Here is a 226,816-nt window from a genome sequence, read left to right as displayed (position 1 = left end):
ATGTATGACTGGTCATCCGTCAACAGGCTCGCAGTAAACCTGCGGTAATCTCAATTTCGAGAGGAGAAATATGAATAAACTTTCAAAGCTCGCGTTCATTGCAGCTACCGCAGTTATGGCTGCATCCGCCATGGCGCAGTCGGTGCCGGCGTCGCGACAAGCTACCAACGACAACTGGGTGAATGGTACTGGCGAATACGTGTGGATGAACGGCACGAACGAGCTTTGCTGGCGCGATGCATTCTGGACGCCCGCAACGGCTAACGCCAAGTGCGACGGCGCTCTGGTTGCTCAGGCTCCGACCCCGCCGGCACCGGTCGCTCCGGCCCCGGCTATCTCCAGCGAAAAGATTACGTATCAAGCTGATGCGCTGTTCGACTTCGACAAGGCAATCCTGAAGCCGGCTGGCAAGGAACGTCTGAGCGAACTGGCATCGAAGATCCAGGGCATCAACCTCGAAGTCGTCGTCGCTACGGGCCACACCGACCGCATCGGTTCGGACGCTTACAACGACCGTCTGTCGCTGCGTCGTGCTCAAGCTGTGAAGGCCTTCCTGGTCAGCAAGGGCGTCGAAGCCAACCGTATCTACACGGAAGGCAAGGGCCGCCGCAACCCGGTTACCACCGGTTGCAACCAGAAGAACCGCAAGCAACTCATCGCCTGCCTCGCACCGGACCGCCGCGTGGAAGTCGAAGTTGTCGGTACGCCGAAGCAGTAAGCTGGAAATTACCGCAGTATCGAAAGCCCCGCTTCGGCGGGGCTTTTTTTATGTGCGGGTGCCGCGACGTGGTCTGATGCGCGACGGAGGAACACCCCGCTCCGCTACGAGCGGCTCGAAGCTCGAATTGGCAGCCGCTCGCTGGTGCGCTTTTGCCGCTCTTTCTCTTGCCCTATATACTCAGAGTTTATCCTCGAGCGTCCGCTCACCGCTTTCATCGAGGCAGCCTTCGCCATGACCAACGCCGATCCCCACGAACTACAGAAATTCAGCGACCTCGCGCATCGTTGGTGGGACCCGAACGCCGAATTCAAACCACTGCACGAACTGAATCCGATTCGCCTGCGCTGGATCGACGCGCACGCGCATCTCGCCGGCAAAAAGGTGCTCGATATCGGTTGCGGCGGCGGCATCCTGTCGGAATCGATGGCAGGCTTGGGCGCGCATGTGAAGGGCATCGACCTGTCGACTCAGGCACTCGGCGTCGCCGATCTTCACAGTCTTGAAAGCGGTGTAACCGTCGATTACGAAGAAATCGCCGCCGAGGCACTGGCCGCGCGCGAACCGGGCACCTATGACGTGGTCACCTGCATGGAAATGCTCGAGCACGTCCCCAAGCCGGCCGCGATCGTCGAGGCCTGCAAGAATCTCGTGAAGCCGGGCGGCTGGGTGTTTTTCTCCACACTGAACCGCAACGTGAAGTCGTACCTGTTCGCGGTGATCGGCGCCGAATACATCGCGCGCATGCTGCCGAAGGGCACGCACGACTACGCGCGCTTCATCCGCCCGTCGGAACTCGCCGGCTTCGTGCGCGCCGCCGATCTGCGTACGGCCGACATCAAGGGCATCGTGTACAACCCGCTCAGCAAGCACTTCGCGCTGTCGTCCGACACGAGCGTCAACTATATGCTCGCCTGTCGCCGCGACGCCTGACCTGCCAGAACCGCCCCGATCCGCCGTATCCGAAACGAACAATGAGCGACCCGACTCCCCTGCCGCAACGCGAAGACAACGACGACACGCTCGGCTTTTGCCTCGCCGTGCTTTTCGACCTCGACGGCACGCTTGCCGACACGGCGCCCGACCTCGCGGCCGCCGTCAACAAGATGCGCCACGACCGGGGACTCGAGATGGTGCCGCTCGAGAAGCTGCGCCCGCTCGCTTCGGCCGGGGCGCGCGGACTGATCTGCGGCGCGTTTGGCATCGGGCCCGATCATCACGAATTCGCATCGATGCGCGAGGAGTTTCTCGCGAACTACGAAGCGGACCTGTGCATCGAGACGACGCTCTTTCCGGGCATCGCGGAAGTGCTCGATGAACTCGACGCGCGCGGCGTGCGCTGGGGCATCGTCACGAACAAGGTCGCGCGGCTCACCGAGCCCCTCGTCGCGCAACTCGGGCTCGAGGAGCGCGCCGGCTGCGTGGTGAGCGGCGACACGACTCCGCATTCGAAACCGCACCCCGCGCCGCTGCTGCACGCGGCGCGTGAGCTGGACATCGCGCCGGAGCGCGTCGTCTATATCGGCGACGATCTGCGCGACGTGCAGGCCGGTTTTGCCGCCGGCATGAAGACCGTCGCCGCGGCTTACGGCTATTGCGGCAATGACATTCCGCCGACACGGTGGCATGCGCAACACGTGGTGGAGTCGACGGCCGAGTTGCAGACGCTGCTGCGCGACATTGGCTGAGAAAGTCCTGCCACCCAATGCGTGCCACGCGTGCCGTCGATCTATTGTAAAATCCCGTTTGGCTCATATATGTGAGCAACGAACCGCGGGGGCGACCTGGTTTCGACAGGGGTTGCGAAGCGGCTAGGGCATGTCGAGGACCCGTCACCTCGTTAATCAATGGGAAAAACGTAACTGCAAACGACGATACGTTCGCACTGGCAGCCTAAGGGCCGCCGTCCTCTGCCTAGTTCACTGACGGGCTAGTGTCGCAAGACCGGTAGCAATACCGACAGAGGTCATATACGTCAGTTAAGCCTTGGCGGCGTCACGACGTTCGGGTCGAAAATCTAGTGAATCGCCGTAGCGCAGCGTGTTCGTCCGCGTCGCTGCGGTTAAATCAAAAGACAGAACTAAACATGTAGAACTGGTCGTAGAGGACTTCTGGACGCGGGTTCGATTCCCGCCGCCTCCACCAAACACAAGGGCACGTTCGCAACGAACGGCCCCGAAAAACCCCGGTAGCTTGACGCTGCCGGGGTTTTTTATTTTAGGCACCGTGCGCGACCCACAACAGGACCCGGCAGATCCACAGCCGCTGCCTATACTCGTAGCGCGAGGCGCGTCGTCGCCCGTCAACCGCGTCGCCAGAACAGGAGCCCGCGTCATGTGCAAGACCATCGCATTGCTTGCCCCGCTCGGACTCGCCGTGCTGCACGCCAGCGCCCTCGCCGACCCGCCAAAACTGTCCGACGGCCGCTTCGTCACTGCCGACGGCATGACGCTCTACACGTTCGACAAGGACACCACCCATGGCGTCAGCGCCTGCACCGGCGGCTGCATGAGCAACTGGCCGGCGGCCACCGCGACGCCGACCGACAAGCCGTCGGGCGACTGGTCACTAATCCCGAGCGCGGACGGCAAGCAGCAATGGGCGTACAAGGGCCATCCGCTGTATCACTACTCGGCTGACAAGCAGGCAGGCGATGTAAAGGGGGACGGTTTCAAGGACATCTGGCACATCGCCAGGCCATAACAATGCGGTCCGCCCGGCAACTGCGCGACCATCGCATCCGCCACAAAGCACAACGCCGGCCCAAGGGCCGGCGCTGTGTCAAACCTCGAAGCTCGAGCGAAGCCCGAGCCGATCCTCATTCGTCCTTCGGGCACTGCAGATTGCAGCCATTTGGATCGCCCATGTCACCGCGCTTGCGCGCTGCCGATCGTTTGCCGTGCTGATACTTGTCCGACGGCGCGGACGCGGCGAACGGCATCTGCGGATGCTCGTTGAGGCGGAATTCATCGTTCAGGATGCCGCCCGGCACGCCAGGCGAGTTTTGCGCGTAAGCGACGGAGACGGTGGCACAGAGCACACCAGCCGCGACAGCGGCGGCACATGCGTGGAAAAGAGCTTTCATGTTGGTTCGGCGCGGCTTGCCGCGGGGTTAGAGCGGATACGAAGCCAAGAGAGTAGCCGAAACCGGCTTGCCGCGCAGCAGCGGGCGCCGAGCGCCATCGCGTTTCTGATTACGGGCTCTTACGCCCACCATTAAGCTAGCGCGCCGCCGAGTCCCTCGTCCAGATCGACGAGCCTGCCGCAGTCGCACGGATCGTAGCCGGCGAGCTGCTCGACACGATGGTGAAACGCGCTGCCGCGCAACAGATTGATCACCGTCGCGAGCGGTGCGCGTGACAGGTGCGCGCGGTCGCATGCGAAGTAATAGTCCTCGTCGACGATCGGAATGAAGTCGAGCCCGAAATGATGCGCGGCGGGCTGCACGCCGAAGCCTATGTCGGCCATGCCGCTCGCGACGAACGCCGCGATCGCGGAGTGCGTCAGCTCGGTCGACGCATAGCCGTTCACGCGGTCCGGGTCCACCCCGATCTGTCGCAACGAAAGATCGAGCAGCATCCGCGTACCCGAGCCCGGTTGGCGGTTGACGAAACGGATGTCGTCGCGCGCCAGATCGCCGAGCCCGCCGATTCCCTTGGGATTGCCCTTGCCGATGAAGAGTCCTTGCTTGCGCCGGGTCAGATGCACGAGCACGTGGCGTTGCGGATCGAGCCAGCGCCGGTAGGTATCGGCGCACACCGCGCGAAACTCGCCGAGCGGCAGGTGAAAGCCCGCCAGATCGCACTCGCCGCGCGCGAGCGCGCTGACCGCGTCGGCGCCGTCGCGGTACTTGATCTCGACCGGCAGATCGTTGGCGACCAGTGCCGTCACGAGCGCGGCCACCGCATAACCGTGCGACGCGTGGATGCGCACGTTATCGGTGGGGGGCGCGAGCCAGCGGTTCAGATCGCTCGCCACTTCGCTCGCGAGCGCCTGCAGATTGCCGTCGAGCCGCTCACCGCAGAGCCGTTGTCCACGCAGCACCGCGTGTCCGAGGTCGGACAAAACCGAGCCGCGCCCACGCTCTTTTGCGATCAGCGGACCGCCAAGCCGCTCCTCGATGCTGCGCAGCAAACCCCACGCGTGCCGGTAGGACAAACCCTTAAGCGCCGCGGCCTGGGCAATGCTGCCAGATTCATCGACAAGCGCGAGTAACGGCACCACGTCGGACAGGCTGGCCTCGCGGCCGTCCGCACCCTTCACGACCAGCTCGACCTGACATTCGATCCTGACCATATATGTTTGACTGTTTCCTATTGCGCGCGCCGGTTGGCCCGCCTATCTTTCGGCTATACCACATCGAATAAGCGAAGCATACGTGCACGTATTATGAATAACAAGTGCATATATCGCTTTGGAGGAGCCCCCACTTTGGACGATTCTCTCGCCACGGCGCCGGATCAGCTCGTGCAACGACACGCGCAACCGGGCCGCACACTGATGACGATCCTGCACGCGATCCAGGACGAACTCGGCTTTGTGCCACCCGCCGCAGTCGGACCGCTCGCCCGCGCGTTGAACCTGTCGCGCGCGGAAGTGCACGGCGTCATCACCTACTACCATCACTTTCGCACCACGCCGGCCGCGCCCGTCACGGTACAGCTGTGCCGCGCCGAAGCATGCCGCAGCATGGGCACCGAGGCGCTCGCCCAGCACATCGAGGCGCACACGGGTTGCCGCTTCGACGCGGGTCACCATGACGGCGCAACGGTAGAGCTCGAATCGGTGTACTGCCTCGGCCAATGCGCGCTGTCGCCGGCGATGATGCTCAACGGCACGCTGCACGCACGCGTTACGCCACAGAAATTCGACGCGCTGCTCGCCGCAGCCAGCAAACGCGTGGAGATGCCGGCATGACGCGCATCTATGTTCCGCGAGATTCGTCGGCGCTCGCGCTCGGCGCCGATGCGCTGGCCGAAGCCATCGCCAGCGAAGCCGCGCGCCGCGGCATCGCGATCGAACTGATCCGCAACGGTTCACGCGGGTTGCTGTGGCTCGAACCGCTGGTCGAAGTCGCGACGCCCGAAGGCCGCATCGGCTATGCGAATGTCGACGTGGAAGACGTCGCTGCGTTGTTCGACGCGGGCTTCGTCGATGGCGGCGAGCATGCGCGACGCGTCGGCGTGGTCGACGAGATTCCGTATCTGAAGAAGCAGCAGCGGCTGACCTTCGCGCGGATCGGCATCACCGACCCGCTGTCCATCGACGACTACATCGCGCACGGCGGCCTCGAAGGCCTACGCAACGCGCTGCAAACCGACGGCGATGCCGCCTGCGAAGAGTTGATCCAATCCGGCCTGCGCGGCCGCGGCGGCGCGGCCTTCCCCGCAGGCATCAAGTGGCGCACGGTGCGCGGCGCAAAGGCTGCGCAGAAGTACGTGGTCTGCAATGCCGACGAAGGTGACTCGGGCACCTTCTCCGATCGTCTGGTGATGGAAAGCGATCCGTACGGGCTGATCGAAGGCATGATCATCGCGGGTGTCGTGACTGGCGCGACCGTCGGCTATATCTACGTGCGCAGCGAATACCCGCACTCGATCGCGACGCTCGAAGCGGCCATCGCCCGCGCGCGCACAGCCGGCTGGCTCGGCGACAGCGTGCTTTCGAGCGGGCAGCGCTTCGAGCTGTTCGTTGCGAAAGGCGCGGGCTCGTATGTGTGCGGCGAAGAAACCGCGATGCTGGAATCGCTCGAAGGCAAGCGCGGCATCGTCCGCGCGAAGCCACCGGTGCCCGCCCTCGTGGGTCTCTACGGCCAGCCCACCGTGATCAACAACGTGATCACGCTCGCCACGGTGCCGATCATCTTCGCGCGCGGCGCGGCGTTCTATAAGGACTTCGGCATGGGCCGCTCGCGCGGCACACTGCCGTTCCAACTGGCCGGCAACATCAAGCGAGGCGGCCTCGTCGAACTCGCGTTCGGCGTGACATTGCGCCAACTGCTCGACGACTTCGGCGGCGGCACCGCGAGTGGCCGGCCGGCGCGCGCGGTGCAGGTCGGCGGTCCGCTCGGCACCTATTTGCCGGAAAGCCAGTGGGACATCCCGATGGACTACGAAGCGTACGCGGCAGTCGGCGCGGTGATCGGCCACGGCGGTCTCGTCGTGCATGACGACACGTCGAACCTTGCCGAGCTCGCGCAATACGCGATGCACTTCTGCGCGCTCGAATCGTGCGGCAAATGCACACCGTGCCGCATCGGCTCGACGCGCGGCGTCGAGGTGATCGCGCGGATCCGTAACGGCGATACGTCGACGCGTCAGGTGCAATTGCTGCGCGATCTGTGCGATACGATGGTGTCCGGTTCGCTGTGCGCGATGGGCGGCATGACGCCGTTCCCGGTGCTGTCCGCGCTCGATCATTTCCCAGAAGACTTCGGTCTCGCCGCCGATCCCACTGCCGACCACGCCACCAAAGCGGCCGCGGCCTGACACCAGGAGTTCACTATGTCCGATCAGTTCAACTCCCGCTCCCTGAAGGAACTCCCCGAGGGGGGCGGCTGCGGCTCAGGCAACTGCGCGTGCAAGTCGCAAGCCATGGCACGCGCCGCCAACCCATTCGCCGACGACACCGACTACGGCACCCCCGCCCGTCACTCGGACGTCGACGTGACGCTCGAAATCGACGGCCAGGCGGTGACCGTACCCGCCGGCACGTCGGTGATGCGCGCGGCGGCCGAAGCCGGCGTCAACGTGCCGAAGCTGTGCGCGACCGATTCGCTCGAGCCGTTCGGCTCATGCCGTCTGTGTCTGGTCGAAATCGAAGGACGGCGCGGCTATCCGGCCTCGTGCACGACGCCGGTCGAAGCCGGCATGAAGGTGCGCACGCAGACCGACCGTCTGCAGACGCTGCGTCGCAACGTGATGGAACTGTACATCTCCGACCATCCGCTCGATTGCCTGACCTGCCCCGCCAACGGCGACTGCGAACTGCAGGACATGGCGGGCGTGACCGGCCTGCGCGAAGTGCGCTACGGCTTCGACGGCGAGAATCACCTGAAGGACAAGAAGGACGAATCGAATCCGTACTTCACGTACGACCCGTCGAAGTGCATCGTCTGCAATCGCTGCGTGCGCGCGTGCGAGGAAACCCAGGGCACGTTCGCGCTGACGATCACCGGACGCGGCTTCGAATCGCGCGTCGCGGCGAGCGAGAACCAGCCGTTCATGGAATCGGAGTGCGTGTCGTGCGGCGCGTGCGTGGCCGCGTGCCCGACCGCGACCCTTCAGGAAAAGACCGTCGTGATGCTCGGCCAGCCTGAGCACTCGGTCGTCACCACCTGCGCGTATTGCGGCGTCGGCTGCTCGTTCAAGGCCGAGATGAAAGGCAACCAGGTCGTGCGGATGGTGCCGCACAAGAACGGCCAGGCCAACGAAGGCCATGCGTGCGTGAAGGGCCGCTTCGCGTGGGGCTACGCGACGCACAAGGACCGCATCACCAAGCCGATGATCCGCGCGAAGATCACCGACCCGTGGCGCGAAGTCAGCTGGGACGAAGCGATCTCGTACGCGGCATCGGAGTTCCGCCGTATCCAGGCGAAGCATGGGCGCGATTCGATCGGCGGCATCACGTCGTCGCGCTGCACGAACGAAGAAACGTACCTCGTGCAGAAGCTCGTGCGCGCCGCATTCGGCAACAACAACGTCGACACCTGCGCGCGCGTCTGCCATTCGCCGACCGGCTACGGCCTGAAGACGACGATCGGCGAATCGGCCGGCACGCAGACGTTCGCATCGGTCGATAAGGCCGACGTCATCATGGTGATCGGCGCAAATCCGACCGACGGCCACCCGGTGTTCGGCTCGCGGCTGAAGCGCCGCGTGCGCGAGGGCGCAAAGCTGATCGTCGTCGATCCGCGCCGCATCGATATCGTCGATACGCCGCACGTGAAGGCGTCGCACCATCTGCAATTGCGGCCCGGCACCAACGTCGCGATCGTCAACGCGCTCGCGCATGTGATCGTCACCGAAGGCCTGCTCGACGAAGCGTTCATCGCCGAGCGCTGCGAAACGCGCGCGTTCGAGCAGTGGCGCGATTTCGTCGCGCTGCCTGAGAACTCGCCCGAAGCGACCGAAGCGGCAACCGGCGTGCCCGCACAACAAGTACGCGAAGCCGCCCGCATTTACGCGACCGGCGGCAACGCCGCGATCTACTACGGCCTGGGCGTCACCGAACACGCGCAAGGCTCGACGATGGTGATCGGCATCGCGAACCTCGCGATGGCGACCGGCAACATCGGCCGCGAAGGTGTCGGCGTGAATCCGCTGCGCGGCCAGAACAACGTGCAGGGCTCTTGCGACATGGGCTCGTTCCCGCACGAGCTGCCCGGCTATCGGCACATCGGCGATCCGCTCGTGCGCACGCAGTTCGAAAACGCCTGGAACGTCACGCTGCAACCGGAACCGGGCCTGCGCATTCCGAACATGTTCGACGCCGCGCTGCACGGCACCTTCAAGGGCCTGTACTGCCAGGGCGAGGACATCGTGCAGTCGGACCCGAACACGCATCATGTGGCGGCGGCGCTGTCGTCGATGGAATGCATCGTGGTGCAGGACATCTTCCTGAACGAGACCGCCAAGTACGCCCACGTGCTGCTGCCGGGCTCGTCGTTCCTCGAAAAGGACGGCACGTTCACCAACGCCGAGCGCCGCATCTCGCGCGTGCGCAAGGTGATGCCGCCGCTCGGCGGTTACGCGGACTGGGAAGTCACGCAGCTGCTGTCGCGCGCGCTCGGCTACGAGATGGACTACACGCATCCGTCCGAGATCATGGACGAAATCGCACGGCTCACGCCGACCTTCCACGGCGTGTCGTTCCAGAAGATCGACGAAATGGGCAGCATCCAGTGGCCGTGCAACGAGGACGCGCCCGACGGCACGCCGACGATGCACGTCGGTACCTTCGTGCGCGGCAAGGGCAGGTTCGTGATCACGAAGTTCATCGCATCGCCGGAGAAGGTCACGCGCAAGTATCCGCTGCTGCTGACGACCGGGCGCATCCTGACGCAGTACAACGTCGGCGCGCAGACGCGCCGCACCGACAACTCGCTCTGGCATGACGAAGACCGGCTCGAACTGCATCCGGACGATGCGGAGGAACGCGGGATCAAGACCGGCGACTGGGTCGGCATCGAATCGCGCGCGGGGCAGACCGTGTTGCGCGCGAAGGTGACGGAGCGGATGCAGCCGGGCGTCGTCTATACGACGTTCCACTTCCCCGAATCGGGCGCGAACGTGATCACGACCGACAGCTCCGACTGGGCGACCAACTGCCCCGAATACAAAGTGACCGCGGTGCAGGTGATGCCGGTCGAGCAGCCGTCGCAATGGCAGAAGGACTATTCGCGCTTCAGTAGCGAACAGCTCGAACTGCTCAAGCGGCGCGAGCAGGCCGATTCGGCCGCGGCCGTTACCGCGGGCAAGTGAGGCGAGCGATGGACAATCGGAATCTGATCGACATGGCGAACCGGATCGGCGACTTCTTCGAGTCGATGCCCGACCATGAGGAAGCGCTGAGCGGCGTCGCCGAACACATCCGCCGCTTCTGGGAGCCGCGCATGCGGCGCGCGCTGCTCGCAACGCTCGGCGAAGCGCCGGACACCTATGACATCGCGCTAACGAACTTCACGCGCGAGGCGATCGTCAGGTATCGCGAGAAGTTGACGCCGGCCCAGGCGTCGGCGGCTTAGGCTCAGGCCATTTCCTCAACCACCCCACCGTGGCGCGGCGGCGCGATCCGCTGCCGCGCCCGCGCCGCGCAACAGGCGACCCTGATCACAGCGTCGCCTGCTCGTGGATCTCTCCCCCCACCGCAAACCACGCCTCGCAGTGCCGTACGAGACCGTGCAGGTCCGAGCCGGTGCGTCCGCGCGCGCTGATATAGCCGTCGGGCCGCACCAGATAAAACGACGGCCGCGTGCGCCCATACGATTCGGACAGCGCCGGGCCGCGGTCGCCGGTCGTATCGGTGACGCGCCAGATCCGCACCGCGTTCGGCAGCAGCCGCTCGACCTCGGCGGCGAGCTTTTCCAGCTCCGGGTCCGGCGGCGCCGCATGCTTCGCAGCCGGATCGAGCGGCGTGCCGTCGACGGGCAGCGGCGGCACCAGCAGAAACAGCGAGAAGAACGCCGGATCGTGCAGATCGAAAATGCAGCCGACGCCCGGCGCGCGCCCGAGCGGACCGTCGACGACATGCACCAGCGCATCCGGCGCGCGCTCGCCCGCGCGCGGGCCGCCGTCGAGCACGCGTTCGAGCGTGAGCGGACTGCGCCGGTACTGGATCGACAGCTCGCTGATCGTCGCGCGCGCGGCATCGCGCAGCGGGCCGAGCGCGGCCAGTACCGGCATCACGCGCTCGCGCAGCAGCTTCAGCGGACCGTGATCGGCCTCGGCCATCTGCGTGATGAACCCGGTCTGGCGCAGCACCTCGCGCTCGATCGGATGCCGTTCCGCGTGGTACGTGTCGAGCAGGCGATCCGGCGCCGCGCCGCCGACCACGCGCGCGAGCTTCCAGCCGAGATTGAGCGCTTCCTGGATGCCGGTGTTCATGCCTTGCGCGGCCGCGGGGCTGTGCACGTGCGCGGCATCGCCGGCGAGGAAGATGCGGCCTACGCGTAGCCGATCGACCATCCGGCTGTTCACGTGGAAATACGCCGACCACGCGAGATCCGACACGTCGACGCGCTCGCGCACGCGCCGCGCGATCAGCGCCTTGCATTGTTCTAGCGACGGCGCTGCGGGTGTGGCCGGCGGCGCGGCGCTGCCGGACGGCTCGACCGCGTGATCGGCGATCAGTCGATGACGGCCGTGGCCCATCGGGAACAGCGCGACGAGACCGTCGCCCGACGCGAAGATATGGAATTCGTCGTCGGGCCAGTCGGTTTCCGCGTGCAGGTCGGCGAGCAGGAAGGTCTGCTCGAAGGTCTTGCCCTCGAAATTCAGCCCGAGGCGATGGCGAATCGAACTATGCGCGCCGTCGGCCGCGATCATATATGACGGGCGCATGCCTTCCGTCCGGCCGTCCGCGCGGCGCAAGGTCGCCTGAATGCTCGCTGAGCCCTGCATGAACGCCATCAGTTCGACGCCGCGCTCGACCTTCACGCCGAGCGTCGCAAGATGCTCGGTCAGAAGCCGCTCGGTCACCGACTGGTCGAGAAACAGCAGATAGGGATAGCGCGTGTGCAGCGCGTCAAAATCGAGCTGCGCAAGCCGCATGCCGTTCGAAAACAGATTCGCGACGCGCGCGCGATGGCCGAGTTCGAGAAACGGCTCGATCAGCCGATGCTGCTCGAGCAGCTCGAGCGTGCGTGCCTGAATGCCGATCGCGCGCGAATAAGGGTTCGGCTGCGGCGCCTTGTCGATCAGACGCACGGGGATGTGAGCACGCGCGAGACTCATCGCTGCGGCAAGTCCGGTGGGACCGGCCCCGACGATCAGCACCGGCGACGCGTCGTAGGCGGCAGCGTCCATGCGGAACTCCGGAGGCAACATTGCGTTCTAGTGTACGCCGCCGCTCTCGCGCACAGCGGTGCGCTGCATCAATCGCGGAGGGGACGCCCCGTCGCTCCAGAGGCGCCCGCGAGCCGCGCAAATCGGGGCCCCTTGCGCAAGTATGGGAAAATGCGGCCCAGTCTGATTGATCCGAATGCCCTCCCCGTCATGCAACCTGTATTTGACCGCGCGTTCGCGGCGCATCGTGACGGCCGCCTCGACGACGCCGAACGCGGCTACCGCGCCACGCTCGACCACGACCCCAGCCATGTCGATGCGCTGCATCTGCTCGGCGTGCTGCGCCACCAGCAGGGCCAGCACGCCGAAGCCGCGGCGCTCGTGAGGCGCGCGGTCGACCTGCGCCCCGAAGACGCGGCGCTGCAGCTGAACCTCGGCAATGCGCTGAAGGCGCTCGGCCAGATCGACGCCGCGATCGAGCAGTTCCGCAACGCGCTGACGCTCGCACCGACGTTCCCGATGGCGCACTACAACCTCGGCAACGCCTACGCGTCGCTGGGCCGTCACGAAGACGCCGCCGATGCGTTCGAACGCTCGCTGCGCCTGCAGCCGGACGACGCGTCGTCGCACAACAATCTCGGCAATGCGCTGCACGCGCTCGGGCGTCACGCGGACGCGATCGCGTCGTTCCGGCGCGCGCTCGAACTGCGCCCCGGTCACGCGGGCGCGCTGAACAACATGGGCATGTCGCTGAACGCGCTCGATCGGCCGGACGAGGCGGTGCCCTGCTTCGAGGCCGCGCTGGCCGCCGAGCCGCGCTTCGTCGCCGCGCACTTCAACCTCGCGAACACGTTCGATGCGACCGGCCGACATGCGCAGGCAGTCGCGTCATTCGAAGCGGCGCTGCGGCTGCAGCCGAACCTGCCGCCCGCGATCTACGGCATGGGCAACGCACTCGCGGCGCTCGGCCGGGCCGAACAGGCGTTGCCGTATCTGGAGCGCGCGGTCGGGCTCGATCCGCAATTCGCGCTCGCGTGGCTCGCGCTCGGCACCGCGCACCAGGCGCTCGGCGCGCACGCTGCCGCGGTGCGCGCGCTCGATCAGGCGTTGCGGCTGCGCCCCGACCTCCCGTCCGCGCATATGAACCGTGCGCTCGCGTGGCTCGCGATGCGCGACTTCGAGCGCGGTCTGCCCGAATACGAATGGCGGCTGCAAACCGTCGCGCAACCGGCGATCCAGACGCTGCCGCGCTGGCACGGCGAGCCGATCGACGAGTACACGCTGCTGATCCATGCCGAACAGGGTTTCGGCGACACGCTGCAGTTCGTGCGCTTCGTGCCGCTCGCCACACAACGCGCCGCGCGCGTCGTGCTCGAAGTGCAGCCGCAGCTGGTGCCGCTGCTCGCGCCCGTCGCGCAGGCATGGCGCGTCTCGCTGATCGCGCAGGGCCAGCCGCGTCCCGCCGCCGATCTGCAAATTCCGCTGCTGAGCCTGCCGCTCGCGCTCGGCACGCGCTACGACACGATCGAAGCACGCACGCCCTATCTGAGCGTGCCGCCGGCCTATCGCCGCAAATGGCGCGGCTCGCTCGGCGGTCAGGCGAAGCGCAAGATCGGGCTCGCCTGGTCTGGGCGCATCCAGCGCAACGAAACCCGCACGATGCCGCTCGCCGCGCTGGAGCCGCTGTTCGCGCTCCACGGCATCGACTGGATCGTGCTGCAGCCCGATCTGTCCGACGACGAACGCGCCGCGCTCGATGCGCATCCGCGCGCGGCCGCGATCCATCGCTTCGACCAACGCATCGGCGACTTTGCGGATACCGCGGCGATCGTCGAGCGGCTCGACGCGGTGGTGTCGATCGACACGTCGATCGCGCACCTCGCCGGCGCGCTGCGCAAGCCGCTGTGGCTGATGCTGCCGTTCGCCGCCGACTGGCGCTGGTTCGACGGCGACACGCGCAGCCCGTGGTATCCGGGCGCGACGCTGGTGCGTCAGCCGCGGCCGGGCGCGTGGGATCAAGTCGTCGAGGCGGTCGCCAAGGAATTGCGGCACGGCTAGCGACGGACCACGCGCCGCCAGCAAAAACAGAAAACCCCGCTTTCGCGGGGTTTTCTGTTCTCAGAACACGAAGCGAACCCGTCAGGCCGCCCGATACTGATTCCGCGACTCCGGCGTGCGATACAGGAACAGCGTCGCGAGCAGACCGCAGATCGCCGCCACGCCTAGAACCAGGCCCGGCGCCGCCTTGTTGTTGGTCACGTGGATCAGCAGCGTGGCGATGGCCGGCGTGAAGCCGCCGATCGTCGTCGCGAGACTGTACGCGAGCGAGAAGCCGGCGGTCCGCACTTCGACCGGCATCACTTCGGTCAGCGCGACGACCATCGCGCCGTTGTAGCAGCCGTACAGGAACGACAGCCACAGCTGCACGACCAACAGACGCGCGAACGACGGTTCGGCGACGAGCCATTGCAGCGCCGGATACGCGGTGAGGATCGTCAGGATCGTGAACGCAAGCAGCACCGGACGGCGGCCGATGCGATCCGACAACGCGCCGGACACCGGCAGCCAGATCAGATTCGAGATACCGACGCAGACGGTGACGACCAGCGCGTCGATGGCCGTCAGCTTCAGCACCTCCTTGCCAAAGGTCGGCGTGTAAGCCGTGATCATGTAAAACGACACGGTCGTCATGACGACCATGCCCATGCCGCCCAGCACTACGGAATAGTTCGCGGCCATCGACTTCAGGATCTCGCCCATGCCCGGACGATGCTTGCGCGCCGCGAACTCCTCGGTCTCCTGCAGCGAGCGGCGGATGATGAACAGGAACGGCACGATCAGACAGCCGATCAGGAACGGCACGCGCCAGCCCCACGCGAACATCTGGTCGGCGGGCAGAATCTTGTTGAGCATCACGCCGATCAGCGCGGCGAATACCACCGCGACCTGCTGGCTGCCCGACTGCCACGAGCAATAAAAGCCCTTGTTGCCCTTCGTCGCGATCTCCGACAGATACACCGACACGCCGCCGAGCTCGGCGCCAGCCGAGAAACCTTGAAGCAGTCGCCCGAACAGCACGAGCACGGGCGCCACGAGCCCGATGGTCGCGTAGCCCGGTATCGTCGCGACCGTCAGCGTGCCGAGCGCCATCAGGCTCAGCGTGAGGATCAGGCCTTTGCGACGGCCGTGATGGTCGATGTAGGCGCCGAGCACGATCGCACCGAGTGGACGCATCAGGAAGCCCGCGCCGAACACGGACAGCGACAGCATCAGCGACGCGAAATCGCTGCCGCTCGGGAAGTAGGTCTTGGCGATCGCGGAAGCGTAATAGCCGTAGACCATGAAGTCGTACATCTCAAGAAAGTTGCCGCTGACGACGCGGAACACTGTCTTGACCTTGGATTCTTCGGTTTTGGAAGCGGCGTGGGTCGCGGTAGACATGACGGTCTCGGAGAGGCCCGCCGCCCAGTCGCACGGATCGACGTGGACGGTGACGAGCGGGCAGTTGGAACGATCCACTGCGATTGGCAAGCGGATCCCACAGGCGGACACGCGGTTATCGATTTGCGAAGCGCGCCCGGGGGCGCCGCATTCTGCTGCCCACGGCGTTCATCCGGGGTGAGGGTAAACGCTGAGCTTGATGCGGGGCCGATGCCACGTAATGTTACTGCTGATAAGGTCGACGCGAAACGCATACAGTTTGCTTACGCGCGACTCCGGCGGGCGGCGGTAGACTGTCCGCGCGAGGCCATTCAGTTGACTACTCCGATGCAAACCACCCCTGCTCTTTCCCTGCGCCCCGCCACGCTCGAGGACGCCGCGCTGATCGCGTCGATCCACAGCGCCAGCTGGCAGGCGACCTATCGCGGTCTGTTGCCCGACGCGTTCCTCGATGGCGAAGTCACGCGCGAGCGCGCCGCCTATTGGGAAGCGCGTCTCGGCGCGCCGGGCAGCGAGCGCCGCATCGTGCTGATCGCCGAATTGGCCGGCGAGCCGATCGGCTTCGTGTGTGTCGAGCGACAGCCCGAGTCCGCATGGGGCGTGCTGCTCGACAACCTGCATGCACTGCCCGGTTATCAGGGCATTGGCGTCGGCAAAACGCTGATGCACGCAGCCGTTGACTGGACCCGCGCGCAAGGCGAGGCCCAGCTATATCTGTACGTGCTCGAAGGCAATACGGCGGCGATCGGCTTTTACGAGCGGCACGGCTGGCAGTTGGTCGGCGCAGAGCCCGACCATATGGGCGGCGTCGATATCACCGCGCTGCGCTACGTGTACCGGTTGAAGCCCTGAACATAGAAGTCGAGTGTGCGTGCAGCCTGTGATGTCCCCGTTTTCGGAGTCATCTGAAGGTTGGACAAGGTAGTTTCGAGGCACGATTTTCTGTCGCCGATGGCTTCATCGGTCCCATACAGATTCCGTCACTGCCTCACCGGTCGTCCTTGTCACGAGGCACCGGAAGAAACCGATGACCAGCACGCCGCTCACCTCGATCGAAGGCGCATTCGCCCTTCCCCCTCTCCGTCCGCTCAATCAACTGTCCGAACCGTTCGGCCGCGATTGGGCGTTGCTGCCGGACACTCAGTGCTGGCGAGCCGGATTCGATTCGCTGTATGCCGCGCTGCTGCGCACCGTCTGCATCAGGGATCAGCCGTTGCTGTCGTATGGGCAGAGGGTGTCGATCGACGGCGCGCTGAGCGGCGTGAAACGTCCGGCCGAGGCGCCTGTCGCGGACGCCACGCAGCACGCCGCGGAAGCGGCGCATACGGCGACGGTGGCGCGTCCCGCTATGCAACGGAAGGTGCCTCAGGGTCCAATGCGTATTGCGCTCAAGGCCCGCTCGCCGCGAATCGCGCAGCGGCGCTCAGTGTGGAATCGACGTACGGTCGCGGCGAGTGCCGGGGTAATCGGCTGTGTCGCGGCGCTAGTGTGGTGGATCGTCGATCAGCCTCTGCCGCCGCAGCACATCGCATCTGGCATGCTGAAGTCGGCGCAAGCTTTGATGCCGCGTCGTGATGCGCCGGTGATTGCCGAGGCCGTCACAGCGGCGCCTTTGCTTCCACCATTACCTGTCGACGTGGCCGCCGCCCCCGCGCGCATAGCGGCATTGCCTGAGCGCACCACCACGCGACATGTGCGCACGCCGCGTGATGCGATTCACTCGTCACCTGCGCATCGTGCGCGTCGTGCGCTTCACGCGCAAACGCATCCGCTTTCGGTAAATCGCCGTGCCGCGAATGAGTCATCGCATGAAGCGCGCGTTCGAACCCGGTTCGGCGAGGACGAATACGCTGATGTGACGACCTTCGCGATGATGTCTTCACGCGACGCCGCGACCCTGCCGCGCTCCACCGTGTCGAACAATCGGCCGGCGGACAGCACCGAGTGGATGAATCACATATCGCAGAGACGCGTCACCGAAATCCCGGAACAATTCGCGCAATGATCGCCGCCTGCCATATAGCGTGGCAGTGCGTCAGATGGATGGGATGGCCCCGTCGGGCCAACGCGAACCCGCCCTGCTTAAAACCGCGTCTCCCGCGCGACCCGCAGGAACGTATCGAGCAGCGGCGTGCAATCGAGCAGCTCCGGCCCGCCCGCGCGATGAAACTCCGGATGCCACTGCACGCCCATCACGAACGGCGCGCGCCGATAGCGCACGGCCTCGATGATGCCGTCCGACGCCGACACCGCCTCGATATTCAGATCGCGGCCCAGCGTCTTCACCGCCTGATGGTGGATCGAGTTGACGATCGCGTCGCGGCGGCCGGGGAACATGTTCAGCAGCGTCGAGCCATCGGGAAAATGCACGCCGTGCCGGTGCTGATCGTAGTTCTCGTTGACGTGGGCGTTCGCGGTAGGCACATCGGTCGCGATGTCCTGGTACAGCGTGCCGCCGAACGCGACGTTGATCAGTTGGCAACCGCGGCACACGCCGAGCACCGGCTTGCCCGATTCGACGAACTCGTGCAGCAGTTCGAGCTCGTACATGTCGCGCACGCGGTCACCGGGCCATTCGTGGCTCGTCGCAGTTTCCGCATAGGTCTGCGGCGACACGTCGGCGCCGCCTTGCAGCAGCAGGCCGTCGAGATGCTTCGCGTAGTCGCGCAGACGGATGTTGCTCGGGTGCAGCATGCCCTGATGACCGACGGTCGGGATCATGAACACCAGCACGTCGCGCGACATCACCCAGTGCGCGATCGACTCCTCCAGATACTGCAGCGTCTTGCCGCGCAAGCCCTTCGCGCCCGGTTCCGGGTGGAAGATGCGCGCCGACACGCCGATGCGCAGCGTGCGCTGCGTGATCCGCTGTCCCGCGCGATCGAACAGCTGCCGCGCGCGCGCCGCGATGATACGGCCGAACACACTCCACGCCGAATCGCTCTGCTTCAGATAACGCGGCGGCGACGGCGGAAGCGCATTGGGCGGCGGCGGATTGGTGGCGCTGAAATCGGGTGCCGCGCCGAATCCGGGCGGCGGCGAGCCGGGCGCCCGCGCCGCGGGCGCGGCGGCTTCCTCGGTGGCGATTTCGCCGTCGGTGGCGACGTCCGCGGCGCTGAGGCCGCCACCCACTTGGGGCGCGCCGGCGGCTGGCGTCGGTTTGACGGCTGGCTCGGGTTTCACCGGGGTCGCGCCGCCGGCATGCTTACCGGCGCGCCGCGCTTCGCGCTCGTGCACCGCGGCTTCCTGGCGCGCGGTCGATTCGGCGGCGGCGCTGCGTGCCTCCACCGCGTCGCGCAGCCGCGCCGTGCGCGGATCTTCGCGAGTGACTGACGATGCGCTGATCGGATCGTCGGTCGACGACCGCGCGGTCGCCTCCTCGGCGGCCGGACTCGTATCTTTGGCGGCCGACTGGGTGGCATCTTCATGCGACGGAGGAAGCGAGGGGGCCGGTGCCGCCGGCGTGCCGCTCGGCGCGGGCGAGCTCGGCTGTGGACTGCCGGTCGTGCCGGCGTTTTCGGGTTTGTCGCTCATGACTGTCGGACGGGCGCCTTCCGCGCGAACGAATGAATATGCCCTGATTATCCGTCAGTGCAGCAGGCCCGGCAAACCCGCAAACAATTACTCACATTGTTGCGAGGCCTTACACAAACCCTCTGAATCAAGGGTCTGGCCGCTCGTCGAAAGTCTCCCGCAACGCGATCTGCATCGACGCGTGAATCTTCACGCACCATCGCCACACGAGCGTGAGCAGCAGCGCGGCGCACACGAGCACCGCGACGAGCAGGCCCGTCGGCGGCAGGATGCTGCCAGACAACGCCGCCACCAGCAGAAACACGCCGATCATCGACACAATCGGCACGAGATCGGCGATCGCGTGACGCAACGCGCTGGTGAAGCGCCCTGCGGTAGTCTGCTGCACGCTGACTTCGGCGAGCAGCAGCGCGAGCGACTTGGTCTTGCGATACACGGCCACGAGGAACGGCAGCGACACCAGCAGCGCGACACTCCACTGCACGACGCGTTGCAAGGGCTCCTCGTCGAGCCAGTGCGCGAGCAGCCGGCCGCTATGCGGCGCGCTATACGACACGACGAGGAAAATCGCCGCGACGAGCGCGAGATTCACCGCGATCTGCAATACGATGCGCCGCGTCATGCTGATCAGCGTCGGCTCGCCGCGCGCCGCGATCAAACTGCGCAGCCATTGCCCGTACATGCCGAACGCGTTGGATAAGGTGGCGGGCATCGCGTTGGCGATGCGACGCGTCAGCGGATCGGCGACGCGGATCAGATAGGGTGTCGTCAGCGTGGTCAACGCCGACACGGCGACCGCGATCGGATACAGAAACCCGCTCGTCACCTTCAACGTCAAGCCGAGCGTCGCGATGATGAACGAGAACTCGCCGATCTGCGACACGGTCATGCCGACGCGCATCGACGTGCGCCCGTCCTGCCCCGACAGAAACGCGCCGAGCCCGCACGACACGATCTTGCCGACGATCACCGCGAGCGTGATCACGGCGATCGGCCATCCATAGTCGAGTATCACGGCCGGGTTCAGCATCAGTCCGATCGTCACGAAGAAGATCGCGGAAAACGCGTCGCGCAGCGGCGCGATCAGATGCTCGATCCGATGCAGATGGCGCGACTCCGCCATGATCGCGCCGATCAGAAACGCGCCGAGCGCGATGCTGTAATCGAGCTTGACGACCAGCAGACAGAAGCCGAAGCAGAAGCCGAGCACGGACACGAGCATCATCTCGCTGCTGCCGGTGCGCGCGACGTAGTTCAGCGCGCGCGGCACGAGCAGCACGCCGACCAGCAGCGACACCGTCATGAACAGCAGCAGCTTGCCGAGCGTGACGGCCGCGAGCCCGGCCGACAACTGCCCGGTCTGCGCGATGCCGGTCAGCAGCACGAGCATCGCGATGCCGAGAATGTCCTCGACGATCAGAATGCCGAACACGAGTTGCGCGAAGCTTTCGCGTTTAAGTCCGAGGTCGGACAGTGCCTTCACGATGATCGTCGTCGACGAGATCGCGAGGATTGCGCCGAGGAACAGCGAATCCATCGGGCTCCAGCCGAATGCATTGCCGATCGCGTAGCCGATCCACAGCATCAGCACGATCTCGGACAGCGCGGCGACGATCGCGGTCGCGCCGACCTTGAACAGCTTGCGCAGGCTGAATTCGAGGCCCAGCGAAAACATCAGGAACACGACGCCCAGCTCGCCGAGCGTCTGAATCGTCTGTTCGTCATGGATCAGCTGGAACGGCGGCGTGTACGGTCCGATGATCACGCCGGCCACGATATAGCCGAGCACCACCGGCTGCTTCAGGCGATGGAACAGCACGGTGACGACGCCCGCCAGCGCCATCACGACGGCCAGATCCTGGATGAAGCCAATGCCATGGTGCATGAGCGCTTTCCTTACAAACGGTAATCTCGGAAGGCGCAGTGTAACAAACGGGCCGGCGATGTTTTTGGCGAATTCGCGCGCCGCGCCGGCCCTAGCAGGCCGCTCGGCCGCAAAACCTTGCTCTACAATGCGGACGGACCTTTCCGTTGGCTCGACACCGCCCCGCTCACGCGCCCGAGCCGCGCTCAACCGGATCTCTACCGACATCATGGCCACTGACTTCCCCCCGTTCCCGCCGCTTGCCCAGCTCGCCGCCGATCTCGCCGCCGGCCGCACCACCAGCCGTGCGCTCGTCGAAACCGCGCTCGAGCGAATCGCCGATCCTGCCGGCCAGGGCGCCGCCGTCTTCATGCACGTCGACGCCGATGCCGCGCGCGCCGCCGCCGACGCGCACGACCGCCTGCGCGCGGCCGGCACCGTGCTGTCGCCGCTCGCCGGGATTCCGGTATCGGTCAAGGACCTGTTCGACATCGAAGGCCAGCGGACCCGCGCGGGTTCGGTCGTGCTCGCCGATGCGCCACCCGCGAAAGCCGACGCGGTCGCGGTTGCGCGGCTGAAGCGGGCCGGCGCGGTGATCGTCGGGCGCACCAACATGAGCGAGTTCGCGTTTTCCGGGCTCGGACTGAATCCGCACTACGGCCATCCGTTGTCGCCGTACCGGCGCGGGGTGAAGGGCGACGAGCGGGTTTCGGGCGGCTCGTCGTCGGGCGCGGCGGCGTCGGTCGCCGACGGGATGGCCGCGGTCGCGCTCGGCACCGACACCGGCGGCTCGATCCGCATTCCGGCCGCGCTATGCGGGCTGACCGGCTTCAAGCCGACCGCCGCGCGCATCCCGAAGCAAGGCGGCGTGCCGCTGTCGTCGACGCTCGATTCGTTCGGGCCGATCGGCGTATCGGTCGCCTGCTGCGCGCTGGTCGACCGGATGCTCGCCGGGCTCGAGCCACGCATCCCGGCCGCGCGGCCGCTCGAAGGCGTGCGCCTCGGCGTGCTGACCAATTTCGTGACCGACGGCGTCGAGCCCGAAGTCGCGCGCGCGATCGACACCGCGCTCAAACACCTGGAGGCGGCTGGCGCGATCGTCAGCGAGGTGCGCTTCGCCCCGCTCGACCGCCTGCCGGAAATCAACCGCTTCGGCTTTTCGCCGATCGAGGCATATGCGTGGCATCGCCCGCTGCTCGACAGGCATCGCGAGCAGTACGACCCGCGCGTGCTCGTGCGCATCATGAAAGGACAGCCGGCCACCGCGGTCGACTACCTGGACTTGCTCGCCGAGCGCGCCGCGATGCTCGATGAAGCCGCGCGCACGCTGTGGCAGCGTTTCGACGCGGTCGTCGCGCCGACGGCGCCGGTCGTGCCGCCGCGCCTCGCCGACCTGCTGCACGACGACGACACGTTCGGCCACACTAACGCGCTGATCCTGCGCAACCCGAGCGCGTTCAACTTCCTCGATAGCTGCGCGCTGTCGCTGCCGTGCCATCTGCGCGGCGACGCGCCGGTCGGCCTGATGCTGGCGGGCGCGCCGCACGCCGACGACGCGCTGCTTGCAATCGGCCGCGCGGCCGAGGCGGTGTTGAACGCGATCCGTTAAAGCGCGGCAATCGTCAGGCGATAAGCGGCGCGAAAGGCGTTCGCGCTAGAATCGCCGGCACCCGCTCTATCGTCTCCAGACCAATCGAAGATCCATGACTAACGACTCCGCGATGCTGCGCCGCGAGCGCACCCTGCTGAATCTGCTCGGCCTGATCTGTCTCGCCCTCGTAGGCGGTGCGCTGTACCTGCAGTTCGGCCTGCGCGAAGACCCGTGCCCGCTGTGCATCATCCAGCGCTATTTCTTTCTGCTGATCGCGATCTTCGCGTTCCTCGGCGCGCGCTTCAAGAACTGGCGCGGCGTGCGCCTGCTCGAAGTGATGGCTGCGCTGTCGGCGCTCGCCGGCATCGCCACCGCCGCGCGCCATGTGTATATCCAGGCGAATCCTGGCTTCAGCTGCGGCTTCGACGCGCTGCAGCCGATCGTCGACAGCCTGCCGCCCGCCCACTGGCTGCCGAGCGTGTTCAAGGTGGCGGGCCTGTGCGAAACCGCGTATCCGCCGATTCTCGGGCTCACGCTGCCGATGTGGTCGGGGGTCGCGTTTATCGTCGCGTTCGCCGCGCTGATGCTGAGCCTGGTACGCAATCGCCATCGGGTGTCCTGACGACCGATCCGCTTTGCCTATGACGCCGGACTTCGTGTCGCCCATGCTCGGGCCACCGAAGTCCGGCGTTTTTTTCTGCGTGATGTTCACCGATCGCGCACCATTGTGGTCGCCCGCCGCCCCGCGCGCGCAACTTCTCGCTGCCGCGCGAATCGTACCAGGATCATGATCGCCGCCGCATGAGCTTCATGCGACGCGGGAAATATTTTCGAGCCGGCGTAGTGCTATCTTCGGGTATGGATGGCGATCTACGTGCGCGAGGCCGGCTTTTGCGACCCCATGCGTAACGCGCGCCCGGTCCGCACTGTCTTCCGATTCGCCATGACAACGCAAACCATCCGCTTCTATCACCAGGGGTCCGTCCGCGAGGTCGCGGGCGTTCCGGCGACGCGCACCGTGCTGCAGCACCTGCGCGAGGACTTACGCTGCACCGGCACCAAGGAAGGCTGCGCGGAAGGCGACTGCGGCGCGTGCACGGTCGTGATCGGCGAACTCGACGCGCGCGGCGAACTCGCGCTGAAGGCGATCAACGCCTGCATCCAGTTCCTGCCGACGCTCGACGGCCGCGCCCTCTTCACCGTCGAAGACCTGCGCGCCGCGAACGGCGCGCTGCATCCGGTGCAGCAGGCGCTAGTCGACTGTCACGGTTCGCAATGCGGCTTCTGCACGCCCGGCTTCGTGATGTCGATGTGGGCGCTCTACGAAAACCAGCCCGCCAGCGCCGGCCTGCCGACCCGCGACGAAATCGACGCCGCGCTGTCCGGCAATCTGTGCCGCTGCACCGGCTACCGGCCGATCATCGATGCCGCGCAGAAGATGTTCGACTACGCGCAGCATCCGCGCGTCTCGCTCGATCGCGATGCGATCGCCGCCACGCTGCGCACGCTGCAACGCAAAGACACGTTCGAATACAGCGCGCCCGACAGCCGTGGCGCCACATTCGGCTCACCCACCTTCCACGCCCCGCTCACGCCCGACGCGTTCGCGACGCTGCGCGCGCAGCATCCGGACGCGCGCATCGTCGCGGGCAGCACCGACGTCGGCTTGTGGGTCACCAAGCAGTTTCGCGATCTCGGCGACCTGCTGTACATCGGCAACGTCGCCGAGTTGAAAACGATCGCGCGCGACGCGCAAACGCTGACCATCGGCGCGGCGGTCTCGCTCGAAGACGCGTACGCGGCGCTCACCGCCGACTATCCCGAGCTCGCCGAACTATGGACCCGCTTCGCATCGCTGCCGATCCGCAATGCGGGCACGCTCGGTGGCAACGTCGCGAACGGCTCGCCGATCGGCGATTCGATGCCGGCACTGCTCGCGCTCGGCGCCGAGGTCGAGCTGCGCCGCGATCGCACGACCCGCACGCTGCCGCTCGATGCGTTCTACCTCGGCTATCAGAAGACCGCGCTCGCGGCCGGTGAATTCGTCAGCGCGCTGCGCGTGCCGCGTCCGGCCGGCGCACTGCGGTTTCGCACCTATAAGGTGGCGAAGCGTTACGACCAGGACATCTCGGCGGTGTGCGCGGCGTTTGCGTTGCACGTCGCGCAAGACGGCACGATCCGCGCGGCCCGCGTCGCGTTCGGCGGCATGGCGGCGACACCGAAGCGCGCCGCGCATGCCGAAGCCGTGCTCGACGGCGCGGCGTGGAACGATGAGACGGCCCGCCGCGCGATGGACGCGCTCGCCGCCGATTACCAGCCGCTCACCGACATGCGCGCGTCGAGCGCGTATCGGCTGAAGGTCGCGCGCAATCTGCTGTGGCGCTTCTACCTCGAAACGCGCGACGACGCGCCGCTCGCGCTGTGCGACGTCAACGCGTTCGCGTTCGAGCCCGACGCAACCGTCGCGAAGGAGTCGCCGTGATGAACCGCACCGATGCCTTTATCGAACGCGCGGGTGAGCGTGCCGAGCATCGCGACGACGCGTCGATCGGCGTGCCGCTACCGCACGAATCCGCCGCGCTGCACGTGAGCGGCGAAGCGACTTACACCGACGATATCGCCGAGCTACACGGCACGCTGCACGCGGCGCTCGGCCTGTCGCGCCATGCGCATGCGCGGATCGTGTCGATGGATCTCGACGCGGTCAGAAACGCGCCCGGCGTGATCGCGGTGCTGAGCGCCGACGACATCCCCGGCGAAAATAATTGCGGCCCGGTGCTGCACGACGACCCGATCCTCGCCGACGGCGAAGTGCTGTACCTCGGCCAGCCCGTCTTCGCGGTGATCGCCGAAACTCACGAACTCGCCCGCCGCGCGGCCGCGCTCGCGAAAAGCGACGACGTGATCCGCTACGAGCCGCTCGACGCGATCCTCACCGCCGCCGATGCCAAAGCCGCGAAGCAGTTCGTGCTGCCGCCGCTGCATCTGCGGCGCGGCGATCCGGACGCGAAGATCGCCGCCGCGCCGCATCGGCTCGCCGGCACGTTCGAGGTCGGCGGCCAGGAGCAGTTCTATCTCGAAGGCCAGATCGCCTATGCGGTGCCCAAGGAGATGGACGGCTTGCTCGTCTACAGTTCGACGCAGCATCCGAGCGAAATGCAGCAAGTGGTCGCGCATATGCTCGACTGGCCCGCGCATAACGTCGTGTGCGAATGCCGGCGCATGGGCGGCGGTTTCGGCGGCAAGGAATCGCAATCGGCGCTATTCGCGTGCGTGGCCGCGCTCGCGGCGCAACGCTTGCGTCGGCCGGTCAAGCTGCGCGCCGATCGCGACGACGACTTCCTGATCACCGGCAAGCGCCACGACGCGGTCTACGAATACGACGCGGGTTTCGACGATCAAGGCCGCCTGCTTGGCGTACGCGTCGAAATCGCGCTGCGCGCCGGCTATTCGGCGGATCTGTCCGGCGCGGTCGCGACGCGCGCGGTATGCCACTTCGACAACGCGTACTCCCTGCCCGACGTCGATATCGTCGCACTGTGCTGCAAGACCAATACGCAGTCGAACACCGCGTTTCGCGGCTTCGGCGGACCACAGGGCGCGCTCGTGATGGAGGTGCTGCTCGACGGCATCGCGCGCGAGTTGCGGCTAGATCCGCTCGACGTGCGGCTCGCGAATTACTACGGCGTCGGCGAACGCGATACGACGCCATACGGACAGCGCGTCGAAGACAACATCATCGCGCCGCTGACCGACGCGCTGCTCGATTCGAGCGACTACCGCGCGCGGCGCGCGGCGCTCGCCGAATTCAATGCGAAGAGTCCCGTACTCAAACGCGGCCTCGCGTTTTCGCCGGTCAAGTTCGGCATCTCGTTCAACGTGCCGTTCCTGAATCAGGCCGGCGCGCTCGTGCACGTGTACAAGGACGGCTCCGTGCTCGTCAATCACGGCGGCACTGAGATGGGCCAGGGGCTCAACACGAAAGTCGCGCAAGTGGTCGCGAATCAGTTCGGCTTGCCGCTATCGCGCGTCCGGGTGACCGCGACGGATACGTCGAAAATCGCCAACACCTCCGCGACCGCGGCTTCCACCGGCAGCGATCTGAACGGCATGGCAGCCGTTGCCGCCGCGCAGACGATCCGCGCCCGCCTCGCCGAAGTCGCAGCGCGCCAGCTCGGCGGCGACGCAAACGACGTGCAGTTCGCGCGCGGCAGCGTAGCGGTGAACGGCGGTGCACTGCCGTTCGAACAGCTCGTCAACGCCGCGTATCTCGCGCGCGTGCAGTTGTGGTCGGACGGCTTCTATGCGACCCCGAAAGTGCATTGGGATGCGAAGACGCTGACCGGTCATCCGTTCTATTACTTTGCGTATGGCGCGGCGGTATCGGAGGTCGTCGTCGATACGCTGACCGGCGAATGGAAGCTCGTGCGCGCCGACGTGTTGCACGACGCGGGCCAATCGATCAATCCGGCGATCGATCTCGGCCAGATCGAAGGCGGCTTCATTCAGGGCATGGGCTGGCTCACCACCGAAGAGCTGTGGTGGAACCGCGACGGCCGCCTGATGACGCACGCGCCGTCGACGTACAAGATTCCCGCGGTCAGCGATACGCCCGCCGCATTCCACGTGCGGCTCTACGACAACAGCAATGCCGAGCCGACCGTATTCCGCTCGAAGGCCGTCGGCGAGCCGCCGTTGCTGCTGCCGTTCTCGGTGTTTCTTGCGATTCGCGACGCGATCGCAGCCGCGGTGCCGGGCGCACGACATGCTCCGCCATTGCGTGCGCCGGCGACGCCCGAGGCGATACTCGACGCGCTGGATGCGTTGAGTGCGTCGAACGCTTCGCAGCACGCAGATCCGACCGCAGCCGCCGCGCATCCCGACGGCGCCGACACCCCCACGCCACCCGCCGCGCCGACACCCGACGCGGCCCCGCAAGGAGAATCGCCGGATGCAAGCCTGGCTCACTGACCTGCAACATCTGCTCGCACATGGCGACGCCGCCGTGCTGGTGACGGTCGCGCGCGTCGAAGGTTCGGCGCCGCGCGAAGCCGGCACGAAGATGATCGTCACGCGCGACGCGGCCAAGCATACGATCGGCGGCGGCCACCTCGAATGGAAGGCGATCGAGACCGCGCGCCAGGTGCTGCGCGACGGCATGCGCGCACCGCACATGCGGCGGCTCGAACGCTTCGCGCTGGGGCCGAGCCTCGGGCAGTGCTGCGGCGGCGCGGTGATCCTCGCATTCGAGCGGCTCGACGTCGGCGATCTCGGCTGGCTCGCGTCGCTCGCCAAGCGCCTCGCGGCGGGGCAATCGACGGTGCGTAGCGTATCATTCGGCCCCGCGCCGGATGCGGTGATGCTGTCCGAGCCCGAGCCCGGCATCGACGCCGCCGACTGCCTGCTGTGGGACGGCGCCGGTTTCGACGACAGCAGCGCGCTCTTGACCGAAACCATCGCGCCGGGCGAATTCGCAGTCGTGCTGTTCGGCGCCGGCCACGTCGGCGCGGCGCTCGTGCGCGTGCTCGCGACGCTGCCCTGCTCGGTGCGCTGGGTCGACGAGCGCGACGCGCAGTTTCCGCCGCTCGATACTCTGCACGCGCCGAACGTGACGATCGACGCGAACGACGCCCCCGACGAAGCGATCGATCAGGCCGCGCCGAACACGTACTTCATCGTGATGACGCACAACCACGCGCGCGATCTCGACCTCGCCCAGCGCATCCTGCGGCGCGGCGACTTCGCGTTCTTCGGCATGATCGGCTCGCACACCAAGCGCAAGCAGTTCGAGCACCGGCTAGCGGCGCACGGCATCGATCCGGCGCGGATCGCGCGGATGAAGTGTCCGCTCGGCGTCGACGGCATCGTCGACAAGTCGCCCGAGGTCATCGCGATCTCGGCGGCCGCGCAGGTGTTGCAGGCGGTCGAGGCGAACGCGGGCGCGCGCCACGCGACGCAGGCGGTCTGATTCGCGAGCCGCGCCGCTCACTACCCCATTACACAATTCCAAATCACCATGAATACGACAACCGCTACCCCCGCTTCCGTCGTTGCGCTCGCCGACAAAACCGCGCGCGCACCGAAGGCCGAGCTGCATATCCACATCGAAGGCTCGCTCGAACCCGAGCTGATTTTCGCGCTCGCGCAGCGCAACGGCGTGAAGCTCGCGTACGACTCGGTGGAAGCCTTGCGCGCCGCCTATGCGTTCACCGATCTGCAATCGTTCCTCGACATCTACTACGCGGGCGCGAGCGTGCTGCTGCACGAGCAGGACTTCTACGACATGACGATGGCCTACGTCGAGCGCTGCGTCGCCGACAACGTCGTGCATAGCGAAATCTTCTTCGACCCGCAGACGCACACCGAGCGCGGCGTGCGGATCGCAACGGTGGTGGCCGGCATCGAACGCGCGCTCGCCGACGCGGAGAAGCGCGGCATCACGAGCAAGCTGATCCTGTGTTTCCTGCGCCATCTGTCCGAGGACGATGCGCTCGCCACCTTCGACGAAGCGCTGCCCCTGTTCGAACAGTACAAGCATCGGCTGATCGGCGTGGGCCTCGATTCGTCGGAGCGCGGTCATCCGCCGTCGAAGTTCGAGCGCGTGTTCGCGAAGGCGCGCGCGCTCGGTCTGAAGCTCGTCGCGCATGCGGGCGAGGAAGGCCCGCCGTCCTACATCTACGAAGCGCTCGACGTGCTGAAGGTCGATCGCGTCGATCACGGCGTGCGCAGCATCGAGGACCCGGCGCTCGTCACGCGCCTCGCCGACACGCGCGTCGCGCTCACCGTGTGCCCGCTGTCTAATCTGAAGCTGTGCGTGTTCGACGACCTGACCAAGCACACGCTGAAGGACCTGCTCGATCGCGGCGTCGCGGTGACCGTCAATTCCGACGATCCGGCCTATTTCGGCGGCTACGTGAACGCGAACTATCTGGCGACGATCGACGCGCTGAAGCTCGACGACGCCGAGGTCTACACGATCATCCGCAACGGCTTCGAGGCGTCGTTCGTGACGCCCGAGGAACGCGCGATGCTGATCGCTAAGCTAGACGCGCACTGGCGGCAGTAAGCCGCGCGTCAATGGATTTCAACTGACCGGCCTCGACTGACGTCGGCGGCCAGCGGATTCGCTTCGTTCGGGGATCGGTAAGACCCCGAACGGGGCAACCGCTGCCTGCGCCGCCCAGCTTTCAACATTCGGAGACAGCTTTTCCATGACTGAATCGGCTCATACCACGCAAGCGGCACAAACTGCATTCCGTGCGCCGCTGTTGACCTTCAACGGCGATCCGGCGCACGCGCCGAACGCCGCTGTCTTTCACGAGGACGGTCTGTTGATCGTCGAAGACGGCCGCGTCGTCGCAGCGGACGCGTACGCGGCGCTCGCGTCGCGGCTCGCGCCCGGCACGCAGATCGTGGAGCGGCGCGACAAGCTGATCGTGCCGGGCTTCATCGATACGCACATCCACTATCCGCAGACCGACATGATCGCGTCGCCGGCGCCGGGTCTGCTGCCGTGGCTCGATACGTACACGTTCCCGACCGAGCGCCGCTTCGCCGACATCGACCACGCGCGCGACACCGCGAGCTTTTTCGTCGACGAACTGCTCGCCTGCGGCACGACGACCGCGCTCGTGTACTGCACGGTGCACAAGGAATCCGCCGATGCCCTGTTCGCCGAGAGCGAAGCACGCAATCTGCGCATGGTCGCGGGCAAGGTGCTGATGGACCGCCACTGCCCGGAGTTCCTGCGCGACACCGCGCAATCGGGCTACGACGACAGCGCCGAGCTGATCGGCCGCTGGCACAACCGCGGCCGTCAGATGTACGCGCTGACGCCGCGCTTCGCGCCGACCTCGACCGAAGCGCAGCTCGAAGCCTGCGGCGCGCTCGCGCGACTGCATCCGGACGTATTCATCCAGAGCCACGTCGCGGAAAACACCGACGAAGTGAAATGGGTCGCCGAGCTGTTCCCCGGCCACCGCAGCTATCTCGACATTTACGATCACTACGGGCTGTTGCGCCGTCGCGCGGTGTACGGCCATTGCATCTACCTCGACGACGAGGACCGCAAACGCATGGCGCAAACCGGCGCGCTGGCGTCGCACTGCCCGACGTCGAACCTGTTCCTCGGCAGCGGGCTGTTCGACTTCGAGAAGGCCGACTCGGCCGGCATGCCGATCGCGCTCGCGACCGACGTCGGCGGCGGTACGTCGTTCTCGATGCTGCAGACGATGAACGAAGCGCACAAGGTTGCGCGCCTCGGCGGCCATCATCTGACCGCGACGCGGATGTTCTATCTGGCGACCGCCGGCGCGGCAGATGCGCTCGATCTCGGCGACAAGGTTGGCACGCTGCGGGACGGCTCAGAAGCGGACTTCGTCGTGCTCGACCCGCAAGCGACGCCGCTGCTCGCGCGCCGCACCGCGCGGCGCGAATCGCTCGAGGAGTTGTTGTTCGCGTTCGCGCTGCTCGGCGACGATCGCGCGGTGTACGAAACGTATGCGGCCGGCAAGCGCGTGCATCGCCGCGACGACGCGCGCCAGCACGTACCGGGGCGCGCGAAGATCGCGGCTTGAGCATTTGACCTAGGCGGCTCGGATCGCTGCGCGCCTCAGCCCGCCTTGCACACCTCGTGCAACGCGTTGAGCCGCCGCACCGGGTCGGCGACATACGGATTCGACTCGTCCCACGCATAACCGGCGAGCACCGCGCAGATCGTCCGACGGATCGGCGTCACCTGCTCCGGGTAGTAGATGATGTCCTGCAGCTCGCCCGTGTACCAGCGCTCGACGAACGCGCGGAAGGTGTCGATGCCCTTGCGCAACGGCACGTCGTAAGCGGCTGACCAGTCCACCGTCTCGCCGTCGAGCTGCCGGTTCAGCGCGCGCGCCGCCAGATGCGCGGAGCGCAGCGCGATCGTCACCCCCGACGAAAACACTGGATCGAGAAACTCGCCCGCATTGCCGAGCAGCGCATAGCCCGGCCCGTGCAGACTCGCGACGTTCGCCGCGTAGCCGCCGATTCTCCGTACCGGCATCAGGAACGACGCCTGCCCGATCAGCCGGTTCAGCGTCGGCTCCTGCTGGATCAGCGCGCGCAGCGCCACCTCGCGCTCTCCTTCCGGCACGTCGAGAAAACTCGCCTCGGCCACACATCCCACCGACGAACGGCCGCCCGCGAGCGGAATCATCCAGAACCACACGTCGCGACGCTCGGGATGCGTCGCGATGCAGATCTTGTTGCGATCGATGTCGTCGAGCGCAAGGCCGTCGCACACGTGTGTGAACAATGCGGCGCGCGTCGGCATGCGCGTCGGGGTCTCCAGCTTCAGCAGGCGCGGCAGCACGCGCCCGAAGCCGCTCGCATCGAGCACGAAACGCGCTTCGATCTGATACGTGTGCCCCGCTTCATCGACGACGTCGAGCAGAGGCGCCGCGCCAGTCTGCACTGCGCTCACCGTGTGGCCGAAGCGCACGTCGGCGCCCTGCGCGGCCGCGCAGCGAATCAGCACGTCGTCGAACAGCGCGCGTTCGACCTGGTACGTGGTGCCCCAGCCAGGCGAATGCTTGTCGCGGAAGTCGAACGACGAGGTCTGGTCGCGATATACAAAGTGCGCGCCGTTCTTGTACTGGAAACCCGCCTCGACGACGGCCTGCAGCATGCCGGCCTCTTCGAGGTACGCCATGCTTTGCGGCAACAGGCTCTCGCCGATCGAGAAGCGCGGAAAATGCTGCCGCTCCAGCACCAGCACCGAGCGGCCCGTCTTGCGCAATAGCGCCGCAGCTACCGCGCCGGCCGGACCCGCGCCGATGATCGCAACGTCGACCACGGTCGGCTTTGAAGAATCGCTGTTCAAATCACTCCTCCAACGGTTTGCATGGGCGGCCGCGCCGTATGCGCGCCGCGCCATGCTTCGAACATCAGGCTCGCGCAACTGCCGCCGAACCCGAATGAAACCGACATCGCCGTGTCGATGCGCGCGTCGCGCGTGACGCGCACGAGCGGCATGTCGCGCACTTGCGGCTCGGGCGTATCGACCAGCGCGGTGCCGGTGATAAAGCCGTCGCGCATCATCAGCAGCGTATAGATCGCTTCGTGCGCGCCGCACGCGCCGATCGAATGTCCTGTCATGCCCTTGGTCGACGAAAACGCGGGCACCCCTTGCGCCGATGCATCGAACACGTCGCGCAACGCGTGCAGTTCTTCGACATCGCCGAGCGGCGTCGACGGCGCATGCGTGTTCACGTAGTCGGGACGCCGCCCCGCCTGCGCGAGCGCGCCGCGCATCGCACGCGCGATGCCGGCCGCACGCGGCGCGACCATGCCCGCGCGATCGGTGCAATCGCCGAAGCCCGTCAGCTCCGCGTAGATGCGCGCGCCGCGTGCAAGCGCATGATCGAGCGCTTCGAGCACCAGCACGCCGCCGCCCGATGCGATCACGAAGCCGTCGCGCTGCGTGTCGTACGGACGCGATGCGCTCAGCGGCGTGTCGTTGAAGCGGCGCGACAACGCCCCCATCGCGTCGAACATCAGCGTCGTGTTGTCGTGCAGCGCTTCGCTGCCGCCTGCGAGCACGATCTGCTGGCGGCCGGTCTGGATCAGTTGCATCGCCTGACCGATCGCGAGCGCCGACGTCGTGCATGCCGACGACGGCGAATAGCTGACGCCTTCGAGCCCGAACATCTGCGCGACGTTCGCCGACGCGGTGCTGCTCATTGCGTGCGGCACCGTGTACGGCGGCGCCTTGTCGACGCCGCGCGTTTGCGCGATCGCGAGTGCCGCGTCGTAGCTCGCGAGCGTGCCGACGCCCGAGCCGATCACGACTCCAGCACGCGGCGACTGCAACGAAGCGAGGTCGAGCCCCGCATCGTCGATCGCGCGCCGCGCCGCGTGGCACGCGAAACGCGCGGTGTCGCCCATGAAGCGATCGAGCTTGCGCTCGAACGGCGTCTCCTGCGCGACCGACGCGACGCCGGCAACCTGCGATGCAAATCCGCGCTCGCGCCACGCGTCGATACGCTCGATGCGCGAGCGACCCGCGCGCAACGCCGCGCAGACCTCGTCGAGCGTATTGCCGAGACACGACACGATGCCCATGCCGGTCACGACCACACGTTGCAAGCCGCCGCTCATCGAACGCGCCGGAAAATCAGCGACGTGTTGATGCCGCCGAACGCGAAGTTGTTGCTCATCACATACTCGGCGTCGATCTCGCGCGCGCCGCCGACGATGTAATCGAGCGGCGCGCAAGCCGGATCGACGTGGTCGAGATTTAGCGTCGGCACGTACCAGTTGCGCTTCATCATCTCGATCGTCCACCACGCCTCGATCGCGCCGCACGCGCCGAGCGTATGGCCGACATAGCTTTTCAGCGAGCTGATCGGCATGCGCGCGCCGAAGGTCTGCGCGGTCGCGTGGCTTTCGGCGATGTCGCCGCGATCGGTCGACGTACCGTGCGCGTTCACATAGGCAATCGCCTCGGGCGGCAATCGCGCGTCGCGCAGCGCGAGCCGCATCGCGAGCGCCATCGTGTCGGCGGTCGGTTGCGTCATGTGCGCGCCGTCCGAGTTGCAGCCGAAGCCGACAACCTCGGCATGAATCCGCGCGCCGCGCGCCACTGCGTGCTCGTACTCTTCCAGCACCAGCGTCGCCGCGCCCTCGCCGACCACGAGACCATCGCGCGCGGCATCGAACGGACGCGGCGTCAGATGCGGCTCGTCGTTACGCGTGCTGGTCGCGTACAGCGTGTCGAACACGGCGACTGCCGGACCCGACAACTCTTCCGCGCCGCCCGCGAGCATCAGCGTCTGCTTGCCGGACTGGATCGCCTCGTACGCATAGCCGATCGCCTGGCTGCCCGACGCGCACGCGCACGAAGTCGGGATGATGCGGCCTTTGAGGTCCCAGAACAGGCTCACGTTGACGGCCGTCGTGTGCGGCATCATCTGCACGTAGCTGTTCGACGTGACGTTGTTCATCGAGCCGGTTTCGAGCATCGTGCCGAACGCGCGGATCGGCTGCACCGAGCCCGACGACGAACCGTACGCGACGCCCATGCGGCCGTCGGCGATGGTCGTGTCATCGGCGAGGCCTGCATCGGCGAGCGCGAGTTCGCTCGCGCGCACCGAGTACAGCGACACCGGGCCCATCGAGCGCACCTTCTTGCGCGGGTAATGCGCGGGGGTCGTGAACCCGGGCAGCGGACACGCGAGGCGCGTATGCAGCGACTCGAAGTAGTCCCACTCGGGCATGCGGCGCACCGCGTTCTCGCCGCGCTTCAGGCGCGCTTCGACCGCGTCCCAGTTATCGCCGAACGCGGTCACGCCACCCATGCCGGTGATGACGACGCGCTTCATCAGACCATCCCGCCGTTCACGCCGATCACCTGGCGCGTCACGTACGACGCGCCATCCGACATCAGAAAGCTCACCACCGACGCGACCTCCGCCGGCTGGCCGACGCGGTTCATCGGTACGGTCTTCAGCGCGTGGTCGACCGTAACCTGTTCGAGCATGCCGGTTTCGATCAGCCCCGGCGCGACGCAATTGACGGTGATATTGCGCGACGCCAGTTCGACCGCGAGCGCCTTGGTCGCGCCGATCAGCCCCGCCTTCGCCGCGCTGTAGTTGACCTGGCCGCGATTGCCCATCACGCCCGACACCGACGCGATCGTGACGATGCGGCCGCCTTGGCGCGCGCGCACCATCGGCATCGTCAGCGGATGCACGACGTTGTAGAACGCATCGAGGCCGGTTTCGATCACGACGTCCCAGTCTTCCTCGGTGAGCGCCGGAAACGCCGCGTCGCGCGTGACCCCCGCGCTGCACACGATGCCGTAGTACGGACCGTGCGCGGCGACGTCGGCTTCGAGCGCCTCGCGGCACGCGGCGCGCTCGCGCACGTCGAATTGCAGCACGCGCGCCGTGCCGCCCTGCGCGGCGATGCCCGTCGCGACCGCGTCGGCTTCGCTGCGTCCGGTGCGGCAATGCACGGTCACGGCGAAACCGTCGGCGGCCAACTTGTACGCAATCGCCCGGCCGATGCCGCGGCTTGCGCCGGTAACGAGAACTCGCCGGCTCATGTACTGATACTCCCTTCGATGAATGACTGGAAATCGGGCGGTTGATACACCTTGATCGCGGCTTCGGCGCAGCGCGCGTCGCCGTCGTCGATCGTGCATTCGTAGGCGCTGTGACCTGCGTCGCTGCGCAGTAGTTCGCTCACGTGAACGTGCAAGCGCGCGCCGCTTCGGAACACCGGCTGCAACGCCTGATAGCTGCGCGAACCGAGCAGCACACCGTGACGCGCATGGCCGCCGCCGCGCATCGCGACGAGCGCGATGTGCGCGGCGATCGCCTGCGCCATCAGCTCGATGCCGATCCACGCGGGCATCGCGCCGGCGGCGTCGGCATACCATGCGTGCGGATCGACGCGGGCGAACGCGCTCAACGTGGTGTCGGCGAACGTGTCGATCGCATCGAGCAGCAGCATGCTGCCGCGATGCGGGATGATCGCCTCGATCGGCTGACGCACGAGTTGCTCGACGGTGAGTGGCGGAGTGGTCATGCGCTTTACCGGGCGAGGATCAGGCTGACATTGCTGCCGCCGAACGCGAACGAATTGCTCATCGCGTACTGCGTGCCCGTGCCGCGCGGCAGATGGCGCGCGCCGGCGACGAGATCGAGCGCGGGCAGCGCGGGATCGGCTTCGCCGTCCCACAGATGCGGCGGCAGCGTCGCGTTCTCATGCGCGAGCGTGAGCCACGCGAAGCCGAGTTCGGTCGCGCCGGCCGCGCCGAGCTGATGGCCGGTCAGCGGCTTGGTGCCGCTCGCGGCGACCCCGTCCGGAAAGACCCGCGCCATCAGATGCGCTTCCATTTCGTCGTTCTTCTGCGTGGCGGTCGCGTGCAGATTCACATAGCCGACCGCCGACGGCGCGACGCCCGCGTCCGCGAGCGCGTCGCGAAGCGCGAGTTCGCCGCCGACGCCCTGCGGGTCCGGCGCCGAAATATGATGCGCGTCGCTCGATTCGCCGACGCCCGCGAGCCGCACCGCCGCTTCGTCGCGGCTCATCAGGAACACGGCCGCGCCCTCGCCGACGTTGATGCCGCGGCGATTACGGCTCATCGGATTGGTGCGCGCGCTGCTGGTCGATTCGAGCGACGCAAAGCCCTGCACCGTCAATTCGCATAGCGAATCGACACCACCGACGACGACCGCATCGCACAGCCGCAATTGCAGCAGCCGACGCGCCGACGCGAACGCCTTCGCGCTTGACGTGCACGCGGTCGAAATCGTAAACGCCGGTCCCTGCACGCCGAGCGCGGCGGCCGCGAATGGCGCGGCCGTGCCGATTTCCATCTGCCGGTAGTTGAAGCTCTCTGGCAGCTCGCCGGCCCGGGCGTGATAGACGAACGCGGTTTCGGCCGCTTCGATGCCCGACGTGCTGGTGCCGAGCACGACGCCGATGCGCTCCGGGCCGTAGCGCTCGCGCGCGGCTTCGATCGCGGGCGCGATCTGCGCGAGCGCCGTGAGCAGCAGCCGGTTGTTGCGGCAGTCGTAGCGCGCGAGATCGGCCCGCGGCGCGAGTTCGAGCGGCGCGAGCACACTGCCGACGAACGCGTCGCCGATGCCGGTATGCACGTTGCCCATGCCGGGCGAATTCGCGGCAGCGAGCGCCGGCACGATCTGTTCGACGTCGCCACCGAGCGCGTTGATCATGCCGAGCGCGTGCAAATAGACTGTTGGCGCTTTCATCCCGCCCTCCGTGATTCCGATGACTTGCCCGATGACTTATTCGATGACTGCGCCGATGACTGCGCCGATGGCATGCCGATAGGCGCGAGCAACACGGCAACCGCGATGCCGAGCGCGAGCGTGGTGCCGAAACTCCGGAGCGCGGGCATCGCACTGACGCCGAGCATGCCGAACGACAACAACGTGGTCGCCGCCGACAGCAGCACGCCGGTCCACACCGCGCCGAGATCCGCGTCCGCGCGCGCGCAGCCTTCGCGCAGGAACACCGCATAGTTTGCGCCGACGCCGAGCACCAGCATCAGCGCGAGCCAGTTGAACAGATTGAGCGGCACGCCCGCATAGCCGAACACCGCCAGTGCGACGCCGACCGCGAACAACACGGGCAAGGTCGTGGCGATACCGCCGCGCGCCCCGTAGCGCAGCATCAGCAGCGCGCACACGAGCACGAGCGCGCCGCCGAGCCACCAGCCGCTATCCACGCGATACGCGCCGAACAGCTTCGATACGCTCGCGGCCTTGTCGACGAACACGACGCCGGGCAGGCCTTGAGCGAGCGCGATCAGCGCGGGCTCGTTGCGCGGCGTCACGCCTTGCGGGATCACGACGGCCGCATAGCTTGTTTCATGCGCCTGGTTCGCGTCGTTCGATCCCACCGCGCCGAGCCACAAATGCCGATACGGCTGCGACCAAGGCGCCGCGAGCCAGCGCTCGACGGTCAGCGGCGCGGGCGGCTGAGCGAAGCCGGCGAGCCACGCCTCGGCGACTTCGTCCTTGAAGCCCGCTTGCAGCAGCGTCGCGCGCAACGCGGCCGTGTCGTCGAACACATGCTGTGCAAGCAGCGCGCGATCTTCGTTCTGACGTTGCGCGGACGGCACGAACTGCGCGATCGACTGATAGCCGCCGACGCTATCCGCGGTGCCGTTCAGCGCATCGAGCTTCGCGCCGAGCGCTTCGGCGCGTTGCAGCACCGCTTCCTGGGTCGCGCCGCGTACGACGAAAAACTGCGCGCTGTTATCGACGCCGACCGCTGCGCGCACCGTATCTTCCTGCGCGGCCAGCGACGCATCGCGTTGGATCAGCAGATGGATGTCGTCGTCGCTGGTCAGACGCAGCCAGCCGGGCGCCGACGCGATCAGCAGCAGCGCGGCGACCAGCGGCGCACGCTTGCCGCCGAGCGCATGCTGCCAGCGCGCAAGCAGCCGCGCCGCGCCCGCGAACACGCGTCGCGGGCTGCGCTTCGGCGCGCGCGCGAGCAGCGCGGGCAGCAGCCACAGCACCGACGCGAACGCGGTCGTGATGCCCACCATCGCGAAGCACGCGATCTGCTTCAACGCGGGGAACGGCACCCACATCAGGATCGCGTAGCCGAGCAGGCTCGTCGCCAGCGCCACGCTCAGCGCGGGCCGCACGCTGCGCGCGCCGCGCCGCGCATCCCAGTCGCGGCCCGCGCCGAGATAAACGACGAAATACTGGATCGAATAGTCGACGGCCTCGCCGATCAGGCTCGCGCCGAACACGAGCGTCAACAGATGCAGCTTGCCGAAGATCAGCAGCGTCGCCGCGAGCGCGCAGACGATGCCGAGCGCGGTCGAGACGAAGCCGAGCAGCAACAGACGCGGCGAGCGAAAAACCCACATCATCAGCAGCGCGATGCCGCATAGCGACGCGATGCCGATCACGTGCACCTCGCGTTCGGCAGCGCTGCGCGCGGCCTCGGCGTAGAACACGGCGCCGGTGCGCGCGACCGATACATCGGGGAACGCCCGGCGCAACGTATTTTCCGCGTCGGCGAGCGCCGCGTGCACCGCGCGCTGCGTCTTCGTTTCATAAGCGGAGCCCGGCAGCGTCGCGATGATCAGCACGCCGGTGGTGTCGCCTTGCGCGTCGTGACGATGCGACACCAGCAGGTTGTCCTCGACTTCGAGATTCGTGGTCGCGAGCGGCAAATCGCCGAGCCAGCGTTCGAGCCAGCCGAACGGATCGTCGGCGAGTTGCGTGCTGAGGCCGCCTTGCAATGGGCTGTAGATGCGCTGCGCGAGCATGTCGTGCAGCGTCGTCGCGCTGGCGCTCGCGAGTGCGGTGCGATCGGCCGGCGCGAGCAGGCCGAAGCGGTACGGCAGATACAGCGCCGCGATCTGCGACAGGTCGAACGGCGGCAGTTCGGCCGTCACCGACGCAAATGCGCCGCTCTTTCGCAACGACGCACCCAGTTGCTTCGCGGCCGCTTTCGCGTGCGCATCGTCGCGGCTCGTGACGAGCAGCACGGTGCGATCGCCGAGCGCGCTCGCGAGCGTGTCGACCGCTTTTTCGGCGACCGGGTCCGCTTCGGTCGCGGGCAGCAGCGCGAGCAGATTGGTTTCGAGCGGTGACGGTCCGGCGAAGCGCCAGCCGCAATACAGCGCCGCCAGCAGCGCGAGCACGAGCCAAGCGGTGCGCACGCCCCATGCGCGTTTCGCGGCTCGCTGCTGCGGCATCTCCATCACGGCGCTCCGAACAGGCTGCGCTCGTCCGGCGTCGGCTCGGCGACGGCCGTGCTGTTCGCGAACTCGAGCTTCGTCACGTCGCCGTTCGCGAGCGTGATGCGCAGGCTTTGCAGATAATCGCCGCCGCTCATGTCGAGGCCTTTGATCGATTGCGCGAGCTGCGGTTGATTCGGCGTGAGGCGCATGCGCCATTGCGCGACGCTGCCTTCGGCGCTGACGTCGAACTGCGAGTACAGCGCCGACAGATCGCCGCCGAGCATCGCACGCATCATCTTCGACACCTGCGCGACGCCGCGCGTGCCCTGTGCGCCATGTGTGCTCACACGTCGGCCGCTGGCGTCGACCTGCGCGACACCGGCGTCGGTGATCACGTAGGTGGCCTTGTACGGCGTGTCGATTTGCCAGATCACGCCGCGCTCGCGGAAGAACAGCAACGTGCCGTTGCTGACGAGCGGCTGCTTCATCGCGGCGAGCGTCTGCGTCTGCGTGAATTGCGAGCGCACGCCCTTGGGCTGCGCGAGATGCGCGGCGATCTGTGAGACGAGCGCGGCGTTGGCCGGCGCAGTGTTAGCCGTTGCCGCATGCGCCGGTGCTGCCCATCCGGGCACGCACAGCGCGCCGATCATGCCGATCACGCCCGCGATCCGCGACACGGACGCACGTCGGTTCATCGTCCCCATACGCGCTCCAGCTTGTCGAATACGACCTGCGGCGACACGAACTGCAATTCCTCGGTGGCGGCATCGACGGCGACCTGGATCGTATAGCCCTTCGTGAGCCGCGCACCCGATTCGCAATCGACGATTTCATAGCCTATTTTCAGGCGGTTTTCGTATTCGAGCAGTTGCGCGCGCACTTCGAGCTTCTGTCCGTACACGGCGGCCCGCACGTACTTCAGATGCGCCTCGACGATCGGCCACAGATAGCCGGACGCCCGCATCTGGCGATAGTCGTAGTCGAACGCGCGCAACAGCGCCGCGCGGCCCAACTCGAAGTACTTCAGATAATTGCCGTGCCAGCACACGTTCATCGCGTCGACGTCGTGAAACGGCACTTCGACGGTCGCGCTCGCGGCGAGCACGTGCTGCGTTTTCGCGGGCTCGCTCATAGCTTGACTCCTTCCTGATCGTCGATCATGTCCAGCAGTTCGCACGCGGCAATGCGCGCGGTCAGCGCGCGCAGCTCGCCTTCGAGCGCGCGGTCCTCGTCGACGAAGGGCGAATGCGCGCCTATCTCGTCGATGAATGCGCGCAGCGGCGCGGGCAGCGGCGTCGCGCTATCGATGCGCAAGCGCAAACGCACGGCCTGCACCGTCGCGAGCGTGTGCGCGGCGGCGACCTGCTCGCTCAATTCGAGCACGCGCAGGCAGTCGCGCGCGGCGATCGTGCCCATGCTGACCTTGTCCTGATTGTGCGCTTCGGTCGAGCGCGAGAACACGCTCGCGGGCATCGTGTTCTTCAGCGCCTCGGCGCTCCAGGCGGACGATGAAATCTGCACGGCCTTGAAACCGTGATTGATCGCCGCGCGTTCGGGCGCCGCGCCCGACAGATTGCGCGGCAAGCCATTGTTGAAGTTGACATCGACCAGCAGCGCGAGCTGCCGGTCCATCAGATCCGCCAGATTGGCGACGGCGACCTTCAGCGCATCCATCGCGAACGCGATATGGCCGCCATAGAAGTTGCCGCCGTGCAAGATGCGTTCGTTGTCGGGATCGATGAGCGGATTGTCGTTCGCACTGTTCAGCTCGTTTTCGACGTCGCGGCGCACCCAGCCGAGCGCATCGCGCGCGACGCCGATCACATGCGGCGCGCAGCGAATCGAATAGCGGTCCTGCAGACGATGCCCGGGCGTGTCGGCGCGGCCGGCCAGATCGGCGCGGATCCACGCGGCCGCTTCGGCCTGGCCCGCGTGCGGCTTCACATCGAATAGCGTCGCGTCGAAGTGCGCGGCGCGGCCGTCGAGCGCGACGGTCGCCAGCGCGGTCAGACGGGCGACCAGCCGCGTCAGGTGCTCCGCGCGCGCTACCGCGAGACACGCGAGACCCGTCATCACGGCGGTGCCGTTCATCAGCGCGAGGCCTTCCTTCGGCGCGAGCGTCAGCGGCTCGACACCCAGCTCGGCCCACACGTCGCGCGCCGCGCGCAACGCGCCGGCGTACTGCACGTCGCGCTCGCCCGCGAGCGCCGCCGCCACGTACGACAGCGGCGTCAGATCGCCGCTCGCGCCGACCGAGCCCTCGGACGGAATGCGCGGCAACACGCGATGATTGATCAACGCCGCGAGGCGTTCGAGCAGCGCCGTGCGCACGCCCGAAAAGCCATACGCGAGCGAATTCAGACGTGCGGCGATCACGGCGAGGGTTTGCGCATCGTCGAGATACGCGCCCATGCCGCAGCCGTGATAACGCGTCAGTTGCAGCGGCAATGCCTCGACGAGCGCCATCGGCACGTCGACCACGCAGGCGTCGCCATAACCGGTGTTGACGCCGTACACGGTCGCGCCGGCGGCCAACTGGCGACGCAGGAACGCCGCGCCGCGCTCGATGCGCGCACGCCATGCGGGGTCGTCGCTCAGCGCGACGCACGCGCGCTGCCGCGCAATCGCGACGACCTCTTCGATCGTCAGTCGGCGCGCACCGACGACGACCGGCGCGCAGTCGCCAGCGCAAGCGGCATTCGCTACAACGGGTGCGGATCGCACATCGTTCAGATCATGATCGGCCATTCGCGCCTCGCTCGGAGCCGGCCCAGAAATCGAAGAAGTTGAACCATTGATATGGGGCCTTGCGGCAATAGTGTTCGAGGCGCAGCGCGTAGCGTTGCGCCCACGCGGCCAGATGCTGCGCGCGTTCGCGGCGCGGCAGCTCGATGCGCTCGGCGAACGGTTCGAAGTACATGCGATAGCCGTCGCGTTCCTTCAGGCAGAAGAACAGGTAGACCGGACAGCCGAGCGCATGCGCGAGCACGTAGGGCCCTTGCGCGAACGGCGCGCTCGCGCCGAGAAATTGCGCGTCGGTGGTGCGCCCCGCCTCGCGCGCCGGCACCCGGTCGCCGACGATCACCAGCAGCTCGCCCGCATCGATGCGCTGCTGCATCAGCACCGCGGTCTCGGGACCGAAGTCGCCGACTTCGAGCAGATGCCGCGCGAACTCGCGATTCGACGCCGCCAGCACCTCGTTGAAGCGCCGCGCATGTTCGGTGTAGACGACCGCCGTGACCTTCGCGTGATCGCCGCGGATTGCGAGCGCACGCATCATCTCCAGATTGCCGAGGTGTGCGCCGATTACGAGCGCGCCCTTGCCGCTCGCGATCAAGGCTTCGAATGCCGCGGCATCGTCGAACGTGACGTCGGTGTCGTCGACGCGGCCGGTCCATGCGGCGAGCTTGTCGAAGCCCGATTGCGCGAACGCGAGCATATGGCGATACGCGGAGAGCCACCCCGGGCGCGGCGTATTCGCCGACGGCGCGACCGCGTTCAGATGCGCGAAGTAGTTGGCCGATGCGGCGCGCGCGGCGCGGCCGGTCAGCAGAAAATACGCGACGACCGGATGCAGCCACAGTGCGGTGAAGCGGCGGCCGAACAGCTTGCAGCTCAGCGCGAGCAGGCTCATGCCGAGGCGGCTGCCGCGTTCGGCGATGCGCCACCACGCTTCGGGCCGGGGATCGCCGGCGGGTTCGTCCGCTGTGTCGGCGAGCGCGCCGCGGCGCGGCATCAGCTTGTGCGCGAGCAGCAGCGGCAGACGACACAGCATGCCGAACACGAGCCGCGTATGGCTGCGGCTGATGCGCACGTTGTCCCACAGCACGTCGAAATGCGACACGCCGTCGGCCGCGTAGGTCACGCGCGTCGGGATCGAGCGGAACGCGGCGCGCCGCCAGTGCAGTCGCACGAGGATCTCGATGTCGAAGTCCATGCGTGTCGGCAGCCGGACGCTGTCGATCAGCTCGCATGCGAGCGCGAGCGGATACAGACGAAAGCCGCACATCGAATCGCGGATCGTCAGCGACAGCGTCTCGATCCACACCCATACGTGGGTCAGATAGCGGCCGTACAGACGTGCCTTCGGCACGCTGTCGTCGTACACGGGACGGCCGAGAATCACCGCGTCGGGTTCGGCGCGCGCGGCATCGAGAAAGCGCGGCACGTCGGTCGCGTCGTGCTGGCCGTCGGCGTCGATCTGCAGCGCGTGCGTGTAGCCCGCGGCGCGCGCCGCGCGCAGGCCCGCCATCACCGCCGCGCCCTTGCCGCCGTTTTCGGGCAGACGCAGCAGCGTCATCTGCTGCGCGTATCGCAGCGCGAGCGCGGCGAGTACCTGCTGGGTCGGCTCGTCGCTGCCGTCATCGACGACGAAGATCGGCAAGCCGTGCACCGCGAGATTGGCGACGGTCGCGCCGATCGCGTCCTTGTGGTTGTAGATCGGAATGACGATGCAGGGCGCGAACTTCATCACGCGTCCTCCCGATGCACGAGCACGCCCGACGCGCATTCGCGACCGTCGAGCCGGTACGCGAACTGCACGCGCCGGCGCGCGGCATCGTAGGCGAGCGTGAGCTCGAGCACCGCACCGGGCAACACCGGCGCCATGAACTTCAGCCGATCGACCGACGCCACCGCGCGCACCCGCGGCCAATGCCCGGCCGCGAGCCGCGCCGCCCAGTCCACCTGCACGACGCCCGGCAGAATCGGCAGGCCCGGGAAGTGGCCGCTGAGATGCTGGAGCGACGGCGGCACTCGCAGCACAAAGTGCAGCGTGTTGCCGACGCGCGTTTCGGCCAGCACTTCCATACCCTCGGCGAGCGGCGCGAACGCGGCCGCGACCGCGCTCCCAGGCAGCTTGCCGCGCGCGTCGAATGGCAGGCTCACTCGAAAACGCCAGTGACGCGGCAGCACGACCGCATCGAAGTAATCGGCCAGATGCCGGCGCAGTGTTTTCGCGAGCGCGACGCGGCCTTCATCACGCAATGTCGCGCCGCCCGCTTCGGTCAGCGCGACCACTGCGCCGACCCGTTCGCGCGTCGCGCCTTGGAGCGGCACCAGCGCCGCCTGCGCGACATAGGGATGCAACGCGAGACGCGCCTCCAGCTCCGGCAGCGACACGCGCTTGCCGCCGAGCTTCAGCACGCGGTCGAGGCGCCCTTGCAAGCGGAAGCGCCCATCGGCGTCGAACGCGATGCGATCGCCCGTACGATGCCAGCCGTCGTGATCGAGATGCGGCGAGCGCACGCACAGCGCGCCGTCGTCGTCGCGGCGCACCTCGGCGCCGGCGACCGGCTGCCACGCGTCGCCCTGATCCTGACGCCGCCACGCGATTCCGCCGGTTTCCGTGCTGCCGTAGATTTCGAGCGGCGCCGCGCCGTAGCTCGCCGCATAGGCCTGCGCGGCGTCGGCCGCGAGCGGGCCGCCCGACGAAAAGAACGCGCGCGGCGCGGGCGCGAGCGCGGCGAAGCCCGGCAACGCGGGCCAGCGCGACAGTTGCGCGGGCGTCGACACGACCGCCGTCGCGCCGCATTGCGCGATGCGCGCCTGCAGCTGCAGCGGCTCCGTGCCGATTGCGCGATCGAACGCGCGGCCCGCCGCGAGCGGCCACAACACGCGAAACAGCAGACCGTAGATGTGGTGATGCGGCACGCTCGCGAGCATCGTCGCGTCGCCGAGCAATGCGCCCCACTGCTGTTCGAGCGTGTGGACTTCGGCGTTGAATTGCGCGAGCGCCTTGCGGATCGGCTTCGGCGCGCCGCTGCTGCCGGATGTGTAGAGCGTCAGCGGCGCGCGGGGGTCGATCGGTAGCGCGGTGTTGGCCGTGACGGCATGCGTCTCTGCGACGAACGGCGGCAGATCCGCATCCGTCAGCAGGAGGTCGTACGCGTCAGCGAGATCGGCAAGGTAGCCCGGCGTTGCACTGGCAGGAATCACCGGCTCCTTGCCGCACGCGAACAGCGCGAACAACGCGCACGCGAACTCGAACGGATCGTCGATACAAAGCGCACAGCGCCGCGAGTCGTGCGTTTGCACGAGTTCGATCAAGCCAGCGACGCGCGCGCGAAACGCCGCGCGATCGAGCAGCACGGCGCCGTCGCGGCACACCGGTGCGGCGGGCGTTGCGAGCGCGGCATCGGCCGACAACAGATCATGCAACGCGATCATCAGGCCGACTCCGAATCCGCGCGCGCGGCGCGCGGCAGCACGAACAGGCGTCGCCACACGTATTCGCCCGCCAGCAGCACGCCGATCAGTACATAGGCGATCGCGCCGTTGTACAGCGACCAGGCCGCGCGGCTCCAATAGAGCGCGGTATAGGCGGAGAACGCGCCGTTCAGCACGAAGAACGCGCACCACACCTGGGTCACGCGCCGCGTATAGTGCACCGCACCGGGCGGCAGATCGGGACTGCCGAGGCGCGCGAATTTTTCGATCATCGACGGCCCGCGCACGAGCGTCGCGCCGAACGCGATCAGCAAACCGAGATTGACGAGCAACGGATAGAAGCGCAGCAGCAGTTCGCTATCGGTGACGACGATCGTCGCCGACGCGCAACTCAGCATCGCCACCACGCTCCAGTCGAGTCTGGAAAGCTGCCGCAGCGGAATCGCGAGCGGACCGCCGCCGGCCCAGCGCTGCAGCCACAAGGTCACGAGCAGCATGCCGCCGACCAGACGCGGCGCATCCCAGCGCCAGGCACACAGGATCAGCACGGGGTAAGCGAGTTTCAGCAGCACCAGCACGACGGTCCTGCTCCAGCGAGGCCGCGCGCCGGACCCGCTTGCGGCGTGAGGTGGCTCCGGCATCTGCATGCGCGAGTGCGCGGCCCGCATCAGCCTTGCGCCGCGAGCAGCGATTCGACCGCGCCGATCACGTCGCCGACCGTGCGCACGGATTTGAAGTTCTCCGGCTTGATGCGGCGGCCGGTCATCTCCTGCAGCTTGATCGCGAGATCGACCGCGTCGATGCTGTCGAGATCGAGGTCTTCGAACAGATGAGCGTCGGGCGTCACGCGCTGCGGCTCGATCGCGAAGTTTTCCTGAAAGATCGCGCGGATGCGCTCGAGAATCTCAGTCTCGGTCACGATTCAATCCCCTTCCTTGCGGTTTCGTTCGCAGCGTGCGCCGCTTCGCGCTGGCTCGCGACCAGCGCGGCGAGCGTATTGATCGAGCGAAAGTGCTCGCGGGTACGTTCGTCGTTCGCCGCGATGGTCAGTTGGTATTGTTTGCGCAGCACGATGCCGATTTCGAGCGCGTCGATCGAATCGAGACCGATGCCGTCGGAACCGAACAACGGGGCATCGTCGTCGATATCGGCGGGGCTCAGGTCTTCGAGATCGAGGGCTTCGATCAGAAGCTTTTTAATTTCCAGTTTTAAAGAATCCATAATCGAACAGGTGCTGGGTAATGTGGGCTTCTACGGCATTCGTCACGCTGCGCGCCGCGATGGCCGCGGTGGTGTCGTGCGCGGCCAGCTCGGCGACGCCAAGCGGCGCGAGCACGTTCACGCGCATCCGGAAAGCGCGCGCCGGCACGTGGTACCAGCGCATCTGCCGCGTGAACGCGGGCGGATCGCAATCCATCAACACCGGCACGATCGGCGCACCGGCCTTCAGCGCCATGTGCGCGAAACCGCGCGAAAACGCGTGAAGCCGGTTCGGCGCGGGGCTGCGCGTGCCTTCGGGAAAAATGATCATCGTGTAACCGGCCGCGAGCTGCCTGGCTCCCGCCTCGACGAGCGCAATCGCGTCCGCGTTGCTCACGTATTCGGCCGCGCGCACGATGCCCCAGAAACACGGGTTTTGCCAATGCGCGTGCTTGACGACACAGCATGCGCGCGGCGTCAGCGACAGCAGGACCATCACGTCGAGGTAAGTCGGGTGATTCGCGACGACGATCGCCGGTCCGCCCGCGCGCAACGCCTCGGCCCCGGATACTTCGAGTTCCATCACGCCGAGGCCCCGCAGCACCGCGACGAGCGCGCGGAAAAACCGGTGAATCACGACGGTCACGACACGCTGCCGGGACGCGCGATGCGGCCACAACCACGCGAGCGGAAACACGAGCACCGAAAACAGCACGCCGCACACGCCGAACGCGACGAAGGCGAGGCCGGTCGCGCAAAAACGCCACGCGTAATCAAGCCGCGCGCTCATCCCACCTCCAGTGCCACAGCGCGCCGGCGCGCTGCCAGCGTGCGGGCTGGCCGGTTTCGAGGCAGTGCAGCAGCGCCTGGCTCTGGGTCGGAAAGCTCGTGGCGCCGCTCGGTGCGGTTCGCCGCTCGCCGGGTTGCCCGGCCACCGCTTCGTCGGTGCGGGTCAGGGAGCAAACAACGTGCCCTGCAGCCGCATCCTTGTCGAGCAACACCGCGATCGCGCCGCCGTGCACTTCGTCTTCGATCGTGCCGTACGCGAGATCGGCCGGTTCGTCGGCATAGACGAGCAGCACCGGCACGTCCGGTTGTGCCGCGAATTGCGCGTACGCTTCGAGCAGCGCATAGCCGAGCGTCTGCGCACCAGCCGATACCGCGCTCGCGGCCGAGCGGTCGCCGCGCGCGATCCCGAACACGCCGGTCATCGCGTTCAGCACCGACAGACTGAAAGCAGTCGGCGACACCGGTTCGCCCGCGCTGATGCTGCGCAGGATGTCGGTGGTGCGCCGCAATTCCCCGTGCCGCGACGCGAAAACCACGCGCGCGGGTTCCTGCGCGACGCAGTCGTGCGCGACCTTGAGCGCGACCTTGGACAGCGTGCTGAGACGCCGCCGCACGATCGGCTCGATAAAGCCGACATCGGGTGCGGCAGGCGAGGTAGCCGGCCAGCTAGACCAGCGACCGACCGGAATGGTCCAGTGCAGATCGGGCATATGGTGTTCGCGCGTAGAAACGGGAAAGGGGCTCGAGCGCCTGACGGAATACAGAGCCGTCACAGCGAGCGGCGCCGCGCGGATCGGGGGGTTCCAGCCGGGATCGACCGGTCTGCTGGCATGGGAATGCAGCACCGGCGATCGGGCCTGATTTGTCAGGCGCCCCTGACAATCGGTGCGGTGGATGGCGGATCGAGCTCCTTTTGTGGCCGAATAGTGCCGGGTATTTTGAAGCAAATCGTCGAGGAAAGACGTATCCATCTGTATCCGCGCCTGCCGCGCAACACATTGTTAGACGATTTGACGCAGCCGGCCGCGGCGACGCACCGGAAGGCCGTTTTCGCGCGTCGGCGCTGGCGTGCCAACGCCGACAGAAGCGAGCAAAAAACCTTTCATTGGTCTTTCGCGCAATACGTCGTAGAGCGAAAACACCCCCGCCGCGTCGTCGGCGCCCGAATAACATTCGTCACAACGATGCTGCGGCGCCTGCTATACTCCGCCCCTCATTGGGGAGTAGCCGCCCCGCGGCACGTCCGCACCGCTTCGCCGGTGCGTCGCACGTGTGGCTCGCGGGGGCGCCTGTCAACACACTTGGCCAGCACGGCCATGGCAGTCGCAGCCTCTGGCCTGGCGAGACCGATGATCCACACGCGCCGCAACAGGGCCCGGCGTGTCGTGGGTCGTCGCTCGTTCATCTTCGGCCCGAGGAATCCATTCAACGTGAATCAAGCTTTTCTCATTTCGACCGGCGCGGTCGCGCTCGCCGAAATCGGCGACAAGACTCAACTGCTGTCGCTCGTGCTCGCCGCGCGCTATCGCAAGCCGATGCCGATTATTCTCGGCGTGCTCGCGGCGACGCTGATCAATCACGCAGGCGCCGGCGCGCTCGGCGCGTGGCTCGGCTCGATGCTGACGCCGACCGTCATGCGCTGGGCGCTGGCGGCGTCGTTCATCGGCATGGGGCTGTGGATTCTGGTGCCAGACAAGCTCGAAGATGAGGAAGCCAACACGAACCGCACGCACTTCGGCGTGTTCGGCGCCACGGTCGTCACGTTCTTCCTTGCCGAGATGGGCGACAAGACGCAGATCGCGACGGTCGCCCTCGCCGCGCGCTTTCACGATTTCTTCGGCGTGGTGGCCGGCACGACGCTCGGCATGATGATCGCGAACGTGCCGGCGATCCTGCTCGGCGACCGCTTCGCGCATCGTCTGCCGACCAAGCTCGTGCACGGCATCGCCGCGGTGATGTTCGTCGTGCTGGGCGCAATGGCCTTGTTCGGGGTCGGGGTCTGAGCTACTGCGCCGGCTTCGGCGCCGGCGCCGGACCTGCGGGCGGCGGCGCCGCTGGCAGAGACACTTCGTTCGCAGCCGCGCCGCCGCCGAGCGGGATCTTCACGGTATGCACGGCGCCGTTGGCCAGCGGGAAGTCCGCCAGCGCGCTACGCGCCAGATAAGGCATCGCCCGCACCAGCGACGACTCCTCGCCGAAATTGCGCGCCGTCACGTTGTAGACCTCCCGGCCGCTCGCACGCTCGGTGATCCGGATGCCGAGCAGATGCGTGTACACCGGGTAGCTCTGGTTCACGTATGTCGCCGGGAACGGCCCCCACGGACCCCACGGATCGAACGGCCGGCCCCAGTAAGGGCCGGGCCACGGGTTGTAGTAGACCGGCTGCGCGACGGTCACGACATCCGAGCGGATGCCATAGGCGAGCTCCACGAGATAACGCGCGTCGTCGTGAGGGACTTCGCGGAACGCGTGCACGGCGAGCTCGTTTGCGACGATCCGCTCGTAGGCGCTCAGTTCGAGATTGTTCTTCTGATCCTCGTGGCGCGTGAACGCATAGGTGCGGGTTGAGTCGCTGCCGGTCCAGTCGGAGAACGCCGTGACCTGTGTCGTCACGTAGGTCGTGCAGCCGGACAGCAGCACGCTCAGCGCGACGAACAGCAACGCGACGCGGCGGGTCCATCGATCGAAATTCATGGTCTGCCTCGTGATGCCTCTGATTGCATCTATTCTGCTTCGGTTAAAACTCTGCTTCAGCCGCGATTATTCCGTCGCGCGAAGCGCTCGCCGGCTGACGCTGCCGGGTCTCCGCCACGCGCGGCGCCCGATATTACGCTGACCTCGGCAGCCAGCAAAAGGTTCTTGCCCTGCCCGTCGAAACCGGACGCGCTGCCCGGCGCCGAAACTGGGCCCCCTTCCCCTCCGCACGATTGCCCGAGGCTTTGTACAATGAGTCGACCAAGCCCGGCTCGCGCGCCGTTTGCGCGCTCGACCGCTCGAGTACACCACCAAAGAACACCATGGCCGATACCGCAACGCCCAATGTGATCCGCCGCGCCGATTACGCGCCGCCCGCCTTCCTGATCGACACCGTCGCGCTCGAGTTCGATCTGGTCCCCGAACGCACGGTCGTCAGGAACACGATGCGCGTGCGCCGCAACCCGGATGCGTCGCGTGCCGCGCATCTCGAACTGATGGGTGAGCAGCTGGAGTTCGTCAGCGCCGAAATCGACGGCAAGCCGTTTGCGAACGCGCATCCGCACGAGCACGGCCTGCTGCTCGACAACGTGCCGGACAGCTTCGAGCTGACTCTCACGAGCATCTGCAATCCCGCGGAAAACACCACGCTGTCGGGGCTGTACGTGTCGAGCGGCAACTTCTTCACGCAGTGCGAAGCCGAAGGCTTTCGCCGCATCACCTACTTCCTCGACCGCCCTGACGTAATGGCGAGCTTCACGGTCACGCTGCGCGCGAGCAAGGCGGACTATCCGGTGCTGCTGTCGAACGGCAATCTGCTCGAAGAAGGCGAGCTGCCCGACGGCCGTCATTTCGCGCGCTGGGAAGATCCGTTCAAGAAGCCGAGCTATCTGTTCGCGCTCGTCGCGGGCAAGCTCGTCGCGCTCGAAGAACGCGTGAAGACCGGCTCGGGCAAGGAAAAGCTGCTGCAAGTGTGGGTCGAGCCGCATGATCTCGACAAGACCCGTCACGCGATGGATTCGCTGATCCACTCGATCCGCTGGGACGAAGAGCGCTTCGGGCTCGAACTCGATCTGGACCGCTTCATGATCGTCGCGGTCAGCGACTTCAACATGGGCGCGATGGAGAACAAGGGGCTCAACATCTTCAACACGAAGTACGTGCTCGCGAATCCCGAAACGGCCACCGATACCGACTTCGCGAACATCGAGGCGGTGGTCGGCCACGAGTACTTCCACAACTGGACCGGCAACCGCGTGACCTGCCGCGACTGGTTCCAGCTGAGCCTGAAGGAAGGCCTGACCGTGTTCCGCGACCAGGAGTTTTCGGCCGACATGGCAGGCGGCGCCAGCGACGAAGCCGCGCGCGCGACCAAGCGCATCGAGGACGTGCGGGTGCTGCGCCAGATGCAGTTCGCCGAGGACGCGGGTCCGATGGCGCATCCGGTGCGCCCGGAGAGCTACGTCGAGATCAACAACTTCTACACGATGACCGTATACGAGAAAGGCTCGGAAGTCGTGCGGATGTATCAGACGCTGTTCGGCCGCGACGGCTTTCGCAAGGGCATGGACCTGTACTTCAAGCGTCACGACGGCCAGGCCGTGACCTGCGACGACTTCCGTCACGCGCTCGCCGACGCGAACGGCCGCGACCTCGCGCAATTCGAGCGCTGGTATAGCCAGGCCGGCACGCCGCGCGTGTCGGTGCGCACGCGCTACGACGACGCGCAGCAGCGCTACAGCGTGACGCTGCGCCAAGGCTACGGCGACGCGGTGCCCGCCGCGCGCGAAACGCAGAAGGGTCCGCTGCTGATTCCGTTCGCGATCGGTCTGATCGGCAACGACGGCCGCGATCTGCCGCTGCAGCTCGACGGCGAGGCAAAGGCGTCGGATTCGACCACGCGCGTGCTGGAATTCGCGCAGACCGAGCAGACCTTCACGTTCGTCAACGTCGGGCAGGAACCGCTGCCGTCGCTGCTGCGCAATTTCTCGGCACCTGTGATCGTCGAATACGACTACACGGCCGAACAGCTCGCGTTCCTGCTCGCGCACGACAGCGATCCGTTCAACCGCTGGGAGGCCGGCCAGCGGCTCGCCACCCGCGAGCTGCTCGCGCTGGCCACGCGCGCGGCCACGGGCGCGGCGCTGCAGCTCGACGACTCGGTGGTCGCCGCGTTCGCGCGCGTTCTGACCGACGAGACGCTGTCGCCGGCATTCCGTGAACTCGCGCTGATGCTGCCGTCCGAAGCGTATCTGGCCGAGCAGATGGCCGAGTCGAACCCGGCCGCGGTGCACGCGGCACGGCAGTTCGTGCGCAAGCGCCTCGCCAATGCGCTGCGTGACGACTGGCTCAAGGTCTACGAGCAGCATCGCACGCCGGGCGTCTATGAGGCGACGCCGGAGGCCGCCGGTCATCGCGCGCTGAAGAATCTCGCGCTGTCGTATCTGACCGAGCTCGACGATTCCGCGGACGCCGTACGCCTTGCCTCCGCGCAATATGAAACCGCGAACAACATGACCGACCGCGCGGCCGCGCTGTCGGCGCTGCTCAACGCGGCCGCGCCGCAAGGCGGCAGCCCCGAGGCGCAGCACGCGCTCGACGACTTCTATCGACGCTTCGAGAAAGAGCCGCTCGTCATCGACAAATGGTTCGCGTTGCAGGCCACGCAGCGCGGCGGCGCACAGCATCCGGTGATCGATACGGTGCGCAAGCTGATGACGCATCCGGCCTTCAACCTGAAGAACCCGAACCGGGCACGTTCGCTGATTTTCAGCTTCTGCGCGGCGAACCCCGCGCAGTTCCACGCGGCAGATGGCTCCGGCTACGCATTCTGGGCCGAGCAGGTGATCGCGCTCGACGCGCTCAATCCGCAGGTGGCCGCGCGCCTCGCGCGTTCGCTCGAGCTGTGGCGACGCTTCACGCCAGCGCTGCGCGACAGCATGCGTGCGGCGCTCGAGAAAGTGGCCGCGCAGGTCAAGTCGCGCGACGTGCGCGAAATCGTCGAGAAGGCGTTGGCGTGATGCCTCGCTGAGTTCTCGAGTCGCATCGGAAAGCCGGCACGCGTTGCCGGCTTTTTTTCGCGCAGCTTTTTCGTTGATGGGCTGCGCTCACCCGGTCGTGGCACGCCGTTAGCCATTTGGCCGACTGTTCATCGGACCTCGGCGGGGAGAAAGTATACGCACACGTTTAATGGTTTACATTTAACGCAATGCGTTATACGCTTCGATGATCACGACATTCGCAGACAAGGCCACCGCAAGAATTTTCCAGGGCAGGTTCGTGCATACGTTGCCGCGCTCGATCCAGGCGCTAGCGCATCGCAAGCTGCTGATAATCGACGCCGCGAGCTCGATCGCAAATTTGCACGCGCCGCCCGGAAACCGGCTCGAAGCCTTGCAGGGCCAGCGCTGTGGGCAGTGGAGCATCCGCATCAATGCGCAGTGGCGCATCTGTTTTCATTTCGTCGGCGAGGACGCGCTGAATGTCGAGATCGTCGACTATCACTGACTACTGGAGACCGACATGGTCATCAAACGCTCCGCGCTGAAGAACATCGATTTCTCCGACATCGATATGGGCGCGGCCATTGACGAGATCCATCCTGGCGAAATTCTGCGCAGCGAGTTCCTCGAGCCGCTCGGCATGTCCGTCAATGCGCTCGCGCTTGCATTGCGGGTGCCGGCGCCACGCATCAACGACGTCGTGCGCGGCCGCCGCGCCATTTCCGCCGATACCGCGCTGCGGCTCGAGCGCTACTTCGGCGCGAGCGCGCAGTTCTGGCTCAATCTGCAAATCGCCTACGATCTGCGCGTCGCCACCGCCGCCGCCGGCGAGCAGATCGAACGGGAAATCGAACCGATGCCGCGCGCCGAGCGCCCGAAGCTGCCCAGCGTGCCCGCCGGGCACGCGCGGGCCGCGGCGCTCGCGGCCAGCGTCAGCGGCAACATCTCGGCCAGGACGCGCCGCAAGACCTGAAGGCGGCCGTGCGGCCAAAAGCACGGAGCCGACACACACGAGCGGTTAAAATCCCATCATTCTTCTAGCCTTCCCGGAGTACAGCAATGTCTTTGCAACGTCGTACCACTCTCACGAAGTACCTGATCGAGCAGCAGCGTGAAACCAACAACCTGCCCGCCGATCTGCGCCTGTTGATCGAAGTCGTTGCGCGCGCGTGCAAGGCGATCAGCTACCACGTCAGCAAAGGCGCGCTCGGCGATGCCCTCGGCTCGGCGGGCAGCGAAAACGTTCAGGGCGAAGTGCAGAAGAAGCTCGACATCCTGTCGAACGAAATTCTGCTCGAGGCGAACGAATGGGGCGGCAACCTCGCGGGCATGGCCTCCGAGGAAATGGAACAGTTCTTCCCGATTCCGGCCAACTATCCGAAGGGCGAATATCTGCTCGTGTTCGATCCGCTCGACGGCTCGTCGAACATCGACGTCAACGTGTCGATCGGCACGATCTTCTCGGTGCTACGCTGCCCGGACGGCCACCAGGCCACCGAGCAATCGTTTCTGCAGCCGGGCACGGAGCAGGTCGCCGCGGGCTATGCGGTGTACGGCCCGCAAACGGTGCTCGTGCTGACCACCGGTAACGGTGTGAACTGCTTTACGCTCGATCGCGAGCTCGGCTCGTGGGTGCTCACGCAAAGCGACATGCGTATTCCCGTCGAAACCCGCGAGTACGCGATCAACGCCTCGAACGAACGCCACTGGTATCCGCCGGTTCAGCAATACATCGGCGAACTGAAAGCGGGCAAGGAAGGTTCGCGGCAGGCTGACTTCAACATGCGCTGGATCGCATCGATGGTCGCCGACGTGCATCGCATCCTGAATCGCGGCGGCATCTTCATGTACCCGGCCGACAAGCGCACGCCGGACAAGCCGGGCAAGCTGCGTCTGATGTACGAAGCCAATCCGATGGCGTTCATCGTCGAGCAGGCGGGCGGCGCCGCAACCAACGGCGAGAAGCGTATTCTCGACGTCCAGCCAAAGAGCCTGCACGAGCGCGTCGCGGTGTTCCTCGGCTCGAAGAATGAGGTCGATCGCGTGACTCGCTATCACCTCGAAGCGAAGAAGTGATCTCGAAAGAAAAAATGCATCAAGGGGCTTGCCAAGTCACTGAAGTAGTCCCTATAATCTCGTTTCTCCTGATGCCGGAATAGCTCAGACGGTAGAGCAGCGCATTCGTAATGCGAAGGTCGGGGGTTCGATTCCTCTTTCCGGCACCATCAAGTTTCAAGCAAAAAGCCCAGTCCTCATGACTGGGCTTTTTGTTTTGCCGTCGCGCGAAACATTGCCGGTCTGCCGCCTTGACGAGCCGAAACAGCCTGTAGCAAGCAATGCCGTTCGGCACTGATCGACTACGACACGAAGAGCCAGTTCAGCGCGTTCTCGAGATCCATTGGACGAGCAGCACGTTCTCGCGTGCGGTGTGCGCGTTCCAGCCTAGTCTGGAACGCGGAGCGGGTCGTACGACCGTTGCATCGCAAGGTTGCGCGCAACGACGGCATCGGCCCGTGGGGTCGGCTGCTCGGACGCGCCGTATGCGGCTATCGCTTGCGCGGGTGCCGACGCAAACCACAAGATCCTGCCGGCGCACTCGATGCCAACCTGACGTCCGTCCCAGTACACAGCGTTTTCCATTGCGACCTCTCTCCCAAACATGCAGAACGTCATGATCCGCTCGGCGCGTCGCGCGTCCGTCTGCCAACGCACGTCGATTCATCGGTAGTCGCTTCCATCATAGGAGGCGCGACGGGCTCCGTTCGACTTGTCGCCAAATGCAGTCCTTTTGTCACAGCAATCCGGGAATGGGTTTGCCAACCCACTGTCAGCATTTAATTAACGACAAATTCCTTAAACAGTGTTTTGTCCGGTCAACGCGGCGCGGAATGTGCCGTTTACTAGGTATTAGGCAGACAGTTACGCAATCCGCAAATTACGAACGTCCAGTTCACAAACGCGAAAATCCTGCCAATGCGGCAACGCACAAATTTGTCACGTGTTATTCACAAAGAACGTCAAATCCAGTGCACGGAAATATCGATCGGTCGTGCTCAAACGCAGGTGGGGCAAGGCGCGAAAGGGAATGGCGGAGGGAGCCGGGATTGGGACGATTTGGCGCTGGCAATTAAGCGGATCAAGCAGATCGCGAAACCCAACCGATAGTTAGACGATAAATTTTATTCAATCCCTCTGCTGATGTGTCGGCTTGTGCCGTTAAAGCAACAGAGTATGTATGACGCGCATCGGACACTGGTGCGATGCGGGGAACGAGGCCGATAATCGGTTCGCAAAGGAGAAAGATCATGGATGCCAAACCACCGAAGATTCCGACCCCGGACAAAGTTTTTTACCCGGATCCGGAACCTGTGGCCGTCGAGTTTTTGGGAGCCGAACTTCCCGAGCATGTTCGCGCTTTCTTCGACGAACAACGCAAGTCGTGCGATCCGAAGTAACGGACCACTGGCGCGGCGCAGCATTCGCGCCCGTTGATTTCATGCGCGGCGAATTTTCGCGCCGTCATTACGCGTCCGACGCCTCCGTCAGGACGCTGGGTTTGCTCGCCTGATCAGAGCAGCTACGCTGGGCCGCACGGCTCGAGCGTACGAATACGCGCGCCCTTCCCGCGCCCAATTACCTCTCCGTCAACTTGTGTAAAGCGGCCCGACGTGCGCCGTTTGCCGGGCATCATTTATTCTTTTGGTTTTTCCGTCAACGGCCGCCCGGCCACGTCCACCTCATGAATCGTTTGCATCGCTTCGGCGCGTCATGCGCGCTCGCCATCGCCGCCACCGTCGCTTTCTCGCCCGCCCCTGCCCTCGCCGATGGTGACGACACCGCGCTCACGAACCTGATCGCACTGGTTTCGCAGCGTCTCGCGCTCGCGGAGCCGGTCGCGCGCTGGAAGTGGGCGAACCATCAGCCGATCACCGATACGCCGCGCGAAAACGCGCTGCTCGCCGAAGTCGAAAAGCGCGCCGCGGCGGCAAACGTCGATCCGGCGTTCGCCCGCGCGTTCTTCCGGGATCAGATCGATGCGAGCAAAGACGTGCAGAACGCGCTCTTCGCGAAATGGCGCAGCACCCAGCCGCCGCAAGGTCCCGCGCCCGATCTCGCAACCAGCACGCGACCGCAACTCGACAAGCTGACGCAATCGTTGATGGCGAGCCTGGCGCGCGTGCAGCCGCTGCGCGCCGCGGACGATTGTCCGTCGCGCGTCGCGCAATCGCTGGCTAACTGGAAAACGCTGACGCGCTATGACTCCGCGCATTCCAGCGCGATGACGCGCGCGCTAGGTCACGTGTGCGAGACCGGTGGAGTCGGCGCGACCGGCTGATTCCGGCAACGCTGCGGCGAGCGCACACTGCATAGGCGTCACAGGACGATGCTCGACTCGGGCGCGTCACGCGGCACACTCAACGGCATCACGCGCAGACCACGCGCCAGGTGGCTTTGCAGGATACGGTACGTCGACAATTCGAACGCCCCCGCCAGCGTCGACGCATGCAGTTGCCCCGCCTGCACGAGCGACGGCGCGTGCCCGAGGTAACGCCAGCGATCGACCACGTGAAAGACGCGCTGTGCGTCCTCACGCTCCTCGAACACGATCGGCCCGTCGAACGGCCAGGGAGCGCTCGCGGGATCGCTCTTCGTCACGCGCGGCAAACGGTTGTGGCCCGGCCGCAGCGTCGCGATCCACTGCGCCTCCGCGAGCATCGCGCCGAGTTCGCCGCCCGTCGCGCGCCATTCGACGCGCCGCACCAGCTGCGCAAGCCGCATATCCTTCGACGAACGCCGCTCGCCGGTGAGATGCGAGCGCAGCCGCTGACGCACGCGCACGCTGCGGCCGACATACAGCGGCGCATCGCCTTCGCCATAGAACGCATACACGCCACAGCCTGCCGGCGCGGTGTCGAGCAGGTCTTCGGTGATGTCGCCGGCGAGCCGGTAGCGACGCGTGGTGCGCTCGATCTGCGCACGCAGCGCGTCGAGCGGTACGAGCGTCGGTAGACGCTGCCAGAACTGCCAGATCAGATCGGCGTCGGCGAGCGCGCGGTGACGGTCGGACGGCACCAGCGCATGACGTTCGACGAGCGCGTCGAGACCATGGCGCTTTTCGCCGGGAAACAGCGCGCGCGACAGCCGTACCGTGCAAAGCACGTCCGGATCGAACGCAATTCCGGCGCGACGAAATTCGCCGCGTAAAAATCCGCGATCGAAACTCGCGTTGTGCGCGACGAACAGCTTGCCGTTCAGGCGCTCGAACAGCGCAGGCGCGATCGACTCGAACGTAGGTGCGCCGCGCACCATATCGTTCGTGATGCCGGTCAGTTGCTGGATGAACGACGGAATGGGCTGCTGCGGGTTGATCAGGCTGCTCCACCGCGATACGCCGGCCGGCCCGACTTCGACGACGCCAACCTCGGTAATGCGGTGCTCGCTCGTCGAGCCGCCGGTCGTCTCGAGGTCGACGAAAACGATGGGTGCATCGAGTGCCGGTTCCGGCGAAAGCAGTTCAGACATGGGGCAAGAGATTCGGATGCGTGAATTTGCGGCAAGTATGCACCAGCTGGACGGTGCGCATCCACACTGTGCGCCGTCCGCAGGCAGAAACTGCGTCGACAGGGACCCTCAATTTGCGCAGATATTCCGCGGACGCTTAAACCAATAATCCGGGAGTAGCCAATCCGTTTCAATTAATATCTTCCGACAATAATACGTATCGTTGAACCACGCAGATACCGAAGATCCTGGCTCGATAAAATAAAAAACCCTCGCGCGACGGCGAGGGTTTTTGGCTCCCGACTGCGCGGGCGGCGCGCCCGGCGCAGCGCATTCACAGCGGCTGAATGTTGGCCGCCTGCTTGCCCTTCGGGCTGGTCTTGACTTCAAAAGACACCCGCTGGTTTTCCTTCAACGACTTGAAGCCCTCGCTGCGGATCTCCGAAAAGTGCGCAAAAAGATCCTCGCCACCCGCGTCCGACGTGATAAAGCCAAAACCCTTAGCATCGTTGAACCATTTGACGACACCAGTTTCCATTTCCTGTTTTCCCTCGGTGATTTATGCAAAGCGGGCATTGCCCTTGAATCGATCCCACCCCGATTCAGTTGCCCATATCTGATCAAGACAAAAATCAGAAACAGCAATCAAATTCGGCTTTGCCGTTATACGGGGAACAGAGAATCGCCGTCAAGTAAACTTTTCATACGCGTTTAGCGTATAAAGAGATATCACTTCAAATCGCATGGATATACGCACACTGTCAAAGTTACCTGGAATGATTTAACCAGCCAAGAAACGGAAAAACTTGCAAAAAATATGCAATGGGAATGTAACAAAATCCAAGTTTGCGTAAGTGTTTGTCCGACTTGTTGCTGCGCAGTCCGACTCGCATGATGCATATCAGTGGTAGCGATGTGCTTCAGGAGGTTGTCATGTTCCAGGAAATTCGCCGTCTCTTCGCCTGGCTCACTCATTCGCCTGCAAAGGCCATACCAGACCAACCTGCAACCATGGACTCATCCACGGTTTTCGACTTCGATCCAATGTGGCACGGGGACCATTGGCAGAATTTGCTCTCCTCGCCGATGGATGCGCGCCGTTATGTGATCGAAGACTGGAGCGTGTCCGCGCAGGATGATTGGGGCGACGCGGAAGGCACCGCACCCGCTCACTAGAGCAGCTCGCGAAGATCGTTCGCAAAAAAAAAAGCGCGACTGGAAGGTCGCGCTGACAAAGGTTGGAGATCTTTTTCGTCAACGAAAAAGTCTGCTTCGAAAAGCAGAAATTAAAGTATAGCGGTCGTATTCGATTTCGATTATTCACACAATTAACAATCATCTATTGCCGGAGTAACAACAATCGTTTTTCCGTATTTCTTGCCGTTGTTTTTCCGCATCGTTCGGTGTCGCGAATCAGCAACGCGCTTTAGGAAAGAACAGACGCCGAATGCCGCCGAGTCGGCGCAAAGCCTTTATCCATAAGGCTCAAATGGCGAACCATGATCGTTTCTCGTTGCGTAATACTTTATTGCGCGAATCGGAACATCAACTCCCGGAAGTGTCTCTCTACACTCTGCGTAATCGGAAACCGGCGCGGATCTGGTCAACGCGCTTCTCACGCGGATTCCGCTTCTCGCAGCGCTCGCGTGAAGGTCTCCTAAGCCAGGGTTTTATACCTCTCTCGCTCTTGGAGTTATATCAATGAAGAAGACACTCATGGTCGCTGCCCTGTCGGGCGTTTTCGTCACGGCAGCGCACGCGCAAAGTAGCGTCACCCTGTATGGCCTGATCGACGCCGGGATTACTTATACGAACAACCAGCGCGTCAGTGCTACTCAGCACGGCGCCAACGTTGCGATGACGAGCGGTTCGGTGAACGGTAGCCGGTGGGGCCTGCGTGGCGCTGAAGATCTTGGCGGTGGTCTGAAGGCCATCTTCACGTTGGAAAACGGCTTTGGCATCAACGACGGCACGCTCAAGCAGCAAAGCCGTATGTTCGGCCGGCAGGCGTTCGTTGGTCTGTCGAGCGACCAGTTCGGCGCTGTCACGCTCGGCCGTCAATATGACAGCATGGTCGACTTCGTCGGCCCGCTGGCGCTCACCGGCACGCAATACGGCGGCACCCAGTTCGCCCACCCGTTCGACAACGACAACCTGAACAACTCGTTCCGTATCAACAACTCGGCCAAGTACACGAGCGCGAACTACGGCGGCTTCAAGTTCGGCGCGTTGTACGGCTTTTCGAACCAGGCTAGCGGCTTCGCGAACAACCGCGCATACAGCGCGGGCGCATCGTACAACTGGGGCGGCCTGAACGTCGCAGCCGCTTACTTGCAACTGAACGCCAACGGCGCAACCAGCGCAGCCGCAGCGTTCAATTCGGGTGGCGCAGTGTCGGGCGACAACACGTTCTTCGCGCAACGTCAGCAAACATGGGGCGCAGGCGCCAACTATGCGTTCGGCCCGGCAACCGTTGGCATCGTGTACTCGCAGACGAACCTGCATGGCCTCGTCGGCATCAGCCAGGGTTCATCGGGTGTCTCGGGCGGTATCGGCTTCCCGTCCAACAGCGCCCAGTTCCAGAATTTCGAGGGCAACGCTCGTTACGCTCTGACACCTGCGATCAGCATTGCCGCCGCGTACACGTACACCCGCGCTAACCTGTCCAGCACGCACGTGCACTGGAACCAGGTCGATCTGCAAACCGCATACGCGTTGTCCAAGCGTACCGACGTGTACCTGCAAGGCGTGTATCAGGCAGCAAACGAAGGCTCGATCGTCCCCGCCTTCATCAATGGCGTGGGTAACGCTTCGGGCAACAACAAGCAAGTCGCTGTGACGGCTGGTCTGCGTCACCGCTTCTAAGCACCGCGCAAGGACTGGCAGTAGAGAAGGCGCCGTTCGCGGCGCCTTTTTTATGTTCGCGCCGAAGTGGTCTTTCGCCAGACTTTGCCTGCGCCTCCGCCAGCGCCCTAGCGGCCGGCATCGGGTGGCGGGTACTTGACGTCGAGAATGTCGATCGGTTGCGGCCCGGCCGGCGTGAACAGCGTGACCGTATCGCCGATTTTGGCCTTCAGCAACGCACGCGCAATGGGCGAAATCCAGCTTACGTGCCCAATGTCCAAGTCGACCTCGTCGACACCGACGATCGTCACCTTATGCTCTTCGCCGTCCTCGGTCGCGTAATCGACCGTCGCGCCGAAGAACACCTGATCGACGTTTTCCTGCCGGCTGCTATCGACGACCTCGGCCAGATCAAGCCGCTTGGTCAGGAAACGGATGCGACGGTCAATTTCGCGCAAACGTCGTTTGCCGTAGATGTAGTCGCCGTTCTCCGAACGGTCGCCGTTCGACGCCGCCCACGACACCAGCTTGACGACCTCGGGCCGCTCGACATCGATCAGATGCAGCAACTCATCGCGCATACGCCGATGACCGGCGGGAGTCATGTAGTTTTTGGTGCCTGCGGGCACGTCGGGCTGGGTGACGTCGAGATCGTCGTCGTTGTCCTCACTCGACTCTTTGACAAAGGCCTTGTTCATAATCATCCGTTAACAGCAGCTAGCATCAACCTGATAAGAGGTTACACGATCGGGCCCGCGACACAAATCGCCGTGACGGGCTTCCATTTTTCAAATCTGTTGGCTATAATCTCGTTTCTGTGTGCGGCTGTAGCTCAGTTGGATAGAGTACTTGGCTACGAACCAAGGGGTCGTGGGTTCGAATCCTGCCAGCCGCGCCACCTTATTCGAGAACTGCCTTGCTGAGAGTTCTCAGGTTTCACCGGTTTTTGCAGTAAGCATCACCGTTTGCGTGCGGCTGTAGCTCAGTTGGATAGAGTACTTGGCTACGAACCAAGGGGTCGTGGGTTCGAATCCTGCCAGCCGCGCCACCTATGAAGGGCCTTCCAATCGGAAGGCCCTTTGTTTTTCTGGCGCACCGTGCGCCAGCTCAACGTGGCGGCGACTGGATATCCCCAATCTGCCCGTCCGGGTGCGGCAAGTCCTCGACGACCCCGCCTACCGTCTGCTCGCTGATCGTCTCGGCCCGCATGCCGGTCAGTGCTTGGCGCTCGCGCAGCACGTCGTCGACGGTATCGCCGAAATGGCTCGCGACGAACGCCCGCAGCAAAGCAATGCGCAGCGACTCGCCGCTCCCCTCCGAGGCCCGCTGTCCGCCCTTGAACTCCGCGACGCACAACGCACCCTTTTCGTTCTGCTCGCGCACATCGAGCCGCATCGCGCGCTCGAGCACAACGGCAGCCGTCTCCCATGACGCGCAAGGCGTGAAACGCCCATCCCACGGACGACCTCGATCGTTGCCGCGGATCGCAACAGTCTCGCCACTATCGGTAAAGTAGATTTCACGCACGAAGTCGTGCAGGCTGCGCGCCACCCAGTAATCGAGCGCCACGCCAGCGAGGTCGGATACGTTCATCTGCGTTCTCCCCGGGGTTCAGGTGAGACCTGCCTTCAGTTGTATCCTGAGCCGCACGAAAGATGCCTGACTTGCGTGACGCGCCAGTCCGGGCCGCGCCGACGCCCAGTCCGAAGCCGCTCAGTAATCCGCGCGCTCGCGGTCGATACGCATGCCGCCGTCGTGGCGGTGATGCCCTTCTTCGCTCGGCCGCTCACGCGTGATGCGCATCACGTCAGGATTGGTGCGCACGCGCCGCATCACATTGGCCAGGTGCACACGGTCGCTGACCTGAATCACGAAGCGCAGAATCGTGGATTCCTGCGACAGATCTTCGTCCATCGCGATATGGACGATGTTCGCGTCCGCCGACGTGATGTCGGCCGCTACGCGGGCGAACACGCCCTTGGTATTCTTAACCAGCACCTTGACCGCGACATCGAACAGACGCCCCGGCTGCGGCGCCCACGCAACGTCGATCCAGCGCCCCGGGTCGCGGCGGTGGATACGCTGCGCGACGCGGCAGTCGGTGGTATGGATCGCCATGCCAAGGCCGATGCCGATATAGCCCATGATGTCATCACCCGGAATCGGACGGCAACACGCGGACAGTTGCACCGACATGCCCTCCGTACCGGTGATGACGACCGGGGGCGCATGCGGCGTCGAACCGGACTCGGAGCGCGAGCCGTCATCGTCGGCGTCGCGCCCGCTCATCAGCACTTCGATGCGCTTGGCCATCACCGCCGCGACGCGCCGGCCGAGACCGATGTCCGCGAAAATTTCCTGACGGTTCTTGTTGCCCGTCCACTGCACGAGCTTTTCCCACGCTTCCGGCGTCACGTCCGACAGCGCGAGGCCGTAGCCCTTCAACGCCTGATCGACGAGACGCTCGCCGAGTTGCACCGACTCGTTCAGGCGCATCGTCTTCAGATAATGACGGATCGCCGAGCGCGCCTTGCCGCTGCGCACGAAGCCTAGCCATGCGGGGTTCGGCTTCGAATAGGGCGCCGTGATGACTTCGACGATGTCGCCGCTCTTCAGCTCGGTACGCAACGGCAACAGCTCGTTGTTGATCTTCACCGCGACGCATTGGTTGCCGAGGTCGCTGTGGATCGAATACGCGAAGTCGAGCGCGGTGGCGCCGCGCGGCAGCGCCATGATCTTCGACTTCGGCGTGAACACGTAGACCGCGTCCGGGAACAGGTCGATCTTTACGTGCTCGAGGAATTCGCTCGAATCGCCCGCTTCGCTCTGAATATCGAGCAGCGACTTCAGCCACTGGTGCGCGCGCTTTTGCACGTCGTTCAGGTCGGCGCTGCCGTTCTTGTACAGCCAATGCGCGGCAACGCCCGCTTCGGCGATCTCGTGCATCTTGCGTGTGCGCACCTGAAACTCGATCGGCGCGCCGAACGGGCCGACGAGCGTGGTATGCAGCGACTGATAGCCGTTCACCTTCGGGATCGCGATGTAATCCTTGAACTTGCCCGGAACGGGCTTGAACAGCGCATGCAGCGCACCGATGCAGGTATAGCACTCGAGCGCGCTGTCGACGACCACGCGAAAACCATACACGTCGAGCACCTGCGAGAACGACAGCTGCTTGTCGCGCATCTTCTTGTAGATGCTGAAGATGGTTTTCTCGCGACCGGTGACTTCGGCGTCGATCTTTGCGTCGGCAATCGCGCGCTGCACCGATTCGAGAATCTTGCCGACCACCTCGCGACGATTACCGCGCGCCGCCTTCACGGCTTTTTCGAGCGTCGCGTAACGGTGCGGGTTGAAATTCGCGAAGCTCAGGTCCTGCAGCTCGCGATAGGTATTGTTCAGACCGAGCCGGTGAGCGATCGGCGCGTAAATGTCGAGCGTTTCGCGTGCCACGCGGCGACGTTTCTCCGGCGGCACCGCGCCGAGCGTGCGCATGTTGTGCAGCCGGTCGGCGAGCTTCACGAGGATCACGCGCACGTCGCGCGCCATCGCGAGCAGCATCTTGCGGAAGTTCTCCGCCTGCGCTTCCTCGCGATTGCGAAACTCCATCTTGTCCAGCTTGGACAACCCGTCGACCAGTTCCGCAACCTTCGCGCCGAAGCGCTCGGCGAGCTCCGCCTTGGTTACGCCCTGGTCTTCCATCACGTCGTGCAAGAGCGCCGCCATGATCGACTGGGCGTCGAGATTCCAGCCCGCGCAGATTTCCGCGACTGCGACCGGATGCGTGATGTAGGGTTCGCCGCTCTGGCGATACTGGCCGAGGTGGGCTTCGTCGCTGAAGTGGAACGCCGCCTTGACGTCCTTGATTTCTTCCGGCGGCAGATAGCCGGACAGCGCGGACGTCAGATTGGCGATGGAGACGACGTCGTGCCGGCGCGGCTGCTCCGGCGTGGCGGTCGGCCCGAACAGATGACGAAACGATTGCTCGAGGACCGCGTCGATGTACTTGCGTGCAGACGACGGCGCGTCGGTGTCGTGTTCCGCTTCCATGGCGGTGGGCGGGGTAGCACTCATGGTCGCCTCCGGTAGCGGTCAGGGTTGGACACAGTTCTGCACGTTGAGCAATCCGGTGTGGCGAATACCGGGCGAGTCGAAAACGAAAATCCGTGCGCCTTAGACCGGCACCTTCTTCAGCATTTCGACGCCGACCTGACCCGATGCGATTTCACGCAGCGCGAGGACGGTGGGCTTGTCGCGGCTTTCGATCTTCGGCGTGTGGCCTTGAGCGAGCTGACGCGCGCGATAGGTTGCGGCAAGCGCGAGTTCGAAACGGTTCGGGATCTGTTTGAGGCAGTCTTCGACGGTAATGCGGGCCATGTTGGGTTCCTTCTCAGTATGTTGCTTATTCTACCTTATGTGCCTGACGGCACGCCGCGCTCACGCGTGCGGCAGGTGGATGCCGAGCTGCATGAAAAGCTGCGTGTGACGCGCGTACTGCGACGCGAAGCGCGAGCGCGTCGCGCCGACGAGGCACTGCAACTCAGCCAGCGCACGATCGAAGTTTTCGTTGATCACGACGTACTCCGCTTCGGCCGCGTGCGCGATCTCGCCGCCCGCCGCGAGCAGGCGTCGCGTGATCACGTTCGGCTCGTCCTGGCCGCGCTTTTTCAGACGCTCTTCGAGCGCTTCGAGCGACGGCGGCAGAATGAAAATTTCCACCGCGTTGTGGAACTGCTTCTTCACCTGCTGCGCGCCCTGCCAGTCGATTTCGAGCAGCACGTCATGGCCGTTTTTCATCTGCTCCTCGATCCACACGCGCGACGTGCCGTAGTAGTTGCCGTGCACTTCCGCGCTTTCGAGAAACTCGCCCGCGTCGTGACGCCGCATGAAGTCTTCGACGGTCGTGAAGTGATAGTGCTCGCCGTCCTGCTCCTTCGGACGCGGCGGGCGCGTCGTGTACGAGATCGACAGACGGATCGCGTCGTCGCCCGCGAGCAGCGCGTTGACGAGCGTCGACTTGCCCGCGCCCGACGGCGCGACGACCATGAACAGATTGCCGGGATAGGCGCCGGCGTACGGATGGCGCGGCGCGCCGGCTTCGCGAGAATGGTGGTCGGTCATGATGTGTAGTGCTCCAGCCTTATTCGAGATTCTGTACCTGCTCGCGCATCTGTTCGATCAGTAGTTTCAGCGTCATCGACGAATCCGCGAGTTCCTTCGCCGCCGCCTTCGAACCGAGCGTGTTCGCTTCGCGGTTCAGTTCCTGCATCATGAAGTCGAGCCGCTTGCCGACCTTGCCGCCCTTCTCGATCACGTGACGCGTTTCGTTCAGGTGCGCGGTGAGGCGCGACAGCTCTTCGGCGATGTCGATGCGAATGCCGTACATCGTCACTTCCTGGCGAATCCGCTCGTTGATCTCTTCGCGCGACACGATCGTCGCGGCCCCATCCGGCGCCGCGATGCCGAGCGCTTCCTGCAGACGTTCGACGATCTTCTGCTGATGCCGCGCAATCAGCTCGGGCACGAGCGGCGTGATCTTCGTGACGATCGTTTCCATTTCGGTGACGTTGCCGAGCAGCATCGTCGCGAGTTGCGCGCCTTCGCGTGCACGCACGTCGATCAGGTCCGCGATTGCCTGCTTGCCGCACGCGAGCACCGTGTCGCGCAACGTCTCGGGCGCGATACCGCTTTCGGCGAGCACGCCCGGCCAGCGCAGAATTTCGCCAGTCCGCAGACGGCCGGCTTCCGGAAACGTGTCCAGCACCGTGCGTTCCAGCTGCGCGAGCTGCGCGAGCGCGTCGCGGTTGATCGCACCCGCGTTCGCCGACTGCTCGCTGCGCTGCAGATTCACGCGAATGTCGACCTTGCCGCGCGACAGCTTGTTCATCAGCATTTCGCGCAGCGTCGGTTCGACGACGCGCACGTCTTCCGGCATGCGGAAGTTCAAATCGAGAAAGCGCGAGTTCACCGTGCGCAATTCGACCGACACGCTGACGCCACCAGTGCCCGATGCCGCCACGAGTTCGCGCGTAGCGCTCGCATAGCCAGTCATGCTGTAGATCATCGTATTTCTCGCGATTGCGGCCATGCGTTCGACGATGGCCTGAGAAGCGGATCGCCCGGCGTGTACGAGACGCGGGGCGGGGAATCGGCATTATCCCATTTTTGGCCGCGCGATCCGCTCGCGAGCGGGCACGGATGCGGCCCGGCACGTGGCTGCTTTCACTGCATGGATTGCCGCTCGTCGTAACGATGACCCTCGCGTGCTCGGGCGGCACTCATCATCCGCAACCTTGTGTTCCATGCGTATGGGCAACCGCCCTATTCGATCGGCGGTAAAATTAGGGTTTTTCCTCCGCCCCTCTTCCGGCCTTTCGGCACACAACGCGACCCATTCCGACATGAGCAACGACACCCAACGCCCCAGCGGCCGCCAGCCCAACCAGTTGCGCGACGTGCGCATCACGCGTCACTACACGAAGCACGCGGAGGGCTCGGTGCTGGTCGAGTTCGGCGACACCAAGGTGATCTGCACCGCGAGCGTGAGCGAGAGCGTGCCGCCGTTCCTGCGCGATCGCGGCCAGGGCTGGCTCACCGCCGAATACGGCATGCTGCCGCGCGCCACGCATACGCGCAGCGACCGCGAAGCCGCGCGCGGCAAACAGACCGGCCGCACCCAGGAAATTCAGCGGCTGATCGGCCGCGCGCTGCGCTCGGTGTTCGATCTTGAAAAGCTCGGCGCGCGCACGATCAATCTCGATTGCGACGTGATCCAGGCCGACGGCGGCACGCGCACCGCGAGCATCACCGGCGCGTTCGTCGCCGCGCATGATGCGGTCGCCAGAATGCTCGCCACGGGCCGCATCGAAAGCTCGCCGATCACGGATTACGTCGCGGCGATTTCGGTCGGCGTCTACGACGGCGTGCCGGTGCTCGATCTCGACTACGACGAAGACTCGCAGTGCGACACCGACATGAACGTCGTGATGACGGGCGCGGGCGGTTTCGTCGAAATTCAGGGCACCGCGGAAGGCGTGCCGTTCTCGCGCGAAGAAATGAATGCGCTGCTCGATCTCGCGAGCGACGGCATCAGCACGCTGATCGCGAAGCAGAAAGAAGCGCTGGGAGTGCAGCAGTGAATGAGGTTCGTCAGGACAGCGGCGGGAACGATGCTCACGGCATAACGTCGGGCATGCCGTTGAAGAAAGTGGTGCTCGCGTCGAACAACGCGGGCAAGCTGCGCGAATTCGCGGCGCTGCTCGGCGCGGCCGGCATCGAGTTGATCCCGCAAGGTGCGCTCAATGTGCCGGAAGCCGAAGAGCCACACCCCACCTTCGTCGAAAACGCGCTGGCCAAGGCGCGTCACGCGGCGAAGCTGACCGGCCTGCCTGCGCTCGCCGACGACTCGGGCCTGTGCGTGCGCGCTTTGCGCGGCGCGCCGGGCGTCTACTCGGCCCGCTTCGCGCAACTCGCCGGCGGCGAGAAAAGCGACGCGGCGAACAACGCGCGGCTCGTCGAAGAACTGCGGAGCGCGAGCGACCGGCGCGGCTATTACTATTGCGTGCTCGCCCTCGTGCGTCATGCGGACGATCCCGAACCGCTGATCGCCGACGGCCGCTGGCACGGCGAAATCCTCGACGCGCCGCGCGGCGAGCACGGCTTCGGTTACGACCCGTACTTCTATCTGCCGTCGCTTAACGCGAGCGCCGCTGAGCTCGAGCCGGCGGTCAAGAACGCCAGCAGTCATCGCGCGATCGCGCTGCGGCAACTGCTCGCACGTTTGCCGGAGGAAGCGTGATTCCGATCCGATCGACGCCGGCGGAAATCGGCAACGGTGTCGTCAAGGCATTCACATCGCCGGGCGGCATCCGTTTGACGTCGCTGCCGCCACTTGCACTGTACGTGCATTTTCCGTGGTGCGTGCGCAAGTGCCCGTACTGCGACTTCAATTCGCACGAATGGAAAGGCGAGACGTTCCCGGAGAACGACTACCTCGACGCGCTGCGCGCCGATCTGGAAATGGCGTTGCCACTGATCTGGGGCCGCCAGGTGCATACGGTGTTCATCGGCGGGGGCACGCCTAGTTTGCTGTCGGCGGCGGGGCTCGATCGCATGCTGTCGGATATCCGCGCGCTGCTGCCGCTCGACGCCGACGCCGAGATCACGCTCGAAGCGAACCCCGGCACGTTCGAAGCCGACAAGTTCGCGCAGTTTCGCGCGAGCGGCGTGAACCGGCTGTCGGTGGGCATCCAGAGTTTCAACGAAACGCATCTGAAGGCGCTCGGCCGCATCCATGACGCGGCGCAGGCGCGCCACGCGGTCGAAGTCGCCGCGACCACGTTCGACAACTTCAACCTCGACCTGATGTTCGCGCTGCCCAAGCAAACGCTCGCCGAATGCCAGGCCGATGTGGAAACGGCGCTGTCGTTTGCACCGCCGCATCTGTCGCTGTATCACCTGACGCTCGAACCGAACACGCTGTTCGCCAAATTCCCGCCCGCGCTGCCCGACGACGACGCGTCCGCGGACATGCAGGACTGGATTCATCAACGCACCGCCGCGGCCGGCTATGAGCGCTACGAGGTGTCCGCGTATGCGCGGCCGCATCGGCAGAGCAAACACAATCTGAACTACTGGCGTTTCGGCGACTATCTCGGCATCGGCGCGGGCGCGCATACGAAGCTGTCGTTTCCGAATCGGATCGTGCGTCAGGCGCGCTATAAACATCCGACCACGTTCATCGAGCAGGCCAAGGCCGGGGCAAGCGTGCAGGAAGAGCACGAGGTCGGGCCGCGCGATCTGCCGTTCGAGTTCATGCTGAACGCGCTGCGCCTGGTGGAAGGGTTTCCGGTGCATCGGTTTATCGAACGCACGGGTCTGTCGATTACGACGATCGAACCCGCGTTGCAGGAAGCGGAACGGCGCAAGCTGATTACGCGCGACCACGAACGAATTGCGCCGACGCCGCTTGGGCAGGCGTTCCTGAACGATCTGCAAGCGCTATTCCTGAAAGACCCGCAGTGATGCCGGGTCGCTTGGACTCGGCAGCGAAGTCTTTCCAGGTTACAATTCGCGGTTTGGAGGTGTGGCCGAGTGGTTTAAGGCACCGGTCTTGAAAACCGGCGAAGGAGCAATCCTTCCGTGAGTTCGAATCTCACCGCCTCCGCCAGATCATCCGTCCCCGTTTATCCGAATCAGTCCGATTCAATCGAGCAAAGCCTTACCAGCTAAGGCTCTCAGCGCAAAACCCCAAAAGTAGTTGTCTGGTTTCGTTGCAATTAATCGCGTTCAGTCGTAAATTTTATGGTGGACTGGATGGTGGACTAGCGTTGGTGGGCCAGCTGGTGGACTGCCGGCGCGTCGACGACGAGCGACGATGCCAAAGAAAGCGCAGGTACTCGGCCCATTGGCCGTGAAGCGATTGACGACGCCGGGGAAGCATCCCGTCGGCGGCGTGGAAGGCCTTTATCTGAAGGTGACGGACACTGGCTCACGGTCGTGGGTATTGCGTGTCACCGTTGCCGGAAAACGGCGCGAGATCGGTTTGGGTGCCTACAACGAGTCAGGCATGGGCGTAGCTGTGGCGCGCGCCAAGGCGCTGTCGGTGCGCGAAGACATCGCCCGCGGCGTCGATCCGGTCATGCAAAAGAAGGAGGCCGCAAGCCGACTGCGCGCGAGCCAAGCGCTTGAAATGACGTTCGAGCAGGCGGCGAAGCGTTTCATCACAGCAAAAGAGCCGGAATGGCGCAACTCGAAGCACGGTGCGCAGTGGACGTACACGCTCGAGGAGTTCGCCTATCCCCTCATCGGGAAGATGATGATCCGGCACGTCACGCGCGCGCACGTGACAGAGATTCTTGAGCCAATCTGGACGACCAAGACAGAGACCGCTTCGCGCCTGCGAGGGCGCATCGAAGCGATTCTCGATTGGGCCCGAGTGAAAGGCTTCCGCGATGAAGGCGTCAACCCCGCGGCGTGGCGCGGCAACCTCGACAAGCTGCTGTCCGCACCGAAGAAAACCAAGCGCGTGCGCAATCACCCCGCCCTGCCGATCGACCAGATGGGCGCCTTTATGGTGACGCTGCGTGCAACTGAGGGCGTTAGCGCCCGTTGTCTCGAATTCTCAATATTGACTGCGTCCCGATCGGGCGAGGCGCGCTTTGCCGAGTGGACCGAAATCGACCTTGAGAAGAAAGTATGGTCCGTGCCGGCTGAGAAGATGAAGGCAAAGAAGGAGCACCGTGTTCCGCTCTCGCCGGCCGCCGTGCGCCTGTTGCAGTCCATCGAGCGGAAGCAAGGCGTTGACCTGGTATTCCCGAGCCCTCGCTCAGCCCGAGTTCTTTCCGATATGTCGCTGCTCGAACTGATGCGCAGACAGAATCTGGAAGCGACGCCGCATGGGTTCCGCTCGACGTTCCGGGACTGGGCGAGCGAATACACGAACTATCCGCGCGAGCTGGCCGAGGTGGCGCTGGCGCACATCAAGGGTGACGCCACCGAGGCAGCGTACTGGCGTGGCGACGTGCTGGAAAAGCGTCGTCGGATGATGACCGATTGGGCCGAGTTTTGCACCACGCCGATCGAGCCAAGCGAAGTGATACCGATTAACAGAACCGCATGACAGGTTTGCCGCGCCTAGCCCGACGGGGCGAAAGCCGGGTGCCCTACCCGGTTGGCGCGGCTCCCATATAGGGTTTGCTACAGGGCTAGCAATGCGGGAGCTTGGCTCATTCAAGCGGTGGTTTAGCATTCAGCAAGCAGCCGCTTTGCTACAGGGTGCGTTCGGCGAACATGTCACTGAGAGCGATGTGCTAGAGCATGTGAAGGCGGGGCATATTCCGGTTTGGTGGGATGCTACCGAGCGGTATGCGGTGCCGGTCGCCCGCGGATGCCACTGCTTTGGCATGCGCGGAGATCAACCGACCATCGGAACCCGTCGCGAGATCGCACCGGAACAGCGAGAGCAGTGGTACCGCCAATCGGATATGGTCGGGCTACTGGATGGAATCTACCGAATCGCATTCGATGCCCGCCGGGACCGCGAGGAAATATTCGACGGCGAGCAGGCGGGCAAGATCATATTCAAAGACGGCATCCTGCTGCGGGATGCAGACGGGGAATCGCTGCTGCAGGTGCTCAGACGGATGCCGGGACGTTCCGGCGGGTCTAACCAAGCGAGAGATTTTATCGTCGACTTGGATTTCCCAACGGCGGAGTCATTTCGCATCGCTAGCGGCGATCTTCGCGCGCTTCTAAACGGCGATGCCGCCGATGTTGGCAGCGACCAGCCGGCGGTATCAAGCGGACAGAAAGAGCGTGAAACGCTACTGAAACAGATCGGCGCGCTGGCGACGCTAGTGGCGTCGCACGCCAACATGTACCGAAACGGCGACAAGCCGAATGGAAACCAGATCGCCATCGCGGTCGGTGATCTAGTGACTCAGATGCCGGATTCAAACACTCACGGCCTGAGTCAATCGAACGTGCGAGCCAATATCAAAGAAGGGGTATCGTTGCTTCGGCGATAAAGATTGCCAGCTGGCATTTGATTTTGCTGGCTGGCAAAGCGGTTGATACCCCTCCCATACAGTCCACTGAACCGTACAACCCCGTACGCCTTTCGAGTGGACAAAGATGAAAGCAGACAACACCCTTAAGAAGGTCGGCGACCTGCCAAACGAGGCAGGTATCGACGTCAAAACCGTGGCAGCTTTGTGCGGCTGCAGTGTGTCGACAGTATGGGAGCGCGCAAAACGGGGCGCCCTTCCGAAGCCTATCAAGATCGGCGGATCAGCACGCTGGAACCTCGGCCAACTCCGCAAATGCCTGATGCCGGAGGCCGTGTAATGCAAAAGAAAAACGCCCGCCCCCCCGAAGGAAAGACGAGCGCCCTAGACTGCGCTAATTCTAGCAGCGACACGGAATATCTTGTTCGCTTTTTGGATGCAGTGAAGAACGCGAGCGAGCGGCTGCGCGTCGACGCCAAAACCTACCGCGGCAACACCTACATCGACATTCGCGTCTGGTACGTGACCGACGACGGCGATTACCGGCCGTCGGGCAAAGGCATCATGATCAAGCCGACTATGGCGCCAGAGCTGCTGCGTAGTGTCGCTCTGGCGGCGCAATCCTTCGATCCGAAGGAGGCGAACTGATGACGCATCAAAATTCAAAGATGGCCACCCGGGGCACTGACAGAACTGACAGAAGCCCCCTGCGTTTTTTGGAAACAGCCCGGCGCCCCACTGACAAAACTGCCAAAAGCCCCTTCCGTCAGTTTTGTCAGTGCCCCCCGGGGCTCTTTTCGAAAAAAAGCACTTGTAAACCCGCGAAGCTTCGCTATACTCCATATGTGCCCGAGACAACGGGCAACTTGGATTGGCGTCCAGAACAGATCAAGGCGGACAACCGCCGCCGCGCGGTTTTTTTACGTCCGCACATCAAGCGCCTTCAATGGTCGGGCCTTGGTGAGGGAGCGCTTGCGCTCGCCGGTATCCTTGATCGCCGGTACGCCAACCTTGCCATGTGCCCGGCCACCCCGATTGGCGTCGGGGGTCGGGTTATTAGACTCGATCAAGGGGGTCGCACCATGCCGAGCAATATCCACGCTCATCCCGAGCAGACGTCTTTCCCGAATTCCCTCACCTCTCTCGTTCGCGAAGCGCCGCACTCCGGCGCGATCGCTGGCGCCTACCAAGACGGCCTCGCCATTACTGGCGATACCCTGCGCCGCATGGCTGACCTCAAGAATTGGGAGGTCAACGACGGCACGGGCAAGCGAATCGATAAGCGCGTAGTTGATCTATCCGAGTACCGCGCGAGACGTACCCGTGCACCGCTCCATGTCCGGGAAGATGCCCCGGCGCCGATGGATCCTGAAGAAGCCCTCGCCGAAATCGCCCATCACCTCATGATGGCGGTACGCGTCATCACGGGCCGCAAGATCTAACCCAGGTGACGAAATGAACACGAAACTCAATATCGGCATCGATAAGGACTCCTCAGTGGGTGCGCCACAGGCGCCCGAGGCATCCGCACGTCCGCTCGACATCGGCGAACTCACCATCATCATGCAGGCCGGCAGCTTGCCGCACTGCAATTACATCGGCACGCGGATGCAGCTCGAAGCCGAAGGCATCCTTCCCGCAGACACCCGGTGGCCCGATGGCTTCGCCTATGGCAACAAATGGGAAGCCAACGGACTTTGTTTCTCGCTCTGTCGCCAGCGCCCCGAGGGCGCCAAAGGCCCGCGTCGCGCGTTCCTCGACTGTGACAACTGGTGCCTGCGCATTGAGCCGGCGGACGGCTGGTCGCATGACTATGTGCTCGAGGCAAAGGCCAAAGAGATGAAGGCCCTGCTCTATCGCCGAACCCCAGAGTGGAGCAAAGAGCAGAGCGAGCGCTGCAAGCGGTACTACGCCGCGGAGAAAGACGAGAAGTTTCAGGCCTTCAAGGCATTGATTCCGGGCCTCATCCCGGCACCCGGCAAGCGCAGGCGTCCGCCAAAGGCTGCTGCTACCCAATCTCAGGGGGTATGACATGAAATTCAATCCCAAACTGATCAAGTTCGTGGACGGCGAGCCCTACGTCAATGGCGCAGGCCTTTTGCTGATGGCGGCAGAGGCGGCGCATGGAAGCGACCCTGTATCGGCGGACGGCCGTCAGCGGGCTCGGCACACGATTAACGCGTTGCTATCTGCAGCGCGCGCGGGTGGTTTCACTCAGTCCGATTTGCTCGAAACGCTGCTGTCGACCGATCGCGACGCTGACCGCACGATCGATCTGGCAATCATTGCGGTCGACTGCATCGGCGGCACGGAAGCGCTCACTGACGCGCTGAAACGCGCCGGCTTTCATCCGGAGGGCGCATGAGCGACGTTATCAACATCGAGAACCAGTTCGCTGATGCGCTCGCCACGGCAGGCTTCCCGTCAACAGAGATCATCGCGGACGGCAAGATCCGTCGATTCCGAGGTCCCGACGACAAACCCGGCAAGAAAAACGCCTGGTACGTGCTGCATGCAGGCCAATTCGGCGCGGGCGCTTTTGGCGACTGGAAGACCGGCTACAAGGCCAACTGGTCGAGTCGACCGGAATCCAGCCTCACGACCATTGAGCGCGAACAGTGGCGCAAGCAGCAGCAGGAGATCCGCAACTCCGTCGAGCAGGCAACACGGGCGCGTCGAGCCGAGGCGGCAGTGACCGCTAAGGGCATCTGGTCGGACGCGCGTGACGCAACCGCAGACAACCCGTATTGCGAACGCAAGGGCATCAAGCCGTATGGCCTGAAGGAATTCAAGGACAGGCGAACGCTCATCGTTCCGGTGCGCAATGCCAGTGGTGAGCTGGTAAGTGTCCAGTTCATCTATGCGGACGGCTCGAAGAAATTCTTGAGCGGCGGAGCCAAGGCTGGCTGCTATTACTCCTTCGGTCCGAAGCCTAAGGATCGCATCTTGATCGCGGAAGGTTTCGCGACCGCCGCGAGCCTGCACGAAGCAACCGGGCTGCCCGTCGCCGTAGCATTCGACTGCGGCAATCTCAAGGGCGTAGCGGATGCCGTTTCTGCCAATCTTCCCCGCGCGTGCAAGATCATCATTGCGGCGGACGATGACGCGGGCACCGAAGGTAATCCAGGCGTAAAAGCGGCCACTGACGCGGCGCGCCATGTGCGCGGCCTCGTCGCGTTGCCCGACTTTGGTGACGAACGCCCGGCGGGCGCGACAGACTTCAATGACCTCGCTGCATACCTCGGGCTTGAGGCCGTTCGGGCCTGTATCGACGCGGCCAGCCATTCAAGCGATGCAGCCACGGGAAACCCGAGCCGCGATGGCTGGGGAGAAATCGAGCCGCTGCCCGATTCGCTCAGGCCCGTCGAGCCGTTCGATATGGCGATGTTGCCTGAGAGCCTGCGGCCGTGGGCGCAAGACATCGCCAACCGCGTGCAGTGCCCGCCGGATTTCATCGGCGCCACCATCATTGGCGCGCTCGGTATTGCCATTGGTCGCCGTGTGGGTGTACGCCCGAAGCAGTGTGACGACTGGACCGAGTACGCCAATCAATGGGTGTGCATCGTGGGCAGGCCGGGCGTCATGAAGTCGCCGGCAATGAGCGCCGTGCTCGCGCCGGTAAAGCGGCTCGACATGGAAGCATGCCAACGATATGAGGATGAATTGGCGCTGCACGAATCCGAGGCGAAGCTTTGCAAAATGCGTCAGGACGCCGCAGAGAAGAAGGCGATGGCGGCGCTCAAGAAGAACCCGGATGCGGCAGTCAGCCTGCACGAGTCCGAGCCGCTGGAACCGCCAAAGCTGACTCGATACATCGTCAACGACGCGACGGTTGAGAAGCTTGGCGAGATCTGCGCGGACAACCCGCAGGGTGTTGGCGTGTTTCGTGACGAGCTCGTGAGCCTGCTCAAGGGCCTCGATCGCGACGGGCAGGAAAGCGCACGCGGCTTCTATCTGACAGGCTGGAATGGCAACGACGGCTATGTCGTGGACCGCATCATGCGCGGACACCAACGCATCGAGGCGGTCTGCCTGTCGCTCATTGGATCTACGCAGCCTGGGCGCATATCGGAGTATCTGCGCAGTGCGATCGGCGGCGGGGCGGCAGACGACGGCCTCGTGCAACGTTTCGGCGTGCTTGTCTGGCCTGACGTGCCGCGGGAGACGTGGGAGAACGTCGATTGCTGGCCGGATGCCGAGGCGAAGCGCACGGCGCACGCAGTATTCAAGCGCCTCATTGACGGCGATCCGGTCGAAACGTGGCTGGCGGAGATCCCGGTAGGCCCTGACGGCGAACCCGACGGCAGTCCACCCTTTCTTCGGCTGTCGCCCGAAGCCCTTGAGGTGTTCGTTGAGTGGCGAACCGAATACGAAAACGCCCAGCGCGGCGGAGGCCTGCATCCGGCGATGGAGTCTCACCTCGGCAAGTATCGGAAGCTGGTGCCGTCCCTCGCGCTCGTGTTGCACCTTGCCAACGGGGGCGTCGGCCCGATAACCGACTACGCCATGAATCAGGCGCTCGCCTGGGCCGCATACTTGCGTAGTCATGCCGAGCGCGCCTATGGCTCTGTGTTGGTGGCGGAGGTCAGCGGCGCGAAAGCCCTGTTGCGAAGGATCAAGGCGGGCGAGCTGCAAGATGGATTTACGGCTCGCGATGTGTATCGCAATCAATGGTCGGAGCTTGAAAACCGTGAAGCAACGATGAAAGCAATCGGCGTGCTGATCGAGTACGGCACAAGGGCTATCTTGCGTCCGAGTCGGCAGAGACCGGCGGCCGTGCAAAGTCGGTCTATCGCATTCACCCGGAGGTGCGGAAATGACGAACAAATACCTTGCTCGATTGAAGCCCAAGGGGGAACTGACAGAACTGCCAAAAGACCCTTCTGTCAGTTTTGTCAGTGACCCCGGGGGGGCTTTAGAAAAAATCGAGTCATCACCGTTGCCTGAAGACTGTGTCGGTGCCCTGATATATACCGAGAGCGGCGCACCCTACCTGCCATGGGGACCATACATAAACCCCGAGAAATTGAGCCGGTGGCAGCGCGAACTGTTCGAAATCGTCGACGAGCTGGCGAAGCTCGAAGGCTGGAAGCCAGACGACTACGACCATACGGTGATGTGTATCGAGCGCCAGCCGATATCGACACTGAAGCCCGATCTGGCGTACTTCACGGCGCGGCTGTCGGCGGCGCGAGACGAGGCGGCGTCGCGCGAAGCCATCAACAAACGCTCATGGAGGTTTGACCGATGACCGGCGACCAGATGTTCGACGTGGCGCGCTCATTCCGTTCGTGCTGCGATTGCAAAGACGAGTTTGAGCGGGTGTTGGTCGAGACTGCCGCCCTGGAGGCGGCATATCGCATCTTCTACGGGGAGCCCGGATCTGACGAGTCCGCGATTGAAGTCGGCATGTCGAAGCTCATCACGCTTGGTGCCGTCGATTCTTTCACGAAGCGTATGACGCGGCTCTATCGGAGTGCCTTTCTGACGATGACGGCACTCGCGCGCGCAGGGCTCACCCGGGCCAGGAGGATCTAATGGTCATCGAACGAGCGTCACACATCCCCAATGCCGAGACGGAGCGCCTTGTACCGCTCGAGCTCTGGCTTCACGAAAACGCGCGAGCAGGTTCCATCTGGCGCTCCGGAAGCCCGCGTTTGCTTTCGCCTGAGGACATGGGTAAGTGGCTCAGGCGTCATGAAAAACGCCTAACCGACGCTGGCGGCGTGCTGCGCCTCGGAAAGGCTTGGCGGATCATCGAGCCGACTTTCCAGCGGGTTCTGCTCCAGATCCTCGCGGAGGAGCGTGAGGCGGCTGCGCGCAGGGGGTATCGATGACCGAACGAGCATCACACATAAACGCATCACTCCGCAGCGATACATTAGTGAGGCACCATGCGAGACACCAAACGAAAACGCGCCATCCTTCAGATGCTCGAGGAACACGGCGAATGGGAGTACCTGGAATACGGCCCACCGCCTTACACGGCGACAAAGATCGCCGAACGGATCGGCGGGAGCGTGCAGAGCGTGGCGCGTACCCTGCGCGGCATGGCAAAGGACGAGCTACTCATTGCGGTCCGGGACAGGCAGGAGGTGTGGAACGCCATCGCCCGTGGCCATATCGACATGACCGTGACCGCCTACTTCAGCGCCCGGACGGTGGACCGGGACATAGCCGCTGGCAAGGCGTGGGAGGATGGGTTTGCCGATCGCTCACGCGAAGCGGGCCGCAGCATCCTTGCCGCATTTTCCCGGCAGTGATCGCCTGACAGGAGGCCAAGGTGAGCGATGCCAACCTGTTCGGTAACGTGGAGGAACTGCGGGCGGCGATGTTGCGCCTTGAATGCAGATGCGATGAGACCGCAAGCGAGCTGAGAAGCCGGATCGCTGCGCAGGAGCGTGCCATTCCGACGCTCGGCAGGTTTGCCAGCGGGATCGAGGGTCGGCGCTACAGGGAAGCGAGCGAGATGGTCGTCGCCGTGACGGCTGGATCGATGACCGCGGACCGGCTGGAACTGTTACTCCTGCGCCTCGAATGTGAGTTCGTGAAACGCAAGGCCAGTGCGAATCGGTCGCGCTCCAATGCCCGCTTCGATCCGTTCTATGAGGTATTTGACGGCCTTGTGAAGGGGCGCCGGTGCCGAGACGCGAAAGACGCGCACCAGAAAGCCGCTGCGGTCGCGCCGCCACCCCACCCCATGCCAAGTGTCTCGCGAAGGCGCTACGGAACGCTACGCAAGAAAATGGCTGTGTGTTAGACCGTCGAAATCAGGAGTGCGAAGGGGCTGTCGTCCTACTATGGGATGGCAGCCCCTTTACTTTTTATGGAGCCTGATTCATGCGACTCAACATTTTCAACCGCGCCAACTTTTCGGCTGAAGACGAGAAGAAGGTGCGCGACCTGCTTAGCTCGCCCGAGATGGAGCGCATTCTCGACCGCGTTGAGCAGACCCAGGTCGACGAGCGCACCATCCTGCGCAAGCAACTCGACAGCCTCGACAAGCGGCACGATCCGGTGGTGGCGAAGGCGACGGCATCCCTCATCGAGGCGCGCGTGAAGCTGGACGAAGCCCGCGCCATGTTCGATGCGGCAAAGGAAGCCGAAAAGGAATCTGCCCAAGCCGTCTATACGCTCGAATGTCTGAAGCGCGACGAAGACTATCGGCTGCGCAAGGAGCTGATCGAGTCACGCGACACGCGTCTCGACGGTTTCCGTGTGCACGTCGACAACGCCTGGCAGCAGATGCGACACCTGATCTCAATTTCGTCTGTCACGCACAAGAACTGGGCCGGCGCCACGAGCGTCGAGTACGAATCGAACGCCGAAAAGGTGGACGCCTGTATGGGCTTGCTCAAGCAAGCGAGCGCCGACACGCACGCAATGGCCCTGCTCCCGCTCACGCGCGCCGAGGTAAGCGAGCGCCTGACGGCGTGGACGCACAAGCTCGAGCCGGATCTCGACTCGTTCGGCATTGCATGCCCGCGCCTCGACGAAAAGGGCGAAGTGACAACGCACCGGCCGCCACGCAAGTTGCATGAGGTATTGCAGGAGAAAGGCCTCGCAGAAAAAGCCGACATTCCGGGCGAGCGCCCAAAGCTCGAGCGAGCCCGCTCGAAGATCATTGACGTCTAACCTGACTCACAATCCGACAGGAGCAAAAAATGTCAGCAACAACTCCAATCACCTGGAATGATCCGACGACCGCCAGGGCCTCTCTCGCTGGCCTACTTGACGCCGCCGGCGGCATCACGGTGCTTGTCCGCATCGACACAAACAATCCGCACGCCAAAAGCAACGGTCCGAAGTACCGCTCTGCCCGCTTTGCGCCAGCCGTCACCACCGAGGGGGATCACTGGCTTGATGCCAACACCGGCCTCGACCTTCACACGGCCGTGACGGGCTGGGCAGTCCCGGAATAAGGGGTATCTGATGAGCGATGAGATCCTGGCAATCATGCCCGAGCACATCGGTTCGTACGCGGGCCTGATCAATCCGCCCGAACTGCTGGCGCTCGCACCGTCGGCGCGTCGCAGTGGCGGCCCGGCCCCAGCCGCAGCCGCAGCCGCCGGCGGCGTCGCCGTCATGGGGCTGGTCGGCATCATCCGGCAGCACCCGGCAACCGGCCTTTTCGGCGGAGGCGCTGGCCTCACGCAGTTCCTGCAGGCTTTCAAGGCCGCGCTTGCAGACGATTCGTGCACATCGATCCTGATCGATGTTGATTCCCCCGGCGGCAGCGTCTACGGCGTCGAGGAGCTGGCGAGCGAGATCTACGCGGCCCGCGGCAAGAAGCGCATTGCCGCTGTAGCGAATTCACTGGCGGCGAGCGCCGCCTACTGGATTGCCAGTGCGGCCGGCGAGTTCTACGTGACGCCCGGGGGCGAGGTCGGATCAATCGGCGTCTACGTGGCGCACATGGACCGATCCAAGCAACTGCGCAAGGCTGGCGTTGATACAAAGCTCGTTTCCGCCGGCAAGTACAAGGTCGAGGGCAATCCATACCAGCCCCTCGCCCCCGAGGCGCGCAAGTTCCTGCAAAGCCGGGTCGACGACTACTACTCGAAATTCACTCGCGCCGTGGCTCGAAACCGCGGCGTGAGCGCTCTCACAGTACGCAACGGTATGGGCCAGGGGCGAATACTCGGCGCCGACGCGGCAAAGGCGGCCGGCATGGTTGACGGCATCGCCACATTCGACGACGTGGCCCGCCGGCTTCTATCGTCGCGGCGGTGATGGTTATGCACTGCCGGGTGCATCACTCCGGTGCGAACGAACCGTACATATAAACGCATCGCTCCGCAGCGATACATCAGCATCAGCAACTTCGGGGATCTCAACATGAGGGTGCATCTGTTCCGCGTCGGCAAGGTCTGGCACTACCGATTTCAGATCAACGGCGCACGCGTGCAGCGCAGCACGCGCGAAACCATCAAGCACAAGGCCGAGACGATCGCAAACCGGGCCTACACGAAAGCACGGATGTGGGCGCGCGGCGACGAGCCCGTCCCGACCCTGCGCGAGCTCGTCGTGCAATGGCTCTCGGCTCACGCTTCGATCGTCAGCCCCGCGTATATCAAAATCGTTTCAACGTTCGGCCGCCTGCATCTGTACCAGCTCGCCGATGTCATGGTTGACGAACTGACCACGCCGCTCGTCGAAACAGCCATGATCGAGCATAGATGCACCCATGCGCCCGCTTCCGTCAATCACTGGCTCACGGTGCTCAAGGTCATATGCAAATGGGCCGTGAGACGCCGCGTGATGCCGGACATTCCATGGTCAGTCAAGCTACTGAAGGTCCAGAAGCGACCGCGCGCGACACTGCCGGTCTCCCGTGCAGCCGAGTGGCTCGCCGCCGTCGATGCGTATGCGAGCAACCGGCCGGCACTGTGCATCGCCGTGCGGCTCGCGTTTGCACTGGGACTGCGCGAGTCAGAAGTGATCACCGCGCGCTGGGAGTGGATCGACTGGGATCGCCGCACCTATACCCCAGGCGTGACCAAGGGCCGGGAAGCCGACCCCGTGCCGATGCCTGACTGGCTGATCGACTACCTTCTCCCGACGCACCAGCATACCGGGCTGATCGTGCACAACGAGCGCGGCGCGGCCTATGCCCCCGGCTTCCTCAGGCAGGCGATGCGGGCCGCCAACGCCACCTGCCAGATTGAAGGGCTGACGCCGCACCGGCTGCGTGGCACGTTCGCCACCCTGCTCAGCGAGCGCGGCCTGCCGATCCAAACGATACAGCGCATCATGCGACACAAAGACCCGATGACGACAATGCGCTATCTCGAAGCCAATCTGTCCGCCGCCGCCGATGCACAGACCTCGATCGCACACCTCGCCGGTCTGCAAGGCAAACCGGAATACGGTGGCGAAAAAGTGGCGAACGACACCAGCGCACGCCGCGTGGAATAAGCCACCAAGGATAATCCTAACTTGTCGGTATGCAACCGCGCGCACCAGACCCTCGTCGAAGCCCCCATATTGGCCGCAACAGCGCATCGATCGGCGCGAATCTGAGGGCGATCAAAGGCGCTGCGCGCCGCTCGCAAAGCCACGCCCATCAAGGCATTGGCGCGGACCAGCGAGATCCGTGGCGGCCTGCTGAGGGGCCGCCAGCGGGATGCGGCGGGGGGTAGGGGGGTCAAATCTCTGCGATCGAGCCGGGCCGGACACCAACCGTTCTCTAATGCGGACAAAAAATCCCCCGTTAAACCCCTCCCGGAAATCAAACAGAACAATCTAAAAGCCCTATCTAGCAAAGGTTTCGGCTGTTTTTTCTTAAAGCGGATGCGTTAAATCGGAGGTCGAAAATCAAACATGCAGGAAATCAAACAGGAGCGAAATCAGATGACCGAGAAACGCAATACACACGGGGGTGCGCGCCCGGGAGCGGGTCGAAAACCCAAGGCAAAGCCCACAGAAACCGAAAGTGGTGGAAACAAAACGACAAGCGCGCCAAATCGGCGAGGTGGCGCACGCCCCGGTGCCGGGCGCAAGCCAATGGACCAGAGGCATCTGGCAGCCTGGCGCGCGGTCGCGCCTGCCGATGACCCGAAAGCGTTCCTGCTGTCCGTGATGAACAACGCCGAGCTCGATCCGGCATCACGGATTGAGGCGGCGCAGGCGCTGATGCCGTACTATCATCCGCCACTCGCCGCCGAAGAGCCGAATGACGAGTAGCCCAAGCCACAGCGTCCGCGCTCGAGCTATAGCCGGTGGTGAATTGAACTCACGCCCTTTTCGTCGGTGTCGCGAGCTCGACCTCGAGTCGAGAGCTAAACTTGACCTATCGCTTGTACCGCCTGGACATGACATGTTCGATAGACAGACGCACCGAGGCTTCAGCATCACGGTGACAGCGCGCGACGACCTACGCGGGGGCTCCAACGTCACGCTGCTTGTCGAGCGCATCTTTTCCCACCGGGACGACGTGCGCACCGGCGCGCCGATCGCAAAACCGGAGCACTACCACTCGTTGCACCCCGCAACTGCGGCCGTCGGCCAAGCCATGCAACGAGCCAGGCGGCTAATTGACGAGGCGCTGGGTGAACGCGATCCGCTGGAAGGCGAGTAATTTTCAATTCGCAACTCTCCAACCCGCGGCCTGCAGCGCGCCTTGCCTGGATTTCAAATCTGACCAAGCCAGCCGACTGGACCGCCTTTTCGGCAAGCCGGACATAATCGAGCGCCGCGAGGCGTGAAACGTTTACCGGCACTGGGGCAGGCTGAGAAGGTCGTCCGCAGTGGTCACGTCGTGCCCGGTCCTGAGGAATTTGTGGCCTTCCGGCGTTTTCCAGACGAGCACATCATCAGCAGGCTGGCCATCTACGCCGACATAGAAGCTCCACCTACCCGTCTCAATCCCGTTAATCGCGTCTTTCGCGCTGATCTTCCACCGGCTCCCGTCGGGGTTCTTTCCGCCGATATGCGAAATGGCTTGGTGCCTTCTCTGCTTTCTTGTCTTCCTGATGCAGAGAACCTGAATACGCTGCGCCATAAAACCTCCGCTCTTTATGATGGAGTTTGATATTGCACGATCCATCATGCGAGGGAATTGAAGGTTTACCCGTGACTTATGCGAGATGTATTGGCGCACATCAAAAGAGCTGGATTCCCGAAAACAAAAGTGATTTTCAATGCATCCGGGGAAATCAGATTTTAAATACGGAATAATCCGCACGATGCTGATGAGGCGGCGCTGACCGATACGGGAATTTCCCGAATCGATTGAAGCCCAAAGGGGAACTGACAGAAGTGCCCAAAGACCCTTCTGTCAGTTTTGTCAGTGCCCCGGGGGGGCGAAGGTATCCATCGCGACTGATACCGCTTCGATGGCGTAATAGGCAATTTGGGCGTTTTGTTCTCGGCTCATGACCGTGCTTTCGGCACGGCAGACGGCAACTTGAGCGTTGGGACAGATTGGCATGCGACACGCGGTGCGCAGTCCGCCTCAAGCGGGGCCGGCGGATGGACTAGTCCGAGGAACTATTGCGAAAATGAAAAACCGCGCACTATGGCGGGCTTGGGTATCATCATCACCTGACGCAATACGCGCGTCACGGTTTTATCGCACCGTACGATATACCGGCGTAGTAGTCTGTTGGACGGTCGTATTGGTCGACGGGACGAGACGATAGGTAGTCGAATTCCTGACAACATCTGACAAATTCCCATTCGCCGCCGTTCCGCACTGATCAGTAGGGCCGGCGGCAGACGTTGGACGATAAACGCCGCTAGCGTCGGTTGTAACGCGAAAATTATTCATTAGACTTTCCTCCACCCTTCGAAACGTCGGTTGTCGTTGACAGATTCCTGTTGCACCATGCCGGTCATAGTCTGCTGCTGCACGATCGTCTTCGTCAGTACGCCCTCAGACACAAAGCGATGACTTCCTACCGGACTGCTTTCAATCATTGCCCGTGGAAGCGAATAGGTCACCGACTGCGAGCTAGCCAGTAATCCAAACGGATCATACGGCTCCAGCAACTGCATTTCCGCTACGTAACTCTGATGCACCTGACGTAACAGAACGTACAAGTCCTGAGACGGATTCTCGACATTTAGTCCTAACTCGCGAGCCTCGCGCCTGTTGATAGTGTAGTCATGGCTACCAGATTCAGCGCAGAGAAAATCGATGATTTCCTTGCTCTTTTCCTCGTTTTGAACTTGGCGAACTAGCAGTTTCTTCGCCAAGAACCGGATCTGCGACCGTGAGCGGAAGATCTGCCCGAGCACTAGCGGATGGATTTTCTCCGACAACGCCAGCAATAACTGCGCCCGATGAGCGCCATCATCGATGCCAAAATCTTTGGCTGCATCCAGATAGCCACGAACCGCCTCAACACTTACTGGAACACGAACATGTGGAGCGTTCGGCAGCGTAGGATTTAGTGCGTGGTTAACGCTAGGGTCGATCGGACCTAACGCGGCCTGCTTAGTCATCACGAGCTGGTTAGCGCCCAGCGAAATGAGGGTGCCAGCGCTCAATGCCTTGGCCGGAACAATGACCTCGAGCTCTTCGCAAAACGTGTGCAGTAGATTGACCAAACGCCATGCTGCGGCCGTGTCACCGCCGTTTGTATGCAAAATCAATGAAAGCTTTTGAACCGGACCGATTTCATCCAGGTGATCAACGAAGATATCAATGATCTCGCTGGATATTTGCGCCTCCAGTTCCCTACGGTCGCCAGTGATATAAGAAATCACTCGCGAGTTCCGCAGCTGCCCTATTTGGTCAAAAAGGGCGCTGCGGTTTTGAAAGCTAGTCACAGAAATCCTCGGAATTATTTGAATTTATTGGCGATTCTGGTTCACTCGCATGACTTCGAACATATCTCAGACTGAGATCCGGCCAAGCCGCTGTTACAAACTCTGAGCGAAGTTCCGCAAATTAGCAGCGAAGCTGCCAACAGCAACGTGACCAGCCTCTCCGACCGCAAACCCTAAAGCCTGCACCGTTGAAATGACGGGTCAGGTGAGGCATGGGAATGATGGCGTAAACCAATCATCTGTGGCTTAAGGGTAAACCATTAAGGCAAGATGCGGTCTTCGACAGATCGCCAACGGTGGACTGGATGGTGGACTGGCTCATAGATATGCCATTAAAGCATTGTCGCATCGGCATCGTTGGCGGACACCGCCTCCGCCAGAAAAAGAGGAAACCCCGTAATTTCAAACGAAATACGGGGTTTCTTCTTTTATCGCCCCACAAAATGACCCATTTGACGAGCAGTGTCTGCAGCCCCCGGCCGCGCTAGAAGGTCCACGGGCGGATTGCGGGTTGAACAGTCCACCGCTTCTCCGGAATCACTGCCGGGAACAATCAACGGCAGGCGTAGGTTATTGCTGCCGATCTAGGACGGCATGCTTCGGCGCGTAGACCTCGCCTTCTACAGGTTTCTTAATGATGTGCCACACTAGACGGCCGTCATCGATTTTTAATTGAGCCTTACCGCTTTTTGCGCCAAAGAACGACGAAAACCTGACCACAGCAGATTGTCCTGCGGCGTCGACATGCCCCTCGATATTTGCGTTTTGCTCGTCATCACAATCAATTTTGTTGCCATTTTGTGCTACCGCGCAATATTGTCCGCGAAGGACGCGCCCCTGCTCTTTGAGTTTAATCGAAAAGGTACTTGGACCCGGGGCATCGTTCCAGTCCCACAAACCAGAAAAGGAATCGGCGAAAGCACACGCGTTACAAATCAAGACAATAAAACCAAGCGTCACCTTCTTCAATTTTTTCATATTCATCTACCTTAATTTTCATTAGCCACCATAATTCAAACACCGATCCACCCTGCTTAACCAGCCCACCAAGAATCTATGGTTCTTTGTCGGTTTGCCCTTATCGTCATATGCCAGCGACGTATAATATTGCTTGCGCGCTGCGCCGACTTTTTGCACGAACTCCTCCTGATCCTCGATAGCGTTTATGTTATCGACAAGCGCCTTTGTAAGATGATTATCAATCGCAATATTTTTTGAATAAATCGAAACCAGTAGCTCCTGAATTTTCTTGGGCGCCTTGTATGAAGTTATTGTCCAATCGTAGACGTTCAAGGCCGTTTTTTCATTGACAAACTCGCAGAATCCGCGCGGCTCCCAATAGCGTTTCAGATAGATTATCTTAGCTTGCGCATCAGTTAACGCCTTAAGATTATCCAGTGTCGGCTCCACGCCTACATCTTCCTCGGCGTATGCCTTCCACGTATCCCACGCAATTCCTTTGTTAGTCGCGCCACCGGAGTCATTAGGATCGTCCACGAATCCTCCCTCATTGAGCAGAACGATTTTTGATATCTTTTCAAAACGGGCTTTGCAGTCGCAATTTTGGAGAAAATTCCCCACCAGCCCGATCGGATTGATGTGATACACATCCGATCCGGGGAAGCCAGGGACGCCCGCCGCCACCTCGTCCCACCACACCAGCTTCGCGATGCGCTTCTTCTCCTCTTCATGCTCAGGCCTGTGTCCGGTGCGCTCTTCGATGGCACTGACCAGCGCCTGCCACTTCGCCGGATTGGCCCATTCACTTTCGTGTTTCGCGATGAGGCGCGATGCGCGAAACGCGGCCCACGGAAATCCGGAACGCTGAGGGCTTTGTCCCCCGCTGCACAGCTCGTCCGCCGCGTAAAGACCGTCACCGCCCGGATACAGGACGCGGTAGATTGCGGCCATCAGTGGGCTTAGCTCGCCAAGTGAACCCGCACCGGATGCTTCAGTGCGAAGCGCATAGTCCACATAGTCGCCCGTGGTTGCAAAAATGGTATGCGTCGGATCGTGGTCTTCGTCGTGACACTCGAAGTCGATCCAGCTTTGTGAAAACTCCCGCGTCACGCGACCGCCCTCGAAGCTCTGCTCACGTACCCATCCGCGAATAGGGTTGCCTCGCACATCCGCGCTGTCCACCTTCCACCAGCGCCGTTTCGTCCCGTCGCTGCCTGGGTCTTGTTCCATGAACACGTGACCGTCATCCTGCGGCAGCGCGGCAAATCGATAAGCCTGGACCACATCGGTCTGTTTCGGGTCCTTGCCGGATCGCCCATTGGCATGGTCATGGTAGAGGGTCGTTCCACGCGCCACGCGCAGAATGGTGGGCTCCGGTGACAGGCCCAGCTCGCTCCACCGGTCCTCGTGCGCACAGTTGGCCCGAACCCAGTCGCGTCCGGACTTGATGAACTGCCTGATGCCCCCGTCGCAGAACACCTCGATGTGCGCCAGCCGCGTTCCGCTCGTACATGCGTTGAGCGAGTCATAGCGGCCAGGGTGGCCGATCAGGTCACCGGCCTTGACGGGAAATCCACCGGCTGTCCCCTGCGGATCGCCCGCGCTGCACGTCCGGTTGGTCGTGACAATCACCCGGTCGAACATCGAATCCGGCATGCGCTCTTTCGCGACCGGCCCGCCATTCTGCGCGCCCAGGCAAATCCATCCGCCCACCGCCGCGGAAGCTGCGACGTAGCCGCCCGCCTCGGGCGCATACAGCGTTGCTCCGTTCAGGTCCGTTAGCTGGCCCCACGTTGCACCATGCACCGTGTCAGTCTTGCCGATGCTGACACTTGCCCCCTGCGGCACGATGCCAACGATGGGGCCATTCGGCGTCCTGCGCACAGGCAGACCCACCTGCGACGGATCCGCAACCTGCCCACTGCGACCCGGCCGCGGCCTGTCCTGCGCAAACTGCGTCACCTGCCACTGCCGCGACCAGTACGCCGGTTTCTGCCGCTTCGGGAAGTTGTCATAGTCTGCGTTGGACATCAGGTGCATGTACAGGCTGTAGAACGTCAGCCTCGTGCCGCGCGGAAACTCCATCTCGTGCCGCACCAGGGCAAAGCCCGTGCCGTACGGAGCCTGAAGCGGCACGTTACTGCCGTCCACGCTTGCTTCGCTGACCGGATAGTCCTGGTTGGCGCGATACGCGATCAGCACACCGTCCGCGATGCAGCGTAGTCCCGCGTCGAGGTCGAGCGCCTGCCCCGCGCCCGCCTCCGTGATGTGGATGCCACCGTGCCACATGCCCTTGCGGCTGACGAGATACGAGCCGGACGGCTCGTTCGTGGCAAGAAGGCGGTAAATGTCATGCTCGTCGGTGAAACGGGTGGATGCACTGGCATTGCCTTGCGCCTTGCGCAGAAACGGAAAGGCAAAGGCCAGTTGTTTGAGGACGGGAGGTTGCGGCGTCTGCGGGCGGTGAGGTGCCGGTTTGCTCGTCATGGATTCGGTGCTCTCCCGTTTAGCTGAGGTCGCACCACCTTATGACGAGCCCAAACTCAGCCTCAATACGGCGCGCTCCGAATTTATGCAAACAATTGTCAGAAAGAAAAATTCGCGAATTGGATCGGGCCCAACTTCATCAATGTCGCTCTCTTCGGGCGGAACGTACAAGGTAACCGCAATCAGGCGGCTGTATAGGCAAGGCACTGTCCCAGCTAGTACGTGATATCGGCAAGTACGATCAACCGCAGGTCAGTGAGGATGACGGGGTTGCTTTCGCGCCTCTGAAAATGCGAGCTTGTACGGCACACGGCGAACTGAAAACCGGCTACCTGCTCAACACGCGCTTGGTTCATCAAGAAACGATTGAGTCGTATAGCCGTGCAACAAAATTGAAATCCCTCGTTCGAAGAACGATTCAACGGCGCTCGCAACTGTTGTCGATGCGCGAAGCTCCATTCCTCTATTTCCGCAACGGCACCCAGGCGCATCTCCTCATCGAGATCGGCAAGGTAGACGCGCAAGACGTCCGCGATAGTTTCCCCAAGCAGATCGTAGTCCCAGTTCAGATAGGCATCGACAAGCATTTGGAAATTGGGGAATTCCGCTTCCACCGTCAACCGCTAAACCACCCCCACCGCCTCAACCTCGATCTTGAACCCATAGTGCAACTGCGGCACCGGCACGACCGCGCGAGCCGGTTTTGCCTCACCGGCCCAGCGCGCGTAGATCTGATTGAAGCTAGCCCAATGTTCGACATCGACGACATACACGCGCATCTGCACCAGTTGCGCGACGCTGCTGCCGACGCTTTCGAGCGCCGCCTTCAAGTTGACCAGAACCTGTTCGGCCTGCGCGTCGAATGACGCATCGGCGAGCTTCTCGCCTTGCGCATTGATCGGCAATTGCCCGGACACGAAGACGAAGCCATTCGCGACCGCCACATGACTGTAGTGACCGCCGGGTTTCGCCAGCGCGGCGGGATTGTGGGTGTGAGGCAAACGTGGGGCGTGCGTGCTATCGGTCATCAACCACTCCAGAAGTGAAATTGCCGGAGCGGTTCATCGCCGTGCTTCATTCAGCGCAAACCCGCACACTGCGCGTCATGCATCCGCCATCTCGAGCTTCTCGCGCGCATCGGCACAACGACGATTCAGATCGCGATGCATCAGCTGGCTATCGAGCAAAGCCGATACATCAGTCAACCCCTGATCAAAGCGCAAGACATATTCGATGTCGGTGTAATCGTAGTAAGCGCCGCTGTCGGCCAGCCGTTGCGCCTCGGCGAATGCGGCAAATTGCCGTTCGCCGTTCATCAGGTCTTTGATCGCCATGATTGCCGCTCCGAGGAACAGTGACTTCATCATAGCAATGCAAACCGCGACGCACGGTGGTGCGCGCGCAACACCAGGTGTTTTCCGGAGACCCGCCCGGTGAACTCACGCGTCGGTCAATGCCCGCGGCCCGTGCAGCACGAGCGTCATACGGCTTTCACGCCGTTTTCACAGCGCCCGTGCAGTGCTCGACCTCAATACCCAAACAGAACACGCTACACAGCCGCAACCGGCGACGTCCCGTTCCAGCGCATCACGAGCCTGCGTCCGACAAAGCACAGGCAGCCCGCCACGCCGACGACGATACCCATGCCCTTCGGCGTGCCGTCCTGCCACAGCCCGACTGCGAGGCTCGACAACGCGCCCAGCGCGAGCTGCACCGCGCCGAACACGGCCGCCGCGGCACCTGCGTTGACCGGATAGCGATGCATCAGATCGGTCGTGCAGTTGGCGGACAACACGCCCACCACGCTGACGACGAAGAAGAGGCCAAACACGATCGACCACAAGCCGCCCCACCCCGTCAGCGATACGACGGACACGAACAGCGACGCGACGAAGCTCACGGTCGCCGCGAACGAGATGATCGGCACCGGCCCGAGCCGGCCGACGAACCGCGTGTTCAGGTAATTGCCGAACATGATGCCGACGATATTCAGCGCGAACAGGAAGCCATAGTGCTGCGCGGACACGTGGAAATGCTCGATGTACACGAACGGCGTCGCCGTGATGTACGCGAACATCGACGCGAACGCCATGCCGCCGCACAGCATATGCCCCCACGCGACCGGATCGCGGAGCAGCGTGCCATACGCGCCGAACGACTTCAGCAGCGCCGACTGCGCGCGCATCTCGCGCGGCCACGTCTCCGGCACCTTCAGGAATGCGGTCACCGCGCACACGGCCCCGAACAGCGTCAGCGCGACGAATACGGCGCGCCAGCCGCCCAGCAGCAGCAACTGTCCGCCGATCAGCGGCGCGAGCAGCGGACCGATCGCCGTGACGATCGCGATCATCGACAGTACGCGCGCCGCATCGCCGGGCTCGTGCGCGTCGCGCGCGATCGCACGAGCCAGCACCGACGCCGCCCCCGCGCCCAACGCCTGCACGAAGCGAAAGCCGACCAGCGAGCCGATCGAGATCGACAGCGCGCAGGCGATGCTCGCGAGCGCATACATGACGATGCCGCCGAGCAGGATCGGCCGGCGACCATACGTATCCGACAGTGGACCGTATAACAGCATGCCGATCGAAAAGCCGAACATGAAGCTCGTCAGCGTCGATTGCGCGGCGCCCGTGCCGACGGCGAAGGCCTGCGCGATGGTCGGCAGGCTCGGCAGATACATGTCGATGGAAATCGGCCCGCACGCGGCCAGCGCGCCGAGCAACAAAATCAGCCGGCCATCGGGCCGGCGTTTGACGACGTGAGACATGGGAGATCCGGATGGAACGCCGCGCCGGCATCGGCAGCGGAACAGGTGAAGCGGGAACGGCCATCAGTTGACCGGCTCGATTGTACGCGACGGTTAACCCGTTGACTGTGCGCGAAGCAGCGCCGCGCGGCGCAAACAGCGTCAATCGGTTAAGCTGCCGCCTGCATATCCATCCCCTTCCCCCGATCCCGTTCGAACCCGCGATGACCGCCTTCCTGCTGATCTGGAGCCCCAAAAAATGGCCGTGGCCCGAGCTGCCCGACATCGCGAAACGGGTGGCGGCCGGCGAAGCGGTGACCGACGCATGGGGCTGCGGCTTCGCGCGCGGCATCCTGCCCGGCGATCGCGTGTTCCTGCATCGCGTCGCGCAGGAGCCGAAGGGCATCTTCGGCTCGGGCTACGTGACGCGCGCGCCGTACGAAGTCCCCGACGCGTCGACCAAACGCGGCTACCGGCTGTGCATCGACTTCGTCTACGACTGGCTCGTCGATGCGCATCACGCGCCGGTCATCCCGCGCGATCAGCTGCGCGTGCATCCGTTCTCGGTGCAGACGTGGGATGCGCAAAGCTCGGGCACGATCATCAAGCCGATCGCCGAAGGCGCGCTGGAGAAGCGCTGGGCCGAATTGACCGCCAAGCGCAAGCCGCCGGCGTTGCCCGCGCCAGGCAGCCGGGCCTGAAAACACCCGCCGCCGCGGCCGCCCGCCCGCACAGCCCGCCCGCACAGCCCGCCGGCGCCGAGTCCGGTACAATTTCTCGATCCATCCCAGCATTGCGCGAAGTGTCCGCGGGAATCGTCCGAGGCCCTTTACGCCGCTGCGCAACCCTTGCTCCCTATTCCAGCCATCGCCATGTCCAGAAACGAAACCCTCTTCGAACGCGCGCAACGCACGATCCCCGGCGGCGTGAATTCGCCGGTGCGCGCTTTCCGTTCCGTCGGCGGCACGCCGCGCTTCATCGAGCGCGCGCAAGGCCCCTACTTCTGGGATGCGGACGGCCAGCGCTATACCGACTACATCGGCTCGTGGGGTCCCATGATCCTCGGCCACGTTCACCCCGAAGTGCTCGAAGCCGTGCAGCGCGTGCTCGTGAATGGCTTCTCGTTCGGCGCGCCGACCGAGTCGGAGGTCCAGATCGCCGAGGAAATCTGCAAGCTGGTGCCGTCGATCGAACAGGTGCGCATGGTGTCGAGCGGCACCGAGGCGACGATGAGCGCGCTGCGTCTCGCGCGCGGCTTCACGAACCGCAGCCGCATCGTCAAGTTCGAAGGCTGCTATCACGGCCATGCGGACAGCCTGCTCGTAAAGGCTGGCTCGGGCCTCCTGACTTTCGGCAATCCGACCTCGGCGGGCGTGCCGGTTGATATCGCGAAGCACACCACCGTGCTCGAATACAACAACGTCGCCGAACTCGAAGAAGCGTTCAAGGCGTTCGGCAATGAGATCGCCTCGGTGATCGTCGAGCCGGTTGCGGGCAACATGAACCTCGTGCGCGCGACCCCCGAATTCCTGCAGGCGCTGCGCCGCCTCTGTACCGAGTACGGCTCGGTGCTGATTTTCGACGAAGTGATGTGCGGCTTCCGCGTCGCGCTCGGCGGCGCGCAGCAGCTCTACGGCATCACGCCGGACCTCACGTGTCTGGGCAAGGTGATCGGCGGCGGCATGCCGGCGGCGGCGTTCGGCGGACGGCGCGACATCATGGCTCACCTCGCGCCGCTCGGCGGCGTCTATCAGGCGGGTACGCTGTCGGGCAATCCGATCGCGGTCGCGGCCGGCCTGAAAACGCTGCAGCTGATCCAGGCGCCCGGCTTCTACGACACGCTCGCCGCACGCACCACGCGTCTCGCGCAAGGGCTCGCGCAGGTCGCCCGCGAAGCAAACGTGCCGTTCGCCGCGGATGCGCTCGGCGGCATGTTCGGCATCTACTTCCGCGAGTCGATCCCGACGAGCTTCGCCGAGGTCACGAAGAGCGACGTGCCGCGCTTCAACGCGTTCTTCCACAAGATGCTCGACGCCGGCGTGTACTTCGCGCCGTCCGCGTATGAGGCGGGCTTCGTGTCGAGCGCGCACGACGACGCAGTGATCGACGCGACGATCGACGCCGCGCGCGGCGCGTTCGCAGCGTTGAAGGGCTGAAGCCGGACCTCACGCAAAAGCCGCAACCCGCACGACCCAGACACCGCACCACAACGGACACCGATGTTCTCGCAAACCGATTTCGTCCATATGGAACGCGCGCTCGCGCTCGCGAAGCGCGGCATGTACACGACCGACCCGAATCCGCGCGTCGGTTGCGTGCTCGTCAGAAACGGCGAGGTGATCGGCGAAGGCTACACGCAGCCTGCCGGCCAGGATCACGCGGAAATTCGCGCGCTGAAGGACGCACGCTCGCGCGGCCACGACCTGCGCGGCGCGACCGCCTACGTGACGCTCGAACCGTGCAGCCATTTCGGCCGCACGCCGCCGTGCGCGAACGCGCTGATCGAAGCGCAGATCGGCCGCGTGATCGCGGCGATGGAAGATCCCAATCCGCAGGTCTCCGGCCGCGGACTCGCGATGCTGCGCGAAGCCGGTATCGAAGTGCGCTGCGGGCTGCTCGCGAACGAAGCGCGCGAGCTGAACATCGGCTTCGTGTCGCGGATGACGCGCGGCCGTCCGTGGGTGCGCATGAAAGTGGCGGCATCGCTCGATGGCCGCACCGGCTTGCCGTCAGGTGAGAGCCAGTGGATCACGAGCGCGGCCGCGCGCGCCGACGGTCATGCGTGGCGTGCGCGCGCATCGGCGATCCTGACCGGCATCGGCACCGTGCGCGAAGACAATCCGCGCATGACCGTGCGCGCGGTCGATACGCCGCGCCAGCCGCACCGCGTGCTGATCGACAGCCAGCTCGACGTGCCGCTCGACGCGCAGATCCTGGCCGGCGCGCCGACGCTGATCTTCTGCGGCGAACTCGATGCGCGTCTTGAAGAACGCGCGGTTGCGCTGCGCGAGCGCGGCGCCGAGATCGTGCCGCTGCCGAACGCGTTCGGCAAGGTGGATCTGCCGCGCATGCTGAGCGTGCTCGGCGAGCGCAACGTGAACGAATTGCACGTCGAAGCCGGCTACAAGCTGAACGGCTCGCTGCTGCGCGAAGGCTGCGTCGACGAACTGCTCGTCTATCTCGCACCGAGCCTGCTCGGCATGGACTCGATGAGCATGTTCAATCTGGACTCGCCCGACCTGCTCGAAGACCGCGTGAAGCTCAATTTCCACACGGTCGAGCGGATCGGCGACGATCTGCGAATTCTCGCGCGCTTCGCACAGGCAGCCGTACCCGGGACCGACGCCGTGTCCCCCACCGTTTCGCAATGATCAAGGATTAGCACGATGTTTACAGGAATCGTCGCGGCAGTGGGCCGCATCGAATCAGTCAAGCCGCTCGGTACGGGCGGCGACGCGGGTGTACGCCTGAACGTCGAAGCCGGCGGGCTCGACCTCGCCGACGTGCAGCTCGGCGACAGCATCACGATCCAGGGCGCCTGCATGACGGTGGTCGCAAAGACTGCTCATTCGTTCGAAGTCGACGTATCGCGCGAAAGCCTGAACCGCACCGCCGGTCTCGGCGAAACCGGCGAGGTCAACCTCGAGAAAGCGCTGCGCGCGCATGACCGGCTCGGCGGACATATCGTCTCCGGACACGTCGACGGGCTCGGTACCGTCACGCGTTTCGCGCCGGTCGGCGAATCGCACGAGCTGCGCATTCTCGCGCCGCGCGACATCGGCCGCTATCTCGCGTACAAAGGTTCGATTACGGTCAATGGCGTGAGCCTGACCGTGAACTCCGTCGCTGATCGCGACGACGGCTGCGAGTTTTCGATCAATCTGATTCCGCATACCGTGCAGGTGACGGCGCTCAAGCATCTGCGCGATGGCGTGAAAGTGAATCTGGAGATCGATCTGATTGCGCGCTATGTCGAGCGCATGCTCAATGCGCCGCGCGATGGCGATCAACCGTTGAAATAATCACGTTCGGGGCGAATCGCTCCGCTGAGCGAATCCAGAGCCGTGGCGCAGCGCGCGCACGATCCGAATCCGATCAGGACCATGAAAATGCCGCGCCTGCACGGTTGCTGGAATTCTCGGCCTGTCCGCCTGGTGAAAGCGTCGCTGATCGTCACCTGCATCGTCGGCATGAGCGGCGCCGGTGCCGCGGTCGCGTCGAACCTCGTTTTTAGTTCGCCGCGCGCCGATGCCGCGACGCCAGCGAGCAACGCGAGCGCCACCCGTCTGCCGTCTTTTGCGTCGGGCGCGAGCGCTCCCTCGATGCTGTCGAGCGCGTTGTCATTTCTGCCCGGCAAACCGCTCGATGCGGCGGAACTGGCCAACCACTTAGGCATCACGGCCGACTCGTCCAAAGCGAAGCTGCTCGCGGACTGGGCGCAGAAACTGACAGCCGATCCGGACATTCAACGCTATTACTTTTCGTCCGACAGCAATCCGGCCACGGCGGGCCCCGCCCCGCTCGCTCGCGCGCTAGGCGTGCTTGACGGCATGGCGCGCATCTCGCAGCAGGACCGTGAACAGTTGATGGGCCTAACGACGCACGCGCTGAACAACGCGCCGCCCGATTGCGGCGGCCTGAAGAATCTGCAGCTGATCACGTCGCGCTATCTGTCGATGGACAAGGAAACCGACGCGGAACTGCAGGCGCAGCTGCAAGCGCTGTTCAACCTCATCAAACAGTCGACGCAAACCACGCCGCTGCCGCAAGTCACGCCCGGACAACGGCTGCGCGGGCAACTGGCGCTGTCGGCGTCGCTCGCGGACGCGCTGAATCGCAACCCTGACGATGCGGATGATCTGGGGCTATTGACGAGTGGCCGCCAAGGCGAGCTTTCGCCTGAAGCGTGGTGCAAGGCGATGCGCCTTTACCGCCAGGCGTTCGATAAGACGCCGCAACAAGCGCGCGAATGGATCACGCTGGCCGAACTCGACAGCAGCAGACGTTCGGCGGTGTTACTGATCACCGCGCTGAAAAACTTCGCTTCGGGCGCGCCTCGCCAACCGGCCTCCGCGCCGAAAGTATTCGACTACGCGGAGCTGGTCCGGCAGCGCGTGCAGCCCAACATCGTCTGGAATGGCAAGCCGGGGCATCGGGAAACCGTGGTCGAAGTGCACTGCACGTCGTCAGGCAGTCTCGAGTCGGTCAAGATCGTTCGATCGAGTGGCGACCGGGCGTGGGACAAGGCCGCCGTCGAGGCGGTCAAGCGTTCCGATCCGATGCCGCGCGATGAAAACGGTGAGACCCCGCGATCGTTCACGATCACGCTGACGCCGGGCGTTTGAACGGCGCGTCAGACAGATTCCGACCGCACCTGCGACTTCAGATCGAGCAAGCCTTCCTCATGCGTCGCTAACGACGCTTCAAGACGCCGCGCGAGCTTGGTCAACCGAGTGATCGACGCGCGGCACCGTTGCGCGGCATGGCCTGACAGACTCAGCACGCACTCGCGAATCGCGCGGCTTAGCGCGGCGTGAAGGCGGCCATAGTCGATACCCGCGACTTCGCGCACCGGTCCATCTGCACTCGTTCGCTCGACGACGATATCGTCGAAACCGGCATCGGCAGCCAGCTCGATGCGTGCGAGCGAAGCGTCGGGCTCGATCACATAATCGCCCAGCAGCCTGTCTGCCTCGCGTCGATACAGCTCGAATATCGATTGCGACAGCGCATTGCACAGCCCGATCACGTCATGCGTCGTAGTATGTGCATCGAGCAACGCGGGCAGCGTCGGCACGATGCCGCGCCACACCGCGTTGGCAAGCTGCTCCTGCTGTTGCTCGAGCCGCTCGAGCGCCGCCTGCGACGACTCGCCAAGTTCGGCAAGCAACGGTAGCACCTCGCTTTGCAGCTTGCCGAGCACGTTCTCTTCCAGATGATGCAGCAGCACCTCGGCCCGCTTGCGCCGTTTATACGCAAGCGCCGGTCCGGTGATGTCGAGCAACGCGGCATACAGCCGCTCGAAGCCCGCGTCACTCATGGCCGCCGCGGTCTGCCCCGCCTCGCGCGCCACATGCGCTGAGACCGACACCGGCGGTTTCAGCAGCGCCGTGTCGACGCCCATCGCCACGAGCTTGTCTGCCGCCCGCACCCTGACATCGTGCTCCTGCAGCGCGCGACGCGGCGCGCTCTTGTTGCACAGACACTTGACGAGTTCGCCGTCGACTTCGTCTTCCTCGTACTCGTCGCTACGAGTCACGACCGGCAGCAGCGGCTTGTTCCGATGCAATTCGCGGCCGAGCTCGTCGAGCTCCTGCACCTGGCCCGGCGAGGTGGAGCTGGTCAGCCACAACACACCGTCGGCGCTATCGATGAAGCACTGCGTCAATGCGGCGTTTTCCGGCGTCACCGAATGCAATCCCGGCGTGTCGAGCAATACCAGCTTTGCGCCGAGGCGCACCCCTTGCAGCCGCGAGGTCGTTTCGGTCGCGCCTTCGCTAAAGGGCTCCGACGTTTCGACGACGCGGCCCCCATCCACATGGAAATAATGCACGCTGCGCCCGTGCGCGGCGAAGCGCTCGGCGAGGAAATTGCAGAACGAACTCTTGCCCGCGTTGAACTTGCCGAACACGAGCAGCAACGCCTGATCCTCGAAATGATCGGCGAGGTGCTGGGCCGCTTCGAGGCTCGACCACTGTTGCATCGACGTTTGCACGCTGTCGCGCAGCAGCGTGCTGATCGTGTCGGCCTGAATGGCCAGTGCGCTGTTTGCGTGCAAGCCGTCGCACTTCAAACAGTCGTTTTGCAGATCGGCGCTCAGCTTCGCGAGCCAGTCGTTCAGCGCATGCAGCAGCGCGTCGGTTTCCTCGGCGATGAAGTCGAACGCATCGACCTCAGCGATAAAACGTTGCTCGTGGCTCGCGTCGGCTTTCATGCGCGCGCCACCAGTATCCGCATCGCGGCCGCCGCGTCGTCCGATGCGACGAGCGCCGCTTGCGTATCGACGATCTGCGCGGCCAGCGCCTTGCGGTCGGCGGACAGCTCGTAGTAGTGCGTGAATTCGCGCTGCATGCGCTCACGCCCCGCCGCTTCGCAGAACATGCGGCGCAGATCCTTGCGGAACTTCACCGACACGCCCATCACCGCGATCATCACCGAGTTCAGGCTTTTCGCCGCGGTGTGCTGCTCCGCCGGCAGACCGATGACACCGTGCCCGGCCAGCATCGCATCGATCTCGATGCACGCGCGCGAGTACGCGATCTGGATATGCGCGCGCTCCAGTTTGCCCGCGGTGATCGCGTAGGCGTCTTTCGCGGTATCGGGCACGCTCGCGTGATCGGTGCCGAGCGCATTCAACATCGCGTCGATGTCGCCGCCGACCTTGTCGATGACGGCCGCGAGGCTCCGATCGAAGGCCTGCTTTTGTTGTTGCTGCGTGGTGCGCAGAATGTCCAGCGACGTCTGCCGTGCCGCGCGCAGCCGTTGCAGTTCGTCGCGGATTTCGCCGATCAGCAGCGTGGTTTCGTGAGCGCGCGCATCCGGCACACGCTCGAGTTCCGCGCGCAACGCGGCATGCAGCGCGGGGATGCCGCTCTTTTCAAGCAGCAGTTTCTTGCCGCCGTCGAGCCCCTTGCGATGGCGCATCGACGACACCGCGTTCAACGCGATGCCGGGCATCTGCCGGTCGATCGCTGCGCCGACGTTCTGCACCGCGGCGTCGTCGGGGAGCTGGTCGACTTGCGACAGCACGAACAGCGTCTGCCGGCCGGTCCTGACGCGGTCGGCGTCGAGCTCGGTCAGCAGCGTCAGTTCCTTCGCGTCGAGCTCGCCCTCTTTCGCGGCGTGCACGAACAGGCGAATGTCGGATTTCAGCCACGCGGCGCGCAACGCTTCGCGGTCGTCTTCACTGCCGACGTCGGCGTCGAGTCCCGGCGCGTCGAGCCAGCGCACACCCTGATGCACGCTGTCGGACAGGCGCACCGTTTCGCGCCGGTCCGACACCGCGAACGCATCGCGGCTCAACAGCTCGTTGAGCAGGCTGCTCTTGCCGTGGTTGTATTTGCCGACGACGGTGACGACCGGTTCACTGTCGTCGATCAGAATCAGCAGGCGCGCCAGATCGTGGGCCCGCTCGGGCAGCACGGACGCGACATCGTGCGCTGCGCGCTCACGAAGTTTGCTCGACACCGTCAACTCCTCGACGCTTCAGGGGATTGATCCGGCCGGCAGGACTGCCGGCCGTTGGCAACGAAAGGCGGCGGCCGTGTCGCCACGGCGCCGCCTCGTGCGATCACGCTTCGGCCGAAGCGCGCAGACGATAGACGAGCTGGTTGTCCTTACCCTGGACCAGCGGCGTGATCGTGAAGTTGAACTCGATGTCCTTGTACGCATCGGCCTTCAGGCCCAGCGCCGCGCCGCCGGTTTTCTCGACGACCGGAGGAATCAGCTCTTCGCGCGTTGCATACGCGAAGTCGTCCCAAATGAGCGGATCGCCTTCGATGTTGAACTGCGTGGTCAGCTTGCGATGACCGTCGCTGCTCACGAAGAAGTGCACGTGCGCCGGACGGTTGCCGTGACGGCCCAGCACGTTCAGCAGCTGCTGCGTCGCGCCGTGCGGCGGGCAGCCATAGCCCACCGGCATCAGCGTGCGGAACTCGTACTTGCCGTCGGCGCCGGTCTTCACCGCGCCGCGCAGGTTGAACTCGGTCTGTGCACCGGTCGGATCGAAGTGCGAATAGAAGCCCTTCGAGTTCGCGTGCCAGCACTCGACGAGCGCGCCGGCGACCGGCTTGCCGTCCAGATCCTTGATCGTGCCGCGGATCACGAGCGGGCCCGCGTCTTCGTCGGCGTTGATATCGATCTTCGACACGCCGTCGCGCACCGGCGCGCCGGCCACATACAGCGGGCCTTCGATCGTGCGCGGCGTGCCGCCTTCGAGACCGATCTTCTTGTCCTCGGCATCCATGCGGATGTCGAGGTACTTCTCGAGACCGAGGCCGGCTGCGAGCAGCGCCGCTTCGCCGTCCTGGCCGAGCTTGTTCAGATAGTTGACTCCGGCCCAGACTTCGTCGGGCGTGATGTCGAGGTCATCGATTGCCTTGAACAGGTCGCCCAACAGACGGAAGACGATCTGCTGGAAACGTGCGTTGCCGTTACCGGCATCGACGTTGGAAGCGGCTTTCAGCAGATCCTGCACTTCTTTGGTTTCAAATACTTTGACGCTCACGATGACTGTCTCCAGTTGGTATAGGGGGAAAAGATGGCTTTGGATGCGCTCGCCTTGAAATGCGCCTGGCCCCTGGGCTCAGATGTCGTCGTCCCGAATCGACGACGGGTGACGACACAGAGGCGTCACCGAAATCTTCATGTACGGGAACAGAGGCAAACCGGACAGAATGTCGTGAAGTTCGGCATTGCTCTCTACATCGAAGATGCTGTAATTTGCGTACTCGCCAACGAGGCGCCAGATATGACGCCACTTGCCGCTACGCTGGAGTTCCTGCGAGTAAGCCTTCTCGCGGGTCTTGATTTCGTTCGCCACTTCGGCCGGCATGTCGACCGGCAGGTTCACGTCCATTCGCACATGGAAAAGCATCGTTGACTCCTCTTGATCTGAATCGGTTTAGCGGGTCACCTTCATCAGCCCGTCTCGAGTGAATCGCTTGACCTTCGCCTCGTCGAGTTCGATGCCGAGACCCGGGCCGTTCGGCACGGTCAGTTCGAAGTCGCTGTAATCGAGCGACGTGGTCAGAATTTCTTCGGTGATCAGCAGCGGGCCGAACAGCTCGGTGCCCCATTGCAGATTCGCGAAGCTCGCGAACAGATGCGCCGACGCCACCGTGCTGAACGCGCCTTCGAGCATCGTGCCGCCGTACAGCTCGATGCCGGCGGCATCGGCGATCGCGGCCACGCGCTGCGCGGCGAACAGGCCGCCGCTCTGTTCGATCTTGATCGCGAACACATCGGCGCCGCCGTTCTTCGCGATCTCGAACGCGCTGTCCGGACCTTGCAGGACTTCGTCGGCCATCAGCGCGACCGGGAAGCGGCGCATCAGGCGCGCGAGCGCGGCGGCGGATGCAACCGGCTGCTCGACCAGATCGCAGCCCGCGTCCGCCAGCGCCGGAATCGCCCAGGCGGCCTGGGTCTCGCTCCACGCCATGTTCACGTCGACGCGCACCGCGGCGCGCTCGCCGACCGCTTTCTTGATGTCGGCGACGTGTTTGATGTCGGTCTTCAGTTCCTTCGCGCCGATCTTCAGCTTGAAGACCTTGTGGCGGCGTACGTCGAGCATGTGCTCGGCTTCGGCGATGTCCTTCGCGGTATCGCCCGACGCGAGCGTCCACGCAACCGGCAGGCGCTCACGGCGACGGCCGCCGAGCAACTCGCTCACCGGCACGCCGAGGCGCTTGCCATGCGCGTCGAGCAGCGCGGTTTCGAGCGCGCTCTTCGAGAAATGATTGACCTTGACCAGCTTGCCGAGGTGCGCCATCAGCGCCTGGATCTGCGTCGCGTCCTTGCCGATCATCGCCGGGGCGAAGTAGGCGTCGATCGCGAGCTTCATCGCCTCGGGGCTTTCCGGGCCGTAGGCCATGCCGGCGATCGTGGTGCCTTCGCCGATCCCGACGATGCCGTCGCTGCAGTACACCTTGACCAGCATCAGCGTCTGCCCGTACATCGTGGCGACCGACAGCTTGTGAGGGCGGATCGTCGGCAGATCGACGAGGCGGGTTTCGATACGTTCGATGGTCGCGTGGGTCATGGCGGCTACGGCGAGAAGTGAGTTCATTGGATGTTTTTATACCCCTCGCCCTTTTGGGCCGTCCAATACTTTTCCTGTCCTTTTTCATACCTTCAAGGTATGGTGACCCGCACAACCCCGGCCTTTCTATGGATTTTGCATCGCACCATGCATGTCGCGCATTGAAAAAGAGCCCGTTTTCTCGCCGCGAACATGACCTGCGTCAAGCTTCGATGCTCGTAGAGCATGTTGTGCGCGGTAGGTGTGACTGGCGATAAGGCCTCACACCGCGGACAGCGCGCTGACCATCACGTAGTACGTCGTGAGCGGGCGGCGTCGGCGGCTGACCGAATAGCTGCTGATACCAGCCGAAGCTGCGAGCCACGTCATCGACACCGATGACCGTCCAGGTACGCTTCATTCAGGCCTCCATCCGGCGAACGACGCGAAAGCTATAGCTCGCCGCGCGCGGCGAGCGCCGCGATACGGTCAGCAGTGCGGCACGCGATCGCCTGGATCGTCAGCGAAGGATTCACGCCGCCGACGGTCGGAAACACCGAGCCGTCGCACACCCACAGGTTGCGGATGTCCCAGCTGCGGCAGTCCGCATCGACGACGCTCGTCGCCGGATCGTCGCCCATGCGCGCGGTGCCGTTCAGGTGGCAGGTGTCGTCGGTCTCGCGCCAGATCTCCTTGCCGCCGGCCGCCGCGAGCGCCTGCTCCATGAAGTCCAGCGAATGCGCGATGAGCCGCTTGTCGTTCTCGCACCAGGAATAGGTGACGCGCGCGATCGGCAGCCCATACTGGTCCTTCTCGTTGGCAAGCGTCACGCGGTTGCGCTGCTGCGGCAGCATTTCGCCGACGATCTTCAGCCCCGCCTGGTGGTTGTACTTGAGCATCTCCGCGCCGAGCGCGTCGCCCCACAAGCCACGGCCGTTCTGCACCGCGACCCAGCCGTTCGGCAGCGGCCCCTGGCTCATGTAGCAGTAGCCGCCGAAAAAATCCTTGCCCTTGTCTTCGTAGTTCCAGTGCTCGGTGAGCGCGAGCGACGGCGGTCCCTTGTACCAGCGGATGTCTTCGTCGAAGGTGCCGTAGACGGCCTGGTTCGACTGCGCCATCAGGTTCTTGCCGACGAGTCCCGAGCTGTTCGCAAGTCCGTCCGGAAAGCGGCTGTTGGCCGACATGAGCAACAGGCGCGGCGTTTCGATCGCGTAGCCGGCCACCACCACGTGCTTCGCGCGCTGGAATCGCCATTGCCCTTCGCGCAGATATTCGACGCCGGTGGCGAGCCCCGCGTCGTTGGTGACGACGCGGCCGACCATCGCCAGATCGCGTACTTCGGCGCCGGCACGCAGCGCACGCGGAATCCACGTGACGAGCGCGCTTTGCTTCGCGTTGGTCGCGCAGCCCGACACGCAAAAGCCGCGGTACACGCACGGATGCGCGTGGCCGCGCGGCGCGGAGATGGTTGCGAGCGGCGTCGGGCACCAGTCGATGCCGAGCGCTTCGGCGCCGCGCGCAAGCACCAGCGCCGCCGCGTTCAGCTCATGCGCGCGATACGGATAGCGCGGCCGCTTCGGGCCCCAAGGATAGTTGACCGGTCCGGAGATTTTCAGCGCCTCCTCGACCTCGCCGTAGTAGCGCCACATCTCGCGCCAGTCGAGCGGCCAGTCGGCGCCATAGCCGAGCACGCTGCGCGACTTGAACCACTCGGGCCGAAAACGCAGCGACACCATCGCGAAATGGACCGTGCTGCCGCCGACCGCCTTGCCGCTGTTGTTGTGGCCGAGCTTCAGCGGATTGTCGCCGTCGCAGATGCGCTCGTCGGTCCAGAACAGCTTTTCCTGATGCGCCTCGTCCGACGCGAACTCCTCGAGCGGACGCCACCATGCGCCGGCATCGAACGCGACGACCTTGAAGCCCTTTTCCGCCAACCGGCACGCGAGCGTGCCACCTCCGGCGCCGGTGCCGACGATCGCGAAATCGACCTCCTCGCCGTCGGGGTACGTGCGCATCGGCACCCAGCCGCCACGCTGGAACACATCCGGGGCGCGGCCGTCCTTGCCGCGCGGCCGTTGCTGCGCATCATCGGACACGGCGGTTCTCCCTGGCGGCCTCTTCGTGCGTGTCGGGCGTTGCTTCGACCGCCTCCCACGGATCGCGCCGGTTCAGGTACATGCGCACGTAGCCGCGCGGATTCGCCGGGCCGCCGAAACCGATCTCGCTCCACGCGTGCGGATGCGAGTAGTAGAGCCCACAGATATCGTGCAGCACGCGCTCGCTGAAAAACAGCTTCGACGGCATGCCGCGCCACGCGGGGTTCGTCAGTTCGCCGCGCTGCATGTCGCCGAGCAGCGCGATCTGCGCGTCCTGCGCGAGACTCGCGAACGGCAGGCCGCCGCGCTCGCGGGATTCGGCATCGAGCGCGGCGAGGCCGATGCGCCAGGCGTCGCGCATCGGCGGCAAACGGGCGTCGCGGTAGCCGTCATTGCTGTTGCCGGCGAGGCGCGCGTCGAGCAGCGCGGCGAGCGGCACCACCGGTTGCGCGTTCGCTTGCGGCACGATGCGCGCGCACAGCGACGTGACCGCGAGCCATTCGACGGCGCTGAAAAAGCGCGGCTCGAGCGGTGTCGCGAGGCGTTCGGCGATCACCGCGCGGGTGTGAGCGTCCCACGACGGCGTCGTGCGTTTGTCGAGCACGTCGTAGCCGGGATAGCGGGTGGCTCGGGTCGAGCGTGGTTCGTGAGTCATTTTTCAGTCTCCCGCAGACGCAGCGCGGCGAGTCCGGCGAGCGCCAGCGCGGAAAAGCCCGGCGGCGCAGGCAGCGGCGGCCCGTCGAACAGGTTCTGGCTCCAGTTGCGCCAGCCGCCCTGGCGACGCGCGATCCCGCGCGCGTGAAAACCCGCGCCGACAAAGCCGAGCGCGGTCGTGATGCGCAACCACAGCCGCGTGTACCAGCGCTCACGCGGAGCAGCCAGCGCGGCATGCGCGAGCAGCGCCGCGGTGATGGGCGGAATGCTGACCGGCGCGTACATCGCGCGATGCTGGAACGCGCCGCGAAAATGCAGCAGCGCGGCCTCCCCCACGGTGCCGACGAGACCGGCCGCGACCAGCAGACCGAGCGCCTGACCGGCCGGCATGCCGAGCAGTCGCGGGTCGGCGGCGGGCTGGTCGCGCAGCCGTTCGGCGACGGCACCGAACGCGCCCGACAGCAGCAACGCGATCGGCGCGCCGAGCGGCGCCGCGTGAAACAGGTTGTTCCAGCTCCAGCCGCCCGGGCGCTTCATCACGTTGTAGAGATGGAAACCGGTGCCGGCGATGCCGGTCGCCGCCGCGCCCAGATAGATCGCATGGCGCGCGCGATGCGTTTGGCCGCGACGATCCGCGCCACCATGCAGACCCGCGGCGAGCGACAGACTCGCGCTGACGAGCGGCGCGAACATCGCGGGGTTGTCGAACGAGCCGCGGTAGTGCTCCATCGCGCTGTCGGCGAGCACCGACAGCGCGAGCAGCGCGGAGCTATGGTTGAAGGTGCGGGCCGCTTCGACGTGTGCCTGGACCTCGCCAGCGGGTTTTCTCGTGTGTACACGCGCCCGGAACGTCACGGGGGCTCGACGCTCGCGCTGTCGCAGGCCGCTGCCGCGTGGTTCGCGATGCGGCTCGGGTCCTCGCGCGCCGCGCGCGGCCAACGTCGCGACGGCCGCGACCGCCGCCGCCGTGTACAGCAATCCGGGTACGCTTGAAGAGCTCATCGATATAGCTTCCCTGTTCCGGCCTGCTTTATTTGATGAGGTAGCGCGCGGCGTCGCCCTGCTTGAATTCGAGCCCGCAACCGGGCCGCGACAGGTCCGGCTCCATCTCGCCATCGCGCAAACGCGGCGCGCCGTCGAACAGCATCGCTTCGATCCGGGCGTGGTCGTGGAACCACTCCTGATGGCGCAAGCGCGGCGCGGCGCACGCGACGTGCAGATGCAGCGCCGGCGCGCAGTGGGCGGACAGCGGCACGTGATACGCGTCGCACAGCGCGGCGGCCTGCAGAAAGCCGGTGATGCCGCCGCAACGGCTCGCGTCGGCTTGCAGCACGTCGACGGCACCGGTCGCGAGCAGGTGGCGGAAATCGTCGAGCGTGTAGCCGTATTCGCCGGCGGCGATCTCCATGCCGGCCGGCACGTGCTCACGTACGTTGCGCAGGCCCGCTTCGTCGTCCGAAGACACGGGCTCCTCGAACCAGCTCACCTCGTGCTCGGCGAAGCGTTGCGCGTAGTACAGCGCCCGCTGTGGCGTGAACGCGCCGTTGGCGTCGACGAACAGGCCCGCGCCGCCGATCGCCTCGCGCGCCGCCGCGACGCGCGCCGGGTCCTTGTCGGGCTCGCTGCCGATTTTCATCTTGACCCACCGGCAGCCGTCCTGCGCGACCCAGCCGGCGAACTGCTGCTGCAGGCGCTGGTTCGTGTACGTGGTGAAGCCGCCGCTGCCGTAGACGGGCACGGTCGGGCGCAGCGCGCCGAGCACGCCGACGAGCGGCACGCCGAGCAGCTTCGCCTTCAGGTCCCACAGCGCGCAGTCGATCGCGGAAATGGCGGTGGCGGCCAGTCCGGCGCGGCCGAGATTGCGCACCTGGCGTTGAAGCCGTTGCCAATGGGCGCCGACGTCCAGGCCGTCGTGATTCAGCACGCAGGTGGCGAGCGCGCCCTGAATCAGCGCGACGATGCAGGCGTCGCTGTACGTGTAACCGATGCCGGTGCCGCCGCCCGCGTCGACCTCGACGACGACCAGCGTGGTCGCGTCCCACGCGAACGTGCCGTCGGCTTCCGGCGCGTCGGTCGGAATCCGGTACGCGCTCGCGCGCAGCGCGGTGACGGGCGCCTGCGACGAGCCCCCATTGGTGACGCCGCGCTTCATGGCCGCGCTCCTTGCGCGTGCGCGTGACGCCTTGCAGCGATGCAATAGCCGACGGTCCCCGACATCGCAGTCTCCGGATCGTAGTGAGACGAAGCTGCCTGCTGCGCCGCAAGTACCGTTCCGCACTATTGCAATCCGTAAAGCGGGGCGGCGATGGCGAGCACGCCCAGCTCTTCGTCAATCGGCCAAACCGCCTATGTCGTCTGGCGGAGGCGACTTGGGCCCGCGCGTGGCGTAAAATACGCGCTTTCCCGAAAAACTCGCCAACATGACGCTCGCCTCCACCCAAGAGATCATCGCCGAACTGAAAGCCGGTCGGATGGTGATCCTCGTCGACGAAGAAGACCGCGAAAACGAGGGCGACCTCGTGATCGCCGCCGAGTTTGTCACTCCGGAAGCGATCAATTTCATGGCTCGCTACGGCCGCGGCCTGATCTGCCTGACGCTGACCCAGGACCGCTGCAAACAGCTGAACCTGCCGCTGATGACCTACCGCAACGGCACGCAGTACGGCACGGCGTTCACGGTCAGCATCGAAGCGGCCGAAGGCGTGACGACCGGCATCTCGGCAGCCGACCGGGCCCGCACGATCGCCGCCGCGGTCGCGCCGGACGCAAAAGCCGAACACATCGTGCAGCCCGGCCATATCTTCCCGATCATGGCCCAGCCGGGCGGCGTGCTGGTGCGCGCCGGCCATACCGAGGCCGGCTGCGACTTCACGAGGCTCGCGGGCCTCACGCCGGCCGCGGTGATCTGCGAAGTGATCAAGGACGACGGCACGATGGCGCGTCTGCCGGACCTGCTCGAGTTCGGCAAGGAGCACGGCCTGAAGACCGGCACGATCGCCGATCTGATCCACTATCGCAGCCGCACGGAATCGATCGTCGAGCGTATTTGCGAACGCACGATGCAAACCGCGCACGGCGCGTTTCGCGCGGTCATGTATCTCGACCAGCCGAGCGGCCAGCCGCATATCGCGCTGGTGCGCGGCACGCCGTCGCCCGATCGCGACACGCCGGTGCGCGTGCACGAACCGCTGTCGGTGCTGGATCTGCTCGAAGTCGGCGAATCCACGCACTCGTGGACGCTGGATGCGGCCATGAAAGAAATCGCGGAACGCGATCTCGGCGTGGTCGTGCTGCTGAACTGCGGCGACTCGAAAGACCATCTGATCGACGTCTTCAAGGCGTTCGACTCGAAGGAAAAAGCGGAGGCGCTGAAGCGCCGCCCGGTCGACTTTAAGACTTACGGCGTCGGCGCACAGATTCTGCGCGAACTCGGCGTCGGCAAGATGCAGGTGCTGTCGAACCCACGCAAGCTCGGCAGCATGTCGGGTTATGGTCTCGAAGTGACGGGCTTCATTCCGATGCCCGGCAGCAAAACGCAAGCCCCGCAAGTCTGATCCGGCCACTCACGCGCCTCGCGCCCACTCAAACACTACGGAATTCACATGGAAATCGGACAATACCAACCGAATCTCGACGGCGACGGACTGCGCATCGGCATCGTCCAGGCGCGCTTTAACGAACCCGTCTGCAACGGCCTCGCCGACTCCTGCATCGAAGAACTCGAACGCCTCGGCGTGACCGGCGAAGACGTGCTGCTCGTCACGGTGCCAGGCGCGCTGGAAATCCCGCTCGCACTGCAAAAGCTCGCGGAAAGCGCGCAATTCGACGCGCTGATCGCGCTCGGCGCGGTGATCCGCGGCGAGACGTACCACTTCGAACTCGTGTCGAACGAAAGCGGCGCGGGCATCACGCGCATCGGCCTCGACTTCGGCATTCCGGTCGCGAACGCGGTGCTGACCACCGAGAACGACGAGCAGGCCGTCGCACGCATGACCGAGAAGGGTCGCGACGCCGCGCGCGTGGCTGTCGAAATGGCGAACCTCGCGGTCGCGCTCGAACAGCTCGGCGGCGATGACGACGAAGATGATGACGAAGACGACGAGGAAGAGGCATGAAGAGCGCACGCCGACGCTCCCGCGAACTGGCCACGCAGGGGCTTTACCAGTGGCTGCTGTCGGGCTCGCCCGGCGGTGAGATCGACGCGCAACTGCGCGGCGCGCAAGGTTACGACAAGGCCGACCACGAGCATCTGGACGCAATCCTGCATGGCGTGATGCGCGATTCCGAGGAATTGTCCGCCGCGATCGCGCCGTGCCTCGATCGTCCGATCGATCAGCTGTCGCCGGTCGAGCGCGCGGTGCTGCTGGTCGCCGCGTTCGAACTGAAGAATCACGTCGACATTCCGTATCGCGTGGTCATCAACGAAGCGGTCGAGCTGACCAAGACGTTCGGCGGCTCGGATGGCTACAAGTACGTGAACGGCGTACTCGACAAGCTCTCGGCGCAACTGCGCGCCGCCGAAACGCAGGCGGCTCGCAAGGGCTGAGCGCTGTGCGGGCGGGGCTATGCCGCGCATCGGTTCCCGCCACGCCGCACTGCACAGGGCGAAGCACCTCGAGCGCCCGCAAGGACACCGCCCCGCGCTTCGATGAGCGCATCATTTGATGCGTGGGCGCCGTCCCCTGCTTCTGAATTGGATCTGACCGTATGAACTCCGTGACCGAACCTCTCGTGCGGCTCGCCGCGCGCGTCGATGCCATCCAGCCTTTCTACGTGATGGAACTGGCCAAGGAGGCCGCGCTGCTCGAACGAGCCGGGCGCGACATCATTCACATGGGCATCGGGGAGCCGGATTTCACCGCGCCCGAGCCGGTCATCGAGGCGGCCGCGAGCGCGCTGCGCCGCGGCGTCACGCAATACACGAACGCGCTCGGCGTGCACGAGCTGCGCGACGCGATTTCCGCGCATTACGCCGAGTTCTACGGCATCGACGTCGATCCGGCGCGGATCGTGGTCACGGCGGGCGCGTCGGCGGCGCTGCTGCTCGCGTGCGCGGCGCTCGTCGATCGCGACGACGAAGTGCTGATGCCCGACCCGTGCTATCCGTGCAACCGACATTTCGTGATCGCCGCCGAAGGCAAGCCGGTGATGGTGCCGAGCGGGCCGGCCGAGCGCTTCCAGCTGACCGCCGACGACGTCGAACGCCTGTGGGGCGAGCGCACCCGCGGCGTGCTGCTCGCATCGCCGTCGAATCCGACCGGCACGTCGATCGAGCCGGCCGAACTCGAGCGGATCGTCAAGGCCGTGCGTGCGCGCGCCGGCTTCACGATCGTCGACGAGATCTACCAGGGCCTCAGCTACGACGCGAAGCCCGTGTCGGCGCTGTCGTTCGGCGACGACGTGGTCACGGTCAACAGCTTCTCCAAGTACTTCAACATGACTGGCTGGCGACTCGGCTGGCTCGTCGTGCCGCCCGCGATGGTCAGCGCGTTCGAAAAGCTCGCGCAAAACCTGTTCATCTGCGCGTCGGCACTGGCGCAGCACGCGGCGCTCGCCTGCTTCGAGCCGGAGACGATCGCGATCTACGAAGCGCGGCGCCTCGAATTCAAGCGACGCCGCGACTTCATCGCGCCGGCGCTCGAATCGCTCGGCTTCTCGGTGCCGGTGATGCCCGACGGCGCGTTCTACGTCTACGCGGACTGCCGCGGCGTCGCGCATCCCGCGGCCGGCGACAGCGCGGCGCTCACGAAGGCGATGCTGCACGATGCCGGCGTCGTGCTGGTACCGGGCATGGACTTCGGCACGCACGCGCCGAGGGACTACATCCGGCTGTCGTATGCGACCGCGTATCCGAAGCTCGAAGAGGCTGTCGAGCGGCTGGCGAAGCTGTTCGGGCCGCATTGATGTGAGGCTTTGAGCCGCCGGCGACCGGCCTGCCAGACGCAAAAAAGGACACCCTCGGGTGTCCTTTTTTATTCATGCGCCTGGCAAACGTCTAACTCAAGCTCCCAGCTCCGACGCCGACGCCACATGGCGCGTCGCCGAATTGGCGCTCGCGTCGTCCTGCTGATCGGCCGGCTGCGAGTGCGCCGCCGGAGTCGCCGGGCTCAGCGCGTGGCCGGCCTGCAATGTCACCTGGACGCGCTTGCCATTGCCGCCGCTCGTCGAGGCGGCCGGCGCCGGCGTCGTCGACGCGGTCAGCACTGGAGCCTGCGGCGCATTGATCGGCACCTTGCGGCCGCGCGCGACATCGCGCAGGCGACCGCGCTCGGCCATCACCTTCGCGCCGTAGCCACCGTCGTCCGGCGTGCTCGAGCCGACGTACAGTCGGAGGCCACCCGGCAGCGAGCCGCCGCGCGCGATGCAATCCTTCAGCACGAGTGCGCCGACCTTGATGTTCGCGAGCGGTTCGAGCGCAGCGCTCTGGCCGCCGAAATACTGGAATTTGTCCGAATGCACCTTCGACATCACCTGCATCAGGCCCTGTGCGCCGACGCCGCTCTCGGCGTACGGATTGAAGCCCGATTCGATCGCCATCACCGAGAGCAGCAGCAGCGGATCGAGGCCGACTTCGCGGCCGGTGTCGAACGCGGCCTTCACGAGCTCGCTGACGGGCTCCTGAGCGACGCGATAACGCCGCGCAAGGTACGACGCGACCAGGTCCTGCTCGTGGCTCGACACGAGCACGCGGTCGTCGCGCGCATCGGCGGACACGCGTTGCTGCGGAATCAGACGCGCGAGCGCGCTGACGCCCTGCATCGTACGCGGATCGAGGCCATTGAGCGCGACGGTGCTGGTGCCCGACGTGCCAGCGTTGTCGAACGCGCCGTCGAAGCTGGTGGTCGACGAGGTCAGGGTCATGCTGCCGTCGCTCGACCCATCGGCGGGGCTCGGCGAGTTCGGCGAATTGGCCGACAGCGATTCGTCGGAGGATGCACCGGCATTTCTGGTCGGTCCGATGGCCGGCAACGGGTTGCCTTGCAGTAGGCGGGCGGGGCCCGCTTGCACGGCGGCGGAAATGACCGGCATCAGACGCGCAGCCAACGCGCCGCGCCAGGTTGGCATCAGCCATAGTGCGAGAGCCAGCACCACGGCGATCCCGCCGACAATGCTGAACAGGTGATGACTCAGTCGCGTCCCGCGGCGCAGCGCACCGCGCACAACCTGCGCAATACGCTCATCAGGACGCCACGATAACCAGGCGTTCATTCAGATCTCCCATCTTGCATGATCCGCGAACTCCGCCGGGTCAAATCAGGCGGTACAGCGCGCTCGCAGAGTCAAGACATCGCGTGCTCTCTGGTTGGGCAGCAGCGACGTCGGGAAAACGGCAACAAATACCGTTTCGGGGAGCCATCTCAAAAACAGCCCACACATATTCAATGTGCATCGGGCTTGGCTCCCACGCGAAAAACCAGCGTTGTGGACGCTGGTGAGGGACTTCAATAATGCCGTTCTACCCTGCAGGGAAGTAAAACGGTGACGCGTTGCGTCTGAGGACCGGGGGCGACGGTAAAAAGGTTAACGCCCTGCAACCAATGTGGTCGGATTCTATGCACGGTTTTATAGATCGTCAACACTATAGAATGCAATATCTATAACTATTTGTAATTATAAACAGTGTTCAGTTGGCCGAAAGCCCTGTTCTGTGTGCGTTTTAGGCGATCCGACCCTGGCTGTTCCGGATAGACCATTTGGTTGATCTACGTGCGCTAGCTAACGCAGGTAAAATCGACAATCGTTCTTTGCGCCGGACACGTACATCCGTCGGTCCTTCTGCGCCCCCAATCCTATGCGCCGTGCATGCGGCCCTGAACCGTCACAGATGAAATACAAAGACTTGCGCGATTTCACCGGCCGCCTCGAGGCGATCGGTGAATTGCGCCGAATTTCGCAAAACGTGTCGCCGAATCTCGAAATGACCGAACTGTGCGACCGCGTGTTGCGCGCGGGCGGTCCGGCTCTGCTGTTCGAGAACACCGAGCGCCACGCCTTCCCGGTGCTCGGCAATCTGTTCGGCACGCCGCGCCGCGTCGCGCTCGGCATGGGCATCGATGCAGAAGCGGGCGCCGGCGACCAGGCGGCGCTCGAATCGCTGCGCGATGTCGGCCGGCTACTCTCCGCGCTGAAGGAACCCGAGCCGCCGAAAGGGCTCAAGGACGCCGGCAAGCTGCTGTCGCTAGCGAAGGCCGTGTGGGACATGGCGCCGAAGACGGTCAGCGCGCCGCCCTGCCAGGAAATCGTCTGGGAAGGCAACGACGTCGACCTCGGCAAATTGCCTATTCAGACCTGCTGGCCGGGCGATGCCGGGCCGCTGATCACCTGGGGCCTGACCGTCACGAAAGGGCCGAACAAGAGCCGACAAAACCTGGGTATCTATCGCCAGCAACTGATCGGGCGCAACAAACTGATCATGCGCTGGCTCGCGCATCGCGGCGGCGCGCTCGATTTCCGCGAGTTCGCGCTGAAAAATCCCGGCAAGCCGTATCCGGTGGCCGTCGTGCTCGGCGCGGACCCGGCGACGACCCTCGGCGCGGTCACGCCGGTGCCCGACACGCTGTCCGAATACCAGTTCGCCGGCCTGCTACGCGGCGGACGCACCGAGCTCGCGAAGTGCATCACGCCGGGCGTCGACGGTTTGCAGGTGCCCGCGCGCGCAGAGATCGTGCTCGAAGGCTTCATCTATCCACAGGAAGGAGAGCCCTCGCCCGCTCCGGCCGGCGCGCCGCCGCGTCCGTCGAAGGGTGCGTCGGCAACCTACGAACACGCGCTCGAAGGCCCGTACGGCGATCACACCGGCTACTACAACGAACAGGAGTGGTTCCCCGTCTTCACGGTCGAGCGGATCACGATGCGCCGCGACGCGATCTATCACTCCACGTACACCGGCAAACCGCCCGACGAGCCCGCGGTACTCGGCGTCGCGCTGAACGAAGTGTTCGTGCCGCTGCTGCAGAAGCAATTCACCGAGATCACCGACTTTTATTTGCCGCCCGAAGGCTGCAGCTACCGCATGGCGATCGTGCAGATGAAGAAGAGCTACCCCGGCCACGCGAAGCGCGTGATGTTCGGCGTGTGGAGCTTCCTGCGGCAGTTCATGTATACGAAGTTCATCGTCGTCGTCGATGAGGACGTCAATATCCGCGACTGGAACGAAGTGATCTGGGCGATCACCACGCGAGTGGATCCGACGCGCGACACGGTGCTCGTCGACCGCACGCCGATCGACTATCTCGATTTCGCGTCGCCGGTAGCCGGTCTCGGCTCGAAGATGGGGCTCGACGCGACCAACAAGTGGCCGGGCGAAACCGACCGCGAATGGGGCCGCCCGATCGTGATGGACGAGGCGGTCAAGCAGCGTATCGACAGCTTGTGGAATGAGTTGGGCCTCGGCCTCTAAACGCGCGCCAAACAACACAACTAATAACGGATGGAGCGCTCGCGCGGATGCACGCTTTTTCAATGATGTCGGACGGTTTTTTTCTGTCCTTGTCGCTGTGCCTCGATATCGGTCTCGTCAACGTCGCGATCATTTCCCTGACGCTGTCGCACGGCTTCCGGCCGGGCTTCTGGCTCGGCCTCGGCTCGTGCGTCGGCGATCTCATTTACGCGGCGCTCGCGCTCGCGGGCATGGCCGCGCTGCTGCAGTTCGAATCGGTGCGCTGGGTCGTGTGGATCGGCGGCGCGGCGATCCTGCTCTTTCTCACCTGGAAGATGGGGCGCGAAGCGATGTTCCCAGCCACGGCGCCCGCTGTAGCCGGCGAAGGCGACGCTACTGCGCCGCATCAGTCGCCATGGCGCGGCTTCCTGCGTGGCGTGCTGCTGGCGGTGTCGTCGCCTTCAGCGATCCTGTGGTTCGCGGCGGTCGGCGGCGCGCTGATCGCGAAAGCCGGCGCAACGAGCCCGACGACTGCTCTGATCTTCCTCGGCGGCTTCTTTCTCGGCGGCCTGTGCTGGACGCTTTTTATCTGCGGCCTTGGCAGCCACGGACGCAAGCGCGCGGGTGCCGGTCTGCTGCGGGCGTGTCACGTTCTGTCGGCGCTGCTGTTCGCGTATTTCTCGTACAGCGTGATCGTCAACGGGTATCACGACCTGATCGTACAGAGCACCGCACAAGTGGCAAGCTGAAGCGATCCAGAATAAAAAAACGGCTCGCATCGGCGAGCCGTTTTTTCTTCATGCGTCTCGGCGTCAGTCGCTCAGGCGAGGTACTGCGCGAGCTTCGGCAAATCGACGTTGCCGCCGCTCACCACCACGCCGACGCGCTTGCCCTTCACCGGCACGATGCCATTCAGCACCGCCGCCGCCGCGAGGCAACCGGTCGGTTCGACGACGATCTTCATGCGCTGCGCGAAAAAGCGCATCGTCTCGATCAGTTGCGCGTCGCTGACCGTTTCGATTCGCGCGACCAGCCGACGGATGACCGCGAACGTGTAATGGCCCAAATGCGTCGAGGCGGCGCCATCGGCGATCGTGCGCGGCGTGTCGATATGGACGATCTCGCCGCGCGCGAGCGACTGCTGGCCGTCGTTGCCCGCTTCGGGCTCGATGCCGATCACCGTGCAAGCCGGACTCAGCGCAGCAGCCGACAACGCGCTGCCGCTGATCAGCCCGCCGCCGCCAAGGCACACGAACAACATGTCGAGCGGGCCGGTTTCGTCGATCAGCTCTTTGACCGCGGTGCCCTGCCCGGCGATCACGTGCGGATGGTCGTACGGCGGAATCAGCGTCATGCCGCGCTCCTCGGCTAGGCGCCGGCCGATTTCCTCGCGATTTTCCTTGTAGCGATCGTACGTGATCACTTCACCGCCGTAGCCTTTGGTCGCGGCGACCTTGGCCTCGGGCGCGTCGTGCGGCATCACGATCGTCGCGTGAATGCCGGCGAGACACGCCGACAGCGCGATCGCCTGCGCGTGATTGCCCGACGAATAGGTCAGCACCCCCGCCTTGCGCTGCTCCGCGTCGAAATGCGAAATCGCGTTGTACGCACCGCGGAACTTGAATGCGCCCATGCGCTGGAAGTTTTCGCACTTGAAGAACACCGACGCGCCAGTGCGCTCGTCGAACGTGCTCGACGTCAGAACGGGGGTGCGGTGCGCGACGCCTTCGAGACGCGTGGCGGCGTCGAGGACGTCATCGAAGGTGGGAGCGGGAAGCGCTTGCATCGGCGAAGCTCTCCTGAAGCGGTGGCGAAGCAGCCATTCTCCCAGCTTCATCGATGCTTTGGAATGGTGCTTGCGGGAGCGCGCGACGCCTGCGAGGAACCCTGCGGAAAGCAAAAATCCAGCGATACAAATAGAAGCGGCGTAACCCGGCACAAGCCTGTGTTACGCCGTCGACGTTCCCGCGCGCGTCATGCGCGCCCGCGCTTCTTAATGACGATAGTACGGGTGTCCGTAGCCGCCGCGATAGTAGCCACGGTAGCCGTGGTAGTAGCCGCGATAGTAAGGGTGGCCATAGCCGTAATAGCCGCCGACCACTACTGGAGCCGGTGCGACCACAACCGGCGGCGCATACACCGGCGGAGGCGGCGGCGCGTAATAGACGGGCGGCGGCGCCGCATAGACCGGATAGGCGGGCGCGATCGGCACCCCAAGGCCGATACCGACGGAAACACCTGCCTCAGCAGCCCCGGCTAGTCCCAAGCCGAGTGCGGCTGCAACGACAAACGGAACGATCTTTTTCACTTCTATTCTCCTAGCGCGGCCTGCCAAGGTCGCCGACTGCGCATGCCTCGCATGCTGCGGAATCAATGTATCTAAAAAGCCCCGGCCGAACTGTTCGCATTTGTTGCAAATTGCAAGGGCGAGCCGAAGCGTTTGGCCGGGCGCCGCACGAGCGCGCCTACGCGCCGCCGCGACGACCGCAAAATGAGCCGTGAATCAAGGGGTTGCACGCGAGCGACGGACCGCGTGTCATAGGTCTGATCGTGCGCGAGGGGCTAGAGTTCGCGCATCGGTAAACTTTAATTACAAATTCGATTCAATCCTGACAGCCCGGAGGAATTTCCCAATAAAAAATGCCCGGCTCAATGACTCGAGCCGGGCATTTTCTCACCTGTGAAGACCGCGCGCCTAGCCGACCTTCACGTACACGAATTCGCGGGACACATTGGGCGGCACGTATGCGCCGCTGATCCGCACGCGCGGCGTCAGGCGTTTTTTCTGATCCCACCAGCGACGGCGCTGGGCGTGCGTCAGGAACCGCAAGTGTTTTCGGTAAGAAAAAATACTCATCGCTACCCTCCCGATTTTCTGACTGCGAACGAAGTACGAAAATACGACGGTCAAAACCGGCTCATCGACCACTGTTCCTGTCACTACGATTGTGAGCAGTTTTCACACCCATGGGCGTCGCGCCACCCGATGACCGACCGTTGGCGCCATATCGCCCGCAAACTCATCCGACGACAGGTGTCGACCCGAGGGGCCGGATCGCGCTCGCGCTGCGCCGGATGCGAGATACTGCTGCTTTCCCGTTCACACGATCCGTCGGGAGCAGGTGACCATGTCCCAGTCTTCCTTGCCGCGCGTCGGCTTCATCGGCGCGGGGCGGCTTGCGCGCTGTCTCGCGCTCGCGTTTGCGCGCGCCGGCTACCCGGTCACCGCGGTGGCGAGCCGCTCGGCCGATTCCGCGCGCCGGCTCGCCGCCCAGATCGCACACTGCGCGGCCTCAACCGACCCGCAACGGGTCGTCGACGCCGCCGATATCGTTTTTTTAGCCGTTCCCGACGACAGCATCGGTACGACAGCGCACACTCTCCGCTTTGGCGGCGATGCGGCAAGCCACCCCGGCAAGGCGCTCGTGCACTGCAGCGGCGCATCGCCGGTCGAATTACTGGCGCAGGCGCGCGATCAGGGCGCGGCGATCGGCGGCTTTCATCCGCTGTATCTATTTAGCGGCGAGCTCGCCGATCTCGAGCGGATCGCCGGCTGTTCGGTGACGATCGAAGCCGACGGCGAACTGAAGGAGACGCTGACCGCGCTCGCGCTCGCGCTGCGCTGCCATCCGCTGTCGATTCCGCCGGGCGGCCGCATGCTGTATCACGCCGCCGCGCACTACGCGGCGAGCTTTGCGCTCTGCAGCCTCGCCGAATGCGTCGCGTTGTGGCGCACGCTCGGCTTTGCCGAAGACGACGCGCTGCGCGCTCTCTTGCCGATGCTCGCCGGCACGATCGAAACCGCGCGCGACAAGGGCCTGCCGAACGCGCTCGCGGGACCGGTATCGCGCGGCGACACCGGTGTCGTCGAGAAGCAGCTGGCGCTGCTCGAAAGCTTCGACGGCGACCATGCCGCGCTGTACGGTCTGCTGACGCGCCGCGCGGTCAACCTCGCGCGACGGCGCGCCGCGCCGCCCGCGACGATTGAAGCGATCTCCGAAGCTGTGGAAGAATCGCTGGGCCGCTCGCTGAATCGGGCGGCAGCAGGTGCAAGCGTTGAGTAAGCCGTGATAATGTGACGTCCGGCGCGCCGGGCGAAGCAGACGCGAATCACGCGACGACCCGCGCCGCGCCTCGGGATCAACAGACGAGAACGCACAATGATCAAGGTCAGCATCCTCTACCCGTACCGGGAAAATGGCCGCTTCGACATGGACTACTACTGCGCGACCCATATGCCGCTCGCGGCGAAACTGTTCGGGCCGGCGCTGAAAGGCTGGTCGGTCGACGCGGGCCTGAACGCCGGACCGCCCGGCACGCCGCCGCCTTACGTGGCAGCGGGTCACTTCCTGTTCGATAGCGCGGACGACTTCTATGAAGTGTTCAAGCCCGCGTCCGAGCAACTATTGGCGGATATCCCGAACTACACCGACGGCGGCAACGGCACGATCCTGATCAGCGAGGTCCGGATTTCCGTGTGATGCCGGACAGACAACCACTGGTAGGCGGTGCGCAATGGCGTCGAACCTCCGGTTGGCTAACGAGTTAATCCAGAAAACCGCTGGCGCGCACCGATCGGGCGACGCCGGCAGCCCGCGGCCCGCCGGTGGCCGTTATCAGAAGCATAAGGACACGAGATGTTTGGCGATATCGCCCGTTTTCTGCTCAATACCATTTTCACGCTGTTCGGCGCGGCGCTGCTGTTGCGCGCGTGGCTACAGGTCGTGCGCCTGCCGCCGTACAACCCGGTCTCGAATGCCGTGCTGCAAGCGACCAACTGGATCGTGCTGCCGTTGCGGCACATTCTGCCGAGCACGCGCAGGATCGACTGGGCGAGCGTGGCCGCGACGCTGATCGCCGCGATTATCTACGTCCTCCTGATGATCGTGATGACCGGTGCCGATCCGCTGACGCTCGTGCCGACGCTGCTGATCGTCGCGGTACTCACTGCGATCAAATGGGCGCTCAATCTGATCATCTGGATGACGATCCTGATGGCGCTGCTGTCGTGGCTCAATCCGCGCTCGCCGGCGATGCCGATTCTGTATCAGCTGACGGCGCCGTTTCTGAATCCGCTGCGCCGCGTGCTGCCGAAGTTCGGCGGTATCGATGTGTCGCCGATCCTGCTGTTCGTGATCGTGCAAGTGCTGCAGATGGTCGTCACGCGCGCGGCGGTCCAACTGACTTATTTTGTGATCTGACCTGAGCGCGTTGGAGACGCCGCCGCTTGCGACCGCACGCGGCGGCGTTTTCGTGTCTGCTGATCGTTGTGGCGGCTTCGACCGCCTCAGGCGGTCAATTTTCGGATCGCCAGGCTGGGTCGCGAGCCGTGGATCAGAACGTACTTCAGTCGCCCTCCGCAGCCGCGGTCGCCGCCACGCGCTCGCGCGCTGGCACGGCCACCGCGGGTCGCGGCAACGCCGGCTGGTCGACACGCACGCGCGCCGGCGCCTGAGTCGACGCCCGCGCCGGCTTCGACACGGCCGCCGCAAAACCGCGGCTCTCCGCGGTCCGGAACACCGACACCGTCTGCTTCATCTTGCGCGCCTGCGCTTCGAGCGATTGCGCGGCCGCCGCGGCCTGTTCGACGAGGGCCGCGTTCTGCTGCGTGGTCTCGTCCATCTGCGTGACGGCCTGGCCGACCTGGTGAATGCTGCGGTTCTGCTCTTCCGAGGCCGTCGCGATCTCGCCGACGATGTCCGACACGCGATGAATCGCGTCCTTGATATCCGCCATCGTCGTGCTGACTTCGGCCGCCTGCTGCGTGCCGCCCTCGATGATCGCGACCGACGTCGTGATCATCTCCTTAATCTCCTTCGCCGCGCTAGCCGAACGCTGCGCCAGATTGCGCACCTCGCTCGCGACCACCGCGAAGCCGCGCCCCTGCTCGCCCGCGCGCGCCGCCTCGACGGCCGCGTTCAACGCAAGAATATTCGTCTGAAACGCAATGCCCTCGATCACGCCGGTAATCTCCGAGATCTTCGTCGAGCTGCCGCTGATCTCGCCGATCGTGCGCACCATGCCCTCGACCGCCGTGTTGCCGGTGTTGACGACCTGTGCCGCCTGAGTCGCGAGCGCGCTCGCGTTGCGCGCGTTGTCGCTGTTGCGGCCGACGGTCTGCGTCAACTCCGACATGCTCGCCGCGGTCTGTTCGAGCGAAGCGGCCTGCTCTTCGGTACGCGCGGACAGATCGATGTTGCCGCTCGCGATCTGCTGCGAAGCGATGCTGACCGACTCGGCGCTCTCGCGGATCGAGCCGATCGTCGACGCCAGACGCTCCTGCATGTGTGCGACCGCGCGCAGGATGCTGCGCTCGTCGGCGGCGCCGGTGTGCAGGCGCTGGCTCAGGTCGCCGCCCGCGATCTGCTCGACGACCTTCGCGACTTCGGCCGGTTCGCCGCCGATCTGCCGCACGACCGCCCGCGTCACCAGCAGCCCCAAGCCGATCGCAATCGCAACGCCGACGACCGCGCAGCTCGCGATCCACCACGTCACCGAGCGAACCATGTCGACGCCGTTCGCTACGCGCTGTCTGGCCAACTCATCGCGCACGTCCGACAGCTTGATCATCAGCGTGCGCAGCTTGACGTGCAGCGGGTCGGTGGTCGATTTGAGTTCGGCGAGCGCGCCGGTCTGATCGCCCTGGTCGGCTAGCGCCATCACCTTCGCGACCGAACTCATATAGGCCGGATAGGCGGCGTCGAAGTCGCTCAGCAATTGCTTTTGCGCGTCCGTGGTCGCGTGCTTGCGCTCGTAGTCGAACGCCGCCAGGATCGCCGCTTCACCGCCGTGATTCAGGCGCACCGTATCGGCGCGGCCCGCCGGCTCCGGATTCAGGATGTACGAATAGAGGCGACGGAAGTGCGAGGCCGCCTGCCACGCGGCGGTGCCGTCGTCGCGCACCGGCACGAATTCGCGGTCGTACATTTCGGTTTGCATCGTCGCGACTTCGCGCACCTTCAGCACACCGACCGTGCCGACGATGGCCGTCACGAACGCGCACAGCATCAACGAGCCGACCAGCTTGTGGCTCAGTTTCAGATTGGAAAACCACTGCATCTTGGGAAAGTCTCTTGAACAGGATGGGGAGCGCCGCGAGCGTGACGGCTTGCGGGTGCGCAAGCGCACGATGTTGGGCAGCATTCGGGTTAACGGCAGGTGCAGACGCCATCTGAAGACGCGCGCCGTTCTGACCGTCGACGCGAAAAGACGAGGCGGCCGTTCGTGCGCGCGAACCATACCCCTGCCCAAACCGCCCAAAAGCCTGTAAAATCGCGAGTTCCGCGGGCGTCGTATAATGGTAATACCCTAGCTTCCCAAGCTAGAGCCGTGGGTTCGATTCCCATCGCCCGCTCCACTTTCCTGCTGAGAATTCAGCGGAAGCTAGCAAGAGCCGCCTCCCTGAAGGCGGCTTTTTTGTAGTGGCAACGGCCCGGCACAGCGCGCAAGCCGCGCAGCCCTCACCCTTGCAGCAGCATCGACGATGATCCACGATCCAAACGACTCCGGTCTCCCGGACGACTCCCCGACTCCCACCAGCGCCGCAGACCACTCCACCCGCGACGGGACGAACCACGTCGACGGTACGCCCGGTGCGGCGCCGGCAGACACGCTTCATCACCGCCGCATCCGCAGCTTCGTCACGCGCGCGGGTCGCGTGTCGACCGGCCAGCGCCGCGCGCTCGATGAGTTCGGCCCGCGCTTCGTCGTGCCCTACACGCCGCAGCAGCCCGACTGGACCGGCGTGTTCGGCCGCGAAGCGCCGCGCGTGCTGGAGATCGGCTTCGGCATGGGCGCGACCACCGCGGAGATCGCCGCGCAGCGGCCCGGCGACGACTTCCTCGGCGTCGAAGTCCACGAGCCCGGCGTCGGCGCGCTGCTGAAGCTGATCGGCGAGCAGTCGCTGACGAACATCCGCATCATCCAGCACGACGCGGTCGAAGTGCTCGAGCACATGATTGCGCCCGACAGCCTCGACGGCGTGCACATCTTCTTCCCCGATCCGTGGCACAAGGCGCGTCATCACAAGCGCCGGCTGATCCAGCCGAAGTTCGTCGCGCTGCTCGTGTCGCGCCTGAAGCCCGGTGCGTATCTGCATTGCGCGACCGACTGGCAGAACTACGCCGAACAGATGCTCGAAGTGCTCGGCGCCGATCCACTGCTAGAAAACACCGCCGACACCTACGCACCGCGGCCCGACTATCGTCCGGTGACGAAGTTCGAGCGGCGCGGCCTGCGGCTCGGCCACGGCGTGTGGGACCTGGTGTTCCGCAAGCGCGCCGCCGCGTGAAGCGACGAAACGGCAAGCCAACGAAAAAAGGTCCGCATTTGCGGACCTTTTTTCATCGCACGGCCAACCTCAATCGGCCCAGCTCAACCCGCCGCTATAGCCGATCAGCAGGATCAGCAGACCGAAGCCGATGCGATACCACGCGAACACCGTGAAGTCGTGCGACGCGACGTAGCGCAGCAGCCAGCGGATGCAAATGAACGCACTGACGAACGCGGCCGCGAAGCCGAGCGCGAAGCTGCCAAGCGCGTCGGTGGTGAGCAGATGCCAATCCTTGTACAGCTCGTAGGCGGTCGCGCCGAAGATGATCGGGATTGCGAGAAAGAAGGAAAACTCGGTCGCGGCACGGCGCTCGATGCCGAACAGCATGCCGCCGATGATCGTCGAGCCCGAGCGCGAAGTCCCCGGAATCAGCGCGAAACACTGCGCCAGGCCGACTTTCAGCGCATCGAGCGGGCTCAGGTCGTCGATGCTGCGCACCCGCACCGCCGCGTCGCCGCGCGCACGCTGACGCGCCTCCGCCCACAGGATCACGACGCCGCCCGCAACCAGCGCGAACGCGACCGGCACCGGCGCAAACAGCGCCTCCTTGATCGACTTTTCGAACAGCAGGCCCAGCACGATCGCCGGAATCGTCGCGATGATCACGTTCAGCGCGAAGCGGCGCGCTTCCGGCCGGTTCGGCAGACCCACGATCACGTTGCCGATGCGGCGGCGAAACTCCCAGCACACGGCGAGAATCGCGCCGAGCTGGATCACGACATCGAAGGTCTTCGCGTGCTCGTCGGAAAAATCGATCAGACTGCCGACGACGATCAGATGCCCGGTGCTCGACACCGGCAGGAACTCCGTCAAACCCTCGACCACGCCGAGAATCAGCGCTTTGCAAGCCAGTAGCCAGTCCATCCGTGTCCCTTATCGCAGTTGGTTGTCGCAACGAAATGGGCCTGCACGGTCATGACTGGCATGCGCGGCCCTCGTGGCCGCACGTGCACGTCATCTTTCGACGATCTGCACGCGTATGCCGTTTGAAAGGATGGTGATTGTACCGGGTTCGTAATGGACGCCGGCAAATTGCAGTTGCTCGGGCTTGAACGTGTAGATCGGATAGTTGGTCAGCAATTGGGTCGCGAGCAGCGCCGCGGCGGCGTTGATCTGCTGCGTGTACATCTGCGCCTGGCCGCTCACGCTGACGTTATCGACACTTGGCGACTTGAGGATCACCGAACGGCTCGCCGCGTCGTAGGCAAGTTCGCTCGACAAAGTGAACACGCCATCGACCGGCTCTTGCAGGAACGGGCTCGCGAAACGCGCGTCGAGCTTCACCTGCACGCGGTTCGCATCGGGCAACATGCCCACCACCGGATTGCTCAGCGCGACGTCGAACACCTGCGACACCGTGCGCTGATACGGGAATTTGCGCTGCACGGCCTCCTGCACCTGCTTCTGCGAGAACGTGTATTGCGACGGCATGAACGGAAAAGTCGGGCTCGCGCACGCCGCGAGCGACACAGTGATGCCAAGCACGCTGCAGCCGGTCAGCGCGGCGCGCAGAAAGCGGCGCCGGGCCGGCGCTGCGGGTCGGGTCATGCGAAATCTCCTGTGGAAGCCCTTGCGGACATCGGCTTGCGTTGGCTGTGAGGTGGATGATGGCGCTTATCGCATGCCGCGCATCATGGATGCGATGCCGGTTGTGTTTGCGCCTCGAGTTGCGTGAGCCACGCGAGCGCTTCACCGCGATTCGCGCCGCACATCTCTTGTTGCGGTTGCAGACCCGAGCAGCATGAGGGCCGCTCCGGCCGGCCGAAGATCGCGCAGCGCAGATCGTCACCGAGTTGCACGCAGCGAACGCCCGCAGGCTTGCCGTTAGGCATGCCCGGAATCGGACTCGAAATCGACGGCGCGATACAGCACGCGCCGCAATCGGGACGGCACGCGTGATCGTCCACTCGTGCGCTGTTCAACCTTTGATCCACGTCATCTTTCCTGAACTCAAACCTTGGCAACGCGTTGCCAGACCCGCATTGTGCCACTGCGTGTCTGTGCGACCTTTTTACACGAACGGAGCCCGCAGACGCGCACTTAAACTGAAAACTACCGAATGGCCATGCACACGCGATACGCCGCGAGCGCCGCCCACCGTCCGATACCGCTCATGTCCCTAGCCGACACCCTGTTCCGCCCCGACCTGCTCGCGCGCTACAGCGCGAATGGTCCCCGGTATACGTCCTATCCGACCGCGCCGCAGTTCCGCGAATCGTTCGACACCGCCGACTACCGCCGCCCCGCCGCCGACCCGGGCGCCGCGCCGATCGATCTGTCGCTGTACTTCCATATTCCGTTTTGCGACACCGTGTGCTTCTACTGCGGCTGCAACAAGGTCGTGACGAAAAATCGCGCGCATGCGCGGCCGTACCTGGAGCGGCTCAAACGCGAAATCGGCTTGCAGGCAGCGTGTTTCGATACGCAGCGGCCCGTGTCGCAACTGCATTGGGGCGGCGGCACGCCGACGTTTTTGTCGCATCATGAGATGAGCGAGTTGATGGCCGCAACGCGCGAGCACTTCAATCTGCTGCCCGACGATCAAGCCGAATATTCGATCGAGGTCGATCCGCGCGAGGCGTCGCCCGACACGATCGCGCTGCTGCGCCATCTCGGCTTCAACCGGCTGAGCCTCGGCGTGCAGGACTTCGATCCGCGCGTGCAACAGGCGATCAATCGCATCCAGCCGTTCGAGATGACCGCATCGGTGATGCAAGCGGCGCGCACACACGGTTTTCATTCGATCGGCGTCGATCTGATTTACGGCCTGCCGCATCAAACGGTCGCGAGCTTCAGCCGCACGCTCGACACGATCCTCGAACTCGCGCCGGACCGGCTGTCGGTGTTCGCGTATGCGCACATGCCGCAGCTCTTCAAGATGCAGCGGCAGATGGATGCCGCGACGCTGCCGTCGAGCGAGGAGCGGCTCGCGCTGCTGCAACGAGTGGTCGAACGGCTGACGGAGGAGGGTTATGTGTACATCGGCATGGATCACTTCGCGCTGCCCACCGACGATCTCGCGCGCGCGCAGGCGCAGCGCACGCTGCATCGCAATTTCCAGGGCTATAGCACGCGGGCCGAGTGCGATCTGATCGGCTTCGGCGCCTCGTCGATCGGCAAGGTCGGCGACGTGTACGCGCAGAACGCGCGAGAGCTGCCCGCCTACACCGACGCGATCGATGCGGGCCGGCTCGCGATCGCGCGCGGCATCCGCCTTTCCGCCGACGACCGTCTGCGGCGCGACGTGATCACGCAGCTGATGTGCAACCTCGAACTGCGTTTCGACGAATTCGAGGCGGCGTACGGCATCCGCTTCGCCGACACGTTCGCGCCGGAACTCGCGCGCTTGCGTGCATTCGAGGACGACGGGCTGATCTCGCTCGGCGCGCGCAAGCTCGAAGTGCGGATGGCCGGCCGCATGCTCGTGCGCAATCTCGCGATGGTATTCGACCGCTATCTCGGCGAGCAGACGCTCACACGGTTCTCGCGCACGGTTTGAGCACTGCTCGCCGCGCACGCGCTGCGGCGGGTGAAGGTAATCGGCTTGCCCGTCGACCGATTTTCGGCCATAATCTGCGTCTTCCTCGCGCGCTGAACTTCTGAAGCGCGCCGCAGTATCTGCCCAGGTGGTGAAATTGGTAGACGCAGGGGACTCAAAATCCCCCGCCGCAAGGCGTGCCGGTTCGATTCCGGCCCTGGGCACCAAACAAACACTCTTCAACCGGTTTCAACGGTTCCCACGAAGCCCCGACAGCCAGCGCTGAGCGGGGTTTTTGTTTGCTGTGGTCTCCAAGGTTTCACCAGCGATTACAACCCCCATCAGGGGCCGTTTGGCGCGTTGCCACGATCCGTAACACGAAGCCGGGTGAAAAACTGCAGAAGCTGTACGGCGGCGGGCTGCTGCTCGTCACGCCAACGAGCAACAAGCGATGCATTTTCAAGTACCGTTTTGCCGGAAAGCTACGGGTTCCCCAGCGCACGCGATATCAAGCACCCGATGAGTGAAGCGGCTATCAATGCCGCGCTTCGGCGGCTTGGCTACGATGCGCGCACGGAAGATCACCGGCCACCGCTTCCGGGCGATGGCGCGCACGATCCTGCATGAAGAACTGAAATAGCCCTTTCCGTTTCTGCCTCAAGGCAGCGGAAGCTTGCTGTCATCGAGCCGGCGCGGAGGATTGGCTCCCCAATGTGCGTTGATCTGTTCCGGAGTCTCGGGAGGCCATTTCACGCCCATGCTGATGATGCGGTCCCGAATTCGGACCAGCTTCCTGTAGGCCGGTGAATCAGGCGCGAAGGTATTAAGGTCGTCCCAGATCCCTAATGGGAATGACTCGCCGTTAATGTTGTAGGTGTTGGGCTTTGCCCCATGATCCAGCAGGTAGTCAATCTGATCCAGTGCGCGATTTGCCAGCGCTTCATACAGCACTGAATTGCGCAACGAATCGCGTCGGTTCACATCCGCGCCGCGCTCGACCAGCAGCTTGAGTGAGTCGGATGTCGACTCTCTTGCAACAAAGAAAATGATGGGTCTGCGGCCCTCGATCATGGTGTTGGGGTCAACCCCGCCGTCCAGCATCGCGCTCAGGAATTCCGGGTGCGAGCTGTTGAGCACCACTCCGAGGGGACTACCAAAATCCGGTACGGTCTGCAAAGGATCGGCCCCGGCCCTCACCACCTCCGACGCAACCGCAAGCCGATGCGGGTCGCGCTGCAATGCTTCCTGAAACGCAAAAAACAGCATCGTCATGTTCTTGCGTCCCGGCGTGTTCAGATCGGTCGTTGGTGCCAGTCGCCGGACCTGCTCCATGTCGCCGCGTTCGATGGCCTGCGCCAGTTCGAGTTGCGGGCCGCTAAAAAAATCAGTGGCGGGAAATTTTTTCATTGCATGAACCACAGGAGATAGCGCCAGTAACAGCACCGGCACGATAAGGATTCGGCTGAGTGTTTTCATCGCTTTCAGCCTCGCTATGACAGTGTTTCAAGTACGGTGATGTCCTCCGCCTTCTGCTGCTCGATGCCGTCAATTGCCTGCGTGATGAAGTGCCGCGACACGGGCGAGCCGCTGCCGGGAAGGAGATAGGGAGTACCGGCTGCACCGGGCAGGGGCGTCCACGTCTGTGCGACGGTCAGAATGTCGCCGTTCACATGGTTGGCATTGATGTTCGATGGCGTGGCCTGGCCGCCGTAGTGTTCGACCGTCTTCGGGTGCAGACCGGCGGCGTTGAAGCTCCAGCAGTCCTTGCCGCTGGCCAAAGAAGCGGCAGAGCACAGACCGCCACCTAGCGAGTGTCCGGCAATATCAATTGGCGCCTGCGTGCGGCGCATCTTCCATCCAATATCTACGGCACGCTCATAGTAAGGCGATTTCCAATCCACGCTCTGGTTAAAGTTGTTCGACCAGTCGCTCAGGCTCGTCATTTCGGTTCCCTTGAACGCGAGCGTGGGCTTCATCTCTCCGCCGAAGACATCAGGATCGGGTTCATATAGCTGCGCCCGGAAATTTGAACCTTCTATTTTCAGATCAAGCGGATCAAGTCGATATTGATCCAGAAATCCCCTATCCCCGCTGCGGTTCGCCCACCCTTCGGGCACCGGCCCGGACGGCTCGTAGACATGATCGGAGAGTCTGGCCTTCTCCGCCGCGACATTGTTGCGTGCGAGCCGTTCAGCCGCCGCCCGCACGCGCCCGGACATGGCCGCATTGCCCGTCGCAATCAGCGCCTTGCGCGTCTGCCACCGCTGCGCCTTGGTCAGTGCCTTTGGTATCTCGATGTGTGGCGGTGTCGCCCTGGCTGCGCGCGCAGCGGCTAACTGGGCTTGCCAGGTGGCCGGATCATACTGGACGGACAGAGTGGGTTCGCCGTCCGGATGACTGCCGGTCCTCGCTACGGGATTCCTCAGCGGCGTGCTGCGGTAAGGTGACGGAAACAGGCCATTACGCGGACCTCTAATGGCAAGCAGTTTGCCCCGGCGAACCTCTTCGAGAAGAGCAACGATGACCCACCATCCATCGGTGTCGGGGTTACGGTACCGCGCGCTATGGAAAAACAGCCAGCCAGTCTTCTGGATACGCCTGACCAGCTTCCGGTCCTCCTCCCACTTCCTGTGATTCAGTGCGGCAATCTCGAGAAATTCCCGGGTCTCCGCCCTGGCCTTCTGACGGTCTGCTGCCTTGCCAAGGCACGCTTTATAGTGCCACTCGTCACAGATGACATAACAGGCACCCAGTGGCCGCTGGCAGAACAGCTCCACTGAGTGCATCTCAAATACGGACAGGGACATAGGTGTGTCGTTGGTCTATCTGAAGTCGCTGCCGGAGTTGACAGCAGTCAGATAATTACCGTGCGACAGGCAGTCCGTACATGGGCGACCGCCCAAAATGTCCGCCTTCCGAAGAAACAGAAAAGCCCCCGCAAGAACATGGAGGCTCCGCGCCCGCAGGCTCACGAACTTTGCATCCTGCTCCGCGAGCAATTCTCTGATACCCATTGCACCTTCATGCGAAGCCCTTATGAGGAGCCGCGCCACACCGGGATCGTTCATCCAGGCTGGTAAGCCCGCTCTCGCGATCCCACTTCTGACGGTGGAAAGTACCTTGCAACACAGAGCAAGTAAATGATCAGCGCCGCGACCGTGTAGGACACAAAACGCGCCGCAAAGAACAGCAAGACCACGACGACCGCGGCCAGCAACATCTCCAGTCTAGGACCTAGCGCCGACAGCTGCCCGTCGCGCGCTTCGAATGCGGTGCCCAGCAGGATCAGCAACGGGATCAACGCGAGCACCATGTGGATCGGCTCGAGGATCGGATAAGCCACGAGCATCGTCATCGACGCGAGCGCGTAATCGATGCGGCTGTCCTGATGGCGGCGAAACACCAGATACGCGGACAACAGGCAAGCAGCGAGCACCAACGCATGCGAGACGACCGTTATCGACGTACCGGACATCGACATGCCGAGCGTCGTCGATAGCGTCTGCAATGCGCCCCGCACGGCGTTGTTCATCGGCGCGCCGCCTCCGCTCATCGCCATTGCCATGCCGTTCAGGCGCGGCATGTCCGACACGAAGTAGTGCCACAGAACGTCGAAGCCGAGCCGCGCTCCGGTAATCAGTGTGAAGGCAATCGCAACCACGCTCGCCATGACGAATGTGCGCCATTCGCGGCGCAGCAACAGCAGACCGGCGACAGCGAGAGGCGTGAGCTTGATCGCGATCGCGAAGCCGAGAAAGAGTCCTGCGGCATAGCCTTTGCCACGCTCGATCAGCGCGAAGGTCGCAATCAGCAGGAAGAACAGTAGTTCATTCGACTGGCCGTCGTAGGTGTCTTCGACGAGCGGAAAGCTCAGCAGCGCGACCGCCACCAGCAGCAGGTTGACGCTACGCTCCGTGCCGCGGTACGCCATCGTGACGACGAGATACAAAGCCAGCGCGAACAACACGATCGACGCACTCACCCAGACGATTTTCGCGGCGAGCGGCGTCAGCAGCGCGAGCGGCGCAAACGCTAGCGAGAACTGCGGCGGGTAGGCGTAGAAGATGTCGTCGCCGGTCGAGCGCGCGCCGATGCCCTGCAAAAACGCGATCAGTGCGTCGTGGTCGTACAGGCGCGCCGGGTCATGCAATACGACGTGGAACGCGTACAGATAGAAATTGAAATCGCCGAAGGCGTCGGGGACGTCGCCACGAAACTTCGCGACGACGTGCAGGATGCGCAGCGCGAGGCAGGCTACCGCAATCAGCAGAAGGAGCGCGGCACCCGCGCCGAAGTTCGACTTGGTCCGTACGGCAGCTGCGTTGAACATCGTGTCTCTCCGTGCCGGCTTCGTGCCGGACGACCGGACAGAGATTACCGGTTCGCAAAAAACGATCTGTGCGCTCGCCCACACGGGAGCGACCTATGCGGGGAACTTCGGCGCGTGAAGATCAGCTCGCAACCCCGGCGCCAGCGCGCGCCACCTCGCGACGCCGCTTGATCACGTAGCCGCCCCACATTAGCACGAGCCATGCCGGCACCAGACACACCGAGGCCGACAAGCCCGGCGTCAGCGCCAGAATCACGAGAATCAGCGCCATGAACGCGAGGCAGATCCAGTTGCTGAGTGGAAACCAGAACGAGCGGAACACCAGCGTCTCGCCCGCGGCCACCATCGCCTTGCGCGACTTCAGATGCGTGAGGCTGATCAGCGCCCAGTTCAGCACCAGCGCCGCGACTACCAGCGACATCAGCAGACCGAGCGCTTCGGCCGGGATCACGTAGTTGATGATCACGCATGCGAACGTCGCGAGCGCGGACAGACCGATCGCCAGATACGGCACGCCGCGCCGGTCGACCTTCAGCAGCGCGCGCGGCGCGTTGCCCTGTTCGGCGAGACCGTACAGCATGCGGCTATTCGCGTAGACGCCGCTGTTGTACACAGACAGCGCCGCGGTCAGCACGACCACGTTCAGCACGTTGGCGGTCAGCGAAGAACCCATCTGCGAGAAGATCATCACGAACGGGCTGCCGCCCGCCGCCACCTCGTTCCACGGATACAGCGACAGCAGCACCGCGAGCGAGCAGATATAGAAAATCAGGATCCGCAGGATCACCTGGTTCACGGCCTTCGGGATGCTTTTCTGCGGCTCGGCGGCCTCGGCCGCCGTAATGCCAATTAACTCCAGGCCGCCGAACGAGAACATGATCACCGCGAGCATCATGAACAGGCCGTGAAAGCCGTGCGGGAAAAAGCCGCCGTGGCTCCACAGGTTCGCGACCGTCGCCTGCGGGCCGCCGTGACCGCTGATCAGCAGATAGCCGCCGAATACGATCATGCCGATCACCGCCGCGACCTTGATGATCGCGAACCAGAACTCGGTTTCGCCGTAGGCCTTTACGTTGGCGAGATTGATAGCGTTGATGATCGCGAAGCACACCAGCGCCGACAGCCATGTCGGCACGCCCGGCCACCAGAAATGCACGTACGTGCCGACCGCGGTCAGCTCGGCCATGCTGACGAGCACATAGAGCACCCAGTAGTTCCAGCCCGACAGGAAGCCCGGGAAATCGCCCCAGTACTTGTATGCGAAGTGGCTGAACGAGCCGGCGACCGGCTCCTGGGCGACCATCTCGCCGAGCTGGCGCATGATCATGAACGCGATGATGCCGCCGATCGCGTAGCCGAGGATCATCGACGGACCCGCGGCCTGCAGCACGCTGGCGGAGCCGAGAAAGAGGCCCGTGCCGATCGCGCCACCCAGCGCGATCAACTGGATGTGACGATTCTTGAGCCCGCGCTTCAGGCCCTCTTGCTGCTTTGCACTATTCATTACGCCCTGCTGTGTGGAGATCGCTGCGTATGGCCGCTGCGCGTAGAACGCCGTCGAAGGCAGCGCTGTGGCCGATGGCACGGCCAGAAAGCACGTTCCGGTCCGGCAAAACCGACAATTTTACCCGACCGATATTCCTCTGACGTCCGGAGCCGCCCGCCTTCGTTGTGCGCCGCACTTAAGCGCGCGGATTGTGATTGTCACGGGGATGGCACGCGAGTATGTTGCCGGAGTCCACTTTTCAAGCTGCGGAGCTTCGACATGTTGCCCAAACGTTTGCTTTGCGCCGCTGTGTTGTGCCTCTGTTTCGCGGGCGTCGGTACGTCCGTGCTTGCCCAGACGGCGGCCGCCCCCGCTACCGCCAGCGCGCCGCCTGCCGCCGCCCTCGGCGGCCCGGTGCGCAACATCGTGCTCGTGCATGGCGCGTTCGTCGACGGATCGAGCTGGAACGGCGTAGTCGCGAAGCTGCAGCAAAAGGGCTATCACGTGAGCTCGGTACAGAACCCGCTGACGTCGCTCGCCGACGATGTCGCCGCGACCCGCCGCGTGCTGGATCGCGAGAACGGCCCGGTGCTGCTGGTCGGGCATTCGTGGGGCGGCGTGGTGATCACCGAGGTCGCCGGCAATGCGCCGAACGTTGCCGGGCTCGTGTATGTCGCCGCGCTCGCGCCGCAGTTGAACGAATCGGCGATGGACGTGATGAAGGCCGGCGGGCCGATGCCGGCCGGCCAAAGCATCAGCAAGGACGCGAACGGGTTCTTGTGGATCGACCGCGCGCGCTATCACGCCGACCTCGCCGCCGACGTGCCCGAGACCGTCACCCGCGTGCTCGCCGCCGCGCAGGTGCCGATCGCCGCGAGCGCATTCGACGAACCGGTCGATCAGATCGGCTGGAAAGACAAACCATCGTGGTACGTGCTGACGACTAAAGACCACGCGGTGTCGCCCGAACTGCAGAAGACGATCGCCGCGCGCATCGGCGCGAAAGTAGTGCCTGTTTCATCGAGCCATCTCGCGCCGGTGTCGCACGCCAGGGCCGTGGCCGACGCGATCGATCACGCGGCGCGCGAGTTGAGCCGGCAGCAGCAGTAGGTCACCGCGATAAGCTGTCAGCGGCTCGGCGAGCGGCGGCTCAGCGCAGCATGAACGACATCGCCGACAGACAGTTCAGCATCCGCACCGCATGCTCGGCCGACGCCGCACTGAAACGCAACGTCACGCCATCGACCCGCGTGAGCGTCGGCCATTGGCAGAACAGATCGGCGAGCCCGCTCGTTTGCACGCGCAGTTCGCAGTCGATTGCTCGCGGCTCCGCGCGCGTCGCGGCAGGCGCGCGGCCCGCTTCGATATGCTGGCGCACCACGTCGCGCGCGGCGGCTTGCAGCGCCTCGCGCACGCTCGCGGGCGACTGCGTGACGCCGCTTGCCTGGCCGGTCGCAGTTTTCGTCACGACGAAACGCGCACCGGGAAAACGCTGCGCGGTTTCCTCGGCGAACACGTCGTCACCCGATAAAAGCGCGACACGTGCGCCATATTCTTCAGCGAGCGCGCCGTACAACCCCGCTTCGCCGAGCTCCACGCCATTGAACGCGACGCGCGCGAACGCGAAGCTGTTGATCGTGTGCGCGAGGATGCCGCGCGTTTGCGCCTTCGCGTGATAGCCGATCATGAAGACCAGCGCTGCGCCGTATTCAAGTCCGGCCATCATGCCGAGCGTGCGCGGCTTGCCGAGCACGACCTGCGCGCGCGGATCGAGCAGATCGGGCAGCAGGTTGCGAAAGCCGCCGTGCGAATCGTTGACCCATACGTCGGTCGCGCCGCCGGCGAACGCGCCTTCGATGGCGGCATTGGCTTCGAGCGTCATCCAGCGTCGCGCGGCTTCGTATTCGCCGTTGCCCGCGCGCGTCTGCTCGGCATGGAACACGCCGGCGATGCCTTCGATGTCGGTGGAGACCAGGACTTTCATCGCGCGGAGTTCCTCAGCAGGTGGGCAAGGTCGGGGACGCTATCGCGCAGCGACAGCCGCCGATGGCCATCGCGACCGGTGACGGACTCGGCGCTCCACAACGCATCGACGATCGCCTGTTCGACGCTGTCGGCGCAGGCGCGAAACAGCGGGTCGAGGCAATGATCGGCGACGAGCGGCGGCAGCGCGACGAAGTCCGCGCCGTGCGGCACCGTGTATGCGGTCGAAAACGCCAACGCGATATCGCCGCTGCCGTGACCGTACACCGAACCGGTGCGCGCGAGACCCGCCGCCGCGCGCAACGACAGGCGTTTCAACTGGCGCGCGTCGAGCGGTGCATCGGTTGCGACGATCATGATGATCGAGCCTTGCTCGGGTTTGCCGGAGCTTGCATCAGCGGCAGCCGCGCGTTCGGCCAGCACGCGGCCGAGCGGCGTGCCGAAGATCGTCAACATCGGCAGACGGCCGAAGTTGGCCAGCACGAGCGCACCGACGGTGTAGTCACGGCCCGCCGCGCTGACTACGCGCGACGCAGTGCCGATGCCGCCCTTGAGATCGAAGCACGACATGCCGCGCCCGGCGCCGAGCGCACCGCTCGCGACATTGGTACTTGCTGCATCGAACGCTTCGTTGAAATGCTGTTCGGTCACGGCGAGCGCCTGAATATCGTTCAGGTAGCCGTCGTTGCATTCGAACACGAGCGGATTGACCGTCGACCATTCGCGGCCGATGCGCGGATTCGCGCGAATCGCCGCGCGGATCTGCGCCTGCGCGACCGTACCGACGCCGAACGTATTGGTCAGCGCGATCGGCGTCTCCAGCGTGCCGAGCTCGTCGAGCTGCACGAGCCCGACGCTCTTGCCGAAGCCGTTGATCACCGACGCGGCGGCCGGCACCTTGTCGACGAACGGATCGCCGCGATGCGGCCGGATCACGGTCACGCCGGTTTGCAACGCGCGTTCGGCCAGCGTGCAATGACCGACGCTGACGCCGTCCACGTCGGCGATCGTGCCGAGCGCGCCGGCCGGCAACCCGCCGATCTGCGGTGCGCGCTCATCCGAATGAAGCTTGCTCATGCTCATGGCCGATCCAGCTTCGGATCGAGCGCATCGCGCAGACCGTCGCCGAGCAGGTTGAACGCGAGCACGGTCAGGAAAATAGCGAGGCTCGGAAACAGCGCGATATGTGGCGCGGTCACCATGTCGGCGCGCGCTTCGTTGAGCATCGCGCCCCACTCCGGCGTCGGCGGCTGCGCGCCCAGGCCGAGAAATGACAGGCTCGCCGCCGTGATGATCGAGGTGCCGATACGCATCGTCAGATACACGACGACCGATGAAATCGTCCCCGGCAGAATGTGCCGCACGATGATGGTCCAGTCCGACGCGCCGATGCTGCGCGCCGCTTCGATATAGGTGAGCTGCTTGAGCATCAGCGTATTGCCGCGCACGAGCCGCGCGAACGCCGGAATGCTGAAGATCGCGACCGCGCAGATCACGTTGATCATGCCGTTGCCGAGAATCGCGACCACGCCGATCGCGAGCAGAATGCCGGGAAACGCGAACAGCACGTCGGCCACGCGCATCGTGATGCGATCCCACCAGCCCTCGTAGTAACCGGCAAGCAGACCGAAAAACGTGCCGATCACCGCGCCGATCGCAACGGACAGAAAGCCCGCTTCGAGCGAAATGCGTGAACCGACGAGGATGCGGCTGAAAATATCGCGGCCCAGCGAATCGACGCCGAACCAGTGTGCGGCCGACGGCCCCGCGTTCAGCGCGTCGTAGTCGAAGAAGTTCTCGGGGTCGTACGGCACGATATGCGGCGCGATGATCGCGATCACGATCAAGAGCAGCACGAACACGCCGGCGGCCAGCGCGACATGCTGCTTGCGGAACTTGCGCCAGAACTCGCTCCACGGCGTGCGGATCGCGCGTTCGGCGACCGCGGGATTGGCCGCGTTCGGCCCGGTGGCAGTGGTGCTCATGCGGGCCTCACTTGAAACGGATGGTCGGGTTGATCACCGCGTACATCACGTCGACGATCAGATTGATGATGATGAATTCGAGCGAGAACAACAGCACCTCGGCCTGGATGATCGGATAGTCGCGCATCGACACCGCATCGACGAGCAGGCGCCCGAGGCCCGGCCAGTTGAACACCACTTCGACGACGATCGAGCCGCCTAGCAGAAAGCCGAACTGCAGACCCATCATCGTGACGACGGGAATCAGCGCGTTGCGCAGGCAGTGCTTGATGATCACGAGCCGCTCGGGCACGCCCTTCGCGCGCGCGGTGCGCACGAAGTCCTCGTGCAGCACCTCGACGAACGAGGCGCGGGTGAAGCGCGCCATCACGGCCGCGACCGCCGCGCCGAGCGTCAGCGACGGCAGCACGTAGCTGCGCCACGAACCGTCGCCGACGATGGGCAGCCAGCCCAACTGCACCGAAAAAATCTCCATCAGCAGCATGCCGAGCGCGAACGCGGGAAACGAAATGCCCGACACCGCGAGCGTCATGCCCAGCCGATCCGGCCAGCGGTTGCGCCACACCGCCGAGGCGATGCCGATCGCCATGCCGATCACGACCGCCCACACCATGCTCGCGATCGTCAGCCACAGCGTCGGGAAAAAGCGCTCCGCGATCTCCTGGCTCACCGGCCGCTTGCTGCGCGTCGAAATACCGAAGTCGACGTGCGCCATGCGCCAGAAGAAACGGACGAACTGCTGCGGCATCGGCTTGTCGAGCCCGAGGTCGGCGCGCACCAGCGCGACGGTCGCTTCGTCCGCTTCGGGACCGGCGGCGAGCCGCGCCGGGTCGCCCGGCAGCAGATGCACGAACAGGAACACCAGCACGGCGACGATGAAAAGCGTCGGCAGCAGGCCTAGCAGACGTTTGACGAGGAAGTTCAGCATGAAACCAGTCCGGCAAATGAGCGGCGAATGTGTGAAACGAGGCGGGCCACGACGAAACGTGTGCCGCCTCGTCAGCTCATCACTTGATCGCGATCTCGTCGAAGTTGAACGAGCCGTCCGGCGCGACGTAAGCGCCCGACAGACGCTTGCTGCGCGCATACACGACCTTCTCCTTGACGAGGAAGATCCACGGCGCGTCGGCCCAGATGCGCTTCTGCGCGTCGGTGTAGAGCGCGGCCTTCTGCGTGCGGTCGGTGGTTTCGAGCGCCTGCTTCAGATCGTTGTCGACCGCGTCGCTCTTGTAGTACGAAGTGTTGACCATCTTCGGCGGCATCGAGTAGCCCGCGAGCAGCGGGCTGATCGCCCAGTCCGCCTCGCCGGTCGACGACGACCAGCCCGCGTAGTACATGCGCACCGGCGCGGTCGCCGGGTCCTGCGCGCTTTCGACCCTGGCGACGCGCTGCCCCGCTTCGAGCGCCTCGACGCTCGCCTTGATGCCGACCTGCGCGAGCTGCTGCTGCACGAACTGGATCACCTTCTGCGCGGTCGAGTAGTTATACGCGGACCACAGCGTCGTTTCGAAACCGTTCGGATAGCCCGCTTCCTTCAGCAGTGCGCGCGCCTTCGCCGGATCGTACGGCCACGGCCCGAGCTTGACAGCATAGTCGACGCCCTCCGGCACCACGCCGTCGGCCGGCGTCGCGTAACCGGCGAACGCGACCTTCGTCAGCGCTTCCTTGTTGACCGCGTAGTTCAGCGCTTCACGTACCTTCGGGTTGTCGAACGGCTTCTGGTTCATGTTCATGCTGATGTAGCGCTCGATGATCGACGGCGCCGCGATCAGATCGACCTTCGGGCTCGACTGCAGTTGCGCGGCCTGCTCGAACGGCACCTGGAACGCGAAGTCCGCTTCGCCGGTGCGCATCAGCGCGGCGCGCGTGTTGTTGTCGACGACCGGCTTCCAGTCGATCGCGTCGATCTTCGGATAGCCCTTCTTCCAGTAGCCGCCGAACTTCTTCACGGTCAGGTCGCCGGCCGGGTCCCACTTGACGAGTTCGAACGGACCCGTGCCGACCGGATGAAACGCGATGTCCTTGCCGTACTTCTTCAGCGCGTCCGGCGAAATCATCACCGCCGACGGATGCGCGAGCACATTGATGAACGCCGAGAACGGCGCCTTCAGCGTGACGCGCACCGTGTACGGATCGACCACTTCGGTCTTCTCGATGCGGCTGAACATGTTGTAGCGCTTCAGCTTGTTGGCCGGATCGGTCACGCGGTCGAAGTTCGCCTTCACGGCGGCCGCATTGAAGTCGGTGCCGTCCTGGAACTTCACGCCATGGCGCAGCTTGATCGTATAGACGCGCGCGTCGGGGCTCGCTTCATAGCTGTCGGCCAGCACGTTGACGAGCTTCATGTCCTTGTCGAAGCCGAACAGCCCCTGGTAGAACGATTTCGCGACCGCCTGCGACAGCGTGTCGTTCGCGTCGTACGGATCGAGCGACGTGAAGGTCGACGCGACGGCCATCACGGCCGTGGTTTCGGCGTGCGCCAGATTGCCCGCGAGCATCGCGAACACCACCGCGCCGCCGCTGACGAGCGCGCGCAAACGAAACGGAGAGGACGGGAACAGCAGGTTCATGAGATTGCTCCAGGCTGCGAGTTAAGGGTGTGACACGGTCTTTATGGTTGGCTTGCGCTTCAGTGGCTTTGTGCTGCGGTTGCCGGTGCTGCGGCTTTGCTTCGGGTCTTTCTGCTTCAACGCGAGGCGGCGCTTCGCTCAATAAGCGCCGCCGACGCGATGCCGCGCGACGAAGTGATCCGGTCCCACCGCGACGAGCGGCGCGACCACCGGCTCGTCGTGCAGCGCGCGGATCGGGCTCGGAATATCGTCGGCGGCGAGCAGGCGTTTCGCGTGACGGCGCGCGGGATCGGCGACCGGCACCGCGCTCATCAGCTTCTTCGTGTACGGATGCTGCGGCGCCTCGAACACCGCGCGGCGCGGCCCGATCTCGACGATCTGGCCGAGATACATCACCGCGACGCGATGACTGACGCGCTCGACCACCGCCATGTCGTGCGAAATGAACAGATAGGCGACGCCGAGTTCGCGCTGCAGATCGAGCATCAGATTGACGATCTGCGCCTGCACCGAGACGTCGAGCGCGGACACCGATTCGTCGGCGATCACGACTTTTGGATTCAGCGCGAGCGCGCGGGCAATCGCGATACGCTGACGCTGCCCGCCCGAAAACTCATGCGGATAGCGGCGCGCGGCCTCGGCCGGCAAACCGACTTTCTCGAGCAGCCACGCGACGCGCGCCTGCGCTTCGGCACCCTGCGCGACGCCGTGCACGAGCAGCGGCTCCATGATCGAGAAGCCGACGGTCAAGCGCGGATTCAACGACGCGAACGGGTCCTGGAAAATAAACTGGATATCACGGCGCAGCGCCTGCAATGCGGGCCCACTTAGCGAGCTGATTTCCTTGCCAGCGAATTCGATCGAGCCGCTCTGACTTTCGACGAGCCGCAGCAGCGAGCGGCCCGTGGTCGACTTGCCGCAGCCCGATTCGCCGACCAGCGCGAGCGTCTCGCCGGGCCGCAGATCGAAGCTGACTTTTTCGACCGCGTGCACGCGGCCCGTCATGCGGCCGAACAGGCCGCTACGCACCGGAAAGCGCGTGACCAGATCGCGCACGCGCAGAATCGGCGGCGTGTCGTCGCGCACCAGCGGCTGCGCCTCCTCGGCGACGGCCGCGGCGGGCTGCACCGCGGCATCGGCGCCGTTCGCGCCGGCCTGCTCGACGCTCAGGATCGGGAAGCGCGCGGGCTGATCGGTGCCGTGCATCGAGCCGAGCCGGGGCACCGCCGCGAGCAGCGCCTTCGTGTACGGATGCGACGGCGCGGCGAAGAGCGTATCGGATGCGCCCTCCTCGACCTTCTCGCCGCGATACATCACGAGCACGCGGTCGGCCACTTCGGCGACCACGCCCATGTCGTGCGTGATGAAGATCACGCCCATGTTCATCTCGTCCTGCAAGCCGCGGATCAGTTGCAGAATCTGCGCCTGAATCGTCACGTCGAGCGCGGTGGTCGGCTCGTCGGCGATCAGCAGCGCGGGTTTGCACGACAATGCCATCGCGATCATCACGCGCTGGCGCATCCCGCCCGACAACTGATGCGGATAACGCGCGGCGACGCGCCGCGCCTCCGGAATCCGCACCAGTTCGAGCAGACGCAAGGTTTCGGCGCGCGCGGCCTCGCGGCTCTTGCCCTGGTGCAGCGCGATCGCCTCGCTGATCTGGTCGCCGACCGTAAAGACCGGATTGAGCGAGGTCATCGGCTCCTGGAAGATCATCGCGATGTCGGCGCCGCGCACCGTGCGCATCGTGCCGGAAGACGTCTTCGCGAGATCGAGCACGCTGCCGTCGCGCCGCCGGAACGCGATGCTGCCGCCGGCAAGTCGCCCGCCGCCATGCTCGATCAGCCGCATTAGCGCCAGCGACGTGACCGACTTGCCCGAGCCCGATTCGCCGACGATCGCGAGCGTTTCGCCGCGCTCGACCGTAAAGGACAGATTGCGCACCGCGTTGAACGTTGAGTCGCCGCGGCGGAACGCGACCGTCAGATCGTCGACCGCGAGCACGCGCTGCGGCGGCAGGGTTTCGATGAGCGGACCGGCGGTGTGCGAGGAAGTCGGCACGGTGATTCCTTTGCTTTGAATTCGAACGCTGCTAACGGAGCTTCAGCAGTGTGGCGACACGCGCCCGCGCCTAGCGATAGATCGCCGTCACCGGCGCTTCGCCCAACCGCGCGAAGCCGCGGTACATGCCTTCGGTATTGAACGGCAGCGTGACGTTGCCATGCACGTCGACGGCGACGAGTCCGCCGCGTCCGTCGATCTTCGGCAAGCGGTTCATCACGACGTCGTGCGCGGCTTGTTCGAGCGACACCTGGCGATAGGCCATCTGTGCAGCGACGTCGTAGGCGGCGACCATGCGCATGAACATTTCGCCGGAGCCGGTGGTCGACACCGCGCAGGTCGCGTCGTCCGCATAGCAGCCGGCGCCGATCAGCGGCGTGTCGCCGACACGGCCCACCTGCTTGTTGGTCACGCCACCGGTCGAGGTCGCGGCGGCCAGATGCCCGTGACGGTCGAGCGCAACCGCGCCGACGGTGCCGAACTTGCGGTTCGGATCGATCGGCTCGTGCGGCATCGGGTCGTCGTTGTTCGGCGACGCGGACGCGAGCGTCGCGGCGTCGTGATCGAGCATCGGACGCTGCTGCTCGCGTGCCAGTTGCCATTGGCGATAGCGCGCGTCGGTATCGAAGTAGCTGTTATCGACGAACTCGAGCCCCTGCGCGGCCGCGAAAGCTTCCGCGCCTTCGCCGGTGAACAGCACGTGGTCGCTGCGCTCGAGCACGCGGCGCGCGGCGAGAACCGGATTGCGCACGCGCTTCACGCAACAGATCGCGCCCGCGTCGAGCGTGCGGCCGTCCATGATCGCGGCGTCGAGTTCGTGCGTGCCGGCCGCCGTGTAGACCGCGCCGTGACCCGCATTGAAGAGCGCGCAGTCTTCGAGCAGCCGCACCGCTTCACTGACCGCGTCGAGCGCGCTGCCGCCGTCGGCGAGCACGCGCTGGCCGGCGCTCAGTACCGCGTTGAGCGCCGCGTGATATTCGGCTTCGGCGCTGGCCGACATCGACGTGCGCAGGATCGTCCCTGCCCCGCCGTGAATGGCAATGACTGCGTTGGAGTTCATCGTTTGAATCGTGGAGTGCGGTTGGTTCGGGGAGTGCGGACTGCCGGGGTGGCTTTTGCTTCGGTATCCGTTGCTTTGATGCCTTTGGTCTGGCTGCCGTCGGCCTTTGCGCGCGCGGTTTTGCTCGCGGCGCGCGCCGGTTCCTGCACGGCGCCGGCCGCGCCGGACTGCGGATCGAACAGCCACGGCAGCACGAACTCGCTGACCTCGGCGGCCGCCTTGACCGAGCGTTGCGCGCGATACGCGACCGCGTCGCACAACGCCTCGATGACCGCGAGCACGGCCGAATCGGCATTCGATGCGAGACGCCGGTCGGTGCGGATATACAGCGCCAAGTCCGCGAAACGCACGAGCGGCGAGCGTGGACCGTCGGTGAGCGCGAGCACGCGCGCACCGCGCTCGGACGCGCGGCGCGCAAGCTCGATCGTGTCTTCGACATAGCGCGGAAACGCGATGCCGATCACGAGATCGCCCGCGCCCGAACGCACGAGATGCCGCGCCGCATGCGACGGCCCGCCGCTCAGCGCAAGCGAATGCACGTTGTCGTGATACGGCAGCAGGCCGTGCTCCATCAGGCTCGCGAGAAACGCGCTGGCGCCGAAGCCGATCACGAATACGCGGCGCGCGGCGATGATCGCGTCGACGGCGGCATCGGCGGTCGCGCGATCGATCGATGTACGCGTTGCGTGCAGATTATTGGCGGCCTGCTCGAGCGACGCGTCGATCAGGTCGTCATCGGCCGCGAGCGTTTCCTGCGCGCTGCGCAGCCGTTCGACCGGCGCGAGCGTCGCCTCGAAGCCGCGCACGAGCGCCTCGCGAAACTGCGGGTAACCGTCGAAGCCGAGCGCGCGCGCAAAGCGATTCGCGCTCGCCACCGACGCGCCAACCACACTCGCGAGTTCGTCGATGCGCATCGTCGCCGCGCGGAACAGGTTGGCCAGCACGTACTCGCCCATGCGCTGGTGGATCGGCGTGAGCGTCGGCATCGCGGCGGAGATGCGCGCGGCAATGGCCTGCTCGGCGGGGTTCGACACAGCGGACGGGTGGTGGATCATGCGAGCGGACAGGCGCGGCTTTGCGAGGTGGACTCGATGAAAACATATTTACATGAAACCCGCGCCGAAAAAAATTCATTTTCATATTTGAGGGTTTTCACCGACCGAAGCCCTTCAGGCAAGGAGTTCAACATCCGCGATATGCTGCGCCCCGAGGAAAATGCATTTTCATCGGGGCGACCGGAAGCTTTCAACGCGCGGCTGGCGCCGCGCTCAACACGCCGCCGCGCTCTGCTCGGGAATGTCCATGAGCCGCGCCACCGGCGACATCACGATGATCAGCGCCTGCACGAGAAACGCAAACGCCGCCGCAACCAGACACACGTCGATGCTCCAGCGCGCGCTGAGCGCGGCGCCCAGCAATGCGCCCACCGGCCGCGCGCCATAGGTGGCCGTGCTGATCAGCGCGGACACGCGGCCGATCATCCGTTCGGGCGTGATCGCCTGACGCAGCGTGGTCGAGGCGACGACCCACAGGATCGGTCCCGCGCCGAGCAGGAAGAAACTCGCGAGCGCGAGCAAGAAGGATGGCGCGACGAGCGTCGCGACCATCACGAGCGACGCGAGCAGCCCGCACGACGGCCCGATGATCAGCAGACGGCCGAACGCGACACGCCGCGCGACCGCGGGCGCCGCGAGCGCACCGCACACCATGCCGACGCCGTACGCGCCGAGCGTCACGCCGACCGCCGATGCATCGAGCCCGAGCCGATGCACCGCGTACGGCACATAGACCGCCTGCAGGATGAAGAAGCCGAGGTTGAAGAACACGGCGGTCAGCAGGATCGGCAGCAGCAGCGGATCACGCAGCACGAAGCGGGTGCCGTCGCGCAACTCCAGCATGAAGTGCCGCCGCGGCGCGGCCGCGCGCGGCGGCTCGCGCAATCCGGCGAGCAACGCGACGGCGAGCGCCGACAATCCCGCCGCGGCGCCATACGCCCAGCCCGCGCCGATCCAGCCGACCAGCACGCCGCCCAGCGCCGGACCCGCCGAATACGCGACGCTGCGCGCCAGTTCTAGCCGGCCGTTCGCGCTTGCATAGGCTTCGCGTGGCACGATCGACGGCACCAGCGAAGGCGCCGCGACGTTGTAGGCAACCGTGCCCGTCGCGGCAACGAAGCCGAACGCGGCGAGCAGCGGCAGGTTCAGCGCATGCGTGAGCACCAGCAGCAGCACGCACAGCATCGCGCAGACTCGCACGCTCTCGGCGAGCGTCATCAGCACGCGGCGCGAGCGGCGGTCGGCCCAGACGCCGAGCGGCATCGACAGCAACAGGAACGGCAGCGTCTGCGCGGTTTGCAGCAGACCGGTATCGCGCGCGTTGGCGCCGAGCGCGAACACCGCGACGAGCGGCGCGGCGGCGAGGCTGATCTGCTCGGCCGATTGCGCGCACAGGTTCGACCAGGCGAGGCGCTGGAAGGCGCGGGGCAGTCGTTGCGCGTTGGCCGGCGAAGACGTGGTGGCGGACATCGATGCACTTCCGGGATGTGATGTGAGGCGTTCATCGTCGGCGCTTGGGGCCTGCGGGGCGCCCCGGTTCTTGCGGTGTTATTCTTCGCTCGCCATGAATCTCGAAAGCATCCTCTTTACCCAAGGTTTCGGTTCGCGCCGCCAGTGCCGCGCGCTGATCGGCGACGGCCGCGTCGGCATCGACGGCGCCATCTGCACCGATGCCGACGCCGATTTCGCTGTCGATAGCCGCGCGTTGCGCTTTAGCGTCGACGGCGTCGAATGGCCGTATCACGAGCACGCGTATCTGCTGCTGAACAAGCCGGTCGGCTACGAATGCTCGCGCGATCCGCAGCATCATCTGAGCGTGTTCAGCCTGCTGCCGCCGCAGTTCGCCGAGCGCGGCGTGCAGTGCGTCGGCCGCCTCGATCAGGACACCACGGGTCTGCTGCTGCTCTCCGACGACGGCAAGTTCGTGCATCAGTTCACGTCGCCGAAACGCAAGGTGCCAAAGCTCTACGTCGCGACCACGCGCCATCCGCTCGATGATGCGCAGCTCGCCGCGCTGCGCGACGGCGTCCTGCTGCACGGCGAGACCAAACCGAGCGCCGCGCTCGACGCGCAGACGCGCGGCACCCACACGCTCGCGCTCACCGTGCTGGAAGGCAAATACCACCAGGTCAAGCGGATGATCGCGGCCTCGGGCAATCGCTGCGAGGCGCTGCATCGTGAGCGGATCGGCGGCCTCGCGCTGCCGGCGACGCTCGCGCCCGGCGCATGGCAATGGCTCGACGAAGCGGGCCTCGCGGCGCTGCGGGCCGGGTAAACGACTAGCGCCCAGTGAGCGCCACCTAAGCCCTTGATGCACCGGAGAAAGCCCGCGCACATTGCGGTGCACCGCACATAGGCCGCTGCGTTGCAGCATGCCGTTGCTTACATGTCGCCCTATACTCGTCTAAACAAACGACTACAAAGGTTTCAAGGAGGGGCGCCATGAATATCGACGGGACGATGGCGTTTTCGCGCGCGATGATCGCGTTTATCTGCTTCGCGCTGCTGCTGGTCGGCGGATTGCTGGTCATCATGCGGCGGCGGCACCAGTACCATCCGAACCTGATCGGCGCATTGATCGGCGGCATGCTGTGCTTCCTGTTGCTGGAAGTGCTACCGACGCTGACCTGATGCCGGTTGGACCGCGCGGCTCTTTTTGCGCGGCGCATTGATGCGATGCGGCGCAGGTGCTATTTCTGCGGGGCCAGGTGGCCCCGCGAGGCGGCATTTTTTGTTTCTGTTGCTGGCCTAGCCGCCCTTGCCCTTCCCATTCCCCTTCGCTTCGCGCAAGAAATCGTCGACGCTCGGATAGCGCAGACGTACTCCCAATTCCTCCTTCAGACGGCGGTTCACAAGGCGGCGCGACTCGCGCATGAACGACAGCAGCATCGGATCGATCTGCTGTTCGGCCTGCTCGCGCGTGATGCGCGGCGCTCGCGCGAGCCCGAAGGCGTCGGCAACCGCGTCGAAATACTCGCCCATCTTCAGCGACGAATCGTCGGACGCGTGCAGCGCGCGCGCGGGCCGGCCATGCGTGGCGAGACGCACGAGGATCGCGGCGAGGTCGTCGGCGTGGATGTGATTCGTGTAGACGTCGTCGGCATCGACGAGCGCCGGCGTGCCTCTTTCGAGCCGCGCGAGCGGCAGGCGGTTGGCCGCATAGATACCGGGAATCCGCGCGATGCTCGCGGCGACGCTGCCGCGCGCGGTCGCGCGCCGCAACTGCCGCTCGGCCGACACGCGACGTTTGGCACGCGCATTTGCGGGCTGCGTCGCGCGCGTTTCGTCGATCCACGCGCCGCCGCAATCGCCGTAGACGCCCGTCGTGCTTGCGTAAACGACGCGCACCGGGGCCCGCGAAGCGCCGGTCCGGCGCACCCCGTCGGGTACAATAGCGGGTGTTTCAGCGTCCAGACCTGAAGCGCGCGCACGGCGCAGCCGCGCGATCGGCGCTACCGGCGACCTCGCCGCGCTAGCGTTCATGCGGCCCGCTGCACCTAGCGTCGCAAGCAGCGCGCGGGTGCGCCGGTCGTCGTCGCCGGACTTCTGCGGTGGCGCGAGATGCAGCACCGTCGGCGCGAGGCCCGCGAGCCGTTTGAGGCTGCGGCGCGCGTCGAGATCGCCGACGAGCGGCGTCACGCCCGCGGCGCGCAACTCGTCGCAGCGCGCGGCATGGCTGGTCAATGCGAAGACATGTGCGCGCGGCCGCAACAGAGGCACGCAGCGCATGCCGACGTCGCCGCATCCTACGATCAGCACGCGCGGCCGGCGGAAGTTTCGTGTCGCTTTCATGGTGGGCGCATTGTAGCGGTCACATGCAACAGGTACCGCGCGGTTGATCCGGCGGGTCCGATTTCGATTCAGTTTTTCGATTCCGAACACTTTATGGCATTTAACGTCACGCTCCGGCAAAGCGGCCGGCAGTTTCAGGTAGAACAGGACGAACCGGTGCTCTCCGCAGCGCTGCGTCAAGGCATCGGCCTGCCGTACGGCTGCAAGAACGGCGCTTGCGGTTCGTGCAAGGGCACGGTCGTCAGCGGCGAGGTCGAACAGCGCCCGCACTCGTCGTCGGCGCTGTCGAACGACGAAAAGACCCGCGGCATGGCGCTCCTGTGCTGCGCGACCGCGTGCTCCGATCTCGAAGTCGACATCCGCGAAGTGGCCGGCGTCGGCGACGTGCAGGTCAAGAAGCTGCCGTGTCGCGTGAACGCGATCGAGCGCCGCGCCGACGACGTGATCATCGTGAAGCTGCAACTGCCCGCCAACGAGCGCCTGCAATATCTGGCCGGCCAGTACCTCGAATTCATCCTGAAGGACGGCAAGCGCCGCAGCTATTCGATGGCGAATGCGCCGCACGTCGAAGGCCCGATCGAGCTGCACATCCGCCATATGCCCGGAGGTGCGTTCACCGACCACGTGTTCAACACGATGAAGGAGCGCGACATCCTGCGCTTCGAAGCGCCGCTCGGCACGTTCTTCCTGCGCGAAGACTCGGACAAGCCGATCGTGCTGCTCGCGTCGGGCACCGGCTTCGCGCCGCTGAAGGCGATCGTCGAGCATGCGGTGTTCAAGAACATCACGCGCCCCATGACGTTCTACTGGGGCGCGCGCCGCAAGAAAGACCTGTATCTGCTCGAACTCGCAGAGCAATGGGCGCGCGAGATTCCGAACTTCAATTTCGTGCCGGTGCTCTCCGAGCCCGATGCGGGCGACGCATGGACGGGCCGCACGGGCTTCGTGCATCGCGCGGTGATCGAGGATCTGCCCGATCTGTCGGCCTACCAGGTGTACGCATGCGGCGCGCCGGTGATGGTCGAATCGGCGCTGCGCGACTTCACGCAGCATCACCAGTTGCCGGAAGAGGAGTTCTATGCGGACTCGTTCACGAGCGCGGCCGATCTCGCAAACGCGGTCTGATTGCACGCCGGCAAATTCGCCCTGATGCAGCACCAGTGCAAATTCATGGTTTACACCGGTGCTTTTCTTATCGTATTCTTTCGCGCATGAACCGCACCCAGTCCGAACTCCGACGTCGCCGCTCGCCGCTCCCCTAGGGACGCCGCTGGCTTCGTCACGGACTCGCGCCACACACAAACCTGGGCGCAAGCTGTTCGAATCATGAAAGCCACGGCATGCCGTGGCTTTTCTGCTTTTCCGGCCGCCGTTTTTATTGGCCAAACCGTCACCGTTTCTTCACCCTGCTTTTACCCTTTGCCCTGGAGCCTGCCGACATGAATTTCAATGAGTATCCAATCGATTCGCTGATGTACATCACGAACCGGCCCGAAATCGTTTTCACGCACGGCAAAGGCTCGTGGATTTACGACAACAACGGCAAGCGCTACCTGGATTTCATTCAGGGCTGGGCGGTCAACAGCCTCGGCCACTGCAACGACGGCATGATCGAAGCGCTGAACAGCCAGGCCAGGCTGCTGATCAACCCGTCGCCGGCGTTCTACAACGAGCCGATGGCGAAGCTCGCGGGTCTGCTCACGCAGCACAGCTGCTTCGACAAGGTGTTCTTCGCGAACAGCGGCGCCGAGGCGAACGAAGGCGCGATCAAGCTCGCGCGCAAGTGGGGCAGGAAGTTCAAGGACGGCGCGTTCGAGATCATCACGTTCGACCACAGCTTCCACGGCCGCACGCTCGCGACGATGTCGGCCAGCGGCAAGCCGGGCTGGGACACGATCTACGCGCCGCAGGTACCGGGCTTCCCGAAGGCCGACCTGAACGACATCGCGTCGGTGGAAAAGCTGATCAACGCGAAAACCGTCGCGGTGATGCTCGAGCCGATCCAGGGCGAAGGCGGCGTGATCCCTGCAACCCGCGAATTCATGCAGCAACTGCGCGAGCTGACGAAAAAGCACAACATTCTGCTGATCGTCGATGAAGTGCAAAGCGGCTGCGGTCGCGCCGGCACGCTGTTCGCGTATCAGCTGTCGGGCATCGAGCCGGACATCATGACGCTCGGCAAGGGCATCGGCGGCGGCGTGCCGCTCGCGGCGTTGCTGTCGAAGGCGGAAATCGCCGTGTTCGAAGCGGGCGACCAGGGTGGCACCTACAACGGCAATCCGCTGATGACCGCGGTCGGCCACTCGGTGATCTCGCAGCTGACGGCGCCGGGCTTCCTCGAAGGCGTGCGCTCGCGCGGCGAATACCTGCGCACGAAGCTGCTCGAGCTGTCCGAGGAACGCGGCTTCAAGGGCGAGCGCGGCGAGGGTCTGCTGCGCGCGCTGCTGCTCGGCAAGGACATCGGCAACCAGATCGTCGAGAAGGCGCGCGAACTGCAACCGGACGGCGTGCTGCTGAACGCCGCGCGTCCGAACCTGCTGCGCTTCATGCCGGCGCTGAACGTGACGACCGAAGAGATCGACCAGATGCTGGCGATGCTGCGCTCGGTTCTCGACTCGCTGTAATCCACTGCGGAGCGTACCGATGACGACGAACACGACGCTGTCGATCCGCCGCTTCGACGCGAGCGATACCGAAGCGGTGATCGCGCTATGGCAGCAGGTGTTTCCCGAGTATCGCGACGTGACGCGACCGCAGCGCAATCCGCGTCTGTCGATTGCGAACAAGCTCGCGACGCAACCGGAACTGTTCTTCATCGCGGTGCTCGATGGCCGCATCGCCGGCACCGTGATGGGCGGCTATGACGGACACCGCGGCTGGCTGTATTCGCTCGCGGTCGACGCATCGCTGCGACGTCACGGCATCGGCACGCGGCTCGTTGCGCATGTCGAGAGCGAGCTGACGAAGCTTGGTTGTCCGAAGCTGAACCTGCAGGTACTGTCGTCGGCGTCGGCTGAAGTGCGCGCGTTCTACGATGCGCTCGGCTATCGCGCCGATGCGGTGGTCAGCCTCGGCAAGCGCCTCGGCCAATACGCGGACGCAGCCGCGGCGGGTTGATTCACGTCGTACACCTGATTAAAGAAGGCCGCATGCGCTGGTTGGCGCATGCGGCCTTTTTCATTGCTCTCTCACGAGCGGCGCACATATCGGCGGATTCGGACAAATAGCAGATGGCGGGCAGACGGATTGCCTAGAATCGTTTACGCAAGAGGCGACGCCGGGGCTGGAAAAGACGTTCGCGGCGGTTCGCGAAGTTCCCCGCGGCGGCTCATGCATCTGAGTCCCAACGCGTTTGAATCCTAAGGGGAATCTTCATGGCGACTTATGTGGTGCTCCTGCAATTCACGGATCAGGGAATCCGCGCGATCAAGAACACAGCGCAGCGAGCCGGGCAGACGGCGGAGATGGCGAAATCTTTTGGCTGCGAAATGAAAGAGATCTACTGGACCTTGGGGGAATACGACATTGTCTCGGTCGTCGAAGCGGTAGACGAGCAGAGTTTCCTCGCCTTCGGCTTCGCGCTCGGCTCGGCCGGCAATGTCCGTTCGCAAACACTGCGTGCGTTCACCAAAGATGAAATCAGTGCGGTTATCGGGAAACTCCCATAATTCCCGCTCTGGTCAGCAAGAAAAAACGCGCCGCACGACGTTGCATCGTGAGGCGCGTTGCAAGAAGGAGGTGTGCGAATAAACGGCACACGTCCAACTCATCAGCTACTTATTCACCCAGGTAAGCGGCCCGAACCTTCGGATCGTCGAGCATCTGTTTCGCGTCGCCCGACATCGTGATCAGACCGGAGTCCATCACGTAGCCACGATTGGCCGCCTGCAGCGCGAGACGCGCGTTCTGCTCGACGAGCAGAACGGTCATACCTTCGGCGGAAATCGAGCGCACCACTTCGAAGATCTTCTCGACCATGATCGGCGAGAGGCCCATCGACGGTTCGTCGAGCAGCAACAGTTTCGGCCGCGAGATGATTGCGCGCGCCATCGCGAGCATCTGCTGCTCACCGCCCGACAGCGTGCCCGCGTATTGCGACGCGCGCTCCTTCAGACGCGGGAAGAAGCCGAACATGCGCTCGACGTCCGACTTGATACCGTCGACATCGTTGCGCAGATACGCGCCCATCTGCATGTTCTCGACGATCGACATGCGCGCGAAGATGCCGCGACCTTCCGGCACCATCGCGAGACCGCGCTTGAGCAGCTCGTGCGCGGGCAGGCCTTTGATCGACTGGCCCATGTACTCGATATCGCCGGCCGCATACGCCTTCAGGCCCGTGATCGCCTTCATCGTCGTGGTCTTGCCCGCGCCGTTCGCGCCGATCAGCGTGACGAGTTCGCCCTGCCCGACCTCGAGGTCGACACCCTTGACCGCCTGGATGCCACCGTAGTTGACCTGCAGGCCCTTGATTTTCAACATTGCTTGCGTCGTGGACATCAGTGAACCCCCGCACCCAGATAAGCTTCGATCACCTTCGCGTCTTTCTGCACGTCCTGCGGCAGACCCTGTGCGATCACCTTGCCGTAGTCGAGCACCGTCATCTGGTTGCACAGGCCCATCACGAGCTTCACGTCGTGTTCGATCAGCAGAATCGTCTTGCCGTCCGCGCGGATCTTGTCGAGCAGCTTGGTCAGCTCGACCTTCTCGGTGGCGTTCATGCCGGCCGCCGGTTCGTCGAGCGCGAGCAGCTTCGGATCGGTCGCCAGCGCACGGGCGATTTCGAGGCGCCGCTGGTGGCCATACGACAGGTTGCGCGACGTGTAGTCCGCGTATTGCGTGATGCCGACGTAGTCGAGCAGTTCGAGCGCGCGCTCCTTGATTTCGCGCTCTTCCTTGCGTTCGGCCGGCGTCTGGAACACCGCGCCCAGCAGACCGTGCTTGGTGCGCACATGACGGCCGACCATCACGTTTTCGAGCGCGGTCATGCCGCCGAACAGGCGAATGTTCTGGAACGTGCGCGCGATGCCCGCCTTCGCGACCTGATAGACCGCGGTCGGCGTGTAGTTCTCGCCGTCGAGCTTGAACTCGCCCGAATCCGGCGTGTAGAGACCCGTGATCACGTTGAAGAAGGTCGTCTTGCCGGCGCCGTTCGGGCCGATCAGACCGTAGATTTCGCCCGCGCGGATCTGCAGGCCGACCTCGGAAAGCGCCTGCAAACCGCCGAAGCGCTTGTTGACGCCCTTCACCGACAGACGGATCGCCGCGTTGTTGCTTACGTTATCGCTCATGTCTTTTTCTCCACCGGACCTTATGCGCGCACCGGCTTCTTGCCGCTACGCTTTGCCAGCTTCGCAATCTTGTCTTCGTGCTTCGGCGCCGGCCACAGGCCTTCCGAGCGATACAGCATGATCACGACCATCGCGAGACCGTACAGCAGCTGACGAATCACTTCGGTATCGACGACTTCATGGCCGAAGATCATGTTCTGCAGCGGACCCATGGTGGAGCGCAGGAACTCGGGGAACACCGCGAGCAGCACCGCGCCGAGGATCACGCCCGGAATGTGGCCCATGCCGCCGAGCACCACACAGGCGAGCACCACGACCGATTCCCAGAACGTGAACGATTCCGGCGACACGAAGCCCTGGAACGCACCGAACATCGCGCCCGACAAGCCGCCGAACGACGCGCCCATCGCGAACGCGAGCAGCTTCACGTTGCGGGTGTTGATGCCCATCGCCTTGGCGGCAATTTCATCTTCGCGGATCGCGGCCCACGCGCGGCCGATACGCGAATGCTGCAGACGCGTACACGTCCAGATCACGAACAGCGCACACAGCACGAACAGGTAGTAGTACAGGTACACCGCCGGGAACTGCATGCCGAACAGCGAGTGCGACTGCGCGAAGCTGAAGCCGCCGATCTGCACCGGAGCGATCCCGGTGATCCCCTTCGGACCGTTGGTGATGTTTACCGGACGGTCGAGGTTGTTCATGAAGATCCGCACGATTTCCCCGAAGCCGAGGGTCACGATCGCCAGGTAGTCGCCACGCAGACGCAGCGTCGGCGCGCCGAGCAGAATCCCGAACATCGCGGCCAGCGCCATCGCGATCGGCACGATGATCCAGATCGGCACGTTCAGACCGTGCGGCGCGAGCGCCGCGATCCACTCGAATTGCGTCGACAGGTGCGGCGAACTGAGCAGCGCGGCCGTGTAGGCACCGATCGCGTAGAACGCGATGTAGCCCAGGTCCAGCAGGCCGGCAAAACCCACCACCACGTTCAGGCCGAGCGCGAGCATCACGTACAGCATCGCGAAGTCGAGCACGCGGACCCAGTAGTTGCCGCCCGCCGCGCCGATGATCATCGGCGCCGCGATCACGAAGATCGTCGTCAGGATGCCGATGGTCAGCGTCTTCGTGCGGTTCTTTTCGGGAATGAGCGTCGTGGACGGCTCGATCGGTTGAATTGAGGTCATGATTGTTGACTCCTTGTGGCCCGGGATCAGGCGCGATCCGCGACACGTTCGCCGAGCAGACCCGACGGACGGAACACGAGCACGACGATCAGCACGATGAACGCGAACACGTCCTGGTAGTTACTACCGAACACGCCGCCCGTGAGGTTGCCGATATAGCCGGCGCCCAGCTGCTCGATCAGGCCAAGCAGCACGCCGCCGACCATCGCGCCGCCGAGATTGCCGATACCGCCGAGCACCGCCGCGGTAAAGGCCTTCAGGCCAGGGATGAAGCCCATGTAGAAGTGCGCGTTGCCGTATTCGGACGCGATCATCACGCCGGCGAGCGCAGCCAGCGCCGAGCCGATCATGAAGGTCGCCGAAATCACGAAGTTCGGGCTCACACCCATCAGGCTCGCGACGTTCGGATTCTCGGCGATCGCGCGCATCGCGCGGCCGAGCCTGGTCTTGTGCACGAGCAGCAGCAGGCCGCCCATCACGACGAACGCCACCACGATGATCACGATTTCGGTCATCGAGATCACGGCGCCGGGCGTCGTGTCGGTGGCCTTGATCACGTTGATCGGGTCGGTGGGCAACAGCTGCGGGAACGGCAGCGGATTGCGCGACCAGATCATCATCGCGAGCGTCTGCAGCAGAATCGACACACCGATCGCGGTGATCAGCGGCGCGAGACGCGGTGCGCGGCGCAACGGCCGGTAGGCCACGCGCTCGATCGTGTAGCCGACCACCGCGCAGACCGCCGCCGCGATGAGCAACGCGATGACCAGCGTCAGCACGTTGCCGAGGCCGGGAAAGTGGTTCTGCAGCACACCTATGGCGGAGAGCGCAACCATCGCGCCCACCATCAACACGTCGCCGTGAGCGAAGTTGATGATGCCCAGAATGCCGTAAACCATCGTATAGCCTAGTGCGATGATGGCGTAGACACTGCCAAGCACCAGTCCATTCAGGATCTGCTGGATGAAGATATCCATTTATTGCTCCTTAGCCCGTGCGACTGGATTCGCGTTTTTCATCTGCCGGTGGGCGGTGATGCACTACGAATCTCAACGGCACTGCGGGTACTGATGTAAAAGACCGGTAAGGGTTATCCGCTGCCGGCTTGCTCTGACGACCGTGATGCGGTCGCGAGCTCCCCTTGGGCGGATGCAAAAACGGCACCGTTGGATGGTGTCGGTGCCGTCAGGCCGAACTTCCCGTCATCACATCTTTACGACGTCGAGCACTGCTTTCTTGCCGTCCTTGAAGTCGTAAAGCGTAATGGCGCCCTCTTTCAAATCACCCTTGTCGTCGAACGCGATGTGGCCGATTACCCCGTTGTAATCGGTCGAAGGCATCGCAGCCAGCACCTTGGGCGCCTCGATCGAATTAGCGCGCTTCATTGCATCGACGATCACGTACACAGCGTCATACGTGAACGGCGCGTAAATCTGCACCGGCGTGTGGAAGCGGTCCTCGTACTTCTTTTCGAAGTCCGCTCCGTTGGTCATTTTCGAAAGCGCGAGTCCTGCTTCCGAACAGACCAGGTTTTGCACGGCGGTACCCGCCAGCTCACCTACCTTGTCGGTACACACACCGTCGCCGCCAAGGATTTTTGCCCTGATACCGAGCGCCGCCGCCTGCTTCGTAAACGGCCCGCCCGTCGCGTCCATGCCGCCGAACATAATCGCGTCCGGCTGAACACTCTTGATCTTCGTGAGAATGGCCCGGAAATCCGTGGCCCTGTCGTTCGTCGCCTCCCGCGCGACGATCTTCGCGCCGCTCGCCTCGGCGGTCTTCGCGAATTCGTCCGCGAGACCTTTGCCGTAGGCGGTCGCATCGTCCACGATCGCGATCCGTTTGGCGCCCAGCGCCTTCGTCGCGTAATTGGCGAGCGCGGGACCCTGTTGCGCGTCGGTCGCGACTACCCGATAAGTCGTCTTGAACCCCTGCTGCGTGTAGGCCGGATTCGTCGACGACGGCGAGATCTGCACGATGCTCGCGTCGCTGTAGATCTTCGACGCCGGAATCGAGACCCCGGAGTTCAGGTGCCCGATCACCGCGACCACGTGATCGTCGACCAGTTTCTGCGCGACGGCGGTACCCGTTTTCGGGTCCGCCGCATCGTCCTGCGCGTCGAGTTGCAGCTGGATCTTGCGACCGTCGATCGTCAGCCCCTGCGCATTGATTTCCTCGACCGCGAGGCGCGCCCCATTTTCGTTGTCCTTGCCCAGGTGCGCGATGCCGCCCGTCAACGGGGCCGCATGACCGATCTTTACGATAGTCGCTTCACTCGTGGCGGCGACCGCCGCGGACGAAGCCGCCGATGCGCCCGCACCCGCTTCGCCATCCTGTTTCTTGCCGCACGCGGTCAGCATCGCAACCGCGGCCGCGATGGACACGGCGTAAGCAATTTTGACTCGCATCAAGTAAGGTCTCCTGCGCCTTGCAAAATCCACTGTCCAGGACCTCAAGGCCTTGAGAACGCGCGCATTGTAACTCCAATTATGCGGGTGGCAATATTGTTGAACCGGTGGGGTTTTCCTGCATTGCAACCTGATGTTGAAAGCAAAATCCGCTAAAAAGAGCAACCCGGTTGCGATCCGTTTGCGTGCATCAGTTGCACCGCCGCCGAACCCGATGGCATCAAGTGTTGTGGCCAGTCGGCTTGAATGCCGGATGGGCCGGGGCTTGCGTCCGATACGTCCTTTTATCTCGCGTGCGTCAAGAGCACCAATTCAGTGCATGATTAATTCTTCTCAAGCTCCTTACTTATGTTAAAACGGGGACGCATCGCTCGAAAATCAATAAAAGACCCGATCACAATTCAAAATAGTTTGTGCGCGAGAGCACTGAAACGTCCGAATTCATTCGATCAGGCACCTATTTTCTCAGCGACCCCACAGAGTCGCGCCCAAAAAAAGCGCGCCCTCGGGCGCGCTTTCCTTTCAGCGATGCTAACGGATTGTCAGGCTGGCAGGCCGAGCCCGCGCGGCAGCGGAAACGCGATGTTTTCCTCGATGCCTTCGAGCGCGCGCACGTTGCGCACACCCAGCTCACGCAGACGCGCGATCACTGCCTGCGCCAGCACCTCCGGCGCCGACGCACCAGCGGTCACGCCGATGCGGCGCTTGCCCTCGACCCAGACAGGATCGATCTGATCGGGCGAATCGACCATATAGGCCGGCACACCGAGCTTCTCTGCAAGCTCGCGCAAGCGGTTCGAATTCGAGCTGTTTGGACTGCCGACGACGATCACGACGTCGCACTGCGGCGCCATGAACTTCACGGCGTCCTGGCGATTCTGCGTGGCGTAGCAGATGTCCTGCTTCTTGGGCTCACGGATGGACGGATACTTGGCCTTCAGCGCACCGATGATTTCGGCGGCGTCGTCGACCGACAGCGTGGTTTGGGTGACGAACGCGATCCGCTCGGGATCGGCGAGCTGCAACGCCTGCACATCCTCGATATCCTCGACCAGATGCATGCCCTCGGCCGCCTGACCCATCGTGCCTTCCACTTCCGGGTGGCCTTTGTGGCCGATCATCACGATGTCGAAACCGTCCTGGCGCATCTTCGCGACTTCGATATGCACCTTGGTCACGAGCGGACAGGTGGCGTCGTACACCCGCAGCCCGCGCGACTCCGCCTCCGAACGCACGGCCTTCGACACGCCGTGCGCGCTGAAGATCACCGTGTTGCCCGCCGGCACTTCCTCCAGGTTCTCGATGAAGATCGCTCCCTTCTTACGCAGGTCTTCGACCACATAGGCGTTATGGACGATTTCGTGACGCACGTAGATCGGTGAGCCATACAGCTTGATGGCCCGCTCGACGATCTCGATCGCCCGGTCGACGCCGGCGCAGAAACCGCGTGGCTGGGCCAGCAGGATCTCCGCTTCGGCAAGAGTCGTATCCGTGATGCTCATGTTTACAAAATCCCGATGATTTTCACTTCAAACGCCAGCGCCTGGCCGGCAAGCGGGTGATTGAAATCGAACAGGGCCGACGTTTCGCCGACTTCCTTCAGCACGCCGGCGTAGCGCCCGCCGCCCGGCGCGTTGAATTCGACCAGGTCACCCGGGGAAAAATCCTCGCCGATCATGCTGTTCTCCCGCAGCGTGGCGAGGGACACGCGCTGGATCAGATCCGGATTGCGCGGGCCGAACGCCTGACCCGGCGTTAGCTGAAAGGTCGAATGGTGGCCCACCTTCAAACCCAGCAAAATATCTTCCAGCGGCGGCGCCAATTGACCTGCACCGAGCAGCAACGTGGCCGGCTTGTCGTTGAACGTGTTGATCACTTCGGCGCCATCGGCAAGGGAAAGCCGGTAATGCAGCGTGACGTGTGAACCGGGTTTCACCTCGGAAATATCGATGATGCTCATGCAATGCTCGCTCAGTCGAAGCGCGCTGCACGCGTGCGCCGCGGGCGCAGTCGACGCGTGTGGCAGACCGTCGGGGTGCCGTGCGCAAAGCGTCTATTGTAAGCCACCTAGCGGGCGCCGGCTTGAGTCCGTCGCGCGCGTGGGCGGCACGGCCGTCCGGCGCGTTGCGCCGCTTGTGCGCCGTCAACCTTACGCGGAGGACTCTATATATATGGCTGATTTCGCCAGCACAATCGACGAAACACCTGCAGCAACGCTGCGACCGAAGGCGCGGGCACGCGCCACAGGCGGCGTGAAAGCCGCTTCCAACCGGTCGGCCAAGACTCCTTCGGAAGCCGCCGACTCGGCCGTCCGCAGCCGGCGGCAACTGTTCCGGGGCAAATGGCTCCGGCGCGACATGCCGCGCGAGCGACTGATCGACCAGGGCCCCGACGTGCTGTCGGACACCGAAATGATCGCGCTCGTGCTCGGCTCCGGCCTGCCCGGTCACGACGTGTTCAGCGTCGCGCGGGCGCTGCTCGATCGCTTCGGCTCACTGCGCGCGATGCTCGACGCGACTTATCAGGATTTCGACGGCATTCGCGGCATTGGCCCGGCAAAAAAGGCGCAATTGCTAGCGATCATGGAAATGGCGCGTCGCTCCCTCGTGGACAAGATGCGCAAGCGCCCGCTGATGAATTCGCCCGAAGCAGTCGAAAGTTATCTGCGCCTTCTGATCGGTGGACAGCCGCAGGAGGTGTTCGTGTCGCTGTTCCTCGACGCGCGGCATCGGCTGATCCGCTGCGAGGAAAGCGCGCGCGGCTCGCTCACGCGCATGGCCGTGTATCCACGCGAGATCGTGCGGCGGGCGCTCGCCGCGAACGCGGCCAGCCTGATCGTCGCGCACAATCATCCGTCCGGCGCCGTTGAGCCGAGTGCCAGCGACTGCCGCCTCACGCAGACACTGCGCGACGCGCTCGCGCTCGTCGATGTGCAGCTGATCGATCATCTGGTAATCGGCGCGGACAGCGTATACTCGTTCGCCCGCGCCGGCTGGCCGGGGCTCGCGCGTAAGCCCGCTGGAGCGCGGGAAGCGGAAGGGCCACCCCACAGTGCCGTGTCCCGCATCGCAAATAAGGTTTGATTTTGCGGCTTTTTTTCTGCTAGAATTCCGGTTTGCCTATTTCCAACCCCCTGTTCCGAAGCCATCAAGGCGTTCCGCAAAGGTCAGGCGGCTGTGGTAGCGAAGTGCCTCGATGCAAATTCGGCGCAAGTTCGTACACTCTCAGCGCGGCTCTTTTCGGGAAACTTTCACGGCGTTCGAACTCAGAATTAGCGTATTAGGAGTGCTCTCATGGCACGCGTATGCCAAGTAACTGGGAAAGCGCCGATGAGCGGCAACAACGTTTCCCACGCGAACAACAAGACCAAGCGCCGGTTCCTGCCGAACCTGCAAAGCCGCCGTATCTGGGTGGAAAGCGAAAACCGTTGGGTGCGTCTGCGTATTTCGAACGCTGGCCTGCGCCTGATCGACAAGAACGGTATCGACGCTGTGCTCGCAGACCTGCGCGCACGCGGTGAAGCCTAAGGAGTAAATCATGGCGAAAGGCGCACGCGACAAGATCAAGCTGGAATCGACCGCAGGCACGGGTCACTTCTACACGACCACGAAGAACAAACGCAACATGCCGGAAAAGATGCTGATCAAGAAATTTGATCCGGTCATCCGGAAGCACGTTGACTACAAGGAAACCAAGATCAAGTAATCTTGGCTCTCCAGCCTGACGAAGGCAAGAAACATGAAAAGCCTCGCATCCGTGCGAGGCTTTTTTGTTTTTGGGCGGTCTTCGCGATAGGGCAGCAATGCGCGCGCAAATCGCCCTATTCCGTTCAGCCAGCTTTCGCTAGTGCGTCGTGGCGCGTATCCTTTGTCGTTTTCGCGGCGTGCGGTTCGCGCGCAGTCATCGCAATATGAAAGACGGAGATGTGGGCAATGGAATTCGATGTGGCGATTGTCGGTAGCGGTCTGGCTGGATTGAGCGTCGCGCTCAATCTTGCGCAGACACGGCGCGTTGCTGTGATCGCCAAGCGATCGCTGACCGAAGGCGCGAGCGACTGGGCGCAAGGCGGCATCGCCGCGGTGCTGGATTCCGCGGATAGCGTCGAGAATCACGTGCGCGACACGCTGATTGCGGGTGGCGGTCTATGCGACGAGGCTGCGACGCGCTTCATTGTCGAACATGGGCGCGCCGCGATCGAATGGTTGATCGAGCAGGGCGTGCCATTCACGAAAGACGACGCCGCCGAGCTGGGCTTTCATCTGACGCGCGAAGGCGGCCATAGCCATCGCCGGATCATTCACGCGGCCGACGCGACCGGCCATGCGGTCGTCGCCACGCTCAGTGAGCAGGTGCGCCATCATCCGAACATCGTGCTGTTCGAAGATTATCACGCGATCGACCTGATCACGTCCGAACGTCTCGGCCTACCCGGCCGCCGCTGCCATGGTCTGTATGCGCTCGATCTGCAAAGCGGCCGCACCGTTACGATCGAAGCGCCGCATACGGTGCTCGCGACCGGCGGCGCGGGCAAGGTCTACCTCTACACGACCAACCCCGACACCGCGACCGGCGACGGCATCGCGATGGCATGGCGCGCCGGCTGTCGCGTGGCGAACATGGAATTCATCCAGTTCCACCCGACATGCCTGTTTCACCCGTACGCGAAGTCGTTCCTGATTTCGGAAGCAGTACGCGGTGAAGGCGGGATTCTGAAGCTGCCGGACGGCACTCGCTTCATGCCCAATCACGACGAGCGCGCGGAGCTTGCGCCGCGCGATATCGTCGCGCGGGCGATCGACTTCGAGATCAAGAAACGCGGCATCGACTGCGTGTACCTCGACATCAGTCACCAGCCGGCCGCGTTCCTGCACGAGCATTTCCCGACGATCCTGGCCCGTTGCCTCGAGTTCGGCATCGACATCACAAAACAGCCGATTCCGGTGGTACCGGCCGCGCATTACACGTGCGGCGGCGTCGTCACCGATCTGGCGGGGCGCACTGACCTCGCGGGTCTCTACGCGGTCGGCGAAACGTCCTGCACCGGCCTGCACGGCGCGAACCGGCTGGCCAGCAATTCGCTGCTCGAATGCCTCGTGGTTGGCCGCGCGGCCGCCGAGGCGATCGAAGCGGAAGGCTTCGCCGCCGCCGTGCACGCGCCGCTGCCGGCTTGGGACGAAAGCCGCGTGTCCGATCCGGACGAGGAAGTGGTGGTCGCGCACAACTGGGACGAACTGCGCCGGCTGATGTGGAACTACGTCGGCATCGTGCGCACCGACAAACGGCTCGAGCGCGCGAAGCACCGGCTCGCGCTGTTGCGTGACGAGATCCACGAGTACTACGCGAACTTCAAGGTGAGCCGCGATCTGCTGGAGCTGCGCAATCTGGTCGACGTGGCGTCGCTGATCGTGGACGGCGCGCGCTCGCGGCGCGAAAGCCGCGGCCTGCATTTCAGCCGCGACTGGCCTGCCACATTGCCCAAGGCGCTGCCGACGGTGCTCACGCCGAAATATGTCCGAAGGCCGAATGCCTGACGGCATCGCGCCGAAGCACACCCTGAAACGGCGCTGTAAATAACACGGCCATTGCCGGCAAACTCCGGCAATGCCTTGTTCGGTCGTCAGGAGCGTCGATCGATGCGCTAAAACGCGCGACGCTTAAACGATCCGCATCGAGTAGTCGGTCGCACGCACGTCCTTGGTCAGCGCGCCAATCGACACGCGATCCACGCCCGTCTCCGCGATCGTGCGCACGGTCTCGAAATTGACGCCGCCGGACACCTCGAGCACCGCGCGACCGGCCGTGATGCGAACCGCGTCGCGCATCATGTCGATTGAGAAGTTGTCGAGCAGGATCGACTGCGCGCGATGCGCGAGCGCGGTTTCCAGTTGTTCGAGCGTCTCGACTTCGATCTGGATGGGCACGCCCGCATTCAACGCGTGCGCCGCATCCATCGCCGCACCCACGCCGCCGGCCGCCGCAATGTGGTTTTCCTTGATCAGAATGCCGTCGTACAGCGCGAGCCGCTGATTGGCACCGCCGCCGACGCGCACCGCGTACTTCTGCGCGAGCCGCAATCCCGGCAGCGTCTTGCGCGTATCGAGAACGCGTGTGCTCGTATGGGCAATCGCGTCGACATAGCGGCGGGTCGCGCTTGCCACGCCCGACAGCAACTGCAGGAAATTCATCGCGTTACGCTCTGCGGTCAGCAGCGCGCGCACCGGCCCGCGCAGATCGCAGACCGTCGTATCGGCGCTCATGCGCTCGCCCTCGCGGTAACGCCATTGAACTTCGATGCGCGGATCGACCGCACGCATCACCGCGTCGAACCAAGGCACGCCGCACAGCACCGCCTCCTCGCGCACGATGATGCGCGCGTTGCGAACGTCATCGGCAGGCACGAGGCGGCCGGTCTGGTCGCCGCTACCGATATCTTCGGCGAGCGCATCGGCGACATTGCGCGCGAGCGCCGCGTCGAACGCCGCGCCGTACTGCGCGTGAATCTCCGCGAAAAGCGGCGATGTTGCGTCGGCCTCATCGCGCGCCACTGCCTGCTCAGGCGCCTTCTGCACCGCCGTCATTACGCTGCTCCCACGTTCGAATACAGTTGCGCGTCGCGCGCAAGATCGCCGCTCGCCTGCACGCGCTTCTTGTGACGGGCCGCGAAATCGAGCATACGGTCGATCGGCAGACGCGCCCGCTCGCCGATCGCGCGATCGACGAAGATCTCGTTATGGCCGCGCTCGAGCACATCGGCCAGATTCGCGAGGCCGTTCATCGCCATCCACGGGCAATGGGCGCAGCTCTTGCAGGTCGCGCTGTTGCCGGCCGTCGGCGCGGCGATCAGCGTCTTGCCGGGCGCGGCGAGTTGCATCTTGTGCAGGATGCCGAGGTCGGTCGCGACGATGAAGTGCGTCGCGTCGAGCTTCTGCGCAGCATCGATCAACTGCGTGGTCGAGCCGACCACGTCCGCCAGCGCGACCACGTTGGCCGGCGACTCCGGATGCACGAGCACCTTCGCGTGCGGATATTCGGCGCGCAGCAGATCGAGCTCGATGCCCTTGAATTCGTCGTGCACGAGGCACGAGCCCTGCCACATCAGCATGTCCGCGCCGGTCTTGCCCTGGATGTAGCTGCCCAGATGACGGTCCGGTGCCCAGATGATCTTCTCGCCTCGCGCATGCAGATCGGCGACGATTTCCAACCCGATCGACGACGTCACCATCCAGTCCGCGCGCGCCTTCACGGCCGCGCTAGTGTTCGCGTACACGACCACCGTGCGGTGCGGATGTGCGTCGCAGAACGCCGAGAACTCGTCGACCGGACAGCCGAGGTCGAGCGAACAGGTCGCGTCCAGATCCGGCATCAGAATGCGCTTATCTGGACTGAGAATTTTTGCGGTCTCACCCATGAAGCGCACGCCCGCGACCACCAGCGTCTGCGCTTCGTGATCGCGCCCGAAGCGCGCCATTTCCAGCGAATCGGCCACGCAACCGCCGGTTTCGTCTGCAAGCTCCTGCAATTCAGCGTCAACATAATAATGCGCGACCAGCACCGCTTTCTCGCGCTTGAGTAACTCGCGGATGCGCGCCTTCAGCGCCCGCTTCTCTTCCGCCGACGGCGTCTCGGGCACCTTCGCCCACGCCTGCCCGATCCCGCAGGTCGTGCCCTGCGCCTGAGGCCGATCGAATTCGACGGTCCTGATCGCCTGCTGCTCCATCATCTCCTCTGCCCTCACCTGGCCGCCGCGGCTTGCCACTCGCGCAACACGCGCAACGCATTTGCACGGCCCAAAAATGCAAAACCCCGCCAACGCGGGGTTTTGTGACGTCCTTAAATTTTAATAGATTTCAGGCATAGCGACGCAGTCGCATCGCGAAGTCTTGCAGCGCCTTGATCCCGCTCTGCTCGGCGCGATGGCACCAGTCCTGCAATTGCGCCAGCAATTGCTCGCGCGACGCGTTGGAGCGCTCCCACATCGCTGCCAGTTCGTTGCGCATGTCGATGTAGGTCTTCAGCTTCTGGCTGCTCGCAAAAATTTGCGGCAGCTGGAGCCTCTGCGGCTCATTGAGGCCCGCCTCTTCCTTGTGGAACCAGCTACGCGCACCGCGCATCACCTGATACTTCTCGCGTGCGCCGACTTCCTTCAGATGCGCGAGCTCCTGACGGTACGCGCGCTTGATCGCCTTCGCGTAACGCTCCATCACTTCGTAGCGGTTCGCGAGCACGGCCTGCAGCGTGTCCTGATCGAGCACGAGCTTGCCGGTGGTCAGCCGCGGCGTCGGCGCGATCTTCTTCACCTTGGCCAGACGAAATGCCTGCATGATGCGGATGTACATCCAGCCGATGTCGAACTCGTACCACTTGTTCGACAGCTTCGCCGACGTCGCGTACGTGTGGTGATTGTTATGCAGTTCCTCGCCACCGATGATGATGCCCCACGGGAAAATGTTGGTGCTCGCATCCGACGAATTGAAGTTGCGATAGCCCCAGAAGTGCGCGAGGCCGTTGACCACGCCTGCGGCCCAGAAAGGAATCCACACCATCTGCACGGCCCAGATGGTCAGACCGACGACGCCGAACAGCGCGACGTTGATCACCATCATCAGGCTCACGCCGAGAATCGGGTATTTCGTGTAGACGTTGCGCTCGATCCAGTCATTCGGCGTACCTTGACTGAACTTGCGCATCGTTTCTTCGTTTTTGGCTTCGGTGCGATAGAGTTCGGCGCCTTCGAGCAGCACCTTCCAGATGCCGCGCGTCTGCGGGCTGTGCGGATCCTCTTCGGTTTCGCACTTCGCGTGATGCTTACGGTGAATCGCGGCCCACTGGCCGGTCAGCATACCGGTGGTCATCCACAGCCAGAAACGGAAAAAATGGCTGGCGATCGGGTGCAGATCCAGCGCGCGATGCGCCTGGCAGCGATGCAGATAGACGGTCACGCCGATAATCGTGATGTGCGTCACGATCAGCGTGTACACGACGAGTTGCCACCACGAGAAATGCAGCAGTCCGTGGGCAAGGAAATCGAGCAAAGAATTCAACAAGGTAAGTTACCTGCAGAACGAGAGATACGAAGCACACGCGGCGCGTGTGTCATGAAAGTGAAAGCATACAGCGGGATAGGACGATATTCTACTGGAAGCGTTCCAAGTGTTTGTAACAAATAGGGATTTTTTGTGCGCTATCAAGCTGCTAGCGATTGTCTCGGAACTGGCGCATCACTTGCGAGGGCCAAAAGCTGGGCCTAACGACCGTCGTTGGTGGCCCCGTCGGCGGCCCTGAGCGCTGAATCGGTCGCGGCCTCGTGCGCGGGATCGGTCATTACTTCCGGGTGCGGCATTGCGCCGCCTGCCTGACCGACGATGCGCACCTCACGTTGCGCAAGCGGAATCCTGATGCCGTGCTCGGAAAAGAGGCGCCAGATGTTCCGGTTGACCGCCGAGAGCACGCCACGTGTGCCGCTCGCCGCGTCTTCGATCCAGAAGCCCAACTCGAGATTGACGCCGTCCGGGCCGAAACCGACCAGAAATGGCGTCGGCGCCGGCTCGCTCAACACCCGCGGCACGTCGGCGGCGGCCAGGGCGAGCAGCGTCATCGCCTGCTCGACGTCGGATGTGTAGGCGATCTGCACGGGCACCCTCGCGTGGCCGCGAGTCAGAAACGACGACTGGTTCTGTACGACGTCGGTGATCAGCTTCTCGTTCGGAATCAGCGTTTCGATACCGTCGAGTCCGCGCACGACCGTATAGCGCGTGCGGATCTGCGTGACGCGGCCCTGCAGGCCGCCCACGTTGATCGTGTCGCCGATCCGCAACGAGCGGTCGAGCAGGATGATGAAGCCCGACACGTAGTTGCTCGCGATCTTTTGCATGCCGAAGCCGAGCCCGACGCCGAGCGCGCCGCCGAACACGCCGAGCACCGTGATGTCGATGCCGACGATCGACAGGCTGATCAGGATCGCCGCGAGCACGAAGGCCGCGCGGCCGACGCGCGCGACCACCACCTTCAGGTTCGCGTCGAGCGTCTTGGAGCGCATCAGGCGATCTTCGAACGACGAGCCGAGCCACATCGCGACGATCATCGTGACGGCGACCCACAACAGCCCCGTGATCAGCGACAGCAGCGTCATATGCGCATTGCCGACGCGGAAGCTCACGCTGTCCATCCATGCGATCACGGCATTCTGAATGCCCAACAGCGTGAGCACCATGCCGACCCAAACGACCACCGACACGATTTTCTCGACCAGAAACAGCCACGGATGCTCGCCCCCTTCGCGGTTGAACACCCGCCGCGCGAAGAAGAACACGATGTAGATCAGCCCGATGCCGACGAGCGGCACCAGCGCCAGATCGAGCAGCGCGGTGTCCATGAACTGGCCGGCGATCGCCCGCGCGAGCCACACGAGCGCCGCGCCGATCAGCGGAAAAGCCGCTCGATCCAGACTTTCCATGCCGAAACGCAGGCTCTCGTAGCGCGGCGATTGCGACCGCTTGATCCGGCGACGCAGCGTCCGCGCGACCAGCCATGCGACGAGCAGCGTCCCGAGCAGGATCGCGACCTGCCACAGCATCACGGGCTGACCGAAGTCGCGCGCGATGTCGCTGAACATGTGGGGGAAAATCGTGTGCATGGATGTCGCCGAAATCGCCGACACGTGCGGATTCATCGGCCAATCCGCGCGCGCCGGCCTGCAGCCGGTTGCCTAGCTCTGGCGCTCGAGCACGGCGGCGAAGAAGCCGTCGGTCGCGTGGCGGTGCGGCCACAGCGACAGGTAGTCGCCCATCTCCAGCTCGATGCGCTGCTCGGCGAGCACGTCGCGCACGGGCACCAGCGCGAAATCAGTGTGGTCGGCGAGGAACTGCTGCACGACCGCCTCGTTTTCCGCGTCGAGAATCGAGCACGTGGCATAGACGAGCCGCCCGCCCTTCTTCACGAGACGCGCCGCGCTCGCCAGAATCGACGCCTGCTTCGGCGCCAGCTCGGCAATCGACTCCGGCGACTGGCGCCACTTCAGGTCCGGATTGCGGCGCAGCGTGCCGAGGCCGCTGCACGGCGCATCGACGAGCACGCGGTCGATCTTGCCAGCCAGACGCTTGATCTTCGCGTCGTGTTCGCTGTCGATCAGCACCGGGTTCACGTTCGACAGACCGCTCCTCGCGAGACGCGGCTTCAGCTTCGCGAGACGCCGCTCGGAGATGTCGAACGCGTAGAGCCGGCCGGTCGAGCGCATCGCCGCGCCGAGCGCCAGCGTCTTGCCGCCCGCGCCGGCGCAGAAATCGACGATCATCTCGCCGCGCCGCGGCGCGACCAGCGAGCACAGCAGTTGGCTGCCCTCGTCCTGCACTTCGAGCCAGCCCTGCTGGAACGCGTCGAGCTTCGTCAACGCCGGCTTGCCGACCACGCGCACGCCGAGCGGCGCGAACGGCGTCGCGCCTGCCTCGATGCCGGCCTTCGCCAGCGCGCCCAGCACGTCGTCGCGGCTCGCCTTGATCGGGTTCGCGCGCAGATCCAGCGGCGCGGGATAGTTCAGCGCGGCGGCCAGCTGCGCGAGCTCAGGGCCCTCGAAACGCGTGCTCAAAGCCTGGCAGATCCAGTCGGGCAGATTCAGGCGAATCCGCAGCGGCAGGCTTTCCGGGTCGATCTTCGACACGTGTTCGAGCCACGTCGCCTCGGCCTCGGTGACGAACGGCTTGAGCGCCGAGCGTCCGACCGTTTGCATCAGGCCCAGCAGGGCCATGCGGCGCGCCGGGCTGCCGGTGCCGCTTTCGGCCAGATGCGCGAACTCCATCCGGCGGCGCAGCACCGCGAACACCGCCTCGGCGATCACACCGCGCTCGGCGTGGCCGAGCTTCGGATGCGCGCGGAAGAAGCGGCTCGTGGTGGCGTCAGCGGGGCCGTTCAGCCGCAGTACTTCGGCCAACAGCGTTTCAGTTTGTCCAATCAGGAAACCATGCAATCTCATGCGCCCTCTCCGGCGGTGTGACCGGCAAAGAGCCATTGCGGCTCCGACGGCGTAAGCGTGACGCGCGAGCCGTCCAGAGCGAGACGCCCTTCGACGAACCAGCGCACCGCGCGTGGATAAATGATGTGCTCGGTGGCGAGCACGCGTGCGGCGAGCGTCTGTGCGGTATCGCCCGCCTCGACAGGCACGGCCGATTGCACGACGATCGGCCCGTGATCCAGCTTTGATGTGACAAAATGCACCGACGCGCCGTGGAACCGCACGCCGGCGTCGAGCGCCTGCTGGTGAGTCTGCAGGCCCGGAAAGCTCGGCAGCAGCGACGGATGCACGTTCAGCATGCGCCCGGCGTAATGGTCGACGAAGCGCTCGGTCAGCACCCGCATGAAGCCCGCGAGCACGACGAGGTCCGGCGCGATAGCGTCGATCTGCTCGGCGAGCGCCGCGTCGAAGCTGTCGCGATCCGGAAACTGGCGGTGGTCGACCACCGCCGTGGTGATGCCATGCGACGCCGCGAATGCGAGCCCCGCGGCATCGGGACGGTTGGCAATCACGGCGGCGACCCGCGCCGGCCAGCCTTCGCTCGCGCAAGCGCGCACGATGGCTTCCATGTTGCTACCCCGCCCGGAAATCAGGATGACGAGTTTTTTCATGCGCGGATTTTATCATTCGGCAATCGCCCGACCGCGACCGCGCAGCCGTCTATTGCGCCAAGCGTTTATAATCGATTGTTTTGCGGCACCCTACCCGCGTCCCTATTGCAATCGCAGCAATCCGCTATCGTGAGAGTCTTCCGCGGTCTTCCCAATGCCGAGAGCCGCGCGCCGTGCGCGCTGACCATCGGCAACTTCGACGGTGTCCACCGCGGCCACCAGGCTCTGCTCGCGCACGTGCGCGCGGCCGCCAACGCGCGTGGCCTGCCCGTCTGCGTGATGACCTTCGAGCCGCACCCGCGCGAGTTCTTCAACCCGGCCGGCGCGCCGCCGCGCATCGCGATGCTGCGCGACAAGCTCGAGGCGCTGCGCACCAACGGAGTCGACCGGGTCGTCGTCGAGCACTTCAATCACACGTTCGCGAGCCAGTCGCCCGATGCATTCGTCGAGCGGATCATCGTCAACGGCTTGCACGCGCGCTGGATCATGATCGGCGACGACTTCCGCTACGGCGCGAAGCGCGCCGGCGATTTCGCGTCGCTGCGGGAGGCCGGCAAGCATTACGGCTTCGAGGTCGAACAGATGGCGACGGTCGCCGATCCGTCGGGCGCGCGCATCTCGAGCTCGGGCGTGCGCGCGGCGCTGGTCGCGGGCGACCTCGACTCGGCGCGCGCCGCGCTCGGCCGCGACTATCTGATCAGCGGCCACGTCACCCATGGCATGAAGCTCGGCCGCGATCTCGGCTTTCCGACGCTCAATCTGCCGATCGCGCACAAGCGTCCGGCTCTGGCCGGCATCTTCGTCGTACAGGTGCACGGCATCGCCGAGCACCCGCTGCCGGGCGTCGCGAGCCTTGGCCTGCGCCCCACCGTCGACGATTCCGGCCGCGTGCTGCTCGAAGTGCACCTGCTCGATTGGCACGGCGATGCGTATGGCAAACTCGTGCGCGTCGAATTTCTGAAGAAGCTGCGCGACGAGGAGAAGTTCGTCGACCTCGAAACGCTGACCGCCGCGATCGCGCGCGACGTCGCCAATGCGCGTGCATGGTTCGCCGCGGTGGGCGCCGGCACGCCGGGCAGCCGTTCCACCGGTTTCGCCACTTCGGCCACCGACCGAATTAGATAACCGCCGCGGTTCGGGCCGGCGCGCCGCGCCGCACGAACCGTCGCCGCGCGCATCGAAGGGCATCCGGGCTTCACGCGGGGCCGCCTGCCGGGCGCGCCCCGCTCCTCGCGCAGCGCGCAATCCGCGCGCCGCTACGCATAGAAACGAATTCACCGCCACCCACATCATGAGCAACAAGAAAGCCGATTCGAAACCGCAGTCCCGCTACCCGGTCAACCTGCTCGACACGCCGTTTCCGATGCGCGGCGACCTGCCCAGGCGCGAGCCGCAATGGGTCAAGGACTGGCAGGAACGCAAGGTGTACGACAAGATCCGCGCCGCCTCCAAGGGCCGCACGAAGTTCATCCTGCACGATGGCCCGCCGTATGCGAACGGCGACATCCACCTCGGCCACGCGGTGAACAAGATCCTGAAGGACATGATCGTCAAGGCGCGCAATCTGGCGGGCTTCGACGCGGTCTACGTGCCGGGCTGGGACTGCCACGGCATGCCGATCGAAATCCAGATCGAAAAGCAGTTCGGCAAGTCGCTGCCGGCGGCCGAAGTGATGCAGAAGGCGCGCGCCTACGCGACCGAGCAGATCGAAAAGCAGAAGGCCGGCTTCCGCCGCCTCGGCGTGCTCGGCGACTGGGACAATCCGTACAAGACGATGAACTTCGCGAACGAAGCCGGCGAAATCCGCGCGCTCGCGAAAATCATGGAAAAGGGCTACGTGTTCCGCGGCCTGAAGCCGGTCAACTGGTGTTTCGACTGCGGCTCGGCGCTCGCTGAAGCGGAAGTCGAGTACAAGGACAAGACCGATCCGACCATCGACGTGCTGTTCAGCTTCGCCGAACCGGAGAAGACCGCGCAGGCGTTCGGCCTCGCCGCGCTGCCGCGCAACGAAGGCGGCATCGTGATCTGGACCACCACGCCGTGGACCATTCCCGCCAACCAGGCGCTGAACCTGCACCCGGAAATCGTCTACGCGCTCGTCGACACGCCGCGCGGCCTGCTGATCCTCGCCGAGGAACGCGTCGAGGACTGCCTGAAGCTGTACGGCCTCGAAGGAAAGGTCATCGCGACGACGCCGGGCGAAAAGCTCGTGAACCTGCGCTTCAATCACCCGCTCGCGTCCGCGCACCCGGGCTACAAGCGCACCGCACCGGCCTATCTGGGCGACTACGTGACGACCGAAACCGGCACCGGCATCGTGCACTCGTCGCCCGCGTATGGCGTGGAAGACTTCGTGTCGTGCAAGTCGCACGGCATGGCCGACTCGGACATCATCAATCCGGTGATGGGCGACGGCCGCTACATCGAATCGCTCGCGCTGTTCGGCGGCCTGTCGATCTGGGCGGCGAATCCGCAGATCGTCGAGGCGCTGCAAGGCGCCGGCGCGCTGCTGCGAACCGAAAAGTACACGCACAGCTACATGCACTGCTGGCGCCACAAGACGCCGATCATCTACCGCGCCACATCGCAGTGGTTCGCCGGCATGGACGTGAAGCCGAACGACGGCGACAAGACGCTGCGCGAGACCGCGCTCGAAGGCATCGAGAACACGGCGTTCTATCCGTCGTGGGGCAAGCAGCGCCTCTTCAGCATGATCGCGAACCGCCCGGACTGGACGCTGTCGCGCCAGCGCCAGTGGGGCGTGCCGATGGCGTTCTTCGTGCACAAGGAAACCGGCGAGCTGCATCCGCGCACGCTGGAGTTGCTCGAACAGGTCGCGCAGCGCGTCGAAAAGGAAGGCATCGAGGCATGGCAGACGCTCGATCCGCGCGAGCTGATCGGTGACGACGCGAACCTGTACGAAAAGAACCGCGACACCCTCGACGTGTGGTTCGACTCGGGCACCACACACTGGCATGTGCTGCGCGGCTCGCACAAGGACGAGCTGCAGTTCCCGGCCGACCTGTACCTCGAAGGCTCGGACCAGCATCGCGGCTGGTTCCATTCGTCGCTGCTGACCGCCTCGATGCTCGACGGCCGCCCGCCCTACAACGCGCTGCTCACCCACGGCTTCACCGTCGACGGCGAAGGCCGCAAGATGAGCAAGTCGCTCGGCAACGGCATCGATCCGCATGAAGTGGCGAACCGCCTCGGCGCGGAAATCATCCGCCTGTGGATCGCGTCGACCGATTACTCGGGCGAGCTCGCGATCTCCGAAGAAATCCTGAAGCGCGTGACGGAAGGCTATCGCCGTATCCGCAATACGCTGCGCTTCCTGCTCGCGAACCTGTCGGACTTCGACTTCGCGCAGCACGCGCGTCCGGTCGAAGACTGGCTGGAAATCGACCGTTACGCGGTGGCGCTGTCGGCGAATCTGCAAAACGACATCCTCGCGCACTACGAGAAGTACGAGTTCCACCCGGTCGTCGCCAAGCTGCAAACGTTCTGCTCGGAAGACCTGGGCGGCTTCTACCTCGACGTGCTGAAGGACCGCCTGTACACGACGGCGCCGGATTCGGTCGCGCGCCGCTCGGCGCAGACCGCGCTCTATCACATCGCTCACGGCCTGCTGCGCGTGATGGCGCCGTTCCTGTCATTCACCGCGGAAGAAGCGTGGAAGTTGTTCCAGCCGAACAGCGAAACGATCTTCACCGAGACCTACCACGCGTTCCCGGCCGTGCCGGACGCGGGCGCGCTGCTCGACAAGTGGACGCTGCTGCGCGCAGTCCGCGGCGACGTGACGAAGGCGCTCGAAGAGGCTCGGGTCGCGAACCTGATCGGCTCGTCGCTGCAGGCGGAAGTCGAAATCCGCGCGAGCGGCGCGCGTTACGACGCGCTCGCGAGTCTCGGCGACGACCTGAAGTTCGTGCTGATCACGTCGGCGGCGAGCGTCGTCAAGGTCGATAGCGAAGCGGACGAAGGTGTCGAAGTGATCGCCTCGAAGTACCTGAAGTGCGAACGCTGCTGGCACTATCGCGCGGACGTCGGCGCGAACCCCGAGCATCCGTCGCTGTGCGGCCGCTGCTTCAGCAATCTGTTCGGCAGTGGCGAAACGAGGAGCGCGGCATAATGGCGAGAACCATGTCGAAAACGTCCACCGCAAGCGGCTCGCTCGCACCCTGGCTCGGCATCGCGCTGATCGTCATCCTGTTCGACCAGCTGACGAAAATCGCGGTGCGCAAAGTGTTCGCCTACGGTGTGCCGCACGAGGTTACGCCGTTCTTCAACCTGATTCTCGTGTTCAACCGCGGTGCCGCATTCAGCTTCCTCGCGATGGCGGGCGGCTGGCAGCGCTGGGCGTTCACCGCGCTCGGCGTGATCGCGGCGCTCGTGATCTGCTACCTCCTCAAGCGGCATAGCGGGCAGAAAATGTTCTGCACGGCGCTCGCGCTGATTCTCGGCGGCGCGCTCGGCAATGTGATCGACCGGCTCGCGTACGGCCACGTGATCGACTTCCTCGACTTCCACGTGGGCGGCTGGCACTGGCCGGCGTTCAATCTCGCCGACAGCGCGATCACGATCGGCGCGATCCTGCTCGTGATCGACGAGCTGCGGCGGGTACGCGGCACACGCTAACGTCGCCGACGTGAGGCACGGCCGCGGTTGCGAGAGCCGCGCCTCACGTCCGGTTTGAAACGCGCGGCGACGGAGACGGGCAACGCCCTCGCGCCGCCTCGCGATCACGCTTTGTCGGAGGCTTTCGTTGGCAACCGCTGAACTCGCAGGCAAACACCTCGTCCTCGGCATGACGGGCGGCATCGCCTGCTACAAGATCGCCGAACTGACGCGTCTGCTGACCAAGGCAGGCGCGACCGTGCAGGTCGTCATGACCGATGCGGCCACCCAGTTCATCACCCCCATCACGATGCAGGCGCTGTCGGGCCGGCCGGTCTACACGAGCCAGTGGGACGCTCGCGTGCCGAACAACATGGCGCACATCGACCTGTCGCGCGAAGCCGATGCGATCGTGATCGCGCCAGCATCGACCGACTTCCTTGCCAAGCTCGCGCACGGCATGGCCGACGATCTGCTGTCGACGCTGTGCATTGCGCGCGACTGCCCGCTGCTCGTCGTGCCGGCGATGAACCGGCAGATGTGGCAGAACCCGGCCACGCAACGCAACGCCGCGCAATTGCGCGCGGACGGCGTCGAAGTGCTAGGCCCCGATTCGGGCCCGCAGGCCTGTGGCGAGATCGGCGATGGCCGCATGCTCGAAGCGGCCGCGACCTACGAGGCGATCGCGTCGTTCTTCGCGCCGAAGATCCTGTCCGGCCGGCGCGTGCTGCTGACCGCCGGGCCGACCTTCGAGCCGCTCGACCCGGTGCGCGGCATCACCAATCGTTCGAGCGGCAAGATGGGCTTCGCGCTCGCGCGCGCCGCGCAGCAGGCCGGCGCCGACGTGCATCTGGTGGCTGGTCCGGTCGCGCTGGAAACGCCGTGGGGCGTATTGCGCGAGGACGTGCAGACCGCTCAGCAGATGCACGACGCGGTGATGCGCGCGGTCGCGCAGGCGGACATCTTCATCGGCGTTGCGGCGGTGGCCGACTGGCGCGTCGACCACGTCAGCGATCGGAAGATCAAGAAGACCGCCGAGCGCACGCTGCCGAACTTTTCATTCGTCGAAAATCCGGACATCCTCGCCGCGGTCGCCCGGCTGCCGAAGCCGCCGTTCGCGGTCGGCTTCGCTGCCGAAAGCGACAATCTCGAAGTCCACGGCGAGGAGAAGCGCGCGCGCAAGAACGTGCCGCTGCTGATCGGCAATCTGGGGCCGCAAACGTTCGGGCTCGACGACAATGAAGTGATTCTGTTCGAAGCAGGCCGCGCGACGAAGCTGCCACGCGCCGACAAGCAGACGCTGGCGCGCGCGCTGATCGCGGAAATCGCGAAGCGTGTGCCGCCCGGCATCAGTCCGGTTGGCTGAACGAGCAAGCGACGGTGGGCCCGTCTGGCCCTACCGCCTTTGCCTGGCTAGCCGACCGGAATCACCTGGAGCACTACTGCCATGACGCTACTCTCCGTGCTCGATCAAACACCGGTGATCGCCGGCCATTCGGTGGCGGACGCGATCGCCGCGACCGTGGAACTCGCGCAGCTCGCCGACGATCTCGGCTACACGCGCTACTGGTGCGCCGAGCATCACGGCCTGCGCGGCGTGTCGAATCCCTGCCCTGAAGTGATGCTGGCGCGCCTCGGCAGCGTGACCAAACGCATTCGCATCGGCTCGGGCGGCATCATGCTGCCGTACTACAGCCCGTTCAAGGTCGCCGAGCAGTTCATGATGCTCGAGGCGCTGTTTCCGAACCGCGTCGATCTCGGCGTCGGACGCGCGCCGGGCGGCGACATGCGCACCGCGCAGGCGGTCGCCGCCGGCGCTTACAATCGCGGCGAGCTTTTTCCGCAGCAGGTCGCCGAGCTGCTCGGCCTCATGCACGGCGCGCTGCCCGACGATCATCTCGCGCAGGGTGTGCTGCTGCAGCCGCAGATCGAGACGCGCCCGCAGCTGTGGATGCTCGGCTCGAGCGAATTCGGCGGTCTGCTCGCGGCGCAGCTCGGCATCCGCTTCTCGTTCGCGCATTTCATCAACGCGCATTTCGGCAAGCAGGTCGCGCTGGCGTATCGCGAGCGCTTCCAGGCTGGCAACGAGGCATCGAAACCGTATCTGGCGGCCGCGGTCTTCGTGATCTGCGCGGACACCGAGCAGGAAGCCGCGGACCTCGAAAAAGCCGTCGATCTGCGTCGCGTGCAGATGGCGTATGGTCTGAACGAACCGATTCCGTCGATCGAGCAAGGCATCGCACAGGAATATGGCGAGCGCGAACAGCTCGTAATCGACCGCGAAAAGCCGCGCAGCATCATCGGCACGCCTGAGCGCGTGACCGAGCGGCTCACGGATTTGCAGCAGCAGTTCCAGGCCGATGAACTGATGGTGCTGACCGTCGCGGGCAGTTATCGCGCCCGCTTGCGCTCCTACGAACTGCTCGCCGAGGCGTTCCAGCTCGGCTCGAACCAGGCGGCTTGATCACAGAGGTTTTGCCAGAGTCCGCCGCGCGCCCCTCCACCACACCCACCCCCACTATCGAACCTGAATGAAACTCGACCTGAAGATTCTCGATCAGCGCATGCGCGAACAACTCCCCGCTTACGCAACGACCGGTAGCGCCGGCCTCGATCTGCGCGCTTGCCTCGACGAACCGCTGACGCTGAAGCCCGGCGAAACCGCGCTGGTACCGACCGGACTCGCGATCCACGTCGGCGACCCCGGTTATGCGGCGCTGATTCTGCCGCGCTCGGGTCTCGGCCATAAGCATGGGATCGTGCTCGGCAATCTGGTCGGCCTGATCGATTCCGACTACCAAGGCCAACTGATGATCTCGACGTGGAATCGCGGCGAAACGACGTTCGTGCTGAATCCGATGGAACGCCTCGCGCAACTGGTGATCGTGCCGGTCGTGCAGGCCAGGTTCAACATCGTCGAGGACTTCGAGGAAAGCGTGCGCGGCGCGGGCGGGTTTGGCAGCACCGGCAAGCATTGATCGATTGCCGCGACGCGGCGGCCGCGGCGTTCAGCGCACGCCGCCGCGAGCAGAAAGTCAGAGCATAAAAAAACGGCGCGGGATAAAACCCGCGCCGTTCTGTTTTTTTGTGTCAGGCCAGTTCGACTCGCCGCCGGCCTGACTGACATCACTCGACTTCCACCGCCTCCGGATTCGGATTACGCGGCGCCGGATGCTCGTCGAAGGTCAACTGCACCTTGTCCTCGGCATCGACGTCGACCGTCACACGGCCGCCGTTCATCAGCTTGCCGAACAGCAGCTCATCGGCGAGCGCGCGACGGATCGTGTCCTGGATCAGGCGCTGCATTGGCCGCGCGCCCATCAACGGATCGAAACCGTGCTTCGCCAGATGCTTGCGCAGCGCATCGGTGAACAGCGCATCGACCTTCTTCTCGTGCAGCTGATCTTCCAGCTGCATCAGGAACTTGTCGACCACGCGCATGATGATTTCCTCATCGAGCGCACGGAAGCTGATCGTCGCGTCCAGACGGTTGCGGAACTCCGGCGTGAACATGCGCTTGATGTCGACCATCTCGTCGCCCGCCTCGCGGCGGTTCGTGAAGCCGATCACCGACTTGCCCATCGCCTCGGCGCCCGCGTTCGTCGTCATGATGATGATGACGTTGCGGAAGTCCGCCTTGCGGCCGTTGTTGTCCGTCAGCGTGCCGTGGTCCATCACCTGCAGCAGCACGTTGAAGATGTCCGGATGCGCCTTCTCGATTTCGTCGAGCAGCAGCACGCAGTGCGGCTTCTTCGTGATCGCCTCGGTCAGCAGGCCACCCTGGTCGAAACCGACGTAGCCCGGCGGCGCGCCGATCAGCCGGCTCACCGCGTGACGCTCCATGTACTCCGACATGTCGAAGCGGATCAGCTCGATGCCGAGCGTGAACGCGAGCTGCTTCGCGACCTCGGTCTTGCCGACGCCGGTCGGACCGGAGAACAGGAACGCGCCGATCGGCTTGTCGAGCTTGCCCAAGCCCGCGCGCGCCATCTTGATCGCAGCCGACAGCGCGTCGATCGCCGGGTCCTGGCCGAACACGACGCTCTTCAGGTCGCGGTCGAGCGTCTGCAGCTTGCTGCGATCGTCTTGCGACACGCTTTGCGCCGGCACGCGCGCGATCTTCGAGATGATTTCCTCGATCTCGTTCTTGCCGATGGTCTTCTTCTGCTTCGACTTCGGCAGAATGCGTTGCGCCGCGCCCGCTTCGTCGATCACGTCGATCGCCTTGTCCGGCAAATGACGATCGGTGATGAAGCGCGCCGACAGCTCAGCCGCCGCCGACAGCGCACCCGACGAATACTTGACGCCGTGGTGCTCCTCGAAACGCGACTTCAGCCCGCGCAGGATCGCCACCGTCTGCTCGACGGTCGGCTCGGTCACGTCGACCTTCTGGAAACGACGCGACAGCGCCGCGTCCTTTTCGAAGATGCCGCGATATTCAGTGAAGGTGGTCGCGCCGATGCACTTCAGCGTGCCCGACGAGAGCGCCGGCTTCAGCAGGTTCGACGCATCCAGCGTGCCGCCCGACGCGGCGCCCGCGCCGATCAGCGTATGGATTTCGTCGATGAACAGAATGGCGTGAGGACGCTCCTTCAGTTCCTTCAGCACCGTCTTCAGACGCTGCTCGAAGTCGCCGCGATACTTGGTGCCAGCGAGCAACGCGCCCATGTCGAGCGAATACACCTGGGCATCCGCGAGGATGTCCGGCACTTCGCCGCGCGTGATGCGCCATGCGAGCCCTTCGGCGATCGCGGTCTTGCCGACACCGGCCTCGCCGACCAGCAGCGGATTGTTCTTGCGCCGGCGGCACAGCACCTGGACCACACGCTCGACTTCCGACTCGCGTCCGATCAGCGGATCGATGCGGCCGTCCTTCGCCATCTGGTTCAGGTTCTGCGTGAACTGGGCGAGCGGCGTTTCCTTCTGCGCGGCGGCTTCGTCGGACTCGGCATTCGCGTCGCTCGCTTTCGCGGCGTCGGAGCTGCTCGTCTTGGCGATACCGTGCGAGATGAAATTGACCACGTCCAGACGCGTGACGCCCTGCTGCTGCAGGTAGTACACCGCATGCGAATCCTTCTCGCCGAAGATCGCGACCAGCACGTTCGCGCCGGTCACTTCCTTCTTGCCGTTCGAGGTGGACTGCACATGCATGATCGCGCGCTGGATCACACGCTGGAAACCGAGCGTGGGCTGCGTGTCGACGTCGTCCGTGCCCGGCACGGTCGGCGTGTTGTCATGAATGAAGTTGCGCAGGTTCTGGCGCAGATCCTCGATATTGGCCGCGCACGCACGCAGTACCTCTGCCGCCGTCGGGTTATCCAACAGCGCGAGCAAAAGATGTTCGACCGTTATGAACTCGTGCCTTGCCTGGCGCGCTTCCATGAACGCCATATGCAGGCTGACTTCCAGTTCCTGGGCAATCATGCTTCCTCCATCACACACTGCAGCGGATGCCCGGCCTGCCGTGCGTGGGTAACGACTTGCTCGACTTTGGTCGACGCGATGTCCCGCGTATAGACCCCACAAACTCCCCTGCCCTCGCGATGCACCTTCAACATGACCTGCGTTGCGGTTTCACGATCCTTATTGAAATATTCCTGCACGATCATCACGACAAATTCCATCGGCGTGAAGTCGTCATTCAGCAGCACCACCTTGTACATGGACGGCGGCTTGAGTTTCTGCTCCTGCCGCTCCAGTACGGTGCCGTCCTGCTTGTCCGGGATAATCGCCATACACCCATTCTAAACAACTAGGACAGGCCCGCAATCCTGTCAAAACCCGGCCGCCTGGCCGATGAGCCCGTTCGCTGCCGCCCGGCGGTCACGACGCTGTCATGATTGGCCGGCCTGTCGCGTTTTCGACGGGCCGATTGCGGTGCCGGCCCCCATCCTGTCATGCACGGTGCGTGCTGCACCGCGGTCGGATCGAGTATCGCACAACCTGCCGGTACTGGCTTCGAGCGCTCGCCGCGCTGGGCGTCGGCGCCGCGGGCACAGTCAGCATGTGAGTCGATTATGCGACTTTTCAAGCCACGCCGCTTGCGCCACCGCAAATACGGAAGCGGTAAAAACCCTGGAAAGCGGCCTGTTTGCAACGCGACAACGACGTCTCAAAATTTTCTTGACACTCGAATAAAGAGCCCCAACAATCAAGCTGGCACTTTTTTCACTAAGCCATAATTTCGAAAAAATGCCGATGGTGAGCTTGTGAGGAGGGGACGACTGCCTCGCGCAGTCGTGGCTTTTCGAGGGCTCGTGGTAGTGACATGAGTTACAGGGGAAGTTGGAAATGGCAACTGGTACGGTCAAATGGTTTAACGACGCCAAAGGTTTCGGATTCATCACGCCTGATGAGGGTGGTGAGGATCTGTTTGCACACTTCTCGGCCATCCAGATGAATGGGTTCAAAACCCTGAAGGAAGGTCAGAAGGTCACCTTCGAGGTTGTGCAAGGCCCGAAAGGCAAACAGGCATCGAACATTCAGACTCCTGCCTGAGGCGGCACTGCGGCGGTTCGTTACCCGTCCTTTCTGAAACCCGGCTTCTCGCCGGGTTTCTTTTTTGCGGCGGCTTTCTGTTGCAGCGGATTTTCCCGCATGGAAATCGCGTGAAACTTCCGGGTAAAAAAATACCCCGGCCGTTTGCTGGCGCCGAGGTTTTTATGCAAACCGGATAATCCCGGCGCATCAATTACATATTTTCGATCATCACTTGCCCAAATGCGGAGCACGACACCTGGGTCGCGCCTTCCATCAGACGGGCAAAATCGTAAGTCACGCGCTTTTGCAGGATCGATTTTTCCATCGAGCTGATTATCAGATCCGCCGCTTCGAACCAGCCCAGGTGGCGCAACATCATTTCCGCTGACAGAATTTCCGAGCCGGGATTCACGTAGTCCTTGCCTGCGTATTTCGGCGCCGTGCCGTGAGTCGCCTCGAACATCGCAACCGAATCCGACATATTCGCGCCCGGCGCGATACCGATGCCGCCCACCTGCGCGGCCAGCGCGTCGGAGATGTAGTCGCCGTTCAGGTTCAGCGTGGCGATCACGTCGTATTCGGCCGGGCGCAGCAGGATCTGCTGCAGGAACGCGTCGGCGATCACGTCCTTCACGACGACGTCGCCGCCGGTCTTCGGATTCCTGACCTTCATCCACGGACCGCCGTCGATCAGTTCCGCGTTGAACTCTTTCTGCGCAAGCGCGTAGCCGTAGTCGCGAAACGCGCCTTCGGTGTACTTCATGATGTTGCCCTTGTGCACCAGCGTCACCGAGCGGCGTTCATTGTCGATCGCATACTGGATCGCCTTGCGCACCAGACGCTCGGTCCCTTCGCGCGACACCGGCTTGATGCCGATGCCCGACGAATCCGGAAAGCGGATCTTCTTCACGCCCATTTCTTCGCGCAGGAACCTGATGATCTTCTTCGCCTGCTCGGACTCGGCCGGCCATTCGATGCCCGCGTAAATGTCTTCCGAGTTCTCGCGGAAGATCACCATGTTGGTCTTCTCGGGCTCACGCACCGGCGACGGCACGCCCTTGAAATACTGCACCGGACGCAGGCACACGTAGAGGTCCAGTTCCTGGCGCAACGCAACGTTCAGCGAGCGGATGCCGCCGCCGACCGGCGTGGTGAGCGGCCCCTTGATCGATACGACGTATTCCTTGACCGCCTGCAGCGTTTCGTCCGGCAGCCATACGTCCGGGCCGTACACCCGGGTCGCCTTCTCGCCCGCGTAGATTTCCATCCAGTGGATTTTCTTCTTGCCGCTGTACGCCTTCTCGACCGCCGCATCCACGACCTTGAGCATGACTGGCGTGATGTCCAGACCGGTGCCGTCGCCTTCGATGTACGGAATGATCGGCTCGTCGGAAACGTTGAGCGAGAAGTCGGCGTTGACGGTGATCTTATCGCCACCTGCCGGAACCTTGATGTGCTGATACGGCATGATCGGACTCCAGTGAAAGCCGTGCAAAAGCTGATGGGAGACTGCGAAAGAGATGCCCTCGCCGCGCAATGCCGAACCACCGCGAGCGGCCAGGCCGCTATTCTAGCCCACGCTCCAGGCACGACGCGGCCGCCCCCGGCGCCGGGTTTTCCAATATGGACGGACCACCGAACGCGCCACGCTCCTCTAAAAGATACAAGAATCTGCATCCCGATTTATGCATTATCATCCCGCCGTATCGCTCTGCCGTATTTGCTCTGCCGTCTCGCTCTCCATGCGCCTTCTCGCCCTCAACAAGCCGTTCGGCACCATCTGTCAATTTTCGCCACATGAGACGCGCGCGTCGCTTGCAGACTGGGTCAAAGTACCCGGTGTCTATCCGGCTGGCCGCCTCGACTCGGATAGCGAAGGCCTGCTGCTGCTCACCGACGACGGCGCGCTACAGGCGCGCATCGCTGAGCCGCGTCACAAGCTCGTCAAACGCTATTGGGCGCAAGTCGAAGGCGCGGTCGACGACGCCGCGTTGAAGCAGCTCGCACGCGGCGTCGATCTCGGCGACTACGTGACACGCCCATGTCAGGCGCGGTACGTCGAACCGTCTGGCCCGCTATGGACGCGCACGCCACCGATCCGCTATCGCGCTGCGATCCCGACCACGTGGATCGAACTGTTGATCACAGAAGGCAAGAACCGCCAGGTGCGTCGCATGACGGCCGCGGTCGGTTTTCCGACGCTGCGTCTCGTGCGCGTCGGCATCGGTGCGCTTGACATTTTTTCACTCGGACTACAGCCCGGTGAGAGCATCGAGTTGCGAGCGAACGCGCCATGGGATGGCGTCGTCTGAACGTGAATCAGCCTGCACGTGATCACTGCAAACACGTTTCACGGTCGTGACATTCAACGCTAACTCGTTGTAGCAGCACGCGAAACAATGCGTGAAACGCAAGCCCGAAGTGCGTGAAACAAATGAGCTCGCGCGAGCCTGAGCGATGCAGTTCGATCGCGTGCGATGAGGTTAAAAATTTCCGCGCAATTCGCGTCAACCGCCGTACAAGCCCACGCGTTATTCGACGCAGATGCCGCCGAAGCTATCCGGCATTCAGCCTTAAAGACCTTTGCATAAGCCGTTTTTGCGCGGCGAGTACGAAAGTCCGAACGCTAGCAGACGCGTCGAAAAATTTTGTTCGATGCGGCTGTCAACCGAAAGGTGGATGGCACGTTTACCGACATGACTCTACATTTGCCGGGTCATTTGGTTAATTAACTCAAGCTGAGGATTCACAAAATGAACAAACTGATCGCCGCTCTGGTCGCTGGCCTCTTCGCAACGGCAGCATTCGCACAAGCATCGGCACCGGAAGCAGCTCCGGCAGCTCCGGCAGCAGCTTCGTCGGCAAAGAAGACCACCAAGCACGCTCACAAGAAGTCGCACAAGAAGGCAGCAGCTGCTGCTGCAGCTTCGGCAGCTTCGGAGTAAGTTGCTTGTAAAAACGCAGTAAAGAACTAGCTTCATTGCCGTTCTTACGGCGTTGTAAGGCAGATCACCGCAAGGCGATCTGCCTTTTTGTTTTTGACGCGCTCGCGTAACATGCGCGAGTCGATTTCAGCAAGGAGTCTTGTCGTGCGATTTTCCATCCGCTCGTCGGTTGCGCGTTTCGCCGTTGCCGTTGCACTGCCGCTCGCGGCGCTGTCGTTCGCCGCTACCACGGCTCCCGCCCTGGCGCAGCAGATACCGCCGGGCGCCAAGCAGCCGAGCGAGTTTCCGCGGGTCAAGCTGACCGCCGGCATGTTCGTGATCGACGCGGCCGTCGCCGCCAACGACGCGGATCGCGAACAGGGCTTGATGTATCGCACGAAGCTCGGGCCGAACGAAGGCATGCTGTTCGTGTTCAACGAGAACGCGGGCCACTGCTTCTGGATGAAGAACACGCTGATTCCGCTGTCGATCGCGTTCATGCGCGCCGACGGCACGATCACCGATATCGACGAGATGAAGGCCGAGACCACCAACAACCACTGCCCGACGCACAACGGCGTGTTCGCGCTGGAAATGCCCAAGGGCTGGTTCACGGCCAAGGGCATCAAGCCGGGCATGCAGATCCAGGGCTTGCCGCCGGTGCCGGGTATCACGCAGTAAAGCCGTCACCGCCGGGCTGCGCCCCTGCGCGGCCCGCAGACGGCCACCCGAGCGTCCCCGTAAGTTGCCACTAGCCAGCCCGACCGTCCGCCTCGCTTTCCAGAAAAACCCGGCGCCTCAACCCGAGGCGCCGGGTTTTTTTCCGCCCGCGCAGCCCCGCGTGGCCGCCCTTCGCGCCGGCTGGCAGGATTCATGCAAAAGACCAATCGACGCGCTATCCTTGTAATCTCGATTTGGTAACGCCACATAAAGCACTAAAGCACCACCCAGACTCCCCGGACGGCTTACGCGGTCGCCCGGCATGCGTTTCAGGCGCGCCATTACAAGGAGATTCACGTGCCCCGCAAGACTCCCATCGAGCGCTACCGGAATATCGGCATCAGCGCTCACATCGATGCCGGCAAAACCACCACCACCGAACGGATCCTGTTCTACACCGGCGTGACCCACAAGATCGGCGAGGTTCACGACGGTGCGGCGACGATGGACTGGATGGAACAGGAGCAGGAGCGCGGCATCACGATCACGTCGGCGGCCACGACCGCGTTCTGGAAAGGCATGGCCGGCAACTACCCCGAGCATCGGATCAACATCATCGACACCCCCGGGCACGTCGACTTCACGATCGAAGTCGAGCGCTCGATGCGCGTGCTCGACGGCGCGTGCATGGTGTACGACTCGGTCGGCGGCGTGCAGCCACAATCGGAAACCGTGTGGCGCCAGGCGAACAAGTACAAGGTGCCGCGCATTGCGTTCGTCAACAAGATGGATCGCGTCGGCGCGGACTTCTTCCGCGTGCAGCGGCAGATCGGCGAACGCCTGAAGGGCGTCGCCGTGCCGATCCAGATTCCGATCGGCGCGGAAGAGCACTTCCAGGGTGTGGTCGACCTCGTCAAGATGAAGGCGATCTACTGGGACGACGCGAGCCAGGGCATCAAGTTCGAATATCGCGACATTCCGGCCGAACTCGCCGCAACGGCGAAGGAATGGCACGACAAGATGGTCGAGGCCGCGGCCGAGGCGAACGAGACACTGCTCGAAAAGTACCTGGGCGGTGAGCATCATCTGACCGAAGAAGAAATCAAGCAGGGTATTCGCGCACGCACGATCGCCAATGAGATCGTGCCGATGCTGTGCGGCAGCGCATTCAAGAACAAGGGCGTGCAGGCGATGCTCGACGCGGTGATCGACTATCTGCCGTCGCCGGTCGACGTGCCCGCGATCACCGGCCACGACGAGCACGACAAGGAGATCGAGCGCCATCCGAACGACGACGATCCGTTCTCGGCGCTCGCCTTCAAGATCATGACCGACCCGTTCGTCGGCCAGTTGATTTTCTTCCGCGTGTACTCGGGCGTCGTCAATTCGGGCGACACGGTCTACAACGCGGCCAAGGAAAAGAAGGAGCGCCTCGGCCGCATCCTGCAGATGCACGCGAACGAGCGCAAGGAAATCAAGGAGGTCTACGCGGGCGACATCGCCGCGGCCGTCGGCCTGAAGGAAGCGACCACCGGCGACACGCTGTGCGATCCGAATCATGTGATCATCCTCGAAAAGATGATCTTCCCGGACCCGGTGATCTCGCAGGCCGTCGAGCCGAAGACCAAGGCCGACCAGGAGAAGATGGGCATCGCGCTGAATCGTCTCGCGCAGGAGGACCCGTCGTTCCGCGTGCAGACCGACGAGGAATCCGGACAGACGATCATCTCCGGCATGGGCGAACTGCATCTGGAAATTCTGGTCGACCGGATGAAGCGCGAGTTCGGCGTCGAAGCAACTGTCGGCAAGCCGCAAGTCGCCTATCGCGAGACGGTGCGCAACAAGGTCGAGGACGTCGAAGGCAAGTTCGTCAAGCAGTCGGGCGGCCGCGGCCAGTACGGTCACGCGGTGATCGCGCTCGAACCTTCCGAACAGGGCAAGGGCTACGAGTTCGTCGACGCGATCAAGGGCGGCGTGATTCCGCGCGAATTCATCCCGGCCGTCGACAAGGGCATCCAGGAAACGCTGAAAGCCGGCGTGCTGGCGGGCTATCCGGTCGTCGACGTGAAGGTCACGCTGACCTTCGGTTCGTACCACGACGTCGACTCGAACGAAAACGCGTTCCGCATGGCTGGCTCGATGGCGTTCAAGGAGGCGATGCGCAAGGCGAAGCCCGTGCTGCTCGAACCGATGATGGCCGTCGAGGTGGAAATACCCGAGGACTTCATGGGCAACGTGATGGGCGACCTGTCGAGCCGGCGCGGCATGGTGCAAGGCATGGAAGACATCGCGGGCGGCGGCGGCAAGCTGGTGCGTGCGGAGGTGCCGCTCGCCGAGATGTTCGGCTACTCGACGTCGCTGCGCTCGGCCACTCAGGGCCGCGCGACTTATACGATGGAGTTCAAGCACTACGCCGAAACACCGAGCAACGTCGCCGAGGCCGTGATCAACGCGAAGAAGCAATGACGCTGACGCGGCGCCGCTGAGCGTCATCAGTCGAAGCCCGCTCCCTGTGAGCGGGCTTTTTTTTCGTGGCGCCGTTGGCATCGTCATGCCACACAGCCGTTTTTTGAACGTGCCAGAATGTCGAACAGGTACGCGGCACCCAAGCCGAGGAGGACGCACGATGAGCCAGGATCACGAACATCCGCATTACCGGGCCGAGCACGAAGCCGCCGAAACCGGCGGACAGATCGACTGGCGCGAGCACGGCGTGAAGGTCATCCGCGGCGATCAGCTCGACACCAACACCGCGCAAACGCCGGGCATGAACCGCGCGGCTGCGATCAACGCGGCGCGCGTCGGCGCGCAGAAGATCTGGGCCGGCACCGTAACGATCCATCCGAACGCGAAGACCGGCGCGCATCATCACGGCGCGCTCGAAAGCGTGATCTACGTGGTGCGCGGCCAGGCGCGCATGCGCTGGGGCGAGCATCTGGAATTCACCGCCGAGGCCGGTCCCGGCGACTTCATCTTCGTGCCGCCCTACGTGCCGCATCAGGAGATCAACGCGAGCACCGACGAGCCGCTCGAATGCGTGCTCGTACGCAGCGACAACGAAGCGGTCGTCGTCAATCTGAACATCGACGCGGTCGAGCAGCCCGAAACGGTCTACTGGGTCGATCCGATCCACAAGCATCCGCACGATCACTGAGTCGCTCATGCCTCATCATTCACCTGCCGACTGACCCGCCCGCGCCACATGACGCCTACCGCTTCGCTGCGCCGTCGCCTCGCCACGCTCTACGCGGTGCTGATCGTCGCCAACCTCGGCGCATGGCTGTGGGCGCTGATCGCGTTTCGCCACTACCCGCTGCTGCTCGGCACCGCGCTGCTTGCGTATGGCTTCGGTCTGCGTCATGCGGTCGACGCCGACCACATCGCGGCGATCGACGCGGTCACGCGCAAGCTGATGCAAACGGGCAAGCGGCCCCTCGGCATCGGGCTCGCGTTTTCGCTCGGACACTCGACGATCGTGATCGCGGCGACGATCGGCATCGCGTGGACCACGCATTCGCTGCATGGGCGCTTCGAGAGCTTCAAGGAACTCGGCGGCACGCTCGGCACGCTGGTTTCCGCGACATTCCTGCTGGTGCTCGCGGCGGTCAATCTCGTGATCCTGCGCGATGTGTGGCGCCGCTACCGGCACGCGCAACACGATGGCGCAGCGGCCACCGCGTCAACCGATTCGCTCGCCCCAGCCGGGCTGCTGTCGCGTGCGTTGCGGCCGCTGTTCCGGCTGGTCACCCAAAGCTGGCACATGTACCCGGTCGGCGTGCTGTTCGGGCTCGGCTTCGATACCGCGACCGAGATCGGCCTGCTCGCGATCGCTGCGTCGCAGGCGAGCACCGGTCTGCCGCTCTACTCGATCCTCGTGTTCCCCGCGCTCTTCACGGCCGGCATGACGCTCGTCGATTCAACCGACAACGTGCTGATGGTGCACGCGTACGGCTGGGCGATGGATGACCCGAAGCGCAAGCTGTACTACAACGCGAGCATCACGTTCGTGTCGGCGGTGGTCGCGATCGTGATCGGCGGCATCGAGGCGTTGGGACTACTGTCGGACCGCTTCGGCTGGAGCGGCGGCGTGTTGGATGCGATCGCCCGCATCAACGATCATTTCGGCGCGCTCGGCTATGCGATCGTCGCGGCCTTCATGGCGTGCTGGATCGGCTCGGTGCTGTTTCATCGCTGGAGACGGCCCGTTGGCGCCGAAGCGGCAGGTCAGCAGGTTTTTCCAGTGTCCCGCCATTCCCTCCGTAATCGCGACCACCTCTCGCGCGCACGTGTCCGGTAAACGTTGTGACGACGACACACCGCTCCTCATTTATCGGCGGACCGGCTAACGCTGCACGCCAGAGCCGTGAGCAATCGCTTACACTGAAACCGCTCTGCGCAGCGTTGCGCCTTCGCGACCGCGGCCCCGTCACCTCGCGCCGCCCATCGGGAAGCGCGCTGCCTTCCGCGCTGTCGCGCCGCTCGCGCGACGCTTCGGAACCAGCAACAGAACGGACTGGACACGCCATCGATGAAAACGCCAGCGGACCGATTTCTCGCCCCTGATGCATTGAACGAAGCCCGCCTCGCCGCCGACGCCTACGGCAACCACGCCCTCGACGAGTTCCTCGCCGGCCGGATCACGCGCCGCGAACTGCTGCGTTACGCGAGCGTGATCGGTCTTTCACTCGCGGGCGGCGGCTTGCTCGGCGCGCCGCGAGCGAGGGCGCAAGGTGCGCCGGCCCCGACGAACCAGACCATTCGCGTCGCGCATCTGACGCCGGCGGGCGCCGTCGATCCGCTAACCGTCACCGACGCCGCGAGTCTCGCGCTGCTAAACCAGACCGGCGAATTCCTGATCGACGACGACGGCGAGAAGCTGATGCTCAAATCCGCGCTCGCGCTGTCGTGGAAGCCGAACGACAAGGGCGACGTGTGGACCTTCAAGCTGCGCCCCAACGTCAAATTCCACGACGGCCAGAGCTTCGGCGCGAAAGACGTGGTCGCCACCTTCGACCGTCTCGCCGATCCCGCGAGCGGCTCGGCCGCGTTGTCGGTATTGAAGGGCGTGCTGTCCAAAGGCGGTGCGAAGGTCGTCGACGAACACACGGTCGAATTTCATCTCGACGCGCCGATCGGCAATTTCCCCTACTACGTATCCTCGGATAATTACAACGCGGTGATCCTACCCGCGAATTTCGCGGGCAACTACGAAAAGAGCTTCATCGGCACCGGCCCGTTCAAACTCGAAAAGTATCAGCCGAAGATCGGCGCGTCGTTCGTGCGCAATCCCGACTACTGGGGCGACAAAGCGTTACCGCAACGCGTACAGTTTTCGTTCTATGCGGACGAACAGGCGCAACTGCTCGCGCTGCAAGGCCACCAGGCCGACGTGATGGGCACCTTCACCGTGCAGGGCGGCGCGGCCATCCTGAACAATCCGGACTACAAGGCAGTGGGCGTGAAGTCGAGCGCGCATCGGCAGATTCACATGCGCAACGACAGCCCGCTCTTCAAGGACAAACGGGTGCGCCAGGCGCTCGCGTTGTCGCTCGATCGCGACGTGCTCGTGCGCGGTCTCTTCAAGGGTCGCGCGCAACTCGGCAACGACAGCCCGTTCGCGCCGGTGTTTCCGTCGTCGGATGCAGGCGTGCCGCAACGCAAGATCGACGTCGCGAAGGCGAAGCAGTTGCTCGCGCAAGCCGGCGTGCCGAACGGTTTCGATGTCACGCTGACCACCGAAAAATACATGGAGATTCCAGACCTCGCGGTCGTCGTGCAGAACGCCGCGAAGGCGATCGGCGTGCGCATCAATCTGAAGGTCGAGAGCCAGTCGCTGTACTACGGCGCGGGCACGCCGGGCAAATCCGACTGGCTCGACGCGCCGCTCGGCATCACCGACTACGGTCATCGCGGCGTGCCGAACGTGTTCCTCAACGCGACGCTGACGAGCAACGGCACGTGGAATGCTGCGCACTTCAAGAATCCGCAATACGATCAACTGGTCGCGCAGTTCGTCTCGGCGATCGACCTCGCCACGCAGAAGAAACTCTCCGGACAGATCCAGACGCTGCTGCTCGACGAAACGCCGTTGATCATCCCGTTCTTCTACGATCAGCTGATCGCGATGCGCAAGGGCGTGAACGGCGTGCGCTTCACCGCGCTCGCGCAGCTGTATTTCGATCGCGCGACGCTGAGCGCGTAGGTACCGCGCTGCTCAACGCACCTCCGCACGAGAACTCACGATGTCGGCTCCGGCGCCCGCTCCCGCCTCGAACCCATCGCGTTTGCCGCGCGCGACGAACGGCAACGCAGGCCGCGTCGCGCGTTTTCTGGCGACGCGCGTGGGTCTGTCGCTGATCACGCTGTGGCTGCTGTCGCTGATCGTGTTCGCGGGCGGCCAGTTGCTGCCCGGCGATATCGGCCGCGCGGTGCTCGGGCCGCTCGCCGATGCGCGCGCGGTCGCCGCGCTCAACCATCAGCTCGGCGCCGACCGGCCGCTGCTCACGCAATACATCGACTGGATCACGCACTTCGTGCGCGGCAACATGGGGCTGTCGTACGCGTATCGCGAACCGGTCGGGCCGTTCATCGCCGATGCGCTCGGACATTCGGCGAAGCTCGGCCTCTTCGCATTCATCGTCGTCGTGCCGCTCGGCATTGCGGGCGGCGTGTGGTCGGCGATGCATGCGGGACGCTGGCTCGATCGCACGATCAGCATTGCCGGTTTGTCGGCGACCGTGGTGCCGGAGTTCGTGTCGTCGATCGTGCTGATCCTCGTGTTCGGCGTGTGGCTGCGCTGGCTGCCGATCGAAGCTTCGTTCCCGCCCGATGCAAGCGTGCTCGAACAGCTGCGGCATCTGGTGCTGCCGGTGCTGCCGCTCGTCTTCGTATTCTTCGGCTATATCGCGCGGATGGCGCGCGCGGGCACCGTCGAAGCGCTCGACGCCGACTACACGCGCACCGCGATCCTCAAGGGCCTGCCGCGCCACGTCGTGATCTGGCGGCACGTGCTGCGCAACGCGCTGCTGCCGACGATCACCGTGGCCGCCACCCAGCTCGGCTACATGATCGGCGGACTCGTGGTGGTCGAGACGCTGTTCCACTACCAGGGCATCGGCTCGCTGATCTACAACGCCGCCAAGGCGAAGGACTTTCCGATGCTCGAAGCGGGCGTGCTGACGATCGGCGTCGTCTATACGCTCGCGAATCTGGTCGCCGATGCGCTGCATGTGCTGCTCAATCCGCGGCTGCGGGTGAGGACCGCAGAATGAATACGAGCGTGCCGCCGGCTTCTTCAACGCCACCGGGCGTACCCGCGCCGGGCGCACCGGGCTCCGCGCCACGCGCGCCCGCCGAGCCACGCTTCCCGCGCCTCCTGCTGCTTCTGCGTTCGCCGACCTTCCTCGTGGGCGCGCTGATCGTCGCGTGGTGGATCGTCTGCGCGATCGCCGGGCCCCGATTCGTGCATCTCGATCCGTACGCGTCCGATCCGCTCAATTCGCTCACGCCGCCCGATCGCACGCACTGGTTCGGCACCGATCAGCTCGGCCGCGACGTGTTCTCACGCGTGATCGTCGGCGCGCGCGACATCCTGACCATCGCGCCGCTCGCGACGCTGCTCGGCACCGCGGCGGGCACCGCGCTCGGCCTGCTGGTCGGCTACTTCGACGGGTGGGTCGACGACGTGATCGGCCGCGTGATCGATGCGGTGCTCGCGCTGCCGCTCGTGATCATCGCGCTGCTCGCGCTCGCGGCGGTCGGCGCGTCGAACCTCACGGTGATTCTCGTGATCGGCCTCACGTTCACGCCGATCACCGCGCGCACCGTGCGCGCCGCCGTATTCGCCGAGCGCCATCTCGACTACGTGGCCGCCGCGCAGCTGCGCGGCGAACGCGCCCCGTACATCATGTTCGTGGAGATCCTGCCGAACGTGCTGCCGCCGATCGTCGTCGAAGCAACGGTGCGGCTCGGCTATGCGATCTTCGCGGTCGCGACGCTGTCGTTTCTCGGCTTCGGCATCCAGCCGCCGTCGGCCGACTGGGGGCTCGCGCTGTCCGAGTCGTACACGCTGATGGCGGGCGGCGCGTGGTGGACCGTCGTGTTCGCGGCGGGCGCGATCGCGTCGCTGGTGGTCGGCGTCAATCTGATCGCCGACAGCGTGCAGGGAGTGCTCGACCGATGAACGGCGCGCCGCCCTCCTCGTTCGCCGCGTTCGACGTGTCGAAGAGCGATCGCACCGATGCGCTGACCGTGGTCGGCCTGACGGTCACCTACCGGATTCGCGGACGCGATCGCGAAGTGCTGCAAGACGTGTCGTTTCGCGTGCGGCGCGGCGAGGCGTATGGACTCGTCGGCGAATCGGGCTGCGGCAAGTCGACCGTCGCGATGGCGACGCTGCGCTATCTGCCGCGCAACGGCAAGGTGAAGGCCGGCAAGATCGCGATCGCCGGCGCGGACGTGCAGAAGCTCGGCGCCGATGCGCTGCGCAGCATGCGGGCGACGACCGTCTCGATGGTCTATCAGGACCCGGGCCGCGCGCTGAACCCATCGCTGACGATTGCCCGCCAGATTTCCGAAGCATTCGAGGCGGCCGGCGTCGCACGCGACGAAGCGTTGCATCGCACGCTCGAGATGTTGCAGCGCGTGCGTATCGCGGCGCCCGAGCGCGTGATGGACAGCTATCCGCATCAATTGTCGGGCGGCATGCAGCAACGCGTCGTGATCGCGATGGCGCTCGCGTCGAACCCCGCGCTGCTGATTCTCGACGAACCGACCACCGGCCTCGACGCGACCGTTGAAGCGGAAGTGCTCGACCTCGTCGCGCAGTTACGCGAGGAGCTCGGCACCGCGGTGCTGTTCATCAGCCACAACCTCGCGGTGATCGGCCGCATGTGCGAACGTGTCGGCGTGCTGTACGCGGGCAAGCTGGTCGAGGAAGGCGCGACCCAGGACGTGTTCGCGCGGCCGCGTCATCCGTACACGGTCGGGCTGCTGCGCTGCCTGCCTAGCGCCGGACGCAGCAAGGACCGCGAGCGGCTCGATACGATCGCGGGCGGCCTGCCGTTGCCGGGCTCGGTCACGCAGGGCTGTATCTACGCGGAGCGCTGCCGTCTCGCCGACGAGCGCTGCCGGCGCGACGCGCCGCCGCCCTATCGGCTCGGCGCCGCGCATGGCGATCAGATGGCGCGCTGCCACTATCACGAGCGCGCGATCGAATTGCCGCGGGCGGCATCGAGCGAGGCGCCGGTGGTGGCCGCATCATCCAACGCGGCAGCGCGCGCGTCCTCCGCGCCGGTCTTGCGCGCTCGCAACCTGTCGAAAACATTCCACGTATCCGGCGCGCCGCTGCGCGCGGTCGATGACGTGTCGCTCGAACTCGCGAGCGGCGAGACGCTCGGCCTCGTCGGCGAATCGGGTAGCGGCAAGACGACGCTCGCGCGGCTGATGCTCGGCCTGCTCGCACCCGATGCCGGCGGCGTGCTCGAACTCGACGGCGCACCGCTCGCCGCGCGCGTCACGCGACGCAGCGACGAGCAGCTGAAGTCGCTGCAGATCGTATTCCAGAATCCGGACTCGGCGCTCAATCGCGCGCATTCGGTCAAGCGGCTGATCGGTCGTGCGCTCGCGCGCTTCACCGCGCTGCGCGGACGCCAGATCAACGAAAGGCTCGGCACGCTGACGGACGCCGTGCGGCTGCCCGAGCGCTATCTCGACGCACGTTCGCGCCAGCTATCGGGTGGACTCAAGCAGCGCGTCGCGATTGCGCGCGCGTTTGCCGGCGAACCACGCGTCGTCGTGTGCGATGAGCCGACTTCATCGCTCGACGTGTCGGTGCAGGCCGCGATCCTGAATCTGCTCGCCGATCTGCAGCGCGAGCGCGGCGTCAGCTACGTGTTCATCTCGCACGATCTGCACGTGGTGCGCTATGTGTCGGATCGCATCGCGGTGCTCTATCTCGGCCGGCTGCTCGAAATCGGCCCGGCGGCGGCCGTGTTCGATGGGCCGCAGCATCCGTATACCGAGGCGCTGTTGTCCGCCGTGCCGACGCTGCCGGGCGACGGTGCAACCGGCGAAGTGCATCAACGTACGCGCATCCATCTGACGGGCGAGTTGCCCGGGCCCGGCGCGATGCCGTCGGGCTGCGTCTTTCACACGCGCTGTCCGCGCAAGCTCGGCGCGATCTGCGAGCAGCAGGACCCGCCGTTCCTCGAAGCCGGCGGCGCCGCTGACTCGCCTTCCGCCCACCGGATTCGCTGCCATATTCCGGTCGCCACTCTGCGCGAGCTGCAATGCGAGCCGCGCGACGACAACGCGGGCAACACGACGAACGGCGCCGCTTCCGACGACGCGTCGGAAAACGCCAGCTAGCGTCAATTCGAACCTCATCGACGTCGCGTGACGCGGCGTCATCCAGCACAGCGCCCCCTTAACGAATCCCGCGTCGGAAACACGCTTTTGCGTCCGCGCGTTTCATCGTCGCAACGTTTTCGGGCGTTTTTCCGGCGTGCGCATCGCACATCCCGAGATCGCCCGCGTCGCTTCAAGGCTCGGCGATGCGTGGCATGGATATCGCTAAATCTGCGGCCAGAGATTCGAAGCCAACCCGCGCGCGCAACGCCGCGCACATCCGCACGACGAGCGTCACCACGCGATGACGCGACCTCAAGCGATCAGCACGGCAGCGACGCGCGGGCAACTTCGGCACGACGGACTCGGGGTTCGACAAGACCCGCGTGCAGACAGGTCGGCCGCCGCTGTGGCAGCTGGAGACGCGCGATGAAAATCAGAAAATCAGATCGGCATTGCTGCGCAATGATGCGCCGCGCAGCGGTGCTCGCGGGGGTGGCGGTGCTGGCGGGCGAGGCCGCGTACGGGGCGTCGACGGACGTGATCCCTCGCTCGATGGTGATGGCCGACGCGTCGCCGGCGCAAACCGGAGATTCAGCGCCGCTGCTGCTCGCGCAGAACGACGACGCGGCGACCGCCGCCACGGCCGCCGACGATGCCGCCCCGGTGTTCGCGCCGGTAGGCTGCGGCGGGCTTGGCGGTCCGGGCTGCGGCCGGCTCGGCGGCGGCAGTGGCAACGGCAGCGGTAGTGGCGGCGCGGCGGGTTCGAGCAATAGCGGGGCTGGCGCAAACGGTAACAGCGGCGCCGGGGCGGCGGGTTCAGGGAGCGGAAGTGGGAGTGGCGGTGCGGGCACGGGCGGTAAGGGAAATAGCGGCGGCGGAAGTAATGGTGGTAGCAGTAGTGGTGGCTGAAATGGTGGGGGTGGCAGTGGAGGCGGTGGAAGCGGTGGAGGCGCAAGCGGCGGTGGCGGTGGCGGTGGAAGTGGAAGTGGATGCGGAAGCAGCGGCGGCAGCGGGAGCGGCAGCTGCGGTTGCGGAGGCTCAAGCGGTGGCCCGAGGGGTGGTTTCGGCGGCGCGCATGGTGGAGGCTTTGGCGGAGGCTTTGGCGGAGGCTTTGGCGGAGGCTTTGGCGGAGGCTTCGGCGGCGGTCACGGAGCCAAGGGTGGCGGCAGCGGCGGCAGTGGCAACGGTGGCGGGAACGGGCACTAGGCGTCGCCCGTTGCCCTGGGTAGGGAGCCCGCGCCCTACCCGCCGACGACATGTCCCGGCATACTGTCCGCTATCCGCTGGCAACGGCGGTGGCGTCCCGATCCCCCGGTCGGGCGTCACCGCCGCAGGCCGGCCGGAGCGGCCCGCCCGCCTTCGGCGCGCGCTGACGGAATCGCCTGGAGCGCGCGCGAGCCGCGCCTCGCATCGTCGCGCGAACCGCACCGCGAGCGGCGGGAACACAACCTCCACTGCGTGTGAGTGTTATGGAACCAATCCGAGACGACCGCCTCATATCAAATTCATCGTTCGATATGAGGGCCCACAACATGCATAGAAGTGTCCCCCCCTCCGCGACCCGCACGGCAGCCGCCGTGCTGATGGCTAGCGCCCTGGGCCTCGCATCGCTCGCCAATGCGCAAACACCCGCGCAGCCAATGGCGCAAACCTTGTCGCAAGCGGCGCCACCGGTCGATCCGAGCTTCTCCGCCTACTCGCTCGTACAGAGTTGCAAACAGCGCCACGACAACGTCGCGCAAGGGCAATGCGTCGGCGCGATCCGCGGCATCATCCACGGTTATCAGTACGGCGTGCTGTTCCTCGCGCAACGCACCACCTTCCCCGTCAACGAAACCCAGCGCGTGTCGCTATGCCTGCGCGACGTGCCGGTGTCGTCGATCGTCGACGACTTCCTCGCCGATGCCGCCCAGGTACCAGACGACGCGCTGCAGCACACCCCCGCCGAAGTCGCCGTGCTCGGCTCCGTGCATCAGCACCACCCCTGCACCTGAGCGCGCGCGGCGTCAGCGGCGCCCACAGCGCTTCAAGCCTCGCGCGCCGCCGCTCCGCAACGGACGGCGGCCGCGCCAGCGCTTACAAAATCTCCAGCGCACGCTTGCCGCGCGGCGGCTTGAAATACGCGTCGAGCGCGGCGAGTTCGTCCGCTTCCAGCACCAGTTGCGACGCGCGATGGTTGTCGCGCACATGCTCGACCCGCGCCGCCTTCGGAATCGCGCACACATTGGGCTTGCCCAGCACCCACGCGAGCGCCACCTGAAACACGGAGACGCCGCGCGCGTCGGCGATGTCGTCGAGCGGCGAGCGTTTCGGCAGCCGCGCATGATCGACCGGGCTGTACGCCATCGCCGGCATGTCGCGCGCGCCGAGCCATGGCAGCAGATCGAACTCCGGCCCGCGCCGCGCCACGTTGTACAGAATCTGGTTGGTCGCGCACGCGTCGCCGCCTGGCGTCGCGACGAGTTCTTCCATGTCGTCGGTATCGAAGTTGCTCACGCCCCAGTGACGGATCTTGCCCGCGCGCCGCAGCGCCTCGAAGCCATCGACGGTGTCCGCGAGCGGCACTGAGCCACGCCAGTGCAGCAGATACAGATCGAGCCGGTCCGTCTTCAGACGCTTCAGGCTTTGCTCGCACGCGGCGATCGCGCCGCGTCGGCTAGCGTTGTGCGGATACACCTTGCTGACCAGAAACACCTTGTCGCGCAAACCGGCGAGCGCTTCGCCGAGCAGCGACTCGGTCGCGCCGTCGCCGTACATTTCGGCGGTGTCGATCAGCGTCATGCCGAGTTCGATGCCGCAGCGCAGCGCATCGATTTCCGCCGCGCGCCGTGCCCGCTGCTCGCCCATCTCCCACGTGCCCTGCCCCAGCGCCGGAATGCGCTCGCCGTCCGGCAAGCTCACGCTTGCGATCTCGCTCGTCATGCTGACTCCTTCGAAAGTGGCTCGACCGGGATGCGATGCAATTGCGCGAGACCTCACCGCGCAACGCATGCTACGAAAAACCTGGAGACGAGTTTAGCGGCTCCGCGGCCTCACGACGGCGCGCCAGGCAAAAGCCCGCTATAACGGGGCGCGCCGATGTTTTAAAATTGCCGCTTGCCCATCTTGCGTGAGCCCCATGACCTCTGCCTCGGAAGACCGCTGGCGCGACCTGCGCCCGGACCCGGAAAACGACACGCCGCTCTATCTGCAACTTGCCCGCAAGCTCGGCAGCGCGATCCACGAAAACCGCTGGAACGCCGGTGAAGCGCTCCCCTCGGAGCGGGTGCTGTCGGAGGCGCTCGGCGTATCGCGCATCACGTCGCGCAAGGCGATCGCTCTGCTCGTCGAGCAGGGTTTGATCCGCCGCACCCAAGGCGCGGGCAGCTTCATCACGCCGCGCTATGAAGATCCGTTGTCGCGCCTGTCGAGCTTCAGCGAAATGCTGCGGCGGCGCGGCTTCACGCCGAGTTCGAAGTGGCTGTCGCGCGAAATCTCGCCGGCCAATCGCGATGAAGTGATCCAGTTGGGGCTGTCGCCGGCCGCCGCGGTCACGCGGCTGCGACGACTGAGACTCGCCGACGGCATCGTGATGGCGGTCGAGAATTCCACATTCCCGGCCGCTGTGATTCCCGATCCGCAGGCAATCGGCGACTCGCTGTACACGTATCTGGAGAATCGCGGACTGACGATCGTGCGCGCGTTGCAGCACTTTCGCGCGGTGAACGCGAGCGACGAGATCGCGCAGCAGATGAGCATCGCGCCGAACGAGGCGTTGTTGTTGATCACGCGCGTGGGCTATACCGCGGATCAGCGCGCGATCGAGTTGACGGATACGTATTGCCGCAACGATTACTACGACTTCGTGGCGGAGTTGAGGAAGTAGGCTGCGACTCGGTGAATGGTCGGACGGCCGGGCGCGCCGCGGTTCAAGCTCCACCGCGGCGCACGCTACCCTGTTAAGTCCACCGGGCTTCGTGCGCGCCGATGCGCGCCGGCGGCAGCGCATAAAACGCCGGCGTCTGTTCCAGTTCTTCGGCGGGCTGAACGCCGAGCACACACCCAAACTCCGATTGCACGCTCGCGACGCAATCGCGCACATGGTCGAGCGACATTTCCGGCGCCTGCTGTCCATCGGCCAGCAACCCGAACGACTGCAGCCAGCGCCCGGTCTGCGCAAGCGACACCTTCACATGCCAGCTGCCGCCCTCGCGTGCCCGCCGCGCGAGCGCGACCATCGCGCCGAACGCGGCCAGATAGCCGGTCGCGTGATCGAGCGCCTGACACGGCAGATGCCGCGGCTCGGCCGAACCCGCCGCCGCACGCTCCGTCCACGCGATGCCGCTCGCCGACTGCACCAGACTGTCGAAGCCGCGTCGCTGCGCCCACGGCCCCGTGTACCCGTACGCGCAAACCGACACATAGACGATGCCAGGCCGCAGCCGCGCCAGCTCGTCCGGCCCGAAGCCGCGTGCCGCGAGCGCGCCCGGACGATAGGCTTGCAGGAACACGTCGGCATCGCGCGCGAGTCCGCGCAACGTGTCGCAGCCAGCGGCGTCGCGCAGATCGACGAGCGCCGAACGCTTGCCGCGTCCGTTGTCGATCACGAGCGGCGCGATGTTCGGCAGATGCGGCCCGTTGATCGTCATCACGTCCGCGCCATGATGCGCGAGCGCGCGACCGGCCACCGGTCCCGCGATGATCCGCGACAGATCCAGCACCCGCACGCACGCGAGCGGACGGTCGATGCCGGGCGCGGCGTCGGCATCGGCATGGCGCGGCGGCTCGGCCGGCGCGTCGCCGATGCGCTCGATCTCGAACAGCGGCAAGCGCGCGATCGCTTTGGCCTGCTCGAGCGCAGCCCATTCGTCTGGCGTGCGAATCAAGGCGGCGCATAGGCCCGCGTCGGCGAGCGTTTGATCGAGCGTCGCGCCCTCCCAGCCGCGAATCGCGGCCGCCACCGATTCCCGGCCGTTGTCACAGCCGAGCACGTCGAGCACGCCCTTCAAGTGATGCGCAAAATTCGTGTGCAGCTGGATCCAGCGGCCGTCGCCCGTTTCGTAGAAGCCTGTGACCGGATCGCGCAGCGCGGGCGGTGGCCCATCGTCGATCCGCAGATAGCGTTCGCTGCGAAATGCCGCCAGCGCGCGACGCATCTGCACCGACACCCGTTGCCTGCGTCCGCTGCGCAGGCGCCAGTATTCGGCGGCCGCGAGGCCTGTCGCCGCGATGGTCGACGACGCGAGGCTGCCGACGTGATAGACCGACGGCAAGCCGGGGTCCGCGCCGGCGAGCGACACGGCGTGCAGCGCGACCGGATCGCAGCCGGCGAGGGTCCAGATGTGCTTGAGGGCGAGTTCGGGTGTCATGGGATCGGGCGCGTTGACCGCGGACAGGAAGCAGGTGCACCGAGTCTAAATTTACGCCTTGCTGCAATCAATCTTGATTATGATGATCAATATATATTGATTTCTTCGGTTTTCACGTGCTTTCATGTCAGCCCCGATCTACCTGACCGCCGCCGAAGCGGCCGCGACGCTCGGCGTCAGCCTGCCGACCTTGTACGCGTACGTGAGCCGCGGCATGCTCGGCTCGTCGCCCGATGCGCAAGGCAGACATCGCCTCTACGATGCCGCCGAGGTGCGCCGCCTCGCGCGTCGCAAGGCGGACGGCAAGCGCGCCGGCAAGGTCGCGCAGAAGGTGCTCGACTGGGGCGTGCCGGTGCTCGAATCGTCGATCACGCTGGTCGCGGACGGTCGGCTGCTGTATCGCGGGCACGATGCGATCGAGCTCGCACGCAGTGCGTCACTCGAAGACGTCGCGGCGCTGCTGTGGCAATGCAGCGCGCGGCGCATCGCCGATGCGCCCGCCGTGCCGCTCGCCCCCGCGCAATGGGCGGCGTGGCTCAAGCTGTGGAGTGACAGCACGCCGCTCGATCGCGCGCTCGTGCTGCTGCCGGCCGCCGCCGCGCAGATGCCGCGCGTGTGGGCGCTTGGCCGCGACGCGCAGCTCGACACCGCGTGCGCCGTGATGCGGCTGCTGGCCGCCGCGATGCTGCCGGCGGGAACGTCGAACGAACCGCTGCATCGGCAGATCGCGACGGCCTGGCGGGTGCGCAGCCGGCAACAAAGCGGGCTGCTGCGCGCGGCGCTGGTCGCGTGCGCGGATCACGAGCTGAACGCGTCGACGTTCACGGTGCGCTGCATTACATCGACGGGCACGCATTTGTTCGGCGCGGTCGCGGGCGGCCTCGCGGCGCTCTCCGGGCCGCGTCACGGCGGCGAAACCGTGCGCATTGCCGCGCTGCTCGATGAAGCGTCGCGCTCGCCCGATCTGGACCGCTATCTGGCGAACCGGCTCGCGCGGCACGAGCACGGCGCGCAAGGTCCGGTGCTGTCGGGCTTCGGTCATCCGCTCTATCCGGACGGCGATCCGCGCGCGCGGTTGTTGCTGACGATGCTCGCCGACTGCGCGCCGGCCCGCTCGCCGCTCAACGAGGTGCTGCAGCTTGCGCGAGCGGTGCGCGACACGACCGGCGCGGAGCCGACGGTGGATTTCGCGCTTGCGGCGATCGAGCGCGTGCTCGGCTTGCCGACCGGCGCCGCATTCACGCTGTTTGCGCTCGGGCGGGTGGTCGGCTGGATCGCACACGCGATGGAGCAGACGCGCGATGGCCGGTTGATCCGGCCGCGAGCGCGGTATATCGGGGAGTATGAGGCGGGAGGGGCTGCTTAGGGGCTGCTTAGGAGCTGCTTACGGGCTACGTCCGGCCTGCAAAGCGGCGGCTCGCCGGTTGCCCCGCATCAGACTACGCTCGGCCGACGCGCCAGCCAAGCCGGTATCGGCCAGCCGAGTAGCAGCGTCGGCAGCTTGCGCTGCGAGCCGCTCGCCAGCGCGAAACGCGCCCCTTCCCGCCCCGCGCTGATCCATGCCACCGATCCACGCGCCAACTCGATTGACTGCCCTGCCGCCAGCCAGTGATCTGCATGCTCGCCCTCGACGGTCAGCCAGATGTTGCCGCTGATCATCTTGAAAATCGACGGACGCGTAACCCGCCAGGCCGTGACGGGCTCGCCATGTTCCAGTTCGAAAACTCGCACTTCTCGCATCGCCGTTCTCCTCGAAGAACTATCTGTTGTACCGATTATTGGCGTGCGATGATCGGAAACCCATGCACAGTTCCGAACACTTTCATCGGAACTGTTCAGTCAAAAAACCGAACAGTTGGCATGGCTCGCGCGACGCAGGTTAAAAGCTCGTGGGCTCGCCAGCCGGCGACAGAAGGCAAGCGTATGAAACTCGAAATCCAGCTCGATCGGGACAACGGCGTCCCGCTTACCGAGCAGATCGTCACGGGCGTTTCGGCGTGGATCCGTTCGCGCAATGCGCATCCCGGCTCGAAGCTGCCGTCGATTCGCCAGTTCGCCGCCGACTTCGGCGTAAGCCGCTTTCCGGTGATCGAGGCATACGACCGGCTGGTGTCGCTCGGCTATGTCGACTCGCGCCACGGCTCCGGCTTTTACGTCGCCGATCGCCAGCCGACGGACATGCGCTGTCAGGGCACGTCGGACCCGCGCCGCGCCGATGTCGAATCGGACCATTTGCTCGAACAATTCAACTTTCCGGGCGAGACGCTGAAGCTCAGCACCGGTTTTATTCCCGAAAGCTGGCGCGACATCGACGGCATTGCGCAGGCGATCCGCCATGTGTCGCGAACCGATCCGGCGAGCATGGTCGAGTACGCGACGCCGCTCGGCAATCCCGTCTTGCGCGAGCAGTTGCGCGGCCGCATTGGGCAGTTGGGCATCCAGGCGGACGCGTCGCAGATTCTGATCACCAATGGCGCGAGCCAGGCGTTCGATCTGCTGGTGCGCTACATGCTGAAGCCTGGCGACACGATCTTTGTCGAGGACCCCGGTTACTACAACCTGTACGGCCTGTTGCGACTGCACGGCATGAAGCTGATCGGCATTCCGCGCACCGGCAGCGGTCCCGACCTCGACGTGATGCAGGCGCAACTGAAGCTGCACCGGCCTAGACTGCTGCTCATCAACACCGTGTTCCACAATCCGACCGGCACCACGGTCGCACCGCAGGTCGCGTTCCGTTTGCTGCAAATGGCGCGTGAGCATGGCTTCCATATCGTCGAAGACGACATCTACGCGGATTTTCAGACCGACCTCACCGATCGCCTCGCGACACTCGACCAACTCGAACAGGTGATCTACATCGGCGGATTGTCGAAGACGCTGTCGTCGTCGCTACGGATCGGCTGCGTGGTTGCGAATCACGCGATCATCAAGGATCTGGTCGATATCAAGATGCTGACGAGCATCGGCGGCTCGCGGTTTGCCGAAGCGGTGGCGGTGTCGATGCTGGAACGCGGCGCGTATCGCAAGTATCTGGAGCGACTGCGCCGCCAGATGCGCGGCGCGCTCGGCTCGACCGTCCAGACACTCGAAGATGCCGGCTGGGAGATTTTCGAAGAACCGGCGGGCGGCAAGTTCGTGTGGGCGCGCGTGCCTCATGTCGCGGACGCCGAGCGACTCGTTGAATGCGGTGTGCCGCTCGGTGTGACGGTGCTGCCTGGACAACACTTCAGGCCGAACCGGGAGCCGAGCCCGTGGATCAGGATTCATGTAGCGTTTGGCAACGATCCACGGGCGCAGGCGTTTTTTCATGCGGCGGCGCAGTTGCCGGCTGATGCGTGAACATCGCGCACAACGCCGCCGCGACGCAGCGCTGGCACCTGCGCAAGACTGCGCCGCTCGCTGCGCCGGGACCCGCTTTTCCCTAAAATAGCGAGTCCCAGCCCGACCGAGCGCGCCCAGCCGCTTCATATGTCCACGACGCCGACTCCGCCCGCCCTCGCTCCCGACATCCCCTCTGGCCCTTCGCCCCGCGCACTGACGGTGATGCTGTGGCTGGTCGCCACCGGCTTTTTCATGCAGACGCTCGATTCGACGATCGTCAACACCGCGCTCCCCGCGATGGCGACGAGCCTCGGCGAGCTGCCGCTGCGCATGCAATCGGTGGTGATCGCCTACTCGCTGACGATGGCGGTGATGATCCCCGTATCTGGCTGGCTCGCCGACAAACTCGGCACGCGGCGCGTGTTCTTCAGTGCGATCCTCGTGTTCGCGGTGGGCTCGCTGCTGTGCGCGAACGCGCACACGCTGAACCAACTGGTGCTCTTCCGCATTCTGCAAGGCGTGGGCGGCGCGATGCTGCTGCCGGTTGGGCGGCTCGCGGTGCTGCGTACCTTTCCGGCGGAGCGCTATCTGCCGGCGTTGTCGTTCGTGGCGATCCCGGGCCTGATCGGACCGTTGATCGGCCCGACGCTCGGCGGCTGGCTCGTCAAAATCGCGTCGTGGCACTGGATCTTTCTGATCAACGTGCCGGTGGGCATCGTGGGCTGCATTGCCACGTTTATCTTCATGCCGGATAGCCGCAATGAACACACGGGCAAATTCGACCTCGGCGGCTACCTGCTGCTGGTGGTGGGCATGGTGGCAATTTCGTTCGCGCTCGACGGCCGCACCGAATTCGGCATCCAACATGCGACGGTGCTGGTGCTGCTGATTCTGAGCATGGCGTGCTTCGTTGCCTATGGTCTGCACGCGGTGCGCGAGCCGGCGCCGATTTTTCCGCTCGATCTGTTCAAAATCCACACGTTTAGCGTCGGACTGCTCGGCAATCTGTTCGCGCGGATCGGCAGCGGCTCGATGCCCTACCTGATTCCTTTGCTGTTGCAGGTGAGCCTCGGCTATAGCGCATTCGAAGCCGGGCTGATGATGCTGCCCGTGGCAGCCGCGGGTATGGCAACGAAGCGTCTCGTGACGACGCTGATTCTGAGGTACAGCTACCGGCGCGTGCTGATGGCGAACACGATTCTGGTCGGCCTGATGATGGCGAGTTTCGCGCTCACGAGCACGAATCAGCCGCTGTGGCTGCGGCTCGTGCAACTGGCGATCTTCGGCGGCGTAAACTCGATGCAGTTCACCGCGATGAACACGTTGACGCTGAAGGACCTCGGCACCGGCGGCGCGAGCAGCGGCAATAGCCTGTTTTCGCTCGTGCAGATGCTTTCGATGAGTCTCGGCGTGACCGTGGCCGGTGCGTTGCTGACGACCTTTACCGGCATCATGCAGCGCGTGACTGCCGCAAATTCGCTGCCCGCGTTTCATGCGACGTTCCTGTGTGTCGGCATCATTACCGCATGTTCGTCGTGGATCTTTGCGCAGCTGTCGCCGGAGATCCGCACGCCGGCGAAAAAGACCGATCCGTCGGAGCGCACCTGAAATCCGCGCGGGCCGGGACGACGCATCCTCGCGCGCTTGCAAACGGATTTCCTGGCACCGCTCCGCGCGGCCCCGCACGCCGCATCCCTGAACAGCGTCACCGACCCGCAACAGGGCGCGTCCCGCACCAGTGAAGTGCGTGTCATCGCCTTAGTACCGGAGCGGGCGCACGATGTTTGGCTCGGAGCATTGCTGGTGGGCGCTCGAGCTTTGTCGGTACACGCGCATAGTTCTTGCTCGACTATCCTGTAAACTCTTAGTCTGCGCGTGCAAACTCCTGCCGAGCCCTGCAAGCGCCGCCATTTCCACACGACCGACATGATGAGCATGATCGAACTCGATCCTCCCGGCTTCCAGCCACCACGCCCGATGGCCGGCGACGAAGGCTCGCGCCGTACCGTTCTGTATGGCGGCTACACCGTTTTCAGCGTGTTTCAACCGGTCTTCTCGGTATCGCACCGGCGCGCGATCGGGTATCACGCGTCGCTGCGCGTGCACGACGAGCATGAGCAGCAAGTGCCGTCGCACGAAGTCTTTACGCAGGCCGCGCGACGCGGCGACCTGCTGGAACTCGGGCGGCTAGCCGAATCGCTGCACCTCGGCAACTTCAACGCGTTCGACAGCCACGACGAATGGCTCTTCCTCAGCCTGCATCCGGCCGCACTGATGGACACCAGCTACGGCGACGCGCTGCTTGCCAGCCTGAAGACGCTCGGCCTGCCGCCGCAACGCGTGGTGCTCGAAGTATCCGAACAGGCCGGCGGCGAAACCACGCGCTTCGCCGAAATCGTCGATTCGCTGCGCAAGTCCGGTTTTCTGATCGCGCTCGACGGCTTTGGCGCCAAGCATTCGAACATCGACCGCGTGTGGAATCTGCGGCCGGACATCGTGACGCTCGACCGCTGCATCCTCGCGCAAGCGAGTGAACACTCGCACATCGAGCGTGTCTTGCCGGGCCTCGTCTCTCTGTTGCACGAGTCCGGGCAACTGGTACTGATGGGCGGTCTGAGCACCGAGCGTGACGCGCTGATCGCGCTCGAATGCAACGTAGATTTCGTCCAGGGCGCATTTTTCGCAGGCCCGAGCGTCGAACCCGTCAAGCCACAAGTTGCCGCTGGCCTGATGGATTCGCTCTCCGCCTCGCTGCGCGAACGCGTTGCCGCTCGAGAGAAAGCGCAATCCGCGCGGCTCGCACCGTATGTCACCGCGCTCGAGGCCGCCGCAGCTCAGCTGATTGCCGGGGAATCGATCGCGCAGGCGACCGCACCTTTGCTCGCGCTCGGAGAAACGGCACGCTGCTTTGTCCTGGACGGTTCGGGCCGGCAGATCGGCGACAACGTGCTGCCACCGGGCCGCACATCGCAACGTGCAAAGCGCTTCAGCCCGCTGCTGCACTCCGAAGGCGCCAGTTGGGAGCGCCGCCCGTACTTCATTCAGGCGATGCGTCAACCGGGGCGGGTTCATCTAACGCCGCCGTATCTGTCGATCAACGAAGCGCATCTGTGCGTCACGGCCTCGATTGCCGCGCATAACTCGCATGGTACGCAGGTGCTATGCGTCGACATCAACTGGGAAGTCGCGGCTCACCGCAACTGACACGCCCCGAGGGCCCTTGATGCGGGCAAGCAGTTCCCTGACCGCGTCACGGCCCAGCATTCGGTTGGCCGCCCGCAAATGCGCGGCGCTGGTCACGATGCGCAGCGAGACGATTCTCGCCGAAAGGTCCGTTGCGCCATCCGTCACCACGTCGATTAGCCCGACGATGTCGCCGTCGCAGAACAGTGCGATACACACCGCGCCCGCCATCGACACCACCTCGGTATAGCTCGCCTGTTGCGCGAGCGATGTAACCACAGCGATCCACTTCTGACCTGAACCGGGTTCGGGGGCGCCCTGCGCTTCGGCTCCAGGTGTCGGCCCTTGTGCGCGAAGGGCCAGGTTGGCCGTGGGGATTGGAGTGGGTATAGCGTACAGAGGTACGTCGCTGATCAGTTGCGGCGCGTCGTTGAAAAGCTGCAGCAAGCCCGCCCGGTCTTGCGCTTCGAGCGCCGCGCGCAATCGCTCGACGATGCGCCCGTGCACCGCTGGATCGGGCCGCTTCAATGGCGCGCCCGCCCGTTTCAGACGCTCCTTGGCGCGATGAACCATTTGCCGGCAAGCGGCCGGTGTGCGCTCGAGAATCGACGCGATTTCGGCATAACCGCATTCGAACGCTTCATGCAGGACGAACGCCGCGCGTTCGTCTGGCTTGAGATGTTCGAGCAGCAACATCACGCCATATGACATATCGGCCGCGCGCAATGCCAACTCCTCCGCCGACGGTGCGACCTCGTCGAGCCACGGCTCCGGCAACCAGCCGCTAGCCTGCGACGCGCGCTCGCGCTGCGCGTGCCGCAGACGGTCGATCGCCGCGCGCGTGGTGAGCGTGGTAAGCCACGCGACCGGCGTTTGCACCGCCTGCGTATCGGCAAGATGCCATTTGAGCCAGACGTCCTGCACCACGTCTTCGGCCTCCGCACGACTGCCAAGCATCCGATATGCGAGCGCCAGCAGACGGGCGCGCGCGGCCTCGAAACTGGATGCCTTGTCGATTCCCTGTTCCGTCATGCGTAGACCTCCCGATGTTGCGTCGTGAAAAAGCGGCTGTACACCAGTGGCATGGCTCAGGCGCGCGTCGTGTTCGGTATTCCTGAGCTTGACGCGTGGGCAACGGTTGATGTGACAGCTCGGCGCAAAAAAATTTCTGTCACAACGCCGGTCGCTGCTTCGTCAAATGAGCAACAACCCGCGCATGTCACGCGGCTTCTGATCCGAGGCGGGCTGCGCATCCCCGAATGCCCGTGCTATCCATCCTGAACGAGGAATCCATGCCTTCCAGTTACCCGTCTGTCTCCGCCCTGGGCCTCGTGCCCACGGTGATCGAACAATCCGGCCGGGGCGAGCGCGCCTATGACATCTACTCCCGCCTGCTGCGCGAGCGCATCGTGTTTCTTGTCGGGCCCGTGAACGAGCAGTCAGCCAGTCTGATCGTCGCACAATTGCTGTTTCTCGAATCGGAGAACCCCGACAAGGATATTTCTTTTTACATCAACTCGCCCGGCGGCTCGGTGTATGACGGCCTCGCGATTTACGACACCATGCAGTTCATCAAGCCGGAGGTCTCGACCTTGTGCACGGGCTTTGCCGCGAGCATGGGCACCTTTCTGCTCACCGCGGGTCAACGCGGCAAACGGTATGCGCTACCGAATGCTCGCATCATGATTCACCAGCCGTCCGGCGGTGGTCAGGGCACCGCGGCGGACATCGAAATCCAGGCAAAGGAGGTGCTGTATGTGCGAGCGCGTCTGAATGCGATGATGGCCGAACGCACCGGACGCAGCATCGAAGATATCGCGCGCGATACCGACCGCGACAACTTCATGTCGGCGCTCGAAGCGAGGGAATACGGATTGATCGACGACGTGCTGGAAGCTCGCGCGACGTGGAACAACGCAGGTCGTCGCGACACTCTGTAACGGCACTGACATGGAGCCGCTCGCTGGGCGGCCGGACAAACCGCTTGCTGCAAATTCCCATCCAACTATCGGTGCGAGCGCACCACAAAAGCTGCTCACCTTCGCTGGAATCGCTATCATGTCGCGATTCGTCGACTTCGACGACCGCTTCAATGGAGATACACATGGCGTCATCCAACGAAAACGTCAGCATGGCGCTGTTCTGCGACTTCGAGAACGTCGCGCTTGGCGTGCGCGACGCGAAATACGACAAGTTCGATATCAAGCTTGTACTCGAGCGCCTGCTGCTGAAGGGCAGCATCGTCGTCAAGAAGGCGTATTGCGACTGGGATCGCTACAAGAGTTTCAAAGGGGCCATGCACGAGGCCAATTTCGAGTTGATCGAAATTCCGCACGTGCGCCAATCGGGCAAGAATTCCGCCGACATTCGGCTCGTCGTCGATGCGCTCGATCTCTGTTATACGAAATCGCACGTCAATACGTTCGTCATCATCAGTGGTGATTCCGATTTTTCGCCGCTCGTGTCGAAACTGCGCGAGAACGCCAAACAGGTCATCGGCGTCGGTGTGCAGCAGTCCACGTCGGATTTGCTGATTGCGAACTGCGACGAGTTCTTCTTTTACGACGATCTCGTACGCGAAAGTCAGCGCGCAGTCGCGAGGCGCGAATCGTCGCGCCAGCAGCAGAGCGCGCAGCAGGCAGCCAAACGTGCGGCTGATGAAGAGAAAGCCCCGCCGAAGGAAGATCTGGAGAAGCGTCGCAGCAAGGCTGTTGAAATTGCGGTGCAGACGTTCGACGCACTCGCTTCCGAACGTGGCGACAGCGGCAAGATCTGGGCGTCCGTGCTGAAGAACGCGATCAAACGGCGCAAACCGGATTTCAACGAAACGTATTACGGGTTTCGCGCTTTCGGCAATCTGCTGGAAGAAGCTCAGGCGCGCGGGCTACTCGAATTCGGCCGCGATGAAAAGTCAGGCGCGTACGTTTATCGAAGCACGGCCGTGAACGTCGCGAGTGAAGCGGCCAGTGAAAATATCGGCGAAACCGCGGCGGAGTCTGCTGAAACGGGGTCGGCTGAGTCGGCGTCGGCCGAACAGGCGGCCGAACATTCGTATCAAGCGCAGGCCGCGCAAGCGGCCGCGTCCGAGTCGGGCGGTAAGCATAAGTCGCGTCGTAAGGAGCGCGGCAACCGCAAGGCGGCCCGCGGTCAGGAGGCTGTGCACGGCAAGCGGGGGCACCACGAAACGGCTGATGAAGAACCTGCGGCTGGCGCTCCGGCTCTCACCGAACAGGCGGAGCCCGCCGAGTCTGCCCCGCGGCAGGAGCCGCGTGAACGCGCGCCGCTCCAAGACGAGTTCGTCACTGAACCGATAGGTGAAAACAGCGAAGCTCGCGCTGTAACAGCGGCAGCGGATACAGCCGCCGAACAAGTCGTCTTCGGTCAAGAAATCGAGCAAAGCCCCGACAGCGACCACCCCGCACAGCGTGAAAGCGTCAAAAAGCGCGCTTCGCGCAAAACGGCCGCGAAGAAAGTGAAAAAAAGTACACCGCGCACGATCGAGGAAGTCCCTGAGATCGCGGCGCCGGCCGAGGCCGCTGCTCCGGCAGTCAACTCGGAAGAAGGACCTGAGGCCACCAGGAAGGTCACCCGTAAAACGGCGTCTCGCAGCCGTCGTCCGCGCAAAGCGGCGTCGACGGACAGCACGGAGTAAACAGCGGCACGGATTCGACGGTCGTCGCTACAAGCTACCGGCCGACAATGCAAGACAAGCAAGCCGGCCGGTCCCCCACTATCACCGTTCAGTAGGCCGGATAAGGCGCATACATGACGGGCGGAGGCGGTGCGTAGTAGTAAGGACGGGGCGCAACATACACCGGCTGCGTCGAATAGTAAGGCTGCGGCTGAGCGATCGTCTCGCCCTTCGAGGTCATGCACTGGGCGTAGGCGGTGTCATAGCGTGCCTGCAAGCCGGCCGCCGAGTACTGGGCGCCGTTCGCGCCGTTCGCGCCGCCGATCAGCAGACCGCTGCCCGCCCCGATCGCCGCACCCGCGCCGGCGTTGCCCGCCGCGGCGCCGAGCAGCGCGCCAACCGCCGCGCCGCCGAGCGTGCCGAGTGCCGCGCTGTTCACGCTGTTCGTGGTGGCTGCCTGCGCAGCGCCGGACGGATTCGTCGTTTGATTCGCGTAGTCGCGGCACTCGTAGTCGTTCTGCTGGAACTGGCTGAGCGGCTCGCCGCTGCGCGGCATCGCGGCTATGCTCGGGCCGCTCGGGGGCGCCACTGCGCAACCGCCTAACGCGAGCGCGATGACTGCGGCGGGAATCGCCAGGCTGATCGTTTTATTGCTGGAAATCATGGTGGTGCACTTCAGAGGATTGGAATTCAAACGTTAGGCTAATCGCGAAATTCCGTGGTTACGGCTTAGTTACAGAAAGTTTTTGCACGGCCGCCGAGCCTCGCCCCGGCTGCGCATCGTCGCGGCGTTGGGTAGGTTATATCGACAGGGACCGCCGCCCACACTAGTGTCAAACGGTCCCCGCCGCCCAAGCCAATCGACCGCGCGGAGGCCGCCTCAATCAACCGGTTCATTCTCGCCGCCGCAGCGGCTCGCATTGCCTGCGGCGCGCCCGCCCCCGCCAGCCCGGCGAAGTCGACGGGCGGCCGTCGAGGTCCACTTAGCGCCCCGCGAAACCGCGGTTACCAACTGTGACAAACTTCTTTCAGAAGCGATCCCTACCGTTCCAATCCGCCGCAGAAAAAGAAAAAGCCCTCGCGATGGAGGGCCTTCGTCTCTAGCTACCATCTTCAATCGCGACCGCAAGGATCACGACATCAGACGACGAGCTGCAACCGGAAATCTCAAGCGAAGTTCTTCGCTGCGAAGTCCCAGTTGACGATGTTCCAGTACGCTTCGACGAACTTCGGACGCGCATTGCGATAGTCGATGTAGTAAGCGTGCTCCCAAACGTCGATCGTCAACAGCGCCTTGGCGTCGGTGGTGAGCGGCGTGGCGGCGTTGCTCGTCGACACGAGGTCGAGCGAACCATCGGCCTTCTTCACGAGCCATGCCCAGCCCGAGCCGAACGTGCCGACCGCGGTCTTCGCAAACTCTTCCTTGAACTTGTCGAACGAACCCCACTTCGCGTTGATCGCGTCAGCGAGCGCGCCGGTCGGTGCACCGCCACCTTGCGGCGAAAGGCTGTTCCAGAAGAACGTGTGATTCCACACCTGAGCCGAATTGTTGAAGATACCGCCCGACGACTTCTTGACGATCTCTTCCAGCGACAGGTTCTCGAACTCCGTGCCCTTGATCAGATTGTTCAGGTTGGTCACATAGGTCTGGTGATGCTTGCCATAGTGAAACTCGAGCGTCTCTTCCGACATGTGCGGAGCGAGCGCGTTTTTCGCAAACGGCAGCGGCGGGAGCGTATGTTCCATGGTGCTTTCCTTCTCTATATCTGTTGTGGGGAGTCTGCGGATGACGCTATCGAGCACTCGATTGTAGGCGAGTTGGAATAACCCCGCAAACGACCGGCCTTTATGTCCGGCATGTCGAACACGCCGTGCGCAAGGCCCTTCGGAAGGGCGCGCATGGCGCGTGCCCGGGTCGTCGGCAGGCAGGACATGACAGGAGATAGGCGCCACGCGCCCACCCGGCAAAACGTCAGAAGCCGTCAGTCAGACGTGCTTGCACGTCGGCGAGCGCGACGTCGGCCGAGCCTTCGGCGAGATGCATCGTCAAACGACGTCCGGGTTTCAGCGACGACGGCGTGCGGATCGCCCGACCGCTTTGCGCATCGAGCACGGCCGCATAGCCGCGCTCGAGCGTGCGCTGCGGACTCAGCACTTCGAGTCGCGCGCCGAGCATGTCGATGCGCGCGACCTGACGTTCATGCTGGCGCGACAGCGCTGCATTCAGGCGTTGCGCCAGCGTGTGGATGCGCGTGCGCTCGGCCGCGAGATCCGGCCGCCAGCGTTGCCAGCGCATCTGCAAGAGCGAGAATCGGGCTCGGGCGTCGCGCACCGGCCGCGCGCCCGCTGACGCGAGCCGCACGCGCAGTTGCTGCAAATGCGTGCGCTGCCGCGCGAGCCGCTCGGCTGGCGACACGAGCCGGCGCGTCAGCCAGTCGAGCTGCTGCGCGCGCCGCTCCATCATGCGGCCGAACCCGCGCGCGAGCGTCGCGTGCCGATGATCGAGTTCGCGCAGCAGCATGACGCGCTGCGGACTCACGAGTTCGGCAGCCCCGGTCGGCGTCGGCGCACGTACATCGGCGGCGAAATCGGCAATCGTGAAATCGGTCTCGTGGCCGACGCCGCTCACCACGGGTATCACGCTTTCCGCAATCGCGCGCGCGAGCACTTCTTCGTTAAAGGCCCACAGATCTTCGATCGAGCCGCCGCCGCGACACACGATCAGCACGTCGACCTCGCGGCGCGCGCCAGCCGTCTCGACCATCGCCGCCAGCTTCGCGCTGACACCCGCGCCCTGCACCGGCGCCGGATAAACGATCACCGGAATATGCGGCGCGCGGCGCGAGAGCGTCGTCAGCACGTCGCGCAATGCGGCCGCCTGCAAGGACGTGACGATACCGATCGCGCGCGGATGCGTCGGCAGCGCGCGTTTGCGCTCGGCGGCGAACAACCCTTCGGCTTCGAGCTGCGCCTTCAACCGCAGAAACGCTTCATACAGACGCCCCTGACCGGTACGGCGCACCGCTTCGACATTTAGTTGCAATTCACCGCGCGGTTCGTACATCGTCACGAGGGCGCGCACTTCGATGCGATCGCCTTCGCGCGGCATGAATTCGGCGTACTGCGCGCGACCACGGAACATCACACAGCGCATCTGCGCCTGCGCGTCCTTGATCGAGAAATACCAGTGACCACTCGCGGCGCGCGTGAAGTTCGACACTTCGCCCGCAACCCAAACGAGTGGAAACGAGCGTTCGAGCATCGTGCCGATCGCGCGATTGAGCGCGGAGACGGGAACGACGACCTCACCGCCTGGTGTGGCCGCCGAAGCAAAAGGATTTTCGGGGTTCATGCGAGGAATAAATAGCGCTGGCCGGACAGACGATAGACCGAGCGACGAGCGGCGTCCAGCCGGAATCGCAGGATTGTTAAAAGTGTCCACATGGCGGGAACCGCCTGACGAATTCCGCCAGAACGCCCGCCAACGCCAATAGATTCCTGGCAGACCCTTGATTTATATGGCGTTTGCATCTCAATAGAGAGCGAGCACTTCGATCCAAAGCGCACGGAATGGCCCTCCCGGACCATCGGATGGCAGGTTCTCCACAAAGTTATCCACAGACTGTGGGCGACCGCACATAGCATGGACCGGCGTCCATCAAGCCCTGCGCGACTTGCCGGCCGGGACGCCCGCGCGCTAGAGTTGCGGGTTCGACGGCATGCCGATCGCGCGGTGCGCCGGGGAGCTGGCCGGCCTGAGGCCGATAAGCACGAGCCCTTTCGCCGCGCGGTTTGCACCTCATTTTTCGACCGTATTCGCATTCGATTGCCCGGAGAACCGCGTTGATGTTGACCCCGCGTAGTGCGCTCGGCACGCAGTCCTTGCCCGCAACCCGCCCATGAGCGAACTCAGCGACCGTCTCGCAGCGCGCCTCGCGCGCGAATGGCAGCAACGCGGCCCGCTCGCCTGGGCGCTGACGCCGCTCGCCTGCGTGTTCGGCGCGGTCGCGGCCGCGCGCCGCGCCGCGTTTTCGCAAGGCTGGCTTAAGTCGGTGCGCGTCGGCGTGCCGGTGGTGGTGGTCGGCAACGTGACGGTGGGGGGCACCGGCAAGACGCCGACCGTCATAGCGCTCGTCGAAGCGTTGCGCACCGCGGGCTTCACGCCTGGCATCGTGTCGCGCGGCTACGGCGCGCGCGTGAGCACGCCGACCCAGGTCACGCCCGGTTCGTCGGCGCGCGTCGGCGGAGATGAGCCGTTGCTGATCGCGCGCCGCACCGGCGCACCCGTATGGGTCTGTCCGGATCGCGTCGCCGCCGCGCAGGCGCTCTGCGCCGCCCATCGCGACGTCGACGTGATCGTCAGCGACGACGGCTTGCAGCACTATCGCCTCGCGCGCGACGTCGAACTCGTCGTGTTCGATCACCGGCTCGGCGGCAACGGCTTCCTGCTGCCGGCCGGGCCACTGCGCGAGCCGTTGTCGCGCCGCCGGGACGCGACGCTGATCAATGATCCGTACGCGCGCACCCTGCCCGCGTGGCCGAACACGTTCGCACTGCAGCTCGCGCCCGCCGACGCGTGGCATCTCGACAATCCCGCGCTGCGCCGCCCGCTCGCGCAATTCGCCGGTCAACGCGTACTGGCCGCGGCCGGCATCGGCGCGCCGGAACGCTTTTTCGCGACAGTGCGCGCGGCCGGCATCACGCCCACGACGCGCGCACTGCCCGACCACTACGCGTTCGAGCGCAATCCGTTCACCGACGTCGACGCCGACGCGATCCTGATTACCGAAAAGGATGCGGTAAAATTGGGGGCCTGGCACGACGCGCGCATCTGGGTAGTCCCGGTCGAAGCCGCGCTTGATCACCGCCTCACTGCATTAGTTGTGGAGAAAGTCCGTGGACGCTCGCCTGCTTGAAATCCTCGTTTGCCCGATCTGCAAGGGCCCGCTCAGCTACGACCGCGCCGCGCAGGAACTGATCTGCAACGCGGACAAGCTCGCCTATCCGATCCGCGACGGCATTCCCGTGATGCTCGTCGACGAAGCGCGGCAGACCGTCGAAGGCACGCCGGTCGATCTGAATCCCGGCTCGGTCGCCTGACCCGGCGCGGCGCTGCACCGCGGCGCCGTGACGTCTCGCTCGCTCGCGGGTCACCGGGCAAAGCTTCGTCAACGCCAATGCCCGCCCGTATGTGCTCCACGATCGATCCGTAGCCGTTTCTGCCGCTCCGGCTTATGTCCGACTCTGCGTGCGCATCGCGCGCGCAGCCCCTTCCTCCGGCCTGATTGCCGCCCGTTCCCGATCCGATGATCCACACCACCCCTCATCCGTTTATCGCTGTCGTGCCGGCCCGTCTGGCGTCGACGCGTCTGCCCAACAAGCCGCTCGCGGACATCGGCGGCAAACCGATGGTCGTGCGCGTCGCGGAGCGCGCGCGCGAATCGGGCGCGCAGCAGGTGCTGGTCGCGTCGGACGCGCAGGAAGTGCTCGACGCGGCGCACGACCACGGCTTCGACGCAGTACTCACGCGCGCCGACCATCCGTCGGGCACCGACCGCCTCGCGGAAGTGGCGACGCGCTTCGGCTGGAGCGACGACACGATCATCGTCAACGTGCAGGGCGACGAGCCGCTGATCGACCCGGCGCTGGTGCGCGGCGTCGCCGCGCATCTGGCAACGACGGACGACTGCGCGATCGCGACGGCCGCCCATCCGATCACCGATCCCGCCGAAATTTTCAATCCGAACGTCGTCAAGGTCGTGCCCGATGCGCGCGGCGTCGCCCTGTATTTCTCGCGCGCGCCGATCCCGTGGGCGCGCGACGCATGGCAGCCGCACTGGCCCAACGTCGCGTCGATGCCGGCGCCGCCCGCGCCCGCCGCCGTATACCGGCACATCGGCCTGTACGCGTACCGCGCGAAATTTCTGCGCACGTACCCGAGCCTCGCGATCTCGCCGATCGAGCAGGTCGAAGCGCTCGAACAGCTGCGCGCGATGTGGCATGGCGAGCGCATCGCGGTACTGGTCACACATGACGTGCCGTTACCGGGCGTCGATACCCCCGCCGATCTCGCGCGCGTACGGGCTTTATTCGGGTCTTGAGGGCGGGAAGCCGTGGCATAATCGAACGGTTATGCGCGCCTCCCAGCGCAGCGACACTCGGGTTATCCCGGTCGCGCCGTGCGGATCTTGCAGCGCCGTCATTTCGACGTGCAGCGCGAGCTAGCCAACGGTAGCCGATGCGGAACTTGCGAGAATCGCCGGGAAGCCTGCTGCGTAAATAAAGAATTCACATAGATCTGGAGATATCCATGCGTTTGATCCTGTTGGGTGCACCGGGTGCTGGCAAAGGCACTCAGGCCAACTTCATCAAGGAAAAGTTCGGCATCCCGCAAATTTCGACCGGCGACATGTTGCGCGCGGCCGTCAAGGCTGGTACGCCGCTCGGCCTCGAAGCAAAGCGCTTCATGGATGCCGGCGAGCTCGTCACGGATGAGCTGATCATCAACCTCGTGAAGGAACGTCTGCAACAGCCGGACTGCGCGAACGGCTACCTGTTCGACGGCTTCCCGCGCACGATTCCGCAAGCCGAAGCAATGAAGCAGGCCGGTGTCGCGATCGACTACGTGCTCGAGATCGACGTGCCGTTCGACGAGATCATCGTGCGTATGAGCGGGCGCCGCTCGCACCCTGCGTCGGGCCGCACGTATCACGTGACGTTCAACCCGCCGAAGGTCGAGGGCATCGACGACGTGACGGGCGAGCCGCTGATCCAGCGCGACGACGACAAGGAAGAAACGGTCAAGAAGCGTCTGGAAGTGTACGAATCGCAAACCAAGCCGCTGATCGAGTACTACAACAGCTGGGCGAAGAACGGCGATGCGTCGAGCTCGGTGAAAGCGCCCCAATATCGCCGCATTTCGGGCCTCGGCAGCGTCGATGAAATTCGCGCCCGTGCGTTCGACGCGCTGAAGTAAGCTGGATTGATCTAAGATTTCCGCTGTTTGCGTTCGACCGAAACCCGCCCACATTGGGCGGGTTTTTTATTGGCTCAGCGCGCCAACCGCAACGGCAAGCGCTGTGCACGGAACGTCCAGCAGAACCGGTTGGTCTTGCATAGCGCTCGCATTTCCGCCGCCCGCGTCGCTTTCCGCAGCGCAGCACAGCCGCTACAATCGATCGTCGAAAAACGCTTCGATCCAGACTGCACTGAACAACCGTAGCGAAGGAGAAGACATGGAAATTCGTGACAACGTGTTCCTGATCACCGGCGGTGCATCAGGGCTCGGCGCTGCCACCGCGCGCCTGCTGGTCGAGCACGGCGGCAAGGTCGTGCTCGCCGACCTGAATCTGGACGCGGGCGAGGCGCTCGCCAAGGAACTCGGCGGCGTATTCGTCAAATGCGACGTGAGCCGCGAAGAGGACGCGCAACGAGCCGTCGAAGCCGCCGCGAAGCTCGGCACGCTGCGCGGGCTCGTGAACTGCGCGGGCGTCGCGCCGGCCGCGAAGACCGTCGGCAAGGATGGCCCTCATTCGCTCGATCTGTTCACGCGCACGATCTCGATCAACCTGATCGGCACGTTCAACATGATCCGGCTCGCCGCCGTGCAGATGTCGAAGAACGAGCCGAACGTCAATGGCGAACGCGGCGTGATCATCAACACCGCATCGGTCGCCGCGTTCGACGGCCAGATCGGCCAGGCGGCCTACTCCGCGTCGAAAGGCGGCGTGGTCGGCATGACGCTGCCGATCGCGCGCGACCTGTCGCGCAACGCGATCCGCGTGATGACGATTGCACCCGGCATCTTCGAAACGCCGATGCTGCTCGGCATGCCGCAGGAAGTGCAGGACGCGCTCGGCGCGATGGTGCCGTTCCCCCCGCGCCTCGGCAAACCGGCCGAATACGCGATGCTCGCCAAGCAGATCTTCGACAATCCGATGCTGAACGGCGAGGTGATCCGGCTGGACGGCGCGATCCGTATGCAGCCGAAGTGAGGCGCGTGGCGATAAAAAAACGCCTGTACATGTGCGACATGTGCAGGCGTTTGCTTTTTATGCAGCGTGAAAAGCGCGGCGCTATTCGCCGCCGTCGTGCCGCGTGCGCTGCCGCAATTCATGCAGTTGCGATTCGACCACGGTGGCATCTTCCGCATCGGGGCGATCCCCAAGGTAGCTTTCGAGGTCCTCGAGCGCGGGCCGCAGATAATCGAGCCGCGCATACGCGAAACCACGATCACGCACTTCCTCGATATTGTCCGGCAGCAGAATGACGAGCCGCTGCTGCACGGCGAGCAGACGTTGCCAACGCTCGGTTTGCAGATAGATCGCCTTCAGGTTGCGCAGCATCCGCGCGACGATCTCGCGACGCGTGGCCGGTTGCAGCAGCATGCGCAACGCGCGGCCGACCGAATCGCCAGCCGACGCGACGTACGGTTCGAGCATCTCGACCATCTGCGCTTCGGACAGCGAATGACCGGTGGTCGGATCGAGCATCACGTCGCCGTCGGGCGTCGTCACGCGCAGCAGGAAGTGGCCCGGAAACGACACCCCGCGCACCGGAACGCCGAATTGCTCGGCCATCTCCAGATAGAGCACCGCGAGTGAAATCGGAATCCCGCGGCGACGTTTGAGTACGACGTTCAGATGACTGTTGTCGGGGTCGTAGTAATCGTTCAGATTGCTCGCGAAACCGAGTTCACGGAAAAAGAACCGATTGAGGATGCCAACCTTCTGACGGATGTCGGCATCGTCTGGCATGTGCGGCGGCGCAGCCGCAGCACCAGCTCGTCGATCTCGGCGAGCACCGACTGCAGATCGAGGTCGGGATAGGCGTCCTGCGCGAGCGAGAGCGCCGTCTCGGTCAGCGGCAGGCTCTCGTCTTCGGCGACGAGCGTACTGAAATAATCGAGAACCCGCGACATGGTGATCACTTCACTCGCCTTTTGAAATACGCGTACTTGAAGCCCATCAGCCAAAGCATACCGAAATATAGCGCGGCGAACAGTACGAGACACGCACCGAGCAACACCATGCGGCTAACCGGCTGGGTATGCATGCCGACCCAGTCGAAGCTGATTGCAAGCCAGCGCATCACGCCGGCGAGCACTAAGCACGCACCGAGCAACTGCACGAAAAACTTGAGCCAGCCGCTCGACGGCGTATAAATGCCGCGTTTGCGCAGACCGATGAACAGAAGCAACGCATTCACGCAAGCGCCGAGCCCGACGCTCAGCGTGAGGCCCGCGTGCGCGAACACCGGCACGAGCGCGTAGTTGCACAGCTGCGTGACGACCAGCACGCCGATGCCGATCTTCACCGGCGTCTTGATGTCCTGCTTCGCGTAGAAGCCCGGCGCAAGGATCTTGATCAGGATCAGGCCGATCAGGCCAACGCCGTACGCGGCGAGCGCGCGGCTCACCATCACGACCGCGGTGCCGTCGAACTTGCCGTAGTTGAACAGCACCGCCGTCAGCGGCTGGGCGAAAAAGAACAGCGCGATCGCGCTTGGTGCGGCGAGCAGGAACGTGACGCGCAGTCCCCAGTCGAGCAGCGACGAATACTCGTGCGAATCGGCATCGACATGCGCCTTCGACAGGCTCGGAAGCAGGATCGTGCCCAGCGCGACGCCGAGCAGCGCGGTCGGAAACTCCATCAGCCGGTCGGCGTAGTTGATCCACGACACCGCGCCGGGGCCGATGTGCGATGCAATGTTGGTGTTGATGATCAGGCTGATCTGCGCGACCGAGACCGCGAACATCGCCGGCACCATCTTCGCGAGGACCCGCTTTACGCCGCGATGCGCGAGCGCGTGCAGCGGGTTCAGGCCGATGCGCGGCACCATGTCGATCTTCTTGAGGCCCGGCAGCTGCACCGCGAATTGCAGCACGCCACCGATGATCACCGCCCACGCGAGCGCATAGACCGGCGTTTGCAGGCGCGGCGCGAGAAACAGCGCAGAGACGATGAACGAAACGTTCAACAGCACGGGCGCGAATGCGGGCAACGAAAAGTTCCGGTACGTATTCAGCACGCCCGACGCCAGCGACGTCAGCGAAATGAAAATGATGTACGGGAACATGATGCGCGTCATCGTGACCGCGAGCTGGTATGCGTGGCCCTCGCGCGCAAGGCCCGACGCGACGACGAACACGACGCCCGACGCGCCGACCACGCCGATCACCGACAGCACGGCGAGCGCCCACGCGAGCACGGTCGAGGTCGCGTCGACGAGCGCCTTGGTGGCGTCGTGGCCTTGCTGGTTCTTGAACTCGGCGAGGATCGGCACGAAGGCCTGCGAAAACGCGCCTTCGGCGGAAATGCGGCGCAGCAGGTTCGGAATGCGAAAGGCGACGTAGAAAGCGTCGGTGTATTGACTGGCGCCGAACGCACGGGCGATCAGCGTTTCACGGGCCAGTCCGGTCACGCGCGACAGCAGCGTGAAGCCGCTGACCGTCAGCAGGGCTCGGAATAGATTCATGGGGCGCTTATTATACGGGTCCCGCTAATGCGGGCGACGAGCCGGAACGCGATTCGGACCGATTTGCTGCGCGGACGTTCGCCGCAATCGGCTGAAAAGTGCGATTTTTGTCTTTTCAGCGGCTTTCCGTGCTGTGCCAGCACGTCAGCGTCATCATGACGCCGCTCCCCTTACTGTGACGCGGTCGCGCGTTTCCCGTTGTCACGTGCCTGATTTTGTTGCTATAATCGTCGGTTTCGAAGCTTGCTCAGTTTTCGCACGGTCTTCGGACGGGATTCTCAGGTTGGCGCAGCGCCGCCTGTCAATACATCCGAAGCCTTGAAACACGGGCCCGCCTTCGCGTAGTTCGATCGATTTTTTCGACACTTTTGCGCCCTTGGGCAATCGCTTCCAAGGGTTCGGATCGAGAAGCAGCACCTCGCCTCATCGTTGAAGGCCGGGTACTGGAAACAGGAACAGGATAAGGAACCGTCATGGCTAACTCCGCACAAGCACGCAAGCGCGCCCGCCAGGCCGCGAAGGCAAACTCGCACAACTCGGCACTGCGCTCGAAGTTCCGCACGGCTATCAAGGCTGTCCGCAAGGCAATCGACGCAGGCGACCAAGCCAAGGCCGCCGAAATCTTCAAGGCATCGTCGAAGACCATCGACATCATCGCCGACAAGAACATCATTCACAAGAACAAGGCAGCTCGCCACAAGAGCCGCCTCGCTGCAGCCATCAAGGGTCTGCAAGCGCCCGCAGCGCAGTAATTCCGGTCGGCCCGCTTCGGTGGGCTACCTCCTGTTTCCGCTGCACAAGAAGCCCGCTTTGGCGGGCTTTTTTGATTTGGCTTGGTGACCAGCCACAAAAAAAACCGCTGCTTGCGGGTTTTTGTTTTTGCTTTTGCCGATCCGGCCAGCTTGCGTCAGATCGCATGCCGTTTGGCTTCCGGCGCAGGCGCATGCTCGAGTTCCAGTTCGCACGCCTCGGTGACGAGGAGGTCGTTGTCTTTCGCGAAGTTCAGAACGAAATCGAAGGCCATTGGCTCGATGTCGCGCAGCCGCGAATCGAGAATCACGCATTTGAGATCGCCGATCATGGTTGGCCGCACGTACAGCGAGTACTGCATATAGGCGTTCGGCCCCTTCCTCACGCCGGGCCCGAACGACGACATGACGCCCGCGAGCCGCTCCGACCAGTCGCTCGGCCGAAATCTTTTCCCGGTCGACGTAATGCCCTGAATGAAATATTCGATTGGAGCTGCTTCGGCCATGTAGAAATACCTGTGTGACTGCCCAGCGGACTGACGACCAACCGGCGACACCGATTGCACGCTCGAATTCACTGCAAGCGGCATGCACGGCGAGCGCTTGCAGCCACCTGCGACGTGCGTGGGACCTGGCGCTAACGCAACAATGACGAGCCGCACCACGAGAACCGCTGCGGCGAACCGGCTGAACCGCTCTGGCGCCTGTCATGACGGCCACGCCATGACAGACTTTCCGCGCCGCGCCAGCCGCGTTTCTTGATGCGAAACGCCGGCCTGCTGGGCTATGGGATAACCCTTAAATTATAGCGCAGCGGGCCCTTTTCCGCAGCGCACACAAGTGCCCTCCGATGACCTCGCGCAGCCCGACACAACGCCTTCTACTAGCTTTCTAATTACTTTCACAGCCTTCCAGCTGACTCGTCAAACGGGGCGAAATCCTTTATGCTGGATTGAGTTACCACCAAACCGACGGCGGCGCAGTCCGGCAACCCTGCCGGGTGAGACCGCCGTATTTGTTTCATGACCGCCAAGAAAATTCGCCACTACCTGCAGTTCAAGGACTTCTCGCTGGAAGACTACGAGTACGTGCTGGAACGCGCGCGCATCCTGAAACGCAAATTCAAGAACTACGAGACCTATCATCCGCTGCATGACCGCACGCTGGCGATGATCTTTGAAAAGAATTCGACGCGCACGCGCCTGTCGTTCGAAGCCGGCATCTTCCAGTTGGGCGGCCACGCGGTGTTCATGAGCACGCGCGACACGCAGCTCGGCCGCGGCGAGCCGATCGAAGACGCCGCCCAGGTCATCTCGCGCATGGTGGACATCATCATGATCCGCACGTTCGGCCAGGACATCATCCAGCGCTTCGCCGAAAATTCGCGCGTGCCGGTGATCAACGGGCTCACGAACGAGTATCACCCGTGCCAGGTGCTCGCGGACATCTTCACGTACTTCGAACATCGTGGTCCGATCCGCGACAAGACGGTCGCGTGGGTCGGCGACGCAAACAACATGCTGTACACGTGGATCGAAGCCGCGCAGATCATCGGCTTCAAGCTGCGCCTGTCCACGCCGCCCGGCTACAAGCTCGACCGCGCGCTCGTCGCGGCGGAAAGCGCGCCGTTCTACGAGGAGTTCGACGACCCGAACGAAGCCTGCGCGGGCGCCGATCTCGTCACCACCGACGTGTGGACCAGCATGGGCTTCGAGGCCGAGAACGAAGCGCGCAAGAAGGCCTTCGCCGACTGGTGCGTGGACGCCGACATGATGGCGCGCGCGAATCCCGACGCGCTCTTCATGCACTGCCTGCCCGCCCATCGCGGCGAGGAGGTCAGCGCGGAAGTGATCGACGGACCGCAGAGCGTCGTGTGGGATGAAGCGGAAAACCGTCTGCACGTGCAGAAGGCGTTGATGGAATACCTGCTGCTCGGCAAGCTCAATCACTGAGCGGGCCGCTGACCAGGCACTCGCCGGGACTACGGTACAAAAAAAGGCGCCGGGAGGAAACTCCCGGCGCCTTTTTGCATTCGTCGGTGGTGAAACTCAGCGCCGCACGTCAGCGCGCATAGAGCGCACTTCCGCTCACAGGCAAACCGGCTCCGCCTCCAGCTCCACGCCAAATTGCTCGAACACTTCGTGCTGGATCGCCCGCGCCAGCGCCAGCACTTCCGTGCCGCTCGCGCCACCGCGATTCACCAGCACCAGCGCCTGGCGTTCATGCACGGCGGCCGCGCCCATCGCGCGGCCCTTCCAGCCGCATCGGTCGATCAGCCAGCCGGCCGCCAGCTTGACCCGGCCATCCGCTTGTGCGTACGACACGATTTCCGGCTCGCGGCGCTTCAGCGCCTCGAACTGCGCGGCCTCGATCACCGGATTTTTGAAGAAGCTCCCCGCATTGCCCAGTTCGAGCGGATCGGGCAGCTTCGCGCGCCGCACGGCGACGACCGCATCGAAAATGGCCTGCGCGGTCGGCTGCAGGGCCGCACCATCGGCTTCCAGTTGGCTTGCCGCGGGACCGCGCGCCGCCAGCTCACGGGCGAGATCCGCGTAGCCCGCGCGCGGCTGCCACGCCTTTGGCAAACGGAACGTGACCGACGTGATCACGAAGCGCTCGCGCCCTTCCCGCTTGAAAAAACTGTCGCGATAGCCGAACCGGCATGCATCGGCGTCGAGTTCGACGGCGTTGCCGGTCGCGAGCTCGATCGCCCTCAGCGATGCGAAGCGTTCGCAGATTTCGAGCCCGTACGCGCCGATGTTCTGGATCGGCGCCGCGCCGACCGTGCCCGGTATCAGCGCGAGATTCTCGAGGCCGGGCATGCCCTGGGCCAACGTCCACGCGACGAACTCGTGCCACGGCTCGCCGCCGGCCGCCTCGACATACCACGCATGCTGATCCTCGCGCACCACGCGGCGGCCGCGCAGCGCCACCAGCAGCACGAGCCCGGCGAAGTCGCCGGTCAGCACGACGTTGCTGCCGCCACCGAGCACGAGGCGCGGCAGGCCCGCGACGCGCGGATCGCGCACCGCAGCGGGTAATTGCTCCTCACGCTCGATCAGGCACGCGAACTGCGCGCGCACGTCGAAGCCGAACGTGTTGTGGGCCTTCAGCGAATAGCCGGCCATGAGAGACGCGACGACGGGAGCGGCAAGAGCGGATTGGGGCATCGGAATGGCAACAGGGCAACAACGGGAAGCAACAGCAAACAACGAAAAACGACCAATACCGCGCCTGACTACACGAGCAGCGCCGCGCGGCGGCCTTGGGCAAAAGAGAGCGGCGTCGGTAAAATGACGTCCGGTCCGTGATTATAGCGAGTGCCTCGCGCGCAGCCGTCCGGCCGCGTCGCGCACTGCCGCACTATTGGGAGAATGCAATGCCATCGTTTGACGTCGTCTGCGAAGCGAACATGATCGAAGTCAAGAACGCGATCGAGCAGTCCAACAAGGAAATTTCGACGCGTTTCGACTTCAAGGGGTCCGACGCGCGCGTCGAGCACAAGGAAAACGAAATCACCGCGTACGCCGACGACGACTTCAAGCTCGGCCAGGTGAAGGACGTGCTGCTGTCGAAAATGGCCAAGCGCAACGTCGACGTGCGCTTCCTCGACTACGGCAAGATCGAGAAGATCGGCGGCGACAAGGTCAAGCAGGTCATCAAGATCAAGAAGGGCGTGTCGGGCGATCTGTCGAAGAAAATCGTGCGTCTGGTGAAGGACAGCAAGATCAAGGTTCAGGCGAGCATTCAGGGCGACGCGGTGCGCATCACGGGTGCGAAGCGCGACGATCTGCAAAGCGTGATCGCGATGCTGCGCAAGGACGTGACCGACACGCCCCTCGACTTCAACAACTTCCGCGACTAAGCAGTACGGCGCGCGAGGCTTGCAACGCAACGCGCGGCGCCGCGCCCAAAGTCTTCGAGCCGCTTCGCCTCAGGCCGGGCGATACGGCTCAGCCCACTTCAAAGATCGTTGCCGGCCGCCGGACTGGCGGCCTTCTTTTTGTCGCCGATACGGCTCTCCTGCCCCTTCATCAGCTTCGCGATGTTGCCGCGATGTCGCCACACGAGCAGCAGGCTCATCACCAGAACCGCGAGCGCAACGATGCGCGGCCCGAACAGAAACACGTAGAAAAGCGGCGCGAACAGCGCCGAGCACAGCGCCGCCAGCGACGAATAGCGCGTGAAGAACGCGACGATGATCCAGGTCAGCAAGGTCGCGACGCCGAGCGTCGGGTTGATCGCGAGCAGCACGCCCGCAGCGGTCGCGACACCCTTGCCGCCCTTGAAGCGGAAGAAGACCGGATACAGGTGACCGAGAAACACCGCGAGCGACGCAATCGCGATCGAGCGCTCGTCGAGCCCGTAGCGTGCACCGAATTGCACGACCAGCCACACCGGCAGCCAGCCCTTGAAGGCGTCGCCGATCAGCGTCAGAATCGCGGCCTTCTTGCTGCCGCTGCGCAGCACATTGGTGGCGCCCGGGTTGCCCGAGCCGTACGAGCGCGGGTCGTCGAGACCCATCGCGGCGCTCACGATCACGGCAAACGACAACGAACCGATCAGATAGGCAACGACAGCGACGATCAGGTTTTGCATCTAGGACTCTTATAAGGATCGCGGTCTGACATTCGATACCCCAACCGCAACAGGGTACGCCCGTCGAAACGAGGCGGCGCACATTTTACCGAAGGCGTCCGCGCGAAAAACATTCAGGCAAACGTCAACTCGCCCGTCGGCGTCAGTCCACGCTCGCGCACTGCACCGGCTTCGCCGCGAGCAGATCCGAGAGCACTTTCGGCTCGATGCTGACGAGAAAACCGCGCCGCCCTCCGTTCAACCAGATTTTGTCCATCTCGAGAATGGTCGACTCGACATACACCGGCATCTGCTTGCGCGTGCCGAACGGCGAGGTGCCGCCGATCAGATAACCCGAATGCCGGTTCGCGACTTCGGGCTTGCACGGCTCGACGCGCTTCGCGCCGATCTGCCGCGCGAGGTTCTTGGTGCTGACGGTGCGATCGCCATGCATCAGCACGATCAACGGCTTCGCGTGCTCGTCTTCCATCACCAGCGTCTTCACGACATGATGCTCGTCGACGCCGAGCTGGCGCGCCGATTCCGCGGTACCGCCATGCTCGACGTAGTCGTAAGGATGTTCGCCGAACGTGACGCCGTGACGGCGCAGCAGTTGCGTGGCGGGGGTTTCGGACACGTGTCTGGATTTGCTCATCGGCGCATTGTAATGGCGAGATTGCACAACGGCTATTTGCCGAACCGGCAATTGTGCGGGTTCGACGCTTGTGGCACGATCGTTCGAAATTATGCCGGCAGGATGCGAAATAGTACGCGCAGAGCTACGAATTTAGTCTTGCAATCAATTGCATGGGACCAGAGGAGACAGCGTTGAACCAGGCTTCATCCATCCGTTCCACAATCGACATCCCCGCGCTGCTCGCCGCCCTACCCGCGCGCATCAGCGACATTCCGGCGCTCGCCGCCGCACGCGATCCGCGGCATGTCGCGCTGATCG

Annotated in this window: 211 protein-coding genes, 6 tRNA genes, 1 other RNA gene, 3 pseudogenes and 1 riboswitch (1 of these 222 cut by a window edge); of the genes and pseudogenes, 120 read left to right on the top strand and 101 right to left on the bottom strand. The window is 64.5% G+C overall.

The features are described from left to right. Nucleotides 1-70: 70 nt before the first annotated feature. The 5 genes from ompA to QFZ94_RS17000 all read left to right on the top strand — a co-directional run bounded on the left by ompA (nt 71) and on the right by QFZ94_RS17000 (nt 3,421). Nucleotides 71-718: an outer membrane protein OmpA gene (gene ompA, locus QFZ94_RS17020; RefSeq protein ID WP_026228725.1), complete on the top strand. Its 648-nt coding sequence runs from the start codon at nt 71-73 to the stop codon at nt 716-718. 234 nt (nt 719-952) lie between these two features. Next, on the top strand, nt 953-1,651 hold the full coding sequence (gene ubiG, locus QFZ94_RS17015; protein ID WP_368586784.1) for a bifunctional 2-polyprenyl-6-hydroxyphenol methylase/3-demethylubiquinol 3-O-methyltransferase UbiG: 699 nt from the start codon (nt 953-955) through the stop codon (nt 1,649-1,651). Between the two features lie 41 nt (nt 1,652-1,692). Then, nucleotides 1,693-2,406 carry a phosphoglycolate phosphatase gene (gene gph, locus QFZ94_RS17010; protein WP_184011034.1) on the top strand — a complete coding sequence of 238 codons (714 nt, stop codon included), beginning with the start codon at nt 1,693-1,695 and terminating at the stop codon, nt 2,404-2,406. Between the two features lie 87 nt (nt 2,407-2,493). Continuing rightward, nucleotides 2,494-2,863: a transfer-messenger RNA gene (gene ssrA / locus QFZ94_RS17005) on the top strand. A gap of 189 nt (nt 2,864-3,052) precedes the next feature. After that, nucleotides 3,053-3,421, top strand: a complete 369-nt coding sequence (locus QFZ94_RS17000; RefSeq protein WP_429458361.1) for a COG4315 family predicted lipoprotein — start codon at nt 3,053-3,055, stop codon at nt 3,419-3,421. A gap of 115 nt (nt 3,422-3,536) precedes the next feature. On the opposite strand, the gene QFZ94_RS16995 is transcribed toward QFZ94_RS17000, so the two are convergent. Together QFZ94_RS16995 and QFZ94_RS16990 are read right to left on the bottom strand one after the other, a co-directional pair. Further along, complete coding sequence (locus QFZ94_RS16995) at nt 3,537-3,803, bottom strand: hypothetical protein (protein WP_368586786.1); 267 nt, start codon at nt 3,801-3,803, stop codon at nt 3,537-3,539. Nucleotides 3,804-3,934: 131 nt separating this feature from the next. Continuing rightward, nucleotides 3,935-5,014, bottom strand: coding sequence for a substrate-binding domain-containing protein (locus QFZ94_RS16990; protein ID WP_368586787.1), 1,080 nt, complete (start codon nt 5,012-5,014; stop codon nt 3,935-3,937). Nucleotides 5,015-5,149: 135 nt separating this feature from the next. Between QFZ94_RS16990 and QFZ94_RS16985 the strand changes: the two genes are divergently transcribed. From QFZ94_RS16985 to QFZ94_RS16970, 4 genes are read left to right on the top strand one after another with little or no spacing between them, the layout of a single operon-like run. Beyond that, nucleotides 5,150-5,635 (top strand): NAD(P)H-dependent oxidoreductase subunit E, encoded by a 486-nt coding sequence (locus QFZ94_RS16985; RefSeq protein WP_429458359.1) that lies wholly within the window; start codon nt 5,150-5,152, stop codon nt 5,633-5,635. Beyond that, entirely contained in the window at nt 5,632-7,206 is a 1,575-nt protein-coding gene (locus QFZ94_RS16980) for a formate dehydrogenase beta subunit (RefSeq protein ID WP_429458357.1), read from the top strand. Before QFZ94_RS16985 ends, QFZ94_RS16980 begins: the two co-directional genes overlap by 4 nt. Before the next feature lie 15 nt (nt 7,207-7,221). After that, on the top strand, nt 7,222-10,200 hold the full coding sequence (fdhF, locus tag QFZ94_RS16975) for a formate dehydrogenase subunit alpha (RefSeq protein WP_368586790.1): 2,979 nt from the start codon (nt 7,222-7,224) through the stop codon (nt 10,198-10,200). Between the two features lie 8 nt (nt 10,201-10,208). Further along, entirely contained in the window at nt 10,209-10,463 is a 255-nt protein-coding gene (locus QFZ94_RS16970) for a formate dehydrogenase subunit delta (RefSeq protein WP_429458354.1), read from the top strand. 85 nt (nt 10,464-10,548) lie between these two features. Here QFZ94_RS16970 and QFZ94_RS16965 read toward each other — a convergent pair whose 3' ends face one another. Continuing rightward, nucleotides 10,549-12,243, bottom strand: a complete 1,695-nt coding sequence (locus QFZ94_RS16965; RefSeq protein WP_410849624.1) for an FAD-dependent monooxygenase — start codon at nt 12,241-12,243, stop codon at nt 10,549-10,551. 189 nt (nt 12,244-12,432) lie between these two features. Between QFZ94_RS16965 and QFZ94_RS16960 the strand changes: the two genes are divergently transcribed. Continuing rightward, on the top strand, nt 12,433-14,280 hold the full coding sequence (locus tag QFZ94_RS16960) for a tetratricopeptide repeat protein (RefSeq protein WP_429458352.1): 1,848 nt from the start codon (nt 12,433-12,435) through the stop codon (nt 14,278-14,280). An 81-nt stretch (nt 14,281-14,361) separates the two neighbouring features. Here QFZ94_RS16960 and QFZ94_RS16955 read toward each other — a convergent pair whose 3' ends face one another. Then, nucleotides 14,362-15,663: an MFS transporter gene (locus QFZ94_RS16955; protein ID WP_429458350.1), complete on the bottom strand. Its 1,302-nt coding sequence runs from the start codon at nt 15,661-15,663 to the stop codon at nt 14,362-14,364. A 327-nt stretch (nt 15,664-15,990) separates the two neighbouring features. Here QFZ94_RS16955 and QFZ94_RS16950 point away from each other — a divergent pair, with 327 nt between their 5' ends. Continuing rightward, on the top strand, nt 15,991-16,515 hold the full coding sequence (locus QFZ94_RS16950; protein ID WP_368586795.1) for a GNAT family N-acetyltransferase: 525 nt from the start codon (nt 15,991-15,993) through the stop codon (nt 16,513-16,515). A gap of 175 nt (nt 16,516-16,690) precedes the next feature. Then, entirely contained in the window at nt 16,691-17,668 is a 978-nt protein-coding gene (locus QFZ94_RS16945; protein ID WP_429458348.1) for a hypothetical protein, read from the top strand. A 77-nt stretch (nt 17,669-17,745) separates the two neighbouring features. Here QFZ94_RS16945 and QFZ94_RS16940 read toward each other — a convergent pair whose 3' ends face one another. Together QFZ94_RS16940 and QFZ94_RS16935 are read right to left on the bottom strand one after the other, a co-directional pair. Next, a complete protein-coding gene (locus QFZ94_RS16940) occupies nt 17,746-19,197 on the bottom strand; it encodes a gamma-glutamyl-gamma-aminobutyrate hydrolase family protein (RefSeq protein WP_429458346.1) in 1,452 nt (483 codons plus the stop codon). 127 nt (nt 19,198-19,324) lie between these two features. Next, complete coding sequence (locus QFZ94_RS16935) at nt 19,325-21,082, bottom strand: cation:proton antiporter (protein ID WP_368586798.1); 1,758 nt, start codon at nt 21,080-21,082, stop codon at nt 19,325-19,327. A 208-nt stretch (nt 21,083-21,290) separates the two neighbouring features. On the opposite strand from QFZ94_RS16935, the gene QFZ94_RS16930 reads away from it, so the two are divergent. From QFZ94_RS16930 to guaD, 7 genes are all read left to right on the top strand, one after another. Next, nucleotides 21,291-22,670: an amidase gene (locus QFZ94_RS16930; RefSeq protein ID WP_429458344.1), complete on the top strand. Its 1,380-nt coding sequence runs from the start codon at nt 21,291-21,293 to the stop codon at nt 22,668-22,670. Between the two features lie 94 nt (nt 22,671-22,764). After that, nucleotides 22,765-23,274, top strand: a complete 510-nt coding sequence (locus QFZ94_RS16925) for a disulfide bond formation protein B (RefSeq protein ID WP_368586800.1) — start codon at nt 22,765-22,767, stop codon at nt 23,272-23,274. 321 nt (nt 23,275-23,595) lie between these two features. Further along, on the top strand, nt 23,596-25,134 hold the full coding sequence (gene xdhA, locus QFZ94_RS16920; protein WP_368586801.1) for a xanthine dehydrogenase small subunit: 1,539 nt from the start codon (nt 23,596-23,598) through the stop codon (nt 25,132-25,134). Beyond that, nucleotides 25,134-27,623: a xanthine dehydrogenase molybdopterin binding subunit gene (gene xdhB / locus QFZ94_RS16915; protein ID WP_429458341.1), complete on the top strand. Its 2,490-nt coding sequence runs from the start codon at nt 25,134-25,136 to the stop codon at nt 27,621-27,623. Before xdhA ends, xdhB begins: the two co-directional genes overlap by 1 nt. Then, a complete protein-coding gene (xdhC, locus tag QFZ94_RS16910; protein ID WP_429458339.1) occupies nt 27,604-28,620 on the top strand; it encodes a xanthine dehydrogenase accessory protein XdhC in 1,017 nt (338 codons plus the stop codon). The genes xdhB and xdhC overlap by 20 nt, the downstream gene beginning before the upstream one ends. Before the next feature lie 48 nt (nt 28,621-28,668). Beyond that, entirely contained in the window at nt 28,669-29,718 is a 1,050-nt protein-coding gene (locus tag QFZ94_RS16905) for an adenosine deaminase (protein WP_429458337.1), read from the top strand. A 145-nt stretch (nt 29,719-29,863) separates the two neighbouring features. Further along, nucleotides 29,864-31,228: a guanine deaminase gene (gene guaD / locus QFZ94_RS16900; protein WP_368584890.1), complete on the top strand. Its 1,365-nt coding sequence runs from the start codon at nt 29,864-29,866 to the stop codon at nt 31,226-31,228. 35 nt (nt 31,229-31,263) lie between these two features. On the opposite strand, the gene QFZ94_RS16895 is transcribed toward guaD, so the two are convergent. Genes QFZ94_RS16895 through QFZ94_RS16815 form a run of 17 tightly spaced genes read right to left on the bottom strand, consistent with a single transcriptional unit; the run spans nt 31,264 to nt 48,734 of the window. Further along, entirely contained in the window at nt 31,264-32,508 is a 1,245-nt protein-coding gene (locus tag QFZ94_RS16895) for an NAD(P)/FAD-dependent oxidoreductase (RefSeq protein WP_429458335.1), read from the bottom strand. After that, nucleotides 32,505-33,785: a beta-ketoacyl-[acyl-carrier-protein] synthase family protein gene (locus QFZ94_RS16890; protein WP_429458333.1), complete on the bottom strand. Its 1,281-nt coding sequence runs from the start codon at nt 33,783-33,785 to the stop codon at nt 32,505-32,507. Before QFZ94_RS16890 ends, QFZ94_RS16895 begins: the two co-directional genes overlap by 4 nt. Further along, nucleotides 33,782-35,008 (bottom strand): beta-ketoacyl-ACP synthase, encoded by a 1,227-nt coding sequence (locus QFZ94_RS16885; RefSeq protein ID WP_429458331.1) that lies wholly within the window; start codon nt 35,006-35,008, stop codon nt 33,782-33,784. Before QFZ94_RS16885 ends, QFZ94_RS16890 begins: the two co-directional genes overlap by 4 nt. Next, complete coding sequence (locus QFZ94_RS16880) at nt 35,008-35,733, bottom strand: 3-ketoacyl-ACP reductase FabG2 (protein WP_013090176.1); 726 nt, start codon at nt 35,731-35,733, stop codon at nt 35,008-35,010. The genes QFZ94_RS16885 and QFZ94_RS16880 overlap by 1 nt, the downstream gene beginning before the upstream one ends. Continuing rightward, complete coding sequence (locus QFZ94_RS16875; RefSeq protein ID WP_368584895.1) at nt 35,730-36,218, bottom strand: hotdog family protein; 489 nt, start codon at nt 36,216-36,218, stop codon at nt 35,730-35,732. The genes QFZ94_RS16880 and QFZ94_RS16875 overlap by 4 nt, the downstream gene beginning before the upstream one ends. A 5-nt stretch (nt 36,219-36,223) precedes the next feature. After that, nucleotides 36,224-37,408 carry a beta-ketoacyl-[acyl-carrier-protein] synthase family protein gene (locus tag QFZ94_RS16870; protein ID WP_429458328.1) on the bottom strand — a complete coding sequence of 395 codons (1,185 nt, stop codon included), beginning with the start codon at nt 37,406-37,408 and terminating at the stop codon, nt 36,224-36,226. Next, entirely contained in the window at nt 37,405-39,888 is a 2,484-nt protein-coding gene (locus tag QFZ94_RS16865; protein WP_429458327.1) for an MMPL family transporter, read from the bottom strand. Before QFZ94_RS16865 ends, QFZ94_RS16870 begins: the two co-directional genes overlap by 4 nt. Continuing rightward, nucleotides 39,888-40,571, bottom strand: a complete 684-nt coding sequence (locus tag QFZ94_RS16860) for a LolA family protein (protein ID WP_429458326.1) — start codon at nt 40,569-40,571, stop codon at nt 39,888-39,890. Before QFZ94_RS16860 ends, QFZ94_RS16865 begins: the two co-directional genes overlap by 1 nt. Then, nucleotides 40,559-40,999 (bottom strand): acyl-CoA thioesterase, encoded by a 441-nt coding sequence (locus tag QFZ94_RS16855; protein ID WP_368584899.1) that lies wholly within the window; start codon nt 40,997-40,999, stop codon nt 40,559-40,561. The genes QFZ94_RS16860 and QFZ94_RS16855 overlap by 13 nt, the downstream gene beginning before the upstream one ends. Continuing rightward, nucleotides 40,996-42,615, bottom strand: coding sequence for an HAL/PAL/TAL family ammonia-lyase (locus tag QFZ94_RS16850; RefSeq protein WP_429458324.1), 1,620 nt, complete (start codon nt 42,613-42,615; stop codon nt 40,996-40,998). The genes QFZ94_RS16855 and QFZ94_RS16850 overlap by 4 nt, the downstream gene beginning before the upstream one ends. Further along, nucleotides 42,602-44,338: a glycosyltransferase family 2 protein gene (locus QFZ94_RS16845; RefSeq protein WP_429458322.1), complete on the bottom strand. Its 1,737-nt coding sequence runs from the start codon at nt 44,336-44,338 to the stop codon at nt 42,602-42,604. The genes QFZ94_RS16850 and QFZ94_RS16845 overlap by 14 nt, the downstream gene beginning before the upstream one ends. Then, entirely contained in the window at nt 44,338-46,035 is a 1,698-nt protein-coding gene (locus QFZ94_RS16840; protein WP_429458320.1) for an AMP-binding protein, read from the bottom strand. The genes QFZ94_RS16845 and QFZ94_RS16840 overlap by 1 nt, the downstream gene beginning before the upstream one ends. After that, nucleotides 46,035-46,703, bottom strand: a complete 669-nt coding sequence (locus QFZ94_RS16835) for a hypothetical protein (RefSeq protein ID WP_429458318.1) — start codon at nt 46,701-46,703, stop codon at nt 46,035-46,037. Before QFZ94_RS16835 ends, QFZ94_RS16840 begins: the two co-directional genes overlap by 1 nt. Beyond that, entirely contained in the window at nt 46,703-46,954 is a 252-nt protein-coding gene (locus QFZ94_RS16830) for an acyl carrier protein (protein WP_013090186.1), read from the bottom strand. Before QFZ94_RS16830 ends, QFZ94_RS16835 begins: the two co-directional genes overlap by 1 nt. Beyond that, nucleotides 46,951-47,256, bottom strand: a complete 306-nt coding sequence (locus tag QFZ94_RS16825) for a phosphopantetheine-binding protein (RefSeq protein ID WP_176105339.1) — start codon at nt 47,254-47,256, stop codon at nt 46,951-46,953. Before QFZ94_RS16825 ends, QFZ94_RS16830 begins: the two co-directional genes overlap by 4 nt. Further along, nucleotides 47,231-48,025, bottom strand: coding sequence for a 1-acyl-sn-glycerol-3-phosphate acyltransferase (locus tag QFZ94_RS16820; RefSeq protein WP_410851915.1), 795 nt, complete (start codon nt 48,023-48,025; stop codon nt 47,231-47,233). The genes QFZ94_RS16825 and QFZ94_RS16820 overlap by 26 nt, the downstream gene beginning before the upstream one ends. Beyond that, a complete protein-coding gene (locus tag QFZ94_RS16815; RefSeq protein ID WP_429458316.1) occupies nt 48,009-48,734 on the bottom strand; it encodes a beta-ketoacyl synthase chain length factor in 726 nt (241 codons plus the stop codon). Before QFZ94_RS16815 ends, QFZ94_RS16820 begins: the two co-directional genes overlap by 17 nt. A gap of 496 nt (nt 48,735-49,230) precedes the next feature. Further along, nucleotides 49,231-49,444: riboswitch (yybP-ykoY riboswitch) on the top strand. Nucleotides 49,445-49,454: 10 nt separating this feature from the next. Here QFZ94_RS16815 and QFZ94_RS16810 point away from each other — a divergent pair. Then, the gene (locus QFZ94_RS16810; RefSeq protein ID WP_368584905.1) at nt 49,455-50,027 is read left to right on the top strand and encodes a TMEM165/GDT1 family protein; all 573 of its coding nucleotides are present in this window, start codon (nt 49,455-49,457) and stop codon (nt 50,025-50,027) included. Nucleotide 50,028: 1 nt separating this feature from the next. Here QFZ94_RS16810 and QFZ94_RS16805 read toward each other — a convergent pair whose 3' ends face one another. Then, the gene (locus QFZ94_RS16805; protein ID WP_410851913.1) at nt 50,029-50,718 is read right to left on the bottom strand and encodes a DUF4136 domain-containing protein; all 690 of its coding nucleotides are present in this window, start codon (nt 50,716-50,718) and stop codon (nt 50,029-50,031) included. A 323-nt stretch (nt 50,719-51,041) separates the two neighbouring features. Here QFZ94_RS16805 and pepN point away from each other — a divergent pair, with 323 nt between their 5' ends. The 5 genes from pepN (at nt 51,042) to QFZ94_RS16780 (ending at nt 55,945) form a co-directional block, all read left to right on the top strand. Continuing rightward, the gene (gene pepN, locus QFZ94_RS16800) at nt 51,042-53,738 is read left to right on the top strand and encodes an aminopeptidase N (protein WP_429458313.1); all 2,697 of its coding nucleotides are present in this window, start codon (nt 51,042-51,044) and stop codon (nt 53,736-53,738) included. Nucleotides 53,739-53,943: 205 nt separating this feature from the next. Beyond that, entirely contained in the window at nt 53,944-54,225 is a 282-nt protein-coding gene (locus tag QFZ94_RS16795; protein WP_429458311.1) for a type II toxin-antitoxin system RelE/ParE family toxin, read from the top strand. Between the two features lie 15 nt (nt 54,226-54,240). Continuing rightward, on the top strand, nt 54,241-54,693 hold the full coding sequence (locus QFZ94_RS16790) for a HigA family addiction module antitoxin (protein WP_368584909.1): 453 nt from the start codon (nt 54,241-54,243) through the stop codon (nt 54,691-54,693). A gap of 86 nt (nt 54,694-54,779) precedes the next feature. Continuing rightward, nucleotides 54,780-55,796 carry a class 1 fructose-bisphosphatase gene (locus QFZ94_RS16785; RefSeq protein WP_176381236.1) on the top strand — a complete coding sequence of 339 codons (1,017 nt, stop codon included), beginning with the start codon at nt 54,780-54,782 and terminating at the stop codon, nt 55,794-55,796. Nucleotides 55,797-55,869: 73 nt separating this feature from the next. Further along, a tRNA-Thr gene (locus QFZ94_RS16780) sits at nt 55,870-55,945 on the top strand. 217 nt (nt 55,946-56,162) lie between these two features. On the opposite strand, the gene QFZ94_RS16775 is transcribed toward QFZ94_RS16780, so the two are convergent. After that, nucleotides 56,163-56,360, bottom strand: a complete 198-nt coding sequence (locus QFZ94_RS16775; RefSeq protein WP_368584926.1) for a hypothetical protein — start codon at nt 56,358-56,360, stop codon at nt 56,163-56,165. A gap of 665 nt (nt 56,361-57,025) precedes the next feature. On the opposite strand from QFZ94_RS16775, the gene QFZ94_RS16770 reads away from it, so the two are divergent. Together QFZ94_RS16770 and QFZ94_RS16765 are read left to right on the top strand one after the other, a co-directional pair. Next, nucleotides 57,026-57,175 (top strand): hypothetical protein, encoded by a 150-nt coding sequence (locus QFZ94_RS16770; protein ID WP_008921206.1) that lies wholly within the window; start codon nt 57,026-57,028, stop codon nt 57,173-57,175. A gap of 284 nt (nt 57,176-57,459) precedes the next feature. Beyond that, complete coding sequence (locus QFZ94_RS16765; protein ID WP_368584927.1) at nt 57,460-58,056, top strand: chorismate mutase; 597 nt, start codon at nt 57,460-57,462, stop codon at nt 58,054-58,056. A 38-nt stretch (nt 58,057-58,094) separates the two neighbouring features. On the opposite strand, the gene QFZ94_RS16760 is transcribed toward QFZ94_RS16765, so the two are convergent. Together QFZ94_RS16760 and QFZ94_RS16755 are read right to left on the bottom strand one after the other, a co-directional pair. Next, nucleotides 58,095-59,243: an exonuclease domain-containing protein gene (locus tag QFZ94_RS16760; protein WP_429458308.1), complete on the bottom strand. Its 1,149-nt coding sequence runs from the start codon at nt 59,241-59,243 to the stop codon at nt 58,095-58,097. Nucleotides 59,244-59,556: 313 nt separating this feature from the next. After that, nucleotides 59,557-59,760, bottom strand: coding sequence for a cold-shock protein (locus QFZ94_RS16755; protein ID WP_013090197.1), 204 nt, complete (start codon nt 59,758-59,760; stop codon nt 59,557-59,559). Between the two features lie 395 nt (nt 59,761-60,155). Here QFZ94_RS16755 and QFZ94_RS16750 point away from each other — a divergent pair, with 395 nt between their 5' ends. Both QFZ94_RS16750 and QFZ94_RS16745 read left to right on the top strand, forming a co-directional pair. Next, nucleotides 60,156-60,398, top strand: a complete 243-nt coding sequence (locus tag QFZ94_RS16750) for a hypothetical protein (RefSeq protein WP_429458306.1) — start codon at nt 60,156-60,158, stop codon at nt 60,396-60,398. Nucleotides 60,399-60,923: 525 nt separating this feature from the next. After that, on the top strand, nt 60,924-62,087 hold the full coding sequence (locus tag QFZ94_RS16745) for a porin (protein ID WP_368584930.1): 1,164 nt from the start codon (nt 60,924-60,926) through the stop codon (nt 62,085-62,087). A 107-nt stretch (nt 62,088-62,194) separates the two neighbouring features. On the opposite strand, the gene greB is transcribed toward QFZ94_RS16745, so the two are convergent. Next, entirely contained in the window at nt 62,195-62,764 is a 570-nt protein-coding gene (greB, locus tag QFZ94_RS16740) for a transcription elongation factor GreB (protein ID WP_368584931.1), read from the bottom strand. A 123-nt stretch (nt 62,765-62,887) separates the two neighbouring features. On the opposite strand from greB, the gene QFZ94_RS16735 reads away from it, so the two are divergent. Together QFZ94_RS16735 and QFZ94_RS16730 are read left to right on the top strand one after the other, a co-directional pair. Beyond that, nucleotides 62,888-62,964 (top strand) — tRNA-Arg (locus tag QFZ94_RS16735). Nucleotides 62,965-63,037: 73 nt separating this feature from the next. Beyond that, nucleotides 63,038-63,114, top strand: a tRNA-Arg gene (locus QFZ94_RS16730). 59 nt (nt 63,115-63,173) lie between these two features. On the opposite strand, the gene QFZ94_RS16725 is transcribed toward QFZ94_RS16730, so the two are convergent. The 5 genes from QFZ94_RS16725 to QFZ94_RS16705 form a co-directional block, all read right to left on the bottom strand. After that, a complete protein-coding gene (locus QFZ94_RS16725; RefSeq protein ID WP_368584932.1) occupies nt 63,174-63,659 on the bottom strand; it encodes a phage protein NinX family protein in 486 nt (161 codons plus the stop codon). Nucleotides 63,660-63,779: 120 nt separating this feature from the next. After that, the gene (locus tag QFZ94_RS16720) at nt 63,780-66,140 is read right to left on the bottom strand and encodes a RelA/SpoT family protein (protein ID WP_429458303.1); all 2,361 of its coding nucleotides are present in this window, start codon (nt 66,138-66,140) and stop codon (nt 63,780-63,782) included. 99 nt (nt 66,141-66,239) lie between these two features. Beyond that, a complete protein-coding gene (gene rpoZ, locus QFZ94_RS16715; protein WP_008921215.1) occupies nt 66,240-66,443 on the bottom strand; it encodes a DNA-directed RNA polymerase subunit omega in 204 nt (67 codons plus the stop codon). 60 nt (nt 66,444-66,503) lie between these two features. After that, nucleotides 66,504-67,187 (bottom strand): guanylate kinase, encoded by a 684-nt coding sequence (gene gmk, locus QFZ94_RS16710; protein WP_410851907.1) that lies wholly within the window; start codon nt 67,185-67,187, stop codon nt 66,504-66,506. 19 nt (nt 67,188-67,206) lie between these two features. Next, entirely contained in the window at nt 67,207-68,130 is a 924-nt protein-coding gene (locus QFZ94_RS16705) for a YicC/YloC family endoribonuclease (protein WP_368584936.1), read from the bottom strand. A 337-nt stretch (nt 68,131-68,467) separates the two neighbouring features. Here QFZ94_RS16705 and rph point away from each other — a divergent pair, with 337 nt between their 5' ends. The 23 genes from rph (at nt 68,468) to QFZ94_RS16590 (ending at nt 84,653) form a co-directional block, all read left to right on the top strand. Then, on the top strand, nt 68,468-69,205 hold the full coding sequence (gene rph / locus QFZ94_RS16700; RefSeq protein ID WP_368584937.1) for a ribonuclease PH: 738 nt from the start codon (nt 68,468-68,470) through the stop codon (nt 69,203-69,205). Beyond that, the gene (gene rdgB, locus QFZ94_RS16695; protein WP_429458299.1) at nt 69,202-69,864 is read left to right on the top strand and encodes an RdgB/HAM1 family non-canonical purine NTP pyrophosphatase; all 663 of its coding nucleotides are present in this window, start codon (nt 69,202-69,204) and stop codon (nt 69,862-69,864) included. Before rph ends, rdgB begins: the two co-directional genes overlap by 4 nt. Beyond that, nucleotides 69,861-71,090, top strand: a complete 1,230-nt coding sequence (hemW, locus tag QFZ94_RS16690; protein ID WP_429458297.1) for a radical SAM family heme chaperone HemW — start codon at nt 69,861-69,863, stop codon at nt 71,088-71,090. The genes rdgB and hemW overlap by 4 nt, the downstream gene beginning before the upstream one ends. A gap of 55 nt (nt 71,091-71,145) precedes the next feature. Next, a tRNA-Ser gene (locus tag QFZ94_RS16685) sits at nt 71,146-71,235 on the top strand. 207 nt (nt 71,236-71,442) lie between these two features. Next, nucleotides 71,443-72,687, top strand: a complete 1,245-nt coding sequence (locus QFZ94_RS16680; protein WP_429458295.1) for a tyrosine-type recombinase/integrase — start codon at nt 71,443-71,445, stop codon at nt 72,685-72,687. Between the two features lie 91 nt (nt 72,688-72,778). Next, nucleotides 72,779-73,594, top strand: coding sequence for a hypothetical protein (locus QFZ94_RS16675; protein ID WP_429458293.1), 816 nt, complete (start codon nt 72,779-72,781; stop codon nt 73,592-73,594). Nucleotides 73,595-73,700: 106 nt separating this feature from the next. After that, entirely contained in the window at nt 73,701-73,913 is a 213-nt protein-coding gene (locus tag QFZ94_RS16670; protein ID WP_429458291.1) for a helix-turn-helix transcriptional regulator, read from the top strand. Next, nucleotides 73,913-74,221 (top strand): transcriptional coactivator p15/PC4 family protein, encoded by a 309-nt coding sequence (locus QFZ94_RS16665; protein WP_429458289.1) that lies wholly within the window; start codon nt 73,913-73,915, stop codon nt 74,219-74,221. Before QFZ94_RS16670 ends, QFZ94_RS16665 begins: the two co-directional genes overlap by 1 nt. Further along, on the top strand, nt 74,221-75,015 hold the full coding sequence (locus QFZ94_RS16660; protein ID WP_429458287.1) for a hypothetical protein: 795 nt from the start codon (nt 74,221-74,223) through the stop codon (nt 75,013-75,015). The genes QFZ94_RS16665 and QFZ94_RS16660 overlap by 1 nt, the downstream gene beginning before the upstream one ends. Before the next feature lie 13 nt (nt 75,016-75,028). Then, a complete protein-coding gene (locus QFZ94_RS16655) occupies nt 75,029-75,604 on the top strand; it encodes a hypothetical protein (RefSeq protein WP_429458285.1) in 576 nt (191 codons plus the stop codon). A 1-nt stretch (nt 75,605) separates the two neighbouring features. Next, a complete protein-coding gene (locus QFZ94_RS16650) occupies nt 75,606-75,938 on the top strand; it encodes a hypothetical protein (protein WP_429458283.1) in 333 nt (110 codons plus the stop codon). Beyond that, a complete protein-coding gene (locus QFZ94_RS16645) occupies nt 75,935-78,475 on the top strand; it encodes a DUF3987 domain-containing protein (RefSeq protein WP_429458281.1) in 2,541 nt (846 codons plus the stop codon). The genes QFZ94_RS16650 and QFZ94_RS16645 overlap by 4 nt, the downstream gene beginning before the upstream one ends. After that, nucleotides 78,390-78,824 carry a hypothetical protein gene (locus QFZ94_RS16640; protein ID WP_429458279.1) on the top strand — a complete coding sequence of 145 codons (435 nt, stop codon included), beginning with the start codon at nt 78,390-78,392 and terminating at the stop codon, nt 78,822-78,824. Before QFZ94_RS16645 ends, QFZ94_RS16640 begins: the two co-directional genes overlap by 86 nt. Beyond that, a complete protein-coding gene (locus QFZ94_RS16635) occupies nt 78,821-79,111 on the top strand; it encodes a hypothetical protein (RefSeq protein WP_429458277.1) in 291 nt (96 codons plus the stop codon). Before QFZ94_RS16640 ends, QFZ94_RS16635 begins: the two co-directional genes overlap by 4 nt. Next, nucleotides 79,111-79,410 carry a hypothetical protein gene (locus QFZ94_RS16630; protein ID WP_429458275.1) on the top strand — a complete coding sequence of 100 codons (300 nt, stop codon included), beginning with the start codon at nt 79,111-79,113 and terminating at the stop codon, nt 79,408-79,410. The genes QFZ94_RS16635 and QFZ94_RS16630 overlap by 1 nt, the downstream gene beginning before the upstream one ends. 57 nt (nt 79,411-79,467) lie before the next feature. Beyond that, nucleotides 79,468-79,836, top strand: coding sequence for a hypothetical protein (locus QFZ94_RS16625; protein ID WP_429458273.1), 369 nt, complete (start codon nt 79,468-79,470; stop codon nt 79,834-79,836). A gap of 20 nt (nt 79,837-79,856) precedes the next feature. Further along, a complete protein-coding gene (locus tag QFZ94_RS16620; protein ID WP_429458271.1) occupies nt 79,857-80,333 on the top strand; it encodes a hypothetical protein in 477 nt (158 codons plus the stop codon). Between the two features lie 80 nt (nt 80,334-80,413). Then, nucleotides 80,414-81,208, top strand: a complete 795-nt coding sequence (locus tag QFZ94_RS16615) for a hypothetical protein (RefSeq protein ID WP_429458269.1) — start codon at nt 80,414-80,416, stop codon at nt 81,206-81,208. Nucleotides 81,209-81,237: 29 nt separating this feature from the next. Then, entirely contained in the window at nt 81,238-81,495 is a 258-nt protein-coding gene (locus tag QFZ94_RS16610) for a hypothetical protein (protein WP_429458267.1), read from the top strand. 10 nt (nt 81,496-81,505) lie between these two features. After that, the gene (locus QFZ94_RS16605) at nt 81,506-82,306 is read left to right on the top strand and encodes a S49 family peptidase (protein ID WP_429458265.1); all 801 of its coding nucleotides are present in this window, start codon (nt 81,506-81,508) and stop codon (nt 82,304-82,306) included. Between the two features lie 171 nt (nt 82,307-82,477). Beyond that, on the top strand, nt 82,478-83,491 hold the full coding sequence (locus tag QFZ94_RS16600) for a tyrosine-type recombinase/integrase (protein WP_429458263.1): 1,014 nt from the start codon (nt 82,478-82,480) through the stop codon (nt 83,489-83,491). Nucleotides 83,492-83,896: 405 nt separating this feature from the next. Beyond that, nucleotides 83,897-84,259, top strand: a complete 363-nt coding sequence (locus QFZ94_RS16595; protein WP_429458261.1) for a hypothetical protein — start codon at nt 83,897-83,899, stop codon at nt 84,257-84,259. A gap of 133 nt (nt 84,260-84,392) precedes the next feature. Further along, nucleotides 84,393-84,653, top strand: a complete 261-nt coding sequence (locus QFZ94_RS16590) for a hypothetical protein (protein WP_429458259.1) — start codon at nt 84,393-84,395, stop codon at nt 84,651-84,653. A gap of 132 nt (nt 84,654-84,785) precedes the next feature. On the opposite strand, the gene QFZ94_RS16585 is transcribed toward QFZ94_RS16590, so the two are convergent. The 8 genes from QFZ94_RS16585 to QFZ94_RS16550 form a co-directional block, all read right to left on the bottom strand. Next, nucleotides 84,786-85,076, bottom strand: coding sequence for a DUF3892 domain-containing protein (locus tag QFZ94_RS16585; RefSeq protein ID WP_429461838.1), 291 nt, complete (start codon nt 85,074-85,076; stop codon nt 84,786-84,788). Nucleotides 85,077-85,843: 767 nt separating this feature from the next. Next, a complete protein-coding gene (locus QFZ94_RS16580; protein WP_429458257.1) occupies nt 85,844-86,848 on the bottom strand; it encodes an SDH family Clp fold serine proteinase in 1,005 nt (334 codons plus the stop codon). A 570-nt stretch (nt 86,849-87,418) separates the two neighbouring features. Further along, nucleotides 87,419-87,826, bottom strand: a complete 408-nt coding sequence (locus QFZ94_RS16575) for a hypothetical protein (protein WP_429458255.1) — start codon at nt 87,824-87,826, stop codon at nt 87,419-87,421. A gap of 21 nt (nt 87,827-87,847) precedes the next feature. Next, nucleotides 87,848-90,295 carry a glycosyl hydrolase 108 family protein gene (locus QFZ94_RS16570; protein WP_429458253.1) on the bottom strand — a complete coding sequence of 816 codons (2,448 nt, stop codon included), beginning with the start codon at nt 90,293-90,295 and terminating at the stop codon, nt 87,848-87,850. Between the two features lie 215 nt (nt 90,296-90,510). Next, nucleotides 90,511-90,909 (bottom strand): contact-dependent growth inhibition system immunity protein, encoded by a 399-nt coding sequence (locus tag QFZ94_RS16565; protein WP_429458251.1) that lies wholly within the window; start codon nt 90,907-90,909, stop codon nt 90,511-90,513. Between the two features lie 9 nt (nt 90,910-90,918). Continuing rightward, complete coding sequence (locus QFZ94_RS16560; protein ID WP_429458249.1) at nt 90,919-91,323, bottom strand: RidA family protein; 405 nt, start codon at nt 91,321-91,323, stop codon at nt 90,919-90,921. 75 nt (nt 91,324-91,398) lie between these two features. Beyond that, nucleotides 91,399-91,629, bottom strand: a complete 231-nt coding sequence (locus tag QFZ94_RS16555) for a hypothetical protein (RefSeq protein ID WP_368584943.1) — start codon at nt 91,627-91,629, stop codon at nt 91,399-91,401. Between the two features lie 215 nt (nt 91,630-91,844). After that, nucleotides 91,845-93,062: a Bcr/CflA family multidrug efflux MFS transporter gene (locus QFZ94_RS16550; RefSeq protein ID WP_429458247.1), complete on the bottom strand. Its 1,218-nt coding sequence runs from the start codon at nt 93,060-93,062 to the stop codon at nt 91,845-91,847. A 203-nt stretch (nt 93,063-93,265) separates the two neighbouring features. Here QFZ94_RS16550 and QFZ94_RS16545 point away from each other — a divergent pair, with 203 nt between their 5' ends. From QFZ94_RS16545 to QFZ94_RS16525, 5 genes are all read left to right on the top strand, one after another. Further along, on the top strand, nt 93,266-93,742 hold the full coding sequence (locus tag QFZ94_RS16545; protein WP_429458245.1) for a hypothetical protein: 477 nt from the start codon (nt 93,266-93,268) through the stop codon (nt 93,740-93,742). A 171-nt stretch (nt 93,743-93,913) separates the two neighbouring features. Continuing rightward, nucleotides 93,914-95,197 carry a glutamate-1-semialdehyde 2,1-aminomutase gene (gene hemL / locus QFZ94_RS16540; protein WP_429458243.1) on the top strand — a complete coding sequence of 428 codons (1,284 nt, stop codon included), beginning with the start codon at nt 93,914-93,916 and terminating at the stop codon, nt 95,195-95,197. A 63-nt stretch (nt 95,198-95,260) separates the two neighbouring features. After that, a complete protein-coding gene (gene ribD, locus QFZ94_RS16535) occupies nt 95,261-96,412 on the top strand; it encodes a bifunctional diaminohydroxyphosphoribosylaminopyrimidine deaminase/5-amino-6-(5-phosphoribosylamino)uracil reductase RibD (protein ID WP_429458241.1) in 1,152 nt (383 codons plus the stop codon). Between the two features lie 15 nt (nt 96,413-96,427). Next, nucleotides 96,428-97,063 (top strand): riboflavin synthase, encoded by a 636-nt coding sequence (locus QFZ94_RS16530; protein ID WP_368584947.1) that lies wholly within the window; start codon nt 96,428-96,430, stop codon nt 97,061-97,063. A gap of 81 nt (nt 97,064-97,144) precedes the next feature. Continuing rightward, nucleotides 97,145-98,386 carry an energy transducer TonB gene (locus QFZ94_RS16525; protein WP_429458239.1) on the top strand — a complete coding sequence of 414 codons (1,242 nt, stop codon included), beginning with the start codon at nt 97,145-97,147 and terminating at the stop codon, nt 98,384-98,386. Nucleotides 98,387-98,394: 8 nt separating this feature from the next. Here QFZ94_RS16525 and QFZ94_RS16520 read toward each other — a convergent pair whose 3' ends face one another. The 9 genes from QFZ94_RS16520 to QFZ94_RS16480 all read right to left on the bottom strand — a co-directional run bounded on the left by QFZ94_RS16520 (nt 98,395) and on the right by QFZ94_RS16480 (nt 108,681). Beyond that, nucleotides 98,395-99,975, bottom strand: coding sequence for a dynamin family protein (locus tag QFZ94_RS16520; RefSeq protein WP_429458237.1), 1,581 nt, complete (start codon nt 99,973-99,975; stop codon nt 98,395-98,397). Further along, a complete protein-coding gene (locus QFZ94_RS16515; protein ID WP_429458235.1) occupies nt 99,972-101,228 on the bottom strand; it encodes a GTPase in 1,257 nt (418 codons plus the stop codon). Before QFZ94_RS16515 ends, QFZ94_RS16520 begins: the two co-directional genes overlap by 4 nt. 103 nt (nt 101,229-101,331) lie before the next feature. Then, a complete protein-coding gene (gene catA, locus QFZ94_RS16510) occupies nt 101,332-102,267 on the bottom strand; it encodes a catechol 1,2-dioxygenase (RefSeq protein WP_410851838.1) in 936 nt (311 codons plus the stop codon). Nucleotides 102,268-102,345: 78 nt separating this feature from the next. Continuing rightward, nucleotides 102,346-102,636, bottom strand: a complete 291-nt coding sequence (gene catC / locus QFZ94_RS16505; RefSeq protein ID WP_013090220.1) for a muconolactone Delta-isomerase — start codon at nt 102,634-102,636, stop codon at nt 102,346-102,348. A gap of 27 nt (nt 102,637-102,663) precedes the next feature. Beyond that, nucleotides 102,664-103,800 carry a muconate/chloromuconate family cycloisomerase gene (locus QFZ94_RS16500; RefSeq protein ID WP_410851840.1) on the bottom strand — a complete coding sequence of 379 codons (1,137 nt, stop codon included), beginning with the start codon at nt 103,798-103,800 and terminating at the stop codon, nt 102,664-102,666. Between the two features lie 431 nt (nt 103,801-104,231). After that, complete coding sequence (locus QFZ94_RS16495) at nt 104,232-105,875, bottom strand: GMC family oxidoreductase (protein WP_429458232.1); 1,644 nt, start codon at nt 105,873-105,875, stop codon at nt 104,232-104,234. Next, complete coding sequence (locus QFZ94_RS16490; RefSeq protein WP_429458230.1) at nt 105,865-106,530, bottom strand: gluconate 2-dehydrogenase subunit 3 family protein; 666 nt, start codon at nt 106,528-106,530, stop codon at nt 105,865-105,867. The genes QFZ94_RS16495 and QFZ94_RS16490 overlap by 11 nt, the downstream gene beginning before the upstream one ends. Continuing rightward, on the bottom strand, nt 106,527-107,531 hold the full coding sequence (locus tag QFZ94_RS16485) for a hypothetical protein (RefSeq protein WP_429458228.1): 1,005 nt from the start codon (nt 107,529-107,531) through the stop codon (nt 106,527-106,529). Before QFZ94_RS16485 ends, QFZ94_RS16490 begins: the two co-directional genes overlap by 4 nt. A 28-nt stretch (nt 107,532-107,559) precedes the next feature. Continuing rightward, complete coding sequence (locus QFZ94_RS16480) at nt 107,560-108,681, bottom strand: enolase C-terminal domain-like protein (protein ID WP_410851844.1); 1,122 nt, start codon at nt 108,679-108,681, stop codon at nt 107,560-107,562. A 268-nt stretch (nt 108,682-108,949) separates the two neighbouring features. Here QFZ94_RS16480 and ribBA point away from each other — a divergent pair, with 268 nt between their 5' ends. The 4 genes from ribBA (at nt 108,950) to QFZ94_RS16460 (ending at nt 112,433) form a co-directional block, all read left to right on the top strand. Further along, entirely contained in the window at nt 108,950-110,083 is a 1,134-nt protein-coding gene (ribBA, locus tag QFZ94_RS16475; protein WP_368584955.1) for a bifunctional 3,4-dihydroxy-2-butanone-4-phosphate synthase/GTP cyclohydrolase II, read from the top strand. Between the two features lie 48 nt (nt 110,084-110,131). After that, nucleotides 110,132-110,644 carry a 6,7-dimethyl-8-ribityllumazine synthase gene (gene ribH / locus QFZ94_RS16470; protein ID WP_368584956.1) on the top strand — a complete coding sequence of 171 codons (513 nt, stop codon included), beginning with the start codon at nt 110,132-110,134 and terminating at the stop codon, nt 110,642-110,644. After that, nucleotides 110,641-111,075: a transcription antitermination factor NusB gene (nusB, locus tag QFZ94_RS16465; protein WP_013090229.1), complete on the top strand. Its 435-nt coding sequence runs from the start codon at nt 110,641-110,643 to the stop codon at nt 111,073-111,075. Before ribH ends, nusB begins: the two co-directional genes overlap by 4 nt. Nucleotides 111,076-111,236: 161 nt before the next feature. After that, nucleotides 111,237-112,433, top strand: a complete 1,197-nt coding sequence (locus QFZ94_RS16460; protein ID WP_429458225.1) for a pyridoxal phosphate-dependent aminotransferase — start codon at nt 111,237-111,239, stop codon at nt 112,431-112,433. Nucleotides 112,434-112,529: 96 nt separating this feature from the next. On the opposite strand, the gene QFZ94_RS16455 is transcribed toward QFZ94_RS16460, so the two are convergent. Continuing rightward, on the bottom strand, nt 112,530-113,738 hold the full coding sequence (locus tag QFZ94_RS16455) for a transglycosylase SLT domain-containing protein (protein ID WP_429458223.1): 1,209 nt from the start codon (nt 113,736-113,738) through the stop codon (nt 112,530-112,532). Between the two features lie 616 nt (nt 113,739-114,354). Here QFZ94_RS16455 and QFZ94_RS16450 point away from each other — a divergent pair. Beyond that, nucleotides 114,355-115,929: a UbiD family decarboxylase gene (locus QFZ94_RS16450; RefSeq protein ID WP_410851848.1), complete on the top strand. Its 1,575-nt coding sequence runs from the start codon at nt 114,355-114,357 to the stop codon at nt 115,927-115,929. Nucleotides 115,930-115,976: 47 nt separating this feature from the next. Continuing rightward, nucleotides 115,977-116,657, top strand: coding sequence for a LysE family translocator (locus tag QFZ94_RS16445; protein WP_429458221.1), 681 nt, complete (start codon nt 115,977-115,979; stop codon nt 116,655-116,657). A gap of 71 nt (nt 116,658-116,728) precedes the next feature. Here the strand turns inward: QFZ94_RS16445 and QFZ94_RS16440 are convergent, their stop codons facing one another. The 3 genes from QFZ94_RS16440 to QFZ94_RS16430 form a co-directional block, all read right to left on the bottom strand. Beyond that, nucleotides 116,729-117,694 carry a threo-3-hydroxy-L-aspartate ammonia-lyase gene (locus QFZ94_RS16440; RefSeq protein WP_429458219.1) on the bottom strand — a complete coding sequence of 322 codons (966 nt, stop codon included), beginning with the start codon at nt 117,692-117,694 and terminating at the stop codon, nt 116,729-116,731. Between the two features lie 207 nt (nt 117,695-117,901). Further along, the gene (locus QFZ94_RS16435) at nt 117,902-118,216 is read right to left on the bottom strand and encodes a hypothetical protein (RefSeq protein ID WP_368584963.1); all 315 of its coding nucleotides are present in this window, start codon (nt 118,214-118,216) and stop codon (nt 117,902-117,904) included. A 387-nt stretch (nt 118,217-118,603) separates the two neighbouring features. Continuing rightward, a complete protein-coding gene (locus QFZ94_RS16430) occupies nt 118,604-118,765 on the bottom strand; it encodes a hypothetical protein (RefSeq protein WP_013090236.1) in 162 nt (53 codons plus the stop codon). A gap of 271 nt (nt 118,766-119,036) precedes the next feature. On the opposite strand from QFZ94_RS16430, the gene QFZ94_RS16425 reads away from it, so the two are divergent. The 3 genes from QFZ94_RS16425 to QFZ94_RS16415 all read left to right on the top strand — a co-directional run bounded on the left by QFZ94_RS16425 (nt 119,037) and on the right by QFZ94_RS16415 (nt 121,109). Beyond that, nucleotides 119,037-119,972 carry a Rossmann-like and DUF2520 domain-containing protein gene (locus tag QFZ94_RS16425; RefSeq protein ID WP_429458216.1) on the top strand — a complete coding sequence of 312 codons (936 nt, stop codon included), beginning with the start codon at nt 119,037-119,039 and terminating at the stop codon, nt 119,970-119,972. A gap of 96 nt (nt 119,973-120,068) precedes the next feature. Further along, complete coding sequence (locus QFZ94_RS16420) at nt 120,069-120,389, top strand: EthD family reductase (RefSeq protein WP_018434500.1); 321 nt, start codon at nt 120,069-120,071, stop codon at nt 120,387-120,389. 156 nt (nt 120,390-120,545) lie between these two features. Further along, nucleotides 120,546-121,109 carry a YggT family protein gene (locus QFZ94_RS16415; protein WP_368584966.1) on the top strand — a complete coding sequence of 188 codons (564 nt, stop codon included), beginning with the start codon at nt 120,546-120,548 and terminating at the stop codon, nt 121,107-121,109. A 145-nt stretch (nt 121,110-121,254) separates the two neighbouring features. On the opposite strand, the gene QFZ94_RS16410 is transcribed toward QFZ94_RS16415, so the two are convergent. Continuing rightward, a complete protein-coding gene (locus QFZ94_RS16410) occupies nt 121,255-122,967 on the bottom strand; it encodes a methyl-accepting chemotaxis protein (protein WP_429458214.1) in 1,713 nt (570 codons plus the stop codon). Between the two features lie 224 nt (nt 122,968-123,191). Between QFZ94_RS16410 and QFZ94_RS16405 the strand changes: the two genes are divergently transcribed. Together QFZ94_RS16405 and trmB are read left to right on the top strand one after the other, a co-directional pair. Then, nucleotides 123,192-123,265: transfer RNA gene (locus tag QFZ94_RS16405), tRNA-Gly, on the top strand. A 126-nt stretch (nt 123,266-123,391) separates the two neighbouring features. Continuing rightward, on the top strand, nt 123,392-124,198 hold the full coding sequence (gene trmB / locus QFZ94_RS16400) for a tRNA (guanosine(46)-N7)-methyltransferase TrmB (RefSeq protein ID WP_410851854.1): 807 nt from the start codon (nt 123,392-123,394) through the stop codon (nt 124,196-124,198). A gap of 69 nt (nt 124,199-124,267) precedes the next feature. Here the strand turns inward: trmB and QFZ94_RS16395 are convergent, their stop codons facing one another. The 3 genes from QFZ94_RS16395 to QFZ94_RS16385 form a co-directional block, all read right to left on the bottom strand. Beyond that, nucleotides 124,268-125,104, bottom strand: coding sequence for an undecaprenyl-diphosphate phosphatase (locus tag QFZ94_RS16395; RefSeq protein ID WP_410851855.1), 837 nt, complete (start codon nt 125,102-125,104; stop codon nt 124,268-124,270). 90 nt (nt 125,105-125,194) lie between these two features. After that, nucleotides 125,195-125,788: a DUF1439 domain-containing protein gene (locus QFZ94_RS16390; protein WP_018434505.1), complete on the bottom strand. Its 594-nt coding sequence runs from the start codon at nt 125,786-125,788 to the stop codon at nt 125,195-125,197. 83 nt (nt 125,789-125,871) lie between these two features. Then, nucleotides 125,872-126,174: a YkgJ family cysteine cluster protein gene (locus QFZ94_RS16385; protein ID WP_429458211.1), complete on the bottom strand. Its 303-nt coding sequence runs from the start codon at nt 126,172-126,174 to the stop codon at nt 125,872-125,874. Nucleotides 126,175-126,353: 179 nt separating this feature from the next. Between QFZ94_RS16385 and hemN the strand changes: the two genes are divergently transcribed. The 3 genes and pseudogenes from hemN to QFZ94_RS16370 all read left to right on the top strand — a co-directional run. Continuing rightward, the gene (hemN, locus tag QFZ94_RS16380; RefSeq protein WP_429458209.1) at nt 126,354-127,739 is read left to right on the top strand and encodes an oxygen-independent coproporphyrinogen III oxidase; all 1,386 of its coding nucleotides are present in this window, start codon (nt 126,354-126,356) and stop codon (nt 127,737-127,739) included. A gap of 121 nt (nt 127,740-127,860) precedes the next feature. Continuing rightward, nucleotides 127,861-127,945: transfer RNA gene (locus QFZ94_RS16375), tRNA-Leu, on the top strand. Nucleotides 127,946-128,201: 256 nt separating this feature from the next. After that, nucleotides 128,202-128,355 (top strand): annotated as a pseudogene (locus QFZ94_RS16370) (integrase); the annotation flags it as partial. A gap of 20 nt (nt 128,356-128,375) precedes the next feature. Here QFZ94_RS16370 and QFZ94_RS16365 read toward each other — a convergent pair. The 4 genes from QFZ94_RS16365 to QFZ94_RS16350 all read right to left on the bottom strand — a co-directional run bounded on the left by QFZ94_RS16365 (nt 128,376) and on the right by QFZ94_RS16350 (nt 133,552). Continuing rightward, complete coding sequence (locus QFZ94_RS16365; RefSeq protein ID WP_368584972.1) at nt 128,376-129,194, bottom strand: ankyrin repeat domain-containing protein; 819 nt, start codon at nt 129,192-129,194, stop codon at nt 128,376-128,378. A gap of 14 nt (nt 129,195-129,208) precedes the next feature. Continuing rightward, nucleotides 129,209-130,525, bottom strand: coding sequence for a hypothetical protein (locus tag QFZ94_RS16360; protein ID WP_429458207.1), 1,317 nt, complete (start codon nt 130,523-130,525; stop codon nt 129,209-129,211). Nucleotides 130,526-130,782: 257 nt separating this feature from the next. Next, the gene (locus QFZ94_RS16355; RefSeq protein ID WP_429458205.1) at nt 130,783-132,048 is read right to left on the bottom strand and encodes a glycosyltransferase family 87 protein; all 1,266 of its coding nucleotides are present in this window, start codon (nt 132,046-132,048) and stop codon (nt 130,783-130,785) included. Nucleotides 132,049-132,169: 121 nt separating this feature from the next. Further along, nucleotides 132,170-133,552, bottom strand: coding sequence for an amino acid permease (locus tag QFZ94_RS16350; RefSeq protein WP_429458203.1), 1,383 nt, complete (start codon nt 133,550-133,552; stop codon nt 132,170-132,172). Between the two features lie 261 nt (nt 133,553-133,813). Between QFZ94_RS16350 and QFZ94_RS16345 the strand changes: the two genes are divergently transcribed. Beyond that, nucleotides 133,814-134,644 carry an alpha/beta fold hydrolase gene (locus QFZ94_RS16345; protein WP_429458201.1) on the top strand — a complete coding sequence of 277 codons (831 nt, stop codon included), beginning with the start codon at nt 133,814-133,816 and terminating at the stop codon, nt 134,642-134,644. Nucleotides 134,645-134,684: 40 nt separating this feature from the next. On the opposite strand, the gene QFZ94_RS16340 is transcribed toward QFZ94_RS16345, so the two are convergent. The 9 genes from QFZ94_RS16340 to QFZ94_RS16300 all read right to left on the bottom strand — a co-directional run bounded on the left by QFZ94_RS16340 (nt 134,685) and on the right by QFZ94_RS16300 (nt 145,718). Continuing rightward, complete coding sequence (locus tag QFZ94_RS16340; RefSeq protein ID WP_429458199.1) at nt 134,685-135,518, bottom strand: M55 family metallopeptidase; 834 nt, start codon at nt 135,516-135,518, stop codon at nt 134,685-134,687. Then, entirely contained in the window at nt 135,515-136,600 is a 1,086-nt protein-coding gene (locus QFZ94_RS16335) for a P1 family peptidase (RefSeq protein WP_429458197.1), read from the bottom strand. Before QFZ94_RS16335 ends, QFZ94_RS16340 begins: the two co-directional genes overlap by 4 nt. Then, a complete protein-coding gene (gene gsiD, locus QFZ94_RS16330; RefSeq protein ID WP_368584978.1) occupies nt 136,597-137,502 on the bottom strand; it encodes a glutathione ABC transporter permease GsiD in 906 nt (301 codons plus the stop codon). Before gsiD ends, QFZ94_RS16335 begins: the two co-directional genes overlap by 4 nt. Before the next feature lie 7 nt (nt 137,503-137,509). Beyond that, a complete protein-coding gene (gene gsiC, locus QFZ94_RS16325) occupies nt 137,510-138,430 on the bottom strand; it encodes a glutathione ABC transporter permease GsiC (RefSeq protein WP_429458195.1) in 921 nt (306 codons plus the stop codon). A 79-nt stretch (nt 138,431-138,509) separates the two neighbouring features. Then, nucleotides 138,510-140,072 (bottom strand): glutathione ABC transporter substrate-binding protein GsiB, encoded by a 1,563-nt coding sequence (gene gsiB / locus QFZ94_RS16320; RefSeq protein WP_368584980.1) that lies wholly within the window; start codon nt 140,070-140,072, stop codon nt 138,510-138,512. Between the two features lie 138 nt (nt 140,073-140,210). After that, nucleotides 140,211-142,133, bottom strand: coding sequence for a dipeptide ABC transporter ATP-binding protein (locus QFZ94_RS16315; protein WP_429458192.1), 1,923 nt, complete (start codon nt 142,131-142,133; stop codon nt 140,211-140,213). A gap of 70 nt (nt 142,134-142,203) precedes the next feature. Next, a complete protein-coding gene (locus tag QFZ94_RS16310; protein WP_429458190.1) occupies nt 142,204-143,193 on the bottom strand; it encodes an isoaspartyl peptidase/L-asparaginase family protein in 990 nt (329 codons plus the stop codon). Then, nucleotides 143,190-144,248 carry a MurR/RpiR family transcriptional regulator gene (locus QFZ94_RS16305; RefSeq protein WP_429458188.1) on the bottom strand — a complete coding sequence of 353 codons (1,059 nt, stop codon included), beginning with the start codon at nt 144,246-144,248 and terminating at the stop codon, nt 143,190-143,192. Before QFZ94_RS16305 ends, QFZ94_RS16310 begins: the two co-directional genes overlap by 4 nt. A gap of 213 nt (nt 144,249-144,461) precedes the next feature. After that, entirely contained in the window at nt 144,462-145,718 is a 1,257-nt protein-coding gene (locus QFZ94_RS16300; RefSeq protein ID WP_429458186.1) for an MFS transporter, read from the bottom strand. Nucleotides 145,719-145,812: 94 nt separating this feature from the next. On the opposite strand from QFZ94_RS16300, the gene QFZ94_RS16295 reads away from it, so the two are divergent. After that, a complete protein-coding gene (locus tag QFZ94_RS16295) occupies nt 145,813-146,523 on the top strand; it encodes a pseudouridine synthase (RefSeq protein ID WP_429458184.1) in 711 nt (236 codons plus the stop codon). Between the two features lie 167 nt (nt 146,524-146,690). Then, the gene (locus QFZ94_RS16290; protein WP_176124444.1) at nt 146,691-146,879 is read left to right on the top strand and encodes a hypothetical protein; all 189 of its coding nucleotides are present in this window, start codon (nt 146,691-146,693) and stop codon (nt 146,877-146,879) included. Between the two features lie 117 nt (nt 146,880-146,996). Here QFZ94_RS16290 and QFZ94_RS16285 read toward each other — a convergent pair whose 3' ends face one another. Then, a complete protein-coding gene (locus tag QFZ94_RS16285; RefSeq protein WP_429458182.1) occupies nt 146,997-148,040 on the bottom strand; it encodes an NAD-dependent epimerase/dehydratase family protein in 1,044 nt (347 codons plus the stop codon). A 93-nt stretch (nt 148,041-148,133) separates the two neighbouring features. On the opposite strand from QFZ94_RS16285, the gene QFZ94_RS16280 reads away from it, so the two are divergent. The 4 genes from QFZ94_RS16280 (at nt 148,134) to QFZ94_RS16265 (ending at nt 151,708) form a co-directional block, all read left to right on the top strand. Next, entirely contained in the window at nt 148,134-149,165 is a 1,032-nt protein-coding gene (locus QFZ94_RS16280) for a CDP-6-deoxy-delta-3,4-glucoseen reductase (RefSeq protein WP_429458180.1), read from the top strand. Nucleotides 149,166-149,479: 314 nt separating this feature from the next. Beyond that, a complete protein-coding gene (locus QFZ94_RS16275; protein ID WP_368584988.1) occupies nt 149,480-150,664 on the top strand; it encodes an acetylornithine transaminase in 1,185 nt (394 codons plus the stop codon). 19 nt (nt 150,665-150,683) lie between these two features. Then, complete coding sequence (locus tag QFZ94_RS16270; protein ID WP_429458178.1) at nt 150,684-151,157, top strand: GNAT family acetyltransferase; 474 nt, start codon at nt 150,684-150,686, stop codon at nt 151,155-151,157. A gap of 257 nt (nt 151,158-151,414) precedes the next feature. Further along, nucleotides 151,415-151,708 carry a GYD domain-containing protein gene (locus QFZ94_RS16265; protein WP_368584990.1) on the top strand — a complete coding sequence of 98 codons (294 nt, stop codon included), beginning with the start codon at nt 151,415-151,417 and terminating at the stop codon, nt 151,706-151,708. A gap of 109 nt (nt 151,709-151,817) precedes the next feature. On the opposite strand, the gene QFZ94_RS16260 is transcribed toward QFZ94_RS16265, so the two are convergent. From QFZ94_RS16260 to QFZ94_RS16230, 7 genes are all read right to left on the bottom strand, one after another. After that, entirely contained in the window at nt 151,818-152,522 is a 705-nt protein-coding gene (locus QFZ94_RS16260) for an ABC transporter ATP-binding protein (protein ID WP_026228503.1), read from the bottom strand. 17 nt (nt 152,523-152,539) lie between these two features. Next, nucleotides 152,540-153,331 carry an ABC transporter ATP-binding protein gene (locus QFZ94_RS16255; RefSeq protein WP_152853905.1) on the bottom strand — a complete coding sequence of 264 codons (792 nt, stop codon included), beginning with the start codon at nt 153,329-153,331 and terminating at the stop codon, nt 152,540-152,542. Between the two features lie 20 nt (nt 153,332-153,351). Beyond that, nucleotides 153,352-154,521 carry an ABC transporter permease subunit gene (locus tag QFZ94_RS16250; protein WP_368592345.1) on the bottom strand — a complete coding sequence of 390 codons (1,170 nt, stop codon included), beginning with the start codon at nt 154,519-154,521 and terminating at the stop codon, nt 153,352-153,354. A gap of 26 nt (nt 154,522-154,547) precedes the next feature. Beyond that, the gene (locus QFZ94_RS16245) at nt 154,548-155,498 is read right to left on the bottom strand and encodes a branched-chain amino acid ABC transporter permease (protein ID WP_368584793.1); all 951 of its coding nucleotides are present in this window, start codon (nt 155,496-155,498) and stop codon (nt 154,548-154,550) included. Between the two features lie 228 nt (nt 155,499-155,726). Beyond that, on the bottom strand, nt 155,727-156,929 hold the full coding sequence (locus tag QFZ94_RS16240) for a branched-chain amino acid ABC transporter substrate-binding protein (protein WP_429458174.1): 1,203 nt from the start codon (nt 156,927-156,929) through the stop codon (nt 155,727-155,729). 542 nt (nt 156,930-157,471) lie between these two features. Next, nucleotides 157,472-158,431: a 4-hydroxy-3-methylbut-2-enyl diphosphate reductase gene (ispH, locus tag QFZ94_RS16235; protein ID WP_018437873.1), complete on the bottom strand. Its 960-nt coding sequence runs from the start codon at nt 158,429-158,431 to the stop codon at nt 157,472-157,474. A 2-nt stretch (nt 158,432-158,433) separates the two neighbouring features. Beyond that, complete coding sequence (locus QFZ94_RS16230; RefSeq protein WP_429458171.1) at nt 158,434-158,889, bottom strand: FKBP-type peptidyl-prolyl cis-trans isomerase; 456 nt, start codon at nt 158,887-158,889, stop codon at nt 158,434-158,436. Between the two features lie 211 nt (nt 158,890-159,100). Between QFZ94_RS16230 and radC the strand changes: the two genes are divergently transcribed. The 4 genes from radC to nadB all read left to right on the top strand — a co-directional run bounded on the left by radC (nt 159,101) and on the right by nadB (nt 162,460). Then, a complete protein-coding gene (gene radC, locus QFZ94_RS16225; RefSeq protein WP_429458169.1) occupies nt 159,101-160,012 on the top strand; it encodes a RadC family protein in 912 nt (303 codons plus the stop codon). Between the two features lie 210 nt (nt 160,013-160,222). Continuing rightward, nucleotides 160,223-160,456 carry a 50S ribosomal protein L28 gene (rpmB, locus tag QFZ94_RS16220; RefSeq protein ID WP_006050117.1) on the top strand — a complete coding sequence of 78 codons (234 nt, stop codon included), beginning with the start codon at nt 160,223-160,225 and terminating at the stop codon, nt 160,454-160,456. A gap of 10 nt (nt 160,457-160,466) precedes the next feature. After that, entirely contained in the window at nt 160,467-160,634 is a 168-nt protein-coding gene (rpmG, locus tag QFZ94_RS16215) for a 50S ribosomal protein L33 (RefSeq protein WP_008919555.1), read from the top strand. A gap of 227 nt (nt 160,635-160,861) precedes the next feature. Next, a complete protein-coding gene (gene nadB / locus QFZ94_RS16210; protein ID WP_429458167.1) occupies nt 160,862-162,460 on the top strand; it encodes an L-aspartate oxidase in 1,599 nt (532 codons plus the stop codon). 123 nt (nt 162,461-162,583) lie between these two features. On the opposite strand, the gene nadC is transcribed toward nadB, so the two are convergent. From nadC to purN, 6 genes are all read right to left on the bottom strand, one after another. Beyond that, nucleotides 162,584-163,507 (bottom strand): carboxylating nicotinate-nucleotide diphosphorylase, encoded by a 924-nt coding sequence (nadC, locus tag QFZ94_RS16205; protein WP_429458165.1) that lies wholly within the window; start codon nt 163,505-163,507, stop codon nt 162,584-162,586. Next, the gene (gene nadA, locus QFZ94_RS16200) at nt 163,507-164,646 is read right to left on the bottom strand and encodes a quinolinate synthase NadA (RefSeq protein ID WP_429461836.1); all 1,140 of its coding nucleotides are present in this window, start codon (nt 164,644-164,646) and stop codon (nt 163,507-163,509) included. Before nadA ends, nadC begins: the two co-directional genes overlap by 1 nt. A 130-nt stretch (nt 164,647-164,776) precedes the next feature. Next, nucleotides 164,777-165,973 carry a DesA family fatty acid desaturase gene (locus tag QFZ94_RS16195; protein ID WP_429458163.1) on the bottom strand — a complete coding sequence of 399 codons (1,197 nt, stop codon included), beginning with the start codon at nt 165,971-165,973 and terminating at the stop codon, nt 164,777-164,779. A gap of 200 nt (nt 165,974-166,173) precedes the next feature. Then, nucleotides 166,174-167,562: a mechanosensitive ion channel family protein gene (locus QFZ94_RS16190; RefSeq protein ID WP_429458161.1), complete on the bottom strand. Its 1,389-nt coding sequence runs from the start codon at nt 167,560-167,562 to the stop codon at nt 166,174-166,176. A 72-nt stretch (nt 167,563-167,634) separates the two neighbouring features. Next, nucleotides 167,635-168,894: an RsmB/NOP family class I SAM-dependent RNA methyltransferase gene (locus tag QFZ94_RS16185; protein WP_368584786.1), complete on the bottom strand. Its 1,260-nt coding sequence runs from the start codon at nt 168,892-168,894 to the stop codon at nt 167,635-167,637. Further along, entirely contained in the window at nt 168,891-169,544 is a 654-nt protein-coding gene (gene purN, locus QFZ94_RS16180; protein WP_429458158.1) for a phosphoribosylglycinamide formyltransferase, read from the bottom strand. Before purN ends, QFZ94_RS16185 begins: the two co-directional genes overlap by 4 nt. A gap of 129 nt (nt 169,545-169,673) precedes the next feature. Between purN and QFZ94_RS16175 the strand changes: the two genes are divergently transcribed. The 6 genes from QFZ94_RS16175 (at nt 169,674) to dut (ending at nt 177,136) form a co-directional block, all read left to right on the top strand. Then, nucleotides 169,674-170,669, top strand: a complete 996-nt coding sequence (locus QFZ94_RS16175) for a bifunctional riboflavin kinase/FAD synthetase (protein ID WP_176105244.1) — start codon at nt 169,674-169,676, stop codon at nt 170,667-170,669. A 166-nt stretch (nt 170,670-170,835) separates the two neighbouring features. Beyond that, nucleotides 170,836-173,673 (top strand): isoleucine--tRNA ligase, encoded by a 2,838-nt coding sequence (gene ileS / locus QFZ94_RS16170; RefSeq protein WP_429458156.1) that lies wholly within the window; start codon nt 170,836-170,838, stop codon nt 173,671-173,673. Continuing rightward, nucleotides 173,673-174,179, top strand: a complete 507-nt coding sequence (gene lspA / locus QFZ94_RS16165; RefSeq protein WP_368584783.1) for a signal peptidase II — start codon at nt 173,673-173,675, stop codon at nt 174,177-174,179. The genes ileS and lspA overlap by 1 nt, the downstream gene beginning before the upstream one ends. 127 nt (nt 174,180-174,306) lie before the next feature. Continuing rightward, nucleotides 174,307-175,524 carry a bifunctional phosphopantothenoylcysteine decarboxylase/phosphopantothenate--cysteine ligase CoaBC gene (coaBC, locus tag QFZ94_RS16160; RefSeq protein ID WP_410848516.1) on the top strand — a complete coding sequence of 406 codons (1,218 nt, stop codon included), beginning with the start codon at nt 174,307-174,309 and terminating at the stop codon, nt 175,522-175,524. Nucleotides 175,525-175,605: 81 nt separating this feature from the next. After that, a complete protein-coding gene (locus QFZ94_RS16155; RefSeq protein ID WP_429458153.1) occupies nt 175,606-176,622 on the top strand; it encodes an LLM class flavin-dependent oxidoreductase in 1,017 nt (338 codons plus the stop codon). Between the two features lie 67 nt (nt 176,623-176,689). Further along, a complete protein-coding gene (gene dut / locus QFZ94_RS16150) occupies nt 176,690-177,136 on the top strand; it encodes a dUTP diphosphatase (RefSeq protein WP_013090304.1) in 447 nt (148 codons plus the stop codon). Between the two features lie 148 nt (nt 177,137-177,284). On the opposite strand, the gene clpA is transcribed toward dut, so the two are convergent. Next, nucleotides 177,285-179,582, bottom strand: a complete 2,298-nt coding sequence (gene clpA, locus QFZ94_RS16145; protein ID WP_368584780.1) for an ATP-dependent Clp protease ATP-binding subunit ClpA — start codon at nt 179,580-179,582, stop codon at nt 177,285-177,287. Further along, nucleotides 179,579-179,893 (bottom strand): ATP-dependent Clp protease adapter ClpS, encoded by a 315-nt coding sequence (gene clpS / locus QFZ94_RS16140; RefSeq protein ID WP_008919570.1) that lies wholly within the window; start codon nt 179,891-179,893, stop codon nt 179,579-179,581. Before clpS ends, clpA begins: the two co-directional genes overlap by 4 nt. Before the next feature lie 556 nt (nt 179,894-180,449). Between clpS and cspD the strand changes: the two genes are divergently transcribed. Further along, complete coding sequence (gene cspD / locus QFZ94_RS16135) at nt 180,450-180,656, top strand: cold shock domain-containing protein CspD (protein ID WP_176105238.1); 207 nt, start codon at nt 180,450-180,452, stop codon at nt 180,654-180,656. A 193-nt stretch (nt 180,657-180,849) separates the two neighbouring features. Here the strand turns inward: cspD and icd are convergent, their stop codons facing one another. After that, on the bottom strand, nt 180,850-182,106 hold the full coding sequence (icd, locus tag QFZ94_RS16130; RefSeq protein WP_429458150.1) for an NADP-dependent isocitrate dehydrogenase: 1,257 nt from the start codon (nt 182,104-182,106) through the stop codon (nt 180,850-180,852). A 274-nt stretch (nt 182,107-182,380) separates the two neighbouring features. Between icd and QFZ94_RS16125 the strand changes: the two genes are divergently transcribed. The 12 genes from QFZ94_RS16125 (at nt 182,381) to QFZ94_RS16070 (ending at nt 196,566) form a co-directional block, all read left to right on the top strand. Next, nucleotides 182,381-182,950 (top strand): pseudouridine synthase, encoded by a 570-nt coding sequence (locus tag QFZ94_RS16125; protein WP_429458148.1) that lies wholly within the window; start codon nt 182,381-182,383, stop codon nt 182,948-182,950. A 441-nt stretch (nt 182,951-183,391) separates the two neighbouring features. Next, entirely contained in the window at nt 183,392-183,583 is a 192-nt protein-coding gene (locus QFZ94_RS16120) for a hypothetical protein (RefSeq protein ID WP_083788686.1), read from the top strand. A gap of 144 nt (nt 183,584-183,727) precedes the next feature. After that, nucleotides 183,728-184,243 carry a DUF192 domain-containing protein gene (locus tag QFZ94_RS16115; RefSeq protein ID WP_368584777.1) on the top strand — a complete coding sequence of 172 codons (516 nt, stop codon included), beginning with the start codon at nt 183,728-183,730 and terminating at the stop codon, nt 184,241-184,243. A 336-nt stretch (nt 184,244-184,579) separates the two neighbouring features. Then, nucleotides 184,580-186,688 carry an elongation factor G gene (fusA, locus tag QFZ94_RS16110; protein ID WP_429458145.1) on the top strand — a complete coding sequence of 703 codons (2,109 nt, stop codon included), beginning with the start codon at nt 184,580-184,582 and terminating at the stop codon, nt 186,686-186,688. Between the two features lie 160 nt (nt 186,689-186,848). Further along, the gene (locus QFZ94_RS16105) at nt 186,849-187,376 is read left to right on the top strand and encodes a cupin domain-containing protein (RefSeq protein WP_368584775.1); all 528 of its coding nucleotides are present in this window, start codon (nt 186,849-186,851) and stop codon (nt 187,374-187,376) included. Between the two features lie 48 nt (nt 187,377-187,424). Next, nucleotides 187,425-188,519 (top strand): HoxN/HupN/NixA family nickel/cobalt transporter, encoded by a 1,095-nt coding sequence (locus tag QFZ94_RS16100; RefSeq protein WP_429458143.1) that lies wholly within the window; start codon nt 187,425-187,427, stop codon nt 188,517-188,519. 231 nt (nt 188,520-188,750) lie between these two features. Then, nucleotides 188,751-190,424, top strand: a complete 1,674-nt coding sequence (locus QFZ94_RS16095; RefSeq protein ID WP_429458141.1) for an ABC transporter substrate-binding protein — start codon at nt 188,751-188,753, stop codon at nt 190,422-190,424. Between the two features lie 40 nt (nt 190,425-190,464). Next, on the top strand, nt 190,465-191,493 hold the full coding sequence (locus tag QFZ94_RS16090; protein ID WP_368584772.1) for an ABC transporter permease: 1,029 nt from the start codon (nt 190,465-190,467) through the stop codon (nt 191,491-191,493). Beyond that, nucleotides 191,490-192,404, top strand: a complete 915-nt coding sequence (locus tag QFZ94_RS16085; RefSeq protein ID WP_429458138.1) for an ABC transporter permease — start codon at nt 191,490-191,492, stop codon at nt 192,402-192,404. The genes QFZ94_RS16090 and QFZ94_RS16085 overlap by 4 nt, the downstream gene beginning before the upstream one ends. Beyond that, a complete protein-coding gene (locus QFZ94_RS16080) occupies nt 192,401-194,590 on the top strand; it encodes an ABC transporter ATP-binding protein (protein WP_429458136.1) in 2,190 nt (729 codons plus the stop codon). Before QFZ94_RS16085 ends, QFZ94_RS16080 begins: the two co-directional genes overlap by 4 nt. Before the next feature lie 408 nt (nt 194,591-194,998). Beyond that, on the top strand, nt 194,999-195,481 hold the full coding sequence (locus QFZ94_RS16075) for a hypothetical protein (RefSeq protein WP_429458134.1): 483 nt from the start codon (nt 194,999-195,001) through the stop codon (nt 195,479-195,481). Between the two features lie 623 nt (nt 195,482-196,104). Continuing rightward, nucleotides 196,105-196,566: a Rap1a/Tai family immunity protein gene (locus QFZ94_RS16070; protein ID WP_368584768.1), complete on the top strand. Its 462-nt coding sequence runs from the start codon at nt 196,105-196,107 to the stop codon at nt 196,564-196,566. A gap of 82 nt (nt 196,567-196,648) precedes the next feature. Here QFZ94_RS16070 and QFZ94_RS16065 read toward each other — a convergent pair whose 3' ends face one another. Next, nucleotides 196,649-197,494, bottom strand: a complete 846-nt coding sequence (locus tag QFZ94_RS16065; protein WP_429458132.1) for an aldo/keto reductase — start codon at nt 197,492-197,494, stop codon at nt 196,649-196,651. A gap of 196 nt (nt 197,495-197,690) precedes the next feature. On the opposite strand from QFZ94_RS16065, the gene QFZ94_RS16060 reads away from it, so the two are divergent. Continuing rightward, a complete protein-coding gene (locus tag QFZ94_RS16060) occupies nt 197,691-198,437 on the top strand; it encodes a GntR family transcriptional regulator (RefSeq protein ID WP_013090333.1) in 747 nt (248 codons plus the stop codon). Between the two features lie 73 nt (nt 198,438-198,510). On the opposite strand, the gene QFZ94_RS16055 is transcribed toward QFZ94_RS16060, so the two are convergent. Beyond that, the gene (locus QFZ94_RS16055; RefSeq protein WP_429458130.1) at nt 198,511-199,920 is read right to left on the bottom strand and encodes a CoA transferase; all 1,410 of its coding nucleotides are present in this window, start codon (nt 199,918-199,920) and stop codon (nt 198,511-198,513) included. A gap of 124 nt (nt 199,921-200,044) precedes the next feature. Here QFZ94_RS16055 and QFZ94_RS16050 point away from each other — a divergent pair, with 124 nt between their 5' ends. Next, nucleotides 200,045-201,286: a citrate/2-methylcitrate synthase gene (locus tag QFZ94_RS16050; RefSeq protein ID WP_429458128.1), complete on the top strand. Its 1,242-nt coding sequence runs from the start codon at nt 200,045-200,047 to the stop codon at nt 201,284-201,286. A gap of 68 nt (nt 201,287-201,354) precedes the next feature. Here QFZ94_RS16050 and QFZ94_RS16045 read toward each other — a convergent pair whose 3' ends face one another. Then, nucleotides 201,355-201,660 (bottom strand): DUF2917 domain-containing protein, encoded by a 306-nt coding sequence (locus QFZ94_RS16045; protein ID WP_429458126.1) that lies wholly within the window; start codon nt 201,658-201,660, stop codon nt 201,355-201,357. Between the two features lie 183 nt (nt 201,661-201,843). On the opposite strand from QFZ94_RS16045, the gene QFZ94_RS16040 reads away from it, so the two are divergent. From QFZ94_RS16040 to QFZ94_RS16030, 3 genes are all read left to right on the top strand, one after another. Further along, the gene (locus QFZ94_RS16040; protein ID WP_429458124.1) at nt 201,844-203,262 is read left to right on the top strand and encodes a PLP-dependent aminotransferase family protein; all 1,419 of its coding nucleotides are present in this window, start codon (nt 201,844-201,846) and stop codon (nt 203,260-203,262) included. 129 nt (nt 203,263-203,391) lie between these two features. After that, nucleotides 203,392-204,852, top strand: coding sequence for a multidrug transporter subunit MdtD (gene mdtD, locus QFZ94_RS16035; RefSeq protein ID WP_410842483.1), 1,461 nt, complete (start codon nt 203,392-203,394; stop codon nt 204,850-204,852). A 321-nt stretch (nt 204,853-205,173) separates the two neighbouring features. Then, a complete protein-coding gene (locus tag QFZ94_RS16030) occupies nt 205,174-206,448 on the top strand; it encodes an EAL domain-containing protein (RefSeq protein WP_368584797.1) in 1,275 nt (424 codons plus the stop codon). Here the strand turns inward: QFZ94_RS16030 and QFZ94_RS16025 are convergent. Continuing rightward, nucleotides 206,404-207,459, bottom strand: a complete 1,056-nt coding sequence (locus tag QFZ94_RS16025; protein ID WP_429458121.1) for a sigma-70 family RNA polymerase sigma factor — start codon at nt 207,457-207,459, stop codon at nt 206,404-206,406. The genes QFZ94_RS16030 and QFZ94_RS16025 overlap by 45 nt on opposite strands. Nucleotides 207,460-207,483: 24 nt before the next feature. On the opposite strand from QFZ94_RS16025, the gene QFZ94_RS16020 reads away from it, so the two are divergent. The 3 genes from QFZ94_RS16020 (at nt 207,484) to QFZ94_RS16010 (ending at nt 210,079) form a co-directional block, all read left to right on the top strand. Continuing rightward, entirely contained in the window at nt 207,484-207,708 is a 225-nt protein-coding gene (locus QFZ94_RS16020; RefSeq protein WP_429458119.1) for a hypothetical protein, read from the top strand. A gap of 11 nt (nt 207,709-207,719) precedes the next feature. Beyond that, the gene (gene clpP / locus QFZ94_RS16015; protein WP_176105216.1) at nt 207,720-208,367 is read left to right on the top strand and encodes an ATP-dependent Clp endopeptidase proteolytic subunit ClpP; all 648 of its coding nucleotides are present in this window, start codon (nt 207,720-207,722) and stop codon (nt 208,365-208,367) included. 164 nt (nt 208,368-208,531) lie between these two features. Beyond that, complete coding sequence (locus tag QFZ94_RS16010) at nt 208,532-210,079, top strand: NYN domain-containing protein (protein WP_429458117.1); 1,548 nt, start codon at nt 208,532-208,534, stop codon at nt 210,077-210,079. An 88-nt stretch (nt 210,080-210,167) separates the two neighbouring features. On the opposite strand, the gene QFZ94_RS16005 is transcribed toward QFZ94_RS16010, so the two are convergent. From QFZ94_RS16005 to xseA, 3 genes are all read right to left on the bottom strand, one after another. Further along, nucleotides 210,168-210,722 carry a glycine zipper family protein gene (locus QFZ94_RS16005; protein ID WP_368584761.1) on the bottom strand — a complete coding sequence of 185 codons (555 nt, stop codon included), beginning with the start codon at nt 210,720-210,722 and terminating at the stop codon, nt 210,168-210,170. A 503-nt stretch (nt 210,723-211,225) separates the two neighbouring features. Further along, nucleotides 211,226-211,804 carry a superoxide dismutase [Fe] gene (gene sodB, locus QFZ94_RS16000; RefSeq protein WP_013090345.1) on the bottom strand — a complete coding sequence of 193 codons (579 nt, stop codon included), beginning with the start codon at nt 211,802-211,804 and terminating at the stop codon, nt 211,226-211,228. Nucleotides 211,805-212,030: 226 nt separating this feature from the next. Continuing rightward, nucleotides 212,031-213,410 carry an exodeoxyribonuclease VII large subunit gene (gene xseA, locus QFZ94_RS15995; protein ID WP_410848532.1) on the bottom strand — a complete coding sequence of 460 codons (1,380 nt, stop codon included), beginning with the start codon at nt 213,408-213,410 and terminating at the stop codon, nt 212,031-212,033. Nucleotides 213,411-213,957: 547 nt separating this feature from the next. Between xseA and lpxK the strand changes: the two genes are divergently transcribed. The 5 genes from lpxK to QFZ94_RS15970 all read left to right on the top strand — a co-directional run bounded on the left by lpxK (nt 213,958) and on the right by QFZ94_RS15970 (nt 218,052). After that, nucleotides 213,958-214,974 carry a tetraacyldisaccharide 4'-kinase gene (gene lpxK, locus QFZ94_RS15990; RefSeq protein ID WP_368584759.1) on the top strand — a complete coding sequence of 339 codons (1,017 nt, stop codon included), beginning with the start codon at nt 213,958-213,960 and terminating at the stop codon, nt 214,972-214,974. Next, nucleotides 214,955-215,158: a Trm112 family protein gene (locus QFZ94_RS15985; protein ID WP_007180583.1), complete on the top strand. Its 204-nt coding sequence runs from the start codon at nt 214,955-214,957 to the stop codon at nt 215,156-215,158. The genes lpxK and QFZ94_RS15985 overlap by 20 nt, the downstream gene beginning before the upstream one ends. A 206-nt stretch (nt 215,159-215,364) precedes the next feature. After that, on the top strand, nt 215,365-216,159 hold the full coding sequence (gene kdsB, locus QFZ94_RS15980; RefSeq protein WP_429458113.1) for a 3-deoxy-manno-octulosonate cytidylyltransferase: 795 nt from the start codon (nt 215,365-215,367) through the stop codon (nt 216,157-216,159). Between the two features lie 209 nt (nt 216,160-216,368). Then, complete coding sequence (gene adk, locus QFZ94_RS15975; protein ID WP_176121699.1) at nt 216,369-217,034, top strand: adenylate kinase; 666 nt, start codon at nt 216,369-216,371, stop codon at nt 217,032-217,034. Nucleotides 217,035-217,293: 259 nt separating this feature from the next. Beyond that, nucleotides 217,294-218,052 carry a 3-hydroxyacyl-CoA dehydrogenase gene (locus QFZ94_RS15970; RefSeq protein ID WP_429458111.1) on the top strand — a complete coding sequence of 253 codons (759 nt, stop codon included), beginning with the start codon at nt 217,294-217,296 and terminating at the stop codon, nt 218,050-218,052. A gap of 81 nt (nt 218,053-218,133) precedes the next feature. Here the strand turns inward: QFZ94_RS15970 and QFZ94_RS15965 are convergent. Beyond that, nucleotides 218,134-218,978: pseudogene (locus QFZ94_RS15965) on the bottom strand (SirB1 family protein). Nucleotides 218,979-218,983: 5 nt separating this feature from the next. Continuing rightward, a complete protein-coding gene (murJ, locus tag QFZ94_RS15960; protein WP_429458109.1) occupies nt 218,984-220,534 on the bottom strand; it encodes a murein biosynthesis integral membrane protein MurJ in 1,551 nt (516 codons plus the stop codon). Between the two features lie 473 nt (nt 220,535-221,007). On the opposite strand from murJ, the gene rpsT reads away from it, so the two are divergent. Continuing rightward, nucleotides 221,008-221,286 carry a 30S ribosomal protein S20 gene (gene rpsT / locus QFZ94_RS15955; RefSeq protein WP_013090353.1) on the top strand — a complete coding sequence of 93 codons (279 nt, stop codon included), beginning with the start codon at nt 221,008-221,010 and terminating at the stop codon, nt 221,284-221,286. A gap of 155 nt (nt 221,287-221,441) precedes the next feature. On the opposite strand, the gene QFZ94_RS15950 is transcribed toward rpsT, so the two are convergent. Continuing rightward, the gene (locus tag QFZ94_RS15950) at nt 221,442-221,789 is read right to left on the bottom strand and encodes a DUF3579 domain-containing protein (RefSeq protein WP_368584755.1); all 348 of its coding nucleotides are present in this window, start codon (nt 221,787-221,789) and stop codon (nt 221,442-221,444) included. Nucleotides 221,790-222,305: 516 nt separating this feature from the next. Here QFZ94_RS15950 and argF point away from each other — a divergent pair. Next, nucleotides 222,306-223,235, top strand: coding sequence for an ornithine carbamoyltransferase (gene argF / locus QFZ94_RS15945; protein WP_429458107.1), 930 nt, complete (start codon nt 222,306-222,308; stop codon nt 223,233-223,235). A gap of 135 nt (nt 223,236-223,370) precedes the next feature. Here the strand turns inward: argF and murB are convergent, their stop codons facing one another. Then, complete coding sequence (gene murB / locus QFZ94_RS15940; protein ID WP_410848534.1) at nt 223,371-224,411, bottom strand: UDP-N-acetylmuramate dehydrogenase; 1,041 nt, start codon at nt 224,409-224,411, stop codon at nt 223,371-223,373. A gap of 251 nt (nt 224,412-224,662) precedes the next feature. Between murB and QFZ94_RS15935 the strand changes: the two genes are divergently transcribed. Next, the gene (locus QFZ94_RS15935) at nt 224,663-225,148 is read left to right on the top strand and encodes a YajQ family cyclic di-GMP-binding protein (protein WP_018421633.1); all 486 of its coding nucleotides are present in this window, start codon (nt 224,663-224,665) and stop codon (nt 225,146-225,148) included. Between the two features lie 98 nt (nt 225,149-225,246). Here the strand turns inward: QFZ94_RS15935 and plsY are convergent, their stop codons facing one another. Further along, nucleotides 225,247-225,882 (bottom strand): glycerol-3-phosphate 1-O-acyltransferase PlsY, encoded by a 636-nt coding sequence (gene plsY / locus QFZ94_RS15930; RefSeq protein ID WP_368584753.1) that lies wholly within the window; start codon nt 225,880-225,882, stop codon nt 225,247-225,249. A gap of 142 nt (nt 225,883-226,024) precedes the next feature. Next, entirely contained in the window at nt 226,025-226,516 is a 492-nt protein-coding gene (gene ybaK, locus QFZ94_RS15925; RefSeq protein ID WP_368584752.1) for a Cys-tRNA(Pro) deacylase, read from the bottom strand. 152 nt (nt 226,517-226,668) lie between these two features. Between ybaK and QFZ94_RS15920 the strand changes: the two are divergent. Continuing rightward, nucleotides 226,669-226,816: pseudogene (locus QFZ94_RS15920) on the top strand (AMP-binding protein); its annotated part runs 59 nt beyond the window's last position; the annotation flags it as partial.

Source organism: Paraburkholderia sp. JPY465, assembly GCF_050436725.1.
Lineage (GTDB): Bacteria > Pseudomonadota > Gammaproteobacteria > Burkholderiales > Burkholderiaceae > Paraburkholderia > Paraburkholderia youngii.
The sequence above is the reverse complement of the archived record's forward strand: the minus strand, read 5'-3'. Positions and strand labels throughout refer to the sequence as shown.

Excerpts from the sequence above, each read along its gene's own strand:
- ompA (WP_026228725.1), top strand. The coding sequence starts at position 71 with ATGAATAAACTTTCAAAGCTCGCGTTCATTGCAGCTACCGCAGTTATG.
- ubiG (WP_368586784.1), top strand. The coding sequence starts at position 953 with ATGACCAACGCCGATCCCCACGAACTACAGAAATTCAGCGACCTCGCG.
- gph (WP_184011034.1), top strand. The coding sequence starts at position 1,693 with ATGAGCGACCCGACTCCCCTGCCGCAACGCGAAGACAACGACGACACG.
- QFZ94_RS17000 (WP_429458361.1), top strand. The coding sequence starts at position 3,053 with ATGTGCAAGACCATCGCATTGCTTGCCCCGCTCGGACTCGCCGTGCTG.
- QFZ94_RS16995 (WP_368586786.1), bottom strand. The coding sequence starts at position 3,803 with ATGAAAGCTCTTTTCCACGCATGTGCCGCCGCTGTCGCGGCTGGTGTG.
- QFZ94_RS16990 (WP_368586787.1), bottom strand. The coding sequence starts at position 5,014 with ATGGTCAGGATCGAATGTCAGGTCGAGCTGGTCGTGAAGGGTGCGGAC.
- QFZ94_RS16980 (WP_429458357.1), top strand. The coding sequence starts at position 5,632 with ATGACGCGCATCTATGTTCCGCGAGATTCGTCGGCGCTCGCGCTCGGC.
- fdhF (WP_368586790.1), top strand. The coding sequence starts at position 7,222 with ATGTCCGATCAGTTCAACTCCCGCTCCCTGAAGGAACTCCCCGAGGGG.
- QFZ94_RS16970 (WP_429458354.1), top strand. The coding sequence starts at position 10,209 with ATGGACAATCGGAATCTGATCGACATGGCGAACCGGATCGGCGACTTC.
- QFZ94_RS16965 (WP_410849624.1), bottom strand. The coding sequence starts at position 12,243 with ATGGACGCTGCCGCCTACGACGCGTCGCCGGTGCTGATCGTCGGGGCC.
- QFZ94_RS16960 (WP_429458352.1), top strand. The coding sequence starts at position 12,433 with ATGCAACCTGTATTTGACCGCGCGTTCGCGGCGCATCGTGACGGCCGC.
- QFZ94_RS16955 (WP_429458350.1), bottom strand. The coding sequence starts at position 15,663 with ATGTCTACCGCGACCCACGCCGCTTCCAAAACCGAAGAATCCAAGGTC.
- QFZ94_RS16950 (WP_368586795.1), top strand. The coding sequence starts at position 15,991 with ATGCAAACCACCCCTGCTCTTTCCCTGCGCCCCGCCACGCTCGAGGAC.
- QFZ94_RS16945 (WP_429458348.1), top strand. The coding sequence starts at position 16,691 with ATGACCAGCACGCCGCTCACCTCGATCGAAGGCGCATTCGCCCTTCCC.
- QFZ94_RS16940 (WP_429458346.1), bottom strand. The coding sequence starts at position 19,197 with ATGAGCGACAAACCCGAAAACGCCGGCACGACCGGCAGTCCACAGCCG.
- QFZ94_RS16935 (WP_368586798.1), bottom strand. The coding sequence starts at position 21,082 with ATGCACCATGGCATTGGCTTCATCCAGGATCTGGCCGTCGTGATGGCG.
- QFZ94_RS16930 (WP_429458344.1), top strand. The coding sequence starts at position 21,291 with ATGGCCACTGACTTCCCCCCGTTCCCGCCGCTTGCCCAGCTCGCCGCC.
- QFZ94_RS16925 (WP_368586800.1), top strand. The coding sequence starts at position 22,765 with ATGACTAACGACTCCGCGATGCTGCGCCGCGAGCGCACCCTGCTGAAT.
- xdhA (WP_368586801.1), top strand. The coding sequence starts at position 23,596 with ATGACAACGCAAACCATCCGCTTCTATCACCAGGGGTCCGTCCGCGAG.
- xdhB (WP_429458341.1), top strand. The coding sequence starts at position 25,134 with ATGAACCGCACCGATGCCTTTATCGAACGCGCGGGTGAGCGTGCCGAG.
- xdhC (WP_429458339.1), top strand. The coding sequence starts at position 27,604 with ATGCAAGCCTGGCTCACTGACCTGCAACATCTGCTCGCACATGGCGAC.
- QFZ94_RS16905 (WP_429458337.1), top strand. The coding sequence starts at position 28,669 with ATGAATACGACAACCGCTACCCCCGCTTCCGTCGTTGCGCTCGCCGAC.
- guaD (WP_368584890.1), top strand. The coding sequence starts at position 29,864 with ATGACTGAATCGGCTCATACCACGCAAGCGGCACAAACTGCATTCCGT.
- QFZ94_RS16890 (WP_429458333.1), bottom strand. The coding sequence starts at position 33,785 with ATGAGCGGCGGCTTGCAACGTGTGGTCGTGACCGGCATGGGCATCGTG.
- QFZ94_RS16885 (WP_429458331.1), bottom strand. The coding sequence starts at position 35,008 with ATGAAGCGCGTCGTCATCACCGGCATGGGTGGCGTGACCGCGTTCGGC.
- QFZ94_RS16880 (WP_013090176.1), bottom strand. The coding sequence starts at position 35,733 with ATGAGCCGGCGAGTTCTCGTTACCGGCGCAAGCCGCGGCATCGGCCGG.
- QFZ94_RS16875 (WP_368584895.1), bottom strand. The coding sequence starts at position 36,218 with ATGACCACTCCGCCACTCACCGTCGAGCAACTCGTGCGTCAGCCGATC.
- QFZ94_RS16870 (WP_429458328.1), bottom strand. The coding sequence starts at position 37,408 with ATGAAAGCGCCAACAGTCTATTTGCACGCGCTCGGCATGATCAACGCG.
- QFZ94_RS16865 (WP_429458327.1), bottom strand. The coding sequence starts at position 39,888 with ATGGAGATGCCGCAGCAGCGAGCCGCGAAACGCGCATGGGGCGTGCGC.
- QFZ94_RS16860 (WP_429458326.1), bottom strand. The coding sequence starts at position 40,571 with ATGGGGACGATGAACCGACGTGCGTCCGTGTCGCGGATCGCGGGCGTG.
- QFZ94_RS16855 (WP_368584899.1), bottom strand. The coding sequence starts at position 40,999 with ATGAGCGAGCCCGCGAAAACGCAGCACGTGCTCGCCGCGAGCGCGACC.
- QFZ94_RS16850 (WP_429458324.1), bottom strand. The coding sequence starts at position 42,615 with ATGGCCGATCATGATCTGAACGATGTGCGATCCGCACCCGTTGTAGCG.
- QFZ94_RS16845 (WP_429458322.1), bottom strand. The coding sequence starts at position 44,338 with ATGAAGTTCGCGCCCTGCATCGTCATTCCGATCTACAACCACAAGGAC.
- QFZ94_RS16840 (WP_429458320.1), bottom strand. The coding sequence starts at position 46,035 with ATGATCGCGTTGCATGATCTGTTGTCGGCCGATGCCGCGCTCGCAACG.
- QFZ94_RS16835 (WP_429458318.1), bottom strand. The coding sequence starts at position 46,703 with ATGCGGGCCGCGCACTCGCGCATGCAGATGCCGGAGCCACCTCACGCC.
- QFZ94_RS16825 (WP_176105339.1), bottom strand. The coding sequence starts at position 47,256 with ATGGATTCTTTAAAACTGGAAATTAAAAAGCTTCTGATCGAAGCCCTC.
- QFZ94_RS16820 (WP_410851915.1), bottom strand. The coding sequence starts at position 48,025 with ATGAGCGCGCGGCTTGATTACGCGTGGCGTTTTTGCGCGACCGGCCTC.
- QFZ94_RS16815 (WP_429458316.1), bottom strand. The coding sequence starts at position 48,734 with ATGCCCGATCTGCACTGGACCATTCCGGTCGGTCGCTGGTCTAGCTGG.
- QFZ94_RS16805 (WP_410851913.1), bottom strand. The coding sequence starts at position 50,718 with ATGAATTTCGATCGATGGACCCGCCGCGTCGCGTTGCTGTTCGTCGCG.
- pepN (WP_429458313.1), top strand. The coding sequence starts at position 51,042 with ATGGCCGATACCGCAACGCCCAATGTGATCCGCCGCGCCGATTACGCG.
- QFZ94_RS16795 (WP_429458311.1), top strand. The coding sequence starts at position 53,944 with ATGATCACGACATTCGCAGACAAGGCCACCGCAAGAATTTTCCAGGGC.
- QFZ94_RS16790 (WP_368584909.1), top strand. The coding sequence starts at position 54,241 with ATGGTCATCAAACGCTCCGCGCTGAAGAACATCGATTTCTCCGACATC.
- QFZ94_RS16785 (WP_176381236.1), top strand. The coding sequence starts at position 54,780 with ATGTCTTTGCAACGTCGTACCACTCTCACGAAGTACCTGATCGAGCAG.
- QFZ94_RS16775 (WP_368584926.1), bottom strand. The coding sequence starts at position 56,360 with ATGGAAAACGCTGTGTACTGGGACGGACGTCAGGTTGGCATCGAGTGC.
- QFZ94_RS16770 (WP_008921206.1), top strand. The coding sequence starts at position 57,026 with ATGGATGCCAAACCACCGAAGATTCCGACCCCGGACAAAGTTTTTTAC.
- QFZ94_RS16765 (WP_368584927.1), top strand. The coding sequence starts at position 57,460 with ATGAATCGTTTGCATCGCTTCGGCGCGTCATGCGCGCTCGCCATCGCC.
- QFZ94_RS16760 (WP_429458308.1), bottom strand. The coding sequence starts at position 59,243 with ATGTCTGAACTGCTTTCGCCGGAACCGGCACTCGATGCACCCATCGTT.
- QFZ94_RS16755 (WP_013090197.1), bottom strand. The coding sequence starts at position 59,760 with ATGGAAACTGGTGTCGTCAAATGGTTCAACGATGCTAAGGGTTTTGGC.
- QFZ94_RS16750 (WP_429458306.1), top strand. The coding sequence starts at position 60,156 with ATGTTCCAGGAAATTCGCCGTCTCTTCGCCTGGCTCACTCATTCGCCT.
- QFZ94_RS16745 (WP_368584930.1), top strand. The coding sequence starts at position 60,924 with ATGAAGAAGACACTCATGGTCGCTGCCCTGTCGGGCGTTTTCGTCACG.
- greB (WP_368584931.1), bottom strand. The coding sequence starts at position 62,764 with ATGAACAAGGCCTTTGTCAAAGAGTCGAGTGAGGACAACGACGACGAT.
- QFZ94_RS16725 (WP_368584932.1), bottom strand. The coding sequence starts at position 63,659 with ATGAACGTATCCGACCTCGCTGGCGTGGCGCTCGATTACTGGGTGGCG.
- QFZ94_RS16720 (WP_429458303.1), bottom strand. The coding sequence starts at position 66,140 with ATGAGTGCTACCCCGCCCACCGCCATGGAAGCGGAACACGACACCGAC.
- rpoZ (WP_008921215.1), bottom strand. The coding sequence starts at position 66,443 with ATGGCCCGCATTACCGTCGAAGACTGCCTCAAACAGATCCCGAACCGT.
- gmk (WP_410851907.1), bottom strand. The coding sequence starts at position 67,187 with ATGACCGACCACCATTCTCGCGAAGCCGGCGCGCCGCGCCATCCGTAC.
- QFZ94_RS16705 (WP_368584936.1), bottom strand. The coding sequence starts at position 68,130 with ATGATCTACAGCATGACTGGCTATGCGAGCGCTACGCGCGAACTCGTG.
- rph (WP_368584937.1), top strand. The coding sequence starts at position 68,468 with ATGAGCAACGACACCCAACGCCCCAGCGGCCGCCAGCCCAACCAGTTG.
- QFZ94_RS16680 (WP_429458295.1), top strand. The coding sequence starts at position 71,443 with ATGCCAAAGAAAGCGCAGGTACTCGGCCCATTGGCCGTGAAGCGATTG.
- QFZ94_RS16675 (WP_429458293.1), top strand. The coding sequence starts at position 72,779 with ATGCGGGAGCTTGGCTCATTCAAGCGGTGGTTTAGCATTCAGCAAGCA.
- QFZ94_RS16670 (WP_429458291.1), top strand. The coding sequence starts at position 73,701 with ATGAAAGCAGACAACACCCTTAAGAAGGTCGGCGACCTGCCAAACGAG.
- QFZ94_RS16665 (WP_429458289.1), top strand. The coding sequence starts at position 73,913 with ATGCAAAAGAAAAACGCCCGCCCCCCCGAAGGAAAGACGAGCGCCCTA.
- QFZ94_RS16660 (WP_429458287.1), top strand. The coding sequence starts at position 74,221 with ATGACGCATCAAAATTCAAAGATGGCCACCCGGGGCACTGACAGAACT.
- QFZ94_RS16655 (WP_429458285.1), top strand. The coding sequence starts at position 75,029 with ATGAACACGAAACTCAATATCGGCATCGATAAGGACTCCTCAGTGGGT.
- QFZ94_RS16650 (WP_429458283.1), top strand. The coding sequence starts at position 75,606 with ATGAAATTCAATCCCAAACTGATCAAGTTCGTGGACGGCGAGCCCTAC.
- QFZ94_RS16645 (WP_429458281.1), top strand. The coding sequence starts at position 75,935 with ATGAGCGACGTTATCAACATCGAGAACCAGTTCGCTGATGCGCTCGCC.
- QFZ94_RS16640 (WP_429458279.1), top strand. The coding sequence starts at position 78,390 with ATGACGAACAAATACCTTGCTCGATTGAAGCCCAAGGGGGAACTGACA.
- QFZ94_RS16635 (WP_429458277.1), top strand. The coding sequence starts at position 78,821 with ATGACCGGCGACCAGATGTTCGACGTGGCGCGCTCATTCCGTTCGTGC.
- QFZ94_RS16630 (WP_429458275.1), top strand. The coding sequence starts at position 79,111 with ATGGTCATCGAACGAGCGTCACACATCCCCAATGCCGAGACGGAGCGC.
- QFZ94_RS16625 (WP_429458273.1), top strand. The coding sequence starts at position 79,468 with ATGCGAGACACCAAACGAAAACGCGCCATCCTTCAGATGCTCGAGGAA.
- QFZ94_RS16615 (WP_429458269.1), top strand. The coding sequence starts at position 80,414 with ATGCGACTCAACATTTTCAACCGCGCCAACTTTTCGGCTGAAGACGAG.
- QFZ94_RS16610 (WP_429458267.1), top strand. The coding sequence starts at position 81,238 with ATGTCAGCAACAACTCCAATCACCTGGAATGATCCGACGACCGCCAGG.
- QFZ94_RS16605 (WP_429458265.1), top strand. The coding sequence starts at position 81,506 with ATGAGCGATGAGATCCTGGCAATCATGCCCGAGCACATCGGTTCGTAC.
- QFZ94_RS16595 (WP_429458261.1), top strand. The coding sequence starts at position 83,897 with ATGCAGGAAATCAAACAGGAGCGAAATCAGATGACCGAGAAACGCAAT.
- QFZ94_RS16590 (WP_429458259.1), top strand. The coding sequence starts at position 84,393 with ATGTTCGATAGACAGACGCACCGAGGCTTCAGCATCACGGTGACAGCG.
- QFZ94_RS16585 (WP_429461838.1), bottom strand. The coding sequence starts at position 85,076 with ATGGCGCAGCGTATTCAGGTTCTCTGCATCAGGAAGACAAGAAAGCAG.
- QFZ94_RS16575 (WP_429458255.1), bottom strand. The coding sequence starts at position 87,826 with ATGAAAAAATTGAAGAAGGTGACGCTTGGTTTTATTGTCTTGATTTGT.
- QFZ94_RS16570 (WP_429458253.1), bottom strand. The coding sequence starts at position 90,295 with ATGACGAGCAAACCGGCACCTCACCGCCCGCAGACGCCGCAACCTCCC.
- QFZ94_RS16560 (WP_429458249.1), bottom strand. The coding sequence starts at position 91,323 with ATGACCGATAGCACGCACGCCCCACGTTTGCCTCACACCCACAATCCC.
- QFZ94_RS16555 (WP_368584943.1), bottom strand. The coding sequence starts at position 91,629 with ATGGCGATCAAAGACCTGATGAACGGCGAACGGCAATTTGCCGCATTC.
- QFZ94_RS16550 (WP_429458247.1), bottom strand. The coding sequence starts at position 93,062 with ATGTCTCACGTCGTCAAACGCCGGCCCGATGGCCGGCTGATTTTGTTG.
- QFZ94_RS16545 (WP_429458245.1), top strand. The coding sequence starts at position 93,266 with ATGACCGCCTTCCTGCTGATCTGGAGCCCCAAAAAATGGCCGTGGCCC.
- hemL (WP_429458243.1), top strand. The coding sequence starts at position 93,914 with ATGTCCAGAAACGAAACCCTCTTCGAACGCGCGCAACGCACGATCCCC.
- ribD (WP_429458241.1), top strand. The coding sequence starts at position 95,261 with ATGTTCTCGCAAACCGATTTCGTCCATATGGAACGCGCGCTCGCGCTC.
- QFZ94_RS16530 (WP_368584947.1), top strand. The coding sequence starts at position 96,428 with ATGTTTACAGGAATCGTCGCGGCAGTGGGCCGCATCGAATCAGTCAAG.
- QFZ94_RS16525 (WP_429458239.1), top strand. The coding sequence starts at position 97,145 with ATGAAAATGCCGCGCCTGCACGGTTGCTGGAATTCTCGGCCTGTCCGC.
- QFZ94_RS16520 (WP_429458237.1), bottom strand. The coding sequence starts at position 99,975 with ATGAAAGCCGACGCGAGCCACGAGCAACGTTTTATCGCTGAGGTCGAT.
- catC (WP_013090220.1), bottom strand. The coding sequence starts at position 102,636 with ATGCTTTTCCATGTGCGAATGGACGTGAACCTGCCGGTCGACATGCCG.
- QFZ94_RS16500 (WP_410851840.1), bottom strand. The coding sequence starts at position 103,800 with ATGACCCACGCGACCATCGAACGTATCGAAACCCGCCTCGTCGATCTG.
- QFZ94_RS16490 (WP_429458230.1), bottom strand. The coding sequence starts at position 106,530 with ATGACTCACGAACCACGCTCGACCCGAGCCACCCGCTATCCCGGCTAC.
- QFZ94_RS16485 (WP_429458228.1), bottom strand. The coding sequence starts at position 107,531 with ATGAGCTCTTCAAGCGTACCCGGATTGCTGTACACGGCGGCGGCGGTC.
- QFZ94_RS16480 (WP_410851844.1), bottom strand. The coding sequence starts at position 108,681 with ATGAAGCGCGGCGTCACCAATGGGGGCTCGTCGCAGGCGCCCGTCACC.
- ribBA (WP_368584955.1), top strand. The coding sequence starts at position 108,950 with ATGACGCTCGCCTCCACCCAAGAGATCATCGCCGAACTGAAAGCCGGT.
- ribH (WP_368584956.1), top strand. The coding sequence starts at position 110,132 with ATGGAAATCGGACAATACCAACCGAATCTCGACGGCGACGGACTGCGC.
- nusB (WP_013090229.1), top strand. The coding sequence starts at position 110,641 with ATGAAGAGCGCACGCCGACGCTCCCGCGAACTGGCCACGCAGGGGCTT.
- QFZ94_RS16460 (WP_429458225.1), top strand. The coding sequence starts at position 111,237 with ATGAACTCCGTGACCGAACCTCTCGTGCGGCTCGCCGCGCGCGTCGAT.
- QFZ94_RS16455 (WP_429458223.1), bottom strand. The coding sequence starts at position 113,738 with ATGAACGCCTGGTTATCGTGGCGTCCTGATGAGCGTATTGCGCAGGTT.
- QFZ94_RS16450 (WP_410851848.1), top strand. The coding sequence starts at position 114,355 with ATGAAATACAAAGACTTGCGCGATTTCACCGGCCGCCTCGAGGCGATC.
- QFZ94_RS16445 (WP_429458221.1), top strand. The coding sequence starts at position 115,977 with ATGCACGCTTTTTCAATGATGTCGGACGGTTTTTTTCTGTCCTTGTCG.
- QFZ94_RS16440 (WP_429458219.1), bottom strand. The coding sequence starts at position 117,694 with ATGCAAGCGCTTCCCGCTCCCACCTTCGATGACGTCCTCGACGCCGCC.
- QFZ94_RS16430 (WP_013090236.1), bottom strand. The coding sequence starts at position 118,765 with ATGAGTATTTTTTCTTACCGAAAACACTTGCGGTTCCTGACGCACGCC.
- QFZ94_RS16425 (WP_429458216.1), top strand. The coding sequence starts at position 119,037 with ATGTCCCAGTCTTCCTTGCCGCGCGTCGGCTTCATCGGCGCGGGGCGG.
- QFZ94_RS16420 (WP_018434500.1), top strand. The coding sequence starts at position 120,069 with ATGATCAAGGTCAGCATCCTCTACCCGTACCGGGAAAATGGCCGCTTC.
- QFZ94_RS16415 (WP_368584966.1), top strand. The coding sequence starts at position 120,546 with ATGTTTGGCGATATCGCCCGTTTTCTGCTCAATACCATTTTCACGCTG.
- QFZ94_RS16410 (WP_429458214.1), bottom strand. The coding sequence starts at position 122,967 with ATGCAGTGGTTTTCCAATCTGAAACTGAGCCACAAGCTGGTCGGCTCG.
- trmB (WP_410851854.1), top strand. The coding sequence starts at position 123,392 with ATGATCCACGATCCAAACGACTCCGGTCTCCCGGACGACTCCCCGACT.
- QFZ94_RS16395 (WP_410851855.1), bottom strand. The coding sequence starts at position 125,104 with ATGGACTGGCTACTGGCTTGCAAAGCGCTGATTCTCGGCGTGGTCGAG.
- QFZ94_RS16390 (WP_018434505.1), bottom strand. The coding sequence starts at position 125,788 with ATGACCCGACCCGCAGCGCCGGCCCGGCGCCGCTTTCTGCGCGCCGCG.
- hemN (WP_429458209.1), top strand. The coding sequence starts at position 126,354 with ATGTCCCTAGCCGACACCCTGTTCCGCCCCGACCTGCTCGCGCGCTAC.
- QFZ94_RS16365 (WP_368584972.1), bottom strand. The coding sequence starts at position 129,194 with ATGAAAACACTCAGCCGAATCCTTATCGTGCCGGTGCTGTTACTGGCG.
- QFZ94_RS16360 (WP_429458207.1), bottom strand. The coding sequence starts at position 130,525 with ATGTCCCTGTCCGTATTTGAGATGCACTCAGTGGAGCTGTTCTGCCAG.
- QFZ94_RS16355 (WP_429458205.1), bottom strand. The coding sequence starts at position 132,048 with ATGTTCAACGCAGCTGCCGTACGGACCAAGTCGAACTTCGGCGCGGGT.
- QFZ94_RS16350 (WP_429458203.1), bottom strand. The coding sequence starts at position 133,552 with ATGAATAGTGCAAAGCAGCAAGAGGGCCTGAAGCGCGGGCTCAAGAAT.
- QFZ94_RS16345 (WP_429458201.1), top strand. The coding sequence starts at position 133,814 with ATGTTGCCCAAACGTTTGCTTTGCGCCGCTGTGTTGTGCCTCTGTTTC.
- QFZ94_RS16340 (WP_429458199.1), bottom strand. The coding sequence starts at position 135,518 with ATGAAAGTCCTGGTCTCCACCGACATCGAAGGCATCGCCGGCGTGTTC.
- QFZ94_RS16335 (WP_429458197.1), bottom strand. The coding sequence starts at position 136,600 with ATGAGCATGAGCAAGCTTCATTCGGATGAGCGCGCACCGCAGATCGGC.
- gsiD (WP_368584978.1), bottom strand. The coding sequence starts at position 137,502 with ATGAGCACCACTGCCACCGGGCCGAACGCGGCCAATCCCGCGGTCGCC.
- gsiC (WP_429458195.1), bottom strand. The coding sequence starts at position 138,430 with ATGCTGAACTTCCTCGTCAAACGTCTGCTAGGCCTGCTGCCGACGCTT.
- gsiB (WP_368584980.1), bottom strand. The coding sequence starts at position 140,072 with ATGAACCTGCTGTTCCCGTCCTCTCCGTTTCGTTTGCGCGCGCTCGTC.
- QFZ94_RS16310 (WP_429458190.1), bottom strand. The coding sequence starts at position 143,193 with ATGAACTCCAACGCAGTCATTGCCATTCACGGCGGGGCAGGGACGATC.
- QFZ94_RS16305 (WP_429458188.1), bottom strand. The coding sequence starts at position 144,248 with ATGATCCACCACCCGTCCGCTGTGTCGAACCCCGCCGAGCAGGCCATT.
- QFZ94_RS16300 (WP_429458186.1), bottom strand. The coding sequence starts at position 145,718 with ATGTCCGCCACCACGTCTTCGCCGGCCAACGCGCAACGACTGCCCCGC.
- QFZ94_RS16295 (WP_429458184.1), top strand. The coding sequence starts at position 145,813 with ATGAATCTCGAAAGCATCCTCTTTACCCAAGGTTTCGGTTCGCGCCGC.
- QFZ94_RS16290 (WP_176124444.1), top strand. The coding sequence starts at position 146,691 with ATGAATATCGACGGGACGATGGCGTTTTCGCGCGCGATGATCGCGTTT.
- QFZ94_RS16285 (WP_429458182.1), bottom strand. The coding sequence starts at position 148,040 with ATGAAAGCGACACGAAACTTCCGCCGGCCGCGCGTGCTGATCGTAGGA.
- QFZ94_RS16280 (WP_429458180.1), top strand. The coding sequence starts at position 148,134 with ATGGCATTTAACGTCACGCTCCGGCAAAGCGGCCGGCAGTTTCAGGTA.
- QFZ94_RS16275 (WP_368584988.1), top strand. The coding sequence starts at position 149,480 with ATGAATTTCAATGAGTATCCAATCGATTCGCTGATGTACATCACGAAC.
- QFZ94_RS16270 (WP_429458178.1), top strand. The coding sequence starts at position 150,684 with ATGACGACGAACACGACGCTGTCGATCCGCCGCTTCGACGCGAGCGAT.
- QFZ94_RS16265 (WP_368584990.1), top strand. The coding sequence starts at position 151,415 with ATGGCGACTTATGTGGTGCTCCTGCAATTCACGGATCAGGGAATCCGC.
- QFZ94_RS16260 (WP_026228503.1), bottom strand. The coding sequence starts at position 152,522 with ATGTTGAAAATCAAGGGCCTGCAGGTCAACTACGGTGGCATCCAGGCG.
- QFZ94_RS16255 (WP_152853905.1), bottom strand. The coding sequence starts at position 153,331 with ATGAGCGATAACGTAAGCAACAACGCGGCGATCCGTCTGTCGGTGAAG.
- QFZ94_RS16250 (WP_368592345.1), bottom strand. The coding sequence starts at position 154,521 with ATGACCTCAATTCAACCGATCGAGCCGTCCACGACGCTCATTCCCGAA.
- QFZ94_RS16245 (WP_368584793.1), bottom strand. The coding sequence starts at position 155,498 with ATGGATATCTTCATCCAGCAGATCCTGAATGGACTGGTGCTTGGCAGT.
- QFZ94_RS16240 (WP_429458174.1), bottom strand. The coding sequence starts at position 156,929 with ATGCGAGTCAAAATTGCTTACGCCGTGTCCATCGCGGCCGCGGTTGCG.
- ispH (WP_018437873.1), bottom strand. The coding sequence starts at position 158,431 with ATGAGCATCACGGATACGACTCTTGCCGAAGCGGAGATCCTGCTGGCC.
- QFZ94_RS16230 (WP_429458171.1), bottom strand. The coding sequence starts at position 158,889 with ATGAGCATCATCGATATTTCCGAGGTGAAACCCGGTTCACACGTCACG.
- radC (WP_429458169.1), top strand. The coding sequence starts at position 159,101 with ATGGCTGATTTCGCCAGCACAATCGACGAAACACCTGCAGCAACGCTG.
- rpmB (WP_006050117.1), top strand. The coding sequence starts at position 160,223 with ATGGCACGCGTATGCCAAGTAACTGGGAAAGCGCCGATGAGCGGCAAC.
- rpmG (WP_008919555.1), top strand. The coding sequence starts at position 160,467 with ATGGCGAAAGGCGCACGCGACAAGATCAAGCTGGAATCGACCGCAGGC.
- nadB (WP_429458167.1), top strand. The coding sequence starts at position 160,862 with ATGGAATTCGATGTGGCGATTGTCGGTAGCGGTCTGGCTGGATTGAGC.
- nadC (WP_429458165.1), bottom strand. The coding sequence starts at position 163,507 with ATGACGGCGGTGCAGAAGGCGCCTGAGCAGGCAGTGGCGCGCGATGAG.
- nadA (WP_429461836.1), bottom strand. The coding sequence starts at position 164,646 with ATGGAGCAGCAGGCGATCAGGACCGTCGAATTCGATCGGCCTCAGGCG.
- QFZ94_RS16190 (WP_429458161.1), bottom strand. The coding sequence starts at position 167,562 with ATGCACACGATTTTCCCCCACATGTTCAGCGACATCGCGCGCGACTTC.
- QFZ94_RS16185 (WP_368584786.1), bottom strand. The coding sequence starts at position 168,894 with ATGAGATTGCATGGTTTCCTGATTGGACAAACTGAAACGCTGTTGGCC.
- purN (WP_429458158.1), bottom strand. The coding sequence starts at position 169,544 with ATGAAAAAACTCGTCATCCTGATTTCCGGGCGGGGTAGCAACATGGAA.
- ileS (WP_429458156.1), top strand. The coding sequence starts at position 170,836 with ATGAGCAACAAGAAAGCCGATTCGAAACCGCAGTCCCGCTACCCGGTC.
- lspA (WP_368584783.1), top strand. The coding sequence starts at position 173,673 with ATGGCGAGAACCATGTCGAAAACGTCCACCGCAAGCGGCTCGCTCGCA.
- QFZ94_RS16155 (WP_429458153.1), top strand. The coding sequence starts at position 175,606 with ATGACGCTACTCTCCGTGCTCGATCAAACACCGGTGATCGCCGGCCAT.
- dut (WP_013090304.1), top strand. The coding sequence starts at position 176,690 with ATGAAACTCGACCTGAAGATTCTCGATCAGCGCATGCGCGAACAACTC.
- clpA (WP_368584780.1), bottom strand. The coding sequence starts at position 179,582 with ATGATTGCCCAGGAACTGGAAGTCAGCCTGCATATGGCGTTCATGGAA.
- clpS (WP_008919570.1), bottom strand. The coding sequence starts at position 179,893 with ATGGCGATTATCCCGGACAAGCAGGACGGCACCGTACTGGAGCGGCAG.
- cspD (WP_176105238.1), top strand. The coding sequence starts at position 180,450 with ATGGCAACTGGTACGGTCAAATGGTTTAACGACGCCAAAGGTTTCGGA.
- icd (WP_429458150.1), bottom strand. The coding sequence starts at position 182,106 with ATGCCGTATCAGCACATCAAGGTTCCGGCAGGTGGCGATAAGATCACC.
- QFZ94_RS16125 (WP_429458148.1), top strand. The coding sequence starts at position 182,381 with ATGCGCCTTCTCGCCCTCAACAAGCCGTTCGGCACCATCTGTCAATTT.
- QFZ94_RS16120 (WP_083788686.1), top strand. The coding sequence starts at position 183,392 with ATGAACAAACTGATCGCCGCTCTGGTCGCTGGCCTCTTCGCAACGGCA.
- QFZ94_RS16105 (WP_368584775.1), top strand. The coding sequence starts at position 186,849 with ATGAGCCAGGATCACGAACATCCGCATTACCGGGCCGAGCACGAAGCC.
- QFZ94_RS16100 (WP_429458143.1), top strand. The coding sequence starts at position 187,425 with ATGACGCCTACCGCTTCGCTGCGCCGTCGCCTCGCCACGCTCTACGCG.
- QFZ94_RS16095 (WP_429458141.1), top strand. The coding sequence starts at position 188,751 with ATGAAAACGCCAGCGGACCGATTTCTCGCCCCTGATGCATTGAACGAA.
- QFZ94_RS16090 (WP_368584772.1), top strand. The coding sequence starts at position 190,465 with ATGTCGGCTCCGGCGCCCGCTCCCGCCTCGAACCCATCGCGTTTGCCG.
- QFZ94_RS16085 (WP_429458138.1), top strand. The coding sequence starts at position 191,490 with ATGAATACGAGCGTGCCGCCGGCTTCTTCAACGCCACCGGGCGTACCC.
- QFZ94_RS16080 (WP_429458136.1), top strand. The coding sequence starts at position 192,401 with ATGAACGGCGCGCCGCCCTCCTCGTTCGCCGCGTTCGACGTGTCGAAG.
- QFZ94_RS16075 (WP_429458134.1), top strand. The coding sequence starts at position 194,999 with ATGAAAATCAGAAAATCAGATCGGCATTGCTGCGCAATGATGCGCCGC.
- QFZ94_RS16070 (WP_368584768.1), top strand. The coding sequence starts at position 196,105 with ATGCATAGAAGTGTCCCCCCCTCCGCGACCCGCACGGCAGCCGCCGTG.
- QFZ94_RS16065 (WP_429458132.1), bottom strand. The coding sequence starts at position 197,494 with ATGACGAGCGAGATCGCAAGCGTGAGCTTGCCGGACGGCGAGCGCATT.
- QFZ94_RS16060 (WP_013090333.1), top strand. The coding sequence starts at position 197,691 with ATGACCTCTGCCTCGGAAGACCGCTGGCGCGACCTGCGCCCGGACCCG.
- QFZ94_RS16055 (WP_429458130.1), bottom strand. The coding sequence starts at position 199,920 with ATGACACCCGAACTCGCCCTCAAGCACATCTGGACCCTCGCCGGCTGC.
- QFZ94_RS16050 (WP_429458128.1), top strand. The coding sequence starts at position 200,045 with ATGTCAGCCCCGATCTACCTGACCGCCGCCGAAGCGGCCGCGACGCTC.
- QFZ94_RS16045 (WP_429458126.1), bottom strand. The coding sequence starts at position 201,660 with ATGCGAGAAGTGCGAGTTTTCGAACTGGAACATGGCGAGCCCGTCACG.
- QFZ94_RS16040 (WP_429458124.1), top strand. The coding sequence starts at position 201,844 with ATGAAACTCGAAATCCAGCTCGATCGGGACAACGGCGTCCCGCTTACC.
- mdtD (WP_410842483.1), top strand. The coding sequence starts at position 203,392 with ATGTCCACGACGCCGACTCCGCCCGCCCTCGCTCCCGACATCCCCTCT.
- QFZ94_RS16030 (WP_368584797.1), top strand. The coding sequence starts at position 205,174 with ATGAGCATGATCGAACTCGATCCTCCCGGCTTCCAGCCACCACGCCCG.
- QFZ94_RS16025 (WP_429458121.1), bottom strand. The coding sequence starts at position 207,459 with ATGACGGAACAGGGAATCGACAAGGCATCCAGTTTCGAGGCCGCGCGC.
- clpP (WP_176105216.1), top strand. The coding sequence starts at position 207,720 with ATGCCTTCCAGTTACCCGTCTGTCTCCGCCCTGGGCCTCGTGCCCACG.
- QFZ94_RS16010 (WP_429458117.1), top strand. The coding sequence starts at position 208,532 with ATGGCGTCATCCAACGAAAACGTCAGCATGGCGCTGTTCTGCGACTTC.
- QFZ94_RS16005 (WP_368584761.1), bottom strand. The coding sequence starts at position 210,722 with ATGATTTCCAGCAATAAAACGATCAGCCTGGCGATTCCCGCCGCAGTC.
- sodB (WP_013090345.1), bottom strand. The coding sequence starts at position 211,804 with ATGGAACATACGCTCCCGCCGCTGCCGTTTGCGAAAAACGCGCTCGCT.
- xseA (WP_410848532.1), bottom strand. The coding sequence starts at position 213,410 with ATGAACCCCGAAAATCCTTTTGCTTCGGCGGCCACACCAGGCGGTGAG.
- lpxK (WP_368584759.1), top strand. The coding sequence starts at position 213,958 with ATGAGCGAACTCAGCGACCGTCTCGCAGCGCGCCTCGCGCGCGAATGG.
- kdsB (WP_429458113.1), top strand. The coding sequence starts at position 215,365 with ATGATCCACACCACCCCTCATCCGTTTATCGCTGTCGTGCCGGCCCGT.
- adk (WP_176121699.1), top strand. The coding sequence starts at position 216,369 with ATGCGTTTGATCCTGTTGGGTGCACCGGGTGCTGGCAAAGGCACTCAG.
- QFZ94_RS15970 (WP_429458111.1), top strand. The coding sequence starts at position 217,294 with ATGGAAATTCGTGACAACGTGTTCCTGATCACCGGCGGTGCATCAGGG.
- murJ (WP_429458109.1), bottom strand. The coding sequence starts at position 220,534 with ATGAATCTATTCCGAGCCCTGCTGACGGTCAGCGGCTTCACGCTGCTG.
- rpsT (WP_013090353.1), top strand. The coding sequence starts at position 221,008 with ATGGCTAACTCCGCACAAGCACGCAAGCGCGCCCGCCAGGCCGCGAAG.
- QFZ94_RS15950 (WP_368584755.1), bottom strand. The coding sequence starts at position 221,789 with ATGGCCGAAGCAGCTCCAATCGAATATTTCATTCAGGGCATTACGTCG.
- argF (WP_429458107.1), top strand. The coding sequence starts at position 222,306 with ATGACCGCCAAGAAAATTCGCCACTACCTGCAGTTCAAGGACTTCTCG.
- murB (WP_410848534.1), bottom strand. The coding sequence starts at position 224,411 with ATGGCCGGCTATTCGCTGAAGGCCCACAACACGTTCGGCTTCGACGTG.
- QFZ94_RS15935 (WP_018421633.1), top strand. The coding sequence starts at position 224,663 with ATGCCATCGTTTGACGTCGTCTGCGAAGCGAACATGATCGAAGTCAAG.
- plsY (WP_368584753.1), bottom strand. The coding sequence starts at position 225,882 with ATGCAAAACCTGATCGTCGCTGTCGTTGCCTATCTGATCGGTTCGTTG.
- ybaK (WP_368584752.1), bottom strand. The coding sequence starts at position 226,516 with ATGAGCAAATCCAGACACGTGTCCGAAACCCCCGCCACGCAACTGCTG.